General features: G+C 38.1%; 196 protein-coding genes, 15 tRNA genes, 11 rRNA genes, 1 other RNA gene, 2 pseudogenes, 1 riboswitch and 1 other annotated feature (2 of these 227 cut by a window edge). Of the genes and pseudogenes, 52 read left to right on the top strand and 173 right to left on the bottom strand.

The window, feature by feature from the left end; all coding sequences use genetic code 11:
- The 3 genes from thiC to NP781_RS23830 form a co-directional block, all read right to left on the bottom strand.
- Positions 1-522 carry the 5' portion of a phosphomethylpyrimidine synthase ThiC gene (gene thiC / locus NP781_RS23840; RefSeq protein ID WP_257520975.1) on the bottom strand. The gene continues 1,257 nt to the left of window position 1, outside the view, so 522 of the gene's 1,779 nt are visible here — the first part of the coding sequence; the start codon lies at positions 520-522; the stop codon falls past the left edge of the window.
- A gap of 140 nt (positions 523-662) precedes the next feature.
- Positions 663-777: riboswitch (TPP riboswitch) on the bottom strand.
- 60 nt (positions 778-837) lie between these two features.
- Positions 838-1,767: an AEC family transporter gene (locus tag NP781_RS23835; protein ID WP_221681382.1), complete on the bottom strand. Its 930-nt coding sequence runs from the start codon at positions 1,765-1,767 to the stop codon at positions 838-840.
- 111 nt (positions 1,768-1,878) lie between these two features.
- On the bottom strand, positions 1,879-3,978 hold the full coding sequence (locus tag NP781_RS23830) for a methyl-accepting chemotaxis protein (RefSeq protein WP_257520974.1): 2,100 nt from the start codon (positions 3,976-3,978) through the stop codon (positions 1,879-1,881).
- A 254-nt stretch (positions 3,979-4,232) separates the two neighbouring features.
- Between NP781_RS23830 and NP781_RS23825 the strand changes: the two genes are divergently transcribed.
- Positions 4,233-5,882, top strand: a complete 1,650-nt coding sequence (locus NP781_RS23825) for an S-layer protein (RefSeq protein ID WP_257520973.1) — start codon at positions 4,233-4,235, stop codon at positions 5,880-5,882.
- 247 nt (positions 5,883-6,129) lie between these two features.
- Here the strand turns inward: NP781_RS23825 and NP781_RS23820 are convergent, their stop codons facing one another.
- Entirely contained in the window at positions 6,130-6,636 is a 507-nt protein-coding gene (locus tag NP781_RS23820; protein WP_257520972.1) for an AfsR/SARP family transcriptional regulator, read from the bottom strand.
- Positions 6,637-6,673: 37 nt separating this feature from the next.
- On the bottom strand, positions 6,674-6,934 hold the full coding sequence (locus NP781_RS23815) for a LytR/AlgR family response regulator transcription factor (RefSeq protein ID WP_257520971.1): 261 nt from the start codon (positions 6,932-6,934) through the stop codon (positions 6,674-6,676).
- A 731-nt stretch (positions 6,935-7,665) separates the two neighbouring features.
- Here NP781_RS23815 and NP781_RS23810 point away from each other — a divergent pair.
- Positions 7,666-8,943, top strand: a complete 1,278-nt coding sequence (locus tag NP781_RS23810) for a hypothetical protein (protein WP_257520970.1) — start codon at positions 7,666-7,668, stop codon at positions 8,941-8,943.
- Positions 8,944-9,115: 172 nt separating this feature from the next.
- On the opposite strand, the gene NP781_RS23805 is transcribed toward NP781_RS23810, so the two are convergent.
- Together NP781_RS23805 and NP781_RS23800 are read right to left on the bottom strand one after the other, a co-directional pair.
- A complete protein-coding gene (locus NP781_RS23805) occupies positions 9,116-11,065 on the bottom strand; it encodes an ABC transporter substrate-binding protein (protein ID WP_257520969.1) in 1,950 nt (649 codons plus the stop codon).
- 329 nt (positions 11,066-11,394) lie between these two features.
- Positions 11,395-11,604: pseudogene (locus tag NP781_RS23800) on the bottom strand (hypothetical protein); the annotation flags it as partial.
- Positions 11,605-11,776: 172 nt separating this feature from the next.
- On the opposite strand from NP781_RS23800, the gene NP781_RS23795 reads away from it, so the two are divergent.
- The 5 genes from NP781_RS23795 to NP781_RS23775 all read left to right on the top strand — a co-directional run bounded on the left by NP781_RS23795 (position 11,777) and on the right by NP781_RS23775 (position 17,523).
- A complete protein-coding gene (locus tag NP781_RS23795; protein WP_257520968.1) occupies positions 11,777-12,733 on the top strand; it encodes an ABC transporter substrate-binding protein in 957 nt (318 codons plus the stop codon).
- Positions 12,734-12,830: 97 nt separating this feature from the next.
- A complete protein-coding gene (locus tag NP781_RS23790) occupies positions 12,831-14,465 on the top strand; it encodes an AraC family transcriptional regulator (RefSeq protein ID WP_257520967.1) in 1,635 nt (544 codons plus the stop codon).
- Positions 14,466-14,497: 32 nt separating this feature from the next.
- Positions 14,498-15,682 carry a helix-turn-helix domain-containing protein gene (locus NP781_RS23785; protein ID WP_257520966.1) on the top strand — a complete coding sequence of 395 codons (1,185 nt, stop codon included), beginning with the start codon at positions 14,498-14,500 and terminating at the stop codon, positions 15,680-15,682.
- 45 nt (positions 15,683-15,727) lie between these two features.
- Positions 15,728-16,726: an ABC transporter substrate-binding protein gene (locus NP781_RS23780; RefSeq protein ID WP_257520965.1), complete on the top strand. Its 999-nt coding sequence runs from the start codon at positions 15,728-15,730 to the stop codon at positions 16,724-16,726.
- Positions 16,723-17,523: an alpha/beta hydrolase gene (locus NP781_RS23775; protein ID WP_257520964.1), complete on the top strand. Its 801-nt coding sequence runs from the start codon at positions 16,723-16,725 to the stop codon at positions 17,521-17,523. Before NP781_RS23780 ends, NP781_RS23775 begins: the two co-directional genes overlap by 4 nt.
- A 468-nt stretch (positions 17,524-17,991) precedes the next feature.
- On the opposite strand, the gene NP781_RS23770 is transcribed toward NP781_RS23775, so the two are convergent.
- Positions 17,992-19,992: an FtsX-like permease family protein gene (locus NP781_RS23770; RefSeq protein ID WP_257520963.1), complete on the bottom strand. Its 2,001-nt coding sequence runs from the start codon at positions 19,990-19,992 to the stop codon at positions 17,992-17,994.
- Positions 19,979-20,746, bottom strand: a complete 768-nt coding sequence (locus NP781_RS23765) for an ABC transporter ATP-binding protein (RefSeq protein ID WP_237899088.1) — start codon at positions 20,744-20,746, stop codon at positions 19,979-19,981. Before NP781_RS23765 ends, NP781_RS23770 begins: the two co-directional genes overlap by 14 nt.
- A 199-nt stretch (positions 20,747-20,945) precedes the next feature.
- Here NP781_RS23765 and NP781_RS23760 point away from each other — a divergent pair, with 199 nt between their 5' ends.
- Both NP781_RS23760 and NP781_RS23755 read left to right on the top strand, forming a co-directional pair.
- Complete coding sequence (locus NP781_RS23760; protein WP_257520962.1) at positions 20,946-21,608, top strand: response regulator transcription factor; 663 nt, start codon at positions 20,946-20,948, stop codon at positions 21,606-21,608.
- The gene (locus NP781_RS23755) at positions 21,605-22,630 is read left to right on the top strand and encodes a sensor histidine kinase (protein WP_221681371.1); all 1,026 of its coding nucleotides are present in this window, start codon (positions 21,605-21,607) and stop codon (positions 22,628-22,630) included. The genes NP781_RS23760 and NP781_RS23755 overlap by 4 nt, the downstream gene beginning before the upstream one ends.
- A gap of 7 nt (positions 22,631-22,637) precedes the next feature.
- On the opposite strand, the gene NP781_RS23750 is transcribed toward NP781_RS23755, so the two are convergent.
- From NP781_RS23750 to NP781_RS23730, 5 genes are all read right to left on the bottom strand, one after another.
- A complete protein-coding gene (locus NP781_RS23750; protein ID WP_257520961.1) occupies positions 22,638-23,372 on the bottom strand; it encodes a hypothetical protein in 735 nt (244 codons plus the stop codon).
- A 12-nt stretch (positions 23,373-23,384) separates the two neighbouring features.
- The gene (locus tag NP781_RS23745) at positions 23,385-24,119 is read right to left on the bottom strand and encodes an ABC transporter permease (protein ID WP_257520960.1); all 735 of its coding nucleotides are present in this window, start codon (positions 24,117-24,119) and stop codon (positions 23,385-23,387) included.
- Positions 24,112-25,026 carry an ABC transporter ATP-binding protein gene (locus tag NP781_RS23740; RefSeq protein WP_255601396.1) on the bottom strand — a complete coding sequence of 305 codons (915 nt, stop codon included), beginning with the start codon at positions 25,024-25,026 and terminating at the stop codon, positions 24,112-24,114. The genes NP781_RS23745 and NP781_RS23740 overlap by 8 nt, the downstream gene beginning before the upstream one ends.
- Positions 25,027-25,919: 893 nt before the next feature.
- Positions 25,920-30,068, bottom strand: a complete 4,149-nt coding sequence (locus tag NP781_RS23735) for an S-layer homology domain-containing protein (protein ID WP_257520959.1) — start codon at positions 30,066-30,068, stop codon at positions 25,920-25,922.
- Between the two features lie 309 nt (positions 30,069-30,377).
- Complete coding sequence (locus NP781_RS23730; RefSeq protein ID WP_257520958.1) at positions 30,378-31,004, bottom strand: nitroreductase family protein; 627 nt, start codon at positions 31,002-31,004, stop codon at positions 30,378-30,380.
- Between the two features lie 124 nt (positions 31,005-31,128).
- Here NP781_RS23730 and NP781_RS23725 point away from each other — a divergent pair, with 124 nt between their 5' ends.
- Positions 31,129-31,485: a winged helix-turn-helix transcriptional regulator gene (locus NP781_RS23725; protein ID WP_257520957.1), complete on the top strand. Its 357-nt coding sequence runs from the start codon at positions 31,129-31,131 to the stop codon at positions 31,483-31,485.
- Between the two features lie 340 nt (positions 31,486-31,825).
- Here the strand turns inward: NP781_RS23725 and NP781_RS23720 are convergent, their stop codons facing one another.
- Positions 31,826-33,394 carry a sensor domain-containing diguanylate cyclase gene (locus NP781_RS23720; protein WP_257520956.1) on the bottom strand — a complete coding sequence of 523 codons (1,569 nt, stop codon included), beginning with the start codon at positions 33,392-33,394 and terminating at the stop codon, positions 31,826-31,828.
- A gap of 507 nt (positions 33,395-33,901) precedes the next feature.
- Between NP781_RS23720 and NP781_RS23715 the strand changes: the two genes are divergently transcribed.
- On the top strand, positions 33,902-35,086 hold the full coding sequence (locus tag NP781_RS23715) for a CaiB/BaiF CoA transferase family protein (protein WP_004233875.1): 1,185 nt from the start codon (positions 33,902-33,904) through the stop codon (positions 35,084-35,086).
- A 39-nt stretch (positions 35,087-35,125) separates the two neighbouring features.
- On the opposite strand, the gene NP781_RS23710 is transcribed toward NP781_RS23715, so the two are convergent.
- The 4 genes from NP781_RS23710 to NP781_RS23695 form a co-directional block, all read right to left on the bottom strand.
- Positions 35,126-36,601, bottom strand: coding sequence for a hypothetical protein (locus NP781_RS23710; RefSeq protein ID WP_221681365.1), 1,476 nt, complete (start codon positions 36,599-36,601; stop codon positions 35,126-35,128).
- A 200-nt stretch (positions 36,602-36,801) separates the two neighbouring features.
- The gene (locus NP781_RS23705) at positions 36,802-37,356 is read right to left on the bottom strand and encodes an HPP family protein (RefSeq protein ID WP_221681364.1); all 555 of its coding nucleotides are present in this window, start codon (positions 37,354-37,356) and stop codon (positions 36,802-36,804) included.
- Between the two features lie 199 nt (positions 37,357-37,555).
- Positions 37,556-38,914 carry an acetamidase/formamidase family protein gene (locus NP781_RS23700; protein ID WP_257520955.1) on the bottom strand — a complete coding sequence of 453 codons (1,359 nt, stop codon included), beginning with the start codon at positions 38,912-38,914 and terminating at the stop codon, positions 37,556-37,558.
- Between the two features lie 84 nt (positions 38,915-38,998).
- Positions 38,999-39,613: a PH domain-containing protein gene (locus tag NP781_RS23695; RefSeq protein ID WP_257520954.1), complete on the bottom strand. Its 615-nt coding sequence runs from the start codon at positions 39,611-39,613 to the stop codon at positions 38,999-39,001.
- Between the two features lie 191 nt (positions 39,614-39,804).
- Between NP781_RS23695 and NP781_RS23690 the strand changes: the two genes are divergently transcribed.
- Positions 39,805-40,527 carry a response regulator transcription factor gene (locus tag NP781_RS23690; protein ID WP_221681362.1) on the top strand — a complete coding sequence of 241 codons (723 nt, stop codon included), beginning with the start codon at positions 39,805-39,807 and terminating at the stop codon, positions 40,525-40,527.
- Positions 40,524-41,909, top strand: coding sequence for a sensor histidine kinase (locus NP781_RS23685; protein ID WP_257520953.1), 1,386 nt, complete (start codon positions 40,524-40,526; stop codon positions 41,907-41,909). Before NP781_RS23690 ends, NP781_RS23685 begins: the two co-directional genes overlap by 4 nt.
- A 105-nt stretch (positions 41,910-42,014) precedes the next feature.
- On the opposite strand, the gene NP781_RS23680 is transcribed toward NP781_RS23685, so the two are convergent.
- From NP781_RS23680 to NP781_RS23650, 7 genes are all read right to left on the bottom strand, one after another.
- Positions 42,015-42,374, bottom strand: coding sequence for a YxeA family protein (locus NP781_RS23680; RefSeq protein ID WP_257520952.1), 360 nt, complete (start codon positions 42,372-42,374; stop codon positions 42,015-42,017).
- A 1-nt stretch (position 42,375) separates the two neighbouring features.
- Entirely contained in the window at positions 42,376-44,244 is a 1,869-nt protein-coding gene (locus NP781_RS23675; protein ID WP_257520951.1) for an ABC transporter permease, read from the bottom strand.
- Positions 44,231-44,998 carry an ABC transporter ATP-binding protein gene (locus NP781_RS23670; protein WP_054548905.1) on the bottom strand — a complete coding sequence of 256 codons (768 nt, stop codon included), beginning with the start codon at positions 44,996-44,998 and terminating at the stop codon, positions 44,231-44,233. The genes NP781_RS23675 and NP781_RS23670 overlap by 14 nt, the downstream gene beginning before the upstream one ends.
- A gap of 151 nt (positions 44,999-45,149) precedes the next feature.
- Positions 45,150-45,626 (bottom strand): glutathione peroxidase, encoded by a 477-nt coding sequence (locus NP781_RS23665; RefSeq protein WP_004233894.1) that lies wholly within the window; start codon positions 45,624-45,626, stop codon positions 45,150-45,152.
- Between the two features lie 14 nt (positions 45,627-45,640).
- Positions 45,641-46,975 carry an FAD-dependent oxidoreductase gene (locus tag NP781_RS23660; RefSeq protein WP_066038051.1) on the bottom strand — a complete coding sequence of 445 codons (1,335 nt, stop codon included), beginning with the start codon at positions 46,973-46,975 and terminating at the stop codon, positions 45,641-45,643.
- 13 nt (positions 46,976-46,988) lie between these two features.
- Positions 46,989-48,134, bottom strand: coding sequence for a VanZ family protein (locus NP781_RS23655; RefSeq protein ID WP_257520950.1), 1,146 nt, complete (start codon positions 48,132-48,134; stop codon positions 46,989-46,991).
- A gap of 151 nt (positions 48,135-48,285) precedes the next feature.
- Positions 48,286-48,573 (bottom strand): DUF6509 family protein, encoded by a 288-nt coding sequence (locus NP781_RS23650; protein ID WP_036075918.1) that lies wholly within the window; start codon positions 48,571-48,573, stop codon positions 48,286-48,288.
- A 156-nt stretch (positions 48,574-48,729) separates the two neighbouring features.
- Between NP781_RS23650 and NP781_RS23645 the strand changes: the two genes are divergently transcribed.
- A complete protein-coding gene (locus tag NP781_RS23645; protein WP_257520949.1) occupies positions 48,730-49,905 on the top strand; it encodes an alanyl-tRNA editing protein in 1,176 nt (391 codons plus the stop codon).
- A gap of 282 nt (positions 49,906-50,187) precedes the next feature.
- On the opposite strand, the gene NP781_RS23640 is transcribed toward NP781_RS23645, so the two are convergent.
- Entirely contained in the window at positions 50,188-52,185 is a 1,998-nt protein-coding gene (locus tag NP781_RS23640; RefSeq protein WP_221681355.1) for a methyl-accepting chemotaxis protein, read from the bottom strand.
- 329 nt (positions 52,186-52,514) lie between these two features.
- Here NP781_RS23640 and NP781_RS23635 point away from each other — a divergent pair, with 329 nt between their 5' ends.
- Genes NP781_RS23635 through tatC form a run of 4 tightly spaced genes read left to right on the top strand, consistent with a single transcriptional unit; the run spans position 52,515 to position 56,078 of the window.
- A complete protein-coding gene (locus NP781_RS23635) occupies positions 52,515-53,264 on the top strand; it encodes a gluconate 2-dehydrogenase subunit 3 family protein (RefSeq protein WP_131522166.1) in 750 nt (249 codons plus the stop codon).
- 13 nt (positions 53,265-53,277) lie between these two features.
- Positions 53,278-54,990 carry a GMC family oxidoreductase gene (locus tag NP781_RS23630; RefSeq protein WP_221681354.1) on the top strand — a complete coding sequence of 571 codons (1,713 nt, stop codon included), beginning with the start codon at positions 53,278-53,280 and terminating at the stop codon, positions 54,988-54,990.
- 27 nt (positions 54,991-55,017) lie between these two features.
- The gene (tatA, locus tag NP781_RS23625; protein ID WP_048390784.1) at positions 55,018-55,221 is read left to right on the top strand and encodes a twin-arginine translocase TatA/TatE family subunit; all 204 of its coding nucleotides are present in this window, start codon (positions 55,018-55,020) and stop codon (positions 55,219-55,221) included.
- A gap of 11 nt (positions 55,222-55,232) precedes the next feature.
- Positions 55,233-56,078, top strand: coding sequence for a twin-arginine translocase subunit TatC (gene tatC, locus NP781_RS23620; protein WP_048390786.1), 846 nt, complete (start codon positions 55,233-55,235; stop codon positions 56,076-56,078).
- 14 nt (positions 56,079-56,092) lie between these two features.
- On the opposite strand, the gene NP781_RS23615 is transcribed toward tatC, so the two are convergent.
- Entirely contained in the window at positions 56,093-56,908 is an 816-nt protein-coding gene (locus NP781_RS23615) for a metallophosphoesterase (protein ID WP_221681353.1), read from the bottom strand.
- 509 nt (positions 56,909-57,417) lie between these two features.
- On the opposite strand from NP781_RS23615, the gene NP781_RS23610 reads away from it, so the two are divergent.
- A complete protein-coding gene (locus tag NP781_RS23610) occupies positions 57,418-58,125 on the top strand; it encodes a response regulator transcription factor (RefSeq protein ID WP_257520948.1) in 708 nt (235 codons plus the stop codon).
- A 49-nt stretch (positions 58,126-58,174) separates the two neighbouring features.
- Here the strand turns inward: NP781_RS23610 and NP781_RS23605 are convergent, their stop codons facing one another.
- From NP781_RS23605 to NP781_RS23565, 9 genes are all read right to left on the bottom strand, one after another.
- Complete coding sequence (locus NP781_RS23605) at positions 58,175-63,349, bottom strand: S-layer homology domain-containing protein (RefSeq protein ID WP_257520947.1); 5,175 nt, start codon at positions 63,347-63,349, stop codon at positions 58,175-58,177.
- 78 nt (positions 63,350-63,427) lie between these two features.
- A complete protein-coding gene (locus NP781_RS23600; protein ID WP_221681351.1) occupies positions 63,428-64,078 on the bottom strand; it encodes a phage tail protein in 651 nt (216 codons plus the stop codon).
- 46 nt (positions 64,079-64,124) lie between these two features.
- Positions 64,125-64,775 (bottom strand): phage tail protein, encoded by a 651-nt coding sequence (locus NP781_RS23595; RefSeq protein WP_257520946.1) that lies wholly within the window; start codon positions 64,773-64,775, stop codon positions 64,125-64,127.
- Positions 64,776-64,974: 199 nt separating this feature from the next.
- Positions 64,975-65,448: a GNAT family N-acetyltransferase gene (locus NP781_RS23590; protein WP_257520945.1), complete on the bottom strand. Its 474-nt coding sequence runs from the start codon at positions 65,446-65,448 to the stop codon at positions 64,975-64,977.
- Between the two features lie 43 nt (positions 65,449-65,491).
- Positions 65,492-66,610: a hypothetical protein gene (locus NP781_RS23585; protein ID WP_257520944.1), complete on the bottom strand. Its 1,119-nt coding sequence runs from the start codon at positions 66,608-66,610 to the stop codon at positions 65,492-65,494.
- Between the two features lie 27 nt (positions 66,611-66,637).
- Positions 66,638-67,750 carry a hypothetical protein gene (locus NP781_RS23580; protein ID WP_004233180.1) on the bottom strand — a complete coding sequence of 371 codons (1,113 nt, stop codon included), beginning with the start codon at positions 67,748-67,750 and terminating at the stop codon, positions 66,638-66,640.
- 19 nt (positions 67,751-67,769) lie between these two features.
- A complete protein-coding gene (locus NP781_RS23575) occupies positions 67,770-68,834 on the bottom strand; it encodes a hypothetical protein (RefSeq protein ID WP_257520943.1) in 1,065 nt (354 codons plus the stop codon).
- Between the two features lie 65 nt (positions 68,835-68,899).
- On the bottom strand, positions 68,900-69,361 hold the full coding sequence (locus NP781_RS23570; protein ID WP_257520942.1) for a GNAT family N-acetyltransferase: 462 nt from the start codon (positions 69,359-69,361) through the stop codon (positions 68,900-68,902).
- Positions 69,362-70,037: 676 nt separating this feature from the next.
- Positions 70,038-71,090: a helix-turn-helix transcriptional regulator gene (locus tag NP781_RS23565; RefSeq protein WP_257520941.1), complete on the bottom strand. Its 1,053-nt coding sequence runs from the start codon at positions 71,088-71,090 to the stop codon at positions 70,038-70,040.
- Between the two features lie 112 nt (positions 71,091-71,202).
- Between NP781_RS23565 and NP781_RS23560 the strand changes: the two genes are divergently transcribed.
- From NP781_RS23560 to NP781_RS23535, 7 genes are read left to right on the top strand one after another with little or no spacing between them, the layout of a single operon-like run.
- Positions 71,203-72,177 carry an ABC transporter substrate-binding protein gene (locus NP781_RS23560; RefSeq protein ID WP_257520940.1) on the top strand — a complete coding sequence of 325 codons (975 nt, stop codon included), beginning with the start codon at positions 71,203-71,205 and terminating at the stop codon, positions 72,175-72,177.
- The gene (locus NP781_RS23555; RefSeq protein WP_257520939.1) at positions 72,152-72,895 is read left to right on the top strand and encodes an ABC transporter permease; all 744 of its coding nucleotides are present in this window, start codon (positions 72,152-72,154) and stop codon (positions 72,893-72,895) included. Before NP781_RS23560 ends, NP781_RS23555 begins: the two co-directional genes overlap by 26 nt.
- A gap of 37 nt (positions 72,896-72,932) precedes the next feature.
- The gene (locus NP781_RS25710; protein WP_373880532.1) at positions 72,933-73,220 is read left to right on the top strand and encodes an ATP-binding cassette domain-containing protein; all 288 of its coding nucleotides are present in this window, start codon (positions 72,933-72,935) and stop codon (positions 73,218-73,220) included.
- A complete protein-coding gene (locus NP781_RS23550) occupies positions 73,121-73,600 on the top strand; it encodes an ATP-binding cassette domain-containing protein (protein ID WP_263082496.1) in 480 nt (159 codons plus the stop codon). Before NP781_RS25710 ends, NP781_RS23550 begins: the two co-directional genes overlap by 100 nt.
- Before the next feature lie 33 nt (positions 73,601-73,633).
- Complete coding sequence (locus NP781_RS23545) at positions 73,634-74,338, top strand: class I SAM-dependent methyltransferase (protein WP_257520938.1); 705 nt, start codon at positions 73,634-73,636, stop codon at positions 74,336-74,338.
- Complete coding sequence (locus NP781_RS23540; protein ID WP_257520937.1) at positions 74,335-75,024, top strand: saccharopine dehydrogenase family protein; 690 nt, start codon at positions 74,335-74,337, stop codon at positions 75,022-75,024. Before NP781_RS23545 ends, NP781_RS23540 begins: the two co-directional genes overlap by 4 nt.
- A complete protein-coding gene (locus tag NP781_RS23535; RefSeq protein ID WP_257522580.1) occupies positions 74,948-75,370 on the top strand; it encodes a hypothetical protein in 423 nt (140 codons plus the stop codon). Before NP781_RS23540 ends, NP781_RS23535 begins: the two co-directional genes overlap by 77 nt.
- 51 nt (positions 75,371-75,421) lie before the next feature.
- Here NP781_RS23535 and NP781_RS23530 read toward each other — a convergent pair whose 3' ends face one another.
- The 3 genes from NP781_RS23530 to NP781_RS23520 all read right to left on the bottom strand — a co-directional run bounded on the left by NP781_RS23530 (position 75,422) and on the right by NP781_RS23520 (position 77,724).
- Complete coding sequence (locus tag NP781_RS23530; protein ID WP_257520936.1) at positions 75,422-76,144, bottom strand: amino acid ABC transporter ATP-binding protein; 723 nt, start codon at positions 76,142-76,144, stop codon at positions 75,422-75,424.
- On the bottom strand, positions 76,137-76,796 hold the full coding sequence (locus tag NP781_RS23525) for an amino acid ABC transporter permease (protein WP_036075291.1): 660 nt from the start codon (positions 76,794-76,796) through the stop codon (positions 76,137-76,139). Before NP781_RS23525 ends, NP781_RS23530 begins: the two co-directional genes overlap by 8 nt.
- Positions 76,797-76,929: 133 nt before the next feature.
- Positions 76,930-77,724, bottom strand: coding sequence for a transporter substrate-binding domain-containing protein (locus NP781_RS23520; RefSeq protein WP_257520935.1), 795 nt, complete (start codon positions 77,722-77,724; stop codon positions 76,930-76,932).
- A 424-nt stretch (positions 77,725-78,148) separates the two neighbouring features.
- On the opposite strand from NP781_RS23520, the gene NP781_RS23515 reads away from it, so the two are divergent.
- Entirely contained in the window at positions 78,149-81,157 is a 3,009-nt protein-coding gene (locus NP781_RS23515) for an ATP-binding protein (RefSeq protein ID WP_257520934.1), read from the top strand.
- A gap of 14 nt (positions 81,158-81,171) precedes the next feature.
- Entirely contained in the window at positions 81,172-81,885 is a 714-nt protein-coding gene (locus NP781_RS23510) for a DNA-binding response regulator (protein ID WP_257520933.1), read from the top strand.
- Positions 81,886-82,085: 200 nt separating this feature from the next.
- Here the strand turns inward: NP781_RS23510 and NP781_RS23505 are convergent, their stop codons facing one another.
- The 7 genes from NP781_RS23505 to NP781_RS23475 are packed head-to-tail and all read right to left on the bottom strand — an operon-like array spanning position 82,086 to position 87,861.
- Positions 82,086-82,454: a Na+/H+ antiporter subunit G gene (locus NP781_RS23505; protein WP_004233152.1), complete on the bottom strand. Its 369-nt coding sequence runs from the start codon at positions 82,452-82,454 to the stop codon at positions 82,086-82,088.
- On the bottom strand, positions 82,432-82,716 hold the full coding sequence (locus tag NP781_RS23500; RefSeq protein ID WP_004233151.1) for a Na(+)/H(+) antiporter subunit F1: 285 nt from the start codon (positions 82,714-82,716) through the stop codon (positions 82,432-82,434). Before NP781_RS23500 ends, NP781_RS23505 begins: the two co-directional genes overlap by 23 nt.
- Complete coding sequence (locus NP781_RS23495) at positions 82,716-83,198, bottom strand: Na+/H+ antiporter subunit E (protein WP_257520932.1); 483 nt, start codon at positions 83,196-83,198, stop codon at positions 82,716-82,718. Before NP781_RS23495 ends, NP781_RS23500 begins: the two co-directional genes overlap by 1 nt.
- On the bottom strand, positions 83,198-84,703 hold the full coding sequence (locus tag NP781_RS23490; protein ID WP_257520931.1) for a Na+/H+ antiporter subunit D: 1,506 nt from the start codon (positions 84,701-84,703) through the stop codon (positions 83,198-83,200). The genes NP781_RS23495 and NP781_RS23490 overlap by 1 nt, the downstream gene beginning before the upstream one ends.
- Positions 84,696-85,034, bottom strand: coding sequence for a Na(+)/H(+) antiporter subunit C (locus NP781_RS23485; protein WP_004233143.1), 339 nt, complete (start codon positions 85,032-85,034; stop codon positions 84,696-84,698). Before NP781_RS23485 ends, NP781_RS23490 begins: the two co-directional genes overlap by 8 nt.
- Positions 85,035-85,037: 3 nt before the next feature.
- Entirely contained in the window at positions 85,038-85,460 is a 423-nt protein-coding gene (locus NP781_RS23480) for a Na(+)/H(+) antiporter subunit B (RefSeq protein ID WP_257520930.1), read from the bottom strand.
- Positions 85,450-87,861: a Na+/H+ antiporter subunit A gene (locus NP781_RS23475; protein WP_257520929.1), complete on the bottom strand. Its 2,412-nt coding sequence runs from the start codon at positions 87,859-87,861 to the stop codon at positions 85,450-85,452. The genes NP781_RS23480 and NP781_RS23475 overlap by 11 nt, the downstream gene beginning before the upstream one ends.
- Before the next feature lie 564 nt (positions 87,862-88,425).
- On the opposite strand from NP781_RS23475, the gene NP781_RS23470 reads away from it, so the two are divergent.
- The gene (locus NP781_RS23470; RefSeq protein WP_036075307.1) at positions 88,426-89,112 is read left to right on the top strand and encodes an adenine nucleotide alpha hydrolase family protein; all 687 of its coding nucleotides are present in this window, start codon (positions 88,426-88,428) and stop codon (positions 89,110-89,112) included.
- Between the two features lie 26 nt (positions 89,113-89,138).
- On the opposite strand, the gene NP781_RS23465 is transcribed toward NP781_RS23470, so the two are convergent.
- Positions 89,139-90,347 (bottom strand): MFS transporter, encoded by a 1,209-nt coding sequence (locus NP781_RS23465; protein ID WP_257520928.1) that lies wholly within the window; start codon positions 90,345-90,347, stop codon positions 89,139-89,141.
- A 102-nt stretch (positions 90,348-90,449) separates the two neighbouring features.
- Between NP781_RS23465 and NP781_RS23460 the strand changes: the two genes are divergently transcribed.
- Complete coding sequence (locus NP781_RS23460) at positions 90,450-91,169, top strand: YetF domain-containing protein (protein WP_202342701.1); 720 nt, start codon at positions 90,450-90,452, stop codon at positions 91,167-91,169.
- Positions 91,170-91,193: 24 nt separating this feature from the next.
- Here the strand turns inward: NP781_RS23460 and NP781_RS23455 are convergent, their stop codons facing one another.
- A complete protein-coding gene (locus NP781_RS23455; RefSeq protein WP_221681335.1) occupies positions 91,194-91,898 on the bottom strand; it encodes a CBS domain-containing protein in 705 nt (234 codons plus the stop codon).
- A 170-nt stretch (positions 91,899-92,068) separates the two neighbouring features.
- Between NP781_RS23455 and NP781_RS23450 the strand changes: the two genes are divergently transcribed.
- Together NP781_RS23450 and NP781_RS23445 are read left to right on the top strand one after the other, a co-directional pair.
- On the top strand, positions 92,069-92,839 hold the full coding sequence (locus tag NP781_RS23450) for a MerR family transcriptional regulator (protein WP_373880531.1): 771 nt from the start codon (positions 92,069-92,071) through the stop codon (positions 92,837-92,839).
- The gene (locus NP781_RS23445) at positions 92,836-93,489 is read left to right on the top strand and encodes a GAP family protein (protein WP_257520926.1); all 654 of its coding nucleotides are present in this window, start codon (positions 92,836-92,838) and stop codon (positions 93,487-93,489) included. The genes NP781_RS23450 and NP781_RS23445 overlap by 4 nt, the downstream gene beginning before the upstream one ends.
- Positions 93,490-93,539: 50 nt before the next feature.
- On the opposite strand, the gene NP781_RS23440 is transcribed toward NP781_RS23445, so the two are convergent.
- The 5 genes from NP781_RS23440 to NP781_RS23420 form a co-directional block, all read right to left on the bottom strand.
- Positions 93,540-94,322: an ABC transporter permease gene (locus NP781_RS23440; RefSeq protein WP_221681332.1), complete on the bottom strand. Its 783-nt coding sequence runs from the start codon at positions 94,320-94,322 to the stop codon at positions 93,540-93,542.
- Positions 94,319-95,203 (bottom strand): ABC transporter ATP-binding protein, encoded by an 885-nt coding sequence (locus NP781_RS23435; protein ID WP_221681331.1) that lies wholly within the window; start codon positions 95,201-95,203, stop codon positions 94,319-94,321. Before NP781_RS23435 ends, NP781_RS23440 begins: the two co-directional genes overlap by 4 nt.
- Positions 95,200-95,403, bottom strand: a complete 204-nt coding sequence (locus NP781_RS23430) for a PLDc N-terminal domain-containing protein (RefSeq protein WP_004233126.1) — start codon at positions 95,401-95,403, stop codon at positions 95,200-95,202. Before NP781_RS23430 ends, NP781_RS23435 begins: the two co-directional genes overlap by 4 nt.
- A 118-nt stretch (positions 95,404-95,521) precedes the next feature.
- Positions 95,522-95,953, bottom strand: coding sequence for a protein-tyrosine phosphatase family protein (locus NP781_RS23425; protein ID WP_257520925.1), 432 nt, complete (start codon positions 95,951-95,953; stop codon positions 95,522-95,524).
- Between the two features lie 20 nt (positions 95,954-95,973).
- A complete protein-coding gene (locus tag NP781_RS23420; protein ID WP_257520924.1) occupies positions 95,974-96,921 on the bottom strand; it encodes a carbohydrate kinase family protein in 948 nt (315 codons plus the stop codon).
- A gap of 156 nt (positions 96,922-97,077) precedes the next feature.
- On the opposite strand from NP781_RS23420, the gene NP781_RS23415 reads away from it, so the two are divergent.
- The 7 genes from NP781_RS23415 to NP781_RS23385 all read left to right on the top strand — a co-directional run bounded on the left by NP781_RS23415 (position 97,078) and on the right by NP781_RS23385 (position 105,239).
- Positions 97,078-97,641, top strand: coding sequence for a GNAT family N-acetyltransferase (locus NP781_RS23415; protein WP_202342698.1), 564 nt, complete (start codon positions 97,078-97,080; stop codon positions 97,639-97,641).
- Positions 97,642-97,659: 18 nt separating this feature from the next.
- Positions 97,660-98,574, top strand: a complete 915-nt coding sequence (locus tag NP781_RS23410) for an EamA family transporter (RefSeq protein WP_221681327.1) — start codon at positions 97,660-97,662, stop codon at positions 98,572-98,574.
- Between the two features lie 199 nt (positions 98,575-98,773).
- Positions 98,774-99,880 (top strand): extracellular solute-binding protein, encoded by a 1,107-nt coding sequence (locus NP781_RS23405; RefSeq protein WP_257520923.1) that lies wholly within the window; start codon positions 98,774-98,776, stop codon positions 99,878-99,880.
- A gap of 83 nt (positions 99,881-99,963) precedes the next feature.
- Positions 99,964-101,034, top strand: coding sequence for an ABC transporter ATP-binding protein (locus NP781_RS23400; protein WP_009371494.1), 1,071 nt, complete (start codon positions 99,964-99,966; stop codon positions 101,032-101,034).
- 12 nt (positions 101,035-101,046) lie between these two features.
- Entirely contained in the window at positions 101,047-102,753 is a 1,707-nt protein-coding gene (locus NP781_RS23395; protein ID WP_257520922.1) for an ABC transporter permease, read from the top strand.
- Positions 102,754-102,780: 27 nt separating this feature from the next.
- Positions 102,781-104,295 (top strand): argininosuccinate lyase, encoded by a 1,515-nt coding sequence (gene argH, locus NP781_RS23390; RefSeq protein WP_221681324.1) that lies wholly within the window; start codon positions 102,781-102,783, stop codon positions 104,293-104,295.
- A complete protein-coding gene (locus NP781_RS23385; protein WP_257520921.1) occupies positions 104,292-105,239 on the top strand; it encodes an N-acetylglucosamine kinase in 948 nt (315 codons plus the stop codon). The genes argH and NP781_RS23385 overlap by 4 nt, the downstream gene beginning before the upstream one ends.
- Positions 105,240-105,260: 21 nt before the next feature.
- Here NP781_RS23385 and NP781_RS23380 read toward each other — a convergent pair whose 3' ends face one another.
- The 4 genes from NP781_RS23380 to NP781_RS23365 all read right to left on the bottom strand — a co-directional run bounded on the left by NP781_RS23380 (position 105,261) and on the right by NP781_RS23365 (position 109,104).
- On the bottom strand, positions 105,261-106,565 hold the full coding sequence (locus NP781_RS23380) for a transglutaminase domain-containing protein (protein ID WP_257520920.1): 1,305 nt from the start codon (positions 106,563-106,565) through the stop codon (positions 105,261-105,263).
- A 90-nt stretch (positions 106,566-106,655) separates the two neighbouring features.
- Positions 106,656-107,792: a transglutaminase domain-containing protein gene (locus NP781_RS23375; RefSeq protein ID WP_221681321.1), complete on the bottom strand. Its 1,137-nt coding sequence runs from the start codon at positions 107,790-107,792 to the stop codon at positions 106,656-106,658.
- A gap of 253 nt (positions 107,793-108,045) precedes the next feature.
- Positions 108,046-108,306, bottom strand: a complete 261-nt coding sequence (locus tag NP781_RS23370) for a metal-sensitive transcriptional regulator (protein ID WP_004233098.1) — start codon at positions 108,304-108,306, stop codon at positions 108,046-108,048.
- Between the two features lie 84 nt (positions 108,307-108,390).
- The gene (locus NP781_RS23365; RefSeq protein ID WP_004233095.1) at positions 108,391-109,104 is read right to left on the bottom strand and encodes a glycosyltransferase family 2 protein; all 714 of its coding nucleotides are present in this window, start codon (positions 109,102-109,104) and stop codon (positions 108,391-108,393) included.
- Positions 109,105-109,343: 239 nt separating this feature from the next.
- Here NP781_RS23365 and NP781_RS23360 point away from each other — a divergent pair, with 239 nt between their 5' ends.
- Positions 109,344-111,260, top strand: a complete 1,917-nt coding sequence (locus tag NP781_RS23360; RefSeq protein ID WP_221681320.1) for an SEL1-like repeat protein — start codon at positions 109,344-109,346, stop codon at positions 111,258-111,260.
- Between the two features lie 44 nt (positions 111,261-111,304).
- On the opposite strand, the gene NP781_RS23355 is transcribed toward NP781_RS23360, so the two are convergent.
- The 11 genes and pseudogenes from NP781_RS23355 to aceA all read right to left on the bottom strand — a co-directional run bounded on the left by NP781_RS23355 (position 111,305) and on the right by aceA (position 120,635).
- Positions 111,305-111,712 carry a hypothetical protein gene (locus NP781_RS23355; protein ID WP_004233089.1) on the bottom strand — a complete coding sequence of 136 codons (408 nt, stop codon included), beginning with the start codon at positions 111,710-111,712 and terminating at the stop codon, positions 111,305-111,307.
- A gap of 73 nt (positions 111,713-111,785) precedes the next feature.
- Complete coding sequence (locus NP781_RS23350) at positions 111,786-113,159, bottom strand: HAMP domain-containing sensor histidine kinase (RefSeq protein WP_221681318.1); 1,374 nt, start codon at positions 113,157-113,159, stop codon at positions 111,786-111,788.
- Positions 113,156-113,827, bottom strand: a complete 672-nt coding sequence (locus NP781_RS23345) for a response regulator transcription factor (RefSeq protein ID WP_257520918.1) — start codon at positions 113,825-113,827, stop codon at positions 113,156-113,158. The genes NP781_RS23350 and NP781_RS23345 overlap by 4 nt, the downstream gene beginning before the upstream one ends.
- Positions 113,828-113,900: 73 nt before the next feature.
- Entirely contained in the window at positions 113,901-114,998 is a 1,098-nt protein-coding gene (locus NP781_RS23340) for a DUF1648 domain-containing protein (RefSeq protein WP_257520917.1), read from the bottom strand.
- Positions 114,999-115,002: 4 nt separating this feature from the next.
- The gene (locus tag NP781_RS23335; protein ID WP_257520916.1) at positions 115,003-115,398 is read right to left on the bottom strand and encodes a GntR family transcriptional regulator; all 396 of its coding nucleotides are present in this window, start codon (positions 115,396-115,398) and stop codon (positions 115,003-115,005) included.
- A 72-nt stretch (positions 115,399-115,470) separates the two neighbouring features.
- Positions 115,471-115,764, bottom strand: a complete 294-nt coding sequence (locus tag NP781_RS23330) for a substrate-binding domain-containing protein (protein WP_257520915.1) — start codon at positions 115,762-115,764, stop codon at positions 115,471-115,473.
- Positions 115,765-115,818: 54 nt separating this feature from the next.
- Positions 115,819-115,980 (bottom strand): hypothetical protein, encoded by a 162-nt coding sequence (locus NP781_RS23325; RefSeq protein ID WP_231595767.1) that lies wholly within the window; start codon positions 115,978-115,980, stop codon positions 115,819-115,821.
- A gap of 258 nt (positions 115,981-116,238) precedes the next feature.
- Positions 116,239-116,499: pseudogene (locus NP781_RS23320) on the bottom strand (recombinase family protein); the annotation flags it as partial.
- A gap of 204 nt (positions 116,500-116,703) precedes the next feature.
- Positions 116,704-117,102 carry a hypothetical protein gene (locus NP781_RS23315; protein ID WP_231595766.1) on the bottom strand — a complete coding sequence of 133 codons (399 nt, stop codon included), beginning with the start codon at positions 117,100-117,102 and terminating at the stop codon, positions 116,704-116,706.
- A 538-nt stretch (positions 117,103-117,640) separates the two neighbouring features.
- Positions 117,641-119,239: a malate synthase A gene (gene aceB / locus NP781_RS23310; RefSeq protein ID WP_257522570.1), complete on the bottom strand. Its 1,599-nt coding sequence runs from the start codon at positions 119,237-119,239 to the stop codon at positions 117,641-117,643.
- Positions 119,240-119,351: 112 nt separating this feature from the next.
- A complete protein-coding gene (gene aceA / locus NP781_RS23305; RefSeq protein WP_221681309.1) occupies positions 119,352-120,635 on the bottom strand; it encodes an isocitrate lyase in 1,284 nt (427 codons plus the stop codon).
- 214 nt (positions 120,636-120,849) lie between these two features.
- On the opposite strand from aceA, the gene NP781_RS23300 reads away from it, so the two are divergent.
- A complete protein-coding gene (locus tag NP781_RS23300; RefSeq protein ID WP_221681308.1) occupies positions 120,850-121,521 on the top strand; it encodes a LytTR family DNA-binding domain-containing protein in 672 nt (223 codons plus the stop codon).
- Between the two features lie 103 nt (positions 121,522-121,624).
- On the opposite strand, the gene rrf (NP781_RS23295) is transcribed toward NP781_RS23300, so the two are convergent.
- The 35 genes from rrf (NP781_RS23295) to NP781_RS23125 form a co-directional block, all read right to left on the bottom strand.
- A 5S ribosomal RNA gene (gene rrf / locus NP781_RS23295) occupies positions 121,625-121,740 on the bottom strand.
- Between the two features lie 70 nt (positions 121,741-121,810).
- Positions 121,811-124,737: ribosomal RNA gene (locus NP781_RS23290) — 23S ribosomal RNA — on the bottom strand.
- A gap of 89 nt (positions 124,738-124,826) precedes the next feature.
- Positions 124,827-124,902: transfer RNA gene (locus NP781_RS23285), tRNA-Ala, on the bottom strand.
- Positions 124,903-124,914: 12 nt separating this feature from the next.
- Positions 124,915-124,991 (bottom strand) — tRNA-Ile (locus tag NP781_RS23280).
- Between the two features lie 94 nt (positions 124,992-125,085).
- Positions 125,086-126,637, bottom strand: a 16S ribosomal RNA gene (locus NP781_RS23275).
- A gap of 143 nt (positions 126,638-126,780) precedes the next feature.
- Positions 126,781-126,856: transfer RNA gene (locus tag NP781_RS23270), tRNA-Ala, on the bottom strand.
- A 20-nt stretch (positions 126,857-126,876) separates the two neighbouring features.
- Positions 126,877-126,953 (bottom strand) — tRNA-Pro (locus tag NP781_RS23265).
- Between the two features lie 9 nt (positions 126,954-126,962).
- Positions 126,963-127,039, bottom strand: a tRNA-Arg gene (locus NP781_RS23260).
- 7 nt (positions 127,040-127,046) lie between these two features.
- A tRNA-Leu gene (locus NP781_RS23255) sits at positions 127,047-127,135 on the bottom strand.
- A gap of 5 nt (positions 127,136-127,140) precedes the next feature.
- Positions 127,141-127,215, bottom strand: a tRNA-Gly gene (locus tag NP781_RS23250).
- A 37-nt stretch (positions 127,216-127,252) separates the two neighbouring features.
- Positions 127,253-127,337, bottom strand: a tRNA-Leu gene (locus tag NP781_RS23245).
- A 17-nt stretch (positions 127,338-127,354) separates the two neighbouring features.
- Positions 127,355-127,430: transfer RNA gene (locus NP781_RS23240), tRNA-Lys, on the bottom strand.
- A 6-nt stretch (positions 127,431-127,436) separates the two neighbouring features.
- Positions 127,437-127,512: transfer RNA gene (locus NP781_RS23235), tRNA-Thr, on the bottom strand.
- 3 nt (positions 127,513-127,515) lie between these two features.
- A tRNA-Val gene (locus tag NP781_RS23230) sits at positions 127,516-127,591 on the bottom strand.
- A gap of 10 nt (positions 127,592-127,601) precedes the next feature.
- A 5S ribosomal RNA gene (gene rrf, locus NP781_RS23225) occupies positions 127,602-127,717 on the bottom strand.
- A 115-nt stretch (positions 127,718-127,832) separates the two neighbouring features.
- A 23S ribosomal RNA gene (locus NP781_RS23220) occupies positions 127,833-130,759 on the bottom strand.
- A 181-nt stretch (positions 130,760-130,940) separates the two neighbouring features.
- Positions 130,941-132,492 (bottom strand): 16S ribosomal RNA (locus tag NP781_RS23215).
- Together the 16S, 23S and 5S rRNA genes with 11 tRNA genes alongside form the textbook arrangement of a ribosomal RNA operon.
- Positions 132,493-133,165: 673 nt before the next feature.
- Positions 133,166-133,447 (bottom strand): hypothetical protein, encoded by a 282-nt coding sequence (locus NP781_RS23210; RefSeq protein WP_221683415.1) that lies wholly within the window; start codon positions 133,445-133,447, stop codon positions 133,166-133,168.
- Positions 133,448-133,653: 206 nt separating this feature from the next.
- The gene (lysS, locus tag NP781_RS23205; RefSeq protein ID WP_221683414.1) at positions 133,654-135,156 is read right to left on the bottom strand and encodes a lysine--tRNA ligase; all 1,503 of its coding nucleotides are present in this window, start codon (positions 135,154-135,156) and stop codon (positions 133,654-133,656) included.
- 179 nt (positions 135,157-135,335) lie between these two features.
- On the bottom strand, positions 135,336-136,376 hold the full coding sequence (gene dusB / locus NP781_RS23200; protein ID WP_257520914.1) for a tRNA dihydrouridine synthase DusB: 1,041 nt from the start codon (positions 136,374-136,376) through the stop codon (positions 135,336-135,338).
- 87 nt (positions 136,377-136,463) lie between these two features.
- The gene (gene folK, locus NP781_RS23195; RefSeq protein WP_054548584.1) at positions 136,464-136,976 is read right to left on the bottom strand and encodes a 2-amino-4-hydroxy-6-hydroxymethyldihydropteridine diphosphokinase; all 513 of its coding nucleotides are present in this window, start codon (positions 136,974-136,976) and stop codon (positions 136,464-136,466) included.
- Positions 136,976-137,341, bottom strand: a complete 366-nt coding sequence (folB, locus tag NP781_RS23190; protein ID WP_221683411.1) for a dihydroneopterin aldolase — start codon at positions 137,339-137,341, stop codon at positions 136,976-136,978. The genes folK and folB overlap by 1 nt, the downstream gene beginning before the upstream one ends.
- The gene (folP, locus tag NP781_RS23185; RefSeq protein WP_221683410.1) at positions 137,341-138,195 is read right to left on the bottom strand and encodes a dihydropteroate synthase; all 855 of its coding nucleotides are present in this window, start codon (positions 138,193-138,195) and stop codon (positions 137,341-137,343) included. The genes folB and folP overlap by 1 nt, the downstream gene beginning before the upstream one ends.
- A gap of 13 nt (positions 138,196-138,208) precedes the next feature.
- A complete protein-coding gene (pabC, locus tag NP781_RS23180; protein WP_257520913.1) occupies positions 138,209-139,048 on the bottom strand; it encodes an aminodeoxychorismate lyase in 840 nt (279 codons plus the stop codon).
- Positions 139,049-139,630 carry an aminodeoxychorismate/anthranilate synthase component II gene (pabA, locus tag NP781_RS23175; RefSeq protein ID WP_202342947.1) on the bottom strand — a complete coding sequence of 194 codons (582 nt, stop codon included), beginning with the start codon at positions 139,628-139,630 and terminating at the stop codon, positions 139,049-139,051.
- On the bottom strand, positions 139,627-141,036 hold the full coding sequence (pabB, locus tag NP781_RS23170) for an aminodeoxychorismate synthase, component I (RefSeq protein ID WP_373880530.1): 1,410 nt from the start codon (positions 141,034-141,036) through the stop codon (positions 139,627-139,629). The genes pabA and pabB overlap by 4 nt, the downstream gene beginning before the upstream one ends.
- Before the next feature lie 150 nt (positions 141,037-141,186).
- Positions 141,187-142,116 carry a cysteine synthase A gene (gene cysK / locus NP781_RS23165; RefSeq protein WP_004229133.1) on the bottom strand — a complete coding sequence of 310 codons (930 nt, stop codon included), beginning with the start codon at positions 142,114-142,116 and terminating at the stop codon, positions 141,187-141,189.
- Between the two features lie 247 nt (positions 142,117-142,363).
- Positions 142,364-143,335 carry a peptidyl-prolyl cis-trans isomerase gene (locus NP781_RS23160; RefSeq protein ID WP_221683406.1) on the bottom strand — a complete coding sequence of 324 codons (972 nt, stop codon included), beginning with the start codon at positions 143,333-143,335 and terminating at the stop codon, positions 142,364-142,366.
- On the bottom strand, positions 143,319-144,200 hold the full coding sequence (hslO, locus tag NP781_RS23155; RefSeq protein WP_009373570.1) for an Hsp33 family molecular chaperone HslO: 882 nt from the start codon (positions 144,198-144,200) through the stop codon (positions 143,319-143,321). The genes NP781_RS23160 and hslO overlap by 17 nt, the downstream gene beginning before the upstream one ends.
- 21 nt (positions 144,201-144,221) lie before the next feature.
- On the bottom strand, positions 144,222-144,989 hold the full coding sequence (locus NP781_RS23150) for a type III pantothenate kinase (RefSeq protein WP_257520912.1): 768 nt from the start codon (positions 144,987-144,989) through the stop codon (positions 144,222-144,224).
- 237 nt (positions 144,990-145,226) lie between these two features.
- Positions 145,227-146,060, bottom strand: coding sequence for an aldo/keto reductase (locus NP781_RS23145; protein ID WP_306828952.1), 834 nt, complete (start codon positions 146,058-146,060; stop codon positions 145,227-145,229).
- 153 nt (positions 146,061-146,213) lie between these two features.
- Positions 146,214-148,241 (bottom strand): ATP-dependent zinc metalloprotease FtsH, encoded by a 2,028-nt coding sequence (ftsH, locus tag NP781_RS23140; RefSeq protein ID WP_221683403.1) that lies wholly within the window; start codon positions 148,239-148,241, stop codon positions 146,214-146,216.
- A 282-nt stretch (positions 148,242-148,523) separates the two neighbouring features.
- Entirely contained in the window at positions 148,524-149,066 is a 543-nt protein-coding gene (hpt, locus tag NP781_RS23135; protein WP_004229145.1) for a hypoxanthine phosphoribosyltransferase, read from the bottom strand.
- A gap of 67 nt (positions 149,067-149,133) precedes the next feature.
- Entirely contained in the window at positions 149,134-150,540 is a 1,407-nt protein-coding gene (tilS, locus tag NP781_RS23130) for a tRNA lysidine(34) synthetase TilS (protein ID WP_221683402.1), read from the bottom strand.
- A 29-nt stretch (positions 150,541-150,569) separates the two neighbouring features.
- On the bottom strand, positions 150,570-152,963 hold the full coding sequence (locus NP781_RS23125; protein WP_048395327.1) for a SpoIIE family protein phosphatase: 2,394 nt from the start codon (positions 152,961-152,963) through the stop codon (positions 150,570-150,572).
- 418 nt (positions 152,964-153,381) lie between these two features.
- Between NP781_RS23125 and NP781_RS23120 the strand changes: the two genes are divergently transcribed.
- From NP781_RS23120 to NP781_RS23105, 4 genes are all read left to right on the top strand, one after another.
- Positions 153,382-153,456 (top strand) — tRNA-Gly (locus NP781_RS23120).
- Between the two features lie 11 nt (positions 153,457-153,467).
- A tRNA-Met gene (locus NP781_RS23115) sits at positions 153,468-153,544 on the top strand.
- Positions 153,545-153,548: 4 nt separating this feature from the next.
- Positions 153,549-153,620: transfer RNA gene (locus tag NP781_RS23110), tRNA-Glu, on the top strand.
- Positions 153,621-153,785: 165 nt separating this feature from the next.
- The gene (locus tag NP781_RS23105; protein ID WP_202342951.1) at positions 153,786-154,037 is read left to right on the top strand and encodes a hypothetical protein; all 252 of its coding nucleotides are present in this window, start codon (positions 153,786-153,788) and stop codon (positions 154,035-154,037) included.
- 86 nt (positions 154,038-154,123) lie between these two features.
- Here NP781_RS23105 and NP781_RS23100 read toward each other — a convergent pair whose 3' ends face one another.
- From NP781_RS23100 to metG, 25 genes are all read right to left on the bottom strand, one after another.
- Positions 154,124-154,552 carry a S1 domain-containing RNA-binding protein gene (locus NP781_RS23100; RefSeq protein WP_004229154.1) on the bottom strand — a complete coding sequence of 143 codons (429 nt, stop codon included), beginning with the start codon at positions 154,550-154,552 and terminating at the stop codon, positions 154,124-154,126.
- A gap of 134 nt (positions 154,553-154,686) precedes the next feature.
- A complete protein-coding gene (locus NP781_RS23095; protein ID WP_048395333.1) occupies positions 154,687-155,091 on the bottom strand; it encodes an FtsB family cell division protein in 405 nt (134 codons plus the stop codon).
- 17 nt (positions 155,092-155,108) lie between these two features.
- Positions 155,109-155,600: a spore cortex biosynthesis protein YabQ gene (gene yabQ, locus NP781_RS23090; RefSeq protein WP_131522610.1), complete on the bottom strand. Its 492-nt coding sequence runs from the start codon at positions 155,598-155,600 to the stop codon at positions 155,109-155,111.
- Positions 155,597-155,896 (bottom strand): sporulation protein YabP, encoded by a 300-nt coding sequence (gene yabP / locus NP781_RS23085; RefSeq protein ID WP_004229167.1) that lies wholly within the window; start codon positions 155,894-155,896, stop codon positions 155,597-155,599. Before yabP ends, yabQ begins: the two co-directional genes overlap by 4 nt.
- 147 nt (positions 155,897-156,043) lie before the next feature.
- Entirely contained in the window at positions 156,044-156,334 is a 291-nt protein-coding gene (locus tag NP781_RS23080) for an RNA-binding S4 domain-containing protein (protein ID WP_004229169.1), read from the bottom strand.
- 4 nt (positions 156,335-156,338) lie between these two features.
- The gene (gene mazG, locus NP781_RS23075; RefSeq protein ID WP_257520911.1) at positions 156,339-157,799 is read right to left on the bottom strand and encodes a bifunctional methyltransferase/pyrophosphohydrolase YabN; all 1,461 of its coding nucleotides are present in this window, start codon (positions 157,797-157,799) and stop codon (positions 156,339-156,341) included.
- 9 nt (positions 157,800-157,808) lie between these two features.
- Positions 157,809-159,431: a putative polysaccharide biosynthesis protein gene (locus NP781_RS23070; RefSeq protein ID WP_257520910.1), complete on the bottom strand. Its 1,623-nt coding sequence runs from the start codon at positions 159,429-159,431 to the stop codon at positions 157,809-157,811.
- Positions 159,432-159,589: 158 nt separating this feature from the next.
- Positions 159,590-160,126 carry a stage V sporulation protein T gene (gene spoVT / locus NP781_RS23065; RefSeq protein ID WP_004229174.1) on the bottom strand — a complete coding sequence of 179 codons (537 nt, stop codon included), beginning with the start codon at positions 160,124-160,126 and terminating at the stop codon, positions 159,590-159,592.
- 309 nt (positions 160,127-160,435) lie between these two features.
- The gene (gene mfd, locus NP781_RS23060; protein ID WP_221683398.1) at positions 160,436-163,948 is read right to left on the bottom strand and encodes a transcription-repair coupling factor; all 3,513 of its coding nucleotides are present in this window, start codon (positions 163,946-163,948) and stop codon (positions 160,436-160,438) included.
- A gap of 138 nt (positions 163,949-164,086) precedes the next feature.
- Positions 164,087-164,314: an anti-sigma-F factor Fin gene (locus NP781_RS23055; RefSeq protein ID WP_016993788.1), complete on the bottom strand. Its 228-nt coding sequence runs from the start codon at positions 164,312-164,314 to the stop codon at positions 164,087-164,089.
- 241 nt (positions 164,315-164,555) lie between these two features.
- Positions 164,556-165,122, bottom strand: coding sequence for an aminoacyl-tRNA hydrolase (gene pth / locus NP781_RS23050; protein ID WP_257520909.1), 567 nt, complete (start codon positions 165,120-165,122; stop codon positions 164,556-164,558).
- A gap of 148 nt (positions 165,123-165,270) precedes the next feature.
- Positions 165,271-165,867, bottom strand: a complete 597-nt coding sequence (locus NP781_RS23045) for a 50S ribosomal protein L25/general stress protein Ctc (protein WP_221683396.1) — start codon at positions 165,865-165,867, stop codon at positions 165,271-165,273.
- Between the two features lie 253 nt (positions 165,868-166,120).
- Positions 166,121-167,080 (bottom strand): ribose-phosphate diphosphokinase, encoded by a 960-nt coding sequence (locus tag NP781_RS23040; protein WP_004229183.1) that lies wholly within the window; start codon positions 167,078-167,080, stop codon positions 166,121-166,123.
- 24 nt (positions 167,081-167,104) lie between these two features.
- Positions 167,105-168,475: a bifunctional UDP-N-acetylglucosamine diphosphorylase/glucosamine-1-phosphate N-acetyltransferase GlmU gene (gene glmU / locus NP781_RS23035; RefSeq protein WP_257520908.1), complete on the bottom strand. Its 1,371-nt coding sequence runs from the start codon at positions 168,473-168,475 to the stop codon at positions 167,105-167,107.
- A 261-nt stretch (positions 168,476-168,736) separates the two neighbouring features.
- Positions 168,737-169,039: a septation regulator SpoVG gene (spoVG, locus tag NP781_RS23030; RefSeq protein ID WP_004229187.1), complete on the bottom strand. Its 303-nt coding sequence runs from the start codon at positions 169,037-169,039 to the stop codon at positions 168,737-168,739.
- A gap of 220 nt (positions 169,040-169,259) precedes the next feature.
- Complete coding sequence (locus NP781_RS23025; protein WP_004229189.1) at positions 169,260-169,634, bottom strand: RidA family protein; 375 nt, start codon at positions 169,632-169,634, stop codon at positions 169,260-169,262.
- Positions 169,631-170,464, bottom strand: coding sequence for a pur operon repressor (gene purR / locus NP781_RS23020; RefSeq protein ID WP_004229190.1), 834 nt, complete (start codon positions 170,462-170,464; stop codon positions 169,631-169,633). The genes NP781_RS23025 and purR overlap by 4 nt, the downstream gene beginning before the upstream one ends.
- 56 nt (positions 170,465-170,520) lie before the next feature.
- The gene (gene ispE, locus NP781_RS23015) at positions 170,521-171,387 is read right to left on the bottom strand and encodes a 4-(cytidine 5'-diphospho)-2-C-methyl-D-erythritol kinase (RefSeq protein ID WP_009374181.1); all 867 of its coding nucleotides are present in this window, start codon (positions 171,385-171,387) and stop codon (positions 170,521-170,523) included.
- Positions 171,388-171,607: 220 nt separating this feature from the next.
- The gene (locus NP781_RS23010; RefSeq protein ID WP_004229193.1) at positions 171,608-171,787 is read right to left on the bottom strand and encodes a small, acid-soluble spore protein, alpha/beta type; all 180 of its coding nucleotides are present in this window, start codon (positions 171,785-171,787) and stop codon (positions 171,608-171,610) included.
- A 113-nt stretch (positions 171,788-171,900) separates the two neighbouring features.
- Positions 171,901-172,161, bottom strand: coding sequence for a biofilm formation stimulator Veg (veg, locus tag NP781_RS23005; RefSeq protein ID WP_004229199.1), 261 nt, complete (start codon positions 172,159-172,161; stop codon positions 171,901-171,903).
- 157 nt (positions 172,162-172,318) lie between these two features.
- Complete coding sequence (rsmA, locus tag NP781_RS23000; protein WP_257520907.1) at positions 172,319-173,200, bottom strand: 16S rRNA (adenine(1518)-N(6)/adenine(1519)-N(6))-dimethyltransferase RsmA; 882 nt, start codon at positions 173,198-173,200, stop codon at positions 172,319-172,321.
- On the bottom strand, positions 173,193-173,759 hold the full coding sequence (gene rnmV, locus NP781_RS22995) for a ribonuclease M5 (RefSeq protein WP_004229206.1): 567 nt from the start codon (positions 173,757-173,759) through the stop codon (positions 173,193-173,195). The genes rsmA and rnmV overlap by 8 nt, the downstream gene beginning before the upstream one ends.
- A 220-nt stretch (positions 173,760-173,979) precedes the next feature.
- Entirely contained in the window at positions 173,980-175,191 is a 1,212-nt protein-coding gene (locus NP781_RS22990; protein ID WP_009374180.1) for a resuscitation-promoting factor, read from the bottom strand.
- Between the two features lie 135 nt (positions 175,192-175,326).
- Positions 175,327-176,097, bottom strand: a complete 771-nt coding sequence (locus NP781_RS22985; protein ID WP_048395439.1) for a TatD family hydrolase — start codon at positions 176,095-176,097, stop codon at positions 175,327-175,329.
- A 253-nt stretch (positions 176,098-176,350) separates the two neighbouring features.
- Entirely contained in the window at positions 176,351-178,342 is a 1,992-nt protein-coding gene (gene metG, locus NP781_RS22980; protein ID WP_373880529.1) for a methionine--tRNA ligase, read from the bottom strand.
- 334 nt (positions 178,343-178,676) lie between these two features.
- Here metG and NP781_RS22975 point away from each other — a divergent pair, with 334 nt between their 5' ends.
- Complete coding sequence (locus NP781_RS22975) at positions 178,677-178,955, top strand: transition state genes transcriptional regulator AbrB (RefSeq protein WP_004229214.1); 279 nt, start codon at positions 178,677-178,679, stop codon at positions 178,953-178,955.
- 234 nt (positions 178,956-179,189) lie between these two features.
- Here NP781_RS22975 and rsmI read toward each other — a convergent pair whose 3' ends face one another.
- The 20 genes from rsmI to ffs all read right to left on the bottom strand — a co-directional run bounded on the left by rsmI (position 179,190) and on the right by ffs (position 196,428).
- On the bottom strand, positions 179,190-180,065 hold the full coding sequence (rsmI, locus tag NP781_RS22970; protein WP_221683393.1) for a 16S rRNA (cytidine(1402)-2'-O)-methyltransferase: 876 nt from the start codon (positions 180,063-180,065) through the stop codon (positions 179,190-179,192).
- A complete protein-coding gene (locus NP781_RS22965) occupies positions 180,062-180,325 on the bottom strand; it encodes a GIY-YIG nuclease family protein (protein WP_257520905.1) in 264 nt (87 codons plus the stop codon). The genes rsmI and NP781_RS22965 overlap by 4 nt, the downstream gene beginning before the upstream one ends.
- The gene (locus NP781_RS22960; protein ID WP_221683392.1) at positions 180,309-181,058 is read right to left on the bottom strand and encodes a tRNA1(Val) (adenine(37)-N6)-methyltransferase; all 750 of its coding nucleotides are present in this window, start codon (positions 181,056-181,058) and stop codon (positions 180,309-180,311) included. The genes NP781_RS22965 and NP781_RS22960 overlap by 17 nt, the downstream gene beginning before the upstream one ends.
- A gap of 63 nt (positions 181,059-181,121) precedes the next feature.
- A complete protein-coding gene (gene yabA / locus NP781_RS22955; RefSeq protein WP_004229222.1) occupies positions 181,122-181,478 on the bottom strand; it encodes a DNA replication initiation control protein YabA in 357 nt (118 codons plus the stop codon).
- 27 nt (positions 181,479-181,505) lie between these two features.
- On the bottom strand, positions 181,506-182,321 hold the full coding sequence (locus NP781_RS22950; RefSeq protein ID WP_048395431.1) for a PSP1 domain-containing protein: 816 nt from the start codon (positions 182,319-182,321) through the stop codon (positions 181,506-181,508).
- Entirely contained in the window at positions 182,314-183,318 is a 1,005-nt protein-coding gene (gene holB, locus NP781_RS22945) for a DNA polymerase III subunit delta' (protein ID WP_257520904.1), read from the bottom strand. Before holB ends, NP781_RS22950 begins: the two co-directional genes overlap by 8 nt.
- Positions 183,319-183,466: 148 nt before the next feature.
- The gene (locus NP781_RS22940) at positions 183,467-183,907 is read right to left on the bottom strand and encodes a YaaR family protein (RefSeq protein WP_004229228.1); all 441 of its coding nucleotides are present in this window, start codon (positions 183,905-183,907) and stop codon (positions 183,467-183,469) included.
- Positions 183,908-184,015: 108 nt separating this feature from the next.
- Entirely contained in the window at positions 184,016-184,345 is a 330-nt protein-coding gene (locus tag NP781_RS22935) for a cyclic di-AMP receptor DarA (protein WP_004229230.1), read from the bottom strand.
- Between the two features lie 311 nt (positions 184,346-184,656).
- Entirely contained in the window at positions 184,657-185,286 is a 630-nt protein-coding gene (gene tmk, locus NP781_RS22930; RefSeq protein ID WP_221683390.1) for a dTMP kinase, read from the bottom strand.
- Between the two features lie 17 nt (positions 185,287-185,303).
- Positions 185,304-186,737, bottom strand: coding sequence for an aminotransferase class I/II-fold pyridoxal phosphate-dependent enzyme (locus tag NP781_RS22925; RefSeq protein ID WP_221683389.1), 1,434 nt, complete (start codon positions 186,735-186,737; stop codon positions 185,304-185,306).
- Between the two features lie 266 nt (positions 186,738-187,003).
- Positions 187,004-187,441, bottom strand: coding sequence for an SRPBCC family protein (locus NP781_RS22920; protein ID WP_257520903.1), 438 nt, complete (start codon positions 187,439-187,441; stop codon positions 187,004-187,006).
- A gap of 105 nt (positions 187,442-187,546) precedes the next feature.
- Positions 187,547-187,662 (bottom strand): 5S ribosomal RNA (gene rrf / locus NP781_RS22915).
- 111 nt (positions 187,663-187,773) lie between these two features.
- Positions 187,774-190,701 (bottom strand): 23S ribosomal RNA (locus NP781_RS22910).
- Between the two features lie 180 nt (positions 190,702-190,881).
- Positions 190,882-192,433, bottom strand: a 16S ribosomal RNA gene (locus NP781_RS22905).
- A 281-nt stretch (positions 192,434-192,714) separates the two neighbouring features.
- Complete coding sequence (locus tag NP781_RS22900) at positions 192,715-192,987, bottom strand: pro-sigmaK processing inhibitor BofA family protein (RefSeq protein ID WP_257520902.1); 273 nt, start codon at positions 192,985-192,987, stop codon at positions 192,715-192,717.
- 75 nt (positions 192,988-193,062) lie between these two features.
- On the bottom strand, positions 193,063-193,278 hold the full coding sequence (locus NP781_RS22895) for a YaaL family protein (RefSeq protein ID WP_004233954.1): 216 nt from the start codon (positions 193,276-193,278) through the stop codon (positions 193,063-193,065).
- Between the two features lie 13 nt (positions 193,279-193,291).
- Entirely contained in the window at positions 193,292-193,888 is a 597-nt protein-coding gene (recR, locus tag NP781_RS22890) for a recombination mediator RecR (protein WP_221683476.1), read from the bottom strand.
- Between the two features lie 11 nt (positions 193,889-193,899).
- Complete coding sequence (locus tag NP781_RS22885; protein WP_004233957.1) at positions 193,900-194,214, bottom strand: YbaB/EbfC family nucleoid-associated protein; 315 nt, start codon at positions 194,212-194,214, stop codon at positions 193,900-193,902.
- Positions 194,215-194,234: 20 nt separating this feature from the next.
- Positions 194,235-196,019: a DNA polymerase III subunit gamma/tau gene (gene dnaX, locus NP781_RS22880; protein ID WP_221683475.1), complete on the bottom strand. Its 1,785-nt coding sequence runs from the start codon at positions 196,017-196,019 to the stop codon at positions 194,235-194,237.
- Positions 196,020-196,160: 141 nt separating this feature from the next.
- Positions 196,161-196,428, bottom strand: an RNA gene (gene ffs, locus NP781_RS22875) — signal recognition particle sRNA large type.
- Positions 196,429-196,596: 168 nt separating this feature from the next.
- Between ffs and NP781_RS22870 the strand changes: the two genes are divergently transcribed.
- The 4 genes from NP781_RS22870 to NP781_RS22855 all read left to right on the top strand — a co-directional run bounded on the left by NP781_RS22870 (position 196,597) and on the right by NP781_RS22855 (position 200,322).
- A tRNA-Ser gene (locus NP781_RS22870) sits at positions 196,597-196,689 on the top strand.
- Between the two features lie 127 nt (positions 196,690-196,816).
- The gene (locus NP781_RS22865) at positions 196,817-198,076 is read left to right on the top strand and encodes a sensor histidine kinase (protein WP_257520901.1); all 1,260 of its coding nucleotides are present in this window, start codon (positions 196,817-196,819) and stop codon (positions 198,074-198,076) included.
- Positions 198,077-198,955 (top strand): response regulator, encoded by an 879-nt coding sequence (locus NP781_RS22860; protein ID WP_048391012.1) that lies wholly within the window; start codon positions 198,077-198,079, stop codon positions 198,953-198,955. It abuts the gene before it with no gap.
- Between the two features lie 92 nt (positions 198,956-199,047).
- Positions 199,048-200,322: a cation:dicarboxylate symporter family transporter gene (locus tag NP781_RS22855; protein WP_221683471.1), complete on the top strand. Its 1,275-nt coding sequence runs from the start codon at positions 199,048-199,050 to the stop codon at positions 200,320-200,322.
- Between the two features lie 46 nt (positions 200,323-200,368).
- On the opposite strand, the gene NP781_RS22850 is transcribed toward NP781_RS22855, so the two are convergent.
- The 10 genes from NP781_RS22850 to NP781_RS22805 all read right to left on the bottom strand — a co-directional run bounded on the left by NP781_RS22850 (position 200,369) and on the right by NP781_RS22805 (position 208,696).
- Positions 200,369-200,989: an RraA family protein gene (locus tag NP781_RS22850; protein ID WP_115674562.1), complete on the bottom strand. Its 621-nt coding sequence runs from the start codon at positions 200,987-200,989 to the stop codon at positions 200,369-200,371.
- A 99-nt stretch (positions 200,990-201,088) separates the two neighbouring features.
- Positions 201,089-201,997: a methyl-accepting chemotaxis protein gene (locus tag NP781_RS22845; protein WP_257520900.1), complete on the bottom strand. Its 909-nt coding sequence runs from the start codon at positions 201,995-201,997 to the stop codon at positions 201,089-201,091.
- Positions 201,998-202,136: 139 nt separating this feature from the next.
- Complete coding sequence (locus tag NP781_RS22840; protein ID WP_369580771.1) at positions 202,137-202,676, bottom strand: LOG family protein; 540 nt, start codon at positions 202,674-202,676, stop codon at positions 202,137-202,139.
- 77 nt (positions 202,677-202,753) lie between these two features.
- A complete protein-coding gene (locus NP781_RS22835) occupies positions 202,754-203,422 on the bottom strand; it encodes a deoxynucleoside kinase (protein WP_004233968.1) in 669 nt (222 codons plus the stop codon).
- Positions 203,422-204,057: a deoxynucleoside kinase gene (locus tag NP781_RS22830; RefSeq protein ID WP_269897540.1), complete on the bottom strand. Its 636-nt coding sequence runs from the start codon at positions 204,055-204,057 to the stop codon at positions 203,422-203,424. The genes NP781_RS22835 and NP781_RS22830 overlap by 1 nt, the downstream gene beginning before the upstream one ends.
- Positions 204,058-204,255: 198 nt before the next feature.
- Complete coding sequence (locus NP781_RS22825; protein WP_221683465.1) at positions 204,256-206,667, bottom strand: heavy metal translocating P-type ATPase; 2,412 nt, start codon at positions 206,665-206,667, stop codon at positions 204,256-204,258.
- Positions 206,668-206,748: 81 nt separating this feature from the next.
- Positions 206,749-206,955 carry a copper chaperone CopZ gene (copZ, locus tag NP781_RS22820; RefSeq protein ID WP_036121975.1) on the bottom strand — a complete coding sequence of 69 codons (207 nt, stop codon included), beginning with the start codon at positions 206,953-206,955 and terminating at the stop codon, positions 206,749-206,751.
- 32 nt (positions 206,956-206,987) lie between these two features.
- Positions 206,988-207,320 carry a metal-sensing transcriptional repressor gene (locus NP781_RS22815; RefSeq protein ID WP_004233976.1) on the bottom strand — a complete coding sequence of 111 codons (333 nt, stop codon included), beginning with the start codon at positions 207,318-207,320 and terminating at the stop codon, positions 206,988-206,990.
- Positions 207,321-207,386: 66 nt separating this feature from the next.
- On the bottom strand, positions 207,387-208,340 hold the full coding sequence (locus tag NP781_RS22810; RefSeq protein ID WP_257520898.1) for a cation diffusion facilitator family transporter: 954 nt from the start codon (positions 208,338-208,340) through the stop codon (positions 207,387-207,389).
- Between the two features lie 20 nt (positions 208,341-208,360).
- Positions 208,361-208,696, bottom strand: a complete 336-nt coding sequence (locus NP781_RS22805) for an ArsR/SmtB family transcription factor (RefSeq protein WP_004233978.1) — start codon at positions 208,694-208,696, stop codon at positions 208,361-208,363.
- Between the two features lie 223 nt (positions 208,697-208,919).
- Between NP781_RS22805 and tadA the strand changes: the two genes are divergently transcribed.
- On the top strand, positions 208,920-209,435 hold the full coding sequence (gene tadA / locus NP781_RS22800) for a tRNA adenosine(34) deaminase TadA (RefSeq protein WP_257520897.1): 516 nt from the start codon (positions 208,920-208,922) through the stop codon (positions 209,433-209,435).
- A 98-nt stretch (positions 209,436-209,533) separates the two neighbouring features.
- On the opposite strand, the gene NP781_RS22795 is transcribed toward tadA, so the two are convergent.
- The 6 genes from NP781_RS22795 to pdxS form a co-directional block, all read right to left on the bottom strand.
- Entirely contained in the window at positions 209,534-211,129 is a 1,596-nt protein-coding gene (locus NP781_RS22795) for an amidohydrolase (protein WP_257520896.1), read from the bottom strand.
- The gene (brnQ, locus tag NP781_RS22790; protein WP_257520895.1) at positions 211,126-212,457 is read right to left on the bottom strand and encodes a branched-chain amino acid transport system II carrier protein; all 1,332 of its coding nucleotides are present in this window, start codon (positions 212,455-212,457) and stop codon (positions 211,126-211,128) included. Before brnQ ends, NP781_RS22795 begins: the two co-directional genes overlap by 4 nt.
- A gap of 108 nt (positions 212,458-212,565) precedes the next feature.
- The gene (locus tag NP781_RS22785; RefSeq protein ID WP_257520894.1) at positions 212,566-213,900 is read right to left on the bottom strand and encodes a sigma 54-interacting transcriptional regulator; all 1,335 of its coding nucleotides are present in this window, start codon (positions 213,898-213,900) and stop codon (positions 212,566-212,568) included.
- Between the two features lie 139 nt (positions 213,901-214,039).
- Positions 214,040-215,320, bottom strand: coding sequence for a serine--tRNA ligase (gene serS / locus NP781_RS22780; RefSeq protein WP_257520893.1), 1,281 nt, complete (start codon positions 215,318-215,320; stop codon positions 214,040-214,042).
- Positions 215,321-215,395: 75 nt separating this feature from the next.
- Positions 215,396-215,615: a binding site (T-box leader), on the bottom strand.
- Positions 215,616-215,664: 49 nt separating this feature from the next.
- Complete coding sequence (pdxT, locus tag NP781_RS22775; RefSeq protein WP_257520892.1) at positions 215,665-216,228, bottom strand: pyridoxal 5'-phosphate synthase glutaminase subunit PdxT; 564 nt, start codon at positions 216,226-216,228, stop codon at positions 215,665-215,667.
- Position 216,229: 1 nt separating this feature from the next.
- Positions 216,230-217,114, bottom strand: coding sequence for a pyridoxal 5'-phosphate synthase lyase subunit PdxS (gene pdxS / locus NP781_RS22770; protein WP_257520891.1), 885 nt, complete (start codon positions 217,112-217,114; stop codon positions 216,230-216,232).
- 102 nt (positions 217,115-217,216) lie between these two features.
- Here pdxS and NP781_RS22765 point away from each other — a divergent pair, with 102 nt between their 5' ends.
- On the top strand, positions 217,217-218,635 hold the full coding sequence (locus tag NP781_RS22765) for a MocR-like pyridoxine biosynthesis transcription factor PdxR (RefSeq protein ID WP_257520890.1): 1,419 nt from the start codon (positions 217,217-217,219) through the stop codon (positions 218,633-218,635).
- Between the two features lie 138 nt (positions 218,636-218,773).
- Here the strand turns inward: NP781_RS22765 and NP781_RS22760 are convergent, their stop codons facing one another.
- From NP781_RS22760 to NP781_RS22725, 8 genes are all read right to left on the bottom strand, one after another.
- Entirely contained in the window at positions 218,774-220,123 is a 1,350-nt protein-coding gene (locus NP781_RS22760; protein WP_257520889.1) for an IS1182 family transposase, read from the bottom strand.
- A 358-nt stretch (positions 220,124-220,481) separates the two neighbouring features.
- Complete coding sequence (locus tag NP781_RS22755) at positions 220,482-221,864, bottom strand: IS1182 family transposase (protein WP_257520888.1); 1,383 nt, start codon at positions 221,862-221,864, stop codon at positions 220,482-220,484.
- Between the two features lie 189 nt (positions 221,865-222,053).
- On the bottom strand, positions 222,054-223,436 hold the full coding sequence (locus NP781_RS22750; RefSeq protein WP_257520888.1) for an IS1182 family transposase: 1,383 nt from the start codon (positions 223,434-223,436) through the stop codon (positions 222,054-222,056).
- A 126-nt stretch (positions 223,437-223,562) separates the two neighbouring features.
- A complete protein-coding gene (gene asnB, locus NP781_RS22745) occupies positions 223,563-225,401 on the bottom strand; it encodes an asparagine synthase (glutamine-hydrolyzing) (protein WP_257520887.1) in 1,839 nt (612 codons plus the stop codon).
- Between the two features lie 99 nt (positions 225,402-225,500).
- A complete protein-coding gene (locus NP781_RS22740; RefSeq protein WP_257520886.1) occupies positions 225,501-226,832 on the bottom strand; it encodes a D-alanyl-D-alanine carboxypeptidase family protein in 1,332 nt (443 codons plus the stop codon).
- Between the two features lie 141 nt (positions 226,833-226,973).
- A complete protein-coding gene (guaB, locus tag NP781_RS22735) occupies positions 226,974-228,437 on the bottom strand; it encodes an IMP dehydrogenase (protein WP_004233999.1) in 1,464 nt (487 codons plus the stop codon).
- A gap of 269 nt (positions 228,438-228,706) precedes the next feature.
- Positions 228,707-228,822, bottom strand: a 5S ribosomal RNA gene (gene rrf / locus NP781_RS22730).
- A 70-nt stretch (positions 228,823-228,892) separates the two neighbouring features.
- Positions 228,893-230,686, bottom strand: a 23S ribosomal RNA gene (locus NP781_RS22725); it runs 1,133 nt beyond the window's last position.

Genomic DNA, 230,686 nt, shown 5'->3' with positions numbered 1-230,686 from the left:
CATTATAGCTCGTCCAGCTGCAATTTCTGAACGTACAAATTCAGGATTCATATTTTCACGAATCGCTACAAACTCCATTTCAGGCGTTATAATCCCCCTTCGTGCATAGTGAAGCTGTGTCACATTTTTACCTTTTTTAGCACGCAAAGGCTTTCTCGTCAACTCAGGGAAGACATTTTCTTGAATACGCGGGTCATCAACATGACGAAAACCATTATCCTCCGGTTTAATGGAGCGTCCCTCATATGCTTCTACATCCCCTCGCTCTTGAATCCATGCATTTCGTAAGGCAGGTAAACCTTTCGTAATATCTACTTGGTAGGCTGGATCTGTATAGGGCCCACTCGTATCATATACTCGAATAGGAGCATTTTCTTCATTTCCAAAACTGCCTGTTGTCGGACTTAATGCAATTTCTCGCATAGGTACTAGAATATCTGGGCGTGATCCTTCCACATATACTTTTTTGCTTCCTTCAAAGCTAGACATAATGGTAATATTCTTTTCACTAATTGCTGACATGAGCTACTTCTCTCCCTTAAATTTATTTTGATATAAGGACCGATTCTAGCTCACCCCAACAATCCAAAAAATAAAGGCCGAATCCAAAATAATTATTTGGATCCGGCCACGAATGTAAAGGTCTATTGATTGCATACTCTGCAATAGCTTCTTAACTTTCCCACGCTGGTATGAGCCAGATCAGGTCCAAAGGGTCAAGAAACTTCGTAGCGTTTCCCTCTCAGCCTGACTCATCAGACTCCCCTAGTTAATACTATTTAGTTTGATGCTAGTGTAGCAGATAATACTAAGAGATGGAAGTTATTTTTTATCTTACTAGGTAAATAATACTTCCGCAAAATAGATCACAATGGTTACAGTTATACAGCTTACAATGGTAGAAAATAAAACAGCTTGCGCGGCTGTTGCTGATTCTACATCATATTCCAATGCTAGACTAGAACTATTACGGGATGTTGGAAAGGCACTAGCTATAAACAGTGATTGTGCGACGACTCCATCTAATCCCAATATATAAATAATGGCTAATGCAACAGATGGTCCAATAATTAATCGCGTAAAACAGCTGATAATGACGGTTTTATTAAACATTGATTTCATCTCTAGTTGTGATAATTGTGCACCTAAAGTAATTAAGGCCACAGCAATAAATCCATCTGCCACATGTTCTACTGGTATTTTGATAAACTGTGGAATACCGATACCAAAATAGTTCATAGCGGCACCTATAATCAGCGCATGAATAATAGGCATTTTAAAGAAATCCTTGATGATTGTCATACCCGACTTTGTAGAAGAAATTAAATTGTATAATCCATATGTATACGTAGTCATATTTTGAAAGATTACGAGCATGACCTGAATGGCTACTCCAATAGGTTGCGTGGCAAATATCATTTGAGCAACTGGAATACCGTAATTGCCAGAGTTAATAAGCACCACACTATTTTTAAAGACAGCTGCCTCTGTTCTAGCTAAACCTAGCCCTTTTGCCATAAAATGACTGAGTAACATTTGACTACCGATAAAGAGTATAATAAATAATCCGACCTCTCCCAGTACCGATAACTCCACATGTGTTTCATATAAATTTACAAAAACAGCTGCCGGCATAAAGCAATATGTAATAAGCTGAGACAATGCTTTTAAATTAAAGCGAAATTTCTTTTGTAGGATAGCGCCTATTACAAGTAACACTAAAATAGGAACAACAATTTGAAAGAAAATCATTCCGAGATACATCATTTCAATGTCCCCCTTCCAGTGTTAATAGTAGTGTTGAATTCCTTCTAGGTCAATTTCTCTAACTTTCACAATAAAAGAAGACTGCCTCTATATTGAAGGCAGCCTTTGCTTTTAAACAAGCTTAAATCGATTTACAACTTCTTGTAGCTCGTTTGAAATATCGTTCATATTTTGAATAGACTCTGCTACTTTTTGTAATTCTGCTTGTTGATCCATTGCAGAAGCACTTACTTGTTCCGCAGAGGCTGCTGTTTGCTCTGAAATAGCCGAAATACTTTGGATAGCCATGATTGCCTGATTTTTATGCTCTAACATGCTAGATAGTTTATTCATTAATTCACTAATAGAATTTGCAATTGAACCTGACAAGTCACTGCTATCTTTAAACGCTAGTTGCGTGCTTTGTACTGACTCATTTTGAGATTGCATTAAATCTGCATTAGATGCAATAACAGCAACCGTTTGCTGAGAATTTTCAAGAATGCTTTCTACTGTACTCTTAATAATTTCTGTTTCATTTTTAGATTGTTCTGCTAGCTTTCTAACTTCCTCTGCAACTACAGCAAATCCTTTACCATGCTCACCAGCACGTGCAGCCTCAATACTTGCATTTAAAGCTAGCAGATTTGTCTGCTCGGTAATGCTTTGGATCGAAGCAATAATCTGATTAATATTGGCAATATTAGAAGCTAATGATTCCATTTGCTGCTGGATACGCCCATTCATTTCATTTGTCTCCATATTACGTACTCTTAAACTTTCAACTTCATGCAATCCTTTTTCCGTTGTTACACCTGTTTTATGAGATAGCTCATCCATTTCATTAGAAAGAGCCGTAATGGCATCAATCTGATCTGATAAATCCATCATTCGATAATTTGTTTCTTCTGTATCCTCTGACTGCTTCGAAGCTCCTTGTGCAATCTCGTTGATAGCTACAGAAACCTCCTGACTAGAAGCAACTACCTCGTTAAATGCCTCATTTACCTGATTAGAAGATTGGTTCAATAACCTCGTGGAATTTAGTACAGTTTGAATCGCACTATTGGTTTTATCTAACATATTATTATAAGCCACAGCCACTGCACCAATTTCATCAGGCTTAATATATTGCTCTTCTACCTTTTGTGTTAAATCCCCTTCGGCTGCAGTTTCAATCGATGCACGTAAAAATTTAAGTGGCTTTAGTTGTTTATAGATGAATAACACACTTGCAGCGGTCATCAAAACCACCATAATAATAGAAGCAATAATCGTAAATACAAATACATGATTATATGTTTCTAGAATCTTTGATTCAGCTAACACGACTTGAACAATCCATGTTTCGTCAATACCCTCTAAAATCATTGGAGCAAAGACATTATATGCCTTTTCCTTCAGTTGATTAGAGTCAACGTACATACTTGTTAGCTCACCATTTTCCATTGTCTTACTAATACTTGTCCAAGTAGGATCCTCTTGCATATTGCGCCCAACTAGCTCTTCACCAAAACTGTTAGCTGTTAGCACACCTTTATTCGTAATAATTGCCGCATAACCGCCTTCAGGGGCATTCGATTTTGTTAAATCATTTAAAAAATCTATTGATACATCGGCTGTCAATACACCGAAAAATGTTCCGGAGGCATTGATTAATGGCACCGAAATCGTTGTCATTAATACGGATTGTCCGTTTACATTATAATCATAAGGCTCTGTCAAAACTGCACGTCTCTCTTCTTTTGGTACCCAATACCATTCAGAAACACTCTTATCATCAATACCTTCGATTAGAGCAGTCGTGATATCATTTCCGTTCTTACTTAAATAAGGGATAAAACGTTTTTTAGTATCTACTAAAGAAGTCTCAGTTGGTTCTAAAATAATAGAATTTTGCTCAAAGATTGCTCCTACTCCAAGAATGTCATTATTGCTAGCTAAATTGTTTTCCATTATGTCTATGACACCTTTGGTAGACAACGTATTATTCTTCTCCATGCTTTCTATGATACGTTTTGTTGTTTGTAATGTCGTATTGGCTTTCTTAAAGCGTTCACTCATAATAGCTGCAGAAGATTCAGCTGTTTGTAATGTTCCATGCTCTGCGTCTTCAACACTTTGCTTTTTTATAATAATCCCCGTTATGACAGTATAGGATAAAAATAAAATGAGAAATAATCCTATTATAAGGGAAGAAAGTTTTAAGGCAATCCCTCTTGATTTTTTCATAACTAACACCCCCACTTTTATACTAATAATAATGGATGGATGATTGTATCACAATAAATTATTTAGCGAATAAAGTAGAAAATTTACAGAATTATAGAGAAAAATGCCGATACTTCGCCAAACATTTATTTTTCAATACAAAGGACTAATGGCTTATTTGAATTGAGATTCATAGTAAAACATCCTCTTCGAATTCTAAATTATAGAAGAATATGATATATTAACTACTAAATAGAATGATTGGAGTGACTTACATGAAAAATAAAGCGCTATCAACATTAATGGCCACGGCTATTACAGCGACACTAGTATTACCAATGTCTACTGCGAATGCCACAACATCTCAAATTCAATCAAATTCATATGAGACGCATGTAGCAGCAGCAAAAAAAGTAATAGGTGAATCCGTAACGATCAAAAATATTACAAAAGATACTGTAATAACATCTAACGGTACATTTAGAATTCATTCGGCATTAAAGCCCCTATTTGATACTTCAAATAAAACAGCCTTAACCAATGCCCGAGCAACTATTGTAGTGAAAAATGGTCAAATTACGGACGTTACCTCATTAATATTAAACAAAGCAGGTACAAGCAAAAAATCTGTCTATTTTGATGGAGGTGACGCACAAATCTCGGGAGATCTTACTGTAAACGCTGATTATATAAAGATTCAAGATGTTAGTGTGGATGGTCAGCTTATCATTACAAATAGAGTAAAAAAAGCCGTTACACTCGATGAAGTAGCAGTAGATGAAACAATTACACTAAAACCAATTGTAACGAAAAAGGTAAGTTGGCTATACGTTACTTTAATCGATATGAAATCATCAAACATCAATTTGGGACGTACTAAAGTCAATGTTTCTTCTGACCAAATTCTATCCAAAGTAGATGTAGTAGGTAAAGTGGAATCTTTTGAAGCAATGACTAATATAGAAAAGCTTACAATTGATGTAGCAAAAGATTTTAACCTTTATGGTGAGGGTAAAATTGAGCAAATTGTTGTAAAAGGCGGTACTAAAGTAGCTTTAGATTCAGGACATTTGGTAAACAATGTACAGGTGGACGATAGTCGTGTCTCCGTGACGCTTCCTGTCATTGATAAAAAAGAACTTAATACACTTATCGCATCCCCACCATATGTACAAGTATCTGTAAATGGCTACGATATTTTAAATACGGACAAATGGACAACACAAGCAGACCGCACAGTGTTTGATTCTGCTGTAGCAAGTGCGAGAGCTGTAGCAAATAATTCAAATGCTTCACAAGAACAGGTGAAAAATGCCATCATTCAGTACAAAAATGCACTAGCAGTCTACCAAGCTGCTCAAAAGAGTGGTACAAAATATGGTTATGGCGATAAAGCTTCACTACAATCTTTAATTAATTCTGTTCAATATGTTACGGTTTCTTGGGACGGATCAAATGTACCTTATAATTCCCCGTGGACTACACAAGCAGAAAGAAACGCAATAGAATCTGCTGTTTCATCTGCTCAAGCAGTTGTTAATAATTATTATGCCACTCAAACGGATATTGCCAATGCCATCAATAATTTAAACAATGCTATTTGGACTTATAAGAGTGCTAATAAGTATGGTAATAATGGGTATTATGTGGATAAAGCTAATTTACAAACAAGTGTTACTGCTGCGTATTATGAACTTCAAAATGTAACAGTTTCCACAAGCGGAACTGGGGTAGATGTTACTAACGGAATAAGATGGACAAAAGCTGTTGATCGAAGTAACTTTGAGGCTGTAGTTCAACAAGCACAATATATACTAAATGATCCTAATGTGTATCAATATCAAATTAATGACATGTATAACACTTTAAACCAAGCAATAGAAACTTATAGAAAAGCACAAAATGTAGGAACTATTAGCAATTAGGTTTTGCTATGTTGTCAAAACCTAAATCTCTTTTAGCATAACGAAGGACTCTACCTATTGTAGAGCCCTTCACTATTTAATAATTCTTTTTTAACTAAATGAATTCGTTTGCAACATTGTATTCATCTGCTTCCACCTACGATACCAATCCTCAACCTCCTCACTCGGTTCCACTGCCAAATGCTCTTGAAGCATCTTTTTTAACAGCCAATATTGCTCCTAAACAGCAGCTGAATTATTCAATAGCTCATAAAGCTTCATTAAGTAAAATAGTTATCTTCTGCATCAGCGAATAGTTTTGCACTTTTTCCTGCACTTTTATAGCAGCAATGTAACTTTCATTTCTTATGTAAAACTCACTTAGTTGCTGAGCATGGTGGAACCATAGTCTCCTTAAACGTTCTCTTTCACTTTCCGCCCATATATAATCACAATCTCCTAAATAATCACCCGTATCCATCTGGAATACTTGTTCATGTTCATTGACTGTTGTCTGCTGTATTGGTGGTAACAATTTTAAGCGAGATAGCCATTGTTCTACATCCACTACAACATTTTCAACTACTAGTTTGTAGCCAGAACTTAGCAAAGGACTTGAAATTTTTACGCCCTCAACCCCATAGTTTTTCAATGTTTTCCGTATTGTATAAATGGCTGTATAAAGTTGTTTTGGCGCTTTATCAATATCAGACTCTGGCCAAAATAACTCTAGAATCGTATCACGGTAAATCATTTCATTTTTATGCTCTAGCATGTAGGCAAATAGTTCCTTTGCTTTAGAAGTTCGCCATTTAATCGGTTGTGTACGACCATCTGGTAAAACAACATGAAGACCACCAAGAAGCTTGATTAGTGTTAGTTTGGGTGTAATTTTTTTGCTTTATTATTAATTTGTTCAGCAGTTCTATAGTTTTTTCTAAACGTGAAATTTGTACAGGTTTTAATAGATAATCAATAGCATGTAGATTAAATGGATCAATAGCATACTGATCAAACCCTGTAGTAAAAACAATTTCAACATTAGGTACTATTTCTTGAATCTTTTCACCCAATGCTAAACCGTCCATATCAGGCATGACAATAACTAAAAACACAACATTTGGTTGAAGGATCACTTAACCCAAAAAAGACTAGGCTTACAAAAAGCCAAGTCTTTCTCGGTTTATTTAAGATTTAAGACATTGACAAGATTACAAATAATAGCTTACTACACTCTTCTAAACAAATCCTGGACAAGTTAAGTAATTGAAAAATCAGCCACCATACCAATAACTTACTTGTAGATTTGGTTCATTTAGCAATCCCTTATTAAAAAATAAAGAACTAGATCATAGCCTATCTAGTCCTTCTTCAAATTGTACGTTGTGATTCTCACAATAATCACAACAATAAACTAACATAACCTCCTCAACAATTTCTAAACATTAACAAGCACCTCTTGCCACTAACATTTAATATTTTGAAAGCTGTTTCCCATCTTGATTAAATAAACGTGAGAATTTGGAACCTCCTCTCACATCATATACTGGCCCTCTCTCAAACATACTGTTCATTATCACAACTGCTTGGCTCGTGTTGAAGTCACCATGAGTATTTCTCTTAGAGTCGAAAGATATGTATTATTATCAATAAAATCTATCAACTATCTACCTATTCATCTAAAAATGCTTAAAAATATCCTAGGCTATGATAAAATTAAAACAACACCATATATTGGATAACCTCTGCGAACCGAGGCCAATTTTATCTATAATAATTATGGAAATAGGAGGTTTCTCATCATATGAAAAATAAAAAAAAGTTAGCATTACTGTCTTTAGTGGCCGTGCCCTCACTTCTTTATAGCGCACCAGTATCGGCTACTGAGATACCAAAGCCAGCCTACATAATTGCTAACTACAATGCTAACGTGGCAAATGTTATACAACTAATTAACAATATTAACAATACAACTGCTACTTTCCAAACCAATTTAGAGGCAGCTTTGAAGGCTTACAATGCTTTAACGGAAACAGAAAAACAGTATGTTACGAACTACTCCACATTGTCAGCACATCAGCAGACAAGAATTGCTTATCGTAAGCTTGCAGCACAAATTGAAGAGAAATTGTATTCTGTGGATTCTACGTCCTCTAATTATTATCAAAATGTTACTGAAACAAAAGATTGGTATAATACCCTGAATGCAGCGCAAAAAACCTTTGTAAGTGCATCTGCGCAAAAAATTCTAACTTCCTATATCGCGCCAAATACATCTGTTGACAAGGTGGTCAATAAAATTCAATTGATTAATTCATCTCGTCTCTCGTTCCATAAAGATGTAGCCAATGCCCGAGCAGAGCTTAATGCACTACGTAGGTTTTCGAATATTTCTTTACCTGTAGGTATCGAGCAGCAATTACTTGATGCAGAACAGCTGGTTGTAAAGGATAAGGCAGCAGCTAAAGAAGTTGAAAACGCTATTGCAGCTTTATCACCAAAAACATCGACAGCTCAGGATGTGCAGGCAGTCAAAACTTCTTTTGAAGCATTAACACCTGTTCAGCAGCAGCTAGTCCCAAATGTATGGACTTTAGTGGATTTTGTACAAGGAACACACACACTTCCTTCAAAAGATAACATACCAAAAACACCTGTTTTATCTGATGTAGCAGCTGTCCCAGGGAAAATTACAGCTATGATAAAAAATAAAAATATCTATAAAGCTAAAATTAATGTAGCCGCATCAGAAAATGACACGGAACGTTATATTCTAACAACAGAAGACAAAATGACCATCATTATTCCTCCACTTTATACACTTGTCAATGAAGATGAAGGGGTTATGGATATTCAAGTAACAAAAAAGGCAAATCGAATTACTCTTCAAGCTACATTGAATAAACAACCAGTAACCTTTGATGCAAATATGGAAATCATAATTGAAGGCTTACCAGCCAATTCTTCCTTCAATCGCTCAAATGGTTTTGGCAAGCAAGTTCCAGCTGACTTTACCATCAGTGGAAATCGTCATATTATCCAAACTACTACTCCTGGCACGTTCCAAATCGTAAGAAATTAAATTAAAGCACTAAATAAACAATGTTGGTTTCTTTAGTGCTTTCTTTCTTTTTGAAAAGTTAATCTCTATTATTAGAAGTGCACTTTAAAAAAGAATAGACAAAGTCAAATAATCAAATTTGTCTCATTTTAAATAAAAATATAACCTCTCTATAAATGTTATGTATTAATAATCATTTATGGGGTAAACCATCAATTTTTTTTTTAGTTGTAGCAACTAGTTGGTCCACAATGAAATCTAGCTGTTTTGATAATGAATAAATGTCGTTGTAGTAACAAAAACCAAAATCTATTTCGATAAGCCTTCCTTCTTTAATGGCAGGAATATTAGACCAAACTGGATGATCTGTTAAATCTACCATTCCGTCATAAGATGAGCGGAACACATAATCTCCTGCATAATCTGTTAATACTTCTAAAGAAACATCGATTGCCTCATTGGTGTTGTTTTTATCATCAATTTTCTTTTGAATAATATCTGGTGCTTTCATTTCTAAATACTCATAAATAGCTTGGGAACCACGTCCAAAGGTATAACTTGTCACAACGGACATTTTTCCTTTGCCGCCTTCCATAATACTAACCGTTTTATCTGAAATACCTGCCTCTTTTAGCTTCTTTTGACTATCCTCTACTTTTGTATAGAAATTAGCTAAAAGCTCTTTTGCTTCTTTCTCTTTTCCTAGTACTTCACCAATCTTTGTTAAACGTTCATCTAGTGAGGTTGAGAAATCGATCATGATTGTAGGTGCAATTTTCTGCATTTGATCGTAAAGCTCATCCTTACTTGGAATAATGATGACATCAGGTTTTAATTGAATCACTGCCTCGACATTTGGTTCAAACCATTCACCTAAACTTTCAACTGTTTTTAACTCTTCCTCAAATGCTGCTCCCTCTTGTATTTTAGAGGAGCCCACTGGTGTCACATCAAAAGCTAGTACATCACCCGTATAATACATCACCACTACCCGCTCAGGGTTAACAGGTATTTCTACGTCTCCTTTCATAGTAGAGACAATTTTTGTTTGTGATACGCTGACTGCTTGAGTGGTAGAGGCTTGTTTTTCCCCCCCTCCTGTATTGCTTGATGTCCCGCTGCTGCAAGCACTTAATAAAAGCGTCAGACATAGAAAGAGTGTTGCAATAGCTGATAATCCTCTTTTATTCATTGGTTCATACTTCCTTTCATTATATTGATAACCATTCTCAATATAATCTTGGAAGCTCCAATCGACAATGGAGTATCTTTCAGACATTGAAGGACTATCTTTTATCAGATCACTTACTTTTTGCTTTTGACGGAATTTTGCAGGAGAAACGCCTACTCTCTTTTTGAAAAGTCTACTAAAATAATAGACATCACTATAGCCGACACCCATAGCGATATCGCGTAAGCTAGCATTTGTCTTCTCAAGCAAAATAGAAGCTTTTTCAATACGTAGCTGAATTAAATACTCAATCGGGCTGCAACCTAATTGTTGCTTGAATTGAATGGATAAATGAGATGGACTATAGCGCAATGCCTTCGCAATGGATTCTAAGGTCAATGGCTGTGCATAATTTTGCTCTAGATAGGCTTTAATTTGACTAGAGACATTTAGCTTTTGAATGTCGACACTGTCCTGATCTAACTGCATGAAAATTTCATTTAATAATTGATAAAATAGCGATTTAACAGTAAATTTGCTGAGGTTATTGGCATTTTCCCACTTCTTATACATAAAATATATTTTTTCAAACATTGTAATAGGTGAGTTAGGAACAAGACTGTATTGATAGTTGAAAGGATTATTTGTTTGTAACGCCCTTGCTATCATTTTATTTGAGGTTAAAGGAATGGAAGCTCGATAAAATATTAAAAAATATTCAAAGCCTTTGTCTGTAGCCATTATTTGTAGTGTGGTGCCCTTTCCACCGTGAATAAGATGAAAGCCCTCTAGTGTATAGTTTATTAAATCGATTTGAACTTCCGCACCACCACCTGTGGCATAAAGAAACATATTTGCAGGCAATTTATATGATTTTCCGATTTCCTCAGGTTTGAATAGCTCATATCTTAAATCGAGCACTTTGATCGTTGCGTGATTCCAAAGAAATAGAAACTCCTCTTTTGGTAGCATCCTACATCATTCCTTCCAATTCTTCACTACCTACAAGTTTATTATAATTGATAATCATTCTCAACATAAACCTGTATAAGCATAGAAAAATCACCCAAACAATCCAATGCCTGAGTGATTTTATGGAATTCCACTTAATTTTGTTTAGTATGTTGTACTAGCATTTCCAATTACTTAGCTTATTTTTTATTCGTGAGCCAGGTTGTTAATTCTTCTACCTGAGCCAACACGGCTGTTGGGTCATAATACCATGAGCGCTCCTCTGGCCAAACATAAAGATGATCATTTTTTACGGCTGGCAAGCTACCCCATATAGGATCTTTCTTAAAATAACCTAAAAACAGTATTGTTCCTAGGTAACCAGATTGGGCGGTTGTGAAATACATTCCCTCCTGCATAAACGGCAATATAACTCCATATGCCATGCGAAATCCCGTAGTTTTAACAATTAATAGCATTCCTGCTATGACAAACACCCAATAATTTTCATTTTTTAACCCCCTTTCATTACACGAATCGTAGTCCAATGAAAGGTCCATTTTCCACCAATAGAAGGATACTTATACGGTAAAACGGATTTTATTTTAAGGTTAAAGTTAGATTTTTGGATAAACCTTAATGGCCCTTTTTCATTTTATCCATTGTTCTAGGCCACTGACTAATTTATGCTAGCCTATATCGATAATGATTATCATTTACGGAGGAAGAGACATGAAAAAATTAAAGCGACATATGCTCATTTATAGCTTATTATTACTGGTTAGTATCATACTGGCTGCTTGTGGTTCTACCAATGGAGAAACGAAGAAGGAAGAGACAACAACATCAGCATCAACAACTCGCCTTTATAAGGATTATTTAGGTCATGAGGTTGAAATTCCTGTAGATCCTGAGAGAGTGGTTTATCATGGAGAAGGATACGGTGATTTACTTGCATTGAATATCAAAACAGTTGGTGCTGGCTTCTCTTGGATTACAAATTATGCTTGGGAAGATCGCGTAAAAGATGTGGAGGACGTTGGTTTTCCTATTAATGTGGAAAAAACATTGTCATTAAAGCCTGACCTTATTATTATTGGTACTTCTGATGATAAGACATATTCACAGCTTTCTAAAATCGCTCCAACTATCGTGTTTGATACTTTTGCGCCATTAAACCAACGTTTAACCGAGCTGGGCGATATACTAAATAAAAAAGAAGAAGCGACTCAATGGATGGATGCTTATACAGAAAAAGCGGATAAAATGTGGGAGTCGCTTGTAGCTGATGACATCATTAAACCAGATGAAACGGCATCGGTTTTAACATATTATCCAGGAGACCGATTATTTGTCATGGCACGTGCTGGACTTTCTCAAGTTTTATACGATTCAAATGTGCTTAAGCCTGGTGACAAAATACAAAAAATTCTTGATGATGGAACAGGCTTTGCTGAAATCTCCACAGAACTTCTTCCTGAATATGCTGGTGATCGAATATTCATCCTCACACCAGTCGATGATGAAGCAAAACAATCGACAAAAGAAATGATGGAAAGTCCAATTTGGAAGAACCTACCAGCTGTGAAGAACGGTCATGTCTACACGATTGATATTGAAAAAAGTGATAGCGATGCCTCAACAAGAGAATGGCTGTTATCACAACTACCTACTATGTTAAAAAAATAGCTAACAAGAGACATTTCATCTTTGTTGAAATGTCTCTTTACTTTTTATACAATACATTTAATTGATAATCATTTTCATTTACTAAGGAAGTGAACAGATGGAAGACAACAAATCAGCTTCTATTAACAAGGATTTACTATTTCATTTAGAAAATATTTACTGTATTTCGCAGAGCTATCCGTTTATCTCGACTTCTCATCATACGATGATACTTTTTACAGATGGCTGTGGGACGTTGACGATTGATGATATACCTTATTTGGTGACGAAGGGAAAAATTTTTCTGGTACAGCCCCGTTCTATGATTGATTTATCGGATATAATTAATGGTTACTGTTTCTATAAAATTACTTTTGCAGCCTTTCAGCTAAAACATAAGCACCTTTCCCCACATCTAGGATCTATTTTTTCTGATGAAGTGGAATATACAATTTATCCTTATACACGCTTAATTCGTCTTACCGAAGATCTGGATAATTTAAATCCTAAATTGGATTTTCTTAAACAACAAGGACTGTTGTATGAACTATTAAATTTATTATTTGAATATCAGCTTCAAAAGAACTACCAGTTGTCAATGACAAAGGTAGTTGAAGAAACCATTGACTATATACATAACTATTTTCAACTTCCTTTAACGGTGAAAAAGCTAGCGGAACTCGCTCGTATAGCTCAATGGCAATATAGTGCGATCTTCCAAACCTTAACTGGGAAGAAACCGCTAGATTATATTACAGATTTACGTCTTACAAATGCCAAAGAATTATTGCTACAAACAAATGAGCCATTAAAAGATATTGCGCAGCAAGTGGGATTTGATGATGAATATTATTTTAATCGCCGCTTCCGACAGGTAATTGGAATTCCTCCAAAACAGTTTGCACGACAATATAAACAAAAAACTGTTGTAAAAGATTGGACAGGACATGAGGTAGCAATCCCTCGTTCACCACATCGTGTTATTTATCATGGAGAAACGTTTGGGGATATGTTGATTTTTGATGTGCAGCCAATAGGCGGAGACAAAACCTCTATTAGTAAATCCTTCTATAAAAACCATGTTCCTTATATTCAAGATGTTGCCTTTCCAATCAATCTTGAAAAATCTTCGCAGCTGAACCCTGATTTAATTATCTTTACAAATAATGACGAGCAGCAATATCAAGCACTATCTTCTATTGCACCAACGGTAACCCTAAATTCCTGGGATTCATTGGAGGAACGCGTCCTTTTATTAGGGCAGTGGCTTAGCCAACAACAGCGTGCAGTAGATTGGCTAGAATATTTTAAAATCCAAGAAAATACTATGTGGCAGCAGCTACAAACAGTCATAGAGCCTGGCGAAACAGCATCTGTTTTGACTTTTGATCATGGCAAACGCCTTTTTATTATGGGCTGTACAGGTCTATCCCCTGCCCTTTTCCATCCAGATGGATTTCAGCCGCACCCTCAAGTCAAAAAACTACTTCAAGCAGGCGAGGGGTATAAAGAAATACCAATAGATCACTTACCTCAGTATGCTGGTGACCGCATCTTTATGTTGTTATCTGATAAACCCGAATCGCAAATGGCTACGATGGAATTGATTAATAGCGATATTTGGAAAGGACTCACTGCTGTACAAACTAACCATGCTTATTTAGTGGATGCAACAAAGTGGAATTACGGAGATGCCTTTACAAGAGAGAAGTTACTCGGTGCATTACCAAAGCTATTGGTTACTACCAAGTAATTCTCATACTTATAATAAGGGGTGACATTTATATGAAAACGGAAAGTATAACAGATATGACAACTCAAATATCATTAAAGGATATTCGAGATTATATTGCTAAAAACCATAATCAACCTCTCACGATTAAGCATCTAGCACTCATTTCGGGTCTGAGTTCCAGCTACTTTGGAGAGGCATTTAAAAAGGCATTCGGTCAAAGTGCCACAGATTATTTAACGGCGCTACGTATCGGACATGCCAAGCAATTACTGCGTGATACCGATTTATTACTTCGTGAGATTGCTAGAAAAGTAGGCTACAGTGACGAATTTTATTTTAGCCGAAAATTTAAAAAGGAAGTTGGGATTTCACCTTCTGCTTATAGTAAGATGGCTCGCCAGCGTATTTCTACTTTTTCGGTCTCCGCTACTGGAAATTTATTAGCGCTTGGTATAATACCAGTTGCAGCTCCGCTGAATGCTAAATGGAGTCCTTATTATTACCATCATTATCAAGAGAAAATTCCCGTGCATGTTAATATATTTGATACAGAATCAGAGGACAACTTCAAAAAATTAGCCTCTGTTAAGCCAGATATTCATATTTTTCAAGAGGAACCCTCCCTCTCCATGCTTGATTGGCTTCAAACAATTGGCATCCAAAATATCTTTATACAAGCGAAGGATTGGCGAACACAGCTGAGAGAATTAGCTGTAGCTGTTAAAAAGAAAAGCGTAGGTGAGCGCTTCATTCAAACATATGAACAAAAGGTATTACAGGCGAGATTAGAAATTAATCAAGTTGCTGGAAATGATACGTTTGCCGTTCTTCGTTTATGCGGTGATCAATTATTTATGTATTGTAATAAAGGGATTCAGGATGTACTGTTTACAGATTTACAGCTTCGTTCTGTCGATGCTCGCCAACAAACATATAATGAGCATATTACATTTGATCAGCTAGTAAATATAGACCCTGACCGTTTGCTATTTATCATTTGTCCAGATTCACCAACCCGAAATTATTGGCTTACTCTACAATACCTTGATCGTTGGAAAGAGCTCCGTGCTGTAAAAAATGGACATGTCTATGTTTTACCTTCCAATCCTTGGTTCGAATACTCAGCTATTGCTATAAGCCGAATGCTAGATGAAATGTTACTTATGCTAACCGGAAAAAATCCAAATCCTTTTCCTGTCCCCGTCCATGGTAACGTATCAGACAGTGATTTATAATTCCATTTGAGAATGATTATCACCGGAAGGAGACTTTGATGAACAATGAAACAAAATTGTCGTAATCAATGTTATACAATTATAAAATCTGCCTATTTATTAGCGATGTTTTTGCTAACTATCGGCATACTTTCCGCCTGCAATACCCAATCAAGCAATAAAGAGGAACAGGTAGAAACGCAGGCATCCTCAGAAAGTACAAAGGAGCAAAGTGTTTACCCGCTAACACTAAAAGATGAGGTCAGGAATGAAGTAACACTACCGGCTAAGCCTACTAAAATTTTTGCACCTGTCATAGAGGATTCATTACTAGCTCTTGGTATCAAGCCTACTATGCAATGGTCTAACGGTGTTAAGCCACAGCTTTATTTACAAGATCAGCTACAGGGTATACCAGAAATTAGCTTTGCAAGCGGTCCCCCATCAGCCGAAGCCATTATGGCAGATAAACCAGACTTAATTATTTTGCATAATTCATTTTATGTGGAAAATGGCACCTATGAAAAATATGCAAAAATCGCACCAACCTATGTTTTTAATAATGCTGCAAGTAATTTAGAAGGCTCTATTAAAGTTTTAGGGCAACTACTTGATGAAACAGACAAGGCTGAGCAAGCTTTAAAGGATTATCAAGAAAAAGTAGATGTAGCAAAAACAAAGCTATCCTCTATAACAAAAGGTAAAAAAATTGCTTTAATTCGCTTTAATGCAAAAGGTATGTTTTTCATGACTGATGAGTATTTTAGTGGATATGTCCTGACACATGAATTAGGATTTGAACAAAGCAGCTACGTGAAAAATGGTGCCTTCGAAGTATCATTGGAGATTCTACCTGAACTGGATGCCGATTATATTTTCCTAATCAATGATGGTAATCTTGGGGATGAATTTTTAAATGAGTTGAAGAACAGTAAAATTTGGCAAAGTACGGCAGCCTTCAAAAACGATCAAGTATTTGAGACATCCGAGGATTACTGGCTAAATGGCGGTATTCATGCTCAAGGAAAAGTGATAGAAGATGTATTGGAGTTTTTAGCGCCATGACAACAATGACAAAGAAACCTTATACATCAGAAAACTACTTAGAAGTTACTATGACATCTCGTCAACAGCTAGATTATCGCCTTTTAATTGCAAGCCCAACAGATGAACCATCAGCAGATGGTTATACTGTCATCTACGCCTTAGATGGGGACGCCCTTTTTCCAACACTTGCAGAGGCAGTGAAATTACAAACCCGTAAACCAAAAGGCTATGATCCTATTCTTGTTATTGGCATCGGTTATCCCTCAAAGGAACCTTTTGATATGGAGCGACGCTGTCTCGATTTTACACTACCTGTTAGCAAAGAACATCTGCCACCACGTCCAGATGGAACGCCTTGGCCTCCAAACGGCAAAGCCAATGAGTTCTTAGATTTTATTGAACATGAGCTCATACCTGCTATAGCAAAGGAATGGCCTATCAATAAAAAGAAGCAAGCGATTGTTGGTCATTCCTTAGGCGGCCTTTTCACACTATATGCTTTATGTGCAAGACCTCACTTATTCAGTCATATTGTAGCTGGCAGTCCCTCTATTTGGTGGGCTGACAATGCGGTACTACAAGTAATAGACAGATTTTTTGAAGATTGGAACGGTCAGCATGCTATTAATCTCTTACTCACAATCGGTGCTAACGAGTTGCCTGATATGTTAGAGGGAGCTGATCTAGCGGCTGAACGAATGAAGCGTTTAAGCGACCAAAACATTTATACTAATTATGTGAAGTTTGACGAGGAGGACCATGTGAGCGTCCTACCTTGTATGCTTGCCCGCCTTCCTCGGTTTTTGGATACGTAGTAGAAAAGCCCAAGTGGTAATCATTCCACTTGGGCATTTTTATAACATTTACTTCTCTTTCTTCAAATGATCCTTAAGCATGCTAGCGATTTCCTCAACTTTTTATTCTATAGCAATGGATCATAAGGACAGAAACTCTCTGGGTTTAAGTTTAATACGCTATTATTTTTAACTGCTTCAATTGTCAATAGTAACGTGCATTTATATAAAAAATTATGTGGAGCCAGTCATTTAAAAATGAAAGTTAGTTCTAAGATCATTTAACCAAGAATAATACTTTTATAAACTAAATGGCTTATTAATTTTGCGAATTCTTTATTTTCTTTTTACGGATAACCTTAAATAAAATAGTTACGATGATTATGATCATTATAAAACTTAAATACGGGATCCACCATTTAATAGTTTCAACTATTCCCTCCGATAATCCAAAACCCATTAGAAATTCAGTCATATTATCTACTCCTTTTATTTAAGTCTATTGTCTAAAATTACCTGTTTTGCACTCTGATAAGTTGCAATGAAATATATTACATATAGCAACAAAATAATACCAAAGCTTAAAAACATATTCTGTTTGATAGAAACTTCAAAAAATGGTTCTAATTTTTCTAATACAACCTTAGTAGTAAAGATTGATATGAAACTAGCTAAAATTAAAGGTGAAATAAAATAAAATCCAATTTGTCTAAATAACAACCTATTAATCATTTTTTTATTTGCACCAATTTTCGATAATGTCAGGTATCTTTCTTTGTTATCCTGGGTTTCTGTTAATTGCTGTAATGCTAGTACCGATAACGTGACAATCATTAAAATTATTCCTAAGTAACTGCTAGTAAAAGCTATTACTCCAAATATGCCAAAGTAAGTGTCTTGTATCACACTCTTAGTTACATAATAAATCTCTCCTTCAAGAGATTTTTCAATCCATTTATTATTCATTATTTTATAGACCGTCCCCTCAATTTCTTGAGAGAGAAAAACACCATTCAATAAGAAACTATCAGGATTCATATAATTTTTCATATTGTCTGGAACAACCACTGTTCCTACATCATTTGCCCTTGTTGAATTTGTTAAGTAAGTAATGTTACCAAATATTTTTTTGTTTGCAGGAGTGAGCTCCTTATCACCAATTCTTATTTTCCCTTCATTATTTAAGAAATATTGAATATGTTTATTAAAAGGTTCATAGTTTGCATTAATAATGAATTTATTTTCTCCTAACTGAATTCCCTCTTCTCCAGATAGTTCCAATATTTTATTGTAATCTGTTTCAGTTATTAAAGTAACTTTTGACATAAGTATCTCTTGTTCTAAATCAGATAGTTTTACTTGTTGCTCTTTAAACAATTCTCCATAAGTTAAATCGGCATTAAACAACATTATCTCTACATAACTTTTAAGATTTTCTTTAAGTGGAATGCCATCTTGTTTTGCTGTTTCTAAAAGATTTTTGTTATCCTCATATGGTTTTACAATTGTTAAGTCAAATGGGGTTGCCGTGGTAACTTGTTTATTCATAGAACTTGTAACACTAAATCCTGTACCTAGAACAACTAGTGAAGCTATCAGTAATGCACTTAAGATACTTATTACTAGAAAATTGATTTGCATTTTACTTCCGAATTGTCGAAACAAAAATGAATTTAGTTCTTTAAAATACAGCTTTTTGTTTCTTTTAGCCAAGAACACCATCACACTGGAAATGGTATAATAAAACAAAATAATACCAACACCAAGAAGCGAGACTATCACAGTTAAATAATTCTTATCAAGTCCTAATTTCATTAACAATAGTATTCCAGTAGTTATTAAAGTAATTGCTACTAAAAAAAGGCTACTTGTCGCCCATTTGTTATAGACCTTTAACTCTTGATTTTTACGATTCGCAGTTAATAAATCGATAAGTTTAATGTTCATAATATTACGAGTATTAAAAAGTGCTACTATAATATAAATAATTGAAAAACTTATAATAGTTTCTTTTATAGCTTCTTTTGATAACAACAATTTATATCCTACTGCATCACCTACAAACATTTTTAAAGCTAATATCGAAATAACTTGTGACATTAAAAATCCTAGCCCAAGGCCTATAATTAAAGCAAATAACCCTACCAAAAAGGTCTCACCTACAAAAATAAAGGATATCCGCCATTTACTCATCCCTAATGTCATATAAATACCCATTTCTTTTTTTCTTCGCTTCATTATGAATTGATTGGCATATATGATGAGAAAAGCAAAAACAATTGCAATAAACCTTGTTAAAAGTCCAATATACGTAACTAATGCATCCCCAAAAATCTCCATAGAATAATTTAGATCATTTAAAGCTGGTTGTGATGATACTGAATTAAATGCATAAAATAGGCTAACACCTAAAACAAGAGTTAGAAAATAAATAGCATAATCTTTAATACTTCTGCCTACATTTTTATATATCAATTTAAAACTCATCATTGATATTTCCTCCTAGTAGTGCAACAACCTCCATTATTCGATTAAAGAAAGTTTTACGATCATCTTTTCCTCGTATTAGTTCATTAAAAATTTCTCCATCCTTTAGAAAAATAATCCTTCTGCAATAACTAGCATTATAAGGATCATGAGTAACCATCAAAGTTGTGGCATCTTGTTGCTGATTTAATATTTCTAAATTTTTCAGCAACATTTTAGCAGATTTACTATCAAGAGCCCCTGTTGGCTCATCGGCTAATAATAATGTAGGCCTTGTAACAATGGCTCTCGCTGCCGCAATTCTTTGCTGTTGTCCTCCTGACATTTGATATGGGTATTTGTACAATACTTCCTTTATATCCAAAGCGGCTGCAACTCTATCGACTTCATGTTCAATTTCATTCACCGGATAATTAATTATAGATAATGCCAAAGAAACATTTTCAAAAGCAGTTAGTGTATCTAGTAAATTATATTCTTGAAATATAAAACCTAACTTCTCACTTCTAAATTTTGATAATTTATGGCCCTTTAATTTTGTGACATTTTCGCCATCTATAAATACATGACCAGCCGTAGCAGTATCAATGGTTGAAATACAATTAAGTAAAGTCGATTTACCACTTCCACTTGGTCCCATAATTGCTATAAAATCGCCTTTTTGCACTTCAAATGAAATGTTTTTTAATGCATGGGTTACATTACCCTTATTACCATACACCTTTTCAATATTTTCAACTTTTAATATTGTATTCACTTCCCAATTTCACTCCTTTTATGGATGACTTATCCTTTTGCTACCATAATATTACCATTCAATGAATTAACAAAAAATCGATTATTGTATCATAATATTACCGTTTTGTAAGTTTACTTACTATGCACTATAATATTATAAAAAGGTATAAATTATGGAAATAAAACCATTCATTGGTTAAATCGAAGGGAGATTAAAAATGAAAATATTCATTATCGAAGATGATCCAATTATCAGAAAGGAACTTTTTGATTTTCTAGAGAGATATGGGTATGAATGCATAAGTGGCGACGATTTCACAAAAATTGTAGAAGATGCTCTACAAAGCATGCCGCATTTAATTATTTTAGATCTTAACCTTCCTTTTCAAGACGGTTTTCAAGTGTGTCGTGAAATTCGGAAATTGTCTTCTGTGCCCATTATTATAGTAACTAGCCGTGACACTTCCTTTGACGAACTATTAAGTCTTCAAATAGGAGCTGATGACTTTATTACAAAACCATATGATTTACAAATCCTTTTAGCTCATATTCAATCCGTTTTAAAGAGAACTTACGAAATTTCCAAAAGTGCTATGCTTTCTTATAAAGATTTAACACTGGAAATATTAAAGAGCAAAGCTATTTATAATAATATAGAAATAGAACTTACAAAGAATGAATTATGTATTCTTAGATTATTGATGATGAATAAAGGAAACGTGGTTTCTAGAGATGAAATAATGAATGAGCTATGGCAAAACGGAGATTTTGTTGATGAAAATACCTTAAATGTTAATATATCGAGGTTAAGGCGCAAATTGGAATCGATCGGTTTAAAAAAATATTTATTAACGAAGAGAGGACAGGGTTATCAGTTATGAGTTTAATTGAATTTTTTAAGGAAAAACAGTTAGCAATACTTTTTCATTTACTATCATTGCTAATTATCTCTAGTGTCCTCTACTTGTATAATGAAAATGGAAGTTTAGTAATAGTAATAGATTTAATTCTTCTATTTTTCTTTTTCACACCGATTATAGTTAAATACTATCAATTAAGTAAATATTATAATGAAATAAAAAATATTTCACAACAAATCAAAGAAAAAACATATATCGCAGATATTGTAGAGGAACCCCCTTTTTTTTCAGGGAAATTCTTCTACAACATCTTAAATGAAGCAACAAAATACATGAATGATTGTATGTTCTCTTTGAAAAACGCTCAACGTGATTATACAGACTACATTGAACTTTGGGTACATGAAATAAAAACACCAATCACTGCACTAAAGTTAATTTTAAGTAACCATAAGACACCTGAAAACATCCTTATTCAAGAAGAACTATTAAAAATAGAAGGTTATGTTGAACAAGCTCTATACTATGCAAGAAGTAGTACTTTAACTCAAGATTATAGAATAGAAACATTTACACTTGATAAAGCTGTAAATTTAGCTATTAAATCATTATCTCTAAGTATTATTCGTGCCAATGGTAGTATATATAAGGATAACCTTGATTTGAAAGTCACATCTGATTCAAAATGGATTATTTTTATTTTAAAGCAATTAATAGATAATGCTATCAAATATCATCATAATCCACTTCAATTATCCTTTATTGCTAAAAAAGTAGAAAACGGTACTTTATTGTTAATATCAGACAATGGTATAGGTATAGCTTCATCTGATATTGAGAGAATTTTTAAACGTGGGTTCACGGGAACCAATGGTAGAAACTATGTTAAATCTACTGGTATGGGTTTATACCTTTGTGAAACCTTGTGCAAAAAATTAGGGTTACGCATAAGTGTAGATTCTCAAGAAGATACTGGCACTACATTTAAAATATATTTCCCTGATAAACTACGATTATTCCAAGAATCTAAACAAAATATATAGAGTTTATTTATTTCAAATCTCTTTTTTTGATAATATAGAGACCTATTATATAAATTACTACTGAAAAGAAGCTTAAGTAAATAATATCATTAATATTGTAGTATAGAGTAGAAAAACCATCAGAAGCAATGTAAAATGGTGTATTCTCCATAATCGTCTTCATCCAACTTTCATCTCTTTCTACAATTTGTATACCAATGTTATATAAAAAAATATATAGAACATATCCAGCTATTAATGAGTAAACGCGATTAAACGTAATAGAAATTGTAAATATTCCTACTGATAAGATAGAAGCGAAATAAACTATATATACAATCCAAACTGAGAATAGCGTACTTAGGATCTCCATACTAGAGAAATGTTTACCTATGATAAGTTGAACAGTTAATCCAACTAATATATTAAATATGCCATATAAAGAAGTATAAAATAAAAATGAAACACTTTTAATATGAATTATTTGACTTCTACTGAACATACTACTAAATACCATTTTCGAAGTTCCAAAACTAAAATCGGATCCTATCATATTACTGCCTAAGTAAATAAAGTAAATTTGTATAATAAATAAGGAAATACCAATATTTCCGCTTAACTCTACGCTTTTACTTAAGTTCATCTGATAATAAAGAACATTATCAATAATTGTAGCAATAAATAATATTATTAAAAAAACGCATGTTGATGTATCAAATATTTTCTTTATTTCCATTCGGCTTATAGAAAACATACCAGTCATATTATCAATCTCCTAAATTTCTCTTTTATTAATAATTATTAAAGATATTAAAAATAATACTAAGCCTGTTAATGCTAAACAAATATTATTTGATATTGATAAATTATTATATTGCATTCCCTTATAAACCAAAGCCAGTGGATTCTCTTTAATCCAAAGAGCTAATTTTGTTGTAGAGTCTAATTTTATTAGAATAATACCTCTAATCATACTCTCAAATGAAAACATAGAAATAATGGAAACTATTGTTGCAATTTGACTGAACGTAATAAACCCAATGATGAAAGATAAACTTGAAACAAAAAAGGAAATAAGGAAATAATTTGTTAGATTAGTAAAAATATCGTGTGAAAGATTATTCAGAGTAAATTTATTATGTTCCAATACCCACAATAAATTGGCTAGTAATCGGTGAATAGTTCCAACAATACATCCAATTAAAATCAATGAAAGTAATTTTGATAGGACTATATTTATACGTGATAAAGGTCCTGTGAATATAATTCTAGAAGTTTTTAATGAAAACTCTCTGGACATAATAAAAGAAGGCATAATGAGAATAATATAGTACGAAATATCACCAAAGTAATTGTAATATGTATCCAAATCCGAAGAGGATGGGTACATGGGCCTTTTTAGATAAATTGTAATAGTGTATAAAACTGCAATAAATAAACTTGACCAAATGCCGTATCTTTTGAATAATTGTTTAACCTCTAATATTGATATTCTTAAAGTGCTATTCAATCTTATTTCCTCCCATTAACTCAAAAAATCTCTTTTCTAAATCTTTGCGAAGTGGATAAATAGCATTTATACTAATTTTATTTTTTACTAAATCTACTATAAGAGAATCAGAATCTTTATAAAGATATTGAAATTTTACTTTATCTTGATCTATTTCTATAAAAGGTATGTTTTGTATATCATTTAAATAGTTTTTTACCATTTCTATTTTTTTAGTTTCTATGATAAATTCATGTAGCTCTCTATCAGTCTGTTTTTCTGTTTTTAAATCAATATAATCTACTACTGTTCCCTTCTTCAAAAACAAAACTTTATCACAAACAGCTTCAATTTCTGATAAAATATGGCTGGATACAAGAATTGATATCCCTCTTTCTTTTGAAACTTTTCCCAATATTTCTCTTATTTCAGCAACTCCTTCTGGATCTAATCCATTTGTGGGTTCATCTAAAATCAATAGTTTAGGATTATTAACTAATGCCTGTGCAATTCCTAACCTCTGTTTCATTCCTAAAGAATACCTTTTTACCTTCTTATGAACAAAACCTTCAATCCCCAATAAATGGATTACAGATGAAACATTATCTCTATCATATCCCCCTGAAATCTCTGCAAAATAAATAAGGTTATCCATTCCACTCATATGGGGATAAAAACTAGGGTATTCAATCAGTCCTCCAATACGTTTTATATGTTGTAAAGGCTGCTTTTCAATATCAAACCGAACCTCCCCCTCAAACTTCGTTATTAATCCCATAATTATTCGCATAAGGGTTGTTTTCCCTGCACCATTTGGTCCAACTAAACCTATTACTTCACCTTTTGGAACTGAGAAAGAAACATTATTAATTACTTTATTATTTCGATAACTCTTTGTGATATTCGACAATGTTAAAATATTACTCATTTCTTTTCCCTCCTTGTAATGCATCTTATCAATTACCCACAATAACGTTACTGATTTTCCATAAAAATGGTTTATATTTATATTTTATTAAAATAAGTATTTATTGTAAAATAATAACATTTAAAAGAGATTACTCTTCATTAAAAAAGATATAGCAAATTGTAATTTAGTAGTCTTTCTCGATTTTAAATTCCTAGCTAAGAAGAGGTTGGGACAAAAATGTTTCAGCCAACAAAAATACCGAACTACCCACTGAAACGCTTACGAAGTATTTCAGAATAGTTCGGTTTTTCTAGTTATCATATTTTGTTAATTTAGAGATTATACGGCTTTATGAAGGTCCCAGTTAGTTATGTCCCAGCCTCTTTGTTGTAACTTTACTGCTTGCAGGAAAAACTAAAGTCTAACCTTGCCTTTCCTTCACAGTAGGTAAGAGTTCCACAATTCCGTGTAAATTGGTATATGACTATATTGCATCTGAAAGAGATTACATCATGGGTTTTGCTATTTCTTGATGTGTAGGACAGGCATGGTAGCAGAAAGATCCCACAGGTAAATATGGACATCAACATTCATAATGCCCTAACTTCTCCTATCTATCTTCTTTACTACTATTATTATAATTAAAAATTATTCTCAAATAAAAGCCAAACTACGATAGATTGTAGTTTGGCTTATGAATTATTCATGTTAATTATTTTTTGCATATTACTAAAGGCTTCTACTACTAAATTAAGCTGCTTCTTTAATGAAACAGGGTCATTGAAGTAGGAGGTAGTACTACCTAAAGTAGTAACCTTATTCACAGCAGGCATCTCATTCCCTAATGTACTTTATAGGTATTATAATTAAAATTCTATAACCAACCTTATTTCCAAAATTTAATGAAATGACTATGGTTTTGGATATATTTTCAAGCCAGCTACATTAGAAACATTACCATACTTATCTACTAAAACTACATAGATATAGTTATTTTGGAAGAATTCATTTTTTGCTTCTAATTTTACACTCATACCTGTAGCATCCCTCCCCATTAAGTCATCACCTTTTGCTGCAACTGGTCTACCTTTATTATCAAGGCCAGAAATTATTTGCTGAGGTTTAATACTAGCTTGCTCATCGGCAACTACAACATAGTAATATCTTAAATCATAATCAGGTGTTGCAAAGGTTGGTGTAAACTCCATGGTTTTAGAATGTTGAACCTTTCCACCATCACCTTCACCAGTTTCTACGTTACCTGTAAGATTGGCAGTTGTAATTTTAAAGCCTGTCATATCTTGCCCTCTATATTCACCAATAGAATTTACAAATGTTAGACCAGCAAAATCCTTCACTTGTGTTGTGTTTATTTTGCTCATATCTATTTTAAAATCAGTTAAAACAACTTTATCAAATTTAATTAAAAGTTTTCGTGGTTTATATGTTTCTAGATTCGTCATATCTTCCCATTCAACTTCAGTAATTCTTGCTGTCGTATCAATTAATTTTTCATTTAATGCAATTTTAAAATCATCATCTGTAATATCCAGAGCTTCAGAGAATGTAACTACAAATGTTTTATCATCTTCATAGGTCATATTATAACTTGAATCAGGATTTTGTAATATACTTGAAAACTCTTTTTCTGTTAACTTCTTAATCCATGGTTCTTTACCAACCGCTATTTTTGGATTAGTTCCGTCAGAATAAAATTCAGCTTGTTGTAATATTGTTGTATTTTTTGCTGCATCTTCAGCTATGTAATACAGAACATAGTCTTTATGCGCTTTGGGAACTGAAAACGCATGTGTTACTTGGGGGCCTAATATTAATTCTAATGTATTAGGAGATTTTTTTACCTCTTCTACAGTTGCCGGCTGCTCATCTTTGAGTTTTAGGATATACCTAATCTGACCAGGTTCATTAGACGTAATTTCTAGTTTTGCAGTTTCGTCACCTTCTTGAGGTCTAACAATACCTTGTGTAACAGTTGGAGCAGTTCTATCCTTAACAAGTTCAATTCTCTGTATTTCTTCTGTCAAGTTTCCTGAGCGGTCAGCCATAAAAATGTAAATATCCCAAGAATGGAACTTAGTTAGATTATTTGGTATAGGGATATTTAATTTAGTATCACCAATCTCAATTGCTCTTGAGCCTCCATACAAGTTTAGCGGTACGTCTTGTAAAGTTAGTTCATTATTTGTGCCATTCGGTAGTAAAGCCTTCAATTTTTTATCCATGATATCTCGCATTGACAATTCTGAAAACTTATTATTCGATGGCAAAATTACATAGTAATATGTCCCTGCTTTAGTTGCATTAACATTTAAAAAACCATAATCATATTGTTCGTTTGTTTCAACACTTTTAATTTTTAATAACGGAGCTTTTGTATCCTCATGTGTGTAAACAGCAAAATTTCTAGGTTTTTCATGAGTTCTACTATTTTCAAATTCATTACCCGCAAGGTCATATAATGTCGGTTCTATAGTTACTCGAATCGTATCATTATTAATAAGACCCGTTGCAGATGGTATCGTTAACGTTACCTTTGTATCATTTTTCTTATAGTCTACTTTTGATGGGTTTATTTCCTTCTGTCCAGAAATACTCATAATTCCTGTACCGCTTAAAACATAATTTTTTACATTTTGTGCAGCTTCTTCATCCAGTGGCTCACTAAAATGGACAGTAATTTCATTCAGTCCTGTCAGTTCTAGTCTTTGTTTTTCAATAGGAATGAATGGCGCAACATTATCAAGTGCCCCAGTTGAAAAATCAAACCTTGCTGCATCATCTTCTGAATAGTTACCAGAATCATCTCTCATAACAACATAAAGTTGATATTCTGTTTCAGCCTCTAAACCTGTTAACTTTTCTTCTACTCCTAGTTTACCAGCGATAGCTTTTCCTTGATCAGTTGGGTTAGCGACAATATCCGCAGTAGTTGGATGAGCTGCTGATGTTTTTTTTCTTACATAGTAGTAATAATCTCCTGGTTCACTGGCTGTAAAAGTAAATTCAGCACGTGTTCCTCCATGTAATGGCGTAACTTGTAGGGATTTCACTACTGGTGGTGATGCATCTTTCATTTGGAACTCTTGAGAAACTATATCTGAAGCATTTTTCGAGCCATCTACAACCATGATGTAGATAACATATTCTTTTTTCTCACCTAAATTGGAAACCTTAATTGAGTTGGTTCCTTTAATGGCTGCCGCAGTTCCATGTGCTACGTTCTTATTTGAGAGACGGTTGACCATTTCACTTTTATTTGGTGTCTCTGCGCCCTTTTCACGCACAATATAATAGTACGTACCGACTTCATCTGAAGTGAAATCTGCTTGAATTTCGCTACCATTTAGGACTTTGACATTTGTAATACTAATGATTGGTTTTGTTTTATCATCAGGATTTTGATTCTCGTTTTCCTCTTTATCAATTGGTTTGCCATCTGGATCTGTAATTTTGCCTATATTATCTTTATCATCGAGGAAATCGTCGAAGATATTATTCGGTGATCCGTCCTTAGGTAAGATAACCTTTTCAATATACGTATAATCTCCAATATCAATTTTGCCATATGAATTATCAACAAATAATGTGCCAATTCGTCCATCAATATATAGCTCTAGGTCTGTGTAGCTATTGTAATTGATCCAATCGATATTTCCTGAACCATAAATTGTAAGCTTTGTTTCTGTATTTAAATTTAACGTACCAATATCGCCTTGAATTTCAAACTCACGCACATTTCCAATGATGTCTACACGTGGTAGTTTTGTATTTGTTTCAATTTTTGTACCTGTTTGAGATACTACTAGTCGAGCAACACTGCTGTTATAAAATTCTAGGTATTTCTCAACATTTTTCATTTCCTCTTTTTCTTTAGACCAGTTAACAAATGGCTTATCATTTTCAGTATTTGGTTTTGTCCAATTTTGAAGATCGTTCGAATTGTTATTTGACGAATCATCGCCTTTATTATTATCTGGGTTTGACCAATTGATAAATGAAATATTGTTACTTGCCACACGACCAAGAGCTAATGGTTGATTATAAGTAGCCCCTAAATGCAATGGTGGGCGAACGGTTTCGTTGACAAACATTGTCCCTGTCAGCGTCATATTCGAGAATTCGATATAATTACCATTTACTACAATCGTTGCGCCAAAAGAACCGTAATTTCCATCAAAATCTAAAGAACGTGTGCTTGTTCCACTTGCATTAAGGGTTAATTTTGAAATGGAGCGAATTCCCTTACTCGATAAATCACCCTCAATGACAGCACCTTTTAACACAGGAGCATTATATTCGTTAAAAATATGAGCAAGGCTTTCTGGAATTGTATAAGATTGACCATTTATATAAACAACATCATCATCCACATTTGTGATTTTGTAAGATGTTTCATTATTTTTCTTCTCTTGTGAACCCACTACAAACGAAGCAAACTGTCCGCGAGTAACAGGATCAAATGGAGAAAATGTAACAGGAGTTGTGCCCTTTGTAATATTCAGATCGATTAAAGTTTGAATATAGATGGCATTGTTTGTTTTGCTATTCACATCTTTGAAAATATTATTGTACGTAGGGGATACCTCTAAATGGAATCCAACTACAACCATTTTGGCTAGTTCCCCTCTAGTCAACACTTCATTCGGCATAAACATGCCATTTGAATAGCCCGACATAATACCTGCATTTTGCAAGGCCGCTACGTATTTATAATATTGATTGCCCTTTGGAACATCCTTATAGTAAGGATCTTGGATATTTTTTGTATCCAATTTTAACGCCGTTGCCAGCATTTTCGCTGCCTCTCCACGAGTTACACTGACATCAGGACGGAAAGTATTATCCGCAAAACCGCTCATTACACCCTGAGAATATAGTTTTAATATTTCATTATAATTGTCCGAGTATTGGTTAATATCCGTAAAGGGAGAAGTAGCCGCTGCTGCATTTGGTGGAGGTACTACAACAGCAATCCCGCTTGAAGCAAATACGGTTGCAATCAAGGCTTTATTTACTTTTTGGATTTTAGATTTATCCATTCCACTCTTCCTTTCGCTTATGTATTTTGATACGTACAAATATCATTTTGCTCATATCCTTTATATCGACCAAAGGCTAGTGAACCTTCATAGATAAATCTAAAATTGTAGAGTAAATTTCTTCTAGAGTTCGAGACTAAAATACGATTTCTTTACTATGCGAGTTCATAAGCTTTCCATCACTCAATATTTAAAAATTCATAGTTTGCAATACATTAAAAAGAAGCCATTTAAAAATAGATTCGTAATTGGCTTCTCTCTATTAGCTATTAATTTTGAACTTTTAAAAGTTTGGTTAGTTTAAAAACACTAAATTATTTCATTCTTATAAATTACCTTGTTTACATTATGCCTAACAGTCTTATGACCTGCTTTTATACCTTTACCAATAGCAATCAGCATAACATCTAGATACCTATCAGAAATATTTAAGATCTCTTTCAATTTCTTAGAATCGTAGCCTGACATCGTAATTGTGTCAAAACCAGCTTCATTCGCTAACAAAACTAAGGACATTGAGGCAAGACTTACATCTCTAGTTAATTCTAACTTGAGATCTTCTTTTGTCTTACTTTCATAATAATTTATTGCAGCATTCGCAAGATAGTCTCTTAATGATTCATCAAAGTAACCTGCCTGGTACCCCTCCTCATGAATTTTAATAATATTACCTTTGTTAAATGCCTGATAGTCGCCCAACATGACAATTAACGATGAAGCTTCTACTATTTGTTGTTGATTAAAAGCTATAGGTAGTAATAAATTTCTTAAGTTCGCATCCTCGATTATTAAGTATCGCGTTGCTTGAATATTATTTCCGTTAGGCGACTTACTTGCGCTTTCAACTAAGGCAGTCAATGTTTCTGAACTAATTTTATAATTTGAATCATAATGTCTAACTGAACGTCTTTTTTCTAAAATATCTTTTACACTCATTATTAACAACTCCTAAGTTTTAATGTATTGCGCCTCTAATTATAGTAAGCAATAATAAATAAGAAAATAACGCACAAAAAAGTGGTATAGCCACTTTTTTGTGCCTATTTAGGAGAGAAAGCACATGTTGAACTATAATACAGGAATCAATATTTTTATGGATATTGCAGGTGGCAAATGGAAATGTTTAATACTATTTTTCTTGAGTCAACAATCAGTAAGGACGAAAGAGTTTTATGAATTAATACCCGGAATTACGCAAAAAGTTCTAACTGATCAATTGAAGCAGTTAGAAAGAGACGGACTTGTTCGGAGAGAAATATTTAAAGAAGTACCACCAAAAGTAGAATATAGTTTAACAGATTTAGGAGAGTCATTTATCCCAGTTTTAAATACGATGTGTACATGGGGAAATGATTATGCACGTTTAAAGGGAATTGCCAAGGAGCAACAAATTTGTTGTCATCAAAAAGAAAGCTAAGTTTTCCTTAAAGGCTCCTTGTACTAATCACTATTAAAACCACAGCTTGTTACTCTGTTAGAATATTCCACAAAATGCTAAAAAGCCAAGGAGCATCGGTGCTCGCTTGGCTTTTGACGATATATAGGCATACATCTAGTCGTACTTGGGGTGTCATAAGGGAAAGGGGGATAACCTTACGTCTTGTCAAGTCGATCAAGAGATGTGGCCCGAGTTACATATCATTTGAACATAATTTAAAAGTCATGTGGCTGATGACTTATATACAGCTTGCCCAAATGATGTTTGCATTAATCATTACCCCAAAAATTTGGGTTGTAAGCTCTTTTGTTGTATTTTTTTATTCCTTTTTTGAGACTCCGACTTTTACCTGATTTCGCCCTTCTTGTTTCGCAAGGTAAAGTGCGTCATCAGCCGCTTCAATTAGCTCTTCAGTTGTATTTGCCATTGCAGGATAGGATGCTATTCCTGCAGATAATGTTATTGGTCTACCACAAGGACTGACCGTATCAGCCAAAGTTTTTCGTAGTTGTTCTGCGACTAGTTTGGCTCCCTCTACCGTCGTGTTCGGTAGAAGCATGACAAATTCCTCGCCACCGTACCGGCAACATACATCGCCTTCCCGAGCTACTGATTCCATTTGTCTAGCCAAAAATTGTAAAACTTTATCACCTACTGCATGTCCATATGTATCATTTACACTTTTAAAGTGGTCTAAATCTAGCAAAATAATGACATGTGGTACCTTACTTGCTAACCATTCAGCAAGCATTGAATCCATTGTACGTCGGTTCGTAATTCCCGTCAGTGGATCAACAGTAGATTGATCCTTGAAAAAGGAGACCTGTCCATGTAGAAACGATAAACTTCGAACCAATGCATTCTTCAATGAATAGGCTTCAAAGTACCATCCACTAACAGATTTTAAACCTTCTACATTTTTCTTATCTAAACTCTCTTCTGTTAATGATGCTAGTTGTTGTAAGGGATTCGCAATACGTGCTGCAGCCCAAAGTACAATGATAATCGAAACAAACATAAGAGGGACAGATTTTATAATGACCTCCTGTACACGATCAAATGAAGGGGCTAATGCTACCTCTAAAGGTTTCTGCGCAACAACTCCCCACCCTGTCGATGCCACTGCACTATAGCCTGCTAGCATTTTCACTCCTTTTGTATTCTCAACTAGTTGGGCACCATCCTTGCCAGATGTAACAGCTTGAACGACTTTATTTTTCGTTACAATGTCATTAATACGACTTGGATCTTGATGATAGATAACTCGTCCATCTGAATCAACTACATATACGTAAGAACCATCCTTACTATAATGTTCTCCCAACAAGGTTTTAAAGGCATTAGGTTCCTTTAAATAGATAGTGCCAGCAATCATTCCTAGATATTCATTGGACTCCGAGAAAATAGGATGTGATATAAAAATGATGAGCCGCCCTGTCATCGCCTCATATGGCTTAGAAATAATGGGTGTCTTTTTGGCTAATGCCTCTTTAGCGCCAATGGATGTTAAAATCTCTCCTTTAATTTCTATAGAGGGCGGAGAGACAGATAAAACAAGTCCCTTTGCATTTGTTATAACCACCGAATTGAACATTTGATTTTGCAATCTCAAGCGCTCTGTTTCCTGATTCAATACTTGTTCATCATCCATTTTCGTCCTGACCTGCTCCGCACTATATCCTAAGATTTGAAAAGCTTCATGTAGATAGGAATCAGCAGTTGAGGCTAATTTTTGAGCATAGACTCTATTCGTTTCTAGCGCATTTTCCTTAATGGAATCAATGTTCATCCTATAGCCGCCCCAAACACTACCTATGCTTGTTAAAAAGAATGCTGCCATTGCTACGCCCATTATAAGATGCTTTAACTTTAATCGGTGCGATTTCATTTTTCCCCTCCTATTTATGATTTTTTATATGTATATTTTGAGAGATACTTTAAACAATTAGTGCCTATTATAAGCAATGGCTCCTATAGGTAAAAGTAACATGTATTAATTGTGTAAGAAGAATCCAACACACCTCTAGGATTGTATCAATAAACGAGATCGTATCATATAGAATCTAGCAAACAAAATTGCAACATTTTAGTTACTTAGATTAAAAATTCCAACAACTGACGCTAATTATCTGAAATTTGATAGAAAATCTAAATTCTAAATTTTTTTACTTTTATTGTTATTCTGACATATAAAAGTTGAAGCGTTTATTTTATAATAAAAATTAGCATAGGCAAGTTAAGATTCAATCTGTTATAATACTCATTAAAATACAATAAACTGTAATAATACAGTATATAGAATACGCTTTTCACACAATGGGGATTATGAGAAAAGCGCTACTCGCCATCATCATACAGATGGTTGTGTAGCCTACACAAAAAGGGGTTGGAAGATTTGGGTATTTTAAAGGGGTTAAAAATTCTCGATTTTTCTGCATTACTACCAGGACCAATGGCGACAATGATATTTGCTGATTTAGGAGCAGATGTTATCCATGTCGAATCTTCAAAGCGGGTTGATTTAACGCGAATCATGCCTCCCTATGACGAGGATCATGAGGCATATATCCATCAACATTTAAATCGATCAAAAAAGTCTATAACGCTAAATTTAAAATCACCAGAAGCTATCGACATTGTTAAATCACTTGTACAGGAATATGACGTTATTATCGAAGGGTTTCGACCTGGTGTAATGCATCGACTTGGCATCGGCTATGAAGCGCTTAAAGAAATAAATCCTAAGGTTATTTATTGTGCGATAACTGGCTACGGACAAACAGGGCCATATAGTAATCGTCCAGGACATGATAATAACTATCTATCCTTAGCAGGATTACTCGACTATTCACGCCATAAGGATAAAAAACCTGTTTCCATGGGCGTCCAACTAGCTGACATAGCTGGAGGGACAATGCATGCAGCAATAGGCGTACTGGCTGCTGCCCTCCATCGTGAAAAAACAGGAGAAGGACAGTTCATCGATATTAGTATGACAGATGCTGTCTTTTCACTTAATGCTATGTATGGTGCAGCATTTATTGGAGGTGGACGTGTCCCACAGCCAGAGCAAGAAATTTTAAATGGAGGCAGCTACTATGATTTTTACAAAACAAAGGATGGGCGATTTTTTTCTGTCGGTAGTTTAGAGCCTCAATTTCGCAAATTGCTCTGTGAAGCACTCGATATTCCCGAATTGATCGATAATACCTTCAATGACTCCTACTATACACAAATTCGTTTTAAAGAGGCTGTTCACGACGCCTTCTTGTCCAAGACATATGAGGAATGGCTTGAGGTGTTTAACGAGGATTTCGAAGGTTGTGTAGAGCCAGTTCTAACATTTCCTGAAGCCTGTGAGCATCCACAGCTAAAGGCACGAGAAATGATTGTGACTATTCCCAAAAGCGATGGCACTATGCAAAAACAAATTGCCTCTCCGTTTAAATTTGATGGTACGCAGCCTGAATACAAGCATGTTGGTGCTAAATTAGGCGAGCATAATGAGGAAGTTTTACTATCTCTAGGCTTTGATGCTGAACAAATTGAGGCTTTGAAGGAAAAAGGCGTTTTAGAGTAAAAAAAGGTGTCTAATACTGTGATGTATTAGACACCTTTTTTATACATATGCACTAATAAACATACGTAGGTTTTCAAAATGATCATCTATTAGTAGATATTTTTTGTAAATCTCCATTAACTTTTCAAAAAGCTCGTACTGCTCGGTTACAAACAAAACTCTTAAAATATTTAACATATGCAGGGATGCACTTTGTGCGACAACATAGTATGGTGCATTTGGTTGACGATAATTGCGTCGCCACTCTTCCACAGACAAACCAATATGTTGTAGAGAGTTATTCACATGAAGTGCTATATCCTGTTGAACATATGCCTCAATTGCAATAAGTTGTTCACTACTAAAGTTTTTGTGTACTAATGAAGAATTGATTTTTTTATTCGATGCTAAAACATGCTCTTTTAATAAAAGTAAGCCATCCTCATAACGTGCCATTTTTACATAGTGCTCCAGTAGAATGGCATATAAATTTTCTAAATAATTTAGCTGATAATTTTTAATAATGGCAGGTGGTGTTGGTTTACGATTTGGTAATAGCTCTTTATACTCTAGTAATATTTCAATGGCATAATTATTTATTCGCTCATCCTCTAATAAATATTCACCATATTGTATAACCATTTCACTCTGCTGTTCTCTATTTGCTATATGAAATAAAATATAGGCAATTAACACTTTTTCCTTCTCTGATAGTGCATACATTGAGTAGCGCCATTCAGCTTCAAATGAGGTAATAAGCGCTTTGACACTTTTAAAATCACCTTCTGATAAGCGATAATGAGTAACAATTTGATAAAGACGTAACTGTTTCTTTGCCAAACAGCTAGCATTATGCTTATCCACATGAGTTATACACTTATCCAGTATCGCTTTATAGTTATTCACAAAGTTATCCACATGTTCACAATTTTCTCTCACAGAATGCTCGAAATGTCCCATTATTTCATAAAGAAATGTGAATTGCTCTAAAGGTTTGTGGATAAGCAGTGAATAAACTTTTTTTGTGAAAAGCCAATGCCAAAAAGATACATGCTCTTTATACATCATATGCACTAAATATTCATCTTGAAATTTATATAAGATAATTGATTGTAGCTCATTAACTGGCATAGCTATTTGCATTCGTTTCCCAAAGACTAACCAAATTAATCGTTCTAAGTCTATTGTATGTTGTGCAAAAAGCTGCTCAAAAAAAGTATCTTTACCCTTTTGGGTATAGAAAAAAGCACTGAGACGCTCATTCACAAATTTTGAATCTAAACCATATTTGTCAAAATATATTTGCATTTCTGTTGATACATGACCCCAATATTTACGTGCTGTGGAAAAGGCAATATTCTTAGCCGTTTCTTCGTTTACTAAAAATAGATTGGGTGAAAGCGAAGTACCAAGTATTTTTGGATCTTCTTGCAGATTTGACTCTGCCTCCAGCCAAGTTGCTAGTATATTTTCAGCACCCTTTTTACTTCTTTGTTTATAAGCCATGAATAATTGCTCATCACAGTCCAACAGCATAAAAATGGATCCTCCCATCAATTTCTACCAACAAAGATCTTCCCCTATCATTTAAATACATGATTTTTACACTCTTTCTTCAATATAACAAATCTTAACTAACATATGCTAAAAAAATATGGGTATGTATAGCAAAAACGTTAACAAATATAAAAAAACCATCTATATAAGTGGACACACTTCATAGATGGATATCATCTTTACCAAAACAACGGATATTTTCTTTTTTCTCGTAAATTATTGATCAACAAACCGAAAAATACAATTATGACTGCTCCAATTAATACAGGGGTTAGTAAATAACTCCAACCATAACCTCCTAAAATAATAATTATAGGATTGGCGCCTGCTGGTGGATGGATGACACCTAAAAAGGCCATAAAAAATATAGTTAATCCAACACCAAGACTAATAGACAATATATTGGAGCCTAGTAATGAATACATGGCCAACCCGATAAATGCCGAAATGAAGTGACCTCCAATTATATTTCGTGGCTGGGACAAAGGTGCATTCCAAACGACAAATATAAGAACGCAGCTACCGCCTAATGATGCCATTAACCAAGGTGAATCGGTAATGTTAGTTAACCATAGCAACACAAAAATGCATATTAATCCTCCCATTGCTCCAGTAAAGGCATCAGCGAAATTTGTTCGAGAAGGAGCATGACCTCCCCCTCTCATTTTTAATATAAAAGGTTTTATACTACTCTTTTTCTCTATTTTGTTTTCCACACCTATAATTTCTGTCATTAGACACCAACTTTTCTCTTCTATACTCATCTATTTTATATAAGGTCCTGTTCATCATTGTTAAACTTTAACTATTATATCAACACAACAATAGATTTCAATCCAAACTTCAAATTTCAGAAAAACAATTACTTATCTGACTTATAGCTCATACAAAAAAGCAAACTTTTAAAAGTTTGCTTTTTCAAGAAATAATTTATTAGTCATATTGTTTTTTAATAGTTTTATATATTCTTACCTTTTTCAATACAGTTTTAGGTACTTGGAAAGTGGCTGTGACAACCCCTGGATGGCGTCCGATTTCAATGGAGCCTGTGATTGTTGCTCTATTTAAAACCTCTGGTTCGCTCATCTCAAATAGCTTCGCAGCTCGACTAATCGCGTTATCAGTCGCCTCATTTAACGTTTTACCAGAACCAACCACCGACACTGGGAATGCATCCTCTACCTGCTTAACACCAAACTCCTCCGCTAGCTCACGTGCGCGACGTTTTTCTTCCTTTGTAAAGGGCTTTGCTGTATAAGGTAAATCTTCTACATTTGGTAGTAAAATTGGGCCTTCCAAAGCTACTTTCTTCAAGACCTTAACTTCAAGCTGTACAATACCCGCTACATCAGTTGTATGTCCTGCAATCTCGCCGTCCCCTTGCATAGCATGCATGTCTCCAATATATACACCACCGCCTGGTACCTTGACTGGACAAATAATAGTCGCACCTTCTCGTACTCGGCTGATATCCATATGTCCATCGGTACGATGTAAATCCAATTCTTCTTGAGTAAAAGCATATTCATGTGGTGCTCCAATTAAAAATGAACCAAAGTCACCTGCATTATGTGAATCAGGCATCGCTTTAGAAGGGGTTGTACCAAGCTGACCTAAAAATGGTCGCATTCTTGCCAATACACCTACTAAATCGCTTGGAGCCAATGCTACAACAGGATTTTGTACAGAATTTTCAGGTGTTCTCATGTAGGTTCTAGCATCAAGTGCAATTCGTCTAGCACCCTCTCGTCCAACCGTTACACCCATTTGCCCTTTATGATCTAGTACCATCGTATAACCGTTTGTCATTTTAAAGGGTGCCGTTTCTGTATCACATGTAGAACATCGAATTGCATGTGGGCCTATTCCTTTTACAACTGTGCTTGGATGAAGCTTGCCACAGCCTGGACATTTTACAGAAACAAACGGATCACCAATGAATCGATCTACAATTGCCTCATCATGGCCAGACGAAGTTGCAAGAGATGTGACCTGAATAGATTTAATTTTTATAACAATAGCATCACCCACCTCTGCCCCTTCTACAAACACGGGTTTCGTTACTTCATGTCCTCCGCGAATAGTAGGTGTAAGCATGGGGCCCCAACATCCAGGTGTTGTATTGGCAATAATCGTTCCACCATCTTTAAGCGGTCCTAACATCTTCTGTGATGGATCTAAAATACCATCAATAAACTCATTTACGAACAATGTTTCAGCGGCTTGAGGTTGCTGTATAAAATCATCACTTTCTACCTCTTCTTTTTCTAGCACATGCATGTCGTTTGTCATTTTCTAATCACGCTCCTAGAATAATTTTTATGTATATCGTTATATGTTAAAAATGCTCTCCACACTTGCAGAGAGCTATTTTTATCAATTGTTCATATATAAATCAAAAATATGTGAGAAGTCTTCTTTTTTATACTTATCTTTATGATCGACCATCCAAGTATTCGCAAAGCTTGTAATTTCTTTGAATGACGACGCAGGAGATATATTGTCATTGCCAATTCGACCAAGTGATGATGATGCTATGTTTAAACTTTTTTCCGCTACTTCTAGCTTATAAGCATTGTTCTTTTGTTCATAGCTAATGGCATGTAGTGCTTTATATAAATCTTTAATGTCATCAATAAAGCGTTTATGAATGTCGATGGACAGTGGGGAATTGCCGATTGTAAACTTAATTTCGACATCAAGGTCGATTGTTCCTGCTGTTTCGAGAAAAACTTCTGTCACAGTATACATTGAATAGTCATAGCGTCGCAGTAATCGTTTCTTGCTCATAGCACTTTCGCCATCTACATGAATAATCGCACGATTTGTAAAGCAATACTCATCTGCCTTCGTTTTAATTAAAAAGTAAATTTTTTCATCAATTTCATGTAAGATAAAATCATCTGCATCTGTCTTATCATAGTCCTCTCTTGGCACAACCACCCCAATATCTGAAAGTCCAAGTGCATCTGCTGCTATTTTTTTAAACATCGCCATTCCTCCTAATTTGTAATACTCTTTTTACGCTTTAGAATCTGTAAAGGTTTCACCTTGTAGTGGTTTATATAAAAAATGTACTTCCTTTCTTGTAGAATACAACCCAACATTTCCTCTTTTCTATACATTTCATTTATAATAATTGTCAGTAAAGATTCTTCCAAATCGAAAGGTCGTGTGAACAAGTGCAAGAACCAACCATTTTAGTAGTGGATGATGAGGCAGATTTAGCGAATCTACTAAAAGTAAGCTTACAAAAAGAGGGCTACAAACAAATTTATACAGCTAGTACCATTCGCGATGCTTGGACAAGCTTTCAACAAACAACACCCGATATTATACTTCTAGATGTCATGCTTCCCGATGGTGAGGGTTACGATTTATGTAGACGTATCCGTGAAGTATCCCATGTCCCTGTGCTCTTCATGTCTGCTAAAAATGAGGAAATTGATAAAATTTTAGGACTAGCCATTGGCGGAGACGATTATATTACAAAACCTTTTAGCCCGAAAGAAGTAGCCTATCGTGTGAAGGCGCAATTACGTAGAGCTGGCTATCAAACACAAGATACCATAACGAATATTGTTGAAAAAACACTACAAATTGGACCATTTCAGTTGAATGCCGATGAAACTGAAGTGCATAAAAATGGCGTGTTATTGGAGTTAACAGCTAAGGAAATTGGGTTAATGGCGTGCTTTATGCACAATCCCAATCGAATCTTAAGTAAAGAAACATTGTTTGAACGTGTATGGGGAGAGGATTTCTTCGGTTCTGATAACACTGTTATGGTGCATATTCGCCGGTTGCGTGAAAAAATTGAGCAGGATGCGTCTAATCCTCTATATATCACAACTGTAAAAGGACTTGGCTATAAGTTTGTCATGCCCAAAGAGGCACAAGAATGAAGTGGAAATTAACCGCTCGCTTTCTCCTTTCCGTACTTTCTATCGTCATCATTGTTATTTTTGTCAATACAGCTATCTTCATGGGACTCCTTACTTATCGGCTAACAACTGACTCTGAAGGTGTTTCTGCCACCGAAGAGGAAAACTTTGTGCGAGAATTTCAAAAACATATCGAGATAAAAAATGGAGCAACCTCCATACGTGAAGATGGACTCGAACAATTGCATCAAAGAAATGCTTGGATACAATTGCTTGATGAAAATGGTCAAGTTATTGATTCTCATTTTGCACCAGATAAAGCACCATTGCACTATGCACCTATCGACTTAATTCAAGTATATAAATATAAAGAATTCGATTCTGATACTACGGTGTATATTGGCAGTAAGGATCCCTTTAGTTATTTAATTGGTATTAAAGGTAGCGGTGTTACAAGGCTTGTTACGCATGTTTCTGGTACATCACTCTTACAGTTTATAGGGAAATTTGGCCTGTTCATCGTGATTGCGGACTTGTTAGTAGCTACATTAGTAGGATGGCTTTTTGGTCGTACATTAACGAAACCTCTTTATGCGATGATAGATCGCATTCACCATTTAAAGAATCATGATCATACGTCTATTAAGACTCCTGGTGGTGTCTACAAGCCGGTTTTTGAAAACTTAAATGAAGTATCACGAGAATTGGCAGCCCATGAACAGGAGCGAAAGAGACTAGAAATTATGCGTGAAGAATGGATTAGTAATGTCTCCCACGATATGAAAACGCCACTTGCCTCTATTCGAGGTTATGCAGAACTATTGAATGATGCACAAATAACAAATACTGAGCAAATCGAGTACGCAAAAGTTATAGAAAAACAATCATTGCATATGCAAAATCTACTGGATGACTTAAATTTAACGATGCGTTTAAGACATCAACAGCTTCCACTTACACTAAATGAAGTGAACATGGTACCTTTTATTCGAGAGATAGTGATTGAAACATTAAATACACCACAATATGAACAAGCTAATCTAACGTTTGAGGCGACAACTGCGAACAGTCTTCATCAAATAGATGAACATTTTATGCGCAGAGCTATCATGAACTTTTTACACAATGCATTGCTTCATAATGCTCCCGATGTATCTGTCCATGTGTCTGTTGATGAGCATACTCTAACAATTTCTGATAATGGCAAGGGGATAGCCCCAGAGGATTTGGAACATATTTTTGAACGCTATTACCGTGGCACAAATACGGACAATACTGCTGGTACTGGTTTAGGTACAGCTATTGCTAGAGATATCATTGAGGCCCATGGAGGAACAGTGACCATCACCTCGGAAAAAGGAAAAGGTACATGCGTTATTATTGATCTACAAAAGGAATACTAAATAAATAAACTAAATTTAACCAGTTGAATTTAAACGCTAAATACTTTGCACTGAACTTTCGTGTGGAAAAGAAGGAGTCTCAAAATTTGAGACTCCCTCTTTGTGTTATTTCATTTGATCCTGTACTTTAGCAGGTAATTCATGGAATTTCACTTCATCAAATGAAGTAACTTCTGTTTCCTTTTTCACGTAAAGCTTTAAATAAGCATCCTGGCGTAAATTTTTATGAGCGGAAAACTTTAATGTTTTCTCTTCCCCATTTTTATCGTAAGTAGGTAGCTCGTACCAATACATTTTAAAGATTTCACCACTATCTGCTTTAAACTCCTCTACCTCACCATCAGCCGTGATATGAACATAGTTGGTATCTTTATTTAATCGGTTAAAATCTACAGTCATCAATACAATTAACCCTGCTACGAATAAGATAAACAATGCACCTATTCCGAAAAATACTTTTTTCATATTAATTCCCCTGTCTCACTATTTTATAAAACGAACGAACGGTAAAGATATAATAAATAAAGTAAATAGCTGAATATGCAATCATCCACAAGATGACTGGTTTTGTAATATTCATGTTAAATAGCTGTGAAAATGCTAGTAATGCAAACACACTATGTGCAATCCCCACAATAAGTGGCGCACTAAAGATAACAGCGACCTGTCCTGCTACTGTCTTTAAGATTTGCTTACTATTTACACCAATTTTATTTAAAATAGCATATTTTTCCTGATCTTCTTCGGCTTCCGTTAAAATTTTGAAGTAGATAATACTGCCCGTTGCTGTTAGGAAAACCAATCCTAGGAAGCTTCCTACAAACAATAGAGCACCAACTGTTGCTAAACTATCCTCATAGCTTTGCGGTACACTAGAAAATGATTCTTGTTGTTCAGAAGACAACTGCTGGTAAATGTCTTTCGACACATCCTGTTGTTTCAAATCATTATCCAATCCAACAACCTGCATCATAATTTCATCGGCATCAGTAGCTTTAAACTCTTGATCATTCACAACGAGAACTGTTCCAGCTGCTATAAAGTTTAACACGCTTTCCGTGTACATCTTCTCTACATGGAAGGAGTCTCCGTTTTGTAGCTTAAAGTCCTCACCTGTATAATCATGTGAAAATCGTTCATCATAGGCTGCATCAAGTAAAACCGTAGAACCCTCTGGAATGTGTAGCTCTTTATCCTTGCCTTGTAATTTTGCTAAACGATTATAGTCCGATTCCTTAAGTAATGTATATTCGAAAAATGAGAATTCATTATCTACACGTAAATTTTTCACAGCCAGTGCTTCATTATATAAGACATCTTGTTGTGAAAATTCTACTGTCTCGCCTTTCCACATAAATGTGTTTGGCAGCATCTGACGTACAGAAGCTTCTGCATTATAATACATACCGAAGACACCGCCACCTGCTGTAATCGTAGTGGCACTTAAAATTGCAATGATTGACAACGATTTGGCATTGGCTCGAATACGATACAACAATTGAGAAACACCGATTAAATTTAAACCCTTCCAGGACCATGATGTTGCTTTCTTTAATGCTGTTAACACAAAGACACTCACACTATGGAATAGAAGGTATGTCCCTGCAATTGTCACCCCTATAACCATTAATGGCGTACCTAATACCGTAAAGAATCGCCATATTTCACTCGTAAACATATCAGAGGCAGCTGTATAATAACCAAATGCAATAAGTACAGTGCCGAGTAGAGCAGCTACTAATGAAGCACGTGGAATTTGCTCTCCCTGTTTGTCTGCGTGGAATAAATCAATTAGCTTAAATTGATAAATTACACGGTAACCTTGTAAGGATGTGAATAAAAACAGTAGTGCAAAAATGCCCGTTGTATTAATTAGTGCCTCCATTGAAAATGTCAGGCTACCAACCACTTCATAGCCCATTAAGCGTACTAGTATCATTAATAGCCCTTGGGACATAAAGAAACCTAGAAGGATACCAAACATTAGAGAGACAAGTCCTATGACTAAATTTTCAAAAAAGAGCATTAAGCCAATTTTTTGCTTACGTACACCTAGTAACGAGTAAAGGGCTACTTCCTTTTTCCGCTTCTTCATAAAAAACGAGTTGGAATAGGCCATAAAGATGACAATGAAGAACAGAAGTACGACTGACGAGGCACTCATCAATCCTTTAATTTGTTGTGACGATTGCTTTAAGGCTGAAAGATCATCATTATATTTGAGCGTCACAAACGTAAAGTAAATAACGATACTAAATACCATTGAGGCAATATATAAAAAGTAATTCGATAAATTGCGTTGAATATTTTTACGCGCTAAACTAAATAACGTCATTTACTCCACCCCCGATGCTAGATAGCACCTGCAAGATCTCTTGGAAAAATTGCTTTCTCGTTAGAGTCCCACGTTGAATTTCCTTAGATAGCTGTCCATCCTGAATAAATAGAATGCGCTGACAAAAGCTAGCTGCAAAGGCATCATGAGTAACCATCATAATCGTTGCTGCTTGAGATTGGTTTAAATCACTTAAGCTTTCTAATAAATCGGTTGCAGATTTTGAATCTAGCGCACCTGTAGGCTCATCGGCAAAAATTAGTTTCGGTTCTGTCACTAATGCTCGCGACGAGGCTGTACGCTGCTTTTGCCCACCTGAAATTTGATAAGGATATTTGTTTAATAAATCACTAATTCCAAACAATGCAGCAATGCGATCAACTCTCGCATTAATAGCCTTTGTCGGCATTTTTGCAATCGCTAGTGGTAAAACAATATTTTCTCGCACTGTTAAAGAATCAAGCAAGTTATAATCCTGGAAAATAAACCCTAAATTATCTCGACGAAAATCCGCTAATTCAGCATCCTTCATACGTGCCAAATTAGTATCTTCAATAATAATTTCACCAGTTGTTGGCGTATCAATCGTTGCTAATACATTAAGAAGCGTAGATTTTCCAGCCCCAGAAGGACCCATTACCCCAACAAACTCCCCCTTTTCTACTTCAAATGATATATTCGATAGCGCTGTAAAAGTATTTGCGCCTTTGCCGTAATTTTTCCCAACGTTTTGTACCTTTAATAATGGCGTCATATACGCTCACCTCTTCTTTCTGACTTTAGTATACGACCCCAAACTTACAGCAAATTTGTCGCAAGCTTACAGCAACCTTAAATCCACTGCTTTTTGGAATTTATAAACAAAAAAAGATTCATACACAAACTGTGCATGAATCTTTTCTAATCTATTGTGCTAATACTTTTTGAATATCTTCCTCAAAGCTACTTGGCTTATCTGCTGAGGCGTATCGTCCAACAACCTCTCCATTACGGTTTACAAGGAATTTTGTAAAGTTCCATTTAACACTATTGCCTAAAAATCCTTTGGAATGAGAAGTAAGATAATCGAAAATAGGATGTGCTTCTTTACCATTCACCTTCACGATCTCATGCATCGGGAACGTCACTCCATATGTTAGTCGACATTGGGAAGCCGCTTCTTCAGCTGTCGCTAGCTCTTGTTTAAATTGATTTGATGGAAAACCAAGTACAACCAGACCTTGCTCCTGATATTTTTCATAGAGACCTTCTAATTCTTCAAATTGTGGTGTAAAGCCACATTTGGAAGCTGTATTAACAATTAGCATCGGCTTTCCTTTATAACGTTCAAGGCTATAGATAGTACCATCTTCTAAAGTTACATTAATATCATAAATGCTCATCTCTCTACCTCCTATTATAAACGTCCATTCATTCTTGCCACCTGCTGCAAAGGGTCCCAAACACCATTGAATGGTGGTGCATAGGCCAAATCTAAATCTAGCAAATCAGGTAAGGTCATTTTACTATATAATGCTGTCGCAAACACATCGATACGCTTATCGACTCCCGCTGGTCCCACGATTTGGGCACCCAATAACAATTGATCGCGCTTGCGAACGACCACTTTTATAAACATACGTTGTGCACCTGGATAATAGCCGGCTATATGGCGTGCAGATAATTTAAATGCCTCATAGTCAAAACCAAGCTCTTTAGCATCGCGCTCATTTATACCTGTTGTAGCAATAGTTAAATTGAAAAATTTTAAAATAGATGTGCCCACAATTCCTCTAAATGGAGCAAATTTGCCTGACATGTTGAGACCTGCTAAACGACCTTGCTTATTGGCAGTCGTTCCTAAAGGTATATAATCTAAACGTTCTTTCACAATATTAAAGTGAGTTGCACAATCGCCAGCTGCATAAATATTTTCAAGGGAAGTCTCTAAATGGCGATTTACAATGATCGCTCCATTTTTTGCAAGTGCAATACCAGTATTCTTTAAAAACTGTGTATTTGGTTTTATGCCTGAAGCGACAATGACTAAATCCGTCTCTAGAACGCCGTTATCTGTAATAACACGTTCCACTCGTTTATTTCCTTCAAAAGCTTCAACGCTCGTATTTAATAATAGCTCTACATCGTTCTTTTTCGCTTCCTCATGCACATGCTGAGCAAGTTCTTCATCTAAAATACGAGCCACATGACTTCCGCGCTGAATAAGTCTTACCTTTTTCCCACAGGCATGTATGGTTTCAGCCATTTCTAAACCAATATAGCCACCACCTATGATTGTTACCTGCTCAATCTCTGATGTTAAATCTGCCATCAAATCTTCCAGTTGAGGAATTGTTTTTACCGTATGGATACCATCTAGCTCATTCCCCCTTTTCACAGGCATGACTGGACTAGCCCCCGTTGCAATAAGAAGTTTATCGTAGGTAATCTCAAATTTATCACCACTTGCTTGTGTACCTGTAATAACCTTCTTCTCTATGTTTACATTCTCTACCTCATAGCCAACTCTTGCATCAATGCCATACTTATCTCGAAAAGTTTCGACATCTCTTGCAATTAAACGTTTGGTTGATGAAATACGACCATCTACAACATAAGGCAATCCACATTGCCCATATGAATAAATAAAACCACGTTCTAAAGTAGTTATTTCTGCTCCTGGAACATTCCGATAGATTTCCATTGCTGCAGACATACCTGCAGCATCCCCACCAATGATGACGTATTTCATTCTACAAGCCCCCTTATTTTTTCCTTGTTGCCATTAAATCTGCATATTGATCGATATACAAACGTCGTTTTCCACCACTTACGATGACCCGTATCACATGAATAGCTATTATCATTGTAAGTGCAAAACCTGCTATTGCGGCAAGTAGAGAAATGACAATTTGTAGAACATAAAATGGTGAATCCATATCTAATTGGATGTCACCTAAAGTTGTAATGGCTCCTGATAAACACAAGGTAGCGATAATAGCAATACAACGACGCCATGATTGCTTTACAATACTTTTGCCTTTCTTGTTGACCATTGTAAAACGCATCACCTTCATACCTAGTGTTGCACCATTCATCATACTTGGTAACACCCCAAAGAGTATCACGTACAGAGCCATTTTCACTAAGAATTCAAAAGTACCGCTATACCCTGTCAGAACACCAATAATCATCCAAACTGATTGGACGATAAATAAATCAATGGCCAATGCTAGTAAAATAGAAATCGGCTTAACAATATCATTTTTTTCCATTTCAGCAGCTTTAGCCTCAACCTCTTCATGAGAGGGGAATAATGCCCAAACAATTGGTGCTAAGAAGAAACCTAGGAGCGCACCTACACTGTTTAGTAATAAGTCATCGACATCGAAGATTCGGTATGCGCAATTAAAGATGCCATAAATGCCTGTTCTTTGTGTGACCTCATAAAACAATGTTAGCAAAAAGCTAATTAAAAATGCACGTTTCCAGTACCTTCTTTCTTTAAGAAAATATCGCAAGTAAACGCCGAATGGCATTAGTAGTAAGAAATTAAAGAAGGCTTGAAAAAATGCCTGCTGTTTTGTGATAGCAAGCCATGTAGATGGATTTGTGACAACAACGCCACTATCCTTTAAAACATCATCAACAAATTGAAAAAGTCGCAAATTAGTATGAACGGTTTCCGCGGATTGAAGTGAGCAAGTATCTCTTGTAGACGGAAATGGTAGTAATACTAAACATAGCGCAGATAAAAAGTAAAAAATAAATGAGAACATGATAATGGTTTTGGACATCGATAAGTATCCATACTTACGATACGTATAAATCAGCCATGGTATAAATAGTACAAAGGATAAAATAATAGTTATGAAAAATGCTATAAAAATGGATTGCGTGTACGTTGACATAGAAACACCTCTCTCTTTAAATTGCCCTATTTTCTGAACACTAAAACTAAGTTTAGTCCTTCAATACTACATGTATATTTCATCAAGCTTACATAATCCTTAATTCAATAAAAAAACAGGTAAAGAATCTATACTCTCTACCTGTTACTTACTATGCTTTCGCTATTTCTTCTTTACAGAATGTCAAAATTTCTTCTAGTTCATCATCTTCTAATGCAAAGTCTAAATATTCACCTTCAGCCTTTTCCATGATGAAGTAATTTAATATAAATGGTTCTTCGTCTTTTTCACCAATTAGGACACGAATTTCAATGCCAGCTTCGTGGTAAAGCTCATCCTCTTCATCAATTTCTACATCCAGAATAAATTCATAACGCTTACCTTCAATAATATTTGTTGGGTCTAAAATCTCTTCCATTGAGAATTGTGTAATTTCCATTATATTTGCTCCTTTTTCTTTAGCTGTTCTTTTCTATATTAAATCAATTTCAGCATGGGTCAACTAGAAAACTCGTATACACCTGTAAGTAATTATGCCACAATGAAATGGAATTAATTTAGAACTAAATTTCCCTACATACGAGGAGGCTTTTTCATGAAAGAGCTATTATATTATCAAGACGTTATGTTACAAGAGTTTGATGCAACTATTATTAGTAAAGGAACTGACGAATCCGACCGTCAGTATGTTGTACTATCGAACACCGCTTTCTATCCAACTGGTGGTGGTCAACCTCACGATACAGGTACATTGAATGCGTTGGAGGTCATAGATGTTGAAAAAGTGGATGATGAAATTCGTCACTATATTGAAGGTGATCTATCGACTTTAGATGGTGTGGTACATGGCAAGTTAAATTGGCCAAGACGATTCGATCATATGCAGCAGCATGCTGGGCAACATATTTTAACAGCTGCTTTTGTAGAGCTTTTTAATGCGCAGACTGTAAGCTTTCATCTAGGCAGTGAGCAAGTAACAATTGATCTTGCTATAGAAACGATTTCTGAGCAACAGCTTGCAGCGGCAGAAGCAAGAGCCAATGACATTATTCTAGAGAACCGCCCCATTCAAACTATCTGGGTTACAGAGCAAGAGCTGGGCAACTATAATCTTCGTAAAGAAGTTGCAGTGACGGGAGACATCCGACTTGTGATTATCCCTAATTTTGATTACAACGGTTGTGGTGGCACTCACCCTACATCCACAGGGCAAGTTAGTACCATCAAAATATTAGGTACGGAGAAAATGAAGGGCAATGTGCGCGTTTCTTTTGTGTGTGGTCAACGCGTTTTGACTGAGCTTGGCATGCGTAAAAAAGTATTAGCGGACGTTGCTCGTCAATTAAGTGTCCCTGAGATTGAAGCTGCCACAGCACTTTCAAAAGTTTTATCTACTCAAAAAACTACAGAAAAGGCTCTCGCTGCTGCGAAAGAGGAATTACTCACGTATGAAGCAAGGGCACTTGTTAATAGCGAAGGTGTCGTAACAGCTGCTTTTAATCAGCGAACAATGCAAGAGCTACAAAAAATAGCACGTTTGATTGTTACGGAACAAAAAGATGTAATAGCTCTACTTGTATCTGAAAATGAAGGCAAACTACAATTCGTCGCAGCAAGAGGGAATAATGTTTCAAAAAGCATGAAGGATGTTGCCCAAAAGGCACTGCCTCTTATTAATGGTAAAGGTGGCGGAAGTGACCAAATGGTACAAGGTGGTGGCGATTGCACCGTTTCGAAAGAAGAATTACTAGCAGCGATGCAAGACGCTTAATTGCATTATAATAGAGGAGCTGTTATTAAAATTACGGCTCCTCCTATATTGTTGAAAAAAGACAATGTTACTAGCAGAAAAAGAATTTTTGACAAGGTGAGGGGTTGATTTTCGTTCCGCCAGCGTCCTTTCCAGGGGGTGTCTGACAACCGTGGGATAGCGAGACAGACGAGCCCCTGCATGGAGCGGTAATCCATCTTCACCTTTCACAAAAATTGTATGAATGATTTTGTTTTTTAACACTCTGAAGGAGCTATCATTAATAGACAGTTCCTCTCTAATTTAATATTTAAATTTTTGAATGGCTTCATATAAACGTTTTGCCATTTCTGATAGTTTTTCAGTTTGATTGTTCATTACTGCTACCGTCTTCAACTGTTCCGCTGTTGCATCTGTTACCTCATGCACATAATCACTGGCCGCATGTGCAGTAGCTGCCATTTCTTCCATAGACGCGGAAACTTCCTCCGTGTTGGCAGACATTTGTTCAGCTGAAGCATTCATTTCTTCAATTTGACCTGCTATTTCTCCTACTGCTTGAACCATTTCCTCGAAGCGTTCTCCTACTGCCTCAATGGAAGCTAAACCACGCTCAACATTATCTTCACCAGATTCCGCTGCTTTTACTACTTCTAATGTATAAGATTGAACTCTTTCGATGAGCACATTAATTTTAGTAGCTGATTCTGCTGTTTGCTCCGATAGCTTGCGAACTTCTTCTGCTACAACGGCAAAGCCTTTACCAGCATCTCCAGCCCGTGCTGCTTCAATAGAGGCATTCAATGCCAATAAATTTGTTTGATCGGAAATATCGGTAATCATTTTTGAAATTAAGCTAATTTCTTCTGACTCTTTTTCTAGTTTGTGAATAATTGATAGTTCATCTGTTGTGCCTTGCTGAATCTCATTCATACATAGAACGGATTGTTGAACTGCATGATTGCTTTCACTAATTTTCTGGGAAATAAAATCTGTATTACAAGCAATTGAGGAGGCAACTTCAGCTACATTTTGTATCCCTATTGCCATTTGTTCCATTGCTGAGGCACTTTCCTCTGCCATCACAGTTTGGCTTTGTGCCCCTCGATCTACTTCACTTATTGCACCAGCAATTTGCTTTGAACGCTTTGTTACTCCATTTACATCTCCCATTAAATCACACGCAGCTTCATTCACTGCCGTTGCTTCTTGACTCACTTTGGCTATCATTTCCCGCATATTATCAGTCATGCGATCTAATGCACGTGCCATCGTTCCCATTTCATCAATACGTTTCAAATATTTTTCTGGAATCTCCTGTGTAAAGTCTCCATTCGATAAGCCCTCACTAATGCGAAGTACATGTCGAAGTGGTCTACTAACAGAGCGAGAAATGGCAAATGAGATGCATAGCCCAAGTATCGAAACAATGATCGTAGTGACAATGAAGTTGGTCTTAAGCTTAGTAAGCCCTGAAAGCATCTCATCTTCTAGTGCGATAACCCCCATTTTCCAACCATTATCGAGGGTATGATAGCCCATTAGACTAGTTCCTGTATCTTCCGTTTTAAAAGTAAAATAACCGTTATCATTAGTAATCATTTCTTTAGCAGCCATTGCTCTGCCTGTCTTGATACCTGTTTTGTCTGCTTCCTTAATTGGATTGTATTGCTCCTTCACATACGAGTGATTATTATGTCCAATAATTGTTCCGTTAGCGTCTAACATAAATGCATAGCCACTGTCTCCAACCTTAATGTCTTCTACAATTTTAGATAGGTAATAGCCGTCAATACGTGCTAATAATAAGGCTTTTTCACCTGTCACTGTATCAATTGGAGAAACAATTAAAATGACTGGTTCACCTGTTACACGACTAATCGTAATTTCTGACATGACAGACTTACCAGTAAAACCTTCTTTTACGTAATCACGATCCCCTAGTTCAGCTGTTGTATCATCCAGATAATGGGCAACTCCATTAGCATCGATAATGCCAAAACCTAAATAATTCTCATTACCGGCAAGACGTTTCGATAGATACTGCTTTTGCTTTTCAAAGTCCATGCTCCGAACTGCCTCTTGCTCTGCAATTGCCTCCACCTCCACTAGTGTTAATTGGAAGTGTTCTTCTATGTATTGGGAAACATCCTCTGCTCTAGATACCAAATTAGATTCCACTTGCTCATTCACGGCTTTTGTACTATTTATCCAAGTAGATAGCCCAAGCGTGCCACATGTTACAAATACAAGAGCTATAATTGCAACAATTAATTTACCGCCAATTCCTTTTAACCACATTTCTCTTTTTCTCACTTCTTCCATTTTTAGCTATACAATCCGCATATTTTTACATAACTTCAGAGTAAAGTCACTAAAAGTAGAAGTCAACAAAAGTTTTCCAATATGATTAATAAATGTATAATAATACCATTTACACTACCTTTATAGTGCTAACAATTTTCTACAAAATTTTCAATTCATAGATCCCTCTTGTCATTTAAAAGGAGAGTACATCATGCTAATGGAGGAAATTAAAACATTTTCCAACAAAAATTGATTATAATTCACATTTTTTGCTGATTATTAAAGATAGGATCCGTTTAACACATTTTGAGGGGAGGACTTCCATGAGTTCAGACAAAAATAATGTTTCTCGTCGAGACTTTTTAAAAACTACAGGTATTGCTGCTGGTACATTAGTCGGTGGTGGTTTAATTGGAGGATTAGTTGGTTACAACATCAATGGTAAAGGTACTTCTACCCTAGAGCATGGTGGTCATGAAACAACGAATGAGGCCACAGGCTCACCAAAAGCTAAGATGTTTTTCAGAAATGAAAAAGATTTTAGTATCTTATCAAAGGCCACGGAACGTATCTTTCCAGAGGACGATTTGGGACCAGGAGCTATTGGTTTAGACGTTCCCTATTTTATCGATCATCAACTTGCAGGAAATTATGGGAGTAACTCTAAAGAATATATGCAAGGTCCATTTGATGTAGGTGCCCCAACTCAAGGCTACCAGAGCCGTTTAACGCGAGCGGAAATTTTTAGACAGGGTATCCAAAAAATGGAGGATGAAGCACAAAAGCGTTATAAGAAAAGCTTTAACGATTTAGATGGCAAACAAATGGATGAAATATTAACTGCCTTCCAAAAAGGTGACATAGAAATGGTTGGGGTTACTTCCGCGTTCTTCTTTACATTATTACGAGCAGCAACATTAGAGGGAGCTTATTCTGACCCTATGTATGGAGGAAATCGCAATATGGATGGCTGGCGTATGAAGGGCTTCCCTGGTCACCAGATGGCTTATATTACACAAATAGAAGATGCCAAGTTCCAAAAAATTGAGCCTAATCCATTAGGCAACCATTAAGGGGGGATAAAAAATGGCTAAAACATTACCGAGTGTAGACGTAGTAACAGTTGGTGTAGGTTGGACTGGCGGTATCGTTGCTGCAGAATGTGCTAAAGCTGGCTTAAAGGTAGTCGGTTTAGAGCGAGGTCAAAAGCGTGGGACCGAGGATTATTTAAATGTTCATGACGAATACCGTTATGCCATCCGATATGATTTAATGCAAAATCTTTCTAAAGAGACCGTAAGCTTTCGTAATGATCGCAATATGAAGGCATTACCAATGCGTCAGCTTGGCTCCTTCCTACTTGGAGAGGGTCTGGGTGGATCAGGAACACACTGGAATGGCATGACTTATCGATTTTTACCCTATGATTTCCAAATCAAAACATTAACAGATAAACGTTATGGACCTAATAAGCTGGGACCGAATTATCTGATTCAGGATTGGGGCTTAACATATGATCAGCTAGAGCCCTATTTCGATAAGTTCGAGAAAACAGCTGGTATTTCGGGTGATGATAAAAATAAATTTAGTGGAAAGCGTTCGAATCCCTATCCAACACCGCCTATGAAAAAAACGCCTATGCTTGCACAATTCGAAAAAGCTGCAACAAACCTGAAGCTAACACCTTATATGGTTCCATCAGCTAACGTATCAGAGGTTTATAAAAACCCAGATGGCGAAACGATCAACGCTTGCCAATATTGTGGTTTTTGTGAACGCTTTGGATGCGAATATGGTGCAAAGTCATCCGCAGAAATTACAGTTGTCCCTACAGCCCTCAAGACAGGAAATTTTGATTTACGCTTCAATTCCAATGTTGTTGAAATTTTAAAGCAAGGTAACAAGGCTACAGGTGTAAGATATATCGATACTGTTTCGGGAGAAGAATTCATTCAGCCAGCTAACGCTGTTGTATTAACTAGTTATGTCTTTAATAATGCCAAGCTATTAATGGTTTCTGACATTGGTGAAAGATATGACCCTACTACTGGCAAAGGAACACTTGGCAGAAACTATTGTTATCAAATCTTGCCTGGTGCCGCTGGGTTCTTCGAGGAACAATACAATACATTTATGGGTGCAGGTTCGTTAGGCATGTGTATAGACGATTACAATGGGGATAATTTTGACCATAGTGATTTAGATTTTATTCACGGAGGTAATATTGCGCTTACACAGACAGGTACACGACCAATCGGCTCAAATCCAACCCCGCCTGATACGCCTACTTGGGGACCAGAATTTAAAAAGCAATCTATTTATTACTATACACGTTCATTTGGGATTGGTGCGCAAGGAGCATCTATGCCACATAAGGAAAACTATATATCGCTGGATCCTACCTATAAGGATGCTTACGGGCTACCATTAACTCAGTTAACATACAATTTTACTGATCAAGATCGAGCTCTTCATAAATACATCTCTGCACGTGCAGCTGACATTATGAAGGAAATGGGTGCAAAAACAATTGTCCCTAACGCAGAAATTACCGATTACAATATCGTACCTTACCAAACAACGCATAATACTGGTGGTACGGTAATGAGCTTAACACCAGAACAAGGTGTTGTGAATAATTACTTACAGCACTGGGATGTTGATAACCTTTTCGCAGTAAGTGCAGGCAACTTTGCACACAATAGTGGTTATAATCCAACCGGCACATTAGGGGCACTTGCCTACCGTTGTGCTGAGGGAGTCATCAAATACAGTCAATCAGGTGGTTCATTAGTATAAAAAATCATTCTAAAGGAGGCAAGACTTATGGGAGGTCTAGGAGCAATTGGAGTACCTGGATTAATCATTATTTTAGTGATTGTATTAATTGTATTTGGCCCAAAAAAATTACCAGAAATCGGTGGAGCGGTTGGTAAAACGTTTGCAGAATTTAAAAAGTCTACTAAGGGACTTATGGATGATGAAGATGATACCGTGAAAAAGGTCGAAAAAAAATCTGATGCTTCGTAGGAGGGTTTCCTATGGATCCATATGAAGACGGAAAAAGAAAATATTTAAGCCCTCTAGATAAACCACAAGCCGAGCCTCCAAAACCAGTGGAGGCTTTAGTTGAAATACCTACGGTAGCAATTGAAGAGGATCATGTGTCAGATGAACCCCTGATACCTGTTACCTCATTATTGGAGCATCTTAGTGATTTACGTAAGCAAATTATCAAAGGGTTAACGGTTTTTATTTTATTTTTCATTGTTGTCTTTTCTACTATTAATATTTGGTTTCCATTTATAACGCGAGGTCACTCACTCGTTATTTTAGGACCGCTAGAAGTAGTTAAATTTTACATGACGATTTCAACTACTTTAGCTTTTGGTCTTGCAATGCCTTTCCTCGTCCACTTTCTATGGAGCTTTATTAAACCAGGCTTAAAAGAAGAGGAAAGTCGATTTTTAGGCCTCTATGCACCAATCATGTTAGTTCTATTTTTAGTAGGAGTAGCTTTTGGTTATTTCGTCGTAAACCCACTTAGCTATACATTCTTAGTAAGCATTGGAGCTACCAATTTCGATGTCATGGTATCAGCAAATGAATATATGCACTTTTTAATCATGACTACAGTACCGCTTGGTCTATTATTTGAGTTACCGATTGTTGCCCTATTCTTATCAGCCATTGGTGTACTGACTGCTGAATCCATGAAAAAAATACGAGGCTGGTCTTATATCGCAATGGGCGTAGGCTCTGCTGTTATCACGCCTCCAGACTTTATAAGTCAGTTACTCGTATTAATACCGATGATTATTTTGTATGAAATAAGTATTTACCTCGTTAAACGTATAGAACGCAAACAAATTGAAAGCACTGCGTAAATTTTACGCAGTGCTTATTTTTTCTTTAGATCCATCACAATAATTTCTGGTAGATTAAAAATGCGATATGGTACTGAGCTATTACCTAACCCTCTACTAACTACCATTCTCGTCGCGCCTGCTTCGTAGACACCAGCTGTATATTTTGGAAACAGCCCCTGTCCTGGTGCAACAAGTCCTCCAAGCCCAGGAATACGAACTTGCCCACCATGCGCATGTCCCGAAAATACTAAATTTATGTGGTAATTTACATACGTATTAAATAGTTCTGGTCTATGTGCTAGTAACAACTTAAACATATCGTCTGGCAAATAGGCCGTTGCAATGTCCAGCATATCTTCTGTTGTTCTACCCATTAACGGATCCTCAATACCAACAATCGCCAAGCGCTCCCCGTCGCGCTCTAACACGGTCGATTCGTTGGACATAATATGTACCCCTAACGATGACAGCGCCTCATAAATTTCATTCACCTTATTTGACGCTACCTCATGGTTTCCTAGTACATAATAAACATCCGCTATTTTAACTAGTCCTTCCACTGCTTGTAGACTTTGTTTTAAATTATAGCGATTACTATCGATCACGTCACCTGTGATAAAAATATAATCAGGCTTTGTATCCTTTACATTAGCAATCAATTTTTGTTGCTTGTCACCAAAGACAGCGTCATGTAAATCCGAAACTTGTACAATGCGTAGCCCATCAAAGCTGTCAGGCACACTTTCTGATTCAAACACATGTTTACTTACGACTAGCCAGTGATTGTTTACGTACAAAAAAATGACTATAAAAACAACAAAGAAGATACCATATAATAATTTTTTCAATCGCAATCGCTCACTTTGTGGCTACTTTTTTCAGAAATAATTCTGACTTTCTCATTATAAGCAAAAAACAGAGTGATTGTAAGTATATGCACTTTAAATACACAAAATGCACAAATACACTTAACTTAAAATTTTTAGCATTAGATTATGATACACGGTTTAATCTATTTTTCGTTAACTATTGGCATGCTATAATATGGGTAGAAAGGCATATTTTATTATCCACTCATAATACATCACGATTTGGGAAATGCATCTCATTTACTAAAGTGCGAGAATACTAATAAACTTAAATCAGTTAAAGGAGAAAAAAATTGCTGTACTGTAGGTAATGATCCAATTAGTGGACTGTAAACAGTGTTTTACCACCTAATAAATTACATAATTTTCATAATTTTATAACTTTAGAGTACAAATTCCATTTCTAAGTATAAAATTGATGACGAAAAATTTATTAAGTACAGTTGCGCTACATAATATTCTAAATTTAGATGTTAAGAGGTGAAAAAATGTTAAAAGCCATCATAGTTGATGATGAAATTTTAGCGATCCATTTATTAGAAGCTACGTTACATGATAATAGCGCTGTTACTATTATCGGAAAATTCGTGAATCCACTAGAAGCTATAGCAAATATCCCTATACTCAAACCTGATATTCTTTTTTTAGATATAGATATGGCGGAAATGAATGGTATTGAATTTGCTAGTAAGATTGCAGACTTTCCTTTTTTAATGGATATTGTATTTGTCACTGCCTATGAGCGTTTTGCAATAGAAGCTTTTAATGTACAGGCTGTTGACTATATTTTAAAGCCTATTGAGAAAGAACGTTTAATGAAGACAATCAAGAGAATATCCATGCGTAGAAAGCAATTTCAAGTAAAAGCTGCTGTACACCATATAGAGGAAGATGCTCATATAATAGAGGATTTTCACTTTCATGTTCATTCCGGAAGAGTATATATCGGTAACACAGCATTAGCCTTATCTACAAAGGAATTTCAAATTTTTTTCTTTCTAGCTCAACGACCAGGACAAATTTTTCCCCCATCAGAGCTGTATAAGCTTATTTGGGCAGAGGAAAGTATTGGGCATACACAGGCATTGAAGGTTCATATTAGTAATTTACGAAAAAAGCTAGAATCCGTTGCTGGCCATAGAGCAAAGATTATAACAGTGAGGGGTTCGGGATATAAATTCCTTTTCGAGCCTTGAAAAAGAAGGGCACTGCGATTACCTTACGAATCGCGTACCCTCTTTTTGGTTATTTTTTTGCGGCTTCTTGAATCTCATAAAATACCCAATGGTGTTTTGGAACATCTTTAAATAATGGTATTTGATCTTCAATGAGGACTTGACGTTCAAACAGTCGATTTAATACCCTCACTGCTTGTGCACGTGTTAAGAATCCATCTGGATTGAATGTATCGGCTGTTATTCCTGTCATAATTTCCGCTGCATTGACAGTATCAATTGCTTTCACTGCCCAATGATGGACGCTCACATCTTTGAATGCTGCACTTTGTAAGGCTGGTGGACAGAAATCGGCATCAGGACGTTCCACACATTGCTGTTCTATCCAGCGGGCAGCCACCGTAGCCATCTGTGCACGCGTAATCAAGCCGTTTGGATTAAAGTTAGTTGCTGTAACCCCTTTAAACAGACCCTTCTCCTTCGCAAATTCGATTGCATCTTTAGCATCATGTTGGAATGTATCTGTATAGGTTGCCTTTGCTTGCGGTATGGCATTACCTGTTAATTGACGAGCAAACATACTTGCCATCTGTGCTCTTGTAACAGGAGCATTTGGACGGAAGGTACCATCTGGATAGCCTTGAATGTAAGGTAGATGTGTAACACCCTCAGTAGCTGGCTCCTTCACTTCTTCCTTCTCTGGTAAGTAGAGAATAGAGAAGGTGGAGAATTTATTCACTTCAAACTGTAAACCTGTTATTCCCTTTTGATATTCTACAACCTTACCTCGTACAACTTCTTTTGTGCCATCACTATGCTCGATAAAGATCGCCAAATTGGCAAGTTGTTCATCTGTTAAATCTGTAGGCAACGGCAATGTTAATTTAACAGGACGGCTTTGCATATTGGTTTCGATGGTCATCGGACGACCAAGCAACTCAATAACCGCACCTTCTACCAATTGCTGGACAACGGTTTCCCTTTTGGCTTGTTCTTCAATCTCTAGCTGTTTATCATGCCCTTTTATCGGAACGAGTCGGAAGTATAGATTCTCATTAAACATTTCCAATGAAGTTTGTGGCACTTCAATTCTAACGTTATCGGTAACAATTTCGAGATGGACTGCTCCATTTTGCAAAAGTGACAGCACATTTTTCGGAATGGACACTTGGACTTGATTTACTTGATCCTTCTCGTCTGGGATAATAATCCTTGCTTTATCATTCCCTTGTTCCTTTAATTTCCTAATTGTCTCTGTTGCGCTCTGTGCCGTTAATGTCACTTCATCGTTTATAGTGTTATCTACATTTTTTGTTCGTTTTATTGTTGTTTTAGAAACTAGCTCGCCATCACCAGACTCAACATCTACCACAACTTCCTCTACATTGGTTGAAGGTGTTGATGAACCAGAATCAGGATTTGGTGAAGGATCAGTATTGCCCCCACCCGTATTATTAATAATCCATTTTGCGTAGATCACTGTGTTCGCTGTAATAAGAGTATTAAAATTATATGGTGTTGTGTAGGCATTACTTGTATACCAGCCACCAAATGTATAGCCCGCTTTCGTTGGCGCTTTCGTTGGCTGACTTGCTTTTCCTTCATGTACTACCGTCTGATTAGAGACAGCACTTCCTCCGTCTACATCAAAACTTACCGTATGTGTCACAGTCACTGGATTCCATTTTGCATATAATATGATGCTTCCACTACCCATTATGAAAGTTGAAGCTGGTGCATAATCTGTTCCAGTTCCATCTGCTTGCGTGTTCCAGCCCTCAAACGTGTAACCCACTTTTACTAGATTTCCTATATTACCTAGAACTGTTACAGTTTCTCCTTGCTCATACGTTTCACTATCTGTTGGAACTGTGCCCCCTGTGTTTGTATTGCCGTTGTAGGAGATAGTAAACGTACTCATCACAGAAGTATTCTCTAGGGTTCCTGTACTTACTAATGAAGCTTTGTGCGTCGCCGTTTCTTTCACTCTCGTGATAAACGTATACTCTGTATCAGGCGTTAGTTCAATAAAGATCGGACTGTCCTGCCACGTTGTTCCGTTATCTCTACTATATTCTTGACCTACTACCCCATTTAGCGTAATATTTGTCGATGTTTTACTGGCTACAGTTGGGGCTGGCGGAGCACTTGGTCCATCCGCTTTTTCCACAATAGTTGTTTCCCCACTCATTACACTTCCTGTTGCATTTGTTCCATCGGCACTGGCTCTTACTTTAATCGTCTCTCCAATATCTGCTTGAACCAACATATATGTGGAAGAGTTCGCTCCTGAAATGGCCGTGTTCCCTCGATACCATTCATAGGTTGGTGCATCTGCTGTCGTTGGTGGCGTATACGTGATCCCACTAATATCTGCAGTTAACACGCTTCCATACTTCGTCTCTCCCGTGATGCTTATCGTACCTCCCATTTCTGGAACCGCTACAGTTTGAGTTTGTGTTTGGATCGATGTTCCTGTACTTACCAGTGATGCCTTGTGAGTGGGTGTCTCCTTCACTCTCGTGATAAATGTATACTCCGTTTCAGGGATTAGTCCATTAAAAATTAGACTATCCTGCCACGTTGCCCCGTTATCTTTACTATATTCTTGACCTACTACCCCATTTAGCGTAATACTTGTCGATGTTTTACCGGCTTCGATTGGGGCTGGCGGAGCACTTGGTCCATCCGCTTTTTCCACGAAAGCTGTTTCACCACTCGTTATACTTCCTGTCGCATTCGTTCCATCGGCAGTGACAGTAACTTTAATCGTCTCACCAATATCTGCTTGAACTAACGTATACGTAGGTGAGGTCGCCCCTGATATGGCCGTGTTCCCTCTATACCATTGATAAGTTGGCACATCTTCTATCGTCGTTGACGTATATGTGATCCCACTAATATCTGCGGTTAGCATGCTGCCATACTTTGTCTCTCCTGCGATGCTTACTGTGCCTTCTATTACTGGAATCGCTACAGGTTGAGTTTGGATCGGTGTTCCTATACTCACTGACGAAGCTTTATGAGTTGCCGTTTCTTTCACTCTCGTGATAAACATATACCCAGTATTAGGAGTAAGTTCACTAAAGATCGGACTATCCTGCCAGGTCGTCCCGTTATCTTTACTATATTCTTGACCTGCTACTCCATGTAGCATAATACTTGTTGTTGTTTTACTGGCTTCAGTTGGTGCTGATGGAGCACTTGGTCCATCTGCTTTTTCCACAGTTGCCGTCACTTCACTCGTTACACTTCCTGTCGCATTCGTTCCATCGGCAGTAACTGTAACCTTGAGTTTCTCACCAATATCCGCCTCTACCAATGTATACGTGGACGAGGTCGCCCCTGGAATTACCGTGTTCCCTCTATACCATTGATAGGTTGGTACATCTGATGACGTTATTGGTGTATACGTGATGCCACTAATATCCGAGTTTAATACGTTTCCATACTTTGTCTCTCCTGCAATACTTACCGTGCCTCCTATTACTGGAATCGCTACAGGTTGAGTTTGGATTGGTGCCCCTGCACTTACTAGTGATGCCTTATGAGTCGCAGTTTCTCTCACTCTCGTGATAAACATATATTCCGTATCTGGAGTGAGTCCACTAAAGATCGGACTATCCTGCCAGGTCGTCCCGTTATCTCTACTGTATTCTTGACCTGCTACTCCATTTAGCGTAATACTTGTCGGCGTTTTACTGGCGTCAGTTGGTGCTGACGGTGCACTTGGACCATTCGCTTTTTCCACAGTTGCCGTCGCTCCACTCGTTACACTTCCTGTCGCATGCGTTCCATCGGCACTAACTGTAACCTTGAGTTTCTCACCGATATCGGCCTCTACCAACGTATATGTGAATGAGGTCGCTCCTGGAATTACCGTGTTCCCTCTATACCATTGATAGGTCGGCACATCCGCTGTCGTTGTTGGTGTATACGTGATACCACTAATATCCGCGGTTAGCACACCATCATACTTAGCCTCTCCTGTGATGCTTACCGTGCCTCCCAATTCTGGCAAAACAGTTAGTGTCTCAAACATCTCATTTTCACCATAACTAGTCCCCACCGAATTTTTCGCGTACGCTCGGTAATAATAAGTACTACTTGGATTAAGACCTGATAGATCAACACTAAACGCTCCCGTTGTTCCAATAGCAGTTACTTTCTCACTATTCTCCGTAGTTGGTTCGGTACTCGTTGAATACACAATTCCACGTTCTGTAATCTCGGCTCCTCCATCAAAAGTTACCTCCCCACCTACCGTTGCACCTGTACTCGTAATATTTGTCGCTGGGGTTAAGGTTATAACTGTGGGTGCTTGAGTCGGTACATCTGGATTCCCATACAGTATAGTTCCACTATTACCAACTACTACAAACTGGCCATTTCCATAAGTAACCCCCTGTAAAATAGTTTTACCTAAACCAACCGCTTGTTCATACCAATTTATTCCATCTTTAGAGTAATATACTTTACCAGAAGCTGCCACTGTTACATAATGACCATTTCCATAAGATACACTAGTTAAGAGGAAAGACATTGCATCTACTGGTAAATTGTATTGAATTGTCCAATATACCCCATCTGGTGAGGTGAGAATCGTTCCATTTTGACCAACGACCACATATTGACCATTTGCATAAATTACAGATCTTAAAATATTTTTGGTATTAGAGGTTTGCAATAACCAATTTTCCCCATCTGGAGATGTTAATATCGTTCCACCAGCACCTACTGCGACGAATTGATTATTAGCGTATATTACACCATAAAGATGATTTGTCTGTGGGGTTTTTTTTTGCCATGTCACCCCATTGCTTGAAACATACATATTACCTAAATTACCAACAGTAACATATTTATTATATCCATATGTTACTGAATGAAGAGGGGTACTACTATCTACTGAAGTAGCTGTTGTCCATGTTTGCCCATCTGATGACGTATAAAAATTAGATGAATTGTCAACTGCCATAAAATGATTATTTTCATAAACTACTGAGTTAATTGTTTGTAAGGCAGTTATAATAGTTGATTGTGTCCATGATGATCCATTTGTTGAATAATAAGCCTTACCAGTAGTATCAGTAACTACATATTTACCATCACCATAAGCCACTGCTTTATAGTTTACACTTGGAGGTGTTGCTAGTGTAAAATCAGCAAATGCACTGGGTATCCATTGAAAAAATAATAGAAAGATTAGTAGGATACTTACTATTTTCTTATAACGTTGTCTCATAAATATCTCCTCCAACAAAACTATTCCCTCTATGTACCAAATAAAGAAATGGTATACGAATCTAGCATTTTGCACCACCTACTGTTGACTAGGAAATATTCCCTGAATACATATGATAAAATTCAATGCTTGGAAAGGCTGTCGAATATCCAATGCAGAAGGCGCCAATTGACCAGCTGGCGCAATCGTGGTTGTTACATTCCCACTCACTGTTCCACCTGAGACAGTAAATGGCTTCAAGGTTGTATCCGTAGCTCCTGTCGTATAAAAATCTGCTGTTCCCATACCGTGATCTACAGAAGCTGCAAGACTTGCATTATTTGGTGAATTACTTCCTCCCCCTTGAGAGGAGGCTGGAATCGCAACGTTCATATTACTTACAGTTAAATTAGATGTAGACGTAGTTGCACTATGAGTATGCTGTGGCATATTTAATGGAGAAAGTGTTACTTTCTCCACACCACCAGTCTGTCCTAGATTACATGGAGTGACTCCTGGTGGTATAGTTCCTCCCATTCCCCCATTCCCACACGCGCCTACTGGCACACGTCCATTCAAGTTTGGTAAACAAAAAGTATTCTTTCCGTCTCCACCATAACGAACTCCTAATACAGCAAATAAAGCTTGATTCTGTTGAATTGAAAGTTCTTGACCGTTGCAAAATGCCCAGCCCTGTGGAGCAAATGATGCTGGCCATGCTACAATCGTTCCTGTGTAATTCTCCGCCATAATATACCTCACTTTGATTTTATTTAAATTTAAAAATAGATTTTATTTATTCTGGAGTAGGGAACCAACCTTGAATACAAATAATATAATTCAACGCTTGGAAAGGCTGCCGAATATCCAATGCAGAGGGCGCCGATTGTCCAGCTGGAGAAATCGTAGTTGTTACATTCCCACTTACTGTTCCACCAGAGATGAGAAATGGCTTCAAGGTTGTATCCGTAGCTCCTGTCGTATAAAAATCTGCTGTTCCCATACCGTGATCTACAGAAGCTGCAAGACTTGCATTATTTGGTGAATTACTTCCTCCCCCTTGAGAGGCGGCTGGGATTGCAACGTTCATATTACTTACAGTTAAATTAGATGTAGACGTATTTGCACTATGAGTATGCTGTGGCATATTTAATGGAGAAAGTGTTACTTTCTCCACACCGCCAGTCTGTACTAAATTATATGGCGTGACCCCTTGAGGTATAGTTCCTCCCATTCCCCATTTCCCACAAGCACCTACTGGTACACGTCCATTCAGGTTTGGTAAGCAAAAAGTATTCTGTCCGTCTCCACCATATCGAAATCCTAATACAGCAAATAAAGCTTGATTCTGTTGAATTGGAAGTTCTTGACCGTTGCAAAACGCCCAGTACTTTGGAGCAAATGGTGCTGACCATGCCACAATAGATCCTATATACATTTCGGCCATAATTTATACCTCACTTTAATTTTATTTATTATTACAGTGGGAAAGTTCCTTTAATTCAAATATGCTTGAAAAGGTTCTCCGACACTCACGTTAACTTAAAAATTCGTATTAGTATTCGATCTTATAAAAATCAGCATTCCCTCACTTTAACTCCAATGCTAAAAACTACTTAGCAAGTTCAAATTCAAAAAACCATTTATTAATTCCTATGCCACGCCATCATCACATACGGCCCTACCTCTCCCGTCACAACAAACCCACATCTCTCATATAACCTCTGTGCAGGATTCCCCATCAAAACATTTAATTCTATTGGCAATCTCAATTCAAGAGCTATACGTTGAAGTTCCCTCAATAGCACTGTACAGATTCCTCTCCCTCTATATTCAGGAAGTATGAAAATATCAATCAGACGTATTACTTCTTGCTGTACCTCGGTTATTAATCTACCAATACCTACATCTTCATACATTATGAGTTCATAGTTGGCATTAGGAAATTGTTGCTGATAAGAAGCTTTTTGAGCACCATATTGCATACGTAATAAACCTTCTATTTGTTGCTCATCCAATTCTAATATGGCAAATTCATTTTTTCTTGTAGATACAAATAATGAATAAAGGGTATCTTCCTCTTCAGGTAATGCCACTCGCAATTTCACTTTATCTTTCATTTTTGCTTTGCCACTCACCTCTTTCCTGAAATTTCAAACAATATCAAGCAACACTCGCTAAAATATCCTTATTTTCTTCTTGTATAGATACAACTTCTTGGATTTCCATTTCCAAAACCCTTGCTATCTCGGAAGGTGTATGCTTCGTAAACAACATGTACATAGCTTTTATTTTCTTTGCTTGATCCCCAGAAACTTTTAGAGTATTTGAGATTTCGGCTAAATCCGTATGGTTCTCTATCAAATACGATCCTAATAAAGTATTAGTGATTTTTTGTAACTCATTTTGATCCATAGCATTTTTGCATAATGCTTCTGCAGCTATACTCGCTGCCACTGATAAATCCATCCCTTTTTCATGCATACGTTTCATCGCATTAAATTGATCAGACCATTTGCGTAATGTATAATTTTGTTCCTTTACTAAGAAAACTAGCTCTCGATGATTTACAACAGTATCTTGTAAAAGTTCTGTCTCTTTAAATGTCATTGCAAGATCTTTAAAGAAAGCATTAACTTGACTTTGTCCACGATAAATCTCTTGTTTAGTCTTCGTTAAATCCTCTTTTGCCTTATTCGTTTCTGCTTGAATATTTTCAAAATACTCTTTCCGCAATTCTCCTTGAATAATTCCTGTAATAAGGTAGAGGACAGCGGCTATTGCACCAAGCGTACCTAGTTTCGCAACTAAGCTATCCAGCACTTTTATTTTTCCAATCCATTGATTAACTACAAATAATGTAAGCGCCACATACTTATCTAAAGCGATTTTTTTATAAGAAGGCACAACGATTGATAAAGAAATCAGTGGCAACGTATTTTTAAAGCATTTTCTCCATTCGAGGAATTCCATTAGCAAACTATTTAAATCATCTTGGATATCATGCTTTAAAATATTTAAGTCAATTGATGTTTCACTCAACTCACTTTTCAGCTCTTTTAAAAGCTTAATTGCTTGTGCCTTTCGCTCTGGGTTATCTGTACGAAATAGATTATCACCAAGCCATGCACTAATTTCTAAATCCTCGTCCAATAGCTTAGAAATGATGCTATCAATTCCCTCTTTACATTCAGCAAGCTTATCTTCTACTTCATAAATATTTTTTAGTGCGGGCTGTAATTCTTCGACATAGGTTGTTAATGTTGCTTCTGTAATCGCCATATTATCCATCCATTCTAAGATTATTTTTTAGCTAACAATTGCTATTAAATCGCTATTTGTCTCTTGAATTGTCATAACCTCGTTTACATCCATTTCCAAGACTTGTGCAATCTCATCTGGTGTATGCATTTTAAATAACATGTAGGTTGCTTTTACTTTTTTAATTCTTTCTAAGGACATATCAAGCTTTTGAGAAACTACACTATTGGGCTCTCCCATTTCAATAAGGTAGGCACCCATTAACAGTTTGCTGTAATTGTCTAATTCATTTTCATCATCTTGTTTATTTACTAGATTTGCAGCAACCACTTCTGCTGAAAATTCAATATCTAAGCCTTTATTAATCATTCGCTTCATCGAATCATATTGATCCGACCAACGTCTTAATGTGCCAGCCTGTTGTTTAACAAACGATACTAGCTCCTGATGGTTTGTATATGACTTTGTTAACAAGCCTGTTTCTTGAAAGCTCTTTGCCACATCTTCAAAAAAGGTATTTACTTGCACCTGCACATCATTGATATCCTGCCTTAGCTTTTTAACATCCTCCATGGCAGCCTTTGTTTCTTTTTGGATATTTTCAAATAGCTCCATTCTTTTTTCGCCTTGAATTATTCCATCTATTAACACCACCACAACAATAAGACCTACAACACCTAACCCTAATACCTCAAATATTGGTAGTAATATATCTTTCAAGACGACGGTTAATACAAACCCTAGCATTAATCGATGAAAGGGGTTAAAAGCCTGGAATTTAGGTACAGCTATGGAAAACGCAATAAATGGTAACCTATTATCAAAGTAAGTTTTCCAGTCCCCATACTCTTTTAATAAAGTATTTAATTCATCTTGGATATCATGCTTTAAAATATTTAAATCAATTTTCGCATTACTTAATTCATTGTTTAAGTCATTTAACAGTTGAATAGCTGTTTCTTTCCTTTTCGGGTTATCTGTCCGAAATAGATTATCACCAAGCCATGCACCTAGATCAAATCCTTCATCTTTTAATTTAGATAAAATACTGTCTATATCTCCACCGGCTTTTCCAAGCTTGTCTTCTAGTTCAATTATATTTTTAATACTGGGTTGAAGTTCCTTCACATAATTGTCTAATTGGTATTCCGAAATTGGCATAGCATTCTCTCCTTTCTGTTTAGGAAATAATTAAAGAAAATAATTCTTTATTTTCTTTATAAAAAGCTTCAATCTTCATCAATTCCAAATTCACTTGTTCAGCAACTACTACTATGCTCTCTTGGTTTAACAATAAGTATGCTGCTACTAATAGCTTTGCATGTTGTTCAGAAAGCTTTAAATCTTGTGCTAATGTCACATAGGTCGCGCCTGTTTCAAGTAGATAAGCTCCTTGTAAAACTCTCTGGTTTTGATAGATTTGCGCTGATTCCTCTAAACTTTCGCTTAATACTTTTGCCGTTAGTTGTACAGCCTCTTGGAATTCCATATCTTTTTCAAGCATTGTATGAAGCATTTGATAATGATCGGCCCATATTTTCAACTGCTCACCCTTGCTTTTAATCTCAGCAATGAAATCAAGTTGCGTATAGGACGATTCTGACAATCTATCACTTTGATTTAAATTTGAGACGACATCGCCAAATTGTCTGTCCAATTCAATTTCAGTATCCATAATGATTGACATTAATTTAGCAGCACTGCTTTTTGCTTCATTTATTTGCTCTTTTATGTTCACATCAAAATTGTCTAGGGTTACTATTATTTCATTTACTTGACTCGATTCAATTGTTGCAGTTAGAAGGGGTAATTTTGTTACTATCTCTTTTTCAATTAAGAGGAACAGCACTATGTTGAATTGAACATTTGAAGAAAGACTTGTCTCAAAAGGGATGCTTGATACTGCAAATGGAAGTAGGGGAAGCATATTCTTTAAAGTTTGCTGTAATTCTCTGTTATTTTTTTGCAAAGTGTTTATTTCATTGACAAGTAGCTGTTTAATATGTGCCATACCAATTAAAGATTTTTGTAAATCCGATTGTAGTATTCTTACTTCTTCGAGATGTTTTTCTTTCTTTTTACTTGCTAATAAAAATCTCCTTTCTTTTTTTTGAATATAGTTTTTGATACTGCTGTCAATGTGTACAATGACACTTTCGACCTGTCCCTCTAAATTAAAAAAGTACTGAATCGTTTGCTGTAACTTTTCTTCATATGTCTGTAAAGCCGTATTTGATATTGGCACTTCACATTCACCTCTCTTTAGTTTTTAATAATGGACGGGAATCAGCTTCAAAAGACTTGATACGTTTATTGCCACCTCATTTTTAAATAGAGTTCATCAGTTGACACTACATGAAATCCTAGTCTCTCATATAGATTTCTTGCAGGATTTGTATGAAGAACTTGTAATATCACTGGTTTATTTTCTTCTTTTGCCTTTTGCTGAAGATTGCTAATGAGATAAGATCCTACTCCATTACCTTGAAAACTTGGCAAAATAGAAATATCAATTATATGTAGTCGCTCAGGTAAATCTTCTGTTAACAACCTTCCAACATATTGCTCATCTGAAGTAATAATACAATGGCTTGCATGTGGAAATTGTTGTCTATATGAGGTTTGCTGTGCGCACCACTGCATTTCTAAAAAGCGCTGTATTTGTTCAGCAGACCATCCCCATGAATCTATTTCTTTCCTACGAGAAGAAGCATAGACTTCGTAAAGGAATGGCTCGTCGTCTTTCGTAATAGACTTAAGCTCTACTTTCATCCTCTCGCCCTCTTCTTTTCTTGAATAGCTTACTAATTATAGAGTCATATCCTATATATCCCATACTTCATTTATCACAAAATTCAGATTTTTAAAATCCTAGTAATAAATATTACTTAATACCCAAATAAAAAGTCTGTTATTGCATTTATTTTGTGGCTTTTAGCCTTTTTTTCATTATATTATAGGTCAATAGATTTCACTATGAATTTATTCCATTTTTTAGGTTAATTTTTCTTAACCTTTTATTATGATTAGTGATACTAGTAGCTAAAGTGTAGTTATTGGCTTCTTTTTAACTATCAAATGGATTTAATTCCATTATACTTACTTTCCTGTAGGCGAGCGCTGATCCGCTTCCATTCCATGCAGGGTTCGCCTGTCTCGCTATCCCACCGGAGTCAAGTAGCCTTCCAATCCGCCCCACAAAAGTGTTACCTTTTTAGCAAAGGTTTTCAAATAAGGTGGAGGTCTTCACTACTCTTATGAAGAGGTGTTGTCACCCATCACTTCTCTACAATGAAAAAAAGCCTATTCTTTCTCTAGTAATACAAATAATGGGCTATTTTGTTCACTACAGCTAAGTATGAAAGATAGGGAAAAGTTGACATCATTTTTTTCAACACAATGAAGAATCTGCTAGAAAGCTAGCAGATTCTTTTGATTGTTCACCTTATTAATCTAATTGGAATCGGGAAAAGATCTTCCATACTAGCTCATTCCGATTCGAGACATTTACTTTTTGAAAAATTACCTTTAAATGATCTTGTACTGTGTAAGTTGAAATATCAAGATTATGAGCAATTTCTTTTGTAGGAATCCCTTTAATAATTTCAAACACTACTTCCTTTTCTCTAGGGGTAAGATTATAGGCCGTTATTAAAAAATTGAGCATTTCTCTTGATGATGCTTCATTTATTAATAAAGCAATTTGCTTTTCTTGTTGGCTTGTCAGCAAAAGTGATGCCCGAATAGCAATATAGCCTGTATCTTTGATAGGTACTATTAAAGAAGTATTTGAATTGTAATTGTCAGCTAGTAGCTTTGCGCATATAGCTTGAATAGGCTTAGGTACTTGTATATCGGCTAAACTTTCATACTTTCTTAAAATAGAGAGCAATTCACAAGCTTTGGTATTACTTGAAAGAATTTTTAAACTTTTATCAAAAATAACAATGCCTTGTTCTCCTTCTACAGCTGGAATCCTCTCCTCAATAATATAATGATGGAACTCCTTTAACGATTGCCCCATAATTGGCATCAGTATTTTTATAAGCACTAGATCTTGATCTTGAAATAAAGGCTGCTCATTTTCAGCTCTTTTGAAAAGTGTTAAAAACCCATAGCATTGTCCTTGATAGGTTAATGCAGCTCTTATTTCATCACTAAAACCATTGGGCATAAACACTTTTTTATAACGGAAGCTTTGACTTGACGAATCGCTTAACCTACCTATGTTTTGACCACTTTGAACTAAGAATCCATATTTATTTACATCTTCTGTCGTATATTCCAACTCCATAATCTTCTGATGAATCGCCTCTATTGATTTTTCTGTGACTGCTCCTACTGAAAAAAGTGTATGTGCATCCGTTAATGTACAGCAATAAGCATCAAAATTTATATGCGTTCTTAGAGCTTCTATCATCAATTGACGATATTCAAATGAATTTTTGCTGTGCTTGAAGCATTGTTCAGATTTTCTTTGCCAATAGTGTGCTTCCTTCATAAAAACCTACCTCCCCCCAGAAATATGGGATAGTTCTTTTTTTCCGAAAGTTTATAATTGAGAATAATTCTTAATTGAATTGTACAGAAGTTCAACAAGGAGGAATACTATTTTGAAGAAATTTTATTTTTTATTTTTTATTGTCTTACTAACAACTGCCGTTATTAGTGGCTGCTCAGAGAAATCATCTCAAGCAACCACGGGGGATCAGAATTCAGACGAACAGCAAACTCTTAAAGCTACTATTAGTGCACCTAAATCGCCAGCTATTTTTCCAAGTATCTTATTGGCAGAGCAACAGAAGGATATTGAACTTATTACCTGGGAAACAGCAGATACCCTTTTAGCTCAAATACAAAAAAAACAAGCACAATTTATTGCACTTCCTCTTAATATGGGGGCAAATCTATATGCAAAAGGTATGCCTTTACAGCTTATTCAAGTCAATACATTTGGCTCTATGTTTCTTGTTTCTACGGATGACAAGGTTCAAAAATCAGAAGATTTAGCACATCAAACTATTTTCGTACCTAGTCAAGGTGGTCCACCAGATATTTTAACAAATTACTTAATTGCTCAAAATAATATCCCAGGTGTTAAGCTCTCCTTTGTCAATCTATCTGAAATTGGTCAACAACTAGCATCAGGAGCTATTCAACATGTTGTTATTCCAGAGCCATTGTTAAGTATAGTGCAAGCTAATTTACAGACAGATTTACATATTGCCATCAATTTTGAAGAAGTATGGCAGAAACAATTTAGCAAACAATTACCTCAAACCGGTATTTTTGTAAATAAGGCTTGGGCATCTAGTAACCAACATGCTATTAAACAATTTCAAGCGCTTTCTGAACAAGCAATTACTGATTTATATCAACAGCCTGATGTTTCCTTGCCCTTATTGAGTAATTTTTTCAAAAGCAATGAAAAAATCATGGAAAGTGCATTAACAAATAGCTCCTTACACTTTCAAACAGCTCAACAAGCGCGGAATGAAACAGAAGCTTATTTTAAGATTTTACTAGAGATTGCACCTGACTCTATAGGTGGTGCATTACCTAATGAAGACTTCTATTACAATGAATAGTCTACTTCGTTCAACAGGTAGCATGATCGTACTAATATTTTTCTGGATTATATTAGCTACTAAATATCCTGACGTACTATTACCTAGCCCTATTGTAGTTGTTTCTGTCTTATTCAAACTATTAGGAAACCCTGTGTTTTGGTCCGCCTTTTTTATTACAATACTGTCCTTTCTTATTGGAATACTGCTGTCTTTGTTATTGGGTAGTATTTTAGGAATCGCAGCAGGTTTATCAAATAAGTTAAAGGATTTTATAAAACCGCTTATTACATTAGCTCAATCCATCCCTCCCGTTTCATGGATGTTATTTACGGTTTTATGGTTTGGAGAACAGGGTGGTGCTCAAATCTTTATTATTTTCGTCACTTTAGTGCCTATCTTTTTCTTTAATGTCATGAAAGGGATACTTCAAACTCCTCAAGAACTGCTCGAAATAGCTCAATGTTTTAGAGTTTCACGTAAGAAAGTGATAAGAGATATTTATTTTCCACAAGTATCACCTTACTTACATTCAGCCCTATTAATAGCAGTTGGAATGGGGTGGAAGACAATTGTCATGTCAGAGTTAATTGTGGGTCATGGAGGGATTGGTCAGCAGCTTAGTCAAGCACGTGTTTTCTTTGATACCCCAACAGTGTTTGCCTGGACAATCATACTTGCATTAGTTGGTCTAGCTATGGAGTTTTTCCTACAAAGACTACTAAAGCAATCTATCTAGTATTATTCCTGTACATCTTTAGAAAGGAGCTTAGCCTATGTTAATCCTTGAGAATCTATCCTTTTCAAGAAATCAAAAGGAAATTTTTCAGCAGTTTCAATTACAAATTGCCCCTCAGACAGTGACATGTATTTTAGGCTCTTCAGGTATCGGAAAAACGACATTATTAAGGCTTATTGCAAAGTTTATATCACCCGATTCAGGGCTAATAAGCTCTCCTACTAGATCTTTAGGCATGTTTTTCAGGAGCCACGTCTTCTTCCTAGTCTCACCGTATTTGAAAATATTGCATGGGTCAGTGAGACAGTTGATGTGGAACGGATAAATCAATTATTAAAAATTGCAGGGCTCTATCACAATAAAGCACACTATCCGCATCAATTAAGTGGAGGTATGAAACAGCGAGTCTCACTTATTCGAGCGATGGTTAATCAACCAGCTCTTTTATTAATGGATGAACCATTCCAGTCACTGGATGTCCGTTTAAAAAAGGAAATGTTGCAGTTAGTCCATACACTTTGGTTGGACTATCAACCAACCGTTTTATTAGTGACACATGATTTACACGAGGCTCTTTTTCTTGGACAACGAATACTTATTTTTGGGAATAGTCCTACACAAATACTGGGTGACTTCACTAAACAATCATCAGCCTTTCATCCGAATGATTGCTTAAAGATGAAGGAATTGCTCTCAGAATCTTAACGCATAGAAATTAATTATTTTGGAGGTATTTTAATGAATAGATCTTTACATAACTGGGACAGTCCTTCTGTCAACACTTATCAACAGTCCATTCGACAAAAAATCATAGGCTATAACCTTATTTATGACATGATGGTCAATATACTTCAGGATCTTACTACTGTAAATAAATTTTTAGTGGTAGGCGCTGGAGGCGGACAGGAATTACTCACATTAGGCAAATCATTTCCTTCTGCCCATTTCACAGCAGTCGATTCATCAAAGGTAATGCTGGAGCTGGCTGCTAAACAAATTGACTCGCTACCACATCGACCGACTATTATGTGGGTTGAGAAGGATCTACTATCCTTAAGAGTAAATGAGGTCTTCGATGTAGCTAGTTGTCATTTGGTTTTACATTTCATAGAAAGCCTTGACCAAAAGAGAACAATGCTTCAAAAGATTGCGGATAGCTTAAATGAAAATGGTGTGTTATTTATTTCATCGATTAATGCTGATTTAACTTCCCCAACATTCAAACACGAGCTTCGTTATTGGCGAAGCTCCATGCTTCATAACGGAATAAGTGAGGATCATTGGCAACGCTTTGAGCAATCCTTTAGCGTCACAACCCATCCGATTACTCTTGAATTGCTTATTAATTTACTAGGAGAGGCTGGTTTTACGACAATCCTTCCCTATTTTAAAACACATATGATTGACGCTTTAGTCGCTATTAAGGGAGAAACTACTTTATGAAAAATGGGAATATCTTAATCATCGGAGGCTATGGTGAAGTAGGAGGGAAAATTGCAAAATTATTGTTGCAAAGCTCTCCTAACAGAATATGGATTGCCGGAAGAAATATAGAAAAGGCTAAGGATTTCTGCGCCCAGCACAATAACTTAGTAAGACCTCTACAATTGGATGTGTCGAAAAAAGTGCACCCAGAGCAATTAGAAAATGTAGCACTGGTCATTATGTGTTTAGAGCAAAAAGATACTGCATTTGCACAGCTTTGCTTAAATAAAGGGATTATGTATATCGATATTACTGCAAGCTATACCTTCCTTAAAAAGTTAGAGGCACTACACTTACTAGCTGAACAGAATCATTCAACAGCCGTATTTAGTGTTGGTATGGCTCCAGGATTGACCAATTTAATGGCCATGCATGCTGCAAAGCAATTATCCTCCGTAGAGAAGCTGCATATTTCTATCTTACTCGGGGCAGGCGATACGCATGGCACTGCAGCAATTCTTTGGATATTGCATCAATTAAATAAACCTTTTAGTAGCTACAACAATCAGAAGGTTGCTAATTTTACTAATAAGAGAACCGTAAAATTTAAAAAGATTGGGAAACGAAGTGTGTATCAATTTAATTTCTCTGACCAGCATACAGCATTTCCCTTCTATTCCTATCGTCACAAGATTAGGCTTTGATGTTGAGCCACTCAATAAATTTGTATCCTTTTTACAAAAGAGTAGAATTGCTTGCCTATTAAAATTTAACGGTATACAAATCTTGCTCGCTTCACTTATTCAAAAAATAAAAATTGGTTCTGATGTGTGTGGCATACAAATAGAAGCCATTGGGAAAAAACATCACAAAGAAGCAAGCTTTACATTAGACTTTCTTGATCGCGATGAATCACTTGTAACAGCGAAAGTTGCAGCATTTATAGCTAACGAGCTCCTTAACAATAAACATCCAGCAGGAGCCTATCATATTGAGGAATTATTTACATTAGAAACCTTACAGACTCATTTTGATAGGTCCTTTCAATAAAAATGGCATTTAGCTCTCATCTAAGGGAGAAGCTAAATGCCTTTTGTTTTATTATAAAACCTTCTCTAAAAAATCCTTAGCACGCTGTGTTGATGGCGCTGAAAAAAACTGTTCTGGAGGAGCATCCTCAATGAGCTTGCCGCCATCAAGGAAAAGAATACGATCAGCAACCTCACGAGCAAAGCCCATCTCATGTGTCACAATCAACATAGTCATCCCAGAATCTGCGAGGTTTTTCATAACGGCCAATACCTCTTTAACCATTTCAGGGTCAAGTGCCGATGTAGGCTCATCAAATAATATAACTTTAGGGTCCATGGCAAGTGCTCGCGCAATGGCAACACGTTGCTTTTGTCCCCCCGATAAGCGATTTGGATATTCTTGACGCTTCTCAAACAGACCCACTTTCTTTAGTAACTCTTCTGCTTTGTTGATAGCAGTAGTCTTATCTATACCCTTCACATTGATTGGCGCATATGTTAAATTTTCAAGCACGGTTTTATGAGGGAAAAGATGAAAATGCTGAAATACCATACCTACTTCTTCACGTATTTTCATTATATTTGTCCCTTTATCTGTCAGGACATCCCCTGCAATCGTTACCTTCCCACTTGTCGGAGCTTCTAATAAATTTAAGCAACGAAGAAATGTCGATTTACCTGATCCCGAAGGTCCAATAATAGCAATTACTTCTTTTTCTTTAACTTCAGTTGATATACCCTTTAATACTTCATTCTGCCCATAAGATTTGTGTAAATCTTCAATTTTAATCACTTTTTCTCATTCCTTTCTCGATTCGTTTACCAAGGAACGTTAAAACAAGCGTCATGATGTAATAGATTACCCCTGCAAAAAGTAATGGCTCAAGATAACGGTATGTCGAACCGCCTACAATGTAGGCACGACGCATAATATCTAATGCACTGATTACTGTCACAACTGCCGTTTCTTTATTTAATGTAATAAATTCATTTACTAAGGAAGGTAAAATATTTTTTACTGCTTGCGGAATAATAATATCCTTCATCATTTTTGCATATGGAATACCCAGTGCTTGTGCAGCTTCCATTTGTCCTTTATCAACTGCATTGATACCAGCACGGATAATCTCTGAAATATATGCTCCTGAGTTTAAACCAAAAGCAATAATAGCTGTTGGAATAGGCTCAATTTGGATATCTAGTAATTGTGGTACTGCATAATAAATAATTAGTAATTGTAATACAAGCGGTGTACCGCGGAAAATCGACGTATAGAAATCAGCAAACCAACGTAAAAAATTCACTTTACCAATTTTACATAATGCTAAAAGTATACCTACGATAAAACCGATGATGGATGCACCGATTGCAATTTGAAGTGTAACACCTATCCCTTTTAAAATATAAGGAATAGAGGGAACGATAGCTGTAAAATCTAAATTCACAGCGCTCCCTCCTTTCTTTTTCATCATGATGTGGCTTTGTTTTTTGTACCGAACATAAATTTAGAAGAGGCTTAAAGCATAATAATGAAAAGCACAAGCGATAGCCCAAAAGTAGAGCTATCGCACGCAATTATTATTCAACTTTTTCTAACCATTTTTCTTCTAGCTCTTGGATTTTGCCTTCTTCAGCTAGCTCTTTTAAAGCTTTATTAATTTTATCTTTTAAATCGCTTCCTTTTGGAACAGCGATTGCTTTGAAATCTTCAGGCTGTTCTTCCACTGGGAAAGCTTCTAATTGATCATTCGTTTTTAAATAGCCTTTCGCAACGCCGCCCTCTAAAATACCTGCGTCTAAACGTTTAGACATCATATCTTGCACAATCTCAGGGATTCGCGTACGTCCTTCTACTGTTACATCAATCTTTTTCGCAATTTCATTACCTAAGTTTTCCTGGATAGATGCAGTTTGTACACCTATTTTTTTACCAGCTAAGTCAGCTTCTTTATTAATACCGCTATCCTTTTTAACAAGGATTACTTGCTCTGTTTCATTATATTTATCTGAGAAATCTACCACTTTTTCACGCTCTGGATTCGGTGTCATACCAGAAATAACGACATCAATTTTCCCTGCTTGTAGTGCTGGCACTAAACTGTTAAAGTCCATATCTTGCACTTGCATATCAACGCCTATTTTTTCTCCAACTAATTTGATTAGATCAATATCAAATCCAATAATTTCTTCGCCTTTTGCTGCATCCACATATTCAAATGGCGCATAGTCTGCTGAAGTACCAACTTTTAATACTTGCTTACCCTCTGTATCCGTAGTAGATCCTGTATCGCTTGCATTATTGTCTTTAGTCCCACATGCTGCAAGTACACCTATTACTAGTACCAGCACCATGATGAATAACTTGTTCTTCATAAACCGTAACTCCTTTTATTTATAATTTATTGTGTATGAGAATACATTTCTCGAAAATAGCTGATTGGATATTTATTCATATTGAAGAATAAAAAATCTATCTGCTAATTAAGATATACTCTTTTGAAATAATAATCAAGATAAACTAAAAAAATTTTAGCTGAATATTATATACACAATTTTCTGATAAGACAATTTATTTTTGTTTTCATTCATTTTACAAAGTAACTTTACTATTTTCCGTTTTAGCATTATTTATTCCTCCATCGTAAAAACAACTTAACTTCAACAGTGTTCAGAGATAGTGATTATCGCCATTATTTAAGCTCGCAATATTTAGATTTCATGGCTAGTAGGAATTTTGTATTAATGCCGTAAGTTATCTTGTATAATCCAAATAAATCATTTGAAAGGGATTTTTACGATGAAAAAATTATCGTTGTTGTTCGCAATTATTATTGGCTCAGTGCTGATAGCAGGCATTACCTTTTTCTTAACTCAACCTAAGTCGCATGGGCCGCAAGCGATTGAAGGTGTGATGGATTTACGTCATCATTCATTTCACGATAATACGCCTATCAAATTAGATGGGGAGTGGGCATTTATCCCGAATCATTTAGTGGACGGTGAAGCCTTTGATTCTTATCAAAGCTATCTTGTTAATGTCCCTTCAGCTTGGACAAAATATACAATTGATGGGCAACAAATACCTGTATTTGAAAGTGGAACTTATCGTCTCAAGGTTTTAATCGATGATACTGAAGATATTTTAGGAATTAAAACGAGTAACATTCGAATGTCGAACGCATTGTATATTAACGGAAAGCGAATTGGACATAGTGGAGAGCCAGCTGAGGATAGCAGCTATATACCCCACAATACCCCATATACCGCTTATTTTTCGCCTGATAAAAAAGAACTTGAAGTGATTGTCCATGTAGCCAATTTTGATTATGCACCAGGAGGAGGAATTATTAGCTCCATTTTTTTAGGGGATCAATCTAGTATTGCAAAGCTTCGAGAGGGTGCCATATTCTACGATTTAATTACCCTAGCAGGTTTTTTAACAATGTTTATCTACTTTTTTGGCTCATATCTTTATTCAAAATTTGGTATAGAACAGCTTTACTTCTCTATATTTTGTTTTGCAAGTGGGGTCTACACCCTTACTCATGGGGAAAAGTTATTACTAGACTTTATAAATGTTCCCTATGCTCCATTTCAGAAAATGCAAATGATCTCTAGTATAGCTGTAGGCCTTTTTATATTGTTGTATTTTTACCGTGCTCTAATAAACCATATGAACCGTTTAGTTGTGAAAGTGTTTTGCGCAATAGGTACCCTTCTAATGCTTGTTGCATTTTTTCCAACATCCATTAATTCACTATTTCAGAACATCAACTCATTGTATGTATTCGCAAATATTGTTTATATTTTCTATGTGCAAATTATAGCAATTTACAAACGCGCGACAGGAGTAATGTATTTAACATTAAGCTCCCTAGCCATTTTACTTTATTTTATCGTTGCAACGTTAAATACAAATATTAATCTTGAACTGAGTGCTCTACCACCATTGTTACCATTTATTTGCCTGACAATGCTTTCCCTATATATTTCTCATCGTTTTGCAGATTCTTATTTAGAAAAAGGCAAGCTAACGGAGGCACTTATACGTGTAGATAAATTAAAGGATGAGTTTCTCGCTAAAACCTCTCATGAATTCCAAACGCCCTTACATGGCATTATAGGCATTTCGCAGTCTATGCTGAAGGATGATAGTTTACCTATCTCAGCGGACGAACAAAAAGAAAAAGTATCACTTATTTTCAATATTGCAGAACGTCTATCCTATTTAGTCAATGATTTACTAGATTTTTCAAAGCTTAAGGAGAATGAATTAACATTGCGGATGACATCTGTTGATTTATATGCCATTGCACATATGACTGTAGAAGTGCTTTCCTACACGATTAGCAAGAATGTCAAAATTTATAATCATATAGAACGGGGAACCTTTGTCCAAGCTGATGAAAACCGTCTTCGCCAAATTTTATATAATTTAATTCATAACGCAGTGAAGTATACAAATGAAGGAAAAATTGATATAACTTGTTATGAGAAACAGTCATTCCTAGTGATTGAAGTTAAGGATACGGGGTGTGGGATAGCACCAGAAAATTTAAAAACCATTTTTAACCCATTCCAACAATTCAATTATTCAATCGGTGGCAGTGGATTAGGTTTACATATTACAAAGGAGCTTGTCGAGCGGCAGGGTGGAAAAATATTTGTTGATTCTATTGTCGGACAAGGTGCTACCTTTTCATTCAAATTACGAAAAGGTCAGCCGACAAATGAGGAATTACCATCAATCCCAATCCAAACATACCAGCATCCTTTCCTAACATTCCCACATATTGTTGAAAAAATAGGAAAGAAAAAAATTCTTATTGTGGATGACGATGCTGTTAATTTAAAGGTACTAATAGATATTTTGACACAAGAAAACTATTCCATTATAGCAATTGATAATGGACACCATGTATTTGAGTACCTTACACAACAACCTAGTATTGATTTATTAATTTTAGATATTATGATGCCCACTATTTCTGGCTATGAGATTTGTCAACAGGTTAGACAAAATTACACGTCTACAGAGCTACCTATTCTAATGTTGACTGCGGCTGTTCGCCCAGAGGATATGATTGCAGCCTTTCAAACTGGTGCAAATGATTTTTTACATAAACCTTTAGATGCTACCGAGCTAAAGACAAGGGTACGCAATCTTCTTTTATTGAAGGAGTCTGCAGAAACAGCAGTGAAGATGGAAACCGCGTTTTTACAGGCACAAATTAAACCGCATTTTATTTATAATGTCTTAAATTCCATTCTGTCACTAAGCTATTTAGACTTAGATAAATCACGGGCAATGATTACAGATTTTGCTACATTTTTACGTAATAGTTTTGCCTTTGAAAATGCCAACAGTCTTGTCCCTTTGGAAAAGGAGCTTAGTCTTATTGAGGCCTATGTAAATATTCATCGCACTAGATATCCTGAGCAATTAGAATTTAATATTTGCATGGATGAGCCTATCCAATGCCTTATTCCTCCTTTACTGCTTCAGCCTTTAGTAGAGAATGCCCTTCTTCATGGTTTGAAAATCAGAAAAGAGCTTAGCGAGCTACTATTAGTTATAAGGCAGGAAGAGCATATGGTGATTTTCCAACTGATAGACAACGGCATTGGTATATCTTCAGAGCTTTTAAGGCAAATTCAAAATGGTGAGAAAACAGCTAGTCAAGGCATTGGTATTTTAAACATTTCCAAAAGATTAAAAAAATTCAACAACGCTACTATCTATTTTGATAGCCACGAAAACAAAGGAACGACTGTTGAAATAAGATTTCCAATAATTACTTTATAGAGGATGTGAGCAGCTTGTTAAAAGCAGTTATTATAGATGATGAAATTTTAGCCATTCGTTTATTAGAATCCATGCTAAATGCAAGTGGCTCTATTGAGATTATTGGAACCTTCCAGAATCCAAAAGATGGTTTAGTAAATATTGATATGTTAAAACCTGATATTTTGTTTTTAGACATTGAAATGACTGAAATGACTGGTCTTGAATTCGCTTCTAAAATAGAAAATGTTTCAAGCTATATAGATATTGTCTTTGTTACAGCTTATGAAAATTATGCTTTAGAGGCCTTTAATGTACAGGCTATAGATTATATTTTAAAGCCCATTGACCACAACCGACTCTTAAAAACAATTGAGCGGCTACTTGAACGAAGGCAGCAAAAAAAGTTAATACAACCAATTGAACATACTTCTGTAAATGAAGGAACCAGAATTATTCATACATTACACTTCCATATACATTCAGGAAAAGTTTCAATTGGTGATACTGTATTAACTTTATCAACAAAGGAATTCCAAATTTTATTCTTTTTAGCACAGCATTGCAATCAAGCTTTTCCAGCTGCCGAGCTGTACCGACTTATTTGGGACGAGGATAGCTTTGGACAAACACAAGCCTTACGAGTTCATATCAGCAATTTAAGAAAAAAACTTGAAACGATTCCTGGTCATACAGCTAAAATTGTTATGGTAAGAGGCTCTGGGTATCAATTAGTTTTTCAAGAATAATTTGAAAGGGAAGTTGATTAAACCAATCAACTTCCCTTTCACTTGAATGTTATGAAATGTCCAATGTTTACTACCTTCTAGCCACTGCTCTCTCATCTCTTATGCAGGGATTTCCCCACTCTCTGTGAACAATCTATTCATCAATTTTGCAATTCTATTTTTAAAAAAGACTGTTTGCTTTAGGGCAAACAGTTCTCCTTCTATTTTATAGTATGTTCTTCAGGGAACAATTTTGACTTTAATTCATCTTCACCAGAGCCCTTGGCTAATGGAACGCGAGAACGATAGGCTGCACGACAAATTAAATGCCCTGCAACGGGTGCTGTCACAAAGACGAAAAGAATACCTAAAATGAGCCGTACACTAACAAAACCGTCATGCACCCAGAAATAGATAAACGCTCCTAACAAACAGGTTAAGACTGATAATGTAGAGCTTTTTGTAGCAGCATGTGATCGTGTATAAACATCTGGTAGGCGAATCATTCCAAATGCGCTAATAACACTCACAATGGAACCTATAAGAATAAGGATAACTGCTGCCCATTCAATCATTTGATTTACGTTCAACAATCACACCTCTTTCTATATATTTTGTAAATGCAATCGTTCCGATAAACGCTAAAATGCCCAAAATAAGTATAGCTTCTAAATATGCTTTAGTCTTCAATATAATAGAGACAATCGCAATAGCCGATAATAAATTAACCCCAATTGTATCGAGAGCTATCGCTCGATCAGGCATTGATGGACCACGGATAACACGATATAACGACAGCGCAATGGAAATACTGAAGAAAGCAAGTGCAAGAAGTAATATATTGTTAATCATTAGCGTGTCACCTCCATTATTGCTTGTTCAAATTTTCCAATTGATCGTATAACTGCATCCTTTGACTCTTCTATGTCCATAGCATGGATATAAAAGACATCTCCCTCTTCCGATACCTCCATGACGACAGAGCCAGGAGTTAATGTTAATAGTAAGGCAAGGGCTGTAATCTCCCAATCCCCCTTTAATACAGTTTTATATGTGAAAATACCAGGTGTAATATTTAACTTAGGTGTTGTGATTTGTCTTAATACACTATAGCTTGATAAAAATAGCTCCCAGTTAAACAACCATAATAACTTGATAATGGAAAAAACTCTCCGCATATAAAATTGAGTACCATAAAAGCGATGCATCGCATATAGAATGCCCATACCTACAACAAAGCCCATTAAAAATGTCGAAAATTGTGGTGTCACTTCATCTTGTAGGAGTAACCAAAGTGTTGCGATAAATAAGTTTAAAATAAACTGCATCGCCATTATTTATTCACCTCACCTTGCCATTGTTCGCCATCTAAAACTGCATCGATATAGATAGATGGTGTATAAAGAGTTTCAGCTGCATCTGTGACAAATGGTGCCATTTTTTCTGCTCCAATCCCTAATCCAAATGTGCAAACAGCCAGTAATGTTAAAGGCAACAGTATACGTTTAGGTAAAGGTTTTTCATCCTCTAGGCTAATAATGGTTTCGCCAAAAAACGAAGAAAGAAATATCCTTAACAATGAATATAAAACAATTAAACTAGAGAAAAACCCTAGACCTAATAGAACGAAATGGCCACCTTCTATCGCTCCTTGTCCAATTAAAACCTTTCCTAAAAAACCACTTAGTGGGGGTATACCAGCTAGTGAACACATTGCTATAAAGAACAACCACCCAAAAAAGGGATAGTTACGGATAAGTCCACTCATCTTATCAATTACTGTTTCCCCAGTGAGATAGATCATCATGCCAACAGCTAAAAACAACATAGCCTTAGCTATCATATCGTGCATTAAATAGTAGATAACACCTTGTAAGGCTGACTCTGTACCTACTGCTAGCCCAATTATTATAAAACCAACGCCAATTAATACATTGTAGGAGGCTATTGTTCTAACATCACGACCTGAAAGTGCACCGATACAGCCTGCTATAATTGTAATTCCAGCCATGATGCCGAGAGCTGTGTGTGTGACTTCAGGATTATTAGGGAACAGCAATGTAAAGGAACGAACAAGTGCATACATCCCTACCTTTGTTAATAAAGCAGCAAATAAAGCAGCAATGGCAGTTGGTGGTACGCTATACGAGCCTGGCAACCAGAAGAATAATAAAAGTCCCGCCTTCAAGCTAAAGACGATTAAGAAAATAAGCGCTACTGTTGTAATAAGAGGATTAGCTCCTGCCTCCATTACACGAACTGAAATATGGGCCATATTTAATGTGCCAACTGTTCCATACAGAAAAGCTAGTGCTACTAAGAAAATCCAAGAGGCTACAATATTGATAAGCACATATTTTAATGCTTCACGTAGCTGAATTTTTTCGCCACCTAAGCTGATCAGTGCATAGGAAGCAAGCAACATCACTTCAAAACACACAAATAAGTTAAAAATATCGCCCGTCAAAAATGAGCCATTGACACCTGCTATCATCAGCAAGGTAAATGGATAAAAATACATTTTTTCATATCTTAGCTCCATTGTAAAAATTGCATATAGCATACAAATGAGGGCTACAATATTTGCAACTAACACTAATAGTGTCGCAAATGAATCGGCTACAAATGAGATTCCAAATGGTGGTGCCCATCCACTAAAGTCAATGCGCATCACACCCTGTTCTTGAATCTCTACTAATAAAATGACGCTGATGATAATAATAAAGCTCAATGTCAATAAGCTGATGATGCGTTGTAGCGTCACATGCTCTTTTAAAAACACCAGTAAAATAGCCGTAATTACCGGTACAATTAATGGTAAAACAATCATATTACTCATCAGGCGTACCTCTCAATTCATCAAAATTCCCTGAACCATTTGTTTTGTACGCACGATACCCTAAAACGAGAACAAAAGCAGTGACAGCAAAGCTAATCACAATCGCTGTTAATATTAATGCTTGAGGTAATGCATCTGTATATGGTCCCTCTGATTCTCCTAATAACGGTACATCCCCTTTTTTTAAACCTCCCATAGTCAGAATCAGTAAGTGGGCAGCATGAGATAAAACAGCGGTGCCTAAAATAACACGTAATAACTGCTTTGAGAGGATTAAGTACGTCGCAACAGCTACTAATATACCTACTAAAACAAGTATTAAAGACTCCATTGGCTACTCATCCTCACTTATACTTAAAATAATTGTTACAACAACCCCCACCACTGTTAAAGCTACACCCGCTTCAAATATAGTGACAGTTGAAAAGCCCAATTTCCCAAAAATAGGAACATCTATATACGTATGTGCTTGTGTTAAAAATGGTACATCGAAAAACAACGAACCTATTGCAGTTCCTGTTGCAAGCAATACACCAAGAGCTGCAACCTTTTTAAAGTCGAAAGGCATCCCTTTATGAACAGTTTCAATATCATAGGCTAGATACAACAAAACAATGCCTGAGGCTAACACAAGACCACCTATAAAGCCACCACCAGGAGCATGATGCCCAGCAAAGAATAAATACACGCCGAGTGTTAAAATAATGAACACGACAGCTTTGGTGATGGTCCTTAAAATCACATCATTAATTTTCATGATCTGCTTCCTCCTTTCGTGGCTTAAGCTTTGTTAGAGCATAGACCCCTAAGCCAGCAATTAGAAGAACAACAACCTCTAGCATCGTATCAAAAGCACGGAAATCCCCTAGTATTGTATTAACGATATTGGAACCGCCAGCCAATTCATAGGCATCATTGAAGTAAGTAGCCACTGGTTCAAAGCGATCATAGTGTACTACTGCTAAACCAACAATTGTTACGGTTGCACCAACAAAAATAGAAATCAATGCTTTTGACCATTGAACCCTTTTACGTGGTAGCTCTGGCATCAAATCTGGCAAATATTTAAAACATAAAAGGAATAAAGCTGTTGTGACCGATTCAACAACTAATTGTGTTAAAGCTAGGTCTGGTGCACGGAAGATAACAAAGAAGAAGGCAATAGAATAGCCTAGTACACCATTTAGCAACATGGCTGTCACCCGACCCTTTGCGAAAATCATCCAAACAGCTGCAAAGATCATGACAAACACAAGGATTAACTCGTAGGATTCTATAGCGGAATCTTTATCAAAATTAAAGGTCATAGCATCTGACCAAACAAAATAACCAGCGATAAGTGCAACAAAAAACACATATATATAGATAAAATAATGTGTTAAATTACCTGTCATATATTTATTGGTAAGCCTCTGTGAGCCATTTTCACTCATCTCTATCATTCGATTGTAATACGTATTAAACGTATATTTTTGTGAAAATAGACGATAAAGTGGCTTCCAGCTTTTTAATGTTTTAAATAAGATAATTCCAATAATAATGACACCTACTGTCATCAATAACTCTGTATTGATGCCATGCCATGCATGAATATGTGGTGTTAACTCACTTGTAGTTGGGAATGTAGGATAAATACTAGCCATAGCAGGCTCTAAAATATAATGCCCTAATATATTAGGGCAGAAAAAGATACCAACTACCAACAAGCATAAAATAATTGGCGATATTAACATGCCAAGTGGAGCTTCGTGTGGTTTTCTATCAATCTTCTCTGGTTGTAGTTTACCCAAAAATGTACGACTAATTAAAATCAAACTATAGATAAAGGTAAAGATACTTGCCACCCATGCTATGATGGGGAAAAATAACCCTATATCAGCAATAGAGAATGCTTCTACATCACGAATAGCCAATACTGCTGCAAAAAACATTTCCTTACTTAAAAAGCCATTAAATGGTGGCAATCCTGCCATTGAGAAGCTACCAATCACTGCGATTGTAAAAGTGATAGGCATGAAAGACATTAAGCCACCTAATCGACGAATATCACGAGTACCTACTTCATGATCGACAATTCCAACCATCATGAATAAAGCTCCTTTAAAGGTCGAATGATTCACAAGGTGAAATAGCGCTGCAAAGCTTGCTTGAGTGTACAGAATTGAGTTTTCCTCATAGCCATAATAATGACCAACAGACCCAAGACCAAAGAGACTCATAATTAAACCAAGCTGACTCACTGTTGAAAAGGCTAATAATGCTTTTAAATCCGTCTGACGGACTGCATTAAATGAACCCCAGAATAATGTAACTAGGCCTATAACACTAACTAGCCAGAACCACACAGCCTCTCCACCAAAAACTGGTGAAAAACGAGCTACTAAAAAAATGCCTGCCTTTACCATTGTTGCGGAATGTAAGTAAGCACTAACAGGTGTTGGGGCCTCCATAGCATCAGGCAACCAAATATGGAAAGGAAATTGTGCAGATTTTGTAAAAGCCCCAAGTAAAATTAGAATAAGTGCTGGCGTAAATAAGGCATGATCTCGTATAACCTCTACATTAGCAACAATTTCACGAATACTATATGTATGAGAAGCTACATAGAGCATTAAGAAACCTGCAAGCATTGAGAGTCCGCCAAAGACTGTAATTATCATAGCTTTTTTGGCTCCAGCTCGAGATGCCTTTCTATGATGCCAAAATGCAATTAATAGGAATGATGACACACTTGTCAGTTCCCAAAATGTGTATAATACCATTAGGTTATCTGAAAAAACAACGCCAAGCATAGCGCCCATGAATAGTAATAAATAGCAGTAAAAGTGATGAAGAGATTCTTTCGTTGATAAATAAAAAATAGAATATAAAATGACTAAACTACCTACACCTGTAATCAGCAGACCAAAAATCATACTGAGTCCATCTAGGTAAGTTGTGAAATTTATATTAAAAGAGGGAATCCACTCATATGTATGAATAAAGGTTTTACCCTCGGCTAATTGAGGAATATAGCGAGCGAGTAAAAGAAACAAGATGAATGGAACAGATAAAACAAACCAGCCAAGATGTGTGACACGCCTTAGTCGCCTGTAAAGCAATGGAATTAGAGCAGCACAAACAAATGGCAAAAGTATCGCAATGAGAACTGTGACCAAATGAAAACCTCCTACTATCTAAATCATCTAGCAAATTTTTGTGGTGATGGGCATGTAAAGTGCTAAGACTTTAGAAATTTGTTCAAGCTAAGTAACATATTAGATGTATTCTTGAAATTTTTTAATGGAATGTGGTGGGGTGTTAAAGTGCCTAATTGTTTATAAAAACGGTTATTTTAGTTATTTAGTCACTTCTAACCCGATGCAAGCCTAAATAACTTGTGGAAAATCAGATAATTTATACAGTTACAACTCAGTTAATATCAGCATAATGAAGACACTTGACTATCTATTTAACTCACTGCATAATAGTGTGGCATATGAAAGCAAATTAGCATAGATGCACAGAATGCATAAATTAAATAATCTCTAATTATTGATTTAAGCTTAATCCTTCAAGGGTGTTCCAATACATTTTCGTTAACTTTTATACATTTTTAAGTATACAATATAAATGAGCATAATGCACTGTAACAGCATTGATTTTAGCTGTTTTAGGATAATTTTTTCAAAATCAACAGTGAAATTAACAAAATACCAACAGATAAGAGGTGTACATTTTTTATGAAGCATGTAAAAGGGCGTTTGGATGAAAGTATATTAGTTTGTGTTTACTACGGCTTAAATGGCGAACGTTTGATTCGTCGTGGTCATAAGATGGCCACAATGCTTGATTGCCCACTTTATATTCTTTCAGTCGATTCGCAACCCCTTGATGCATTTGACGCAGAGAAATCTAGTTATATAGAGCAATGGAAAAAGTTATCAGATGAGCTTGAGGTCGAAAAATTTATTTTGCAAGATAATGAAAAACGCCCCATACAAAAGGTTATTGCAGAGGTCGCAAAGAATTATAGCATTTCGCAAATTATCGTAGGGCAAAGCGCACAAAGCCGTTGGGAGGAAATCACTAAAGGCTCGTTCCTAAACGTACTGTTAAAGGAAGTTCCCTTTGTTGATTTTCATATCGTAGCTGTTCAACGCCCAACAGACGATGATGCAAATGAAACATATGAAAAAGGAGTACGTGCTTACTTAATTAAAGAACAGGAGAACTTTAAAGTAGCATTTACATGTCCTAAGTATGTATCGATTGAAGGTATATTCTTCAAAGAAATTGGCACAGATTTTGACAACGGCATCTTTAAATTTACTTACAACGATAAAATGCATGAAGTTCATATTTCAGAGGGCTATGTAATCGATCAGGAAAAATTGCCAGCAGAATTTTTAGCTCCATTAAGACAATAAAAAAAACGCGTAGATACGCGTTTTTTTTATGAGACAGCAGCTGAAGCAGGTTTATCCTTCGGTAAGAAGAAGGCAACTAGTAATAATAAAGGTAATAATGAAACAACAATCATTGTAAAATCAATGCCTTTATGATCCATTAAAACGCCGATAACCATTGCCCCTATTGCGCCCATACCAAAAGCAAATCCTGTTGTTAAACCAGCCATTGTGCCAATTTTTGTTGGGACTAACTCTTGTGCATAGACCACCGTTACGGAGAAGCTAATCATAATCAACGTACCAATAATAACTAAAAATATCATAGCCGCCCATAATGGTACATATGGCAATGCCAAACAAAATGGCATAGGGCCAACTACAGAAAGGATGATGACATTTTTCCTACCAATACGGTCTGATAAAGAGCCTCCGAAAAAGGTACCTACTACACCAAATGCCATGAATGTGAATATTAATATTTGCCCTAGTCGAAGGCTAACCTCATAGTGATCCATTAGATAAAACACATAAAAACTTGTTATATTTGTTGTATAAAATGATCGTGCAAAAATAATTGTAAATAATAATGTTAATGCCATTCCAACTTGTTTCTTTGTTAATGGAGGCAATGTTGAAACGAGTACACGCTTTTTCTTGGTTGTACGCTCCTGCTCCAATTGTTTTTTATACCATGTAGCAATTTTACTTAATAAAATAATACCAAACGTAGCAATGACTAATATGATCGCAGCCCCACGTTGTCCAAGAATATCAAAGATGTAAGCACTTATTAATGGTGCCAGTGCTTGCCCTGAATTTCCCCCCACTTGATAAATAGACTGCGCAAGTCCTCGTTTAGATCCAGCTGCCATAAAGGAAACCCTTGATCCCTCAGGGTGAAAGATAGCTGACCCAAAGCCTATAAATAATACTGCAATAATAATAATCCAATACTGCGTTGTGAACGCTATAATAGCAATCCCTATAAATGAACTAATCATACCGATAGGTAAAGCATAAGGCATTGGTTTTTTATCACTGATAAAGCCTACCGCAGGCTGCAATGCAGAAGCAAATATGTTTAATACAAAAGAAATCATTCCAATTTGTGTAAAGGTCAATCCTAATTCACTCTTAAATATCGGAAACATCGCTGGGATAACAGCTTGCATCGTATCATTGATAAGGTGAGCAACACCGATTGCAATCATAATTGGATAGATTGGATTTGTTACATTTAATTGTTTATTCATGTTGCCACCTCACTCTTATTTTGTTTAAACAGGATTGTCGCATACTATCGACCATTTTGCACAAGCTATAGTTCGACAGCTGTAAAAGGAGTTGATATATGCATGGAAAGCTTTATTCATGCTCACTTTTGGGAAATGATTCTACGCACAACACTTTCGTTTTTTGCCTTACTAATTTTGGCACGTATACTTGGGAAAAAACAACTAGGCCAGTTAACATTCTTCCACTATATTACAGGTATTACATTTGGTTCGATCGCTTCAGAAATTGCCTCTCAGGAAGAAACACCATTTTTAGATGGTTTGATTTCGCTCGTTTGGTGGAGTGCTTTAACGTATTTGATGACCGTTATTACGATTAAATCTAAAAAAGCTCGCGTTCTCGTTGATGATAAACCAACGATTGTTATTCAAAAGGGTCTTATATTAGAATCTGCATTGCAAAAAAACCGTCTTCATCTAGATGAGCTTACAATGATGCTACGTGAACAAGCCATTTTCTCCGTACAAGATGTTGAGTATGCCTTACTAGAAACGAATGGAAAGCTCAGTGTGCTACAAAAAACCTCTGAACAAGTGGCTACAAAGCAGGATGTTAAAGCAGATGTATCACCACCTACCTATCTTCCTACTGAAGTTATTTCTGATGGTCAACTTATTACTGAGAATATTGTTGAACTTGAGCTGACAGAAGACTGGGTATTAAAGAAATTGAAAAAGCAAAATGTGCATTCTGTAGAAGAAGTTTATTTTGCTCAAGTCCAAACAAATGGTTCCTTGTACATCAGCTTAAAAGATAAAGCGAGACATTCAAGCCCTTAATTGCTTGTCTAGTCTCGTTTTTTGTTAATCAATTTTGACAATATCTAAGGGCGTAATAATACCGAGTAATCTTTGATGTGGTTGACCATGCTCCGTTATTAATAATGCCTCAAAGCGTCTCCCTCTTTCGACTCCTTGTTTAAATATTTCCTCAGCCTCATAGATGGATATCGTTCTACTGACAAATTTGTAATTCACTCTATTTTTCTCATGCAATAAGATATCATGCAGTGTTGGTATTTTTTTCGGTAAATGATCGCCACCCATCTTTGACGCAAGCCAATTTGTGATTCCAACTGTTGTGATTAGCCCCTTAAACTGCTTATTATAATAAACAGGAAATTGTGTATATTTGCGCTGACGTATCACTTTTAAAACATGTCTTAAAGAATCATTTTCTTGAAAAATCAATACTCTTTTACGGAACATTTGCCCTACAAGCGTTGGCTTAGCAAGGGTAGCATCTATGTATTCAATTCGTTCTACAACATCAGTATGGGGCTCTGCAATCACATAATGTAATGATGTACGATGATGCACAATCGCATTTCGTAAGTCTGCATATGAGCGCAGATCATCTTCATATTTCTTCACCAAGACATCCTTTTTCTTCGCTTGATCAATCAGCCGATAAAAAGGCATAAAATCCTTAGCACCTACAATATCTCTCAGTCTATGATCTATTCGATTAAACGCTGTCAGGAAACGATCGGAATTTTCAGTTCCCACTTTTCATGTCCCTTCTTTCTATAGTAGTCTATATATTTTCCGAGTTATTTGACAAATTTCGAGTTACACACCCATTATATTCCTAAGTTATAGAGATTCCAAGGAAGTAGTTTTACAATCCCTCTTGAAAGTGACGTTACGTCATTTTATATAATGGCATGAAAGGAGGAGTGATTACTTTGCTTACGATTCACAATGTATCAAAACAAACTGGCATTTCTGTTCGAACATTACGTTACTATGAGGAGATCGGCTTGTTACTTCCTATAGCAAAGACTGAGGGAGGACATAGGATTTACGGAGAGAACGAGCTCAAAACGTTACAACAGATTGTATTTTTAAAGGCATTAGGCTTCAAGTTGAAAGAAATTCAGACACTTATCCATAATTCATGGAATTGGGAAGCAAGTTTAGACCATCAGTTAGCTTTTGTAGCAGAAGAGCAAAAGAAACTACAGCAGATGAAGAACACCATCCTTGGATTAAAGAATGCTTCGTCTATCGAAGGTGGGTTAACAGAGTCCCTTATCCAAAAGTACATTAAGCTTTCAAATCAAGAACGAGATAATAAGCAAGCCTTCCGCCAGCAGATTTTTGCAGCTACGGAAATAGAACTTTTCCGAAAATTACCCAATTTAAATCAAAATGATCCTAATTCTTTAGAGTGGATTGGTTTATTAGGTCAATTAAAGCAGCTTCATAAGGAAAGCCCTGAAGCCGATTCCGTGCAGTTTATTATTAAACGAATGATGGAAAAGGCCAAGGTAGAATATAACGGAAATGATGAATTTTTAGAGAAGATGTGGACGATAAGAAAATCTACTTATAAATCTGAACAAATAGGATTATATCCTTTAGAGGAAGAATTTCTACATTTTATAGAGCAGGCTTTTCATGTTTATGAAACAAAAAAACAGGCGTTAGGAAAGTCACAATCATGAACATAGAAATGTTGCTACTGATTGGCACCTTAGCTTTGTTAGACATGTTTAGTCCTTCTATAATTGGCGTATCCGTCTATATATTGCTTGTGGCTAAAAAAAAGCAGACCCGCCTTTTATCAACCTATTTAATGACTGTTGGGTTGTTTTACTTTAGTACTGGGATTTTTTTAATGTTAGGTCTAGGTGTCATATTCAGCCCTATTTCTAATTTACTAGATAGTTACTCAGCTCGATTAATCATGACCATTGTAGGAGGAGTTTTATTTATTGGCAGTTGGTTAGTACCAAAAAGAACGGCAAATGGATCACCTAAACCAAAATCTTTACATGTGAGCTCTATGGTAGCTTTAGGTTTCACAACTTCTATTTTAGAAGTTGCAACCGCTCTTCCTTATTTCGCGGCAATAGGTATTTTAACGAGTAATCAAATAGTGTTTTATGAATGGTTACCTTTATTGGCAGGATACAATTTAGTAATGATTGCACCAGGGATCATCCTACTATGCTTACATCTATTATTCCGCCGATTTATGAATAAACCTTTAAGAAAAATTCAAAAACTTTTTGATCAAAGAACAAGTTCGACCCTTTCTTGGATTATGTTCTTTGTGGGATTGATTTTACTTATAAATGGTAGGATGATTTAAAATAAAAAACGGTAAAAATCCATTATAAGTTGGTTTTTACCGTTTTCTCTTCAGATTTTTGTCATAGACGCATTTCTTTTCATCATCACGATACCAATGCCGATGCAGATAATTGTCAATGCTAGCGTAATGACTAAGCTCCACCAGTAATCTGATATCTCTATTGTTCCTCGAAATTTTGCAATTCCGTAGCTTGCTAGTTTCCACGGTGATATTGTCCAAAAGATTCCTATAATCATATCGATAATTTGCCCAACAAAGATCACTGTAAATGCACACGTTGTAGCAATAACTGTTTTAAAGCTGGCACTCATCATTAACGTAACAGCTATCACAAATAGCAACCAAATATAGTACGTAGAAAAGCTTACTAACAGTGCACTCACGTCCAACGTTCCATATAGAATAGTTGTATAATAGACACTTGCAGCAAACCCAGCTAAAATACTAACCAAACAAATGGTGCTCATAACAACAAATTTACCTAAAAAATATGCGCCAAATGAAATGGGCCGAGCATATAGTAATGTTGCCATACCATTAGCACGTTCCTTACTAATAGCTCCTACAAACGAAGCCATCATCACCAATAAGCCAATCGTTTGAAATTGCCCGATAGAAGCTTGAATTAAATCCAGTGGCATTAATTCTGGCATCAACATTTCAAAGCCCTCTGGTACATTCCCAACAGCATTTAAAATATCCATCATATAATAGTTTGTTAGTGGATCACTCATTCCAAGCAGAGCAAACACTAGAGGAATCCATAGAAACTTCCAACTCCTCCATGCTTCTCTAAATTCCTTTTGCAGAAGTACATTGAATCCTCTCATGCCTTTTTCGCCACCTTCATGAAAATTTCTTCCAAAGATGCTGTCTGTCGCTCTACCTTTCTAATTGTATAAGGACATTCACTTAACCGTTGAAGCAACATTTTCATCGTCGGCTCCTCATTCACGATCTCAATATACACATTACAACCTATTACATGATTAGACGGATTTGCAAAAAGCTTAGCTTCTTCTTCACTGCCAAATTCAATGACATAATTTTGCTCATCAAAACGTTGCCGTACTTCACGTAATGTGCCCTGCTCTACTAGTTTTCCATTTTGCAAGAATAATAGTTGATCTGTCATTTCTTCAGCATCATTTAAAATATGCGTTGAGTATAAAATAGTCGTCTCTTGCTGTAGTCCTTTTAATAAATCAAGTACTTCTCTACGGCCAACTGGATCTAATGCTGAAACAGGTTCGTCTAATAGCAGTAATTTAGGCTTATGCACTATTGCTTGGGAAATACCAAGTCGCTGCTTCATCCCACCTGAAAAAGAGGCTATTTTTTTATGTTGGGCATCCCCTAACCCTACAAATTCTAAGGTTTTTTGGGCTTCTAATTTAGCCTTTTTGGCTGCTACACCATTCAACTTTGCAGCCATTTCTGTAAACTCTAACGCAGTTAGCCAAGGATGAAATTGTGGATATTGTGGTAAAAAACCTATATTCGCACGTAAATCATTACCTAGCATCTTTACATTTCCAGCAGTCGGTTTCAAAAGTCCCGTTAACATAGATAAAGTGGTTGTCTTGCCAGCTCCATTCGGACCAATTAAAGCCGTAGAAGTTTTTTCCTCTAAGTTGAAATGAATAGCATCTACAACTTTGTGCTCTGCAAATTGCTTGGTCAAACCTGTAACTTGAAGTAAAGTTGTCATGACTGCTTTCTCCCCACTATAAAGTACGCAATTGACCCTAATAGATTAGCAAATAGAATGATAAACACCCAAAGAATTTTAGGGCCGTTTGTTGCATGAATTTTTCGTAAATCAATAAGTGCTACGATCATCAAAATAATTTGAACGATGATGAGCGGTGCTATAACTGCCCATGGAACTTTTGCTAATTCCTCCATCATACAGATCACCTCATTATTTGTTATACACTAACTATAACAACTTTGTTCTAATATGTATAGAACAAAGTATCTCTTACACCATAAAAAAAGATGTACCTTAATTAGTACATCTTCTCAATTATTTATAAAGTTTTTGCAGTGCGTCCTCCATTTTAGGGCGTATAGTTACTACTGGACGAGCTTTTTTGACAGCTGACTGTGCTGCTTCTAACGAATCAGCCATTCCCAACTCCATTAAGATAGCAGTAGCTGCAACACCTGCACGTCCACCCCCACTTCCACAGTGAACATATACTTTCTGCCCTGTCTCAAAGGCTATAGCAACTTCTTGCGCTACTTGTTGGATGGATGATGCTACCTCACTATCTTCATCTGCTATAGGCATATGTTTATAAGAATAAGGAACTGTTTCCTGCTCTTGAAGGGATAGCCCTTGAACACGAACATCTATCACAACATCAACGGATTCTTGTGTAAATGCAGCCTCTGCATCTTTTGCACCGCCAAAGAACAGTTGATCCTTTACTAAAACATCGTAGTTTTTCTCCATATTCTCCACGCCTCACATGTTTATTTTAGTAAATGCTTAATATCCTCATAATATGGTAGAGCCGTTAAAGCACCTGCTTTTGTTGCGGCAAAAGCGCCTAATTTGTTGCCAAAGCTTGTACAACGCACTAGTTCTGCTTTTGTTGTAGGTAAACCATTATAATGGACATCACGTAGGACACCTGCCATAAATGCATCTCCCGCACCTGTAGTATCCACAGGCACTACTTTCTCAGTCGGTACATGGATAACCTCACCATTAAGGACCGCATAAGTCCCGTTCTCTCCTACGGTAATTAAAATAATAGGCACTAAATAGCTATTTAATTGCTCGATACCTTCTTCTAAGCTACTTGTCTCTGTCAGGAAGAATAACTCATCATCCGTCACCTTTAAAATATCGACATCCTCGAAAAATGATGTAATCGTATCTCGACAAATTTCTTCACTGCTCCAACGTAAAGGACGGATATTTGCATCCATTGCAATAATCGCACCCTTGTCCTTAGCCATTTCTACTGCTGCTCGTGTTGTAGCAAGAGCTGTTGGATGGAACATTGTGCCTGAACACACCGTTAAAGCAGAGGCATGCTTAAAAGCTGCTTCATTTAGCTGTGATGGTTCAACTTGTAAATCGGGTGTTTCATCAACATAATCCTTAAAAATCCGCTCACATGCTTCTGTTAGATGCACATAAACACCACTTACTCGTTTTGCTGGATCAAATACGGCATAATCCAGTTTCACACCCTCTTGGGCAAGCCCATCTCTCACAAATTGCGAGCCCTCATCATCACCCGTAATTGTAATTAATGCGGAAGGCGCACCAATGCGGCTAATACCCGCTGCAACATTGACCGTTGCGCCACCCATATATTTAGTAAATGATGAGTTTGTTACATCATCAGCAATATAGTCAATAAAAGCATCTCCATAGACTAATATAAAATCCTTCTCTTGCTTTGTCATGATAGTCCTCCTGAAAGTCTAGTCATTATAGATTAACACGAAAATTGTCATTCTATAAAGGTTTTTACTTTTGGCATTTCTTTACGAGAGGATGGATAACTTGAGTCATCCCCTATCTTTGTTATACTTGCCTATAGAAAGGTAGGGATTATCAAAATGAGTATTACAATTCGACAAGCGCAACCACAAGATGCCCATGCTGTTGTGCCTTTAATTATCGACGCCATTGGCGATATTGCTAATCGGTTAACTGGTGAGCAATCAACGGAGGCTGTAATACAAGAGCTGACTGTTCTTTTTCAACAAGAAGACAATCGACATTCTTATTTAAATACTTTTGTCGCTACTGAAAGTGAACAGATTTTGGGGATTCTCGTTTATTATCACGGTCAACAAGCAGTTCATATGGATGCTAACCTTGTTAAATGGCTTGAAGCAAAAAATGCACCATCGATTGTTATTGACCAGGAAGCCCATGAAGACGAGGCTTACATTGATACAGTTTGTGTTGCACCAGCTGCACGTGGTAAAGGAATCGGAACATTGCTATTACAATTTGCCGAAGAGCTGACAAAGCAGCGTGGTTATACAAAATTATCATTAAATGTTGAAACCCAAAAAGAAGAAGCTCGCCGTCTTTATGAACGACTAGGCTTTGTTATTACGGAGCCTTGGTCAATTATTGATGAGCCATTTCACCATATGGTTAAACAGTTTTAGGAAGTGAATAACTAATATATGAAAAACAATTTGATTTACCCTCTTTTGATTGTTATTGCATCTAGTAGTTACGGGATCTTGTCGACTATTGTCAAAGTAGCTATGCAGCATGGCTTTACATCAGCAGAGGCTGTATCAAGCCAATATATTATTGGCTTTTTACTCGTAATATCCATCTTTATTTTTACTGACAGAAAATTACCAAGACCGTCCAAGAAGGGTTTACTTATTTTAATATGTGCGGGAATTTTTACAGGGACAACAGGTATCGTGTACGGAGAATCTTTAAAGTATCTTCCTGCTTCTCTTGCAGTAGTCATGTTATTCCAATTTACATGGATTGGTCTACTGATTGATTGTGCCCTCCATAAAAGATTACCAAGTAGACCTGAAGTTATTTCAATCGTCATCTTATTTATCGGAACGATTCTAGCTGCAGGTGTATTAAATGTAGATTTAAGTGACATTCCTATTCAAGGATGGCTATTCGGTTTTACAGCAGCCGTTACTTTTGCATGTTTTATTCAATTTAATTCTCGACCTGTCGAGGGCGTGACTACCACATCAAGGGTATTAATCGTTTCCTCTATAGCCCTTATTATGATCAGTATTTTCCTAAGCCCCGAGGTTATTTGGAACGGTAAACTATTCATGCAAGGCCTGTGGAAATATGGACTAGCACTAGGTCTTTTCGGTATCATTTTACCGATTTATCTATTTTCGATTGCTATCCCTAAAGTCGGTGGTGCGCTTGCTTCTATTTTAAGCGCCATTGAATTACCAGTGGCTGTTACTGTTTCCGTTATTGTTTTGCATGAACCTTTAACTGCTGTACAAATTATCGGGATTGTACTGGTGATTGCTGGCATGATGCTGCCAACTATTGTTGCACAACGTCAACAAAAGGATAGCTTATTAGAAGCACATTTATAAAACGACAAAAAACTCCCTAAAAATGGAATGATTCCTTTTTAAGGAGTTTTTTTGAACTTTAATGAAATGCCATTGCTTACCATTATGCACTTCGCTATGATGAATGCAAATGTAATTTTTTAATAATTCTAACATTAATGTTCCCCTTCGGTATTATACTGCAATATGCAAGTAACTTACTTTAAGAAAGGGGAAGTTGATGAAAAAAGCCTATATTCTTGGTTTTTTCCTTATGTTAATGCTTGTCGTTTTAGCTGCTTGTAATGGCAAAGATCAGCAAAATTCTACAAATGATGCAGCAAATAATGACGAGGCATCGAATGGTAAACAAACAGAAGTAGCAACAACATCGCCTTCAGGCAAGCTAGTAATTTACACTGGACGTGACGAAGAAATGGTACAAAATGTGATCGATCAGTTTAATGAAAAATATCCAGACATTGAAGTAGAATTTCTAACAATGGGTGCTCAACAGATTTTAGAACGTCTTCGTGGAGAGAAAGCCAATCCTCAAGCAGATTTTTGGTGGGGCGGAACGCAATCCGCACTCATTGTTGGCGCCAATGAAGACTTACTACATGCTTGGCAGCCGAGCTTTATTGACGCTATTGATACCGCACACAAAGATGTAGATGGACGTTGGTTCGGCGAGATGCTGTTACCTGAAGTAATTATGATTAATAGTGATTTACTAACAAAACAAACTGGTCCACAGGACTGGGATGACTTATTAGATCCTAAATGGAAGGATCAAATTTTAATCAGAGGTGTACTGGCGTCAGGCACAATGCGTACGATTTATTCTTCCATGATTGTACGACAAGGTGCGGATTCACCTGATAAAGGATACGAGTGGTTACTACAATTAGATGCCAATACAAAGGAATACACACAAGACCCTAATGCTTTGTATTTAAAACTAGCACGTCAAGAAGGCAGTATCTCCCTATGGAATCTACAAGATATTTTGTTAAAAAAATATACGACAGATTATCCTTTTGATTATATTTATCCTAAAAGTGGTGCACCTATTTTAGTAGACGGTGTAGCAGTTGTAAACAATGCGAAGAACCTAGAAAATGCGAAAATTTTTGTAGAGTTTTTATTTGAAAAAGAGATGGTAACACAATTAGCTAATGATTATTATCAAATTCCTACACGTTCAGATATCGACAAAGGCTCCATGCCAGAATGGTATCAGGAATTAGATTTAAAAACATTTGATATTGATTGGCAGCTAATGTCTGACAAAGAAGCAGAATGGATGGAATACTGGGATAACAATATTAAAGGGCGCGGTAAATAGTAGAACGGGTAAAAATTCGGCTTATACAGCGAATTTTTACCTTCCTGTATCATCTAGATTCTTTGTTAGAGAGGAGCTAATGATTGAGAAGTGTCAGAATCGAAAATGTCTCGAAGCAATTTGGTCAAGTGTATAGCGTGAAGGACTTAAATCTTGAAATAAAAGCTGGTGAATTTTTTACCTTTCTGGGTCCTAGCGGCTGTGGCAAAACAACCACTTTAAGGATGCTTGCAGGCTTTTATTACCCTACTAAAGGCAAAATTCTTTTTGATGATCGAGATGTCACTCGACTTCAGCCCAATAAGCGCAATATCGGCATGGTATTCCAAAATTATGCCCTTTTCCCCCATATGACGGTTGATGAGAATATTGCATTTGGTTTACAAGTTCGAAAATTTTCAAAAGCTGAGATTCAGCACAAGGTGGATCGAATTAGAGGTCAAGTACATCTTGCTGCTTACGGCAACAGAAAAATAAATGAGCTATCTGGTGGGCAACAGCAGCGTGTTGCTTTAGCTAGGGCACTCGTGATAGAGCCAGATATTTTATTGCTTGATGAACCTCTATCCAATCTAGATGCAAAATTGCGTGAGGAAACACGTATTGAAATCAAACGAATCCAATCTGAGCTTGGAGTCACAACGATATACGTTACTCACGATCAAATGGAAGCCATGTCTATGTCGGATCGAATTATGGTTATGGAAAATGGCTATATCAAACAAATTGGTACTCCTCAGGAAATTTATCATCAACCCAAGGATCGTTTTGTGGCAAATTTTATTGGTGAAACTAATTTAATTGAATGCTCAATCCAAGCTATTGATGGGGAAAATGTACAAGTACGAACAGTGAATGGACATAATTTAATTGGGCGAAAGCAACAAAGCTCTCCCTCTTTAACGCATATGATTGGAGACAAAGTATTTATTTCTATTCGTCCAGAATCGATTCAACTTGGTACTGGTGAAAACACATTAACAGGAAAAATTACATTTGTTGAATTCACAGGTATTAGCGTTAATTACATTGTAGATTTTACTGCGTTCTCACTTAAAGTAATGCTGATTAATTCTTATGACCAAATCAAAAAGATCGGTGAAGATATTACAATCCATATGGCACAAGATTCACTGTACTTTTTAGGGGAATAGGAGGAAGCCAATATGGGGAAACAGTCTGAAAGTACGTGGACGCGAATTTTGCATGCCAATTGGTTTGTCTATGTTTTAATATCGCCATTATTTTTAGTGTTATTCGCCTATGTGGTTTATCCCTTCTATCAAACTTTCATCCAAAGCTTTGCTGGTGATGAAGCATTCTTTCACTATAAGAAATTTTTTGATATAGCTAGTCCAGCAAATTTAGAGGCCTTGTGGACCAGTATTTGTATTTCATTTATCAGCGTTATTTGCTGTGCACTTGTTGGGGTAACAATGGCCTTTTTACTAGAACGCTATAATTTCCCTGGGAGACGGATATTGTCTGTTTTAGTTTTGGTTCCAATGGCACTTCCTCCTCTAGTAGGTGTTTTGTCCTTTTCATTTTTATATGGCGATAGCGGGATTTTCCCACGAATTTTTCAGCATCTATTTGGGTTGGATCACGTTCCTTTTGCCTTGAAGGGAATATGGGGCGTCATCGTTGTTCATACATTCACAATGTATACGTACTTCTATTTGACTGCCTCTGCTGCTATTAAGGGGCTTGATCCTGCTCTTGAAGAGGCAGCTACTAGTCTGGGTGCAGGGCGTATTCGCGTATGGACAAAGGTTATTTTACCGATGCTCACACCTTCTATTGTCGCCTCATCCTTATTGGTGTTTATGATTTCTATGGCTTCTTATACTGCACCTTTGATGTTTGGTGTGGAGCGTACTATGACGATGCAAATTTATTTATCACGTACAAATGGGAATCTTGAGATGGCGGCAACACAGTCGATGATATTATCTTTTGTGTCTATCACTTTTTTAATCATTATGCGTTGGTATCAAAATCGCAGAAATTATCAAAATCTGAGTAAGGGAATTAGTGTTCATCGATCAGAGGTATCCTCAAAAAAGGTAAAAATTATAGCAACCATTGCTTCTTTTGTTGGCACATTAATATTGATACTGCCTATTTTAGTGTTGATATTGATCTCTTTTTCTGTGGATGGAGCTTGGAAAACGCAAATTCTCCCGACCGATTATACAATCGATCATTATATTGCCCTTTTTACCGATGAACGCACATGGCGACCTATTTGGAACTCCATTCAAATGGGTGTCATTGCAACACTGGGCAATATCATCTTTGGAGTCGCGGCAGCTTATGCTATGGTGCGCTTAAATTTTAAAGGGAAAACCTTGCTCGATATTTTGATAATGGTACCTTGGGCTTTGCCAGGAACAGTTGTTGCTGTTAATTTAATTGCAGCCTTTAGTACAGAAAGTATCTTTAGTTTTAATCAAGTATTGATCGGGACATTTTGGATTTTGCCATTAGCCTACTTTATTCGACATTTACCACTTGTTTTTCGATCAACATCCGCCTCTCTTGTACAGCTAGATCAATCAATTGAAGAGGCATCACGTGGCTTAGGGGCCAACTGGTGGTATACATTTAGACGTATTGTCGTGCCTTTAACATTCACCGGGATTTTAGCAGGGACACTCTTAGCCCTCGTGCAAAGCTTTGGTGAATTTGTTGCATCCATTCTAATTTACAGTACATCCACTATTCCATTGTCTGTAGCGATATTCCAAAAATTATATGCATTTAAATTTGGGACCGCCTGTGCTTATGGTGTCTTACAAATTTGTTTAATTTTAGTTGTCCTTATTATTTCTGAAAAACTATCAAAAGGCAGTGCTGGTACAGCCATCTAACTGCCAATCTATTAGGGGGCCTTGACAATGTTTGAAGATTTTCGCAATAAAACACAGCTGGAAGATGGGATGATATTCCCTTCTAACATCTATCGAAAAATCGTTTTACAGCCAGCTTATGATGAGGCAAAGAAAAATTTTTTAACAATTATGCTACAAATCAATATTGCTCATTTAAAAATGTTAGAAGAACAAGGACTTGTAAAAAAAGATGAAGCAAAGCAAATTGGGATAGCTCTAAAAAAAATTGACTTAAATTATTATCGTTTAGAGGATTACAGTCCCCAATATGAGGATTTATTTTTCCGCATTGAAAATAAATTAATAGAGCTTGCTGGTGATGTTGCTGGAAATCTTCACATTGGCAGAAGCCGAAATGATATGGGTATCGCCATCTATCGAATGACATTAAGAAAAAAATTATTATTATTAATGCGCGAGTTACTAACATTACGTGATGATTTAATCGCTGCTGCAGAGGAACATATCGATACCATTATGATTGGCTACACACATACACAGCAGGCCCAGCCTACAACCTTCGCCCATTATTTAAAGGCCGTCATCGACCAGCTAGAACGTGATTTTGAACGAATGCAGCATGTCTATAAAACGGTCAATCGTAGCAGTATGGGAGCCGCTGCCTTAACAACGACAGGCTTTAATATTAGTAGAGAACGTATGCGTGACCTACTTGCCTTTGATGATATTATCGAAAATGCATGGGATGCAGTTGCAGGAGCAGATTATATAGCCGAGGCTGCAAGTATTGTACAACTTGCTGCACTCAATCTTGGCCGTACTTCTCAAGATTTTTTATTATGGGCTACTCAGGAGTTTAATGCGTTTACACTCGCAAGTCCATATGTGCAAATAAGCTCTATTATGCCTCAAAAGCGTAATCCTGTTTCTATAGAACATACACGCTCATTACTATCTGCGGTTGTAGGAGATGCAAGTACAGTATTACAGATGGTACATAATACACCTTTTGGAGATATCGTAGACACTGAGGATGATATGCAGCCTTATTTATGGCGTGCCATTGACCGCTTAATTGGTATTTACAAGTTGTTTGGTTCGCTTGTTGTTACAATGGATGTCAATAAGAAGAAGTTAAAAAGTCGCGCTGAAAATAGCTTTGCGAATGTCACTGAGCTAGCTGATACATTAGTCCGTTCAGAGGGAATTTCCTTCCGTCAAGCACATAGTATTGTTAGTAAATGTATTAAGGTTCTACTTGCTCATGGAGAGGAATCATTAGCTAGTCTTACATGGGGACTTGCTAATACACAATCGAAATTGATCACGGGCAAGGAATTAACTATTTCAGAAGAGGATTTTTATAAGACGTTAAGGCCAGAATCCTTTGTTGGTGTGCGAACATTACTAGGTGGTCCCGCTCCAGCCACTATGAAGGCTGCTCTTGAACGTTCCAAACTGAACGCCCATGATTTTTATGAATGGATTCGCTTAAAGGAAAGTTCCATTATTGAAGCAGAAAAAGAACTAACAGCCTTTCTAGAGGAATGGAATCAATGAAGCAATGGTTATTAATTATTGATGGTGGGGCGACAAAAACAGCATGTGCAGTTGTTCATGCTGAATCTGGTGACATTGAGTATTCTACATCCGCTAAAGGCTCTAATTATCAAGCCATTGGTGTTGAATCGGCTACGGCAATATTACAAGAGCTTTTAGCAAATGTTGAAAGATTTTTGCGAAAGTATCCTAATTCTCAAATTGCTGTAGCTACCTTTGCTTTAGCTGGCATTGATTCTCCGAAGGATCATGCAGCCGTCGTGACTATTGTTCAAAATGCTCTTAAGATCACACAGCTACAAATAGACACAATGATTATTGAAAATGATGCAGAGGCCACACTATTAGGTGTGACTGCTGGACAGGCAGGTGCACTGCTCATTGCTGGAACAGGAGCTATTGCCTATGCCTTTGATGGGCAGCGGATTGTACGTGCAGGGGGCTGGGGACATCGGGCTGGCGATGAGGGAAGTGGGTATTGGTTAGGGCAGGAAGTCGTAAGAGCTATATTTAAAATGGAGGATGGTCGTGGGAAACCAACAATCTTAAAGGAAGCTGTCTATCAGTCTTTAGGTATACAAGATGTTACAGAGCTTGCCGAATGGCTATTCCAACCTTCCTATACAAATGCACAACTGGCCAAGATAGGCTCTTTTGTGGCAAGAGCAGTCGAGCAAGAAGATGCTTGTGCCATCGCAATATCTCAACAAGCTGCCCATGAACTAGTCCTTCTAGCAAGCGCTGTATTGAAAAATATTGACTATCAGAATGAACCATTTACTTTTTATTGTAATGGTGGTGCCATCAAGCATAATCCACTCATTTTAAAGATCTTTACAGAGGAAATAACCTTCATGTATCCTCAAGTGGACATTACCCTTTGTCAGCACCAGCCTATTACTTATTTAATTGAACGAACAAAAAGGGCATATGACTGTTTATAAGTCATTGCCCTTTTCTTGCTTTTAAAGTGCCAGTCTCTTCAATTCTTTCGTCGTAAAATAGAGATAGCCATCCTTTATAAATAAATCCTTCGAATCCTCCCTATTTAGTACCTCTTCTCCACTACCATCTGGACGAATCTTTGTTAAATACGCCCCTCGGGAATAATTACTAAAGTAGAGCCAACCATCCGAATAAACGATATATTGCGCCCGGGAATTTGTGACACGTTTCGTCTTACCAGTTTTCATATCTAGTACATATAGCTTATTGTCATCTGCAATATTACTATAAAACAATTGGTCTCCAACCTGTGCTGGGAAGTCTATATCATGATAATAACTATACAGTGTGCTTGTTGCTTTTGGATAGTCTTCAGCAATCCACGAGTGATCCTTCGCCATTGTACGGTCATCTACTAAAAAGTATTGGTAGCGTATTGCACCCTTACGATCAGGTACTGGATCATTCCATGTCGTATCGAGATGATACCACTGTCCATCCAACTTGACTAGATTCCACGCATGTCCCTCTTGACCTACATAGCCCACAATATATTTTGTTTCAATACCCAATTTTTGAAGCATAGAGTGAGCAAGTAAAGCATAGCCCTGGCATACTCCCCCGTGCTCAGCAAGAACGGTATAAGCGCTGTGTGGGCTAGAGTTCGTTTGTTCTGTATAGGAAGTATTGGCAACAATATAGTCATTGACAGCTCGTACCTTTTCTACATCCGTCATAGATTTTTTACTAATCCTAGCAATAATTTCTTGAACATTCATCTCTACATATGCCGCCTGCTCTGGCGTCATTAAATAGCTCTGTTCTCCAAAAATAGTTGCTTTATTTCGCCCATATTCATATCGAATTGAATGTTTACTTACATGGCCGTAAATATAGTCATCGCGTTTGATAGCATTGTTATAGGCCTCTTCTACAATTTGTTCAATTCTCTGTGTATTCCCTTTATATTGAATTTCAAACTTTGGTGAAAAGCTATTATAATACGCATACATCGCATCAGCCAGTTCCTTGGCATTTGTCACGACTAACTTTGTTTCAGGTTTCTGAATAGGTGGAGCTGTAGGGGCTACCTCCACTTCATGTACATCTTCTATAGGTAGGGCTGTTTCTATTGAGGCATTATCTGAAAGTCTTGCAGTAACATCTACGATCTTCTCCTTTGTTGAAAGTAGCATCGTTTCTATTTCATCATTATTTGTCCAATCGACCATCTGCTGAATAACTGCCTTACCAGCTGTATAAATAGGATCAATAAAAATAATAATAATGGCAATTATAGCTAATTTCTTCCACAAACTCCTCACCTCCAACCGTCTTCCTTACATTATATACAAAAAAAGCACAAAGAACTCACTTAAGGGTCCATTTGTGCTTGTTAATATTTGTTTGTTGACTTAATTAATTTTAAGTTTATGTTCTTTTGTTTGGACATTATACAGTAAATAATTGTCACTAACCTTTAAATTTGTTACTGGCTGCTTCACTAACACCTCAGCTTTTAACGTTTTTAAATCTAGCTTTGTCAAATACCCACCGTTACTGTAATCACTATAATATAGGTTTTGATTAGTCCCTGTAATATACAACGACCGTTTATCTAATACCTTTGACTTACTACCACTAGTCATATCAAGCTTATACAGTTTATCGTTATCTGCAGTATTACTAAAATAAACAATATTATTTAACTGATGTGCGAAATGGACATTAAGCATATAACTGTATTTAGTGCTTGTAGCAGTAGGATAATTTCCTTTAATCCAAGTATGGTCTTTGCTAATTTGATTGTCCGACACTAAAAAATAGTCATAGGACGCCGCACCAACGCGATTTGGCAAAGGATCGTTCCACGTTGTATCCAAATGATACCATTCCCCATCAACCTTTACTAAATTCCAAGCATGTGCCTCATTCCCATTTACAAAGCCTACAACATATTTTGTCTCTATCCCAGATTGCTCTAACATAGCATGTGCTGCCAATGCATAACCTTGGCATACAGCTTGTCCTTCAAAAAACAAAGCATAAGCACTATGTGGACTTGCCTTAGTTTTAGTTCCGTACATAGTATTGGATACAATATAATCGTTAATAGCTTTTACTTTTTGAAAATCTGTCATAGAAGGTTTGATAATATTTTTCAGAATTAGATTAATCTTTTTTTGTACAGCTGCTTCTTGAGTTTGACTTGTCAGGTACTTCATTTTATACGTTACATTCCCTAGAGAATCTGCGGAAACCATGGTACTTTCTATATGTCCACTTGCATAAACGGCTTGTTGCTTAGCTTTTTCAAGTGCGTCCATCATTTCTTTTTTTAGGTCGCCTATTTTGCCTGTATACTTAATTTTTATATCGGTCTCAAAGTTTTGTATTTGCTTTGCAAGTTCTTCTGTTAATTGATCCCAACTTGCTACTGTTGAGTTAGCTACCATAGGATAAATTGGGGAGGTATTTTCTGTTTGTTTTGCATAGACCGCAGTTGGACTTAACATCAATAAAGCCGCACCACATAACAATAATTTTTTCATCACTCATCACCTTCCCTTTGATTCTTTCTTTACTATTTAGCATAGCAAATAATGTACCTACTAAGCTATCATACAAGTTCACTAACTAAGACTTTTAACTAAAAATATATTAAATTTTATATAATATAAAATACCTACTAATAAAATATAATTAGCGAATATAACTATTTTTTTGCAAAATAATAAAACTCACCTAATTAATAGTGAGTTTTATTTCGATTTAGATTCTGTAATTGTTCAGGCGTTTAGTAAATTATCTACTTTTCACCACTAAATTAACTGCTTCCTGAATGGCTTCGTTCATTTTTTCACCATCCCCTTCAGCATTCTGTACACATTCCAATAGGTTCGTACTAACAATAACCCCAACTGTACGGTCTACAGCAGAGCGTACTGCTGATAATTGTGTAATGACTGCCTTACAGTCTTTTTCCTCTTCCATCATTTTCAAAATGCCACGTAGCTGTCCTTCCATCCGTTTCACACGATTTTTCACTTGATCTGAATATTCCATATACATTGCTCCTTCTCTTATACTCGCTACGCTCTAATGAGTGATCGTTATTCTTTATCCTAGCTCATTATTTTAAATTTAAACCTAGCCATTACTATTCCTTGGTTTTAGATAATTGATGAGCATTCTCGTAATAATGGTACCAGCGTTTGTTATTTCATCGTACTGAATTATTGAATTCTTCTTTATACGTAATTGCCCAATTTCTACCTCGAAAACTGGACACTTTCTTTTAAGTGCAGCAATCAACATGTTTGTATCATAATCATAGCGTTCACCTTTTACTTTCATTAACCAAGGCAACTCATTGATGGAAATATAACGTAAACCTGTTTGTGTATCCATTAATTTCTTATGATACAGTATCTCGAAAAATAAGCTTGTTGCACGATTTCCCCAGTAAGAAAGAAATGTACTATCAGTTGAACGAAAGTTACGCACACCTAGCACAATCCCTTCAGAAAACACCTTTGTCATGGTTAAAACAAGCTTAACATCTTGTAAAGTATGTTGCCCATGAGCCCCAACTGTAAGGATACCATGGCACCTTGCTTGTTGTTCTCGTATATATGCAAAGGCGGTCTTAAGTGCGCCACCCTTACCAATATTGCAATCATGCTGTAGTACTTGGCAGCGTTCAATTTTATCTAGGTTTTCAAAAATATCTTTATATTTTTGATCACTCCCATCATTGACAATGATGATTTGTGTAATAGTCGTTGCTAATAATTGATGTACATAGGTAATGAGTGATTGTTGTGGATTATATGCTGGTATAATAGCTGCAATATTTTTCATTTCGATCCCCCACCTAAAGGCTGACAGGTTCTCCGTAGCTACGAATCTCCCTTATATCAAATAGTATCATGTAACACCAACAATTCAACTGATCAATCCCATTAAAACATATCAATAATATCGATTTTTCTCCGATATATGAACAAAGAGATGAAGAGGCGCTTTGTAAAAAGGGTTAAAAGTAAAATGTTTGCAATAAAAGCCGAGGTAATTAACTGAAAGAGGTGAGTACTTTCGTCATGCATTATGAAAATCTTGAAGAACAATGTCAAAAATTAAGACAGCTGTCCTTCACAACATTATCCAAAAATTTACAGGATGCTAGTTTGCTCGCCATTTCAACCCCAGCAGAATCCTTACAGAAGTCACTTCTTGTATTAGAGGAAATTTTATATGAGATTTATCGATTGGAAATGCATACCGAACCTAAACTCAAAAATGTCCGAATGCTATTAAATAATCGAAGTTTTGTGGCGCAAATTCATCCTCGTCGAATTTATTTATTGATGAATCTAATTCATAAAATGACAAGCCATACTAGTAATGACATTGTAGAAGCCAAAGCAGCTAAAATTGTTTTAGACTATCTTAGCGATATTGTTGAATGGTTTATGAAGCGCTATGATCGTAGTTTCAAATCGAACCGCCTGTCTTCTCATGTCACAGAACTTCCTTCTATATTTGATAAAAATATACTTCAGCATGAGCAGTCACGAGAGGCTTACGAACATGCTGTCAAATGGTTTGAAGTAGCTGCCCAGAATGGAGATGCAAGTGCTCAATATAACTTAGGTGCTCTTTACAATCATGGGCGAGGTGTAGAAAAGGACTATAGGCTTGCAAAAATGTGGTATGAACGAGCTGCCGCACAAAATGACGCAAATGCTCACTATAGCCTCGGTGTACTTTATCATCTAGGCCAAGGTGTTATACAGGATTATCTAGAGGCTGCACGTCATTACCAAATAGCTGCTGATTTAGAGAATGCTGACGCCCAATACAATTTAGGTGTACTCTATAATCAAGGCTTAGGCCTATCTCAAAATTTTAATGAAGCTGCCAAGTGGTATACCTTAGCAGCCAATCAAGGGAATACAAGTGCCCAAAACAATCTAGGCTTTCTTTATCATAATGGCACGGGTGTGGAGCAAAGCTATGATAAGGCCGTCGCTTATTTCAAAATGGCTGCCTTAACTGGAGATGCAAGTGCTCAATACAATCTCGGTTATATGCATCTTAAAGGGCGTGGTATTCCCCAAAACCAAGAAGAAGCAGCAAAATGGTTTCATATGGCTGCTTTACAGGACCATGTGAACGCAGAGTTTCAACTGGCCATGCTCTATAATACTGGGCAAGGAATGACGAAGGATCATATAGAAGCTTTAAAATGGTTCAAGCTAGCGGCACATAAAGGACATTTAAATGCTCAATACTGTCTTGGCCTGCTGTATGAAAAAGAACAGAATCTTGTGTCAGCAGAAAAGTGGCTACTGCAAGCTGCTGACAATGGCCATATCAGCGCTGGCTTCGAGCTTGGACGTCTATATGCATATCAGCTTCAAGACCCAGCCAAGGCAATGTCATATTTTAGGACAGCCGCTGAAAAGGGCTATGCAGATGCACAGTATGAGCTTGGCCTATTACTGACATCTGGCACTGGTGTTCCTATAAATTATAAGGAGGCCGTTAAATGGTGGCGAGCAGCAACCGATCAATCACATATTCAAGCTGAATATCAATTAGGCCTACTTTATGAACAGGGATTAGGGGTAGCCTTAAATCTTGAGGAGGCACGCAGATGTTATCGACTAGCAGCCACTCAAGGCCATGCAGGTGCGCAGTATCAACTGGGCAATTTATTTGATAAAGGTAAAGGCGTAGAACAGGATTACACAGAGGCAGCTAAATGGATTGAACAGGCTGCATCACAAGGACATATGAAGGCACAATACCAATTAGCCCAAATGCACATTCATGGACAGGGCGTACCAAAGGACTTTGCAAAGGCCGCCCAGCTTTATCGACTATCTGCTAATCAAGGGCATCAAAAAGCCCAATTCCAGCTTGGTATGCTCTACAAAAAAGGGCATGGTGTTGCACAAGACTATCAAGAGGCGACAAGATGGCTGAAAAAGTCACTGGAAGAAATTAAATAAATATTAAAAAACCTACCGCATCACATAAGACACGGTAGGTTTTATTAATGACTGCTATTATCCTTTTGTTGTTGAATCATAAATGTTACAACAATAAATAAAGCAAAGCTAATTAATAGCGTAGTTCCTCCTACAATAAAGAAGACTAATGTAAAAGTGCTACCAAAATTAAATGGATTTATATTGTAAAACCACATGCCTAACGTTAAGCCCAGAACACCCACAATAGCTGTCCAACCATGAATGGTTACTAATTTTTGTGATTTCACTTTGAAGGCTCTATAAAAAATACCCCAGGCAAACATACTAAGCCAGCCAACAAGTAAAATATGTGCATGTATCGGTCTATATTCATAACTACCTGATCCCGACATATGTGAACCTAAATATGTGCCGATTAAAGCAAAAATTGCCGCTAATCGAATAAGGCGTATGCTCCACTTTTGTTCCATACGATAACTCCCCCTAGTCGTGTTTCAACTAAGTAGCAGTTTATCTTGTGAACATGAACTTTACATGAACTCCTTATGACAAAATTGGTAGATGGATATAAACCTTTGTGCCCGCATGCACTGTACTTTGCATCTGTATGGTCCCTCCATGTAGCTCAACAATTTGTTTGACAATCGCTAAGCCTAGTCCGGTCCCTTGCTTGGTTCTAGACGCATCGGCACGATAAAAACGGTCATATACTTTTGCTAACTGATCCTCAGTCATTCCTATCCCACTGTCCTCCACAAGAATTTCAACTAAGGCAGATCTTTTTTGTAAATGTAGATGTATTTGCCCACCCTCTACATTATATTTAATGGCATTTGTCAGTAAATTATCCCATACGTTTTGTAAAAGCCCTGCATCGCCATCAAAAATAATTTGCTCAAGCTTATATGATATTTGAAGTTGTGACTCTTCCATTTGCCAACGATACTTTCGTACAGTTTCCTTTAGCTGTTCATCTAAACGATAAGACTCACGTTTTACAATTATTGTCGATTGGTCAAGGGAGGTTAATAATAATAACTGTTTGGTTAATGTAGATAGGCGTTTTGTTTCTAGTTCAATGATTGCTGCATATTCCTGTCTTTCCTGTTCAGTAAGGGAAGGATTTTTCAGTAAATCTACATACCCTTGAATATTTAATAAAGGTGATTGAAAATCATGTGATACATTACTAATAAATTCCTTCCTTGTACGATCAGTTTCCTGTAATCTCTCGGTCATCCTATTAAAGCTTGATGCTAATTGACCAATTTCATCTGCACGATCAATATCTAGAACTGTATCAAATTTTTCATGCGCTAGCTGTTGAGTGGCTGCTGTTAACTTTGTAATGGGGCGAATTAATGCTTTAGCAAATAGTAGCATGGCAAGTAGGCTCAGTATTGTCATAACCAACATTAATCCTGCAAGTATTGTATGCACCTCAGAAAACAATAAACGAATATCAGGTCTTATGAATAATGCATAGGACTTGCTTCCATAGGTAAATGGCACACCAATTGTATTATTCAGTTCATTAGCAAAAAATCCTGTTACAAAGGTTTCTTTAGGAAAATCTCGCATACCATGATAGGTTTCCCCATTTAAAACACGCTCTACCACAGACGTTGACAATGTTTTATCACGATATGGACCGCCAAAAAATTGCCCCTCCTCACCAGTTGTCACATAAATTTGATAGCCGATTTCACCCAATGTTGTCAGATAGCTATTTAAATCCTCTGGTTTGTCTGTCTCAATATAATGCACAATATCCTGTGCTATGCTAACGTTCTTTGCATCATTTTTTTCTTTTATAACTTGATGGTAATAGGTATTCGTTGCCAAAAATCCCATACATAAGCTTCCGATCATTACCAGCATTGTTGTTACAACAAATTTACTATATAAGGTTTTCATGTTGCTTCCTCTAGCTTATAGCCAACACCTCTTACTGTTGTAATTTCAACAGCCGTGTCATATCGGTTTAATCTTTCACGAATCCGCTTCACATGCGTATTTAACGTTTGCTCATCTCCATCATAGTCATAGCCCCATACTTGTTCCATAATATAGCTACGAGTAAACACTTGATGGGGACGTGATGCTAACAAAGCCAGTAATTCAAATTCCTTTAAAGGTAATATAAGTGTATTTTCCCCTATTACAACCTCAAAGCTTCGTCGGTCAATTACTAGTTTACCTACTTGGATGGTTACTTGGTTTTTTTTATCAAATCTCCTCAATATCGCAGCTATACGAAATAATAATTCCTTTGGTTCAAAGGGCTTTACAACATAATCGTCAGATCCTGCTAAAAAGCCACGTTCTTTATCCTCTAGCTCACCTTTTGCTGTTAATAATAAAACAGGAATATCATAATCTTGAGTTAAATACTCTGTCAGTGTAAAACCATCCATTCCTGGCATCATCACATCGACAACAGCTAAATCAGGCAGACTCCCTTCGAGTAAGGCTAGTGCCTGCTTTGCATTTTCAGCAAGTAGCACTTGGTAGCCTTCCTTTGTAAGATAAATATTGACTAGCTGTAAAATATGAACATCATCATCGACAACAAGGATCTTCACCTGCCCACCTCCAGTTAATAAGAAAAAAACCGATCATATAGAACAAATTTTTTCATCATAAATTACTATTATTTTATAATGAAAATATAGAAATCAACAGCAATAAGAGAAAAGGTAATCCAATAACAATATAGCCTCTAGGATTGGCAAGGTTCATGGTCCATCCTACCCCAAAGCGTTTCTCCACAAAAACGGATGGGTCTTGTCGATTCATATAAATTAAGCCGCCCTTCCAATAACGATCCTCATCCACATCCATTACTTGGGAATCTATATTTGCTTCATAGCGTACTTTATGTTTATACTTTTTCACCACATATATCAGTAATGAACCCAGCAAAACAACTAAGAACAAAATAAATACTGGTAATAGCTTATAGCCTACTGTCATAGAAGGATAGATGTTACTTAATTGTAAAATTGTTAATAAAGCTGTTAATGCAGAACTTATCAGTAGTATTTGCCAACTCATGTATTTTCGTGTTTTTAGCTGATCCTCCAACGATTCCTCTTTGCGATTTACAGCTAATTTAATTGCAGAACGTTTAATGGAGTCGGTAATTCCCCACATCATACACTGCATCATTAGCATTACCAGTGGCAGTGAAATAGCTGTAAAATAGGTCTTGTTTCTCCAGGCATCCGCTTCGCCACTCGGCCCCCAATGTACTGCTATATCATTTGGCATGAGATCGTAATGAAGGTATGTGTAAATGATCAAAAATACCGATATTCCTAATGGAACAGCAAAAAAAGACCAAGGAAGCATTTCATCACGGCTTCTTGCAGTTAAATCCACTGCCCGTACTTGTTTAATATTTGCGCCCCACTGCTCTTGTTTTTTCAACTTCGATACCTTTTGATGATTTATCCAATACAACGCCATACTTACTGCAAGCATACTAAACAAACAGCTTAATAAAACAATACTTTGAATAGATTCAGAAGGAGCAAATTGATTGTAACTTATAATCATGATGATTAGAAAAACTATCCCTGTTCCCCCTACGAACTGCACATACTGTTTTTTCAACTGAGCTAAGATGGGATGCTTAATATTTTGATCAGGCACTGTGACTCCAAAAACGATTGTCTCTCGTACAATATAGGGAACGACTATTTGCAAAGCTAATGTCATGATGTAAATGGTTATAAAAACGCCAAGTAGCATTTTGCTACACTCCCTCTGCTGGAATTTGCAAATCGGCAAAAACTTTTTTCATCATGTGCTCAATTTGTTCAGCTGTTGCGCCGAGCACCATTCCTTCTGCCACAACAGGTTTCAAATTCTTTTCGATTTGTCGCAGTTGCTCAGGTGATAAAGCTCTCTCCTCTGCTGAACTTATAGTAGCCCCAGATTTTGGCCGAATGGTAATAATCCCTTTTGCCTCTAATTCATGATAACTTTTATTAACAGTATGCATATTAACACCTAAATCGGCAGCTAAACTTCGCACAGACGGTAAAGTATCACCTGGCTTCATTTCTCCTTTAGCAATTCCTTCGATAATTTGACGTGTTACCTGCTCATAAATAGGTACGTCTGATTGAAATTCTATTTGAATAAACATGTTTATCAGCTCCACATTTGTTATACAACTAATATAACAAATTTCTCTCCACCTTGCATGAGATTGAAATTTTTAAATAGGGGTATTTTTTATGGTTTCAATAAATCTTTGCACAAGTAAATTCTGCTTCTCATTATTCCTTGTACAAATTGCAATTTTATGTTTAATGGCATGTATATCCTTCACATAAACTCTCGCCAATTGCCCACTCTCTACATACTCTCTAACAGCAAGAGAAGAAATAAAATTTGCACCATAGCCCGCCATGACTGAGCGAATGGTTTCATGAATGCCATTAAATTGGAGTGCGATATTGGGTGGTTTCACTTGGTAGGTTTGACATAATGAGAAAAGATGCTCCCTCATTTTAAAATGCTTTCAAAATTCACATGTTGCGCATCTATAATGACACGACACCCACTATCCGTCTTTCTGATTTGTTTCTGGAAAGGATAAATAGCTCTTAGATTGCTCCATATACTTAAAAGCTGTTGAAATTGTATTTAATCCTACCTCTAATTTGTTACTCAAATGCTCTCGGCTTACTTTGATAATGCCATTGTATGTAAAATCATAAATCAATTTTTCTAGCACCCTATGTACTTTCTCACCAGGATAAATACCTTGTGCTGCTAAAGTTTCTTCTAGTTGCTGCAGGCGTTCTTCTTTGAGTTGCCGATCTCCTTTTTGATTGCCGTATGTAATAAATGTTTAGACTGCTTGGTTTGGTGTAGTTTTTAGTTTATTTTTCATGATAGTTGCTCCTTTTTTGAAGCAAAAAAGCGTTTTACATCGCTGTAGTAACGATGCAAAACGCTTTCGATGACGGAAACTTTTTAATAAATTTACGCCTTTGGCGAATAACCGTTCAATGATCTCGATGCCTTCTTTAGTGTTTCGAGCCAATCGATCCAATCTGGTTACAACAAGCATGTCACCTTCATTTAATTTAGACAGCAGCTCATTTAATTGTGGTCGGTCTGTTTTCGTTCCTGTGAATTTCTCTTTATAAATAACAGTCGCTCCTTCACTCTCCAACGCTTGAAGCTGAACCTCTAATTCCTGTGATACAGTCGATACCCTTGCATAACCGTAAATCATAGAAAAATACCTCATTTCTGCACTACATTTATCGACCTAAGTTATGACACCTTTTTACACCTTGATATTACTGCATCAACACACTGGTGTAAAAACTATTAAGTTTTGGCACTGTATAAATAAAAAAGACCACCTCGTATGAGATGGATACATCATTCTATCTATTCAATTAAAGCACCACGTTTGTTGAACAAGGAATTTTGTTTACCCTTCAACAATTGCAAGATATTTTTTGATTTCTCCTTCAGATTCAACAATTAAAATATCTCCTCGTTCTTTGGTAGAAAAAATCTTTGTACCAACAGGAAGTTTATTCGACATCTCATCTCTAAAATCTGTATTAGCATCATTTTTTGTTTTTATTTCACCGATTTGAACATCTTTTGTTAAAGACAATTCTTCAACCCAATCAATATTAGTTTTGTAGATAACTCCATCATACTGAAAAATATCAGCATCAGAATCTAATGTTAAAACTTCTTCGGCATCTATACTGTCAATTGATACTGTTGTAGTTCCCCCTTGAATATTGCATCCTGTAATCATGAATAAAGCTAATGCGATCAAACCATAGAATAATTTTTTTATTTTCAATTTACCCACCTCTTTTATATAGACACCTATTGTCTACCAAAAGTTACATATTCAACTAAATATCTTCGTTAGTTGAACAAGAATCCGTTCCACAACTCTTTAAGTTTTGATATCAAGGCTGATGGGAAAGTATGGGTATTCACCCCATACATTAGAATTTAAATCCATAAATAACTTTTATACCATTTAAATCATCAGTTTGGGGAGTTGTCATTTTAGTTCTATCTCTGCTGCTATCCATAAGACGGCTTTGTACTAGCCGTAGTAAATTAGCATAGAAAAACCGCGTAACTAAAAAAACAGTTACACGGATGTACTATATAAAAGATGCCTTACTGCTCCCCATCTAAGCTAGTAAGACATCTTTACCCCTTAAAATCTCTTAACTTTTATTTATAGACCCCTTTTAATTCAATCGTGCTCATCTCTTTAAACGGGGGAACAGACCCCGTCACGTTATGTTAGTGGAATAGGCTGGATTGTACCCGAGTGCAATCCTTAGATAGTTATTAGGAAAGTTTGATATGTTGGATAGTAGACTTGTATTTTACGCTAATTTTTCATACCCTGGAAGTGTCAAGAATTCCGCAAATTCATCTTGTTCAATTAAGGATTTAAACAGTTCAGCAGCTTCTTCATAGCGACCACTGTTATAAGCTTGTTCCCCAACAGCCTCTTTAATTTTCACAAGTTCTTCTTCCAATATTTCTAAAACAAATGCTAGTGTAATACCGCGTCCATCATCTAAGATTCCTTTGGGATGACGGATCCATTGCCATACTTGTGTACGAGAGATTTCTGCTGTTGCAGCATCCTCCATCAAGTTATTAATTGGTGCAGCTCCGTTACCTCGAAGCCATGAAGCAATATATTGTACACCCACACTACAGTTAATACGTAGACCTTCAATTGTAATTGTTCCTTCTGGTACAGCTACTAAATCTTCGGCTGATACTTGTACATCCTCACGCTTTTTATGAATTTGATTAGGCGTTGTCATAATAGCATCAAATTGCTCCATCGCTGTTGCAACCATACCAGGATGTGCTACCCATGTACCGTCATGCCCCTCTGTTGCCTCACGACGTTTATCTTCTGCCACCTTTGCAAATGCCACTGCATTCGCCTCATCATCATTTTTAACTGGAATTTGAGCTGCCATTCCGCCCATTGCTGGTGCATTTCGCTTGTGACATGTTTGAATACATAAAGATGTATAGGCTTTCATAAAAGGTACTGTCATCGTTACTTGCCCACGGTCTGGCAAAATAACATCAGCTTGATTGCGTAGACGTTTAATGTAGCTGAAAATATAATCCCAACGACCACAATTCAAACCAGCTGAATGTTCACGTAGCTCATATAAAATTTCATCCATCTCAAATGCAGCTAAAATCGTTTCGATTAATACAGTAGCTTTTATTGTCCCCTGTGGAATACCAATATAATCTTGAGCAAACACAAAGACATCATTCCATAGTCGAGCCTCTAAATGACTTTCAAGCTTTGGTAGATAGAAATATGGCCCTGTACCTTGTGCAAGTGCGTTTTTGGCATTGTGGAATAGATATAAACCGAAGTCAAAGAAACTACCTGAAATCGGCTCTCCATCCACCAGGACATGCTTCTCAAGCAAGTGTAGACCTCGTGGACGAACTAATAGCACTGCCGTCTCATCATTTAATTTATATGTTTTACCATTGGATACTTGTGTAAACTCAATCGTCTTATTAATAGCATCACGCATATTAATTTGACCGCCAATCATATTTTCCCATGTCGGAGAAGATGCATCTTCAAAGCATGCCATGAACATTTTTGCTCCAGAATTTAACGCATTAATAACCATTTTCCGATCAACAGGCCCTGTAATTTCAACACGGCGATCTTGCAAGTCGTTTGGAAGTGGTGCGATTACCCAATCACCTTCACGAATATGCTTTGTCTCTGGTAGGAAATTCAGCTTCTCTCCCGCATCAAGTCGTTTTTGGCGTTCTTGTCGAGCCTCCAACAGCTCCTTGCGGCGAGCATCAAATTTTTCGTGCAGAGCAAGAACAAATTCAAGAGCTTCAGGTGTCAAAATTTCATTAGTTTGCTCATTTTGTTCTCCAACAATTTTAAGCTTACCTGTCGTTGCTTGTTCCATTAGCTGTTTACCCACCTTTGTCATTTTAGTTTCGTCATCCTCCGCTTTAGGAGGAGCGGAGGAGACTATTCTATGATTATGAATTTAGGAAAACACGTATTTAAACTACGACTTATACAAACTGTTCTGTTTCAGTAGAACCAGCCATTGCTGTTGTAGAAGAAGTACCACCAGAGATAACCTGAGAGATTTCATCAAAGTATCCAGTACCTACTTCGCGTTGGTGACGTGTAGCTGTATAGCCTTTAGACTCAGAAGCAAATTCTGCTTGTTGTAGCTTAGAATATGCAGCCATACCATTATCTTTATAGTCATGAGCAAGCTCGAACATAGAGTGGTTTAGTGCATGGAAACCTGCTAAAGTAACGAATTGGAATTTATAACCTAACTTACCAAGTTCACGTTGATACTCTGCAATTTCTTCTTCTGAAAGATTTGCCTTCCAGTTGAATGAAGGTGAGCAGTTGTACGCAAGCATTTTACCTGGGAACTCAGCATGAATAGCTTCAGCAAATTCTCTAGCTTCTTCAAGTGATGGTTTAGAAGTTTCACACCAAATTAAATCTGCATATGGAGCGTAAGCTAAACCACGAGCAATTGCCTGTTTGATTCCAGCTTTTGTACGGAAGAAGCCTTCAGGTGTGCGTTCACCAGTGATGAACTCTGCATCACGTGGATCAATATCTGATGTAACCATATCAGCAGCATCAGCATCTGTACGTGCAATTAAAATTGTATCTACACCCATAACATCTGTTGCTAATCGTGCAGCTACTAAGTTACGAACAGCATTTTGTGTTGGAAGTAATACTTTACCTCCAAGGTGTCCACATTTCTTTTCAGAAGCTAATTGATCTTCTAAGTGAACACCAGCTGCTCCTGCTTCAATCATACCTTTTACAAGCTCGAATACGTTTAGAGGCCCACCAAAACCTGCTTCTGCGTCTGCTACGATTGGCGCGAACCAATCAAATTGATCAACACGTCCTTCAGCATGATCAATTTGATCTGCACGTTGAAGCGCTTGATTAATTCGTTTTACTACTGCTGGTACAGAGTTAGCTGGATATAATGATTGGTCAGGATACATTTGACCAGACAGGTTTGCATCAGCAGCTACTTGCCAGCCTGATAGATAGATAGCCTTTAAGCCAGCTTTTACTTGTTGTACTGCCTGATTCCCCGTTAATGCCCCCAATGCATTGATGAACGGTTCCTCATGTAATGAATTCCAAAGTCGAGTAGCACCTTTTTGCGCTAGTGTTTGTTCAATTACTACTGTTCCCTGTAATTTAACAACTTCTTCAGCTGAATATGTGCGTTCAATACCAGCCCAACGTGGGTTTTCAGCCCATTGTTTTTCTAAAGTTTCGATTCTTTCTTGACGAGTTGACATATTGAAATTCCACCTTCCCCTTTGTGTACAATATACTCTGTTAAAAAACTTTTAATTATCTGTTCCATAACAGGTTTATTTGTTGTAAATTAATATATAACAGACTATTTGAATTTTCATTATTTTTCGATAAAAGATCAAATTTTAAGGATAAAACTACCTTTTTTGACGATGAAATTTGGAAGACTGTTTACAAACAAGGGGGATATTCACAATGAACAATGAGTTAAATTCTTTCGTAAAAGATATTTCACAACAATATATTTTTATGTTGAAAGACTGGATACCTGCTGATTCATCCATTGCGATTGCTGTTGAAAATTCTTATGTTTATTTTCACTCTGGTCACCAAAGTATTCATTTAGAGATAGGTCAACAAGTCTTACCTGGGAGTATTGCGGACCAAGTATTACAGACTCAAAAAAGAACAGATGCTATATTAGATAATTCCCTATTCGATACGCCATATTACGGCATTGGTTATCCTATATACATTCAAAATAAGCCTGCTGCTCTCGTCATTGTCCTACCGTCATCATTTACAGCAAAAAGAGCAGAACCATTTCAATTTTTAACTGGAAAGCAAGAGGAGGAATGGAATCCTGTAGCAATTAATAAAATATCTCATATTGAAAGCCTACAGAAAAAAACATGGTTTTATGTAGAGGGTGATCAGTATAAAACGAGCATTACACTCAAAGAACTTCAATTACGATTACCATCATATTTTATTCGTATCCATAGATCTTACATTGTAAATATACACTTCATAAAAAAAATGGCACGTGATTTAACATCAAATTTTATTGTCACTTTAATTGATGGAAGTGAGTTGCCAGTGAGTCAATCTTATCTAACTGATCTTCGGAGTGCTCTTGAATTTTAAGTATATAGGGCTGTCTTTTTCGGGGGACAGCCTAATTTAAACTATCTTCTTAATTTGTGTACAACAAAAAAGACCAGAGAATTTATTCTCTGATCTTTCATTTGCCTAGCGACGTCCTACTCTCACAGGGGGAAGCCCCCAACTACCATCGGCGCTAAAGAGCTTAACTTCCGTGTTCGGTATGGGAACGGGTGTGACCTCTTTGCCATCATCACTAGACTTTGTATTTAATTGAAAGAATTGTTCTTTCAAAACTGGATAAACGGTGCATTGAATGCTTCAAACTTTTTTGGTTAAGTCCTCGATCGATTAGTATTCGTCAGCTCCATGTGTCACCACACTTCCACCTCGAACCTATCTACCTCATCGTCTTTGAGGGATCTTACTTACTTGCGTAATGGGAAATCTCATCTTGAGGGGGCTTCATGCTTAGATGCTTTCAGCACTTATCCCGTCCACACATAGCTACCCAGCGATGCCTTTGGCAAGACAACTGGTACACCAGCGGTGTGTCCATCCCGGTCCTCTCGTACTAAGGACAGCTCCTCTCAAATTTCCTACGCCCACGACGGATAGGGACCGAACTGTCTCACGACGTTCTGAACCCAGCTCGCGTACCGCTTTAATGGGCGAACAGCCCAACCCTTGGGACCGACTACAGCCCCAGGATGCGATGAGCCGACATCGAGGTGCCAAACCTCCCCGTCGATGTGGACTCTTGGGGGAGATAAGCCTGTTATCCCCGGGGTAGCTTTTATCCGTTGAGCGATGGCCCTTCCATGCGGAACCACCGGATCACTAAGCCCGTCTTTCGACCCTGCTCGACTTGTAGGTCTCGCAGTCAAGCTCCCTTGTGCCTTTACACTCTACGAATGATTTCCAACCATTCTGAGGGAACCTTTGGGCGCCTCCGTTACCTTTTAGGAGGCGACCGCCCCAGTCAAACTGTCCGCCTGACACTGTCTCCTGCCCCGCTAAGGGGCATGGGTTAGAATTTCAATACAACCAGGGTAGTATCCCACCGACGCCTCCTTCGAAGCTGGCGCTCCGAGATCTCTGGCTCCTACCTATCCTGTACAAGTTGTACCAAAATTCAATATCAGGCTACAGTAAAGCTCCACGGGGTCTTTCCGTCCTGTCGCGGGTAACCTGCATCTTCACAGGTACTATAATTTCACCGAGTCTCTCGTTGAGACAGTGCCCAGATCGTTACGCCTTTCGTGCGGGTCGGAACTTACCCGACAAGGAATTTCGCTACCTTAGGACCGTTATAGTTACGGCCGCCGTTTACTGGGGCTTCAATTCGCAGCTTCGCTTGCGCTAACCACTCCTCTTAACCTTCCAGCACCGGGCAGGCGTCAGCCCCTATACGTCACCTTACGGTTTTGCAGAGACCTGTGTTTTTGCTAAACAGTCGCCTGGGCCTATTCACTGCGGCTCTCATGCGCTTGCACGCTCAAGAGCACCCCTTCTCCCGAAGTTACGGGGTCATTTTGCCGAGTTCCTTAACGAGAGTTCTCTCGCACACCTTAGGATTCTCTCCTCGACTACCTGTGTCGGTTTGCGGTACGGGCACCTCTCACCTCGATAGAGGCTTTTCTTGGCAGTGTGAAATCAGGAACTTCGTCCATACGGACTCGCCATCACAGCTCAACGTTACAGTGTGCGGATTTGCCTACACACACGCCTTACTGCTTGGACGCGCACAACCAACGGCGCGCTTACCCTATCCTACTGCGTCCCCCCATTTCTCAAACGGTGAGGAGGTGGTACAGGAATATCAACCTGTTGTCCATCGCCTACGCCTATCGGCCTCGGCTTAGGTCCCGACTAACCCTGAGCGGACGAGCCTTCCTCAGGAAACCTTAGTCATACGGTGGACGGGATTCTCACCCGTCTTTCGCTACTCATACCGGCATTCTCACTTCTAAGCGCTCCACCAGTCCTTCCGGTCTGACTTCAACGCACTTAGAACGCTCTCCTACCACTGACATCGTAGATGTCAATCCACAGCTTCGGTGAATCGTTTAGCCCCGATACATTTTCGGCGCAGCGTCACTCGACCAGTGAGCTATTACGCACTCTTTAAATGATGGCTGCTTCTAAGCCAACATCCTGGTTGTCTGTGCAACGCCACATCCTTTTCCACTTAACGATTACTTTGGGACCTTAGCTGGTGGTCTGGGCTGTTTCCCTTTTGACTACGGATCTTATCACTCGCAGTCTGACTCCCGTGTATAAATATCTGGCATTCGGAGTTTGTCTGAATTCGGTAAACCGGGATGGCCCCCTAGTCCAAACAGTGCTCTACCTCCAGTATTCTCATCACGAGGCTAGCCCTAAAGCTATTTCGGAGAGAACCAGCTATCTCCAAGTTCGATTGGAATTTCTCCGCTACCCACACCTCATCCCCGCACTTTTCAACGTGCGTGGGTTCGGGCCTCCAGTAAGTGTTACCTCACCTTCACCCTGGACATGGGTAGATCACCTGGTTTCGGGTCTACGACCACGTACTATTTCGCCCTATTCAGACTCGCTTTCGCTGCGGCTCCGCCTTCTAAAGCTTAACCTCGCACGTAATCGTAACTCGCCGGTTCATTCTACAAAAGGCACGCTATCACCCATTAACGGGCTCTAACTACTTGTAGGCACACGGTTTCAGGATCTCTTTCACTCCCCTTCCGGGGTGCTTTTCACCTTTCCCTCACGGTACTGGTTCACTATCGGTCACTAGGTAGTATTTAGCCTTGGGAGATGGTCCTCCCGGATTCCGACGGAATTTCACGTGTTCCGCCGTACTCAGGATCCACTCAGGAGAGAACGAACTTTCGACTACAGGGCTTTTACCTGCTCTGGCGGACCTTTCCAAGTCGCTTCATCTAACTCGCTCTTTTGTAACTCCGTATTGAGTGTCCTACAACCCCAAGAGGCAAGCCTCTTGGTTTGGGCTCTTCCCGTTTCGCTCGCCGCTACTCAGGGAATCGATTTTTCTTTCTCTTCCTCCAGGTACTTAGATGTTTCAGTTCCCTGGGTCTGCCTTCAAGACGCTATGTATTCACGTCAAGATACTACGCGATTAAACGTAGTGGGTTCCCCCATTCGGAAATCTCCGGATCAAAGCTCACTTACAGCTCCCCGAAGCATATCGGTGTTAGTGCCGTCCTTCTTCGGCTCCTAGTGCCAAGGCATTCGCCGTGCGCCCTTAATAACTTAACCAAGTTATTAAGCCTATAAAAAACTTAAAAAATAAATGTGTTTGTTACAATTTCAATGTCGTTTTATCCAGTTTTCAAAGAACAAAAAAATGGTGGAGCCTAGCGGGATCGAACCGCTGACCTCCTGCGTGCAAGGCAGGCGCTCTCCCAGCTGAGCTAAGGCCCCAAGAGGTATATATGGTGGGCCTAAATGGACTCGAACCATCGACCTCACGCTTATCAGGCGTGCGCTCTAACCAGCTGAGCTATAGGCCCTCTTGGAAGTTTTATTAAATTTCATAAACCTTCAAAACTGAACGCAAAACGTAATCTTACAAACCCAAGGTTTGTATTCCGAAATAATCCTTAGAAAGGAGGTGATCCAGCCGCACCTTCCGATACGGCTACCTTGTTACGACTTCACCCCAATCATCTATCCCACCTTCGGCGGCTGGCTCCAAAAGGTTACCTCACCGACTTCGGGTGTTACAAACTCTCGTGGTGTGACGGGCGGTGTGTACAAGGCCCGGGAACGTATTCACCGCGGCATGCTGATCCGCGATTACTAGCGATTCCGGCTTCATGTAGGCGAGTTGCAGCCTACAATCCGAACTGAGAACGACTTTATCGGATTAGCTCCCTCTCGCGAGTTGGCAACCGTTTGTATCGTCCATTGTAGCACGTGTGTAGCCCAGGTCATAAGGGGCATGATGATTTGACGTCATCCCCACCTTCCTCCGGTTTGTCACCGGCAGTCACCTTAGAGTGCCCAACTAAATGATGGCAACTAAGATCAAGGGTTGCGCTCGTTGCGGGACTTAACCCAACATCTCACGACACGAGCTGACGACAACCATGCACCACCTGTCACCGTTGCCCCCGAAGGGGAAACTATATCTCTACAGTGGTCAACGGGATGTCAAGACCTGGTAAGGTTCTTCGCGTTGCTTCGAATTAAACCACATGCTCCACCGCTTGTGCGGGCCCCCGTCAATTCCTTTGAGTTTCAGTCTTGCGACCGTACTCCCCAGGCGGAGTGCTTAATGCGTTAGCTGCAGCACTAAGGGGCGGAAACCCCCTAACACTTAGCACTCATCGTTTACGGCGTGGACTACCAGGGTATCTAATCCTGTTTGCTCCCCACGCTTTCGCGCCTCAGCGTCAGTTACAGACCAGAAAGTCGCCTTCGCCACTGGTGTTCCTCCAAATCTCTACGCATTTCACCGCTACACTTGGAATTCCACTTTCCTCTTCTGCACTCAAGTCCCCCAGTTTCCAATGACCCTCCACGGTTGAGCCGTGGGCTTTCACATCAGACTTAAAGGACCGCCTGCGCGCGCTTTACGCCCAATAATTCCGGACAACGCTTGCCACCTACGTATTACCGCGGCTGCTGGCACGTAGTTAGCCGTGGCTTTCTAATAAGGTACCGTCAAGGTACAGCCAGTTACTACTGTACTTGTTCTTCCCTTACAACAGAGTTTTACGATCCGAAAACCTTCTTCACTCACGCGGCGTTGCTCCATCAGGCTTTCGCCCATTGTGGAAGATTCCCTACTGCTGCCTCCCGTAGGAGTCTGGGCCGTGTCTCAGTCCCAGTGTGGCCGATCACCCTCTCAGGTCGGCTACGCATCGTCGCCTTGGTGAGCCGTTACCTCACCAACTAGCTAATGCGCCGCGGGCCCATCCTATAGCGACAGCCGAAACCGTCTTTCAGTCCTTCACCATGAAGTAAAGGAGATTATTCGGTATTAGCCCCGGTTTCCCGGAGTTATCCCAAACTACAAGGTAGGTTGCCCACGTGTTACTCACCCGTCCGCCGCTAACGTCAAAGGAGCAAGCTCCTTTTCTGTTCGCTCGACTTGCATGTATTAGGCACGCCGCCAGCGTTCGTCCTGAGCCAGGATCAAACTCTCCATAAAAGAAATTTGATTAGCTCAAATTGTTTTGCTGGCATCATGTTTGATGTCCAAAATTGTGTTTCGTTCACTAACCGAAGCTAGTTACTTAAAACTTTATTGATTACGTTTTGCTTGTTCAGTTTTCAAGGTTCATTTATTTGAATTGGTGGAGCCTAGCGGGATCGAACCGCTGACCTCCTGCGTGCAAGGCAGGCGCTCTCCCAGCTGAGCTAAGGCCCCGTTTTTTTATTTTTAGGAAATGGTCGGGAAGACAGGATTCGAACCTGCGACCCCTTGGTCCCAAACCAAGTGCTCTACCAAGCTGAGCTACTTCCCGTTGTTATTATGGCGCGCCCGACAGGAGTCGAACCCATAACCTTCTGATCCGTAGTCAGACGCTCTATCCAATTGAGCTACGGGCGCATTTAAATGGTGCCGAGGACCGGAATCGAACCGGTACGGTAGTCACCTACCGCAGGATTTTAAGTCCTGTGCGTCTGCCAGTTCCGCCACCCCGGCACATTTGGAGCGGAAGACGAGGTTCGAACTCGCGACCCCCACCTTGGCAAGGTGGTGTTCTACCACTGAACTACTTCCGCATGTGCATAAGCTTTTTTTATCTGGCAATGAAAATAATGGTGCGGGTGAAGGGAGTCGAACCCCCACGCCTTGCGGCGCTAGATCCTAAGTCTAGTGCGTCTGCCAATTCCGCCACACCCGCTTATTATTATTTGAAAATGGTGAGCCATGAAGGACTCGAACCTTCGACCCTCTGATTAAAAGTCAGATGCTCTACCAACTGAGCTAATGGCTCGAAAAATGGTGCCGGCTATAGGAATCGAACCCACGACCTACTGATTACAAGTCAGTTGCTCTACCTGCTGAGCTAAACCGGCATATGGTGGAGGATGACGGGCTCGAACCGCCGACCCTCTGCTTGTAAGGCAGATGCTCTCCCAGCTGAGCTAATCCTCCTGGGTATTATGCCTAGCGATGTCCTACTCTCGCAGGGGGAAGCCCCCAACTACCATCGGCGCTAAAGAGCTTAACTTCCGTGTTCGGTATGGGAACGGGTGTGACCTCTTTGCCATCATCACTAGACTTATTAAAAGACAAGATTTATTATACCATATTTCAGTATAAATACAAGCTTTTTTTAAAACTTACTTGTTCTTTCAAAACTGGATAAACGGTGCATTGAATGCTTCAAACTTTTTTGGTTAAGTCCTCGATCGATTAGTATTCGTCAGCTCCATGTGTCACCACACTTCCACCTCGAACCTATCTACCTCATCGTCTTTGAGGGATCTTACTTACTTGCGTAATGGGAAATCTCATCTTGAGGGGGCTTCATGCTTAGATGCTTTCAGCACTTATCCCGTCCACACATAGCTACCCAGCGATGCCTTTGGCAAGACAACTGGTACACCAGCGGTGTGTCCATCCCGGTCCTCTCGTACTAAGGACAGCTCCTCTCAAATTTCCTACGCCCACGACGGATAGGGACCGAACTGTCTCACGACGTTCTGAACCCAGCTCGCGTACCGCTTTAATGGGCGAACAGCCCAACCCTTGGGACCGACTACAGCCCCAGGATGCGATGAGCCGACATCGAGGTGCCAAACCTCCCCGTCGATGTGGACTCTTGGGGGAGATAAGCCTGTTATCCCCGGGGTAGCTTTTATCCGTTGAGCGATGGCCCTTCCATGCGGAACCACCGGATCACTAAGCCCGTCTTTCGACCCTGCTCGACTTGTAGGTCTCGCAGTCAAGCTCCCTTGTGCCTTTACACTCTACGAATGATTTCCAACCATTCTGAGGGAACCTTTGGGCGCCTCCGTTACCTTTTAGGAGGCGACCGCCCCAGTCAAACTGTCCGCCTGACACTGTCTCCTGCCCCGCTAAGGGGCATGGGTTAGAATTTCAATACAACCAGGGTAGTATCCCACCGACGCCTCCTTCGAAGCTGGCGCTCCGAGATCTCTGGCTCCTACCTATCCTGTACAAGTTGTACCAAAATTCAATATCAGGCTACAGTAAAGCTCCACGGGGTCTTTCCGTCCTGTCGCGGGTAACCTGCATCTTCACAGGTACTATAATTTCACCGAGTCTCTCGTTGAGACAGTGCCCAGATCGTTACGCCTTTCGTGCGGGTCGGAACTTACCCGACAAGGAATTTCGCTACCTTAGGACCGTTATAGTTACGGCCGCCGTTTACTGGGGCTTCAATTCGCAGCTTCGCTTGCGCTAACCACTCCTCTTAACCTTCCAGCACCGGGCAGGCGTCAGCCCCTATACGTCACCTTACGGTTTTGCAGAGACCTGTGTTTTTGCTAAACAGTCGCCTGGGCCTATTCACTGCGGCTCTCATGCGCTTGCACGCTCAAGAGCACCCCTTCTCCCGAAGTTACGGGGTCATTTTGCCGAGTTCCTTAACGAGAGTTCTCTCGCACACCTTAGGATTCTCTCCTCGACTACCTGTGTCGGTTTGCGGTACGGGCACCTCTCACCTCGATAGAGGCTTTTCTTGGCAGTGTGAAATCAGGAACTTCGTCCATACGGACTCGCCATCACAGCTCAACGTTACAGTGTGCGGATTTGCCTACACACACGCCTTACTGCTTGGACGCGCACAACCAACGGCGCGCTTACCCTATCCTACTGCGTCCCCCCATTTCTCAAACGGTGAGGAGGTGGTACAGGAATATCAACCTGTTGTCCATCGCCTACGCCTATCGGCCTCGGCTTAGGTCCCGACTAACCCTGAGCGGACGAGCCTTCCTCAGGAAACCTTAGTCATACGGTGGACGGGATTCTCACCCGTCTTTCGCTACTCATACCGGCATTCTCACTTCTAAGCGCTCCACCAGTCCTTCCGGTCTGACTTCAACGCACTTAGAACGCTCTCCTACCACTGACATCGTAGATGTCAATCCACAGCTTCGGTGAATCGTTTAGCCCCGATACATTTTCGGCGCAGCGTCACTCGACCAGTGAGCTATTACGCACTCTTTAAATGATGGCTGCTTCTAAGCCAACATCCTGGTTGTCTGTGCAACGCCACATCCTTTTCCACTTAACGATTACTTTGGGACCTTAGCTGGTGGTCTGGGCTGTTTCCCTTTTGACTACGGATCTTATCACTCGCAGTCTGACTCCCGTGTATAAATATCTGGCATTCGGAGTTTGTCTGAATTCGGTAAACCGGGATGGCCCCCTAGTCCAAACAGTGCTCTACCTCCAGTATTCTCATCACGAGGCTAGCCCTAAAGCTATTTCGGAGAGAACCAGCTATCTCCAAGTTCGATTGGAATTTCTCCGCTACCCACACCTCATCCCCGCACTTTTCAACGTGCGTGGGTTCGGGCCTCCAGTAAGTGTTACCTCACCTTCACCCTGGACATGGGTAGATCACCTGGTTTCGGGTCTACGACCACGTACTATTTCGCCCTATTCAGACTCGCTTTCGCTGCGGCTCCGCCTTCTAAAGCTTAACCTTGCACGTAATCGTAACTCGCCGGTTCATTCTACAAAAGGCACGCTATCACCCATTAACGGGCTCTAACTACTTGTAGGCACACGGTTTCAGGATCTCTTTCACTCCCCTTCCGGCGTGCTTTTCACCTTTCCCTCACGGTACTGGTTCACTATCGGTCACTAGGTAGTATTTAGCCTTGGGAGATGGTCCTCCCGGATTCCGACGGAATTTCACGTGTTCCGCCGTACTCAGGATCCACTCAGGAGAGAACGAACTTTCGACTACAGGGCTTTTACCTGCTCTGGCGGACCTTTCCAAGTCGCTTCATCTAACTCGCTCTTTTGTAACTCCGTATTGAGTGTCCTACAACCCCAAGAGGCAAGCCTCTTGGTTTGGGCTCTTCCCGTTTCGCTCGCCGCTACTCAGGGAATCGATTTTTCTTTCTCTTCCTCCAGGTACTTAGATGTTTCAGTTCCCTGGGTCTGCCTTCAAGACGCTATGTATTCACGTCAAGATACTACGCGATTAAACGTAGTGGGTTCCCCCATTCGGAAATCTCCGGATCAAAGCTCACTTACAGCTCCCCGAAGCATATCGGTGTTAGTGCCGTCCTTCTTCGGCTCCTAGTGCCAAGGCATTCGCCGTGCGCCCTTAATAACTTAACCAAGTTATTAAGCCTATAAAAAACTTAAAAAATAAATGTGTTTGTTACAATTTCAATGTCGTTTTATCCAGTTTTCAAAGAACAAGTTTTGAAGTGTTTCATTCAGATAGAATGAACCTTCAAAACTGAACGCAAAACGTAATCGTACAAACCCAAGGTTTGTATTCCGAAATAATCCTTAGAAAGGAGGTGATCCAGCCGCACCTTCCGATACGGCTACCTTGTTACGACTTCACCCCAATCATCTATCCCACCTTCGGCGGCTGGCTCCAAAAGGTTACCTCACCGACTTCGGGTGTTACAAACTCTCGTGGTGTGACGGGCGGTGTGTACAAGGCCCGGGAACGTATTCACCGCGGCATGCTGATCCGCGATTACTAGCGATTCCGGCTTCATGTAGGCGAGTTGCAGCCTACAATCCGAACTGAGAACGACTTTATCGGATTAGCTCCCTCTCGCGAGTTGGCAACCGTTTGTATCGTCCATTGTAGCACGTGTGTAGCCCAGGTCATAAGGGGCATGATGATTTGACGTCATCCCCACCTTCCTCCGGTTTGTCACCGGCAGTCACCTTAGAGTGCCCAACTAAATGATGGCAACTAAGATCAAGGGTTGCGCTCGTTGCGGGACTTAACCCAACATCTCACGACACGAGCTGACGACAACCATGCACCACCTGTCACCGTTGCCCCCGAAGGGGAAACTATATCTCTACAGTGGTCAACGGGATGTCAAGACCTGGTAAGGTTCTTCGCGTTGCTTCGAATTAAACCACATGCTCCACCGCTTGTGCGGGCCCCCGTCAATTCCTTTGAGTTTCAGTCTTGCGACCGTACTCCCCAGGCGGAGTGCTTAATGCGTTAGCTGCAGCACTAAGGGGCGGAAACCCCCTAACACTTAGCACTCATCGTTTACGGCGTGGACTACCAGGGTATCTAATCCTGTTTGCTCCCCACGCTTTCGCGCCTCAGCGTCAGTTACAGACCAGAAAGTCGCCTTCGCCACTGGTGTTCCTCCAAATCTCTACGCATTTCACCGCTACACTTGGAATTCCACTTTCCTCTTCTGCACTCAAGTCCCCCAGTTTCCAATGACCCTCCACGGTTGAGCCGTGGGCTTTCACATCAGACTTAAAGGACCGCCTGCGCGCGCTTTACGCCCAATAATTCCGGACAACGCTTGCCACCTACGTATTACCGCGGCTGCTGGCACGTAGTTAGCCGTGGCTTTCTAATAAGGTACCGTCAAGGTACAGCCAGTTACTACTGTACTTGTTCTTCCCTTACAACAGAGTTTTACGATCCGAAAACCTTCTTCACTCACGCGGCGTTGCTCCATCAGGCTTTCGCCCATTGTGGAAGATTCCCTACTGCTGCCTCCCGTAGGAGTCTGGGCCGTGTCTCAGTCCCAGTGTGGCCGATCACCCTCTCAGGTCGGCTACGCATCGTCGCCTTGGTGAGCCGTTACCTCACCAACTAGCTAATGCGCCGCGGGCCCATCCTATAGCGACAGCCGAAACCGTCTTTCAGTCCTTCACCATGAAGTAAAGGAGATTATTCGGTATTAGCCCCGGTTTCCCGGAGTTATCCCAAACTATAAGGTAGGTTGCCCACGTGTTACTCACCCGTCCGCCGCTAACGTCAAAGGAGCAAGCTCCTTTTCTGTTCGCTCGACTTGCATGTATTAGGCACGCCGCCAGCGTTCGTCCTGAGCCAGGATCAAACTCTCCATAAAAGAAATTTGATTAGCTCAAATTGTTTTGCTGGCATCATGTTTGATGTCCAAAATTGTGTTTCGTTCACTAACCGAAGCTAGTTACTTAAAACTTTATTGATTACGTTTTGCTTGTTCAGTTTTCAAGGTTCATTTAGCAACCATCTCTCGACAGCAACTTTTAAATTATAACATTTCTTCTTTTTCGTTGTCAACACTTTTTTTGAAATACTTTTCAAATCATCGGAGACAACTTTTAAATTATATTATAATCAATTGTTTATGTCAACATCTTTTTTCAAATTGTTTTTGAAGTTCGATGTCGTTGATTGCATTGTCTTAACGACAAGTAATAATTTATCACGTTGGAAAGCACTTCGCAAGTGTTTTTTAAACAAAATCTAATTTTATTTAATAAACTTGCTTTAATAAGCTATTTTGCGAATTTACGAGAATCGTGAATCATAGTATCTTTCCTTATTTATTATTTGTTTTACTATACATCTCTTTCTATTAAATCTCAATATCTTAAATTACAATACTACTTACTTTTCAAGTTAAATATAGCTCATAAAAAACTACAAATTTAAATATGTTGTTTAAGTCTTAGAAGGTTTTATAAAAATGCAATAAATGAAAATAAGCAGGCGCTAAAGTAGAAGTACTTTAGCGCCTGCTTATTTCTAATATGTCCCTATTTTATTTCATTACCTTGAGGGTCAACTATATTTAAACACCACAAGAAGTTATCCCATGCAGAATACCAGCCACTAAAGATTTCAGAAGAATCGTCCCAACGAACATCAAATTTCTTATGGCCATCTATTTCTACTAAATATAAAGTAAGAGTCTCGTCTTTTTTAGCAACGACTAATTTCATACCATGCTCGAGTTCTTCCTCTGTAAACGGAACATCAGAAACAGAACGTAATTGTGCCTGTTCATATACTTGTTTGTTAATAATTTTGTAATTCATTATAAGCCCCCAATAAAATACTTCTTTTTTATACTTATTGTATTTGAAAAACATAGAACTATAAAAGTATAACCTAAATATAAACCACGTTTAAACAACTTAATTTTTTTCATTGAACAAAAAGAAGAGAACTCACTATCATGTGAATTCTCCTCTTAATCCATTGACTGCTCTTTAATAGCTCTATAAAGAGCCTACGCAGCAATTTATTTTGTAATATGACGCATTGTTGGGAACAATAATACATCACGAATTGATGGTGAATTTGTTAGTAGCATAATTAAACGGTCAATACCAATACCTAAACCACCTGTTGGAGGCATACCGTATTCTAATGCTTCAATGAAATCATTGTCCATTTCATGTGCCTCATCATTACCTGCTTCTTTTTCTGCCAATTGTGCTTCAAAGCGTTGGCGTTGGTCGATAGGGTCATTTAACTCAGTGAAAGCATTGGCGTGCTCACGACGAACGATAAATAACTCAAAGCGATCTGTAAAACGCTCGTCCTCTGGATTTTTCTTCGCAAGAGGTGAGATTTCTACCGGGTGACCATATACAAATGTAGGCTGTACAAGCGTCTCTTCTACTTTCTGTTCGAAGAATTCATTGATAATATGACCTACTTCGTGAACATCCTTTACTTCAACTCCATGCTCTTTAGCAAGTGCTTGTGCTTGTTCTTTTGTCATCGGCTGCCAGAAGTCTACACCTGTTGCCTCTTTTACAGCGTCAACCATATGAACTCGTTTCCAGCCTACAGCAAGGTTGATTTCATCTTCACCATATTGAACGGATGTTGTACCAAGAACTTCTTGGGCTACATGTGCAATAAGGTTTTCAGTTAGAGACATGATATCTTGATAATCAGCAAATGCTTCATACAGTTCAATCATTGTAAATTCAGGGTTGTGGCGTGTAGAAATTCCTTCATTACGGAACACACGTCCGATCTCGTAAACTTTCTCTAAACCACCAACTATTAAACGTTTTAAATGCAATTCGATGGCAATTCGCATATATAATTCCATATCAAGGGCATTGTGATGCGTAATAAATGGACGAGCAGCTGCGCCACCAGCAATTGTGTGAAGCATTGGTGTTTCTACTTCTAAGTATCCAGCATTATCTAAGTAATTTCGTATTGCACGAATAATTTTCGAACGCGTGATAAATGTCTTTTTGCTATCTTCGTTTGTCATTAAATCTAGATAACGTTGGCGATAACGTTGCTCAACATCCTGCAAGCCGTGGAATTTCTCTGGCATAGGACGTAGCGCTTTTGTAAGGAATGTGAATTCCTCAGCCTTTACAGAAAGTTCTCCCACTTGTGTACGGAACACGTTACCACGCACACCAACGATATCTCCTAAATCAGCTTGTTTAAATAATTCATACGCTTCTTCGCCTACATGATCTTGACGAACATAAATTTGTATTTGACCATTTAAATCTTGAATATGTGCAAAGCCAGCTTTTCCTTTACCACGTTTCGTCATAATACGGCCCGCAATAATTACCTCTTGAAGGTTTTCCTCAAGCTGTTCTTTTGTTTGATCTGCAAATTGCTCACGTACTTCTGTTGATAAATGTGTACGCTCAAAACGGCTTCCAAATGGATCTTGTCCATTTTCTAGTATCGTTGTCATCTTTTGGCGTCTCACCAATAGTTGATCATTTAATTCTTCTATATTTGACACTTGTTTCACTCCTTAAGTAAATTGTCCGCGTTTACGTCCATAATATTTCTATTGTACACAATTTCAGTGCTGTAATCATCTGTTTCAATTTATTTTCAATCCAATGCAAAATAATTAATAATTCTAAAAATTAAAGGTGTTGCTGAAAAGGCGCCTCTATCAAATTATAGAGACGCCCATAATAAAAACTATATAATTAATTCTTTGACTTCTGGAACAATCAATTTAGTTTCGCTTTCTTCATACTCCTGTACAAGACTATTTAATAGTACTCGAAGTTCTGCCGCCGTTTCTGTTTGGTTAATAGCATTGCGGGCCTTACCATTGCCACGGATTCCTTTTAAATACCATGATGCATGCTTACGCATTTCCCGTACTGCAATTCCTTCTCCCTTTAATTGAAGAAGTCGTTCAAAGTGTAGTAAACATACGTCCATTTTTTCTCGTACACTTGGCTCTTCTTTTAATTCACCAGTTGCTAGGTATTGAACCGTACGATAGATCATCCATGGATTACCTAAAGCAGCACGTCCAATCATTACTGCATCTACACCTGTAGTTTCCAGCATACGTTTAGCATCTTGGGGTGTTTCCACGTCACCATTACCTAGCACAGGAATGCTGACATTTTCCTTCACTTGACGAATGTAATCCCAGTTCGCTTTACCTTCATACATTTGTACACGTGTACGACCATGAACTGCTACTGCAGCTGCACCTGCACGCTCAACAGCTTGAGCGTTTTCAATTGCAAAGATATGTTCTTCATCCCAACCAATACGCATTTTTACGCTAACAGGCTTTTTAACAGCATCCACAACAGCCGCTACCATCTCATATACTTTATTAGGATCAAGTAGTAAACGTGCTCCCGCTTCACATTTTATAATTTTATTAACAGGACACCCCATGTTGATATCAATAATATCAGCAGTCGTATTTTCATCCACATATTTCGCTGCTTCCACTAAGGTTTCTTTATCTCCACCAAAGATTTGCAATGAAAGAGGATTTTCACGTTCATCGATATAAAGCATACCTAATGTTTTTTCATTTTTTTGGACAATGCCCTTATCACTAATCATTTCAGCGTATACGAGACCTGCCCCAAACTCCTTAACCGTTAATCGGAAAGCAGAGTTACAAATCCCAGCCATTGGCGCTAATACTACTCGGTTGTCCATGACAATATCGCCAATTTGAAATGGCTTCTCTGTTGACTGACCCAACGTTTTTCTTCCTCCTCTATAGGCTTTACCTATTTTCTCTATCTATCGTTAATGCTATACGCTGATAATTCATTCCTATACAAATACTTAATTTACCGCTGACGGCTCATTAAAGTGGTTCCAGAAGATTACGCCTTCCTTTTCACAATCCATTTGCTGTAACAGATCATGCGCTTGTTGTAGCTGTTCATCGAATGGTGATGGTGTAATCTCTACAAGTGGTACTAGGACGAACGCTCGCTCGTACATTCTTGGATGAGGAACAATTAAATTCTCCGTTTCAATATTCTCTTGATTGTAAAGTAAAATGTCAAGATCAATAACTCTTGGGCCCCAGCGGAATTCTCTTACACGCCCTAATTCCCGTTCGATTTCTTGGCAAATATTCAACATCTCAACAGACGATATAGCTGTTTTTAGATGAACAGCTATATTTAAAAAATCTGCCTGATCCGTATAACCTACAGCAGCTGTCTCAAAGACAGATGAAACACGAATCAACTCTAGTTCCTTCTTTTCCTTTAAAAGGTCTACTGCGTGCTGAAGATTCTCATATCTCTCCCCCATATTTGTTCCGATAGATAAATAGACATCCTTCATTAGAAAACACCCCTCGTAACCTCAACAGAGACTTCTTTATAATAGCCATGAATAGGGGGGTCTGGTTTAATGAGCTCTACACGAACTCCTTTTACTTTATCAGGATAGCTTGCTAAAATCACATTTGCTATTTTCACAACAAGAGCCTCAATAAGCTTAAACGGTTCGCCCTCTACAATATCCCTACATAACGCATATACCTCTGCATAATTAACGGTATAAGAAAGATCATCCGTTTCACCAGCTTTTGTCATGTCTACTGCAAGCGAAACATTTGCTCGAAAGCGTTGGCCTAGAGTAGTTTCAGCTGCTAATACACCATGATAACCATAGAACTGCATGTCCTTTAAATGAATATAATCCATCACGCTTCCTCCTTAAACAAACGTTTACCCACTAATACATCCGTCATATACGTTGCCCGCGCCATTTCCTTTACATCATGAACTCTTATCATATGACAACCCTTTTCAATTCCATAAACCACTGTTGCGCTTGTCCCTTCAAGTCGCTCCTCAACAGGTAAGTTCAGGACATTACCAATCATTGATTTACGTGATGTTGCTAATAATACGGGATAGCCCATAGCCACTAAATCCGATAAGTGTTGCATCATAGCTATATTTTGTGCAGTATTTTTAGCAAAGCCGATACCTGGATCTAAGATGATATGATGATCGGGAACTCCCGCTTGCTGTGCAATGGCAATACTTTTTTCTAAATCTGCCTTTGCAGTCGTCCAAAAATCAACACCATAATCCATATTTTCACGATTATGCATTAAAATGATCGGAACATGTAAGTCTGCAGCAACCTGAGCAATTTCTGGTTCTGCCTTTGCTCCCCAAATATCATTGATGATGTGTGCGCCCGCTTCAATTGCGGCACGCGCCACACTTGCTTTATACGTATCAACTGAAATAATGACCTTTACTTCCTGTGCTAACGCTTGAATAACAGGCACGATGCGTGCAATTTCATCTTCATCTGAAATTCGTTCGTACCCAGGACGTGTAGACTCTCCACCTACATCGATAATTTTTGCTCCTTCAGCCACCATTTTTTTTGCTTGAGTAACAGCAGCCTCCACATTGTTATACTTTCCTCCATCAGAGAAGGAGTCCGGTGTAACATTTAGAATCCCCATAACAAATGTTTCTTGTCTATAGTCTAATGTAATACCATTAATCGTTAATGGTTTCGTATATTTTTCTAGCATGTAAACGCTCCTTCTATCCTCGTTCCACTTCTTGAACAAATGCGCTATGCAAAATGGAATAAATAGGTCCTTTATTGCCTAAAAATGGCTGGTTCTCCAAGCTACTAATAGGCACAAGTTCTTGTACTGAATTGGTAATGAAGCATTCCGTACTTTGTAGTAAATCCTCTTTTGTATAAAAGCCTTCCTGTACGTCAAGGTTTAGCGCACTAGCCTTTTCTATAACCCATGCACGAATAATTCCTGGTAAAATACCTGTCTCCAAGGAAGGCGTATATAGTATATCATTTTTTATCCAAAATATATTTGATGTCACACCTTCAGCTACATAGCCTGATTCTGTTAAAAAGAAACCTTCTTGTTGGGCCAGTGATGGCATTTCAAAGCGACCAAGCACGTTATTGCCGTAATGGTGCGATTTAACACGAAAGGCTTGTTCAGGTGTATTGCGTGGTATGGTAAGCCATTGTGCAAACTTTTCAGTACCACGCGGTGTGTCTTGAAGTTCCTTGCGAAAAATGATGATATTAGGTTGTCTATATTCTGTTGGCTGTAATCCAATATTATGTTCACCCGCAGATACATTTAAACGGAAGTAACCATCCTGACCGCCAGCAAGTTGATTTAGTTGTTGCACAGCCTCAAGTAATACACTTTCAGGATAGTTTAAAAAAATGTGATATTGTGATAAAGCATGCTGTAATCTTTCCATATGTGCTTCCCAGTAAAATACCTGACCACCATATGTTCGGAACGTTTCAAAAAATCCTAATCCATATAAAAATCCATGATCAAATGGCGAAATTCTCAGATCCTGGGCCGCCATATAGTTTCCGTTCATCCAGCACTGCATCTATTTCACTCCTTCTACATACATTTCTATAAATTGGCGAAGTAGTTGTTTCCCTTGCTCGGTCATAATGGATTCCGGATGATATTGTACACCCTCAATAGGATATTCCTTATGACGTAAACCCATAATTTCTCCTTCTTCTGTCCAAGCTGTTACTTCTAGACACGCTGGTAATGTCTCCTTATCGACAATAAGAGAATGATAGCGAGTTGCTTGGAATGGATTTGGCATGCCTTTATGCAAACCTACTTCAGCATGCAGCACGGGTGATGTCTTCCCATGCATTAAACGTTCCGCTTGTATAACATGACCACCAAACACTTGTGCAAGTGCCTGATGTCCAAGACAAACCCCTAAAATCGGAATATTTCCCGCGAAATATTTAATAATGTTCAGGCTTTCCCCTGCCTCATTTGGACTACATGGCCCTGGAGAAATAACAATCATATCTGGCGCAAGTTGTTCTATTTCTTCTACTGTAATAACATCATTACGTTTTACTACTATGTCATGACCAAATTCGCCCAAATATTGGACGATGTTATAAATAAATGAATCGTAGTTATCGATCATTAAAATCATTTTACTCGCTCCTCTGCCATTGCCTTTGCCTGCCACATTGCCTTCGCTTTATTTAAAGATTCCTGATACTCTCTTTCCGGAACAGAGTCAATGACAATACCTGCTCCAGCTTGAATATGGGCAACCCCATCTTTTACAAACGCTGTACGGATTACAATATTAAACTCCATATCACCTGTAAAGCCTAGCCAACCGATCGAGCCTGTATATAAACCACGTCTTACAGGCTCCAATTCTTCAATAATTTCCATAGTGCGGATTTTTGGTGCTCCTGTAATTGTGCCACCTGGGAACATCGCACGAATAACGTCTGCATTCGTTTTCCCTTCTGCTATTTCTCCACGCACATTCGAAACGATATGCATAACATGTGAATAGCGCTCAATAACCATAAACTCATCCACTTTCACTGTTCCATAGGTGGATACACGTCCTAAATCATTGCGCTCTAAATCCACTAACATCACATGCTCAGCACGTTCTTTATCATTATCAATTAATTCTTGAGCCAATGCTAAATCTTCCTCTTCGGACTTTCCTCTTGGTCGAGTGCCAGCTATTGGTCTCGTCGACAACTCATTGCCTTGACGCTTGACTAGTAACTCTGGCGATCCAGAAACAACAGAGAAATCAGGTGCTTCAATATAAGCCATATATGGTGACGGATTAAACGCTCGTAGTGCCTCATAGACATCTAGTGCAGTTGCATTGAGTTTCTTAGACTGACGCACAGATAAATTCACCTGAAAGACATCACCTTGCGCGATATACGTTTGGATTTTTTTAACCGCTGCCTCGAAATCGTCGCCTGCAAATGAAACAAGCAACTCATTTTCATCATTCTTAACTTCTATAGCGGTTGTTTTCTCAAATTTGCGCGCGTCTAATCCAGCCTGTGCTGCAACCTGCCAGATGTTAGCCCATTCTTCCAAGTTAACCTCATTCTCTTCTAACTTCATAAGTGTCACGGTATTCGTTTTCACATCATGTACGGCCCAGCAATCAAAGATATAATAATAGATATCTGGCACTTGTAAATCATCTGTTGCTGTATTAGGAAGCTCCTCAATTTTACGAGCATAATCATACGACACAAATCCAATAGCCCCTCCCTGAAAAACAGGTAGCTCTCCATTATAAGAAACCTGATATTCCGCCACAAGCTCTTCCAGTAAGTCGAGGGGCTCACCTTGTAAAACTTCCTGTCTGCCATTTCTCCAATTGACCAAAAGCCCACCCTCTACTGATCGTGCGGTAGCTAATGGATTCCACGCAGCTATTGAAAAATGTCCACCACGTCCACTTTCTAAAAACACATGCGCTTGCTGAGTCTCTGTCTGCCTTTTATAGCTATAAAAAAATGAATCTGCATCCATCGTTAATGTTTTTGTAAGTATTGTTTTCAAGTTTATTTTCCCCTTTAAACATATGCTGTGATTCCATCTTAACTTGATTATTACATAGAAGCGAATATTTTTATAATTTTCATAGTGTCCAAGTTTTTGCACTAAAAAAAGGGCCCCTTTATAAAGGAGCCCTTACATAAAAAAATTGAATTAGTCTTCAAATTGATATAAAGGTGTTGATAGATAACGCTCACCATTAGAAGGCACAATAGCAAGGACATTCGAACCCTTACCTAAACGTTTTGCCGCTTCAATTGCAGCATAGATTGCAGCACCAGATGAAATACCACATAGGATTCCTTCTTCACGCGCTACTTTACGTGCTACTTCAAAAGCAACCTCATTTTCAACAGGGAATACTGAAGAATAGACTTCCGTATCTAAAACTGCTGGTACAAATCCAGCGCCAATTCCTTGAATTTTATGAGGCCCTGGTTGACCACCAGAAAGAACTGGTGAATCCTTTGGTTCAACTGCAATGATTTCAATGTTTGGATACTTTTCTTTTAAGACCGCACCAGCACCAGTAATTGTACCACCTGTGCCAACACCAGCTACAAAAGCATCAAGTGTTAGGCCATCAAATGCTTCTACTATTTCTGGGCCTGTTGTTAAACGGTGAATTACCGCGTTCGCAGGATTTGTAAATTGTTGTGGTAGAAAGTAGCCATGTTCTTCAGATAGTTCTTCTGCTTTAGCAATTGCACCTTTCATACCTGCTGGACCAGGCGTTAATACAAGCTCTGCACCGTAAGCACGCAATAAATTACGACGCTCTAAGCTCATTGTTTCTGGCATAACTAAAATGGCTTTATAACCTTTAGCAGCGGCAATCATTGCAAGACCAATACCTGTATTACCAGATGTCGGCTCAATAATTGTACCACCTGGTTTTAATGTCCCGTCTTTTTCGGCAGCTTCGATCATGGCTAAAGCTAGACGGTCTTTCACCGAGCTTCCCGGATTAAAATATTCTAATTTTACATACACAGTACCTTCATTTTCACTTGTTGCATGATTTAATTTTACAATTGGTGTTTTACCAACTAATTCAGCTACCGAGTTTGCTAATCTACTCATTTACTAATCCACTCCCAATCCCTACTATTTTTATAGGTTTTACTTATTTTGTATTTTATCAATTTTTCCATTCGATTGTCAATAAATAAAACTAATATTTTCAGAATATTTATCATTGCTTTGAAAAGGAAAAATCTTATCCTCTGCTAAAGAAAAAGAACCTGCATTTTGGGTAATTCACTACGAATGCCTGTAAGTTTGATCAGACTCATTTTACCCCGCAAAACCTGCAGACTCTTTTCATGTATTATTTTTCTTTTTTAGTCTCTCCATAATACCAAGTAGCATTAAATTCAGACCAAAATGCCTCTGGCGTAACGGATTGTGGTAATTGCTCTAAAGCTAATTCTCGCTCAATATGTTCTTTCACATCGTCATATGTAAAGGATTGTCCTTCTAATACCTCTTGTACTTGAACAATGCCATAATGACCATTATCTAACTTAAAGGCTTTACTTACCTCATTTGCCTTTAGGGATTTTACAGTATTAATAATTGCAGGGTCTATATTTTCCTGATTTTCTGTAAGGAAACCAATATCCCCTCCTAAACTCGCTGAAGCACTATCAACAGAAATTTCTCGTGCCAGCACTGTAAAGTCAGAGCCATTTTTCAATTCACCCAGTGCCTCATCAGCAGCTTTTTTTGAATCGACCTCAATAAAATTCGTACGATAGCTTGTTTTTGTATTATATAAGCCTTGATTTTCCTCATAATACTTTTCAACGTTTTCTTCCTCTATCACTACGTCTTTCGTGAGTACCTTATCCAATATAAGCTGTGACCGAATCTTTTGGCGTAGTTGCTCTGCCGAAAGATTTTGCATGGCTGTATCAAACTTATCTTGAGCTGATCGCATTAACGCTAATTCAAGATCAATTTCTTTATCAGTAACTTTAATTTTATATGTTTTGGCAGCCTTTTCCATTACCGTTTCATTGACTAAATTTTGGAGTGTTTCTTTACCATATCTTTCCTCCATAGCAATCATCCACTCTTGGCGCGTGATAACATCCCCGTCAATGGCAGCGACTTGTTCGTCGCTACCAATTTCCTGACCTTTGTTCGGGATCAACCAACTAATGAACCATAATACATTTCCTAATAATAAAACGGCAATGACAGCTAAAGCAGGCTTTGTCTTTAAACGACGTTGCAATAAAGGAGTTTGGTTTGGTGTTACATTGGTTGAAGGTCGGCGATTACGCGTTGAGCTCATCGATAAACCCTTCTAGCTCATCTTTAGAAAAGCTATATGTCTCTAAGCAGAAGTGACATTGTGCCTCTGCACCGCCGTCTTCATCAATCATTTCTCTAATTTCCGCTGTTCCTAGACCTAAAATTGCCGCACCAAACCGCTCTTTTGAACATTGACATTTAAATTCAACTGGCATGGAATCTAAAATTTGTAGATGTCCATTTCCTAATACAGCTTCTAAAATTTGCTCTGGCGTAAAACCTTTTTCAATCATTTTTGAAACAGGCTCTATTGTAGCAAGGTGTTGCTCAATTTCAGTTATCGTCTCTTCCTCACAGCCTGGCATTAATTGAAGTATAAATCCGCCAGCCGCAAGAATAGTGTTATCTGGATTAACTAATACGCCTAAGCCTACAGATGATGGTACTTGCTCAGATGTAGCAAAATAATAAGTAAAATCTTCAGCAATTTCGCCTGAAACAATTGGTGTTTGTCCTGAAAACATATCTCTTAAACCAAGGTCTTTAACAATTGTAAGAGCACCTTCTGTTCCAACACCTGCTCGAACATCTAGCTTACCTTGCTCGTTTAAATCAAAGTGTACATGAGGGTTTGTCACAAATCCACGCACTTCTCCATGTGCATTACTATCAATTACCATTGGGCCAATTGGACCGTTGCCCTCAATTTTAATAGTGATTTTCTCTTCACCTTTTAGCATGGCTCCCATCATCACAGCCGCTGTCATTGAACGACCTAAAGCTGCTGATACAACTGGCCATGTATCGTGACGGCGTTGCACTTCTCCTACTGTAGCTGTTGTACGTGCTGCAAACACACGAACTTGTCCATTAAATCCTAAACCTCTTACTAAATAATCACTCATAAATGGAATGTCCCTCATTTCCTATTGGTTACGTTTATAGAGCTTATATAAACCCTTTAACGTTAAAAATGGATCTACAACATCTATAATTTGTGTCTCCCCTGCGATTAGATTTGCTAATCCACCTGTAGCAATAACTAATGGCTCCTCTTTACTTTGTGCTTTTATACGATTAACAATGCCCTCAACTTGCCCGACAAAGCCATAAAAAATTCCCGCCTGCATGGCAGAAACGGTCGTTTTCCCCACGATATGTGTAGGTCGAACGATTTCAATACGTGGCAATCTTGCAGCCTGTGTATAAAGAGCCTCTGTAGAAATAGTGATGCCTGGCGCAATAGCTCCACCCATGTAATCACCCTTTTCGTTCAAGTAACAATAGGTTGTTGCTGTCCCAAAATCAACTATGATACAAGGGGCCTTATATAAATCTAGAGCTGCTATGGCATTCACTATTCGATCAGACCCAACCTCACGTGGATTTTCGTATTTAATATTTAAACCTGTTTTCACACCTGGTCCTACTACCAAAGGCTTTTTTCTAAAATACTTCTGGCACATCGACTCTAGTGAAAACATAATTGGTGGCACAACTGAGGATATAATAATGCCTGTTATTTGTTCAAATGAAATGCCTGCATGATTAAAAAATGAAAGAACTTGCATGGCATATTCATCATCTGTTTTATGAAGATCCGTCACCATACGCCAATGGAAGGCTAATTGATCGTTGTCATCATAGACGCCTAATACAATATTTGAATTCCCTGCATCTAAAACTAAAATCAAGAATGACACCTCCCATATCGTCATTGTAACTTTTGCAATCCTCATATTACAACATTCTCTCTAGCTGGAATGAGGATAAAACACTTTAGAAAATGATACCATACTTTTTATCTTGATTCAGCAGATGTTGTTTGTACTACAAGTGATGATAAACACTATATTTTTTGTTAAAAACAATTGTATGTTATCATCCTTCTTTAAAAAGAGGCCCCCCAAATATGGTAGCCTCTCTTACAATCATTTGAAATTAAATTTTTCTGGATCTGGACCACAACGTAGTCCATCGTTCATTGCATCTAACTGTGTCATTTCCTGCTCAGTTAACGTAAAATCAAAAACAGCTAGGTTTTCAACCATACGTGCTGGTGTCATTGTTTTCGGAATCGTGACAACATCATGTTGCACATCATAGCGTAGTACAATCTGTGCAGGCGTTTTGCCATATTTAGATGCTAGCTCTTGAATCAATGCCTCTTCCAGTAGAGAACCATTCATCAACGGAGACCATGCCTCCACCTGTATGCCCTTATCCTTACAGTAGGCACGTACTTCCTCCTGTATTAAGTGCGGATGGAATTCAATTTGATTAATAACAGGGACGACAGTCGTTTCCTTCAAAAGGTTTTCTAAATGGTGTACGTGGAAATTACTAACACCAATCGAACGTACACGACCATCCTGGTAAATCTTTTCTAGTGCTTTATAAACCTCAATATAATTTTGGTCTATGCCAGGCCAATGTACTAAATATAAATCCAAATAGTCTAATCCTATTTTTTCTAGACTGCTGTCATATGCCGCAAGTGTTTCTTCATAGGAAAGTCCATCGTTCCAAACTTTCGATGTTATAAATAATTCTTCACGAGTTACTAAGCCTTCTTCAATGGCTGCTCGTATTCCTCGTCCAACACTTTCTTCGTTGCGATATACTTGTGCTGTATCAATACTACGATAACCTTTTGCTATAGCTGTTTTGACTGCTTCAGCTAGGTCATCTCCTTCGGGTACTCGAAAGACACCATAACCAACCAATGGCATTTTAAGACCATTATTCAATACAACATTTCCCACGCGTATACACTCCTATCTGCTTTGGCTAACATCTCTCTAAATGGCAGAGTTGTATGCAGCTTGTCTTTTTTACTACTCTATCCTAATGCTTATTAATAAGAAAAGGCAAAGAAAAAGACTGCTTACTGAACTAGTAAACAGTCTTCCCTATTTTTAATCACGTTTTTCATCGATACCCTTAGGTGCATCATTCGGTTCTTTACGTTCTTTTGCTAAATCCAAAGTTGTTGGATTTGACTCTTTACTTAGTAGCTCTTTTTCAACAACTGGTTCGCCAATAGTATCTAATGTAGGCTTTGCTTCAATCTTTGGAGTGTTCTCCTCAATTTTTTCTGTAGCCTCAGGTTCTGGTAACACACCATGATCACGTAAATGCTCAATTTCTTGTGCATTTAATGTTTCTTTTTCCATTAGTGTATTGGCAATTAAATCAAGCAGGTGACGTTTTTCCGTAAGAATACGCTTAGTACGCTCATATTGTGTATCAATAATTTTTTGCATTTCTTTATCAATTTCATAGGCTATTGAATCAGAATAGTTCTGGTCAGAATTAAAGTCACGGCCAAGGAATACATTACCACCTTGACTTGAACCAAATTGCATAGCTCCAAGGTTCTCACTCATTCCGTATTCAGTAACCATAGCACGGGCAATGCTTGTAACCTTTTGGAAATCGTTATGTGCTCCCGTAGAAACTTCACCAAGAACAATCTCTTCAGCTACACGACCACCCAGAAGACCTGCAATACGATCTAAAAGCTCTTGCTTTGTCGTAAAGAAACGCTCTTCCTTCGGTAACATAATCGCATATCCACCCGCTTGCCCACGAGGAACAATTGTTACTTTGTGTACTGTATCAGCCTCATCTAGCTCAAGACCAACGACTACGTGGCCAGCTTCATGGAAGGATACAAGTTTCTTCTCTTTCGCAGAATATACGCGACTGGCTTTTGCAGGACCAGCAATTACTCGGTCTGATGCTTCATCAATATCTGCCATATTTATAGTGCGCTTACTTTTTCGAGCAGCTACAAGCGCCGCTTCGTTAAGTAGATTTTCTAAATCCGCACCTGAGAAACCTGGCGTACGTTGAGCAACAGCTGCTAAATCAACTGTATCTGCTAAAGGCTTATTACGTGCATGTACTTTAAGAATTGCCTCACGTCCTTTTACATCAGGATGCCCTACTGTAATTTGACGGTCAAAACGACCTGGACGTAATAATGCTTTATCTAAAATATCAGGGCGGTTTGTTGCGGCAATGATAATAATTCCTTCATTGGCACCGAAACCATCCATTTCAACTAATAACTGGTTTAATGTTTGTTCACGCTCATCATGGCCTCCACCAAGACCAGCACCACGTTGACGACCTACTGCATCAATCTCATCGATAAAGATGATACATGGAGCATTTTTCTTAGCATTTTCAAATAGATCTCGAACACGTGAAGCCCCAACACCGACAAACATTTCTACGAAGTCAGAACCTGAGATAGAGAAGAATGGAACACCTGCTTCACCAGCTACTGCTCGTGCAAGTAATGTTTTACCTGTACCTGGAGGACCTACAAGTAAGATACCCTTTGGAATACGGGCACCAATTTCAGTGAACTTGCGATGGTCTTTTAAGAATTCTACCACCTCAACAAGCTCTGCTTTCTCTTCATCAGCACCTGCTACATCTGTAAAACGTACTTTTTTCTTCTGATCATCATACAGTTTAGCTTTACTTTTACCAAAGCTCATCACTTTATTACCGCCACCTTGAGATTGACTCATTAGGAAGAAGAATAAGAAAATGATGATAATGAAAGGAATAATTCCTGTAAAGAATTGAATCCATCCACTTGTTTCTGGTGCTGCTAAAAAACTAATATTACTATTTTTATCCTTAGCAGCCTCATCGATGCGGTCCATTAAAGATTGGTTTTCACGAGGGATGTTTGTAGTAAAGCTTTCCCCTTTTTCATACCCCTTCAGTGTTCCTTCAACGACGTAAACTGATTTATCAGGTTGAATTGTAGCACTTGTTATTTCTTTCTTATCTAGAGCTTCTTGAAACTCATGATAAGTTAATTCTTTCGTTGGGGAATTTCCACCATTGAAAGTACCAAAAATACCGATAATCACTAGGAAAATCAGTAAATAGAATATGGTATATCGAAATATTCGATTCATCTCCAGCCTCCTCATTACAAACAGAAAAATTATAAGTAAAATCTTAACATATCATGATTTCATCATACAACGAAAAGCCCTACTTAAAAAATGTTTCGTTCACCTATTGCCGTTATCACAACAGTTTTTAGGCCATCTTTATATGTCCCAGCGTAATTGTACCTGTTCCTCGGGCTCGATATAGCTAAACATTGTGTCAAGATTTTGAATTATGTTAAACATAACTAAAAATACGTGACCTGCGCTGGAGACCTTTACTTTTTATAGCTGGTCTTTTGTATCTTAGAAAGAATATACCTCAGGCTTTAAAATACCAATATAAGGTAAGTTACGATATTTTTCAGCGTAATCTAAGCCATATCCTACAACAAAGCCATCTGGCACTTCGAAACCAACATAGTCAGCAGACAAATTCACCTTCCGACCTGATGGTTTATCAAGTAATGTAACAATTTTAATGGACTTTGCTTTGCGATATTTAAATAAATCTACTAGATAGCTTAAAGTTAAACCACTATCAATAATGTCCTCGATAATTAATACGTCACGTCCCTCAACGCTTGTATTCAAATCCTTTAAAATCTTAACTTCACCAGATGACACGGTAGCATTACCGTAGCTAGACACATCCATAAAATCAAGTTCGATGAAAGAATCGAATCGTTTCATGAGGTCTGTCATAAATGGCATTGCCCCTTTCAGTACGCCAACAGCTAATGGAAATGCATCTTTGTATTCCTCTGTTAATTGCGCGCCTAAGTCTGCAATTCTTTCTTGCAATTGTTCTTCTGTAATCATAATTTTTTCGATGTCGTTTTGTAACATATCGATTCCTCCTCGTGATGTATCAAAAAATCTTCACCCTATTTCGGTGAAATATTTTACAAAGACCTTAGTCTACGATGAGCACTGTATCATCGTTTGGTTGCGGAGTGGTTGAAAAAAATATTCCCATACGCACACCAATTACCGCTACCACCTCATCAGATTGAGAAATCAGTAACGGCCAGCTATTTCGCTCATTTAAAGGAATCTTTTCATCTATAAAAAGGCGAGATAAGCGTTTTGGCTGATCCATTCCTTTTAACAGCATTCTATCTCCATCCCTGCGTGCCCGAACATAGAGCGGTAGGTGGAGTTTGCTAGCGTTAAAATAAAAAAGTTGTGCAGTATCCGTCAGCAATTCAGACGATAAATCATGCAAATTGACTACGCGTAAGCGCTCACCATTTGTCAGTGTTGTCCAGCCATTAGCAGTCGAAATAACCTGTTTCTCAGGAGAAGCTAGGCCTTCTAACGGCTCCTTTTTCTGAATCGTTAAATTTCCATAACGGCGAACTGCTAGAAAATCTTCAGGTAAGTGAATTTCAGCATACCCTGCTGTTGTATCACAAAGCTTTAAAATTGAAGTCAATAAGGCATAACTTTGTATCGTATTTGAATCTTTGTAAAGATAGTTTAATAGTATTAAAATGAGCCTCCTTTGTAAAGCAAGTGGTACCAATTGAAATGCCTCAATTTCCATGCGATATGTATTTTCATTATTTCTTATGATGATTTGGGAAAATACATCTTGGGCCAATGTCATTAAAAAGGTATCGTCTTCTTGCAATTGCTTTGTGAAATGGGTCACCTGTTCAGTCACTCGCGGATTCTCTGCCTGCAGTAAAGGCACTACATGATGTCTAAAACGATTACGTACATAGGTATCTTTAGAATTGCTAGCATCTTCTCGATAATCTAAACCTTTTCTAAGTAAATATTCCCCTATTTCAGACTTTGTAACCGTTAAAAACGGACGAATTAATGATTTTCCTCCAAAAATTCTTTGAGGACGTATGCCCTGCATGCTATTCATTGTTGCATTTTTTGTAAGGGCCATTAATACTGACTCCAGTTGGTCATCCGCATGATGTGCAGTTACAAGCTTATTAGCATTTGTTTTTTGCAGAATTTCTTTGAAAAATTGATACCTTTCCCTACGACAAATTAGCTGTGTATTCCCGTTCTCCTGTGCCAATATTGTAGGTATAGGAATTTCCTTGGCATGTAAGTAAACACTATTAGCGTCACAATATTTTTGAACAAAAGCCCTATCCTCAGAAGAGGCTTCTCCTCTCAACATATGATCAACATGTACGGCTTCTACCTGAATGTTCCACTGCTCCTGTGTTTGAATAAAGTAATGAAGTAAAGCCATAGAATCTACCCCACCCGAAACGGCGATGAGAAGATGGTCGCCTTGCTGTAATAATTGCTCTTCTTCTATAAATGCTTTGACCTTTAATTCAAATGACAAACGCTTCTCCTCCCCTTTTCGTTGTTAGTTTAAGATGATTTACTCATTGAATACTGAGCTGGTCTAAAGACAGCCCATGTCGGTACAACATGTGTCACCTCTAACATTAATACTGTACAATCATCTTCTATTTCAAAATAACCTTGGAATGATTGCATAATGGTTGTTAGTTTTTCTTGAATCGTTTTATTTGTACTTGCTACCTGCTGTGCGAAAGCTAAAAATGTTTCCTCTTGTTCATCCCAATCAGCTACACTTGAGAACAGTCCATCTGAATGCATTAAAATAACATCACCTGCCTTCAGTTTTCTTTTTTCAGCTTCGACTGCTGAAATAGATAAGAATCCTACAGGTGCTGCATTACTTTCAACTTTCAGTACCTCTTTTCCACGCAAAATGTAGGTTGACATTCCACCCGCCTTCCACGACCACAAATCTCCGTGCTGTAAATCGACAAGTGCAAAATCAAGCGTTGCATACATATCATCTTGCTGCTTTAATGCCATGACATAATGGAGCGTATGCATCGCCGTTTCTGGATTCATATTGTAATTTAGACACTCTCGCATTAAATGAATCAATTTTCTACTTTCATGTTGTGCTTCTTTACTTTGCCCCATACCATCAGACAGCAATATCGCAAATAATCCTGGATGCAATTGGAAAAGGGCGTGAGAATCACCCGAATATAGTGTTGCATCTTTAGACATGCTATATATATCATACTCTACTTCAAAGCTAATAGCTGATCTAAAGCAAATTTGAACATGACGAAATGGTATTTCACAGGCTACTACTTTTTCAATTTCAAAAGGTTCATCAAAAATTTCATAAAGAATCGGCAAAATCATACGTTCAGCTAATGTCGTATCTTTCTCCCAGTTGACACGTGCTGGTGCTAAGGCACAAACAATCTTTCTTGCCCCAGGCTTGTTGCTTAGGACATCAAGTTGAAAACATTCAATATTGGCTTCCTTTAAGCGTTCAACAATGTCCTTCTCAACACTTACAAAAGAAATTGTATCTTCCTTCATCTCAGCAATTAACTGATTTAAATGATTGCTCATATCGCGCAGTTGAAGGGCAATCATTTTTTTACCATGGAAATACTGCCCGTTGATTCGTTCTCTATAAAGTTCTGTATCTAATTCCTCGAAGATTTTCGTGGACTTCACACATTTATAGCGTATTTGTTCTTCAACACGATGAATAGCTGATTCCTTGCCTACTCCTTTCATATGAAACCAATCTGTCATCAGCTTGTCCATACCATTATTTTGCGCACCCCAGCAATGATCATAACGGAAACAACTTAAACAAGTATTCATTGGTGCTACTTCCTTCGCCGCTTCAACGGGTGCTGTCATAAAGCGATCAAACACAAGTTCCTTCATGAATTGCACAAAATGCTGAAAGTGCTCTAATTTATATGTTACATGTTCTGTTAACCAATTCTGTCGGGCTAATAAAACCTCTTCTCGTTGTGGAAAGAGCTTGTCCCTTACCTTATCTGAATATTTCTTTGGAATGGTTAGAAATAAAATACTACCAATGGCAATTGAGGTGAAATAAACACTATCCAAGGGCAATGTGGCGTCATAAAATAAAAAAAATACACTAGGTAAAATACTACCAATAGCAACGCCAAATCTACCACCTTTCGCTCCCATACCCGCACATAATCCAGTTAAGGTAGCCACCGAAAGCATACCGGTAAACGAAAGCTTGGCCACACCTATAAGCGTCCCTAGCACTGCTCCAATGACAGTTGCTAAGGGCACACTTCCAACCAATGCGCCAAAACAGATAAAGAGCTGTAGTAAAAAAATAGGGAGTGAAAAATAGCTTATTACAACCGTTTGCATTCCAGTAAGCATGGCTGCAAAGACGACTAATCCTGAACCTAGCTTTTCATATGTCCAATGCGTCGTAAACCATTCATACGAATTAACAAATAATACTTGCATAAACAATGTCATAATAAGAGCTAAAGCTGCTTCACAGCCCACATAAAATTGTACAAGCACTGGTGGTAAACCCTGATACATCACCCCTTGCCACATTATTTGTACCAGTAATACAGCTAAAGACACCGCAATACTTTGGGGCAGTTGCCAGTAACGAAAACGCATAATACATTCATACAGGATAATTTGTAAAGCGAGAATTAGGACTTGTCCAAAGCCCAAGAAAAAGCAACCCGCTAAACTCCCAAATAATACGAATTTGGCATACTCCCTATATTTTGTTCGAATAATGGCCCAAAAAGGAACTGAGAACGGTACAGCCGCTTCAAATACAACAGATTGAGCCAAGAAAAAGGCGGTTAAAAAAAAGAGAGAGCCTATTAGGATCTGCTTCTTTTTCAAACCTATTTTTTGGTCATCTACATTCGTTGTATTATACCATTCAATACTTGTCATTTAACTATCCCCTTTCCGCACTTTTGGTTATTATAAAAAATTATGTGTGGAAAGATTGTCTGACGTTGACAGAAAAAAATATAAATATTTCGACTAATAGCTATTCATAAATACGAGAATTGGCAACAATTTCTATAGCAAGAGGCTTTTGATCAATATAAATATCGGAAAATTCAATTATTTAATCAATATAATAATCACTTACTATTCATCTTAAAGCCTATTTTGAAGGGATTTTACGTACTATTAATGGTTTGATTCAGCTCTTCTCTAGGATATATTTCTACGTAAGAACAAAAAATCCGCTAAAATATTCTTCTATAGTTAAATGTCCTGAAATATCTTTAAATAATTTTTCAAACCTACTTGACACTAGCACGATTGGCTTGTATTATTTAACTTGTTGCTTAAATGACATGCGGAAGTAGTTCAGTGGTAGAACACCACCTTGCCAAGGTGGGGGTCGCGAGTTCGAACCTCGTCTTCCGCTCCATTTCTAAATTTGGCGGCCTAGCTCAGCTGGCTAGAGCGTACGGTTCATACCCGTAAGGTCGGGGGTTCGATCCCCTCGGCCGCCACCATTTAGGCCCGTTGGTCAAGTGGTTAAGACACCGCCCTTTCACGGCGGTAACACGGGTTCGAATCCCGTACGGGTCATATCAAATAGGTATCTCAGAACTAGATTCTGAGATACCTATTTTTAATTTAACCATCTATCTACTTCTTTGCAAATTCTATCCGTCCGCTCAAGTAAAGCTATGTGACAGAATATAAAAGTATGGCATACTAGTAAAAACAGCGTTTTTAGGAGGTTTAATTCCCTTGAGTGCATTAACAAAAGCTGCTTTAATTTGTGGAAGTGGCTCAATGATTATTCTTATTTCAATTCTAATAAACTTACCGTTTTTTGTTCAAATAATCTTATTGCTTGGTGGACTAGCTGTGAGTGTATATGGTGTTGCTTTACTTGTCAAAATGGTTATCCATCCAGTAAAGAAAGAATCCATTAGTCTTACCGATGAAAAAACAATAACACCCACAAAAAAGAAAAAGAGACCTTCTTCTACTTTATAGGTATATTAAAAAAGGGAGTAGCTTTTTAAAAAGCTACTCCCAACTCTATTTCATACACTTTTTCTACGATTAAAACAGTCAGCAAACTACCCTCTTCTAGCTCCGCGACCTCCGCGTTTTGATTCTGTAGCACGTTTAAGTGTTGCTAGACGTTCATCACTATCTTTTAAGAAGCGTGCCATTTTTTGCTCAAAATTTTCTTTTGGCTGGTGGCGTTCGTTGCGATCATTAGAACGATTATCACGACGTGGACGTGCTGGACGCTCTGGTCTTTCAGCTTGAGGCTTTGCTTTACGGATTGAAAGACCAATCTTTCCGTCCGCTTCAACATTCATCACTTTTACTTCAACTTCATCTCCAACTTTTAGATGCTCATTGATATCTTTTACATAATTGTCAGCAACTTCACTAATGTGAACTAAGCCTGTTTTGCCATCTGGCAGCTCAACGAATGCTCCAAAATTTGTGATTCCTGTTACTTTACCTTGTACCTTGCTGCCTACTTCAATTGACATAAAAAAAATGCTCCTCCTTAAAAATTAAGCGACTCTTTTGAGCCATGTAATCAATTTAATCAAACTTTTTACTGCAATAAGCTTCTCTTTTCATTATATATAACAATAAAAGAGTGTCAACAATACATAGCTTTTCAGTCGTCTTTTTTATCTTCCTTATCTGGAATGATGAAAATAATCTCACCTTTTTCCGATAAGTAGTACTCTTTTCTTAATAGCTTTGCGATATATTCATCATCCTGCAATTGTTTGATTTTAAGATTTAATGTATCTTGTTCTTCTTTCAATTCAGTGAGATGCCGATTCGCTTCTTCCTTGGATTTCTCTTTTGCTGCTAATGTTTCATTCTGATGTGACAGCACATTTAAGAGAAGAGCAATAATAATGACTGGTACAATCGCAAAAAAGACAATACGACGCATCTTACGTTTTCGAGCCTGTTGTTTGCGATTTATAGCTCTATCCGTGTTACGGACATAGTCATTATCAAGCTTAGTGAAGTTTTGGGATTCATCATTTGATGAATGACGTCTAGTCATGTCCGCACCTCCGATAATTATTGTTGCTTTTTATTATACTTCAAATATCGTAATTTTTTAAAAAAAGTGTAGGACAAATACGAATAAATTTTGACAAAAGGTCTTATAACAAACATAACAATATTTATTAATAATTGCAAAATTTGTCGAATAATCGTAATTATGAAGCGTACTATGAACCAAAAGGGTCTCCATGTTATATTCACCAAAATTCTAGCAACGAAACGTAAAAAGGTTTGAAAAAATGATTGATACAAAAAAATTCCGGCTATTTGCGCTAGCGGGTCGTAAGCCCGCCAAGCGCCATCTTTTAGCCAAAATAATAAATAGTATGTCAACCCTCCAAGTAGAATCCACGTTATTAACTCAACAACCATCATCCACTTTCGAAGGCTTGACCTTTTTGGAGTTGAAAAAACAATGAGCCTTATACTATCAATTATGAAACCAACTGCTATACCGCTCAAAACCATGACAATTAATTGATAAAATTGTTCACTGACAATCATCCAAATAACTTATGAAGGAAACCTTTCGAGAAGCCACTTTCCTCCTCGTCGTACTGTAAAGTTTTTACAGTTCCTTCAAGTGTCAATAATCCTTTGTCAACATCTAAATGAACGATATGCAGTTCCTCTCCACGGATTAACAAGTGCCCTTGGGACGTCTTAATGAAAAACTCTTCCTGATCAAAGCGTTCAATTGATTTTACAGAAGTCATGTCCATTCTTTTACGATTACGAATCGTTAAAATATGCTCTCCAGATGGAATTGTGTAACGATTACTTTCTTGATGTAGCGTCATTTTTTTCCTCCTTTAGTCGTCCTAGCTTCTGTTCACTTTATGCGGACAACCTTCAAAGAATGACAACTTTATTTAAGTTGTGTAATATTTACACCTACAAAAAGAAAGGCGGGACAACATGAGGAGGGCCAGAAAATAAATTTAGCTTTATTCCTCATCATCAATAAATTCAGGCTCAATCTTTTCAAGTCGTTCTTCTTTCAAAATGGTAAACATTTTTGCTGCATCTTCTTTTTTCACAGTATCACGTATTTCTTCTACACGTGCCGTTACTATTTTTTGACCAAAACGGATAGCAAGCTCATCACCAGCTTTCACTGTACTACTTGCTTTTGCAATCTTTTCATTGATTGTAATACGTCCTTGATCGGCCACTTCTTTGGCTAAAGTACGGCGTTTTATTAAACGTGACACTTTTAAAAACTTATCTAATCTCATAATCTTACTCCTTTTCTAGTTGCTTTGCTTCATTCCAAAATGCATCTAATTGTTCTAATGTAAAATCGGAAAATGGTTTTCCACTTGCCTTTACCTGTTGCTCAACATAGCCAAAACGTCTTGCAAATTTCTCATTTGCATGTAGCATGGCTTCTTCTGGTGATATTTTATAGAAACGTGCTAAGTTTACTAATGTGAACAATACATCGCCAAATTCATCAAGACGGGACGCATTAGAGCCTTTCGTCACCTCATGGCGAAATTCCTGCCATTCCTCGGTAAATTTATCCCAAGCTCCCTCCACATCTGGCCAATCAAATCCCACTTGTGCTGCTCTTTTTTGATAATTGTAGGCTGTTTGTAAAGCAGAAGATGCTCTATACTCTTCGCCTAATAACGGTTTATCGCTAGTTCCCTTTTCTTCAGCCTTGATGGCCTCCCAATTAGCCACAACACCCTCCGCATCTTCTACTGCAACATCCCCAAAAACGTGTGGATGGCGACGAATCATTTTTTCACTAATTGAAGCTAACACATCTTCAAGTGTAAAGTAGCCTTGATCTTCTCCTATTTGTGCATGTAAAAATACTTGTAACAACACATCGCCAAGTTCCTCAATCATGGCAAAATCATCTTCAGCATCAACCGCTGACAAGTATTCATGTGCTTCTTCAAGTAAGTATTTTTTCAACGACTCATGTGTTTGCTTTTGATCCCAAGGACAGCCATTTGGGCCTCTCAGCGTTGCAATGATTTGGCGGAATGTTGTCCAATCTCTTAATGACTCCTCCTGTGATTTTACAGGTGGTACATAGACTGTTGTTAAATTATTTACTTCTACACTTTGATCGAGTTCATAGAGCGGCACTGTGACAATCTGTTCCTGTGAAGATCCAGCCGCTGTCACAACTGTCACAGGATACTCATCATCATATTTCTCCATCAACGTCAGCTTCACTTCTGATGCGCTGAATGTATCGTATACTTGAGCAATCAAGATGTGCTGACGCATGTTAATTTCATGCATTGAAAAGCTAGTACCATCAAGTAATTGAAAGCCTTCAATTGGATCGATTTTTAAGGCACCAAAAATGGGATCTAAGAAACTCTGACCACCTTCAATGACTAGCTCAATTTTCCCTTCATTTGCTGCGGCAATAAGTAATTGCACTGTTTGCTCTGCAACTAATGGGTGCCCTGGCACAGCATACATAACATCCTCAACAGCGGTAGCTTTCATAAGATAATCAGCTATTTCCGCATAAACAGGTTGAAATGTATCGTGTTTTTCATACACATTGTCAAAACTTTCGAATGCCACACCCTCTGCTGCTAATTCCTCTAAAACCGGATGATCCACTGTCCGTACATATAATTTTTTTGCAGCCTTTAATTTTTTATAAACACCCATTTGCAGCTGATTAAAGTCACCTGCACCTAAACCAATAATTGATAATGTATTCAATATTTACACCTACTTCTTTGAATTTAGCCAAAGTTGATAAACGGCCATTCTACGTCCAAACGGCAGTAAATACCATTCTTTTTCTACTAGTACTCTTTTCTTTGCAATAATTGTTAGCATAACAAACGCCCCAATAGATACTGCTGTCAAACCCGCCACCATGGCTATTATACGTGAAGACATCAGGTGATTTAAAAAGGACGATACTAGCTGTAACCATATAAGAACGACGATTGTCATACTGAAAGAGGCTATACCTACCTTTTTATAAAATGCGCCCGAAGCTAATTGAATGCCAGTCAATGTTTTTAAATAAATAATTAGCAAGGTTGCTGATAATAATAATCCTATATCATTAGCGATGGCAGCTCCTAGTACACCTAATCCACCAATTAATCGTACATTTAAAATCATTTTTATTAGAAAACCGATTATAAGAAATAACGCAGGTTTTTTTAATTTCCCATAGCCTTGTAAGATCGCTGTAAATGTAAGGATAATTGACAAAGGGACAATTTGAAATACATAGACAATCAATACCTCCGATAAGGAATTGGTTTTAAAAAGCATTTCATTTAAATAAGGCATAACTAGCATTAAGCCTAGTGCTGCAGACCAGCCGAACAGGACGGATGCTTTGTATGTTAATTGTATGAATGGCACTGCACTCCGTCCCGCTTGTTTTTTCGACAAATGGGCGACAAGTGGCACAATGGCCAACGACAATGAGGATGCAATGACAACACCTAGTTGAACTAACGGTTGTCCTCGATCATAAATCCCTTTCGTTTCCTTCGCTATTGTAGGAGTCATGCCATTATCAATTAATGAAGAATAGATTGTAAATGAATCGACCAATTGATAGCCGAGTAGTAGTAGACCACTCATACTGACACTCAAACTCAGCCATGTGACCTCTTTAATGATAGGTAAACTTGAATTACGATGTAGATGCTGTTTAACTTGCAGTAGACCAAATCGTTTATGCGAGATATAAGCAAGTAATAACAATGCTGTAATTTCTCCAATTACTGTACCGATAACAGCCATTCTTCCTGCACCATAAAGTGATTTCGTCGTTGTCATAATAAGAAAGGTACCTGCTAATATGACAGTTACTCTCACTGTTTGTTCAAGTACTTGGGCATAAGCAATGGGCTCCATAATTGCTCTAGATTGAAAGCTACCTTTTAAAATAGCCAGCGCTGGCATAACCAATACTACTAAGGAGCCTGTACGAATAAGTGGTGCTAATTGAATATCTCCCATCAAATAGGCAATCCTTCCAGCACCTCCAAATAAAATGGCAAAAAACAGTAGTGATAATACCGTTAAATACCTGAAAACTACCTGTGTTATAGTACGACGTCTTTCATCACGTTCTATTGTATCAACAATACAATCATTGTCTGCAAGCATTTTAGAAATGGCTATAGCAAAGCCACTAGATGTCCAAACAACGAAGATTGAAATAACTGGATATACCTGTTGATAGATATAAAAGCCTTCATCACCTACTAGATTTTGAAAAGGCACACGGTAAATGGCACTAAGAACTTTTACAATAAGGGCTGCTATCGTCAATAAGGCGGCACCCTTCATGTAGCTTTTCATACCAAAACGTTGCGACATAAATTGCCCTCTTTCCTTCTTAACAATGCCAATAGTATAGCATATCTCAAAAGTTTGACGTGCAAGGTGGCACTACTGTTCCTATAACGATTCATCTTTATGTACGCAAAAAAGTTATTGTTCAGCCTTAAAGGTCATCGCAATAACTTTTCCATGCATTAACTATTCATTTGTTTTGCTAAGAAGTTTGCAGCTGTTTCCACTACCTTGACTTCTACCTCACCAACAAAGTGTACTTTAGACAAGACGATAATACAGCCAATAGGATCACCATTCACCATTATAGGTGTCGCACAATATGATTTCACTTGCTCATATTGTCCAGGGACAATTTCAATCGTTGTCTCCATTTTTTCAATTTTTGTGGAGCGCTCGTCCATAAAGCTTTCCGCAAAGGACGTAATGCGACGATTTATATATTCCTTTTTCCCAATCCCTGCAACAGCGATTACTTCATCACGGTCAGTGACAAATGCCGGTGTGCCCATTGTTTCATAAAGTGTTTCAACATATTCTCTTGCAAATTCCCCCAAATCATTGATGGGAGAATATTTTTTTAAAATGACTTCGCCTTCACGGTCCGTATAAATTTCAAGCGGGTCGCCTTCACGAATACGTAGCGTCCTACGAATTTCTTTTGGAATAACTACACGCCCTAAATCATCAATACGACGAACAATTCCTGTTGCCTTCATTCTAATGCCTCGCTTTCGCTACAATGAAATTTTTATTCAATGATAGTATGGTTTTTATTTGAGCAATCTATGCAAAAACTGAAGAAAAAGGATTTCACAACCATCAATTTTTTTCAAAAAACGGTATTACATCAATCAACTCCTTATTAGATTACCCAAGTAATAAGTTTCTATAATTAATTCATAAAAATATTGGAAAAATTCCATTATTCCTGTGAGCAAATATGAGAGAGATGGTGATTACTGAATCAACATGAAAAAGGCTCTTCTTATCTTTTACAGTAAAAGATAAGAAGAGCCTTTTAACTACTATTGCTGCTTTTTTGCATTATCAATAATTTGCATTAGTTCTTCCAACATATCAAAGGGTTGATATTTCCCAATCTTGCGTTCATCTATTGTTAATTTTAACTGCATGCCATCCATACCAAAACCAACAGCACGCTCGAATTTCATCGATTCTTCAATAATCTTACTGCCATCGACACTTGCCGTCCCTCGTTCTGATAATAGTATTGTAATAAGTTTTTGCTTCTCCTTTACAGATACTACTCCCGCACCTAAGCCCCAAACTTTCATTCGTGCTATTCGAAGTAAACGCTCTGTTTCAATTGGAAGATCGCCAAATCGATCCTCTAATTCCTCCCTGATTTCGTCATACTCCTCCACCTGATCCATGGCTTTAATTCGTTTATACATTTGGATCTTTTGATAACCATCTGGAATATAAGCGTCTGGAATATAGGCATCAATACTCAGCAAAATTTCAATATCTGGCTTTTCTTCTTTTTTCACGCCTGTTTGACGTTCCGCGATGGCATCCTGAAGCATTTGTGAATATAAATCAAAGCCAACTGAATCAATAAAGCCATGTTGCTGCGCTCCAAGTAAGTTTCCTGCGCCCCGAATAGATAAATCTCGCATCGCAATTTTAAAGCCTGAGCCAAGCTCTGTAAATTCTTTAATTGCTTGTAAACGTTGCTCCGCTACATCTGTCAGAACTTTGTCGCGTTGGTACATAAAATATGCATAGGCTACTCTGTTAGAACGTCCAACGCGCCCGCGTAATTGGTAGAGCTGGGCTAAGCCCATGCGATCAGCATCATGGACTATTAATGTATTTACATTCGGTATATCGACACCTGTCTCGATAATCGTTGTCGTAACAAGCACATCATAGTCGCCCTCTAAAAAGGCTAAAATCACTGATTCTAGCTCTGACTCAGTCATTTTTCCATGAGCAAAGCCTATCCGTGCTTCAGGGACCAGCACTTGAATCTCCTCAACCCTTCGAGCCATATCCTCTACCCGATTATACAAATAAAATACTTGTCCGCCACGTGCCATTTCCCTCTCAATAGCTTCTCGTACTAATGCACCGCTGTGCTCCATCACATATGTTTGAACTGGGAAACGATTAGCAGGAGGCGTCTCAATAACAGATAAATCTCGGACCCCTACCATGGACATATGAAGTGTCCTTGGGATTGGTGTAGCTGTTAAAGTTAAGACATCGACATTTGTCTTTAACTGCTTAATTTTTTCCTTATGCGTCACACCAAAACGTTGCTCTTCATCCACAATTAGCAGACCAAGGTCTTGGAAAATTAAATCTTTAGATAAAATACGGTGTGTTCCAATAACTATATCGACTCGGCCCTCTTTTAAGCCTTTTAATGTTGCTGTTTGCTCCTTTTTCGAACGGAAGCGAGATAACAATCCAACATTAATGGCAAAGTCCTGAAAGCGCTCACGAATAGTCTCATAATGTTGCTGGGCTAGAATGGTTGTAGGGACAAGGAATGCCACTTGCTTTCCATCTTGAATAGCCTTAAATGCGGCACGAATGGCTACCTCTGTTTTACCATAGCCTACATCACCACAGACTAAACGGTCCATAGGGCGTTCACGTTCCATATCTCGTTTTACTTCAACAATTGAACGTAGTTGATCTTCTGTTTCTTCATAGGGGAACATTGCTTCAAAATTACGCTGGTCATCGTTATCAGGTGTAAAAGCATGCCCTTTCTCTGCTTCACGCTTTGCATACAGCTTTATTAAATCATCCGCAATATCCTGTACAGCAGAGGATACCTTCGCTTTCGCCTTTTTCCACTCTGCTCCACCTAATTTATGTAGCTTTGGTTCTCGATCCTCTGACGCCACATATTTTTGGATTAAGTCTATTTGCTCAACAGGTACATATAATTTATCGTCTGCACGATATCGAATATGCAGATAATCCTTATGTGTACCATTAACCTCTAATGTCTCTACTCCAATATATTTACCAATCCCATGATGAACATGTACAACATAATCACCTGGCTTAATTTCCGTATAACTTTTAATACGTTCAGCATTGGTCATTTTTTGTGTGCGTGTTTTTTTCTTTACCTGCTGTTTAAAGAGCTCGTCTTCTGTTACAATTGCTAAACGCTGTAGGGGCAATTCAAAGCCACTCGACAAGCCACCATCTACAATATAAATACCAGGTTCTGTTGGCTCACCTATTGTTGTATGAATATCGTATTCTTCAAGCATTTGCTGAACTCTTTTCACTCGTTCTTTATCCCTTGCTATGATGAGAACTGTAAATTTGCCTAGTAACCAGCGTTCAACCTCACTTTGAAGCAAGGACATTTGTCCATGAAATTGCTGCATTGGCTTGCAAGAAAAGTTGGTTGTTTTACTAAACGTAATCCCTGCAAATGTTCGCGAAAACAATGAAAATGAAAGCTTTTGTTGTGACAACATCGCCAATATTTCTTTTAATGAGAAGGCAGGTTTGACATCGTGAACCATTTTTCCCTCTTCGATTAAAGATAAAAACCACTCATCTTCTTCACGCTCCCATGCATCCATTACCTCTTGAATACGTCCAAGCTCGTCAAAAAGTACAATACCATCATGTTCAAAGTAATCTCCTAAAAAGGCTGTTTTATCGTATAATAATGAGCCATACTTGTTTACATAATCAGGTAAATTCCCTTGTTGTAGCAACTCAATATCATATTGAATATGCTGATACAGAAGTTCTTTTGTCTCCTGCTTTTTAACCTTCTTTAGGCTGGCTGCTAATGCCACTTCTAAACGGTCTGCTAATGCCTGTCTTTCTGATTTTGTAAGAATGACCTCTGAAGCAGGGAGAATACGAATTTTTTGTAATTTATCAATAGAACGTTGGTCATCTGCTGAAAATGTTCGTATGGAGTCAACCTCTGTATCAAATAATTCAATACGAATTGGTGATTCTAAATAAGGTGGATAAATATCTAAAATTCCTCCACGTAATGCGAACTCTCCAGGTGATGTCACCATTGAATTCCGTACATAGCCCATCTCAACTAATGTTTGCAACCATTTATCAATTTCAACATCTTCGCCTAATGCGGTTTGTAAAAAATAGTGTAGCCAGTGTTCTTTTGGTTGCATTATTTTACGTAGACCAGCCACAGGTATTACATATACGGCTTTCTCACCTCTAGCTAAGCAATCGAGCGTCGCGATTCGCTCCGCGCGAAGTTCTGGTGAAGCCACAGAAAGATCGGCTGCAATAAATTCATCCGCAGGATAATAGTGAACATGTTCCTCACCTAATAGTCCAACAAGCTCATCCGCCATTTTTTGTGCCTGCAATAGATTAGGAGAGATAATGTAGATTGGCTTCTTTACATATTCAAATAACACATCAACCATTACTGGGCGTGCGCTTCCTGTTAAACCTGTTATAAGCTGTGATGCAGTTTGACCGCTCTGAATTTCCTTTAAAAATGATGTAATATGTTTATCTTGCGACACAAGCTGTCGTAAAACCTCCACAGTCAAGCTCCTTTCAGCATAAATTCTATATTTTTATTTCTATTATTCTAGTGTTATTTTACATATCTCTATTAATGGCTGTTTTATGAAATGGAAAAAGCCTTGAACACACATAAGTGTGTCAAAGCATCCTTCCAATTATTGAATCCATTTATTGAGTGCGTGATAATCTGGATATTGTCTCAGCGAATCCTCACATTGCTCACAAATGCAGTGCACAGTCGTTTGACCATGTTGATCTTTCTCAACATAATCATCCGCTTCTCCTAATTCGAAAATATGCAACTTTCGAATTGTATCATCTGCATCAAATGGTAGTGTCCCTATTTCTACTTCACAATGCCGACATCGATAGCGAACTGACATCTCCAAATCATCCTCCTTTAAGCAACTTTCTACTTAAAGTATAGACATTTATAAAAAGGATTATGCACTTTTCACTGTCATCATCATTGTAATAACTTGAAAATTAGAGAATTAATTTTTACCTGTAGCTAAGACTATTCACTACAAGTATTAGCTGTAATAATAGTGTAAGGCAGTTCATTACTCACCTTACACCATGCCAATTATCCAAAAACTTTAACAGAAATTTTATTACTTCCATCTATTTGCTTGCGTTAAAGTGATTCATCACATCAAGAAACGGCTTTGAAAGAGATGCTTCAACAGCGTTTACAGAATTTACAATGGCGTCTTGCATAAGAACTTGGTCTTCCTTCGAAAATTTAGCTAAAACATAGTCTGCTACCTTCATGCCCGCTGGCGGACGATTAATGCCCACTCGAATACGATTAAATTCCTGAGTACCTAAATGTTGAATTAACGATTTAATGCCGTTATGACCACCTGCACTCCCTTTTTGTCGCAGACGTAATTTACCTGTCTCTAAATCCAAGTCATCATAAATGACAACTAAATCTTCTACCTCTATGTCAAAATAGTCCATTAGGGGACCAACACATTCCCCTGATAAATTCATATATGTTAATGGTTTAACAAGTAGAACCTTTCCTTCTGGTCGATGTACAGTAGTGTACATCCCGTTAAATTTTGAATTTGTTAAAGGTGTTCCCCATTTTTCTGCTAACGCATCAATAACATCAAAGCCAATATTATGTCTTGTATGCTCATACAGTTTACCTGGGTTTCCTAAACCAACGATAATTTTCATAAGTACCTCTCTTCTTTCAAATCTAATAGTCATTATTTTACCATATAGCACACCTAGAAAGCATTTTGTACAATTATTAAAAGGCATAAAAAAATAAGGCTAACAAGAAAGCTATAGCCTTCTTATTAGCCTTAAGCGTCAATTACTTTTATACTGTCTCTTGCCCTTCTTCACTTTCTGTAGCCTCTTCCTCTACAGAAACAGGTGCCACAATTGTTACTAACATATAATCATCTTCACTAATAATTTCAACAGGTGTAGCATCGCGAATATCTGCTACTGTTAGGGATTCCCCAATTTTCAACGATGAAATGTCCACATCAATTGATTCAGGTAACTCTGTTGGCTTTACTTTTACTTTTAATTCTAAGTTAGGCTGCATTAGAATACCGCCCTCACTCACGCCAACTGACTGTCCAAGTAATTTAATCGGGACATCAGCTTCTAGCTCTTCCGCCATATTAATGGCTAAAAAGTCAATATGATTTACTTCATCTTTCAATGAACATTGCTGAATCTCTGACACAACAGCATTCACCTTTTTCCCCTCTAACTCTAGCGAAAACACACTATTTTGCCCATTTTTTTGAATGGACTTTTTAAAATCTTTTGCAGCAATAGAAATTGGGGTTGAATCTACTTTGTAGCCGTAAATAACTGCAGGAATGGCTCCCCCTTTTCTAAGTTGGGTTAATGTTGAACGATGCCCAGTTTCGCGCTTTGTAACACTTAATACTGTACTCATACTTCTTTATTCCCCTTCCAAGAAAATTATTTACGCCTCAACAATAATTCGTTGTAGGCTATGATAATATTTAGCTCTATTTGTTTAAGGTAGAGTAAATATTATTAAGACACATTATTATTATACCCCTTTGTGAGAAGGCTCACACATAAAACACTCATCTATTTCTTCGCCTTGATAAAATAGTGCCTAATTTATATTGAAAAGACCAATCTACTCAAAGAGTAGATTGGTCTTATACTTACAATATTTATTAATCAAATAGAGTACTTACAGATTTATTTTCATAAACGCGAGAGATAGCATCCGCCATTAATTTAGCTACAGAAAGCTCTGTAATTTTTGGAGATTTTTTCTCGTCTGATAGCTGAATTGTATTTGTCACTACTAATTCTTTAATAGCAGAGTTTTCAATACGTTCAATTGCTGGACCAGATAATACAGGATGTGAACAGCAAGCGTAAACTTCTTTTGCACCAGCAGCACGTAACGCATCTGCCCCAATCGTAATTGTACCTGCTGTATCAATAATATCATCAATCAAGATTGCCACTTTACCATCAACATTACCAACAATGTTCATCACTTCCGCAACGTTTGGTTTCGGACGACGTTTGTCAATAATTGCAATCGGTGCTTTTAATCGTTCAGCCATTTTACGAGCACGTGTTACCCCACCATGATCTGGTGAAACAATAACGATCTCATCTCCTGGAATACCTTTAGATTTGAAGTAATCAGATAGTAATGGTACTGCCATTAAGTGGTCGATTAGGATATCGAAGAAACCTTGGATTTGAGGTGCGTGTAAATCTAATACGATAACACGTGTTGCACCAGCAGTTTCAAGTAGGTTTGCCACTAATTTAGCTGTAATTGGCTCGCGCGCTTTTGCTTTACGGTCTTGGCGTGCATAACCATAATAAGGCATTACAACGTTTACTGTACGAGCAGATGCACGTTTAACTGCATCTACCATAATTAAAAGCTCCATTAAATGTTCGTTTACAGGTGCAGAAGTAGACTGCACGATAAACACATCACAACCTCGAATACTTTCTTCAATGCTAATTTGAATCTCTCCATCACTGAAGTGCTTAACAGAAGATTTACCTAATTCTACGCCCATTTCCTGCGCAATTTCTTGAGCTAATGGATTATTAGAATTAAGTGAAAATATTTTTAATTGTGAGTTTGCATAATGATACGGCATGATGGCCTCCTGTTTAGTTGATAATTATTTTGAATTTAATTTGCTTACATAATTCGGTTTGTTTTCTTGTCTTGCACGAGCTATGGCAAGTGCATCTTCAGGAACTTCTTTTGTAATTGTAGAACCTGCTGCAATAAATGAACCTTTTCCAACTTTCACTGGCGCTACTAAGTTAGTATTACATCCTACAAATACATCATCTTCAATAATCGTTTTGAACTTGTTTTTTCCATCATAGTTTACTGTAATGGAACCACAACCAATATTGACGTTACTACCGATCTCGGCATCGCCAATATAGCTTAAATGTGAAACTTTCGAGCCATTATCTAGCTTGCTTTTCTTCACTTCTACAAAGTTACCAATTTTCACATGACTACCGATGTCTGAAAGTGGTCGAATATGAGCAAATGGCCCAATAGCAGTATCCTCTGCAATAGTGCTTTCACGGACAACTGAAGAATGTATAGTTGTACGATCACCAACGCGGCTATCTATGATTTGAGTATTTGGACCGATAATGCAATCTTCACCGATCACAGTAGCACCTTCAATCATTGAGCCAGGTTGAATCACCGTATCACGCCCAATAACTGCATCTGCACTAATATGCGTTGTTTCAGGATGGATAATTGTTACACCATTCCGCATATGTTTCTCGTTGATTCTTGTACGCATTAATGTCTCGGCTTGTGACAAAGCCACACGATCGTTAACACCTAGTGTTTCTTCAAAATCATCAGTGACATATGCTTCAACAATATCACCTTGCTTTTGTAAAATTTCAATGACATCTGGTAAATAATATTCACCTTGCGCATTATCATTTTTCACAAGTTTCAATGTTTCAAATAATAATTTGTTATCAAAGCAATATGTGCCTGTGTTTATTTCTTTTACTAATTGCTGCTCTGCTGAAGCATCTTTTTGTTCAACAATTTGCTCCACCTGTCCGTTATTGCCACGTAATATACGGCCATAGCCAGTTGGGTTTTCAGCAATTGCAGTTAAAATAGTTGCTTTAGCATTCTTTGCATGATGATGTTCGAATAGAGCTTGCATTGTTTCAGGACGAATTAGTGGTGTATCTCCACATACAACTAACGTTGTACCTTCTTCATTACCTAAAATGGCCTCTGCTTGTTGCACAGCGTGCGCTGTACCTAGTTGTTCAGCCTGCAGCACATACTCACTTTTTTCACCAAGCTGTTGTTGCACTTTTTCAGCACCATGTCCGACAACCGTTACAATGCGATTCACATCTAACGTCTGAATATGATCCACCACATGTTGTACCATTGGTTTCCCACATACTGGATGGAGCACTTTATATAATTTGGACTTCATACGTGTACCTTGACCTGCAGCCAAAATGACAGCAAAAACATTGCTCATCAGTAAGTCCTCCAATACGCTCATTTTCTCTTATGACTATATAGCAAAATTCATCTATTTTCAAGGCATGTAGAGTTGACAAAAACATGAATTCCTAAATCCAATGCACCTTATGCTCGAATGTCATGAAGTATATCCTGAAATTGCTCATATTATCTTTTTATCAAAATAAAAAGAACCCTTCCAACTAGAAGAGTTCTTCCTATCTTTTTTACCATCAGTTTGTAACATATCCTTAAAAAGTAAGTTATTTACTATTTATTACACACCGATTCCCTCTAATTCTTCCTCTTTACCAGCTTCCTCTACTTCACTAGAGTTATGATACTCGTTTAAAATGATCTCCTGAATTTTATTTCGAGTATCAGAATTAATTGGATGAGCAATATCTCTAAACTCCCCATCTGGTGTTCGTTTACTAGGCATAGCTACAAATAAACCAGTATTTCCATCAATGACACGAATATCGTGAACAACAAACTCATTATCAAGTGTAATGGAAGCAATCGCACGCATGCGACCATCCGTCTGTACCCGACGTAATCTCACATCAGTAACTTCCATTTTCTCACCACCTCTCTTCTTGGATGCCTAAATGAAAATATCATATTCTCAATTACCGAATATTTTCCTTTTCATAGTCTATCAAATTTTCTAAAAAATTTGAATACTTATTAGAATAATATTTTTTCTTATATACGTAATTTTTGACAATTGTTTGTCAGCGTAAAAAAACCCACTAAAAAGAATAAAGGATCTTTTTAGTGAGCTTAACAAGTTTTAATTATTTTACGATTGCGATTACTTCGATTTCTACTTTTACATCTTTCGGAAGACGGGCTACCTCTACAGCTGAACGAGCTGGTTTATGATCACCGAAATGATTTGCATAAACTTCATTCATCGCTACAAAGTCATTCATATCTTTCATAAAGACCGTTGTTTTCACAACATTATCTAAAGAAGTTCCAGCTTCCGCTAAAACCGCTTTTAAATTAGCAAATACTTGATTTGTTTGTACAGTTATATCGCCTTCCACTAAATCACCTGTAGCTGTTAATGGAATTTGACCAGAGCTATAAAACATTCCGTTAACAATAATACCTTGTGAATATGGTCCGATTGCTGCTGGTGCATTTGTTGTTGCTACTACTTTCATTTGTCATGTCCCCTTTTAGAAAAATAGTTACCTTCACTTAATGCAATTGTTCGATCTTTTTCATTAACTTCATGAAGCTTTACAAGTGAATAATAATCATCTACTAATGTTTCGTCCGCATGCTCAGCCTCCACAAGCACTGCAATGCCTGCTAGCTGACAGTCAAACTCCTCTAAGAGGTTTTTCATGCCATTCATTGTACCGCCGACCTTCATAAAGTCGTCCGTAATTAATACACGTTGTCCACTCTTCATGCTTCTTTTTGATAATACCATTGTCTGAATTCTTCTGGAAGAACCAGATACATAGTTAATGCTTACTGTAGAACCTTCCGTTACTTTACTATCTCTTCTCACAACTACCACTGGTACATTTAAATGTCTTGCGATGGCATGGGCGATGGATATCCCTTTAGTTGCTACTGTCATTATGACATCGATTTGTTGATCTGCAAAGGCAGAAGCAAAGACCTTCCCTACACGATTAATTAAATCTGGGTTTCCAAGCAGGTCTGTCATAAATAAATATCCACCTGGTAACAATCGATCTGAATGTTCTAACTCTGCTTTTAAATCTTGAATCACTAAACGTACTTCAGCCTCGGACATTTTCGGAATATACTTTACTCCTCCTGCAGCACCCGGCACTGTCATCAATAACCCGATTCCTTTTTCTTCGAAAGTTTCTTTTACAATCGTTAAATCTTCACTAATGGATGACTTAGCAGATTGATATAGTTCTGAAAAATAAGTTAGCGGGATCAGCTGATGTGGATGTTCTAGTAAGTAGTACGTCATATCAACTAGTCGTTCACTACGCTTCCATTTCATGCGACCCTCTCCTAAACACGAATATTTATAGGTAAAATTAACACAAATTTGCGTTTCTAAGCAAGCGTATTTCGCTCACCTAAAATTCGTACTGCATAAACTTCCTCACAAAAACCACGTAAACCATTATAAATGCGACTTACACGAGCTTCACTATCCACAAGCCCAAATACAGTTGGACCGCTTCCACTCATTAACGTAGCATCTGCCCCAAAGCGCTTCATTTGTTCCTTTAACATCACAACTTCTGGGTGTAGCTTAAATGTTACAGTTTCCAAAACATTTCCTAATGATGAACATAATAGCTCATAATCTTTTGTCTCTATAGCTTGTATCATCTGCTGTGTATTGGGGTGTTGCAGTCCTTCAACCTTAAGACCCCCATAAACTTCTGCTGTCGACACACCAATTTTAGGCTTAGCTAGTACAACCCAACAATTAGGTGGAGCTGGTAATTCTTTTATTTTTTCGCCTCGCCCTGTAGCGAGTGCCGTGCCTCCGTAAACACAAAACGAAACATCCGAACCAATTTTAGCACCAAGCTCCGCTAATTCATCTATTGATAAACCTAAATCCCACAGTTCATTTAGCCCTTTTAATGTTGCAGCTGCATCACTACTACCTCCTGCGAGTCCTGCTGCTATGGGTATTTCCTTTTCAATCGTAATGGATACACCTTGTCTAATGCCATATGTATCTTTAATGAGACGCGCTGCCTGATAAGCAAAATTACGATGGTCATTTGGTACAAAATTATCTGTTGAAGTGATTTGAATAACACCATCTTCTCGAGATTCAAGACTGATACGATCAGCTAAATCGACTGTTGTCATAACCATCTCCACTTCGTGAAAATTATCGGGTCTTTTATAAAGTACATCTAATGTTAAATTGATTTTTGCAGGCGCCTTTACATAAAGCATATTTCTTCCTCCTTATAGCTACACGTATAAACAGTTCTTTTTTTCGCGCAAGATTATTCATTTTATTTTACCATATTGAGAATACGAAAATGGAAAAAAAGAACCGTTTACCCTATTCGGAGTAACGGCTCTCTCTCGTCAGTTGTATTTGTTGTGTCAGTAAGGATTTTCATCCCTGCTGAATGAAACTTTATAAGATGACTATTTTAGCAAAAACAGCCTACTTACGCTCTTGCTCACTACTTGCCCGTTCAGCCATTTCTATGGCACGTTTGACCATATTACCAGCATCACGAGCTTTTATGCCGCCCCAGCCTTCCTTTTGCACAACATCATAAAATCCAAGTTCTTTTGCGATCTCTTCTTTTAAACGAGGTGACATGATACCTTTTCTAGGCATATAAACTCCTCCTTTAACAACTGACGAATTTAGTATGCCCGTGAAAACGCAAAACACTCATGTATTTTAAATATACATGAGTGTTTCTAAAATATAGAAATAAGTACTAGAAACTATTTTGCGACAGCAGCCTTTGCTTCGTCTAAAAATGTAATCTCTACTGCTTCAGTTAAAATATCTGTGTAGCTATACGATACGCGCTTGCACGTATTGTCTTCTTGATCGAGCTCTACTACAAAGATGGCGCGATATGTCTCACGTAGTATCCCTGCACACTCAACCGTTTTCTTGCGACCACCGTTTGCTTTTAATTGCAAACGTTTACCCAAATGACAATCCAACGACTTTTTAATGTCCGCTAAAGTTTTTGGCATTTTCGCTTACACCTCACTAATAACAAGTATAAGCTAATGGCCCAAAAATGTCAACAAAATATAATATTTTATCAGCCTCTTATAAATCTTGTCAACTTATTTTTTATAAAAAAATATATATTTTTTTACATATCCGAAAAATTGTTAACAAAAATTTTTACTTTACAAAAACAGGATGCAGTGCATCGGCTAATTTCCCAAACTCTTGAATTGAAAGTGTTTCTCCACGGCGAGTTGGCTCAATATTCGCTAGCTCTAATGCCTGTAAAATGTGATCCTTTTGTGCCTTTCCATTTGGTAAACCAGATTGCAGGTTATTATAGATTGTTTTTCTTCGCTGAACGAATGAGGCACGCGTTACAACAAATAAAAAATCCTCATCTATTACTTTTACCGGTGGTTCCTCATGCTTGATAAGGCGAATTACTGCAGAGTCGACGTTAGGTTGAGGCATGAAAACTGTTTTTGGCACTGTCATCGCAATATCTGCTTTCACGTAATATTGTATTGCAATTGATAATGAACCATATTCTTTCGTCCCTGGCTTAGCCGTTATACGGTCTGCTACCTCTTTCTGCATCATCACAACAAAACCACGGATCGGTAATCTGTCATTGAGTAATTTCAGTAAAATTGGAGTCGTTACATAATACGGTAAATTTGCTACAACCATAATATCATCAATACCTGGCATCTCATCTGCAATTACTTTCTCCACATCTGCCTTAAGTATGTCAGAATGAATAATAGACACGTTATTATATGGACTAAGCGTATCTTCTAGTACAGGTAATAAACGTTGGTCAATTTCAAAGGAAACTACCTTTTTAGCGCTTCTCGCCAAATGCTCAGTTAATGCCCCAATCCCAGGACCAACTTCAATTGCGCCACTATTCTCAGTTAAATTGGCGTGACTCACTATATTTCTCAAAATGTTCGGGTCAATTAAGAAGTTTTGACCTAAACTTTTTTTAAATGAAAACCCATACTTTTTTAAAATTTCTTGTGTTCGAATTGGTGTCGCAATATCCTTATGCATCATTTTCCTCCTGATCTAACTGTGCGATAGCCGCACCAAATTGCTCCTCTGTAATCTGAAACATTTTCAATCTTTTATGAAGTTGTTTACCGTTTGTAGCACCTATATTTAAGATTTCCCCTAGTCTATCACGACGCTGCTTTGCTTGTGGATGTCCAATTAAACGAGCAGTCATTAAATCTTCCAGTGTAATTACCTCTTTGTTTAGCACCTCATGTATAGGGGTATAGACATGTTGTAATGCCTCACGTATATCCTCATCAGCAGCATGCTCAATCCCTAACCCTTTACCGTTTTTAGCAATCGTTTTCGCTTTTGGTAAAAAGGCATGCTTCACCCCTTTTACACGCTCCTCGATAATGGCCCGTATTCGACGTCCTGGATAGTCTGGATCAGTAAATACAATAACTCCACGTTTTTCTTGGGCGTGCTGAATTCGCTTTAACGTTTCTTCAGAAATTGCAGATCCATTTGTTTCTATAGTATCTGCTTGTACAGCACGTTTAATAGCTGTCGTATCATCTTTTCCTTCAACAACAATAATTTCTTTAATTTGCAAAAAGGCTCCTCTTTTCTATCTACCTTATCTTCTGACCATTTTACAACTGCTCTATACGATTTGTACAGGAATACAAGGTCCAGATGAGCTTATCTTATTCAACTTACTCTCTACATACCTTACAGCATCATTTGCTAAAAAATAATAAAGAAGCCTTCCCGCCAGTCAAAACAGGAAAGCTCCATTTGTGAAAAACATTTTGATTAATTTTACAATTTTTTTAATTTAATACTTTAACGCGCACTTTCTTACGTCCCCAGTTACGTGCTTGAGCATCTGTTTGTACAAGTATGTCAATCTTATTACCCTTAATTGACCCACCAGTATCCCCAGCTATAGCAGTTCCATAGCCTTCTACCCAAACCTTTGATCCTAGCTTAATAACAGAAGGGTCAACTGCTATCACCTTCAAGCCAGAATTTGAACGTAGGTTTATACCAGTTGCTGATGTACCAGTACAACCGTTGCAATATGGTGTATATGCTGTTGCCGTTACGTAAAATTCTTTACCGTTAGCAGGCTCTGCAGAACCACGTGACACAGTTGCTGCACTTGCAACGATTGTTTTTGTGCCTACTGCAACCACTTGTTTCTTCGGCTCTTTTAATACTTTCTCAGATTGCAGGTTTTTTGCCACAACCTTACCGTTTTCTTTGACAACCTCATACGTACGAGAAACCGAACCCTTCTCGCCCGTTGCTACTACTTTTTGTTTCCCCTTTTGCAATGAAGCATCCTGCTTCTTTTCAACTGCGAAATCTAAAGAGTCTTCCACTACATCGATAACCTTTTCTACGCGAACTACTGTGATTTTACTCTCCGGAGTAATAACGTTCTCCAGGTTATTTTCGACACGATCGAATTCATTTAGCTGAATTCCTTGTTGTTTTAAAAAGTTAGCGACCGTAGTCGAAGTGGACCATACTTGTCTTTTATTTACGCCATCGACAAGCGCTACTTGAAACGCTTTTTGAATATCGATTTTGTTTTCTGCTCCTAGTTCAGTATCTAGACCTTGCGCTAAAGAGTCATGTTCAGATACTTTAATATTTGCTTCCTTCAAAATGTCCTTCACAAGTGTTTCAGTTGTCCAAACTTTTGACTGATTTCCATCAACTGAAATAGTTACTTCTTTTGCCTGTTCCCATGTAATTGCTAATCCATTAACAATTTTGGTGTTCAGAGAGGGTGAAATTTTGTCATGCTCTGCTATATCTATATTTTGATTTTGTAATAATTGTTCTACAGTTTTGGCATGTGTTGATACTTCGATTGTTTCTCCATTTGCTTCAAGCTTAACGGATTTTTTCGTACCCTGATAAAGCACGAAAGAGATTACAGACACAAACAGGACAAGTGAAATAATTCTTATCACTGTTTGCTTACTCCTCAATGATCCTAAGAACAAGTTTTTCATGGAATTATTTGACATGAAAAAACGCCTCCTTAATACAAGGTTGGATTATACGGACTAGTTTTGGCACTGTCAACCCGAAAGTATTTCTCTGAAAATTGACTTCTTGTTTTTTGCCAACCACAAACCCTGTATTGGAGGCATCTAAGCTAGTTAATTGTCAATCCCAAAAAAATTTTTCGCATTGGCTGTAGTTGCTTGTGCAATTTCCTCAATTGTCAACCCTTTCAAACGTGCGATTTCCTCAGCAACTAAAGGCACGAAAGCGGGTTCATTGCGCTTACCTCGATGTGGATGTGGAGCTAAATAAGGAGCGTCTGTTTCAATCATCAAGTGCTCAAGAGCTATTTCTGTCGCTACTTCCTTTGGTAGACGTGCATTTTTAAATGTCACTGGTCCCCCAAGACTAATCATAAAATTCATAGCTATACATTCACGCGCTGTTTCTACACTTCCACTAAAGCAGTGCATAACACCCCCTACGGATGCAGCATTTTCTTCACGTAAAATTTGTACAACATCACCTGTTGCATCCCTATTATGAATAACGATTGGTAAATTGATCTTTTGAGCTAATTGAATTTGCTTGCGAAAAAGTTCCTGTTGAACGTCTTTTGGAGACTTATCCCAATAGTAGTCCAATCCCGTTTCACCAATGCCAACTATTTTTGGATGTGAAGCTAATTGCTCAATCCACTCTAAATCTTGTTGAGTACAATCAATCGCGTCTACTGGATGCCAGCCAATGACACCGTAAACAAAATCATATTGCTCTATTAATTGCATTGTTCTCTCAATGGTTTTACGGTCGAAACCAATAACTACCATTCTTTCTACTTTAGCTTCAAGAGCTCTATCAATCACTTCTTGAAGATCTTCCTCATACTGATCTGCGTTTAAATGTACGTGTGTATCTATAAACATCTTCATTCTCCTAACATTGATTTTATTAAAATTTATTATTTCATATTTTTCGTGGTCATTACAATTTCATTACAAACTATTCGACATTGTGACATTCCACTTAATCGACATTACCTAAAGTAGTTCTTTAAACTCATAAAAGTATATTTTTCACGCACCATAAATTATTTCAAAATAATTTAATCCCATTTTCTCTAACAGATTTGAAAAGCCTGCTGAATAATTCATATTCAGCAGGCCTTCCTTAAGTTCATTACTTTACTTTTGCACCATTTTCGAGTTTAGGATCAACTGATGCTAATTTTAAAATTCCATCTTTCTCACCAGCTAAAATCATTCCTTGTGATATTTCACCACGTAATTTCACTGGTTTTAAATTTGCTACGACAATTACTTTTTGACCTATTAAATCATCTGGTGTATAGAATTTCGCAATACCTGAAACTACTTGACGTTGCTCATATCCTAGATCAACTTGAAGCTTTAATAATTTATCTGCTTTCGGAACAGTTTCACATGCAGTCACAGTAGCTACACGCAAGTCAACTTTCATAAAATCATCGATAGTAATTTCAGGAATTTCTGGATTTTCTTCAGTTTTTGCCGCCTTTTTAATTTCTTCATCCTGTGGTGTTTTCACAGAGCCACGCATTTCCTCACGAATATAAGTAATCTCAACCTCATTTTCTAAACGTGGGAAAATCGGTATCCCTTTTTCTACCACTTTAATGTTTGCTGGAATAGTATTGCCGAATGTTTCAATTGTATCCCATGCTAAGAATTTGTCATCTAATCCTAACTGATCGATCATACGTTTCGGAGTTGTTGTCATAAATGGTTGCAACATGACAGCGATTTGATGTAAGCTTTCTGCCAAATTTCGCATAACTGCACCTAATTTTGGCTTGTCTGACTCCTCTTTTGCTAACACCCATGGTTGTGTCTCATCTATATACTTATTTGTGCGGGAAACAAGCGTCCATAAGTCTGCAAGAACAACACTAAATTGCATTTTTTCCATACTTTCTTCATATTTAATACGTACCGACTCAGCTTGCTCTTTTAAAGCTGCATCAAATTCTGTCGGTTGAAGATTTTCTGTCGGAATAATACCATCAAAATATTTATTAATCATTGAAATTGTACGATTTAATAAGTTCCCTAAATCATTAGCCAGATCAAAGTTTGTACGTTCAATAAATGATTCTGGTGAAAATACCCCATCAGAGCCAAATGGTAATTCTCGTAATAGGAAATAACGTGTCGCATCTAGACCATAACGCTCGATTAACATTTCAGGATAAATTACATTACCTTTTGATTTAGACATTTTACCGTCTTTCATCATAATAAAACCGTGAGCAAATACCTTTTTCGGTAATGGCAAATCTAGTGCCATTAAGAAAATTGGCCAATAAATCGTATGGAAACGAACAATATCCTTCCCAACTACATGTACATCTGCTGGCCAATATTTATTGAATAATGATTCATCTTCTGATAGATATCCTAAGGCTGTAATATAATTCGTTAATGCGTCAACCCACACATAAATAACATGCTTTGGATCTCCTGGTACTTTAATTCCCCAGTCGAAGGATGTTCTTGATACTGATAAATCCTCTAGTCCTGGTTTAATGAAGTTGTTAATCATTTCATTTTTTCGTGATTCTGGCTCAATAAATTCAAGGTTCTCTTCATAATAAGCTAATAAACGATCTGCATATTTCTTCATATTAAAGAAGTACGATTCTTCTTTAACCTTATGCACCGGACGACCGCAATCAGGACAGTTCCCGTCAACTAGTTGAGTCTCAGTAAAGAATGATTCACACGGTGTACAGTACCAGCCTTCATACTCACCTTTATAAATATCACCATTATCTAAAAACTTTTGGAAAATCTTTTCGACAGCTTTCGTATGTCGATCCTGGGTTGTTTGAATAAAGTCATCATAAGAAATATCCATTAACCCCCAAAGTTTTTTCGCAGCATCTGCAATTTCATTTACATAATCTTGAGGATGTTTACCCGCTTCTGCTGCTTTTTCTTGAATTTTTTGGCCATGTTCGTCCATTCCTGTTAAAAAGCGTACATCATAACCTTTTAAACGTTTATAGCGTGCAATAGTATCAGATGCTACTGTTGTATATGCCGTACCAATATGAAATTTCCCACTTGGATAGTAAATGGGTGTTGTTATATAGAATGTTTTTTGTTGTTCACTCACTAGAACTGCCTCCATTGTTTTACAATATACTTTCTATTCTAACGAAGTACGAAATTCGTTTCAATGAAAGTTTATTAAACGCGAAAATTGTCGAATAATATATTTAATCCATTAAATGACTTAAATAAGAACCTTTTTTACTATTAACAAAAATATTTATTAAAAACCTTTTAAAAAAATTAAAATACCAGCATTCTTCTCAAAAATTTTTTTTAAAAACCATAATATTAGTGCATTAATTAATTGACGTTTATGGCATTACTTGGTATGATAACTATCAGACAAAGAAATAATGTCGAAATTTGACGAAATACCAATATAACTTTTATAAATTAGGAGGAAATCTATTATGAAATCAACAGGGATTGTTCGTAAAGTCGATGAGTTAGGTCGTGTAGTAATTCCTATCGAGTTACGCCGTACGCTAGGTATTGCTGAAAAGGACGCTTTAGAAATCTATGTGGATGATGATAAAATCATCTTAAAAAAATATATGCCTAATATGACATGTGCTGTTACTGGTGAAGTTTCAGATGATAACTTCCGTCTAGTTGGAGGCAAATTAATTTTAAGTCCAGAAGGCGCTGAAATGTTAGTTAAAGAAATTCAATCTAACTTAAAAAAATAATTAGTTACTCACCTAAATCAAAACAGTGATTTAGGTGTTTCTGTTTATTAATATAACCAATTTCTTAATCCCTTATAATGTCCATGTCAGACCTTTCTATTTTAGGTTACTATTATTTACAATTATTATCAATTTAAAATTGTGTCTCAAAATTATTACTTTTCAACTTTTAAGTTTCGAAGTCATTAACTAAATAAAAATAAAGAGCTACCCTATTAAGGTAACTCTTTACTATTAATCACTATGATATTCATTATAAACATCTCGCTTTGACACTTGCCTTAACTTAGCTACTTCTTTAATGGCTTCTTTTGAAGATACATTCGATTGATTGATAATGAAATCAACATGTTCAACAATGGACATGTTTTGCCAATAGGCTTCTTCATGATCTTCCTCTTCTACACAGCTATTACCTTCAAGAACAATACAAAACTCTCCTCGTATTTCCTCTGTTTGTGACCATTCTATAGCTTCAGACAAAGTACCTCTTAAAAACTCTTCAAACTTCTTTGTCAGCTCTCGAGCTAAAACAATACGACGTTCCCCCAGTATAGCTTCCATATCTTTTAATGTATCCTTTAAGCGATGTGGTGCCTCATATAGTAAAATCGTTTCTTGGCGTTTTTTTAATTGTTCTAATTGCTGGCGACGTTCCTTTTTTCCGCGATTCAAAAATCCATAAAAGAAAAATGGCTGTGGCGATAACCCGGATGCAATTAATGCTGAAATCGCTGCATTAGGCCCTGGCACTGGTACAACAGAAAAGTTTTGAGCAATTGCTTTTTCAACTATATCTGCACCTGGATCAGAAATACAAGGTAAACCTGCATCACTTACTAATGCAATTGTTTTTCCTTCCTGTAGTAATGTTAACAATTTTTCTCCACCTACGGCTAAATTATGTTCGTGGTAGCTGATTAGCGGTGTTTCAATCTCAAAGTAGTTACACAGCTTTTTGGTGTTTCTAGTATCTTCTGCCGCAATAATATCGGCTTCTTTTAAAATGCGAAGTGCACGCACACTCATATCTTCTAAATTACCAATAGGTGTTCCTACCAGATATAAACAACCTGTCTGTTCGTGTATTGTACTTTTTTGTGATTTCACGATTGGCCCCTCCTTATATAATTAATTTTCTGTGTTCTTGTTAATTGCTTAAAGGCATATTCAGCACGCATTGCTTCTTGCTTTGTCTCAAATATTTCTTTATAAATACATTTCACTGGACCTCTAGCTCTTGTATATTTTGCTCCTTTACCAGCGTTATGTACAGCAACACGTTTTTCTATATTATTTGTATACCCTGCATAAAGAGTTTGATCAGCACACTCTAACACATAAAAGTAGTGATTATTGCTCTTTTCCATAAAGAATTTCTCTCACTTCTGCCGTGTATTCATTATTAGCATCATAAACATACAACGGCGGCAGAATTTTTAAATCAGGCTTTCCATCTTTTATTCCTTCTATTAATAATGTATTCGCCTCTTTCCCTTCCTTCGGATAAATGAGCTGCATCCGTTTAGGCTCTAAGCGATTTGCTCGCATAGCTGTCACAATATCTAATAATCGCCCTGGTCGGTGGACAAATGCGGCCTTGCCCCCTTGCTTTAATAATTTACTTGCTGATTGAATTGCTTCTTCCAATGTTAAATACAATTCATGGCGTGCAATGGCATGATGCTCACTAAGGTTTTTATCACTTGCTTCATGTGCTAAAAAATAGGGTGGATTACAGGTAACCACATCATACTTTTCAATGCCAAGTTGTTTCGGTATTTCTTTAACATCTCCAAGAATCATTTGAATTTGCTGTTCTAGCTGATTGTAACGGATACTTCTCTCTGCCATCTCAAATAAACGTGGCTGAATTTCTACTCCCGTTATCTGTCCCTTTGTACGTGCACTTAAAAAAAGTGGTATCACACCATTTCCTGAACATAAATCAACCATTTTTCCTTTATGATAAGGAATACTGACAAACTTCGAAAGCAGTACTGCATCTAATGAGAACGAAAAGACAGAGGGACTTTGAATAATACGTAAATTCTCAGCCAACAAATAATCTAACCGCTCGTCACCTTTTAGCCATTTTTCCATGCTTACTCCTCCTACACTACAAAACAAAAGACTGACACCACCGTAGCGGGAATCAGCCTTTTATTACACATTTTGTTTATTTAAAAATGATAGACAAAACAGACAATCCTCACCCTTACGTGAACTTCCAAAATGAACATGGCAAACATGGAAGCCCTCTTGGTAGAGGCGAGCTAAGTTATCATATCCCTCACCAATATCTAGCGGACTCTCTTTCTTTACTTCAGCAGCTTGTACGGAGTTTGTATTAGAAAGTAGTTCTTCTAGACGTGTACGTAGGTGATGATTCTCTGTTTCAAGCGCCTTATGCTCTTCCATCATTAACGCTACAAATTGTTTCAATGCACCAAATTGCTCCTGCATTGCTTCGAGCTGTTGTTCGAACTCCATAACGGTATCTAAGAAATTACGGTCCTTCACCCAAGCCACCTCGTTAAATTCTCTATCTTAAATAAGATTTTTTTCGCATGCTAGCAGTTCTTCTAGTGTATACTCAACTGTGCGTTCCTGCTCATGTAAATATACTTGAATAAGTCTTTCCAGCACATTTAGCCCTACTACTTTCCCACGGCCATCTGGTGTCATTGTTATCTCACCAACATCTGGCATGCCCTCTTTTGCTTCTTCATATTCATCATTTTCATACTTTAAGCAACACATTAAACGTCCACAAAGGCCAGATATTTTTGAAGGATTTAATGATAAGTTTTGATCTTTAGCCATTTTAATAGAAACAGGCTCAAAATCACCCAAAAATGTGGAGCAGCAAAGCATTCTACCACATGGACCGATACCACCTAAAAGCTTTGCTTCATCACGCACACCGATTTGACGAAGTTCAATACGTGTTCTAAAAACCGAGGCTAAATCTTTTACTAGATCCCTAAAATCAACTCGTCCTTCAGCTGTAAAGTAAAAAATAATTTTATTACGATCAAATGTATATTCAACATCTACAAGTTTCATTTCTAAATTATGCTCTATAATTTTCGTACTAGCGAGCTCAAATGCACGCTTTGATTCCGCTGCATTTTCCTCTACTTGTATACGATCACGATCATCTGCTGGTCTAAGTACTTGTTTTAGTGGTAATACAACATCATTATCACCCACTACCTTTTGAGGGACAACTACTTTTCCATACTCTACACCGCGGGCTGTCTCTACAATAACATATTGACTATCTTCTAGTAGAAATGATGCCGGATCAAAATAATATATTTTACCCGCCTTTTTAAAGCGGACTCCTACTACATTATACAAATGTATATCCCTCCTGCAGATTTAGCATTAACTGCTCCATCAATAACGTCCTATTCATGTTACGCTGTAAAGAGGCGCGAGCTTGTAAAATAGATTCCATCTGATTTGATAATCTCTCATAAGGGGAATATAGCGCAACTTCTTTAAATAGTGGTAACATGTCTGGATAAGTACAAGCTGCCTCGGGATTAGCTTTTATTGACACTATATCACGGTAAGCAAATAGTAGTAAATCCAATGCTTGCTCCATCTCGCTTTTTTCTTTAAAGTGAGGCAACCACTCTTCATGCACAATAAGCAATGCTTCGTGTACATTTTGCCGAATGGCCTCTACTAATTTTAACACTGTTTTTCGAGCGAGTGCAAACTGCTCATCATTTGCTAAAAATATCGCTGTTTCTACCTCGTTTGTCATCATGCTTACTGTTGAGGCCATTGAATGAGAAATATTATTTTCCTGTAAATGCTTCAACAAAACATGACGTGGCATTTTTTGAAATTTGATATGTTGACAACGAGAACGGATAGTTGGAAGTATTGACTGCATTTGCTCTGTTAGTAATATGGCAGTTACTTCTCCTTCTGGCTCCTCTAAAAATTTAAGTATCATATTTGCAGAGGCTGTATTAAGACGGTCTGCATGATGAAGCACATAAATCTTACGTCCTTCTTCTACACCCACCATTTTCATTTCTCCGATGAGCTCTCGCATCTGATCAATTTTTATGAATTGACCATCTGGATAAATTTGATGAATATTTGGATGATTTCCCGAATCTACACGTTTGCAATTTCGACATGTTTCACATGGAACATTTCCATTTGGTTTCTCGCATAACATTAATTTGACAAAAAAGTGCATAATATCTGCCTTGCCTGTCCCTTTTTCGCCATCAAAAATATATGCATGTGCTAATCTATTCTTGTCAAATATTGTTTGAAGCTGCTTCATTACGACTGGTTGCAGTGTGAGTAGCTCTTCAACATTCTTGGCCATACATTTAAATTCCTTCCTGTCTCTACAACAAAAAGTGATACTTTCTTGCACTCTTGTAAAGAAATATTGCAGTTGTTTACTTTAATGACGAGTAGCCACATCAACATTTGAAAAAAGCCCGCGCCTAAATGAGAACGAGACACGGGTTTTACATATATAAATTAATTAGTAAGCCTTTAATTTCACCGATTTTATCAAGAAGATCTATTGCTTCTTTTTCTTCGTCTAAAAGATCCTGTGCAAGTTCGACAAGACGTGTATCAATGGTTTCAATGATTTTCAGACGTCTTCCTTCACCAAAACGATTCCAAGTATGTGATTGTTTTAATTCCATACCATGTTCTACTGTCTCTTGTAGAAATCGTTTAACAAGCATTTTAAACCTAGCAAGTTCTCGTAAATTACGTGATCTAGCTACTCGGTCCCCTGCAGTAGATATATCCCCTAACAAACGCGTGAGTTGTTCTGTTTGCAGCTTATTACCTTGCTTGACGACCATATCTCCAAATCGGTTATTTTGATTATTATTTTGTAGTGGCTCTTTGCGATTTGTATTTAACCCGACACGTATATCTTGATTAATCTTCAAGCTAGTTTCGCCCCCACAGTTTTATCTATTTCTCCTAGGCATAATCGTTTTTAAATAAAATGTTTAATAGTAACAAATAATTAATGATTTAGCTTCGGAGGCTACTTTTTAAAAATGATGGAATTGTTCAATCGGTAAAACAAATACGGTAGCTCCTCCCACCTCTACCTCCACAGGGTAAGGTATATAGGAATCAGCATTTCCTCCTAACGGAGAAACGGGTGCAACCATTTGCTCTCTTGCCCGACAATTATCCCGAATAATATCTAAAAGTTTGGGTATGAGAGAGTCTTCAGTTCCTATAAGAAATGTCGTATTTCCTGAACGTAAAAATCCTCCTGTGCTCGCTAATTTAGTTGCGCGAAACTGATTTTTCGTTAAAGCATTTGATAAGCGGCTGCTATCCTGATCTTGCACTACAGCTACGACTAACTTCATTCGCACTCACCCCTTTTATAAAATTCACTAGATAGATTTCAATTCTATTCTTAAGCCTTAACTTATAAATAATTATCTTAGTTCATCGGAAGTTTAAACTACTGTTGAACTAGAGGAACATCAGCATGTTGACATAAAAACTCTATAAGAAAGTTTTAAAAGAGACATCTACAAGGTTCCCTAAACACATAATGTATCTACACAAAGGTGTGTCAGACCTAATAGGTACTTCCACAAATGATGCCTTCTTAGTGAAGATAAATTAATGGATAGTATCATTATATCACATTGTTGTAGACAACTTCATGCATTTACTGCATTGCTTCCAATAATAATAACCATACATCTTCCACAACACTTTCAATATCTTGATCTGCGTTGACTACACGTATTCGCTCTGGATACTGCTCTACTAATTGTAAATATCCTTCACGTACCTTCTGATGAAACGGCAAGCTTTCAACGTCTAAGCGGTTTACTTCCCGATTGCCAGTTGCATGAATACGCGCTAAGCCAACCTCTGGAGCAAGATCAAATAGTATGGTCACGTCAGGTAATTTCTTCCCAATAGCAAATTCATTAATAGAAAGCACCTCATTGACACCTATACCTCTTGCATATCCTTGATAGGCTAAAGAGGAATCGATAAAACGGTCACATATCACTAACTTCCCTGCATCTAATGCAGGACGTACTTTTTCAAAATAATGCTGGCTTCTTGCTGCAGCATATAACAATGCCTCTGTTCGTTCATCCATAGCAGTATGTGCAGGATTCAAAATAATCGTTCTTATTTTTTCTGCAATCTCAATTCCACCTGGTTCTCTTGTTGCTAGAACTTCAATATTTTTTTCTTTTAATCGCTTTGCTATCATTTGAATGACCGTTGTTTTTCCTGCTCCCTCTGGTCCTTCAAATGTAATAAATAAATTGCTATTCATGCTGTGATTGCCTCCAACTATTTAATAACCTGAATCATTTTTTCTGCTAAACGATGATTCCCCTGAAATGTTGCACCTGCTGCTAGTAGCTCTTCCAATTGACTTAACTTAGCTACTGTTATTCTTTCTCCTGGTACTAATAATGGTATCCCAGGTGGATAAGGAATGATCATATTTGCTGAAATTCGCCCCATTGTACGCATATATGGTAACCATTCTTTCTTTAATGATGCAACCTCATTAAAGGTATATAGAGGCTCAGTAATCGGTACAAAATGATAGGCTGTTTGAGAAGCCGTTATGCTATCTGTTTTAGCTGTGTTTAATAGCGTTGATATAGCCTCTTTTATACGAACCCTGATTTCAGCAAATGGGTAGGTATGTCCTTGCTTCAGCAAAGGTAACACAAATAAAACCTGATTGGCATCTGCCAGTTCCCCATACACATGCTTTGCCTCTAATGCCTCCTGTAATTGAAAGCCACTATAACCATTAACACGTAACAATACTTTAAGTGGATCATCTACTTCAATTACTTCTAATGATCCAATTGCTCGTAATGCATCTACCCATTGATTCTTTTTTTCTATTATATATGCCCCATCACTCTCCATATATGTCTGTACATAATAGCGAGCATCATCTAATGATGCTAATAATAAGTAAGATGGACTACTAGATTGTAACATGCGTAAGTAGTGATGTATTTTGTCAGCCTCTATCAATTGCGACTTAACATGCATAAAAGAAGCCATCGTCATAGCAGGTAGAGTCTTATGGGCTGATTGAACAACAACGTCTGCTCCAAGTGTCAATGCAGATGGCTGAAATAGCGTACATGCATTAAAATGAGCGCCATGTGCTTCATCCACCAATACAGGTATTCCCTTCTCATGACAATAAGCAATTTGTTGCTGTATTTCATTCGAAGTCATCCCATAATAAGTAGGATATGTTAAAACTACTGCTTTCGCCTCTGAATAATTTTCTACGGCTTCTTTTAAATCTCTATAAGTTACATGTGTCGCCGACATTGTCCGTTCATCCCATAGCGGGGACACAAAAATTGGCTTAGCCCCAACAAGTTCAATAGCATGGAAAATTGATTTATGTGCATTACGCTGAACAATAATGGTATCACCTTTGTTACAAGTAGCATAAATCATTGCTAAATTGCCAACAGTAGACCCTCCTACTAAAAAGAAGCTCTTCGTTGCTCCATATGTATCTGCCAATAAATTTTCGGCTTCTAATATCATTTCCTCAGGGTAATGTAGATCATCTAATCCCGATAATTCAGTTACATCATAACGCATTACATCCTTAAATGCTTGAGGAAGATGGGACAGTTCGCCATGCTTATGACCTGGGACATGAAAAGAAATATTTTGTTGCTGTCGAAAACGTTCTAACCCTTCTATAATTGGTTTTTTCTTTTGCAAAACAAACACCCATTTTCGTTAGATTCTCGTTTAATTATACGAAATTATAAGGAGAGAAAAAAGCTATCCTTCCACAGGTAATCCACTTTATTTAGTAAACAACCTTTTCATCAAAATTAATCACAGCTTGATGTCATTATCGTTGACGCCTCACTCAAAAATAGAGTCATCTATACCTAAACCATCATTTTTGCAGCAGTAAGAGTTACTTATTAAAATAAAACCGATTATTGCTGTTATCTGTAATAATCGGTTCACCACTTATTTTCATATAACTAGTCTTGTAATGCTTGAATGGCCATTGCTTCCACTAGTTGCTCAATTAGTCGAGGTACAAATTTATCTAATACTGGATTCATCATTCCTGCTAAAAATCCACTTGCTTTCATTGTTAAATTACCAGTCAGTTGTGGTGACTCATTTTGATTTTGTACGATTTCAAAAGAACCATTACCATTTATAGGATCAGATAAACCCTCTAATTCAAACTGTATTTGATGAGCATCTGAATTGTTTACTTTAAGTTTTACTTTAACAGCTTTCTGAATTATGCCAAAGTCTCCTTGGAAGACCCAGATCATATCGACTTCATTTATTAATTCGTGATGTAAATAACCTGGTATTAAAACAGCCCATTGTTCTCTATTTTGAATAAAATTCTCTAATTTTTCTTTTTGTATATTGATTTCCTTACTGCATTGTCCTGTTGCCACTCTACTGCACCCCTTTGTTTATTTTTATCGCTCTATTAAACTTTAACATTTTATAGGTTTCTATATAAACAAAAAAACCACTGAGTTCTCAGTGGTTACTTATTTGCCTAGCGACGTCCTACTCTCACAGGGGGAAGCCCCCAACTACCATCGGCGCTAAAGAGCTTAACTTCCGTGTTCGGTATGGGAACGGGTGTGACCTCTTTGCCATCATCACTAGACTATGGTCGACCTTCCATACACGGCGTATTGCTGTGTCTAGAAGCTCTCTTTTTAGAAAGATTTGCTCTTTCAAAACTGGATAAACGGCACATTGAATGTTTCAAACTTTTTTGGTTAAGTCCTCGATCGATTAGTATTCGTCAGCTCCATGTGTCACCACACTTCCACCTCGAACCTATCTACCTCATCGTCTTTGAGGGATCTTACTTACTTGCGTAATGGGAAATCTCATCTTGAGGGGGGCTTCATGCTTAGATGCTTTCAGCACTTATCCCGTCCACACATAGCTACCCAGCGATGCCTTTGGCAAGACAACTGGTACACCAGCGGTGTGTCCATCCCGGTCCTCTCGTACTAAGGACAGCTCCTCTCAAATTTCCTACGCCCACGACGGATAGGGACCGAACTGTCTCACGACGTTCTGAACCCAGCTCGCGTACCGCTTTAATGGGCGAACAGCCCAACCCTTGGGACCGACTACAGCCCCAGGATGCGATGAGCCGACATCGAGGTGCCAAACCTCCCCGTCGATGTGGACTCTTGGGGGAGATAAGCCTGTTATCCCCGGGGTAGCTTTTATCCGTTGAGCGATGGCCCTTCCATGCGGAACCACCGGATCACTAAGCCCGTCTTTCGACCCTGCTCGACTTGTAGGTCTCGCAGTCAAGCTCCCTTGTGCCTTTACACTCTACGAATGATTTCCAACCATTCTGAGGGAACCTTTGGGCGCCTCCGTTACCTTTTAGGAGGCGACCGCCCCAGTCAAACTGTCCGCCTGACACTGTCTCCTGCCCCGCTAAGGGGCATGGGTTAGAATTTCAATACAACCAGGGTAGTATCCCACCGACGCCTCCTTCGAAGCTGGCGCTCCGAGATCTCTGGCTCCTACCTATCCTGTACAAGTTGTACCAAAATTCAATATCAGGCTACAGTAAAGCTCCACGGGGTCTTTCCGTCCTGTCGCGGGTAACCTGCATCTTCACAGGTACTATAATTTCACCGAGTCTCTCGTTGAGACAGTGCCCAGATCGTTACGCCTTTCGTGCGGGTCGGAACTTACCCGACAAGGAATTTCGCTACCTTAGGACCGTTATAGTTACGGCCGCCGTTTACTGGGGCTTCAATTCGCAGCTTCGCTTGCGCTAACCACTCCTCTTAACCTTCCAGCACCGGGCAGGCGTCAGCCCCTATACGTCACCTTACGGTTTTGCAGAGACCTGTGTTTTTGCTAAACAGTCGCCTGGGCCTATTCACTGCGGCTCTCATGCGCTTGCACGCTCAAGAGCACCCCTTCTCCCGAAGTTACGGGGTCATTTTGCCGAGTTCCTTAACGAGAGTTCTCTCGCACACCTTAGGATTCTCTCCTCGACTACCTGTGTCGGTTTGCGGTACGGGCACCTCTCACCTCGATAGAGGCTTTTCTTGGCAGTGTGAAATCAGGAACTTCGTCCATACGGACTCGCCATCACAGCTCAACGTTACAGTGTGCGGATTTGCCTACACACACGCCTTACTGCTTGGACGCGCACAACCAACGGCGCGCTTACCCTATCCTACTGCGTCCCCCCATTTCTCAAACGGTGAGGAGGTGGTACAGGAATATCAACCTGTTGTCCATCGCCTACGCCTATCGGCCTCGGCTTAGGTCCCGACTAACCCTGAGCGGACGAGCCTTCCTCAGGAAACCTTAGTCATACGGTGGACGGGATTCTCACCCGTCTTTCGCTACTCATACCGGCATTCTCACTTCTAAGCGCTCCACCAGTCCTTCCGGTCTGACTTCAACGCACTTAGAACGCTCTCCTACCACTGACATCGTAGATGTCAATCCACAGCTTCGGTGAATCGTTTAGCCCCGATACATTTTCGGCGCAGCGTCACTCGACCAGTGAGCTATTACGCACTCTTTAAATGATGGCTGCTTCTAAGCCAACATCCTGGTTGTCTGTGCAACGCCACATCCTTTTCCACTTAACGATTACTTTGGGACCTTAGCTGGTGGTCTGGGCTGTTTCCCTTTTGACTACGGATCTTATCACTCGCAGTCTGACTCCCGTGTATAAATATCTGGCATTCGGAGTTTGTCTGAATTCGGTAAACCGGGATGGCCCCCTAGTCCAAACAGTGCTCTACCTCCAGTATTCTCATCACGAGGCTAGCCCTAAAGCTATTTCGGAGAGAACCAGCTATCTCCAAGTTCGATTGGAATTTCTCCGCTACCCACACCTCATCCCCGCACTTTTCAACGTGCGTGGGTTCGGGCCTCCAGTAAGTGTTACCTCACCTTCACCCTGGACATGGGTAGATCACCTGGTTTCGGGTCTACGACCACGTACTATTTCGCCCTATTCAGACTCGCTTTCGCTGCGGCTCCGCCTTCTAAAGCTTAACCTCGCACGTAATCGTAACTCGCCGGTTCATTCTACAAAAGGCACGCTATCACCCATTAACGGGCTCTAACTACTTGTAGGCACACGGTTTCAGGATCTCTTTCACTCCCCTTCCGGGGTGCTTTTCACCTTTCCCTCACGGTACTGGTTCACTATCGGTCACTAGGTAGTATTTAGCCTTGGGAGATGGTCCTCCCGGATTCCGACGGAATTTCACGTGTTCCGCCGTACTCAGGATCCACTCAGGAGAGAACGAACTTTCGACTACAGGGCTTTTACCTGCTCTGGCGGACCTTTCCAAGTCGCTTCATCTAACTCGCTCTTTTGTAACTCCGTATTGAGTGTCCTACAACCCCAAGAGGCAAGCCTCTTGGTTTGGGCTCTTCCCGTTTCGCTCGCCGCTACTCAGGGAATCGATTTTTCTTTCTCTTCCTCCAGGTACTTAGATGTTTCAGTTCCCTGGGTCTGCCTTCAAGACGCTATGTATTCACGTCAAGATACTACGCGATTAAACGTAGTGGGTTCCCCCATTCGGAAATCTCCGGATCAAAGCTCACTTACAGCTCCCCGAAGCATATCGGTGTTAGTGCCGTCCTTCTTCGGCTCCTAGTGCCAAGGCATTCGCCGTGCGCCCTTAATAACTTAACCAAGTTATTAAGCCTATAAAAAACTTAAAAAATAAATGTGTTTGTTACAATTTCAATGTCGTTTTATCCAGTTTTCAAAGAACAAGTTTTGAAGTGTTTCATTCAGAAGAATGAACCTTCAAAACTGAACGCAAAACGTAATCTTACAAACCCAAGGTTTGTATTCCGAAAATATCCTTAGAAAGGAGGTGATCCAGCCGCACCTTCCGATACGGCTACCTTGTTACGACTTCACCCCAATCATCTATCCCACCTTCGGCGGCTGGCTCCAAAAGGTTACCTCACCGACTTCGGGTGTTACAAACTCTCGTGGTGTGACGGGCGGTGTGTACAAGGCCCGGGAACGTATTCACCGCGGCATGCTGATCCGCGATTACTAGCGATTCCGGCTTCATGTAGGCGAGTTGCAGCCTACAATCCGAACTGAGAACGACTTTATCGGATTAGCTCCCTCTCGCGAGTTGGCAACCGTTTGTATCGTCCATTGTAGCACGTGTGTAGCCCAGGTCATAAGGGGCATGATGATTTGACGTCATCCCCACCTTCCTCCGGTTTGTCACCGGCAGTCACCTTAGAGTGCCCAACTAAATGATGGCAACTAAGATCAAGGGTTGCGCTCGTTGCGGGACTTAACCCAACATCTCACGACACGAGCTGACGACAACCATGCACCACCTGTCACCGTTGCCCCCGAAGGGGAAACTATATCTCTACAGTGGTCAACGGGATGTCAAGACCTGGTAAGGTTCTTCGCGTTGCTTCGAATTAAACCACATGCTCCACCGCTTGTGCGGGCCCCCGTCAATTCCTTTGAGTTTCAGTCTTGCGACCGTACTCCCCAGGCGGAGTGCTTAATGCGTTAGCTGCAGCACTAAGGGGCGGAAACCCCCTAACACTTAGCACTCATCGTTTACGGCGTGGACTACCAGGGTATCTAATCCTGTTTGCTCCCCACGCTTTCGCGCCTCAGCGTCAGTTACAGACCAGAAAGTCGCCTTCGCCACTGGTGTTCCTCCAAATCTCTACGCATTTCACCGCTACACTTGGAATTCCACTTTCCTCTTCTGCACTCAAGTCCCCCAGTTTCCAATGACCCTCCACGGTTGAGCCGTGGGCTTTCACATCAGACTTAAAGGACCGCCTGCGCGCGCTTTACGCCCAATAATTCCGGACAACGCTTGCCACCTACGTATTACCGCGGCTGCTGGCACGTAGTTAGCCGTGGCTTTCTAATAAGGTACCGTCAAGGTACAGCCAGTTACTACTGTACTTGTTCTTCCCTTACAACAGAGTTTTACGATCCGAAAACCTTCTTCACTCACGCGGCGTTGCTCCATCAGGCTTTCGCCCATTGTGGAAGATTCCCTACTGCTGCCTCCCGTAGGAGTCTGGGCCGTGTCTCAGTCCCAGTGTGGCCGATCACCCTCTCAGGTCGGCTACGCATCGTCGCCTTGGTGAGCCGTTACCTCACCAACTAGCTAATGCGCCGCGGGCCCATCCTATAGCGACAGCCGAAACCGTCTTTCAGTCTTTCACCATGAAGTAAAAGAGATTATTCGGTATTAGCCCCGGTTTCCCGGAGTTATCCCAAACTATAGGGTAGGTTGCCCACGTGTTACTCACCCGTCCGCCGCTAACGTCAAAGGAGCAAGCTCCTTTTCTGTTCGCTCGACTTGCATGTATTAGGCACGCCGCCAGCGTTCGTCCTGAGCCAGGATCAAACTCTCCATAAAAGAAATTTGATTAGCTCAAATTGTTTTGCTGGCATCATGTTTGATGTCCAAAATTGTGTTTCGTTCACTAGCAAAGCTAGCTACTTAAAACTTTATTGATTACGTTTTGCTTGTTCAGTTTTCAAGGTTCATATTGTTCACTGCTGTTTCAGCAGCAACTCTTATATAATATCACGCGCTACACACCGTGTCAACAATAATTTTAAAATTATTTTTCGTTTCAATCAGTTGTATTAGCGACTTCTATAACTATACCATAATCTTTTTATATTGCAAGCCTTTTATAAAATAAATATTAAAGCTGTTATTCCTAAGACACCAGGAATACCTAAAACAGCGATTGTTAAGACCGAAAACAGATTGATTGGCACATTATATCCTATATAACCAATACCTAAATGGATTACGAATAATAGTAGAAAAGCAAATGCAAATCTAAACCAAAACACCGATAATCCTTCTAAGATTTTACCCATTTTAGCATGTCTTATTATTACATAAAGAAAAAGAAGCCCGACAGGAATACAAATACTCATAATTACTAACCCAGACATATAGTTGCCCCCTCAATTAAATAATTATGAAAGTTTATGTTTCCTGTTTTGCTTCTATGAATATTTTACAAAGAACTATTTTATTAATACCTTACGAATTCTAGCTTCCTTAAACAAATAGAAATGAATACTTTCTGCTGTTTTGCGTTGAGCAATTACACCTAGGTCATAATCATCCATTAATTCTTCTATTATCTTTGCCTGCTGTAAATCCTCTTTTGTTTCTTTAATCAGATTCACAAGCTTATCATCAAATTCCTTTTTTAATTTCCCTTTACTACGGAAGAACATACTAATCCCTCACTCATAACTCGCGTCGGCCTTCCATTGCTTTAGACAGCGTAACCTCATCTGCGTATTCTAGATCTCCACCTACTGGCAATCCATGAGCAATACGAGTTGTACGAATGCCTGACGGTTTGACAAGGCGAGAAATATACATAGCGGTTGCCTCACCCTCGATTGTTGAATTTGTAGCTAAAATAAGTTCTTGGACACTTTCATCTTGCAAGCGCACTAGCAAAGAAGCAACATTAATGTCTTCTGGACCAATACCATCCATTGGTGAAATAGCTCCTTGAAGTACATGGTACATACCGTTGTAGTCACGCATTTTTTCCATTGCAATCACATCTTTTGTATCTTGTACAACACAAATAATAGAATGATCTCGCTGCTTATCTGTACATATGTGACAAGGATCTACATCCGTTATATTGCCACAAATAGAACAGTAGCTTAGGTTTCGTTTAGCATCAATTAGTGCTTTAGAGAAAGATAATACATCGTCTTCCTTCATTGTTAACACAAAAAACGCCAGACGAGCCGCAGTTTTCGGCCCGATACCTGGCAATTTCATAAAACTATCGATCAATTTAGATATTGGTTCTGGGTAGTACATATGAATACCTCCTAGAATGGAAGGTTTAAGCCTTGCGTGAATTTACCCATTGTTGAGTTTGTTTTTTCTTCTACTTTTTTCAACGCTTCATTTGTTGCAATAACAATTAGGTCTTGTAGCATTTCGATATCTTCTGGGTCTACTACAGATTCATCTAGATTTACTGAAACTACTTCACGCTGACCAGAAACTGTTACTTTCACCATACCGCCGCCTGCAACACCTTCAAATTGCTCAGCATTTAGAGCTTCTTGAGCCTCCATCATTTCCTTTTGCATTTTTTGCATTTTTTTCATCATACCTTGCATATTTCCCATTCCACGCATAAATGTTTCCTCCTAAAAATTTAATCTTCAATAATTTCAACAAAATCTTTACCAAAGAGCTTTTCAGCCTCTGTTACAAGTGGGTCTTGTGAAGCAAGAGGTTGGGCATCATCGATAAATGGTTCTTCTGGCATTTCTGCCGGTGGTGGCTCTAATAATTCTTCTCCATGCTCTGATTCAGTCTGTGATTTCTTTTGCTGCAGACCATGATCACGAATAAACTCTTCACGCATTTTTAACCACGATTCTTCTGGTATACATAGCATCTCGTACATTGTACCAGTTTGCCCTGCAATTAATTGTGTAAAGTGAGCCTTTAAAGACTGGTTGTCGGCAACCATCTGACAATGAATATCATACTTGAATTTTAACACAAAAGCACTTGAAGATGCCGCAACAGGTTCGGCTTCTGCTAAAAGAGCCGATTGTGATTTTTGCATTTGACTTAAGGCTTGTGCCCAAATGGACTTAATACGTTGCACATCCTGCTTTGTTGCATCTTTCAGCACTTCCTGAATACGACCTGTAGGTGCTTTATAACCATTCGGGCTTTTAGCTCGAGGCCGTTGCTCTTTTTGTGCTGTCGTCGTTTGCATAGGTGTCCCCGTTTGCAGTTGTAAGGATAGTTGCTGAACCAGTTGTTCAAGAGCTACAATTTTTTGAGTGAGATCAGGGTTTTCTCCCATTTCATTTGTAGTCACCGTCTGATGGGCTATCCCTCCTGAAAACTGTACCATTTTAAGCAAAGCCGTCTCTAAATAAATTTTGGTATGGTGAGAGAAACGCATCTCTTGCTGTGTCTTTGCAAGTATATCAATATATCCATAAAGCATATTTGGTGCAAACTCGTGCGCTAAAGTGAATACACGTTCCTCAGGAGATACAAGCTCTAAAAGTTCAGCTAAATCATCACTTGTTTGAAGTAATAATAAATCGCGGAAAAATGTAATTAAATCCTCTGAGAGTCGCAAAGGGTCCTTACCGTCAGCTATAAGTTGCTCTAAAAGGGTAAGCATTTGCGCAACATCTTTTACTTTGAGTGCCTCCGCTAGATCATAAAAAACATCCTGACTAATAGAACCTGTAACTAACAACGTATCCTCAAGTTTTAATTTTTCGCCACTAAAAGACACAACTTGGTCCAATAAGCTTAAAGCATCACGCATTCCCCCTGCGGCTGATTGTGCAATCACCTTTAAACCTTGTTCTTCGTATGGTAAGTCAATATCTTCTAAAACAACTTTCATACGTTCAATAATATCATTAGTAGAAAGTCGTTTAAAATCAAAGCGCTGACAACGAGAAATGATCGTAGCAGGCAATTTATGAGGCTCTGTAGTTGCTAAAATAAACACGGCATGAGGAGGTGGTTCTTCCAACGTTTTTAAAAGAGCGTTAAAAGCACTTGTAGAAAGCATATGCACTTCGTCTATGATGTACACCTTATATCTACTGCTTGCAGGAGCAAAACGCACCTTTTCTATGATATCCCTTATCTCTTCAACACGTGAATTTGAGGCTGCATCAAATTCAATTACATCTGGATGAGAACCATCTGTAATACTTATGCATGTAGCACATTCATTACACGGCTCTTTCGATGGTGCATGTTCACAATTCAAGGCCTTCGCAAAGATTTTAGCAGTACTTGTTTTCCCTGTACCACGGGGCCCAGAAAACAAGTAAGCATGTGTTGTTTTATTTGCTAGGAGAGCATTTTGTAGCGTTCTTTTGACATGTGTTTGACCAGACATTTCTCGAAAAGATTGCGGTCTATACACACGGTAAAATGCTTGATACGTCACTGATTTCCTCTCTCCTTCTCCATTTAATTGAATAGTTTTATTATAGCATTTGCTGCATTATATAGAAAATGAAGTTGCTAAATTTAAAATAAAAAAGCATCCGCCTATAATAGACGGATGCTTTGAATTGGCAATTTAATGCCGTGCACCTTTCCTTGACAGCCGCACATAAGCGTTACTCTTGTCGTTAGCTCAGATTAGGCAACCCCGCGGCACATGAATAAGACCACTTAATGCTGCTTCCTTCCGGACCTGACATGGTTCATGGGTATCCATTGCGCAGGACCCAATCGTCAACACTACGTGCAAAAGGCAGACCAAACAATACGGACAGCCTCGAAAAAGGAATTCAGTCTCGCTAGAGCGGATTGCGAGTTACAGGACACCGCTACCTTCCCACCTAGCACGGCAATAACTAGTATACTGACTGTTTGTATAAAATGCAACTTAATGCACAAATTATTTATTTCTAAGTGACGATTTAAACATTATATATTTTTTCAAAAATTATCTTGACGTTCGTTTCTAGTTATGATAAATTTATTTTTGTCGATAAGACAGTAAAGCAATATAACATGGAGGTATACCCAAGTCTGGCTGAAGGGATCGGTCTTGAAAACCGACAGGCGGGTAACACCGCGCGGGGGTTCGAATCCCTCTACCTCCTCCAGTTTTAAATTTCCGACTACGAATGTAGCCGTTTTTTTTTTGCCTAAATTGTATGTATTACTTGTTAGATACCACTTCCGCCTCGGTTGTGGTATTTTTTATTATATCAATGATGGGAGGTTGTTGAATTGCAATCGAAATTACTTATGACGCGTGCTTCCCTTACTTGGATTTTCATTATTGCTGTTATGACCGCAATAGGTAGTGAAATTAAAATTATGCCTTTTGCTAATACAACTTTCCGTTTTGGTTTAGGAACAATTGTCTTCTTTTTATGCACATTAATTAAACCTACACCAATTATTTTAGCAGGTGTAGCTACCGGTATTGTGACAACTATTTTTCGGGTTATTAATTCGACATTACATGATGTTCTGATTGCCGAGAGTATATTTAACCATTTACCAGCCGGTTTATTTTATGTATTGTTTGCAGTATGCCTGCAAATTTTAGATATTCAACAATACAGAGAAAAGCCACTAAAACTTGGTTTACTCGTTGCTTTTAGTGAGGTCATCAGTAATTTAGCTGAACAAATTTTCCGATTTTTTGTCCAAACATATACTTTTTTATTTCTCCATGATCTCTTGATCCTATTAGCGGTAGCATTATTACGAAGCTTTTTTGTAGTAGGGATTTACAGCTCTATTTTGATAGCTGAACAAAAAAAGCGGGTACAAGAAATGCTGAATATTGGATCTGATCTCTATGTGGAGACACTATATTTAAAAAAGTCAATGAATCATATTGAAACAATTACAGGTAGTGGTTATGAATTATATCGTCAGTTAAAGACGCTAGGTTTTCGAGCGGAAAGTTTACAAGCACTTCATATTGCCCAGGAAATCCATGAAGTGAAAAAGGATTCTCAACGGATATATGCTGGTATTTCAAAGATTGTCGGGGAAAAGAGCTTTGGCCCTTTTGTATTATCTGAATTATTGCATTATATTGAAGAAGGTAATAGGAAATATGCAGAATTACTTGGTAAGGAAATACAATTTCATACATGTATAGACTTTGATTTTCAAACGAAAGATCATATTGCACTCCTTGCTCTATTAAATAATTTATCAGCCAATGCTGTTGAGGCTATTGAAAAGCAAGGGATCATTTCTATTGCTATTGAGCGCCAAGAGGATAATACTGTAATAACCGTATGTGATAATGGACAAGGGATTTCCCAAGCAGATATTTCTGTTATTTTTGAACCTGGATACACCACTAAATTCAATGTTGATGGTGTTGCAGCAACTGGCATTGGGCTTTCGCATGTTGCTGAACTAGTAGAAAAATTAAAAGGCTCAATAACCGTTGAATCAAACAATCAATACACAACGTTTAAAATCATAATTCCTACGCAAACTATTCAAACGGGAGAGACTTAAATGAGGTATTTTATTGTAGATGATGATCGTGCAAGTCGTGTTATGTTAAAGCAAATTATTGAAGATAGCGGGTTAGGAACAGTTATTGGTGAGGCTCGAAATGGTGAAGATGCCATTCCGCAAATTTTAATGACACAGCCAGAGTTTGTACTTATTGATTTACTGATGCCTAAGCTTGATGGTATAGCAACTGTGGAACAACTTATGCAAAATCGTTTCGAGGGACAATTTATTATGATTTCACAGGTAGTGAATAAGGAAATGGTTGGCGAAGCCTATGAGCAAGGAATTGATTTCTTCATTCATAAACCAATCAATCGTATTGAAGTTGAAAATGTTTTAAAAAAAACAACTGAACAATTTCGACTTAAAAATTCACTATTAGTGATACGTCAATCACTTACAAACATTGAGTTAAGTGAACAAAAGACTCATAAAGCTACATCACGAGACCATATTCAATCTATTTTGAATGATATGGGGATTGTCGGGGAAATTGGTAGTGAGGATATCATTGCCATTATAGAAACATTACTTGCTCACCAGCACAAGATTGCACCCCTTCCTCCATTAAAGGAGCTTTATGAAGAAATTGCAGCTGTGACCAAGGCTACGCCAGATGAAATTTTAAAAGAGAGTAAGGCCATCGAGCAGCGTGTGCGTCGTACAATATTAGCTGCCATGATTAATCTTGCTAATTTAGGGGTTGTTGATTACACAAACTCAGAATTCGAGTACTATGCCCCTCGCTATTTTGATTTTAAAGAAATTCGTCAGCTCATGACACAGATTGAAGATCACGATAATCGTAAAGCAAAGGTAAATATTAAGAAGTTTATTCAAGTGTTATATTCAGACATTTTAACAAAAGTAAATTAATTTTCTCGGATTTTGTCGGATTCCATAAGTCCTCCGTATTATTAAAGTAAGGCGTGTCCTAAAAATTTAATATTAGGGGAGGTACAAAGGATTTGAAAAAGAAATTTAAAGTCAGTTTAGCCGCTCAGATTTTAATCGGTTTGATTTTAGGGATCATTGTTGGTGGTATCTTTTACGGAAACCCCAAAATTGAGACATATCTACAACCATTAGGGGATATATTTTTACATCTTATTAAGATGATTGTTGTACCGATTATTATTTCGACATTAATCGTTGGTGTTGCTGGTACTGGAGATATGAAGCAACTTGGACGATTAGGCGGGAAATCAATAATTTACTTTGAGATTATTACTACAGTTGCAATCGTAGTTGGATTACTTTCTGCAAACATTTTCCAACCTGGTGCAGGTATTAACATGAATGAATTATCTCAAGGGGATATTTCGAAGTATGTATCAACAACTGAGGAAGTACAGCATGAAGGACCATTTGATATCATTGTAGGCATTGTCCCAACAAATATTATTCAGTCAATGGCTGAAGGTAATATGCTAGCAATTATCTTCTTCTCAGTTATTTTCGGTTTAGGGGTTGCTGCAGTAGGTGATCGAGGGAAACCAGTCTTAGACTTCTTCCAAGGGGTAGCAGATGCTATGTTCTGGGTAACAAACCTCGTAATGAAATTCGCTCCACTAGGGGTATTTGGTTTAATTGGTGTAACCGTTTCCAAATATGGGTTTGCTTCACTGGTTCCACTTGCCAAATTGGCAATTCTTGTTTATGCAACCATGCTATTCTTTATCTTTGTCGTTCTTGGACTTGTGGCAAAATTCGCAGGGATCAGCATCTTCTATTTAATTAAAGTATTAAAAGATGAGCTAATTTTAGCCTTCTCAACAGCAAGTTCTGAAGCTGTATTACCACGTGTTATGATGAAAATGGAGAAATTAGGGGCGCCAAAGGATATTGTATCTTTTGTTATACCGACCGGTTACTCTTTTAACTTAGATGGGTCAACACTATATCAAGCCATTGCAGCATTATTTATTGCTCAAATGTACGGTATTCACCTAAGCATTGGTGAACAAATTACGTTAATGCTTGTATTAATGGTTACATCTAAAGGTATTGCAGGTGTTCCAGGGGTATCATTCGTAGTACTTCTAGCAACTTTAGGTACTGTAGGTATTCCACTTGAGGGACTAGCCTTCATTGCTGGTATTGACCGTATTCTTGATATGGGACGTACAGTTGTTAACGTAATTGGTAACTCATTAGCGTCATTAGTAATGGCTAAGTGGGAAGGCCGTTTCGATCGAGAAAAGATGAAAAATTACTTTAATGAAAATGAAAACCTAGCGTAATTTTAAAAAAACCCTCACGATGTTGGATGGCATCGTGAGGGTTTTTTTATTTTGCTAACACTTTATCTAAATAAGCGATAATTGATTCTTTTCCATTGGCATGTGCTTCTTGAGCGCGTTTTTCATCTTTTTCAAGCTTAGCCTCTGCCGCTACAACGATTTTTTCAGCATCTTGCTGTGGCACAACAATTACACCATCCACATCCCCAATAATATAATCACCAGGATGAACCGTAACTCCTCCAATGGCGATCGGTACATTTACTTGACCACCGCCGTTTTTATTGCCTGCTGCTACAGTAGTGCCCAACGAAAATACAGGGAAATTTAATTCGCGAATTGCTGCAATATCACGGATTACACCATCCACAACAAAACCTTGTACACCTATCCCTTTTGCTAAGGAGATCACAAAATCTCCAGCAACAGCTCGGTTTGTATTTCCTTTTGCATCAATTACTAAAATATCCCCTTCATTTGCAGCCCTAATCGCTTCCAAAACTGCCCCATTTTCACCATCTGGTAAACGTACTGTTACAGCTCGCCCAGCAACTTTAAAATGGTCTGCTAACGGCTTAATATCACTTCGCACATTGGTATGCCCGCCTGTTGCATCTGAAATAGCTGTTGTTGGTAAATGCTGAAAGCTTACTTCCACTTTTGTCATACATAACACCCCTATTATGATTAATGACTTACACTAGTATTGTAAATAAAAAATATATCCTATTTCAATATATCTCGAAAATAGTAGTCATTATTAGAATTAAATAATTTCAATAAATTGCCTTGATTGCTCGTCTAAGGCTTCAGCAGCAGACGCTATTTCACTAAAGTCTTTTGCTGTGACAGTAATTTGTTCATTTGTTTTATCTATTTTTTCTGCTATTTTTTTAATACTATCAGTCACCTGACCAATTTCTCGCTCAATGCCCTCCACATTATCCTTCACTTCTGAAATAGATTGTTCAACTCTTACAGAAAGCTTACGTACCTCTTTCGCCACTACATCAAAACCTCTACCATATTCTCCAGCCCTAGCTGCTTCAATAGCTGCATTTAATGCCAATAAATTAGTTTGTGAGGCAATTTCTTGTATAGTTTTGACAATCCCTTTAATAGAATCTGCTTGTTTCTGAAGCTGCACAAGATTACTTACATTTTCATTTGATTCCTTTGAAACCACTTTAATGGTTTCTAGTAGATCTTGGCTATTTTGAATGCCCGCCTCTGAACGCTGGTAAAGCTTATTAGACATGCCCTTCAACTTGTCGGCAACACTAACTATCTCATCTTGTCGTTCAGTGATATTGGTAGCTATTTTGGATACACCTATTACTTTTCTTGTATTATTTGCGAAGACAGGCATATATGTTGCTTCCAGCCAAATTATATTACCTCTAGCATCAATTCTTTCTATTTTGTCCTGATAGCTGTTTCCTGCCGTTAGGTTGCGCCAAAATTTATCGTACTCCATACTATTAACGAAATCAGGCAAACAAAAGTCTTTATGATGTTTTCCTAGCATTTCCTGCACTGTATAGCCTAATGTTTGAGCAAATAGTTCATTGACATACGCCACTCTTCTATCCATATCGAAGCGGATAATGGCTATATTGCGTTCAATAGCCTGTACTACTAAATCATCGGTTACTTGAGCCTCTACACTATGCATAAAGAACACCCCATTCATTACTAATTTTTTACTTAAAATTTAATTATTTTACTTTTATATTACATTAATTATGCCTCAGTGTAATTGCAGCGGATGTTAGTGCACCTGCTGCATCAAGATAAAAAAACATGGAGAATGTTCATCCATGTTTTTTTAATAAACGTAAAATCCCTTCAGAGGTAGCCGCTACACGCAAGAACTTCTTTTGCTCTGCACGTATAAAGCCTTCCTCTAGCATTGTTTTAAAATGCTGTAGAAGTGCATCATAGAATCCATGGACATTATATAAAATAACAGGTTTTGTATGAAGTCCAATCTGAGCCCAAGTAAATACCTCAAAATATTCATCTAAAGTCCCTGCTCCACCTGGAAGAGCAATAAAAGCATCTGCTAACTCGGCCATTTTAGCTTTACGAATATGCATAGAGTCTACAATATGAATTTCTGTTAATGAGGCATGGGCCAATTCACGCTTTTGTAAATGTGTTGGCATCACACCAATCACTTCTCCTCCAGCTGCTAAAACAGCATCGGCTACCTTCCCCATTAGGCCTGTTTTAGAACCACCATAGACAACCCCGTGACCGTTTTTTGCCAGTGCTGTACCAAGCTCAGCCGCTTTCTCTGCATAAATAGGGCTTTTACCCAAACCGGATCCACAATACACTGCGATTCTTATAATAATCCCTCCTATTCAAAAAACGTGAAACAATCGGCTATATATTGTCTCACGTTTTTTGGTCATTTATTTTACTTTTATTTTCGTAAATGGCTTGTTTGTTTTAGCATATGACTGATACGGCTTACAATTGATTCAATGGCATCAGGATTTTTTAATAAATCATAATCATTAATATCTAAACGTAGAACTGGACAAGAATTAAAATTATTTATCCAATTTTCATAGCGTTCATGCATTTCTATCCAATAATCATTCGGAGTTTGTTGCTCCATTGTACGTCCACGCTCTTGAATACGCCCAATAACTGCATCAATAGGTCCTTCAAGATAAACAAGCAAATCTGGATGTGGGAAATAAGGTGTCATCACCATTGCATCAAACAAATTTGTATAAGTCTCATAATCTGTTGGGCTCATTGTTCCTTTATCATAATGCATCTTAGCAAAAATGCCAGTATCCTCATAAATAGAACGATCTTGTACAAATCCTCCACCATATTCAAAAATACGCTTCTGTTCTTTAAAACGCTCTGCTAAAAAGTAGACCTGTAAATGAAAGCTCCATTTTTCAAAGTCCTCATAAAATTTATCAAGGTATGGATTTGTGTCTACTTTCTCGAACGAGGTACGAAAGTTCAGTGCCTCTGCTAAAGCCTTTGTCATCGTCGATTTTCCTACCCCAACAGTACCAGCAATCGTAATAACCGTTTGTGGTGGAATATCGTACTTCTCTCTTAAATTCATTATTGCAAACTCCTTTGTTGTAACGTATCTTTAATTATTTTTAAAACATGATTTAAATCATTGGGGTTTTTTACAAAATCAAGCTGATCTCCATTAAATCGAATAACTGGAATTTCGGGATGCATGCTCTCAAAATGCTCGATAAAAGAATGATAGTCGGCCACAAGCTGCTCCATGTAATCACGTGAAATCATCTTTTCAAACTCTCGCCCTCGCATGGCGATACGCTTCATTAATGTCTCAACGCTGGCATGTAAATAAACCACTACATTTGGAACAGGCATGTCTTTCGTTAAAATTCTATAGATCTCCTCATACTTCTCGTATTCAGTTGATGCCAATGTACGCTTCGCAAATATTAAATTTTTAAAAATATGATAGTCTGCTACAACAGGTTTGGCATGTGCTAAACGAAATTTTTTAATATCGGTTAGTTGCTTATAGCGATTACAAAGGAAGAACATTTCCGTTTGGAAACTCCACTCCTCAATGTTTTCATAAAACTTATTTAAAAAAGGGTTTTCGTCTACAATTTCTTTTAATAGATGGTAATTAAATGTCGCTGCTATCTCTTTCGATAAAGAGGTTTTACCAACACCAATCGGACCTTCTACCGTAACAAATGGAACCGTCACCAGAAGCTCCTCCTTTTGTTCTATGGATTCGATCATTGTGTCCTACCTAAAATGAATCAGTACCTTTCATTTTATCATAGTAGGAAAATGAAAAACAGAATCAACCTATTGTTCTAGTAAATTTACTTGGGGTATTCTTCTCATGATGACATAGAAAAAAGACATCGAGAATCTACTTCCCGATGCCTTTATACCTATTTATAATTTCACTCGTTGTAAACGAAGTGCATTTAATACGACCGAAACTGAACTAAAGGCCATCGCTGCGCCTGCTACCCATGGAGCAAGAAGACCGAGTGCAGCAATTGGAATACCTAATGTATTATAAGCAAATGCCCAAAATAGATTTTGTTTAATATTACGCATTGTTTTTCTACTCATTAGAATGGCATCCGCGATACTATTTAAATCTCCACGAATAAGCGTAATATCTGCAGCTTCCATTGCCACATCTGTCCCTGTACCAATTGCCATCCCAATATTCGCTGTTGCTAAGGCAGGTGCGTCATTAATACCATCACCAACCATCGCTACTTTTTTCCCTTGGGCTTGAAGTTTTTTCACTTCATCAGCTTTACCTTCTGGTAAGACTTCTGCAATAACATGATTCACGCCTACCTCTGTTCCAATTGCTTGAGCAGTACGCTCGTTATCACCAGTCATCATGATGACCGTAATACCCATATCCTGTAAACGACGAATAGCTTCTTTTGATGTATCTTTCACGGTATCAGCCACAGCTACTAAACCTGCATATTGCCCATTGATGGCTGCCAACATGGCTGTCTTACCGTTTCGTTCTAGTTGCTCCATTGTTGGTAAAATATCATTAATACGAATACCATATTGTTGCATTAATTTACGTGTGCCAATGATAACACCTTGACCTGAGACAGTTGCCTGCACACCATAACCCGGTATTGCTTCAAAGAATTGAACGTCACCTAAAGCTATGCCGCGTTTTTCTATGCCTTGAACAATGGCTTCTGCTAGGGGATGCTCTGACTGCTTCTCTGCTGCCCCGATTAAGGATAAAAAGCGTGCTTCATCTTGCTCTGGCGCTAACAGTACATCTGTAAGCTCAGGTTTTCCATGTGTCACTGTTCCTGTTTTATCTACAACAACTGTATCTATGCCTTGTGTTTGCTCTAAATGTTCTCCACCTTTAAATAAAATACCAAACTCAGCTGCACGTCCAGAACCTGCCATTATTGAAGTTGGTGTTGCTAACCCAAGTGCACATGGACAAGCAATGACAAGAACTGCGATTAATACCTCTAAAGCAGGTGTAAATTCCCCTGGATGGACCCAAATAATCCAAATTAAAAAGGTTACAATGGCTATGCCAACAACAATAGGTACGAAAATCCCCGAAATCTGATCTGCTAAACGTTGAATAGGTGCTTTCGATCCTTGAGCATCTTCCACCACTTTAATAATTTGTGCTAATGCTGTATCACGTCCAACCTTTGTTGCAGTCATTTTAATAAAACCATTTTTGTTAATAGTTGAGCCAAATAATAGATCACCTTGCTTTTTATCAACTGGTAGACTTTCTCCTGTTAGCATCGATTCATCAACAGCTGTTGTCCCCTCTATTACCTCACCATCTACAGGAATTTTTTCACCTGGTTTCACTAAAATAACATCGCCAATGATAACTTCTTCTAATGGGACCTCCTTTTCTATACCGTCACGTACAACGATAGCTGTCTTTGCCTGAAGTCCCATTAGTTTTTTTATGGCTTCAGATGAACGTCCTTTTGCCTTTGCCTCAAATAATTTACCTAATAAAATAAGTGTAATTAATACAGCACTCGTTTCAAAATAAAGATGTGGTCCATGATGTGATCCTATCGTTACAATCGCTTGATAGACACTATAGAAATAGGCCGCTGATGTCCCCATAACAACAAGCACATCCATATTTGCACTACCATTGCGTAATGCTTTATATGCCCCTACATAAAATTGTTTACCAATAATAAATTGCACTGGCGTAGCCAATACCATTTGGACCCATGGATTCATTAGAAATTCTGGAACATATAAAAATGACGTAAAGGAAAAATGACCAACCATCGTCCAAAGCAGTGGTAAAGAAAGTATAGCTGATAAAATAAATTTATGTTGTTGCTGTTTGATAGCTTTTTCACGATGATCCACTGTTTCCTGCTCATCTGCCTTTTGATGTGCCCCATAGCCTAGCTTTTCAACTTTTGTAATGATATCTGCGATGGATACTTCCGAAGGATTAAACTCAATCATCGCTTTTTCCAGTGCTAAGTTGACATTAGCAGAGGAAATACCACTTAGTTTATTTAGCCCTTTTTCAATGCGAGTCGCACAGGCTGCACATGTCATACCTGTAATATCAAGTTCAGCTTTTTGTTTAACAACACCATAGCCAAGTGCTTCTATTTTCTTTTCAAAATCTGCTTCACTTAGTTTAGTTGGGTCATATTTAATAGATGATTTTTCTAGTGCTAAATTTACTGTTGCATGTTCTACACCATCCATTTTATTTAAACCTTTTTCTATACGAGTGGCACAGGCTGCACATGTCATACCCGTAATTTGCAAATTAGCTTCTTTACTAGCAGAACTCATTTACCATTCACCTCTCCTTATACCAACAGGGGGTATATAATTTTGAAAATAAGAGAGTGCTACTGGAGCACTCTACAAATTTTATTTTACTTCATAGCCTTGATCATCAATTGTCTCTTTAATTTGATCAAGTGACACTTGTGCATCGTCAAATGCAACATCAACTAAACCTTCTGCTAAATTTACTTTTACTTGTTCAACACCAGCTAAAGCACCAACGTTTTTTTCAACCGCGTTTACACAATGACCACATGACATTCCTTGTACGTTTAATGTTACGTTTTGCATAATAAAATCTCTCCTTTTGTATTTTTTTCAATCTATTTTTTCATTAACTTTTGAATCGTTATTACTAACTCATCTAATACTGCTTCATCGCCCTCTGATAGACGATCCACAACACAGCCCTTTAAATGACCTTCTAATAATATTTTTGCCACACTATTTAATGCAGATTGTGTAGCAGATAGTTGCGTAATAATATCATCACAGTAAACGTCTTTATCAATCATTCCCTTAATACCACGAATCTGACCTTCAATTCGATTTAAGCGAGTTGTTAAATCCTTTTTCACACGCTCAGGGTGATGACTTTTTCGGCAAGACGTAGCTTCCTCTGTATGACAAGCATCCTCTTTTACTGTCTCCTCCATTCACTACACCTCCTATTTGTAATTATCATACTATACCCAAGAAGGGTATGCAAGTCATAAAAAATTTTATTTTTCATCGTGATGATGTTCATGGTCATTTTCTAATTTACATAAAATAGAATTATCATGTCGATGTAAGGATGTTTCTAATTGAATTGTTACATGCTTAATGCCCTTATGTTGAAGATTGTGTTCAATTTTCCGCAAGATATGCTCACTCTCAGCTATTTTCAATTGATCATTTACAACCGCATGACAGGATAATGCATTCGTTCCACTAGTAATTGTCCAGATGTGTAAATCGTGGATACTTTCTATTCCATCAGTCTGCTCTATTAACTGAATAATCTCCTGAACATCTACATTTGAAGGTGTACCTTCCATTAAGACATGAATGGAGGCTTTTGTGACATGGTAGCCGCTTCGTACGACCAATAATGCAACAATAACGCTTGCAAGAGGATCTGCCCAGCCCCAGCCAAAAAACATAATTAATAGTGCCGCAACAATAGCGCCTACAGACCCTAGCATATCACTTAGTACATGTAAAAATGCTCCGCGCATATTTAAATTATCCTTTGTATCACTTCCACGCATCATAATCCAGGCAACTAAAATGTTAACGAACAAACCAATTGTACTAATTATAAGCATTCCAGTTGTAGCTACTTCTGGTGGGTTTGTAAATCGTTCAATTGCTTCATAGAAAATAAATAATGCAATTCCTATTAATGTAATGCCATTCAATACTGCAGCTAAAATCTCAAATCGTTTATAGCCGTATGTTTTACTATAGCTTGCAGCTTTTTCCCCAAACATAAAAGCTAACATTGCTATGCCTAAAGAGATAGAGTCACTTAACATATGCCCTGCATCTGATAAAAGAGCCAAACTATTTGTTAAAAAGCCACCAATGGCTTCCACTACCATATACCCTGTAATAATAATAAACGACAGTAATAATACCTTTTTATTTGCACCATGTGTATGATCATGGCCATGGTCATGTTGATGTCCCATTGTTATTCCCCCATTTCATTTTAGTTATGAGCCGCATGCTCAATAGCCTGCTTTAATAAATTCATAATGTGATCATCGTCCTTAGAATAATATATGGTTGTTCCTTCTCTCCTAAATTTCACCAATCTTAAATTTTTAAGAAAGCGTAATTGGTGGGAAACGGTTGATTGGCCTAAATCTAAAATTTCTGCAATATCATTAACAGAATGTTCATCTGAACAAAGTAAATTTAAAATACGAATTCGTGTTGGATCACTCAATGCTTTAAAAGTCTGAGATACTACAAATAATGTCTCTTCATCTAAATGCTGATCAATATTTTTTTGCATTTCTGAACTGTTTAATTTTTCATCCATAGAAGTTTACCCCATTCTTCAATATTTATATATGAGCATGTGTTCATATATAAATATATATGGATATATAAGGAATGTCAACAAGTATTTAAGATTCGACATATTACAGGTCAATCGCTTACGCATGACTGCGATGATTTTAGATGAATATAACATCCAAAAAGAAGTTAAAAGTAGCAATTACCAATTCTGCACGCTACACTACTGTTAAGGAGAGATATGAGTGGATATTTTTGACGTAGATCGTTTATTTATGAAACAAGCATTAGAGGAAGCTCAACAGGCTGCCTTACTTGGGGAAGTACCAATTGGTGCAGTACTTGTTTATGAAGGAAAAATCATTGCACGTGCGCATAATTTAAGAGAAACAACACAAAATGCAACAACACATGCGGAGCTGTTAGTGATTCAAGAAGCCTGCAAAAAAATAGGGAGTTGGCGACTGGAGGATACTACTCTTTATGTTACATTGGAGCCTTGTCCAATGTGTGCAGGAGCCATTCTCCAATCACGTGTACCCCGAGTTGTTTATGGGGCAAGAGATCAAAAAGCTGGCTGTGTAGATTCTCTTTACCATTTATTAAATGATGAACGCTTTAATCATGAATGTGATGTAACAGAAGGGATTTTAGCCGAGGAATGTGGTCAAATTTTAACAGACTTTTTTAAGGCATTACGAGACCGTAAAAAAGCTGAGAAAAAAGCACGATTAGCTTCCAACGATGTAAATGGTCATTAAAGAAGGTGCCTCCTAATGAGACACCTTCCTTTTATATTTAAGGGAATGGCGATATATATATGAAATGTGTCGTAGCAGCGACCATCTTCATAACTAATTTATTGAGCTTGAATAGTGGATTTTGTAAAAACACATTCTCCTTCGATAAATGTAGCGAATGGTTTTACATGCATAAGCTGGTTATGTGAAAGCGTCAGCAAATCGTCTGTTAGTACAACAAAATTAGCTTCATAGCCCTCTTTTAACTGACCAACGTTCTCCATACGAATCATCGTCTTGGCATCAACTGTGTATAGCTGTAATGCCTCCTCTACAGAGATTTTTTCTGCGGTACCTAAATCTGTTCCATCATAGGCTGTTCGTGTAACAGCTGTTTGTATCGTAACAAAGGGATTAGCCGCTTCTGCCCATGATGTAGCAGGCGCATCTGAAGAGAGCGCTGTCGCAATTCCTCTCTTGAGAAATGTTTGTACACCATATAATGTCTGTGTTTTTTCTAGCCCTAGATTCTCTAAATAACTCTCAATTTCACAAAATAAGAAGATGGGTTGTGGCACAAAGCCTATCCCCCATTCAGCAGCTTTTTGCAAGGCACTTTTAGATGGCATGGCTGCATGCTCAATACGAACAGACGGTGCATCTGTTAACCAAGCCTTTTCCTCATAAAATGTGTCGACAATTAGATCAATGGCTCTGTCCCCCATTGCATGAACCACTAATTGAATACCATATTCTTTTGCTACCGCAGCAGCAGCTAGCAGCTCCTCTTTCGAAGTCATCGCTATGCCTTTTTCATCACTTCCCAAAAATGGCTCAGAAACAAGTGCTGTACGGCCTGAAACACTACCATCCGAAAATAGCTTGATGCCTCCGATATAGGCTCCTGCAGAACGATCAATAGTATTTGCTGTCAACAGCTCAAATCGTTGAATATCCTCCCAGATATAATAAACTGCTACGCGTTGCTTAAAGCCTTTTTCTTGAGCTTTACGATACAGGCCTAAATAATCAATTGGTGCTACAGTTGCCATTAATTCTGTAATACTTGTTACACCATAGGATGCCAAAGTTTGTGATAGCTTTAGAAGCCTTTTGACAATCTCTTCTTCAGAGGGTGTAGGTAAATGCTGTAACACTAGATTCCGTGCATTTTCACGCAGTACGCCTGTAGGTTCTCCATTTTCATCCCGATCGATTTGTCCACCCTGTGGATCAAGCGTATCCTTCGTAATACCTGCGATTGCTAATGCTCTACTATTAACCGATACGATATGACCACATGTACGCATAACAATAACAGGTAACTCTGTAGAGGCACGGTCTAAGTCCTCTTTTAAAGGCGCTCTTCTTTCCTTTAGTTTCCCTTCATCATAGCCCCAGCCTAATAGCCATCCCCGCTGACTTGCATCATAATTTGCTAGTGCATTAATTATATCCTCAATAGAATAAATATATGGAGGTAAACAAGCCACTTGTTCCAAAACATCCGCTAACATAATCGGATGCATATGAGCGTCAATAATCCCAGGAATAATGACCTTTCCTTGTACATCTATTATTTCTCCCTGATAGGGGGGTAAATCTTCCTGTTGTCCAATCCAAAGTATCTCTCCTCCTTCAATTACCATAGCAGTTGCAGATGGCTGATTAGTATCTGCCGTATAAATCTTTGCGTTACAAATAATTTTCATCATTTTTCAACTCCTATTTCTTCCATACCAAAAGTAGATTTTTCAGGATCTTCTGCTTTCAGCACCTTATGCAAAATAGTACCGATAATAAAGCCAACAATAGATGGCATAATCCAAGCAAATCCACTAGACTGCAATGGTAAATGCATGACCAACTGTGTCACACCAGGTATCGTAATTTCATAGCTAGCAAATGTTTCAACGACGCTTACTAGAAATGCAAATAGTACAGTTCCTTTATAGGCTCCTGCATTTGGTACAAAACGATCAAAGGCTCCCAGTAGCACAAGTACAATAATGACTGGATAAATTACCAAGAAAATCGGCAATGTAATTTCGACGATGGCACCTACACCTAAGGAGCCAATAGTTGCGCCTACTACACACATAATAAAGACCCACGTTCTATAGCCAAGCTTCTCTTTTGTTAGTTCATTTAAAAACTGTGAAGATATGACCATGACGCCAATCGCTGATGTTAAGCAGGCAAAAACAACACATATAGCTAGTAACGCTTTACCCAAATTACCAATGACACTAAAGGCAATGCCCGCTAATAGTTCTGTATCACTGCCAGGATTTGTGATGATGCCACTACTTGTAGCCCCTAAATAAAGTAGGCCACCATATACTGCAATTAACCCTATTGCAGCAATAGCCATACCACCAAGCGCGACCTTTTTAGATTGTTTCCCTTTATAGCCGTAGCCAACGATTGCTGCTAAAAAGATTGGCGCACAAAGAATACCTGTTCCCACATCTCCTGTTTGATAGGCTGCTATTATGGAGTTGGCAAAAACACTTTCTGCACCGGTATTAATTGCCGCTCCTATTGGGTCTAATACCCCTTTACCAATGAGGATAATAAGTATAAGAACAAGAACAGGCGTCAACCATTTTCCAATCTTATCGATCACATTCGATTGGTCCATCGCAAAGTAAAAGCAAATCGCAAAAAATGCTAATACTGACACAATTAAAGGTACGTTCGGAATAATTTGTGATACCCCTAATTCATGAGTTGTCGCTGACATCCTCGGTATTGTGACAACCATCCCAATACAAACCATCATGACCGTATTAAAGGCTTTATAAAACCAATTTCCAATTGGTCTTGTGAGCGCTTCCACAGTTCCCCCAGTATTATAAATTGCATACACCGCAAGCACAGGTAAAATAACACCCGTTAAGCTAAAGCCCATCAGAGCGGAAATCCATGATTCCCCTGCACTATTTCCTATGGATGGCGGAAATATTAAATTCCCAGCACCAAAAAATATAGCAAATAAGGCTAGCCCCACGATTATCGTATGCTGCACAACTTTAGACATATCCTCAACCCCTTTATAATTGTTTACAGAAGATTTATCTAAATAATAAAAAATTTAATAACACGAAAAAAGGAGATAAATTTTTATCCCCTTTTTGTAAAATTTTTTTTACAACAATTCATATTTTAAACACTTATATTTTAGTAATTGACGAGAAATACCTAAACGTCTAGCTGTTTCCGCTAATCGTCCATCAGTTTCACGCAACTTTTCCGCTATAATTAGACGCTCGTAGGCTTCCGTTAAATCTCGTAAATGTCCAGATTGGTTGTTTTGCATGATCGAATGAGTTGAATGTTGAACATTTTTTTTAATCCTCTCTGGAACGTGTTCAACAAGTATTTCATCCCCAAGCAAATTATTATATGCCGATTCAAGGGCATTTTTTAGTTCACGCACATTCCCCGGCCAATGATAGGCATAAAATAACTGAATTACTTCATTACAATAGCTTACATTTTTCTGTAGTGTATGTTCATTGTAAAATTGTATATAAAAATCAAGGATAAGTGGAATATCTTCCTTCCTTAATCTTAGCGGTGGCAAATCAATTTGAAGAACATTTAAGCGATAAAATAAGTCCTCGCGTAGCCTTTTTTCAGCTAATAGTTTGTCCACATCTTCATTGACAGTAGTAATATACCGTATATCCAAGGGCTCACCATTTAACACTTTTATATCTACCGCATGTAAAAGTTTCGCCTGCAAAGATATATCCAATAAATTAAGGTGGTCAATGAGTAGCGTCCCTCCATTAGCCTCCTGTAACTTTCCACTTTTTGCTTCATTGTCCGAGCCGTATAGCTGAGTAAATATATTATCCTCTGTTAATGTTGAGCAGTTCAAAGTAATAAACGGCTTGGTATAGCGTTCACTTTCATTGTGTATGCCTTGTGCGATAATATCTTTCCCAGTTCCAGTTTCCCCAGTTAGTAAAACTGGTGCACTTTTTTGAGCACTACGACGTGCCTTTTCAAGTTGAGTTTTCATTTGGGCGTTTGTTGTAATGTAATCCTCTAAACGGTAGGTTGTATGATTATCTCGATATAATTTATGTCCCAGGAAATTATCTAAGTATTTAATTTGCTTAGTTTCATAAAAATGTTTTGAAAATTCAATGGCACCAATGGCTTTTCCATGCTCCATAATGGGATAGGTCGAACTCAGTGATAAATAACTAAAACCGTTCAATGTTGTAAGTTGTTGTTCATAGTATAAAACTGGCTGCCCTGTTTGTATGACTTGAAAGACAGTACTTGTCTCAGGTGATAAATTTTGATAATTATCAGTCACAGTGCTGTGAAAAAATTCATCTGGTGTTAAGCCGATTTCCAATAATATATTTAAATCTGCTAAATCATAAAAGATTGCACAGCCTTTATCATCTGTAATTAAAACATTATCAAATTCACTGAAAGCCTGTGCAAATTGTTGCAATTCCATGAATTTCTCCCCCTTGTCCCCATGAATATTACCCATTATAACGAATTTTCAAAAATTATGAGAGAATTCAATTTTTGAACACAAAAAGCTATTTTAGAACATCCATAAAGGAATTATCTAAAATAGCTTTATTTGTCGTTTATTTTGGTGCGATTATTTCTTTACCGCCCATATAAGGTCTTAAAACTTCAGGAATTACTACGCTGCCATCAGCTTGTTGGTAGTTTTCTAGAATAGCAGCAACTGTACGGCCAATGGCAAGACCTGAGCCGTTTAATGTATGCACATATTCTGGTTTTGCATTTGGCTCACGACGGAAGCGGATATTTGCTCGTCGTGCCTGGAAATCCTCAAAGTTAGAGCAAGAAGAAATTTCACGGTACATGTTTTGTGCAGGAATCCAAACTTCTAAATCATATTTTTTCGCTGCAGTAAAACCTAAGTCAGCTGTACACATTTTTAACTTACGATATGGTAAGCCTAATAATTGTAATACTTTTTCTGCATGACTTGTTAATAGCTCTAATTGTTCGTATGACTCCTCTGGTTTTACAAAGCGTACTAATTCTACTTTATTGAACTGGTGTTGACGAATTAAACCACGTGTATCACGACCTGCAGATCCCGCTTCTGAACGGAAGCACGCACTATACGCTGCAAAGCCTTGTGGTAAAGCCTCAGCCGGTAAAATCTCATCTCGATAGAAGTTCGTTACTGGTACTTCTGCAGTTGGAATCATGAAATAATCTGTTTCCTCTAATTTGAATACATCTTCCTCAAATTTCGGAAGTTGCCCTGTACCTGTTAGGCTATCTCGATTAACAATGACAGGTGGTAGCATTTCCTCGTAACCATGCTCCTCTGCATGTAAATCCATCATGAATGTCATTAATGCTCGTTCTAAACGAGCACCAAGACCACGATAGAATAAGAAACGGCTACCTGTTACTTTCGCGCCGCGTTCAAAGTCTACAATTTTTAAATCCGTAGCAAGGTCCCAGTGTGCTTTAATACCAAAATCAAATGTTGGAATTTCACCCCACGTATATTCTTCAACATTGTCGTCCTCTGTTGTGCCTACTGGTACAGATTCATGTGGGATGTTTGGTAAACGCATCATCATATCTTTAAAGCGTTCTTCAACATCATTTAATTGTACATCTAATTCTTTAATTTCATCGCCAACCTGACGCATACGAGCAATAACTTCATCAGCATTTTCTTTGTTGCGTTTCATAACTGAGATTTGTTCAGATACTTTATTGCGTTCTGCTTTTAATTCTTCTGTTTTGGCAATCAATTCACGACGTTTTGCATCTAAGTCTTCAAAGTCATCTAAGTTTCCTAAGTCCTCATTACGTGTTAATAACATCTCTTTAATTTCCGTGAAATTCTCACGTACGCGTTTAATATCTAACATCTTCATACCTCCAATAGTTTCTTGATGATGGAAAATCGTTGCAGCGAAATGAACACAAAAAAGCCCTCATCCCTATAAAGGGACGAGAGCTACCCGCGTTGCCACCCTAATTGACTAGACATATTTCTGCCTAATCCACTTATTTCATAACGGCATTTCAGCCGGCTACAGCCTACTTCATTCACTTCGACTGTGCAACTCCAGGACGGATTCACAAGTGCTTTTATCAGCTTCCACCAACCGCTGACTCTCTAAAAAAAACGTGCTTGTTACTACTTCCCATCATCGTGTTCAGTTATTTAAAATTTAAACATACTGTACTATATGAAAACAAATTTTGCAAGTCATACCATAGAGGATACAAAATATTCAAGAATTCGTGTATCCTCTGTTAATTCGGGATGAAACGAACAACCCAATAAATGGCCATCTTGTGCCAAGATTATTTTCCCTTCATGTTGTGCAAGAATTTCAACACCTTTACCTACCGCTTCAATATGAGGTGCACGAATAAATACTGCTGGAATCCCTACACCTACTTTAGGAATATCTAGTTGTACTTGGAAGCTATCCACCTGACGTCCATATGAGTTTCTTGCTACAGTCACGTCCATCACAGCCAAATGTGGCTCATCTTCAATTAGATCCATGGCTAATAAAATTAATCCCGCACATGTACCAAGCATCGGTAATCCTTGCTGTGCAAGTCCACGAATTGGCTCCAGTAGATCAAATCGATCCAGCAATTTTCTCATTGTTGTGCTTTCTCCACCTGGTAACACAAGTCCATCTAGGTTTCCTAAATCCTTTCTTTGTTTTACTTGAATTGCTTCGCAACCAAGAGCCTCTAACATTTGTATATGCTCACGAACTGCTCCTTGTAATGCTAATACACCAATTCGCTTCATGCTACCAACCTCGCTCTTGCATACGCTCGTTGTGTCCAAGCTGTGCAATATCAATCCCCTTCATTGGCACGCCGAGCTCTTTTGATATTTCCGCAATAAGCTTATAGTCTTTATAATGAGTAGTCGCCTCTACAATGGCACGTGCAAATTTTTCTGGCTTCTCAGATTTAAAAATACCTGAACCAACGAAAACGCCATCAGCTCCAAGTTCCATCATTAAGGCTGCATCAGCAGGCGTCGCCACTCCTCCTGCTGCGAAGTTTACTACTGGTAAACGACCAAGACGTTTAATTTCTCTTAATAACTCGAAAGGAGCTCCTAGTAATTTCGCCTCTGTCATTAATTCATCCTCTGTCATTCCTACGACTTTACGAACCTGTGCATTTACTTTACGAATATGGCGAACTGCCTCCACAATATTCCCTGTTCCTGGTTCACCTTTTGTCCGTAACATCGAGGCACCTTCCCCGATACGACGGGTTGCCTCCCCTAAATCACGACAGCCACACACAAACGGTACTGTGTATTCACTTTTTAATAAATGGTATTCTTCATCTGCTGGTGTTAAAACTTCACTTTCATCAATATAATCAACACCCATTGCTTCTAAAACACGTGCTTCAACAATATGACCTATACGTGCTTTGGCCATGACAGGAATAGTTACAGCTCCCATTACTTCCTCAACAATCCGAGGATCGGCCATGCGTGCAACGCCACCTGCTTTCCGAATATCTGAAGGTACTCTTTCTAATGCCATAACTGCTACAGCACCTGCAGCTTCTGCAATTTTTGCTTGCTCTGCATTAATGACATCCATAATGACGCCGCCTTTTTGCATTTCTGCCATTCCACGTTTTACTAGCTCTGTACCTGTTCGTTTCATTTTCTAACCTCCACCTTTATGATGAAGTTTAGTATAATAGAAATTGACCATATCAAAATATCCAGTTTTTAAAATATTTATAGGGTCAGGAGGTTCCAGATCATGGATATGCTTTTATTCCAGCTTGAAAGGGATAGTGATAAACCGCTTTATGATCAGCTTTATAACGGTATTAAAGAAGCTATTATTTCTAAGAAAATAACTGTAGGAGAAAAACTGCCTTCAAAAAGAAAATTAGCTGATTTTTTAAACATTTCCCAAACAACAATTGAAATTGCCTATGCTCAGCTATTAGCTGAAGGCTATATTATGTCCAAATCACGTATTGGCTATTTTGTAGAAGAAATAGATGAACTGCCTTACATTCAACAAGATACTATGGCGTCCATTAATGAATATCCTAAGAAAAAGTCTTACAAAATCGATTTTAATCCTGGATCTATTGATATCGATGCTTTTCCATTTCAAACATGGAGAAAGTATGCAAAAGAGCTTTTTGACGATACCTCAAAGGAGCTATTATTAACAGGGGAACCACAAGGTGAACTGCCTTTACGCACAGAGATTGCTAATTATTTATATCAATCCCGTGGTGTTGTATGCCACCCTGAACAAATTGTTATTGGTTCAGGGACGGAGCAGCTCCTCCCTATGATTCTCCGTCTTTTTAGTGAGGACACCAGCTTTGCATTAGAAAACCCAGGATACCCTGCCGTCCATCGAATGTTTTCCCAGCATAAACGAAAAGTTTACCCAATTGCAGTTGATGAAGAGGGCATAATTATTCATGATCTTGAAAAAACAGATGCTAATGTTGTGTATATTACACCCTCACATCAGTTCCCAACTGGAGCTGTATTATCTGCTACAAGACGAGCACAGGCTTTAAATTGGGCGGCACAAAGCACATCTCGTTATATTATTGAGGATGATTATGATTCGGAATTTCGTTATGCTGGAAAACCAATTCCTGCCCTACACGCATTAGATCGAAACGATAAAGTTATTTACATGAGTACTTTTACCAAATCTTTAATGCCATCCTTGCGAGTAGCTTATTTTGTACTTCCACCTAAGCTACTTGCTACTTATAACGATGTCTTTAATTATTACTCATCAACTGTGCCTCGTTTTGATCAGCATATTGTGGCAAATTTTATGGGTGATGGGCATTTTGCAAAGCATCTCAATCGTATGCGTAAAATTTATCGTAAAAAACATGATAAACTAACTTCTATTTTAGAAAAATATTCATCATCCATTAACATTACTGGTGAACAAGCGGGTATGCATATTTTATTAGAGGTTGAACACACATTCTCAGAAAAACAATTACAACAGCTCGCCTCTCAAGCAGAGATCGGTATTTATCCATTATCAGCCTATAGACTAGATGATTATGAATCTTCACAAGCTCAATTTTTATTAGGTTTTGGAGGGATTCCTGTACAAGCAATCGAATCATCCATTGAGCAGTTGATGGATTGCTGGAGTATACAAAAAAACGCCCCATCTATGTAGATGGGGCGTTTCAGACTGTAGACAAAAGCCCTCGAGAAGTTCACTCTCGAGGGCTTTTATCATTTTTCTTCCTATGTCGTCTTGATATTTGGTAATATATTACCAAATCCAACATACTCTTCGAGCATAGTTGCTCTCTTAAGCTACTTGCCACGTCCAAGTAGCCAGTTTCTTTAAATTCATGGCAGCAAAAGTAAGCATCGCCTGCATGGACAATTTTTTTAGACCTCTTAAGGTTGTCCATCGCATACCATGCTTTTCCTTTGCATCGGCAAAGACACGCTCAATCGTTTCTTTGCGCTTTGCATAGATTTGTTTGATGTCATAGGAATGGCGTAAATGTTCTGCTTCCTCCACATACGATTCCCAAATATGACGTTGAATGAGTTTTTGATGATGCTTACTTTCTGTACATTGGGATAGGCTTGGACACTTCGCACAAATCAAAGGATTCGATTTATATTGACGATACCCTTCTTTAGTCGTTGTCGTATACTTCAATAGCTGTCCTTGTGGACAAAGATAACAATTATAGTGCTCATCATATATATACTCATGCTTTCGGAAGAATCCATCTCTCGTTTTAGGACGTGTATAAGGAAGAACAGGCAACATTTGATTCTCTAATAAAAAGTTTGTAATTGCGGGTGTTTTATAGGCTGCATCTGCCGCAACAGCTAATGGTTTTTGAACGTTTTCAATGACTCTTTCCACAAGTGGCTGTAATACATGACTATCGTGCACATTTCCCGGAGTCACAATGGCACCCAAGACAAAGCCCTTTTCATCTGTCGCTGCATGAAAAGAATAAGCAAACTGTTTTGTACGTTCATCCTTCACGTAATATCCACTTTCAGGATCTGTCGTGCTTTCCTTTATTTCTTTCCATTCTTCTTTTTCAAATTTCTCCGGGGAAAAGGGCTTTTTTCCGTGTTCCTCACGATCAATATTTAACTCTAATTGAAGTTTCTCTTCATAAGCCCGTGTTTCTTTTCGCAAAACTTTTTTATCATACTTTCGTTTATTCGCACTCGCTTTCACATGCGTAGAATCGATAAATAAATGGTCTGCATGGAGGAGTCCTTGATGCATAATCTCTTTTAATATACGATAAAATATCTGCTCAAATATATCGGTGTCTTGAAAGCGACGGACATAATTTTTACCAAAGGTAGAGAAATGCGGAACTTCTGTATGGAAGCCAAATCCTAAAAACCAACGATACGCCATATTGGTTTCAATTTCTTTGATGGTTTGACGCATGGACCGTATACCAAAAACGTACTGAATAAACGTCATTTTAAAGAGAACAACAGGATCAATACTAGGGCGTCCTTTAGCAGAGTAGAGGTTTTCTACTAAAGGATAGATAAATGAAAAATCAATAGCCGCCTCTAGTTTTCGTACTAAATGATCTTGGGGAACTAATTGATCAATCGTTAACATTTCTAATTGTTCACGTTCATTGATTTGATTTTTCGTCATCATGGTTAATCACCTCGAAAGTGTACTTTTTATCAATAGATGAATAAGGAATTCTTTATGTAGAAGTTGATTGGAACGAAGGGTGGCGACTCCTGCGGGAAAAGCGGGAAAGTCGAGATCCTGGACTGAGCGAAGCGAGGGAAGCAGCTCGACCCCGCCCGCGGAAAGCGTCCGCCCGTAGTGGAAATCAACGGCTTTACTTTATTTTATTGTAAAAGAAAAAAGACTGTAGGCAAACTCAAAATTCATTGAGTTTGTCTACAGTCTCAAACGCCCCATCTATGTAGATGGGGCGTTTCACGTTGTTGAAAAACAACCCTGTCAATGAAATCCCTGTGAATTTCCACAGGGATTTTTTGAATTATTCAAAAGAATCTTCTATAATTTTATATGTGAGATGGAGTCCAACTTGTTTTAGTGAACGGAGCTTGGTCCATTTCTTAAAGTTTTGAATGAGTGCGATCATCAAAACTTGTGTTTTTACTTTGGGTATACCACGGTATCTGGCATAACGGAGACCGTGGTATTCTTTGCTATGGGCAAAGCTTAGTTCAATCGTTTGTGGTCGGACAGTTTTTAAAATTTTCCCTTTCCATGATAATCTCATTTCTCTTAGACGATCATAGGTTTTTTGATGAATAGAAAGCCTTAAAATACGGTCTTTTTCGTTTAAAGCGTACGGGCAGTTTTTGCAGCTTCCTTTTGATGCTTTAAATTCGTGATAGCCTTTGCGCGTTGATGTTGTATAACGAAACGGTACGCCCATTGGACAAGCATACGTCGTTTCGTTTAACTTTTTGAATTGATGACGCCGACAGCTTGGATGTTCTTTTGTCTGGCTTCTTTTATAAGGTATGGAGACAAAAAAGCCTCGTTTAAAGAGCTCATTCGCACATTGTGCATTATAATAGCCAGCATCTAATGTAATTTCTTTCGCATACTGCTGAAATAGTTCATGCAATTGATTCAGCTGCTGAGGTAAAATTTGATGTCCAGGTCTATTTGCTGCTGTGATTTCAGAGGCAATAATAAATCCATGTAATGTATCGACAATACGATGTTCATAATACGCAAATTGCCCTCTCTCCACATGTTTAACGGATAGGCGCGCATCTTCATCGACAGGACTAAAATTCGTTGGATGAAATATCACTTTAGATAGGGCCGGCTTTAATGGTTTTTTTCCTTGTTTTTCGCGGAATTGATTGATTCGTTTTAAATCGTTCTCATTCTCTTCAACCATTTTTTTCACAAGGAGCCGTTGACGAAAACGTTTATTGGCATTGGCCTTTAACTCCGTTTCATCTGCAGCCCACGTTTTATTCGCAATAAATCCTTCCTGATGAATGGCCCACACTTGTTCATTAAACAACGCTAACCAAAATGGAGGTCCTTTCAGACGTTCCCATAAAAAACGAGAAATTGTACTATGATGAGGTACTTTTTCAAATAGATGAATCCCTAGAAACCAACGATACGTGGCATTTGATTGAACTTGTTTACACGTCAAACGGACAGATCGAAACCCTTCTAGACTTTGAATCAATAATATCTTCACCAAAATAATCGGATCTTTAGACGGACGCCCGGTAGGTGTATTTGAATAATAGCGCATCAACTTTTTTAAAATCGATTGCCAATCAATTAATTGATCCAATTGCACTAACAGGTGGCTCTTATCATACATAGCTAAATAAGCCTCCCGATTTTTTTCGATGGTCTGTCTTGAAGTAGTAAAGAACATAAAAATCCCTCCAATTCATTTCATAGAATTGAAAGGACTTTACCCGATTTTTCAAAAAAATTTCATTGACTAAATAGTTTATCAACAGAATGGGACATTTTTGTTACAGTTGTAACAAAAATGTCACACGTTGTTGAAAAACAACCCTGTCAATGAAATCCCTGTGAATTTCCACAGGGATTTTTTGAATTATTCAAAAGAATCTTCTATAATTTTATATGTGAGATGGAGTCCAACTTGTTTTAGTGAACGGAGCTTGGTCCATTTCTTAAAGTTTTGAATGAGTGCGATCATCAAAACTTGTGTTTTTACTTTGGGTATACCACGGTATCTGGCATAACGGAGACCGTGGTATTCTTTGCTATGGGCAAAGCTTAGTTCAATCGTTTGTGGTCGGACAGTTTTTAAAATTTTCCCTTTCCATGATAATCTCATTTCTCTTAGACGATCATAGGTTTTTTGATGAATAGAAAGCCTTAAAATACGGTCTTTTTCGTTTAAAGCGTACGGGCAGTTTTTGCAGCTTCCTTTTGATGCTTTAAATTCGTGATAGCCTTTGCGCGTTGATGTTGTATAACGAAACGGTACGCCCATTGGACAAGCATACGTCGTTTCGTTTAACTTTTTGAATTGATGACGCCGACAGCTTGGATGTTCTTTTGTCTGGCTTCTTTTATAAGGTATGGAGACAAAAAAGCCTCGTTTAAAGAGCTCATTCGCACATTGTGCATTATAATAGCCAGCATCTAATGTAATTTCTTTCGCATACTGCTGAAATAGTTCATGCAATTGATTCAGCTGCTGAGGTAAAATTTGATGTCCAGGTCTATTTGCTGCTGTGATTTCAGAGGCAATAATAAATCCATGTAATGTATCGACAATACGATGTTCATAATACGCAAATTGCCCTCTCTCCACATGTTTAACGGATAGGCGCGCATCTTCATCGACAGGACTAAAATTCGTTGGATGAAATATCACTTTAGATAGGGCCGGCTTTAATGGTTTTTTTCCTTGTTTTTCGCGGAATTGATTGATTCGTTTTAAATCGTTCTCATTCTCTTCAACCATTTTTTTCACAAGGAGCCGTTGACGAAAACGTTTATTGGCATTGGCCTTTAACTCCGTTTCATCTGCAGCCCACGTTTTATTCGCAATAAATCCTTCCTGATGAATGGCCCACACTTGTTCATTAAACAACGCTAACCAAAATGGAGGTCCTTTCAGACGTTCCCATAAAAAACGAGAAATTGTACTATGATGAGGTACTTTTTCAAATAGATGAATCCCTAGAAACCAACGATACGTGGCATTTGATTGAACTTGTTTACACGTCAAACGGACAGATCGAAACCCTTCTAGACTTTGAATCAATAATATCTTCACCAAAATAATCGGATCTTTAGACGGACGCCCGGTAGGTGTATTTGAATAATAGCGCATCAACTTTTTTAAAATCGATTGCCAATCAATTAATTGATCCAATTGCACTAACAGGTGGCTCTTATCATACATAGCTAAATAAGCCTCCCGATTTTTTTCGATGGTCTGTCTTGAAGTAGTAAAGAACATAAAAATCCCTCCAATTCATTTCATAGAATTGAAAGGACTTTACCCGATTTTTCAAAAAAATTTCATTGACTAAATAGTTTATCAACAGAATGAAACGCCCCATCTATGTAGATGGGGCGTTTTATATTAAGTCTCAATTAATTGAATTTGATAATGCTCAAACCAAGTATGAATTTGCCCTAGATAAGCTAAAAGCTGGGGACCTGCCATTAATTGCCCGTACCATGGAACCTTAAAAGAGCTACCTCCCGATTCAATTAACTCCGCAAGCTTTTGTCGTTCAAATAGTTCATGCAAGATTGAATTTTTATCATGCAGAATTTCCTTCAACCATTTTTGCACTCCTGCTGTATAGACAGGATGATATGTTTTGGGATAAGGATTTTTTTTACGATATAACACTTCATTCGGCAATAGATGTGCCATTGATTTTCGAAGTAATCCTTTTTCTATTCCATCCAAATTCTTCATTTCCCACGGAATATTCCAGGCATATTCTACAAGCCGATGATCTGCAAAAGGGACACGTACCTCTAAACTTGCCCCCATACTCATACGATCCTTCCGCTCTAATAATGTTTGCATAAACCATAGCATATTTAAGTAGGACATTTCGCGATGCTTTGCCTCTGCTAGACCTTCTCCATCTAACAAAGGAACTTCAGCTATTGTTTGTGTATATAGTTGTTGTGCATAGGCTTCAATTTTTAATTTTTTGTTCCACTTCTCTTGGAGTAATGCACTTCTTTCAGACAATGAACGGATCCAAGGGAAACCAGTAATCCTATCTTTAAACCATGGATAACCACCAAAAATTTCATCTGCACACTCTCCTGATAGCGCTACAGTAAATTCCCTTTTTATTTCACGACAAAACCATAATAACGAAGAATCTACATCTGCCATACCTGGAGAATCGCGAACGATGACCGATTCCACTAATAAATCAATTAACTGTTGCTGAGTGATCTCCTCTGCGTGATGAGCTGTCTTGAAAGTTTCTGTCATTTTTTGAATCCAGTACGTATCTGTGGAGGTCTGGAAAGAATGTGGGTTAAAGAATCGCTCATTATCTTCATAATCAATAGAATACGTATGCAACTGATGGCTTTGCTGTTGGAATCTATTTGCTGCAATGCCGGTGATAATACTGGAATCTAGTCCTCCTGAAAGAAACGTACAAATGGGTACATCTGAAACTAGCTGACGTTCTATAGCATCCGTTAACAAAAAACGAACATGTTCAATTGTTTCTCCTAATGTTTCTTCATGTCTACGACTTTGTAGCTGCCAATACGGCCACTTTCTTAAACCTTCTTCTCTAGAGAATCGCATAGCATAGCCAGGCCGTAATTCTTTAATATTTTGAAAAAGGGTTTTACCTGGCTCTCTAGAAGGCCCTACAGCCATCATACTTGCCAACCCTTCAACATTTACACATGCTTGAACCGTGGGGTGTGCTAGCAGAGCCTTCACCTCCGATGCAAAAAGTACACCTTCTTGTTGCTCTGTATAATACAAGGGCTTTACGCCTAGTCGGTCTCGACACAAAAATAAAGACTGTGTTTGCTCATCCCAAACACCGAAGGCAAAAATACCATTTAGAAATTCTACACACTGCTCTTTCCATTCAATATAGGCAGTTAATAGTACTTCAGTATCTGATTGTGTTGTAAAACTGTGCCCTCTTTTTTGAAGTTCCTTACGTAGCTCTTCTGTATTGTAAAGTTCGCCATTATATGTAATGACATAGTTCAAACCATCATGGATTTTTTTCATTGGTTGTTTACCACCGATTAAATCAATAACAGCTAACCGTCGATGGCCAAATGCAATATGCTCACTACACCAAATATTTTCATCATCTGGCCCTCTCTTATTTAATGTTTGCGTCATCGATTTTAATATTGTGTCACTTGTTCTTAAATCCTTTTGAAAACTAGCCCAGCCTGTAATGCCACACATTTAGCCACATCCTTTCGCCTATTAGCGTATGCTGTAGCGTGTAAAAATGTGAAAAAGCACATGAATGCTTAAGTACATTCATGTGCTCTTATTTAAATATTAAAACAATCCACCAACAAAGTCTGTAATGCCTCCCCATAAATTACCGAAGAAGTTACCTACACCTTGGAAGAACAATGAGATACCGCTAGCACGCTCTACAGCCTCTGTTGTGACAACATCGGATGAAATATCCTTGCCATCGATAAAGCCGTAATCTGTGCCTTCTGTGCGTTCAATAACGACCTTTCCTACAACAGTGTCTTTTTTAACATCTGCCTCTAAACTCTTTTTATCTAAAACCAATGTAGGTTTATATAAGTCTTTATCAGAAGACTTAATCATAAATGAAATTGGTTCTTTTACTGCAATCGATACTTTGTCTTCTTTACCTTTTGTTACTTTAACTGTTTTTTGATTTTTGAATGTATAGTTCCCTGGTAAAATTTCCTGCTTTGAGAATTGTGAAAAGCCGTAGTTAAATAATTTCGCTGTGGCATCAAAGCGAGCTTCATATGAACCTTGTCCATTTGCATCAACAGCCTTCATTACAACTGCAATCAAACGAGTACCATTGCGCTCTGCAGTACCTGTGAAGCAGTGACCTGCAAAGTTTGTTGTACCTGTCTTTAATCCATCTACACCTTGATATTCATACACTAATCCCGGTAACATAAAGTTCCAGTTAGACATTTTAATTGCATCTTCTGTCCCTTCACGGAATGTCTTTTTTGCAATTTTAGATGTCTCTAATACCTTTGGGTGATCCTTTAATAAATGATACGCTAATTTAGCTACAGATTTTGCAGGCATTACATTTTCATCTTCTGGGCCTGTGCCTGATGGATGCATACCAAATAAATCAGCATTATTAAGACCAGTAGCGTTGACAAATTTATAGCCCTCTATACCAAGTTCTTCTGCTTTTTTATTCATTAACTTTAAAAATTCAGTTTCAGAACCTGCGATCGTTTCAGCAATGGCTACGGTTGCTGCATTTGCTGAATAGATTGCCATTGCCTCGTATAGCTCACGAATCGTATAAGTGCCATCTCTACGTAAAGGTACATTACTTAATGCACGATTTTGAGACATACGATACGTATAATCTGTTACGTGATATTCTTGATCCCACTTAACTGTCCCTGCATCAATCGCGTCCAATAACAGGTATTCAGTCATCATCTTTGTCATACTTGCAATACCTAGTGAAGTATCTGCATTTTGTTCAAATAAAATTTTTCCTGAATCTGCATCAATTAAAATCGCAGCATCCACTGTTAATCCTAAATCTGTTTCCGCATTAGCCTTTGCAGGAATACCTGCAAAAATACTAAATAATAAAACAGGAATTAGGAGTAAGCGTAATACGGTGTTCATTTTCTTTTTCACCTTTAAAGCCCTCCAAAAAATAATCTTGTCCTCGACATTTTATCATAGATAACAACAAACGTGTTGACTCTCTACCATAAAAAAATGCTCTCGCGCCATCTTTGTAGACGATGCGAAAGCATAAAAGTTGCAAGTAATATATTACATGGAATAGTTTGGTGATTCTTTTGTAATCTGTACATCATGTGGATGTGATTCACGTAGACCAGCACCTGTCATTCTAACAAATTGTGCATTCTCGCGTAGGTGTTCAAGATGTGGAGCTCCACAATAACCCATACCAGCGCGAATACCACCAATCAGTTGGTAGATTGTATCAGCTAATGGTCCTTTATAAGGAAGGCGGCCTTCAATACCTTCAGGTACTAATTTTTTTGCATCCTCTTGGAAGTAACGATCTTTAGAACCTTTTTCCATTGCGCCGATAGAACCCATACCACGATAAACTTTAAAACGACGTCCTTGGAAGATTTCTGTTTCTCCCGGAGATTCAGATGTACCTGCTAGAAGGGAACCAAGCATTACAACGTTGCCTCCAGCTGCTAGTGCTTTTACGATATCACCAGAGTATTTAATACCACCATCTGCAATTATTGTTTTACCTAGCTCACGAGCTACTGTAGCACAATCATATACTGCTGTAATTTGTGGGACACCTACACCTGCTACAACACGTGTAGTACAAATAGAACCAGGACCGATACCTACTTTAACAACATCTGCTCCTGCTTCAAATAATGCACGTGCGCCTTCTCCTGTAGCAACATTACCAGCGATGATTTCTAGCTCAGGGTAAGTCTCACGGATTGAACGAATTGTTTGTAATACGCCTTCTGAATGACCGTGGGCTGTATCGATTACAACAATGTCAACTTGTGCTTCTACAAGCTTCTCAATACGTACCATCGTATCCTTTGATACACCAACAGCCGCGCCTACTAGTAAACGGCCATGTGTATCTTTCGCAGCATTCGGGAATTCAATCACTTTCTCGATATCCTTAATTGTAATAAGTCCAGTTAATCTACCTTCTTCATCTACAATTGGAAGCTTTTCGATTTTATATTGTTGAAGAATTTTTTCAGCATCCTCTAAAGTCGTTCCAACTGGTGCTGTAATCAAATCTTCTTTCGTCATTACATCTTCAATTTTTAAAGAGTAGTCAGAGATAAAACGTAAATCTCGGTTTGTAATAATCCCTACTAGCTTTTGATTTTCCATACTATCAACAATAGGAACACCAGAGATTCGGTATTTACCCATTAGATGCTCAGCATCGAAAACTTGATGTGTCGGAGTTAAGAAGAATGGGTTTGTAATAACACCATTTTCAGAACGTTTTACTTTTTCTACCTGTTCAGCTTGCTCATCAATTCCCATGTTTTTATGAATAATACCGATACCGCCTTGACGTGCCATAGCAATCGCCATTTTAGACTCTGTAACTGTATCCATACCTGCGCTGACCATTGGGATGTTTAATTTAATCTTTGGTGTTAATTGAACAGATAAATCAACATCTTTCGGTAGTACTTCGGAATGAGCTGGTACTAATAATACATCATCAAAAGTTAAACCTTCTTTGGCAAATTTAGTCTCCCACATTTTCGTAACTTCCTCCTATAGTTAAAAGAATATTAATTGTAAGATTAACAACGTGGACTGCTACTGTCAAGGAACTTATAAAAGAAAGACAATTCAGATTTTTAACAAATAACAATTAAGATAAACAATACAAATAATTAACTACTTTTTTGAGGCATTTATTTGCATTATTTAAATTCAAAAAACATATTTGATCAAACTCTTTGGTAAAGTTAAAAGTTATCAAGAGAAAGTAAAAAAACAGTCAGCGCACAGCTGACTGTTTTGTTGCCTAGCGACGTCCTACTCTCACAGGGGGAAGCCCCCAACTACCATCGGCGCTAAAGAGCTTAACTTCCGTGTTCGGTATGGGAACGGGTGTGACCTCTTTGCCATCATCACTAGACTTTGTATTTAATTGAAAGAATTGTTCTTTCAAAACTGGATAAACGGTGCATTGAATGTTTCAAACTTTTTTGGTTAAGTCCTCGATCGATTAGTATTCGTCAGCTCCATGTGTCACCACACTTCCACCTCGAACCTATCTACCTCATCGTCTTTGAGGGATCTTACTTACTTGCGTAATGGGAAATCTCATCTTGAGGGGGCTTCATGCTTAGATGCTTTCAGCACTTATCCCGTCCACACATAGCTACCCAGCGATGCCTTTGGCAAGACAACTGGTACACCAGCGGTGTGTCCATCCCGGTCCTCTCGTACTAAGGACAGCTCCTCTCAAATTTCCTACGCCCACGACGGATAGGGACCGAACTGTCTCACGACGTTCTGAACCCAGCTCGCGTACCGCTTTAATGGGCGAACAGCCCAACCCTTGGGACCGACTACAGCCCCAGGATGCGATGAGCCGACATCGAGGTGCCAAACCTCCCCGTCGATGTGGACTCTTGGGGGAGATAAGCCTGTTATCCCCGGGGTAGCTTTTATCCGTTGAGCGATGGCCCTTCCATGCGGAACCACCGGATCACTAAGCCCGTCTTTCGACCCTGCTCGACTTGTAGGTCTCGCAGTCAAGCTCCCTTGTGCCTTTACACTCTACGAATGATTTCCAACCATTCTGAGGGAACCTTTGGGCGCCTCCGTTACCTTTTAGGAGGCGACCGCCCCAGTCAAACTGTCCGCCTGACACTGTCTCCTGCCCCGCTAAGGGGCATGGGTTAGAATTTCAATACAACCAGGGTAGTATCCCACCGACGCCTCCTTCGAAGCTGGCGCTCCGAGATCTCTGGCTCCTACCTATCCTGTACAAGTTGTACCAAAATTCAATATCAGGCTACAGTAAAGCTCCACGGGGTCTTTCCGTCCTGTCGCGGGTAACCTGCATCTTCACAGGTACTATAATTTCACCGAGTCTCTCGTTGAGACAGTGCCCAGATCGTTACGCCTTTCGTGCGGGTCGGAACTTACCCGACAAGGAATTTCGCTACCTTAGGACCGTTATAGTTACGGCCGCCGTTTACTGGGGCTTCAATTCGCAGCTTCGCTTGCGCTAACCACTCCTCTTAACCTTCCAGCACCGGGCAGGCGTCAGCCCCTATACGTCACCTTACGGTTTTGCAGAGACCTGTGTTTTTGCTAAACAGTCGCCTGGGCCTATTCACTGCGGCTCTCATGCGCTTGCACGCTCAAGAGCACCCCTTCTCCCGAAGTTACGGGGTCATTTTGCCGAGTTCCTTAACGAGAGTTCTCTCGCACACCTTAGGATTCTCTCCTCGACTACCTGTGTCGGTTTGCGGTACGGGCACCTCTCACCTCGATAGAGGCTTTTCTTGGCAGTGTGAAATCAGGAACTTCGTCCATACGGACTCGCCATCACAGCTCAACGTTACAGTGTGCGGATTTGCCTACACACACGCCTTACTGCTTGGACGCGCACAACCAACGGCGCGCTTACCCTATCCTACTGCGTCCCCCCATTTCTCAAACGGTGAGGAGGTGGTACAGGAATATCAACCTGTTGTCCATCGCCTACGCCTATCGGCCTCGGCTTAGGTCCCGACTAACCCTGAGCGGACGAGCCTTCCTCAGGAAACCTTAGTCATACGGTGGACGGGATTCTCACCCGTCTTTCGCTACTCATACCGGCATTCTCACTTCTAAGCGCTCCACCAGTCCTTCCGGTCTGACTTCAACGCACTTAGAACGCTCTCCTACCACTGACATCGTAGATGTCAATCCACAGCTTCGGTGAATCGTTTAGCCCCGATACATTTTCGGCGCAGCGTCACTCGACCAGTGAGCTATTACGCACT

Source organism: Lysinibacillus sp. FN11 (genome assembly GCF_024628845.1).
In the GTDB taxonomy this organism is placed as follows: Bacteria; Bacillota; Bacilli; order Bacillales_A; family Planococcaceae; genus Lysinibacillus; species Lysinibacillus capsici.
This window is presented reverse-complemented; position numbering and strand designations above follow the sequence as displayed.

What these genes read in the sequence shown, in the direction of transcription:
- NP781_RS22860 (WP_048391012.1), top strand. Translation starts at nt 198,077, where the DNA reads ATGAGGTATTTTATTGTAGATGATGATCGTGCAAGTCGTGTTATGTTA.
- NP781_RS23500 (WP_004233151.1), bottom strand. Translation starts at nt 82,716, where the DNA reads ATGATTAACAATATATTACTTCTTGCACTTGCTTTCTTCAGTATTTCC.
- NP781_RS22935 (WP_004229230.1), bottom strand. Translation starts at nt 184,345, where the DNA reads ATGAAGTTAGTCGTAGCTGTAGTGCAAGATCAGGATAGCAGCCGCTTA.
- NP781_RS23210 (WP_221683415.1), bottom strand. Translation starts at nt 133,447, where the DNA reads ATGAATTACAAAATTATTAACAAACAAGTATATGAACAGGCACAATTA.
- tatC (WP_048390786.1), top strand. Translation starts at nt 55,233, where the DNA reads ATGGATCCATATGAAGACGGAAAAAGAAAATATTTAAGCCCTCTAGAT.
- NP781_RS23440 (WP_221681332.1), bottom strand. Translation starts at nt 94,322, where the DNA reads ATGAGAGGATTCAATGTACTTCTGCAAAAGGAATTTAGAGAAGCATGG.
- NP781_RS23460 (WP_202342701.1), top strand. Translation starts at nt 90,450, where the DNA reads ATGGAAAGCTTTATTCATGCTCACTTTTGGGAAATGATTCTACGCACA.
- NP781_RS22960 (WP_221683392.1), bottom strand. Translation starts at nt 181,058, where the DNA reads ATGGAAAAATGGCTAAAAGGTGACGAGCGGTTAGATTATTTGTTGGCT.
- glmU (WP_257520908.1), bottom strand. Translation starts at nt 168,475, where the DNA reads ATGAGCAATGTTTTTGCTGTCATTTTGGCTGCAGGTCAAGGTACACGT.
- NP781_RS23515 (WP_257520934.1), top strand. Translation starts at nt 78,149, where the DNA reads ATGAAAAAATTATCGTTGTTGTTCGCAATTATTATTGGCTCAGTGCTG.
- NP781_RS23830 (WP_257520974.1), bottom strand. Translation starts at nt 3,978, where the DNA reads ATGAAAAAATCAAGAGGGATTGCCTTAAAACTTTCTTCCCTTATAATA.
- NP781_RS23685 (WP_257520953.1), top strand. Translation starts at nt 40,524, where the DNA reads ATGAAGTGGAAATTAACCGCTCGCTTTCTCCTTTCCGTACTTTCTATC.
- NP781_RS22990 (WP_009374180.1), bottom strand. Translation starts at nt 175,191, where the DNA reads ATGTCAAATAATTCCATGAAAAACTTGTTCTTAGGATCATTGAGGAGT.
- NP781_RS23790 (WP_257520967.1), top strand. Translation starts at nt 12,831, where the DNA reads ATGGAAGACAACAAATCAGCTTCTATTAACAAGGATTTACTATTTCAT.
- NP781_RS22810 (WP_257520898.1), bottom strand. Translation starts at nt 208,340, where the DNA reads ATGGGACATCAACATGACCATGGCCATGATCATACACATGGTGCAAAT.
- NP781_RS23645 (WP_257520949.1), top strand. Translation starts at nt 48,730, where the DNA reads ATGAAAGAGCTATTATATTATCAAGACGTTATGTTACAAGAGTTTGAT.
- NP781_RS22755 (WP_257520888.1), bottom strand. Translation starts at nt 221,864, where the DNA reads ATGTTCTTTACTACTTCAAGACAGACCATCGAAAAAAATCGGGAGGCT.
- recR (WP_221683476.1), bottom strand. Translation starts at nt 193,888, where the DNA reads ATGTACTACCCAGAACCAATATCTAAATTGATCGATAGTTTTATGAAA.
- pdxT (WP_257520892.1), bottom strand. Translation starts at nt 216,228, where the DNA reads ATGAAGCGAATTGGTGTATTAGCATTACAAGGAGCAGTTCGTGAGCAT.
- NP781_RS23610 (WP_257520948.1), top strand. Translation starts at nt 57,418, where the DNA reads ATGTTAAAAGCCATCATAGTTGATGATGAAATTTTAGCGATCCATTTA.
- NP781_RS23375 (WP_221681321.1), bottom strand. Translation starts at nt 107,792, where the DNA reads ATGAAAAAATTATTGTTATGTGGTGCGGCTTTATTGATGTTAAGTCCA.
- NP781_RS23580 (WP_004233180.1), bottom strand. Translation starts at nt 67,750, where the DNA reads ATGCCAATTTCGGAATACCAATTAGACAATTATGTGAAGGAACTTCAA.
- NP781_RS23330 (WP_257520915.1), bottom strand. Translation starts at nt 115,764, where the DNA reads ATGAGGGAGCATCTTTTCTCATTATGTCAAACCTACCAAGTGAAACCA.
- NP781_RS23420 (WP_257520924.1), bottom strand. Translation starts at nt 96,921, where the DNA reads ATGACAAAGCAAGAGAAGGATTTTATATTAGTCTATGGAGATGCTTTT.
- NP781_RS23810 (WP_257520970.1), top strand. Translation starts at nt 7,666, where the DNA reads ATGAAAAATAAAAAAAAGTTAGCATTACTGTCTTTAGTGGCCGTGCCC.
- NP781_RS23485 (WP_004233143.1), bottom strand. Translation starts at nt 85,034, where the DNA reads ATGGAGTCTTTAATACTTGTTTTAGTAGGTATATTAGTAGCTGTTGCG.
- NP781_RS23350 (WP_221681318.1), bottom strand. Translation starts at nt 113,159, where the DNA reads ATGAAAACCTTATATAGTAAATTTGTTGTAACAACAATGCTGGTAATG.
- NP781_RS23055 (WP_016993788.1), bottom strand. Translation starts at nt 164,314, where the DNA reads ATGTCAGTTCGCTATCGATGTCGGCATTGTGAAGTAGAAATAGGGACA.
- NP781_RS23160 (WP_221683406.1), bottom strand. Translation starts at nt 143,335, where the DNA reads ATGAGCTCAACGCGTAATCGCCGACCTTCAACCAATGTAACACCAAAC.
- NP781_RS23780 (WP_257520965.1), top strand. Translation starts at nt 15,728, where the DNA reads ATGAAACAAAATTGTCGTAATCAATGTTATACAATTATAAAATCTGCC.
- NP781_RS23665 (WP_004233894.1), bottom strand. Translation starts at nt 45,626, where the DNA reads ATGAGCATTTATGATATTAATGTAACTTTAGAAGATGGTACTATCTAT.
- NP781_RS22765 (WP_257520890.1), top strand. Translation starts at nt 217,217, where the DNA reads ATGGATATGCTTTTATTCCAGCTTGAAAGGGATAGTGATAAACCGCTT.
- NP781_RS23735 (WP_257520959.1), bottom strand. Translation starts at nt 30,068, where the DNA reads ATGGATAAATCTAAAATCCAAAAAGTAAATAAAGCCTTGATTGCAACC.
- NP781_RS23700 (WP_257520955.1), bottom strand. Translation starts at nt 38,914, where the DNA reads ATGACAAACGACATGCATGTGCTAGAAAAAGAAGAGGTAGAAAGTGAT.
- copZ (WP_036121975.1), bottom strand. Translation starts at nt 206,955, where the DNA reads ATGCAAAACGTAACATTAAACGTACAAGGAATGTCATGTGGTCATTGT.
- NP781_RS23040 (WP_004229183.1), bottom strand. Translation starts at nt 167,080, where the DNA reads ATGCCGTATCATTATGCAAACTCACAATTAAAAATATTTTCACTTAAT.
- cysK (WP_004229133.1), bottom strand. Translation starts at nt 142,116, where the DNA reads ATGAGTAGATTAGCAAACTCGGTAGCTGAATTAGTTGGTAAAACACCA.
- pabA (WP_202342947.1), bottom strand. Translation starts at nt 139,630, where the DNA reads ATGATTTTAATGATCGATAACTACGATTCATTTATTTATAACATCGTC.
- pdxS (WP_257520891.1), bottom strand. Translation starts at nt 217,114, where the DNA reads ATGAAACGAACAGGTACAGAGCTAGTAAAACGTGGAATGGCAGAAATG.
- ispE (WP_009374181.1), bottom strand. Translation starts at nt 171,387, where the DNA reads ATGCTTTATGTAAAGGCGCCTGCAAAAATCAATTTAACATTAGATGTA.
- NP781_RS23680 (WP_257520952.1), bottom strand. Translation starts at nt 42,374, where the DNA reads ATGAAAAAAGTATTTTTCGGAATAGGTGCATTGTTTATCTTATTCGTA.
- NP781_RS23805 (WP_257520969.1), bottom strand. Translation starts at nt 11,065, where the DNA reads ATGCTACCAAAAGAGGAGTTTCTATTTCTTTGGAATCACGCAACGATC.
- NP781_RS23495 (WP_257520932.1), bottom strand. Translation starts at nt 83,198, where the DNA reads ATGGCGATGCAGTTTATTTTAAACTTATTTATCGCAACACTTTGGTTA.
- NP781_RS23630 (WP_221681354.1), top strand. Translation starts at nt 53,278, where the DNA reads ATGGCTAAAACATTACCGAGTGTAGACGTAGTAACAGTTGGTGTAGGT.
- serS (WP_257520893.1), bottom strand. Translation starts at nt 215,320, where the DNA reads ATGTTAGATATTAAACGCGTACGTGAGAATTTCACGGAAATTAAAGAG.
- NP781_RS23590 (WP_257520945.1), bottom strand. Translation starts at nt 65,448, where the DNA reads ATGAAAGATAAAGTGAAATTGCGAGTGGCATTACCTGAAGAGGAAGAT.
- NP781_RS23605 (WP_257520947.1), bottom strand. Translation starts at nt 63,349, where the DNA reads ATGAGACAACGTTATAAGAAAATAGTAAGTATCCTACTAATCTTTCTA.
- NP781_RS23720 (WP_257520956.1), bottom strand. Translation starts at nt 33,394, where the DNA reads ATGAAATCGCACCGATTAAAGTTAAAGCATCTTATAATGGGCGTAGCA.
- NP781_RS22985 (WP_048395439.1), bottom strand. Translation starts at nt 176,097, where the DNA reads ATGTTTATAGATACACACGTACATTTAAACGCAGATCAGTATGAGGAA.
- NP781_RS23675 (WP_257520951.1), bottom strand. Translation starts at nt 44,244, where the DNA reads ATGACGTTATTTAGTTTAGCGCGTAAAAATATTCAACGCAATTTATCG.
- tatA (WP_048390784.1), top strand. Translation starts at nt 55,018, where the DNA reads ATGGGAGGTCTAGGAGCAATTGGAGTACCTGGATTAATCATTATTTTA.
- NP781_RS23705 (WP_221681364.1), bottom strand. Translation starts at nt 37,356, where the DNA reads ATGACAGAAATTATAGGTGTGGAAAACAAAATAGAGAAAAAGAGTAGT.
- NP781_RS23100 (WP_004229154.1), bottom strand. Translation starts at nt 154,552, where the DNA reads ATGTCAATTGAAGTAGGCAGCAAGGTACAAGGTAAAGTAACAGGAATC.
- NP781_RS23430 (WP_004233126.1), bottom strand. Translation starts at nt 95,403, where the DNA reads ATGATGGAGGAATTAGCAAAAGTTCCATGGGCAGTTATAGCACCGCTC.
- NP781_RS23520 (WP_257520935.1), bottom strand. Translation starts at nt 77,724, where the DNA reads ATGAAGAACAAGTTATTCATCATGGTGCTGGTACTAGTAATAGGTGTA.
- NP781_RS23480 (WP_257520930.1), bottom strand. Translation starts at nt 85,460, where the DNA reads ATGAAAATTAATGATGTGATTTTAAGGACCATCACCAAAGCTGTCGTG.
- NP781_RS23570 (WP_257520942.1), bottom strand. Translation starts at nt 69,361, where the DNA reads ATGAAAGTAGAGCTTAAGTCTATTACGAAAGACGACGAGCCATTCCTT.
- hslO (WP_009373570.1), bottom strand. Translation starts at nt 144,200, where the DNA reads ATGAGTGATTATTTAGTAAGAGGTTTAGGATTTAATGGACAAGTTCGT.
- NP781_RS23585 (WP_257520944.1), bottom strand. Translation starts at nt 66,610, where the DNA reads ATGGCGATTACAGAAGCAACATTAACAACCTATGTCGAAGAATTACAG.
- NP781_RS23415 (WP_202342698.1), top strand. Translation starts at nt 97,078, where the DNA reads ATGAGTATTACAATTCGACAAGCGCAACCACAAGATGCCCATGCTGTT.
- brnQ (WP_257520895.1), bottom strand. Translation starts at nt 212,457, where the DNA reads ATGTCTAAAGTTGTGCAGCATACGATAATCGTGGGGCTAGCCTTATTT.
- NP781_RS23445 (WP_257520926.1), top strand. Translation starts at nt 92,836, where the DNA reads ATGAACATAGAAATGTTGCTACTGATTGGCACCTTAGCTTTGTTAGAC.
- aceB (WP_257522570.1), bottom strand. Translation starts at nt 119,239, where the DNA reads ATGGAACAAGCAACGACAGGTAAGCTTAAAATTGTTGGAGAACAAAAT.
- NP781_RS23785 (WP_257520966.1), top strand. Translation starts at nt 14,498, where the DNA reads ATGAAAACGGAAAGTATAACAGATATGACAACTCAAATATCATTAAAG.
- folB (WP_221683411.1), bottom strand. Translation starts at nt 137,341, where the DNA reads ATGGATTATATTCATTTAAAGGACATGCAGTTCTATGGTTATCATGGT.
- metG (WP_373880529.1), bottom strand. Translation starts at nt 178,342, where the DNA reads ATGGAGGCAGTTCTAGTGAGTGAACAACAAAAAACATTCTATATAACA.
- NP781_RS23025 (WP_004229189.1), bottom strand. Translation starts at nt 169,634, where the DNA reads ATGAAAGTAGTAGCAACAACAAATGCACCAGCAGCAATCGGACCATAT.
- NP781_RS22845 (WP_257520900.1), bottom strand. Translation starts at nt 201,997, where the DNA reads ATGCATAGTGTAGAGGCTCAAGTAACCGATGATTTAGTAGTACAGGCT.
- NP781_RS23300 (WP_221681308.1), top strand. Translation starts at nt 120,850, where the DNA reads ATGAACAATGAGTTAAATTCTTTCGTAAAAGATATTTCACAACAATAT.
- NP781_RS23730 (WP_257520958.1), bottom strand. Translation starts at nt 31,004, where the DNA reads ATGAGTGTAAAAGATATTTTAGAAAAAAGACGTTCAGTTAGACATTAT.
- veg (WP_004229199.1), bottom strand. Translation starts at nt 172,161, where the DNA reads ATGCCAAAAACTTTAGCGGACATTAAAAAGTCGTTGGATTGTCATTTG.
- spoVT (WP_004229174.1), bottom strand. Translation starts at nt 160,126, where the DNA reads ATGAAGGCAACAGGAATTGTTCGTCGTATTGATGATTTAGGGCGTGTA.
- NP781_RS22965 (WP_257520905.1), bottom strand. Translation starts at nt 180,325, where the DNA reads ATGGAAAAGAGCAATAATCACTACTTTTATGTGTTAGAGTGTGCTGAT.
- NP781_RS23490 (WP_257520931.1), bottom strand. Translation starts at nt 84,703, where the DNA reads ATGAGTAATATGATTGTTTTACCATTAATTGTACCGGTAATTACGGCT.
- NP781_RS23340 (WP_257520917.1), bottom strand. Translation starts at nt 114,998, where the DNA reads ATGCTACTTGGCGTTTTTATAACCATTTACATCATGACATTAGCTTTG.
- NP781_RS22835 (WP_004233968.1), bottom strand. Translation starts at nt 203,422, where the DNA reads ATGAATTTAAGAGAGAAGTACGATATTCCACCACAAACGGTTATTACG.
- NP781_RS23820 (WP_257520972.1), bottom strand. Translation starts at nt 6,636, where the DNA reads ATGCTAGAGCATAAAAATGAAATGATTTACCGTGATACGATTCTAGAG.
- NP781_RS23365 (WP_004233095.1), bottom strand. Translation starts at nt 109,104, where the DNA reads ATGAAAAATATTGCAGCTATTATACCAGCATATAATCCACAACAATCA.
- folP (WP_221683410.1), bottom strand. Translation starts at nt 138,195, where the DNA reads ATGCTAGAAAAATATACGAAACCATTAACGATTAATGGTATTACATTA.
- NP781_RS23395 (WP_257520922.1), top strand. Translation starts at nt 101,047, where the DNA reads ATGGGGAAACAGTCTGAAAGTACGTGGACGCGAATTTTGCATGCCAAT.
- NP781_RS23795 (WP_257520968.1), top strand. Translation starts at nt 11,777, where the DNA reads ATGAAAAAATTAAAGCGACATATGCTCATTTATAGCTTATTATTACTG.
- NP781_RS23045 (WP_221683396.1), bottom strand. Translation starts at nt 165,867, where the DNA reads ATGAGTACAGTATTAAGTGTTACAAAGCGCGAAACTGGGCATCGTTCA.
- tmk (WP_221683390.1), bottom strand. Translation starts at nt 185,286, where the DNA reads ATGAATAGCAATTTATTTATTACATTTGAAGGACCAGAGGGAGCAGGA.
- NP781_RS23465 (WP_257520928.1), bottom strand. Translation starts at nt 90,347, where the DNA reads ATGAATAAACAATTAAATGTAACAAATCCAATCTATCCAATTATGATT.
- NP781_RS22900 (WP_257520902.1), bottom strand. Translation starts at nt 192,987, where the DNA reads ATGTCTGGGTTAGTAATTATGAGTATTTGTATTCCTGTCGGGCTTCTT.
- asnB (WP_257520887.1), bottom strand. Translation starts at nt 225,401, where the DNA reads ATGTGTGGCATTACAGGCTGGGCTAGTTTTCAAAAGGATTTAAGAACA.
- NP781_RS23360 (WP_221681320.1), top strand. Translation starts at nt 109,344, where the DNA reads ATGCATTATGAAAATCTTGAAGAACAATGTCAAAAATTAAGACAGCTG.
- argH (WP_221681324.1), top strand. Translation starts at nt 102,781, where the DNA reads ATGTTTGAAGATTTTCGCAATAAAACACAGCTGGAAGATGGGATGATA.
- NP781_RS23565 (WP_257520941.1), bottom strand. Translation starts at nt 71,090, where the DNA reads ATGAAGGAAGCACACTATTGGCAAAGAAAATCTGAACAATGCTTCAAG.
- NP781_RS22825 (WP_221683465.1), bottom strand. Translation starts at nt 206,667, where the DNA reads ATGAGTTCTGCTAGTAAAGAAGCTAATTTGCAAATTACGGGTATGACA.
- NP781_RS23545 (WP_257520938.1), top strand. Translation starts at nt 73,634, where the DNA reads ATGAATAGATCTTTACATAACTGGGACAGTCCTTCTGTCAACACTTAT.
- NP781_RS23335 (WP_257520916.1), bottom strand. Translation starts at nt 115,398, where the DNA reads ATGTTTATTCAAATAGAATTTCAATCAGACGTACCTATTTATGAGCAG.
- NP781_RS23435 (WP_221681331.1), bottom strand. Translation starts at nt 95,203, where the DNA reads ATGACAACTTTACTTCAAGTTACAGGTTTGACCAAGCAATTTGCAGAG.
- NP781_RS22795 (WP_257520896.1), bottom strand. Translation starts at nt 211,129, where the DNA reads ATGATGAAAATTATTTGTAACGCAAAGATTTATACGGCAGATACTAAT.
- guaB (WP_004233999.1), bottom strand. Translation starts at nt 228,437, where the DNA reads ATGTGGGAGACTAAATTTGCCAAAGAAGGTTTAACTTTTGATGATGTA.
- yabP (WP_004229167.1), bottom strand. Translation starts at nt 155,896, where the DNA reads ATGACGCTACATCAAGAAAGTAATCGTTACACAATTCCATCTGGAGAG.
- NP781_RS23425 (WP_257520925.1), bottom strand. Translation starts at nt 95,953, where the DNA reads ATGGAGAAAAACTACGATGTTTTAGTAAAGGATCAACTGTTCTTTGGC.
- NP781_RS23835 (WP_221681382.1), bottom strand. Translation starts at nt 1,767, where the DNA reads ATGATGTATCTCGGAATGATTTTCTTTCAAATTGTTGTTCCTATTTTA.
- NP781_RS23125 (WP_048395327.1), bottom strand. Translation starts at nt 152,963, where the DNA reads ATGACAAGTATTGAATGGTATAATACAACGAATGTAGATGACCAAAAA.
- NP781_RS23410 (WP_221681327.1), top strand. Translation starts at nt 97,660, where the DNA reads ATGAAAAACAATTTGATTTACCCTCTTTTGATTGTTATTGCATCTAGT.
- NP781_RS23355 (WP_004233089.1), bottom strand. Translation starts at nt 111,712, where the DNA reads ATGGAACAAAAGTGGAGCATACGCCTTATTCGATTAGCGGCAATTTTT.
- NP781_RS23725 (WP_257520957.1), top strand. Translation starts at nt 31,129, where the DNA reads ATGTTGAACTATAATACAGGAATCAATATTTTTATGGATATTGCAGGT.
- NP781_RS23710 (WP_221681365.1), bottom strand. Translation starts at nt 36,601, where the DNA reads ATGCTGTTGGACTGTGATGAGCAATTATTCATGGCTTATAAACAAAGA.
- NP781_RS23370 (WP_004233098.1), bottom strand. Translation starts at nt 108,306, where the DNA reads ATGGAATATTCAGATCAAGTGAAAAATCGTGTGAAACGGATGGAAGGA.
- NP781_RS22785 (WP_257520894.1), bottom strand. Translation starts at nt 213,900, where the DNA reads ATGGAATTGCAACAATTTGCACAGGCTTTCAGTGAATTTGATAATGTT.
- NP781_RS23600 (WP_221681351.1), bottom strand. Translation starts at nt 64,078, where the DNA reads ATGGCGGAGAATTACACAGGAACGATTGTAGCATGGCCAGCATCATTT.
- NP781_RS23385 (WP_257520921.1), top strand. Translation starts at nt 104,292, where the DNA reads ATGAAGCAATGGTTATTAATTATTGATGGTGGGGCGACAAAAACAGCA.
- NP781_RS23770 (WP_257520963.1), bottom strand. Translation starts at nt 19,992, where the DNA reads ATGATGAGTTTTAAATTGATATATAAAAATGTAGGCAGAAGTATTAAA.
- NP781_RS22805 (WP_004233978.1), bottom strand. Translation starts at nt 208,696, where the DNA reads ATGGATGAAAAATTAAACAGTTCAGAAATGCAAAAAAATATTGATCAG.
- NP781_RS23595 (WP_257520946.1), bottom strand. Translation starts at nt 64,775, where the DNA reads ATGGCCGAAATGTATATAGGATCTATTGTGGCATGGTCAGCACCATTT.
- aceA (WP_221681309.1), bottom strand. Translation starts at nt 120,635, where the DNA reads ATGTCAACTCGTCAAGAAAGAATCGAAACTTTAGAAAAACAATGGGCT.
- NP781_RS23825 (WP_257520973.1), top strand. Translation starts at nt 4,233, where the DNA reads ATGAAAAATAAAGCGCTATCAACATTAATGGCCACGGCTATTACAGCG.
- NP781_RS23640 (WP_221681355.1), bottom strand. Translation starts at nt 52,185, where the DNA reads ATGTGGTTAAAAGGAATTGGCGGTAAATTAATTGTTGCAATTATAGCT.
- NP781_RS23080 (WP_004229169.1), bottom strand. Translation starts at nt 156,334, where the DNA reads ATGAGATTAGATAAGTTTTTAAAAGTGTCACGTTTAATAAAACGCCGT.
- NP781_RS22885 (WP_004233957.1), bottom strand. Translation starts at nt 194,214, where the DNA reads ATGCGTGGAATGGGAAATATGCAAGGTATGATGAAAAAAATGCAAAAA.
- NP781_RS23070 (WP_257520910.1), bottom strand. Translation starts at nt 159,431, where the DNA reads ATGTCGCAACGTTTTGGTATGAAAAGCTACATGAAGGGTGCCGCCTTA.
- NP781_RS22815 (WP_004233976.1), bottom strand. Translation starts at nt 207,320, where the DNA reads ATGGAGGAGACAGTAAAAGAGGATGCTTGTCATACAGAGGAAGCTACG.
- hpt (WP_004229145.1), bottom strand. Translation starts at nt 149,066, where the DNA reads ATGTTACAAAACGACATCGAAAAAATTATGATTACAGAAGAACAATTG.
- NP781_RS23470 (WP_036075307.1), top strand. Translation starts at nt 88,426, where the DNA reads ATGAAGCATGTAAAAGGGCGTTTGGATGAAAGTATATTAGTTTGTGTT.
- NP781_RS23655 (WP_257520950.1), bottom strand. Translation starts at nt 48,134, where the DNA reads ATGTCAACGTACACGCAATCCATTTTTATAGCATTTTTCATAACTATT.
- NP781_RS23695 (WP_257520954.1), bottom strand. Translation starts at nt 39,613, where the DNA reads ATGTTTAAAAAAATAGCAGCAGATGCACTTGGACTTTCAGATATTGGG.
- pabC (WP_257520913.1), bottom strand. Translation starts at nt 139,048, where the DNA reads ATGCAGTGCTGGATGAACGGAAACTATATGGCGGCCCAGGATCTGAGA.
- NP781_RS23540 (WP_257520937.1), top strand. Translation starts at nt 74,335, where the DNA reads ATGAAAAATGGGAATATCTTAATCATCGGAGGCTATGGTGAAGTAGGA.
- NP781_RS23750 (WP_257520961.1), bottom strand. Translation starts at nt 23,372, where the DNA reads ATGACTGGTATGTTTTCTATAAGCCGAATGGAAATAAAGAAAATATTT.
- NP781_RS23635 (WP_131522166.1), top strand. Translation starts at nt 52,515, where the DNA reads ATGAGTTCAGACAAAAATAATGTTTCTCGTCGAGACTTTTTAAAAACT.
- NP781_RS23555 (WP_257520939.1), top strand. Translation starts at nt 72,152, where the DNA reads ATGAAGACTTCTATTACAATGAATAGTCTACTTCGTTCAACAGGTAGC.
- NP781_RS23405 (WP_257520923.1), top strand. Translation starts at nt 98,774, where the DNA reads ATGAAAAAAGCCTATATTCTTGGTTTTTTCCTTATGTTAATGCTTGTC.
- NP781_RS23650 (WP_036075918.1), bottom strand. Translation starts at nt 48,573, where the DNA reads ATGGAAATTACACAATTCTCAATGGAAGAGATTTTAGACCCAACAAAT.
- NP781_RS22750 (WP_257520888.1), bottom strand. Translation starts at nt 223,436, where the DNA reads ATGTTCTTTACTACTTCAAGACAGACCATCGAAAAAAATCGGGAGGCT.
- spoVG (WP_004229187.1), bottom strand. Translation starts at nt 169,039, where the DNA reads ATGGAAGTTACTGATGTGAGATTACGTCGGGTACAGACGGATGGTCGC.
- NP781_RS23740 (WP_255601396.1), bottom strand. Translation starts at nt 25,026, where the DNA reads ATGAGTAATATTTTAACATTGTCGAATATCACAAAGAGTTATCGAAAT.
- purR (WP_004229190.1), bottom strand. Translation starts at nt 170,464, where the DNA reads ATGAAATGGAAGCGTAGTGAACGACTAGTTGATATGACGTACTACTTA.
- NP781_RS25710 (WP_373880532.1), top strand. Translation starts at nt 72,933, where the DNA reads ATGTTAATCCTTGAGAATCTATCCTTTTCAAGAAATCAAAAGGAAATT.
- NP781_RS22850 (WP_115674562.1), bottom strand. Translation starts at nt 200,989, where the DNA reads ATGACAAAAGTGGAAGTAAGCTTTCAGCATTTACCAACAACAGCTATT.
- NP781_RS23670 (WP_054548905.1), bottom strand. Translation starts at nt 44,998, where the DNA reads ATGACGCCATTATTAAAGGTACAAAACGTTGGGAAAAATTACGGCAAA.
- NP781_RS23760 (WP_257520962.1), top strand. Translation starts at nt 20,946, where the DNA reads ATGAAAATATTCATTATCGAAGATGATCCAATTATCAGAAAGGAACTT.
- NP781_RS22975 (WP_004229214.1), top strand. Translation starts at nt 178,677, where the DNA reads ATGAAATCAACAGGGATTGTTCGTAAAGTCGATGAGTTAGGTCGTGTA.
- NP781_RS23755 (WP_221681371.1), top strand. Translation starts at nt 21,605, where the DNA reads ATGAGTTTAATTGAATTTTTTAAGGAAAAACAGTTAGCAATACTTTTT.
- yabQ (WP_131522610.1), bottom strand. Translation starts at nt 155,600, where the DNA reads ATGATTGTCAGTGAACAATTTTATCAATTAATTGTCATGGTTTTGAGC.
- NP781_RS22895 (WP_004233954.1), bottom strand. Translation starts at nt 193,278, where the DNA reads ATGTTCTTCCGTAGTAAAGGGAAATTAAAAAAGGAATTTGATGATAAG.
- NP781_RS23660 (WP_066038051.1), bottom strand. Translation starts at nt 46,975, where the DNA reads ATGAAATACGTCATCATTGGTGGGGATGCTGCAGGTATGTCTGCAGCA.
- NP781_RS23010 (WP_004229193.1), bottom strand. Translation starts at nt 171,787, where the DNA reads ATGCCTAGAAAAGGTATCATGTCACCTCGTTTAAAAGAAGAGATCGCA.
- NP781_RS23775 (WP_257520964.1), top strand. Translation starts at nt 16,723, where the DNA reads ATGACAACAATGACAAAGAAACCTTATACATCAGAAAACTACTTAGAA.
- ftsH (WP_221683403.1), bottom strand. Translation starts at nt 148,241, where the DNA reads ATGAATCGAATATTTCGATATACCATATTCTATTTACTGATTTTCCTA.
- rsmA (WP_257520907.1), bottom strand. Translation starts at nt 173,200, where the DNA reads ATGCATAAGGATATTGCGACACCAATTCGAACACAAGAAATTTTAAAA.
- folK (WP_054548584.1), bottom strand. Translation starts at nt 136,976, where the DNA reads ATGAAGGATGTCTATTTATCTATCGGAACAAATATGGGGGAGAGATAT.
- holB (WP_257520904.1), bottom strand. Translation starts at nt 183,318, where the DNA reads ATGGCCAAGAATGTTGAAGAGCTACTCACACTGCAACCAGTCGTAATG.
- NP781_RS22760 (WP_257520889.1), bottom strand. Translation starts at nt 220,123, where the DNA reads ATGATGACGAAAAATCAAATCAATGAACGTGAACAATTAGAAATGTTA.
- NP781_RS23095 (WP_048395333.1), bottom strand. Translation starts at nt 155,091, where the DNA reads ATGACTAGACGTCATTCATCAAATGATGAATCCCAAAACTTCACTAAG.
- pth (WP_257520909.1), bottom strand. Translation starts at nt 165,122, where the DNA reads ATGAAAATTATCGTTGGTTTAGGAAACCCAGGTAAACTGTATGAGCAT.